This window comes from Lentzea sp. NPDC051213, from assembly GCF_044455585.1.
Taxonomy (GTDB): Bacteria; Actinomycetota; Actinomycetes; order Mycobacteriales; family Pseudonocardiaceae; genus Lentzea.
This window is the reverse complement of the sequence record NZ_JBITEX010000002.1, coordinates 488,698-719,383: the sequence shown is the minus strand read 5'-3', so window position 1 is coordinate 719,383 and position 230,686 is coordinate 488,698. Positions and strand designations below refer to the sequence as shown.

The 230,686-nt window shown below is 68.9% G+C and carries 194 protein-coding genes and 3 pseudogenes (2 of these 197 running past the window's edge); 83 read left to right on the top strand and 114 right to left on the bottom strand.

Going from position 1 to position 230,686, the window contains the following annotated elements:
* Positions 1-353, top strand: partial view of a 2Fe-2S iron-sulfur cluster-binding protein gene (locus ACIA8G_RS10035; protein ID WP_396417993.1) — the 3' end only. The gene continues 619 nt to the left of window position 1, outside the view; 353 of the gene's 972 nt are visible here — the last part of the coding sequence; its start codon lies beyond the left edge, outside the window; it ends in the stop codon at positions 351-353.
* Between the two features lie 9 nt (positions 354-362).
* Positions 363-1,196, top strand: a complete 834-nt coding sequence (locus ACIA8G_RS10030; RefSeq protein WP_396417992.1) for a MaoC/PaaZ C-terminal domain-containing protein — start codon at positions 363-365, stop codon at positions 1,194-1,196.
* Here the strand turns inward: ACIA8G_RS10030 and ACIA8G_RS10025 are convergent.
* From ACIA8G_RS10025 to ACIA8G_RS10000, 6 genes are read right to left on the bottom strand one after another with little or no spacing between them, the layout of a single operon-like run.
* A complete protein-coding gene (locus tag ACIA8G_RS10025; protein WP_396417991.1) occupies positions 1,176-2,318 on the bottom strand; it encodes a lipid-transfer protein in 1,143 nt (380 codons plus the stop codon). The two genes, ACIA8G_RS10030 and ACIA8G_RS10025, sit on opposite strands and share 21 nt — an antisense overlap.
* Positions 2,315-2,698 (bottom strand): MaoC family dehydratase, encoded by a 384-nt coding sequence (locus tag ACIA8G_RS10020; RefSeq protein ID WP_396417990.1) that lies wholly within the window; start codon positions 2,696-2,698, stop codon positions 2,315-2,317. Before ACIA8G_RS10020 ends, ACIA8G_RS10025 begins: the two co-directional genes overlap by 4 nt.
* Positions 2,685-3,569 (bottom strand): bifunctional MaoC family dehydratase N-terminal/OB-fold nucleic acid binding domain-containing protein, encoded by an 885-nt coding sequence (locus ACIA8G_RS10015; protein ID WP_396418683.1) that lies wholly within the window; start codon positions 3,567-3,569, stop codon positions 2,685-2,687. The genes ACIA8G_RS10020 and ACIA8G_RS10015 overlap by 14 nt, the downstream gene beginning before the upstream one ends.
* Entirely contained in the window at positions 3,569-4,696 is a 1,128-nt protein-coding gene (locus ACIA8G_RS10010; RefSeq protein ID WP_396417989.1) for an acyl-CoA dehydrogenase family protein, read from the bottom strand. Before ACIA8G_RS10010 ends, ACIA8G_RS10015 begins: the two co-directional genes overlap by 1 nt.
* On the bottom strand, positions 4,686-5,663 hold the full coding sequence (locus tag ACIA8G_RS10005; protein ID WP_396417988.1) for an acyl-CoA dehydrogenase family protein: 978 nt from the start codon (positions 5,661-5,663) through the stop codon (positions 4,686-4,688). Before ACIA8G_RS10005 ends, ACIA8G_RS10010 begins: the two co-directional genes overlap by 11 nt.
* Positions 5,663-7,564 (bottom strand): acyl-CoA dehydrogenase family protein, encoded by a 1,902-nt coding sequence (locus ACIA8G_RS10000; RefSeq protein ID WP_396417987.1) that lies wholly within the window; start codon positions 7,562-7,564, stop codon positions 5,663-5,665. Before ACIA8G_RS10000 ends, ACIA8G_RS10005 begins: the two co-directional genes overlap by 1 nt.
* Positions 7,565-7,723: 159 nt before the next feature.
* On the opposite strand from ACIA8G_RS10000, the gene kstR reads away from it, so the two are divergent.
* The 4 genes from kstR (at position 7,724) to ACIA8G_RS09980 (ending at position 10,912) form a co-directional block, all read left to right on the top strand.
* Positions 7,724-8,299: a cholesterol catabolism transcriptional regulator KstR gene (kstR, locus tag ACIA8G_RS09995; protein ID WP_396418682.1), complete on the top strand. Its 576-nt coding sequence runs from the start codon at positions 7,724-7,726 to the stop codon at positions 8,297-8,299.
* 178 nt (positions 8,300-8,477) lie between these two features.
* On the top strand, positions 8,478-8,882 hold the full coding sequence (locus ACIA8G_RS09990) for a hypothetical protein (RefSeq protein WP_396417986.1): 405 nt from the start codon (positions 8,478-8,480) through the stop codon (positions 8,880-8,882).
* Positions 8,883-9,013: 131 nt separating this feature from the next.
* Positions 9,014-10,150, top strand: coding sequence for an LLM class flavin-dependent oxidoreductase (locus ACIA8G_RS09985; RefSeq protein ID WP_396417985.1), 1,137 nt, complete (start codon positions 9,014-9,016; stop codon positions 10,148-10,150).
* A gap of 174 nt (positions 10,151-10,324) precedes the next feature.
* On the top strand, positions 10,325-10,912 hold the full coding sequence (locus tag ACIA8G_RS09980; RefSeq protein WP_396417984.1) for a hypothetical protein: 588 nt from the start codon (positions 10,325-10,327) through the stop codon (positions 10,910-10,912).
* 60 nt (positions 10,913-10,972) lie between these two features.
* On the opposite strand, the gene ACIA8G_RS09975 is transcribed toward ACIA8G_RS09980, so the two are convergent.
* From ACIA8G_RS09975 to ACIA8G_RS09965, 3 genes are read right to left on the bottom strand one after another with little or no spacing between them, the layout of a single operon-like run.
* Positions 10,973-11,446: a hypothetical protein gene (locus ACIA8G_RS09975; protein WP_396417983.1), complete on the bottom strand. Its 474-nt coding sequence runs from the start codon at positions 11,444-11,446 to the stop codon at positions 10,973-10,975.
* Positions 11,377-12,513 carry a hypothetical protein gene (locus tag ACIA8G_RS09970; RefSeq protein ID WP_396417982.1) on the bottom strand — a complete coding sequence of 379 codons (1,137 nt, stop codon included), beginning with the start codon at positions 12,511-12,513 and terminating at the stop codon, positions 11,377-11,379. The genes ACIA8G_RS09975 and ACIA8G_RS09970 overlap by 70 nt, the downstream gene beginning before the upstream one ends.
* The gene (locus ACIA8G_RS09965) at positions 12,510-13,451 is read right to left on the bottom strand and encodes a TIR domain-containing protein (RefSeq protein ID WP_396417981.1); all 942 of its coding nucleotides are present in this window, start codon (positions 13,449-13,451) and stop codon (positions 12,510-12,512) included. The genes ACIA8G_RS09970 and ACIA8G_RS09965 overlap by 4 nt, the downstream gene beginning before the upstream one ends.
* Before the next feature lie 238 nt (positions 13,452-13,689).
* Between ACIA8G_RS09965 and ACIA8G_RS09960 the strand changes: the two genes are divergently transcribed.
* Genes ACIA8G_RS09960 through ACIA8G_RS09950 form a run of 3 tightly spaced genes read left to right on the top strand, consistent with a single transcriptional unit; the run spans position 13,690 to position 17,326 of the window.
* A complete protein-coding gene (locus ACIA8G_RS09960) occupies positions 13,690-14,193 on the top strand; it encodes a (2Fe-2S)-binding protein (RefSeq protein ID WP_396418681.1) in 504 nt (167 codons plus the stop codon).
* Positions 14,193-15,170, top strand: a complete 978-nt coding sequence (locus tag ACIA8G_RS09955; RefSeq protein ID WP_396418680.1) for an FAD binding domain-containing protein — start codon at positions 14,193-14,195, stop codon at positions 15,168-15,170. The genes ACIA8G_RS09960 and ACIA8G_RS09955 overlap by 1 nt, the downstream gene beginning before the upstream one ends.
* On the top strand, positions 15,167-17,326 hold the full coding sequence (locus ACIA8G_RS09950; RefSeq protein WP_396417979.1) for a xanthine dehydrogenase family protein molybdopterin-binding subunit: 2,160 nt from the start codon (positions 15,167-15,169) through the stop codon (positions 17,324-17,326). The genes ACIA8G_RS09955 and ACIA8G_RS09950 overlap by 4 nt, the downstream gene beginning before the upstream one ends.
* On the opposite strand, the gene ACIA8G_RS09945 is transcribed toward ACIA8G_RS09950, so the two are convergent.
* The gene (locus ACIA8G_RS09945) at positions 17,319-17,978 is read right to left on the bottom strand and encodes a TetR/AcrR family transcriptional regulator (RefSeq protein ID WP_396417978.1); all 660 of its coding nucleotides are present in this window, start codon (positions 17,976-17,978) and stop codon (positions 17,319-17,321) included. The genes ACIA8G_RS09950 and ACIA8G_RS09945 overlap by 8 nt on opposite strands.
* 96 nt (positions 17,979-18,074) lie before the next feature.
* Here ACIA8G_RS09945 and ACIA8G_RS09940 point away from each other — a divergent pair, with 96 nt between their 5' ends.
* Together ACIA8G_RS09940 and ACIA8G_RS09935 are read left to right on the top strand one after the other, a co-directional pair.
* Complete coding sequence (locus ACIA8G_RS09940; protein WP_396417977.1) at positions 18,075-19,286, top strand: cytochrome P450; 1,212 nt, start codon at positions 18,075-18,077, stop codon at positions 19,284-19,286.
* An 11-nt stretch (positions 19,287-19,297) separates the two neighbouring features.
* Positions 19,298-19,492 (top strand): ferredoxin, encoded by a 195-nt coding sequence (locus ACIA8G_RS09935; protein ID WP_396417976.1) that lies wholly within the window; start codon positions 19,298-19,300, stop codon positions 19,490-19,492.
* Between the two features lie 13 nt (positions 19,493-19,505).
* Here ACIA8G_RS09935 and ACIA8G_RS09930 read toward each other — a convergent pair whose 3' ends face one another.
* A complete protein-coding gene (locus ACIA8G_RS09930; RefSeq protein WP_396417975.1) occupies positions 19,506-20,522 on the bottom strand; it encodes a LacI family DNA-binding transcriptional regulator in 1,017 nt (338 codons plus the stop codon).
* Between the two features lie 124 nt (positions 20,523-20,646).
* Here ACIA8G_RS09930 and ACIA8G_RS09925 point away from each other — a divergent pair, with 124 nt between their 5' ends.
* From ACIA8G_RS09925 to ACIA8G_RS09895, 7 genes are all read left to right on the top strand, one after another.
* Positions 20,647-22,149, top strand: a complete 1,503-nt coding sequence (locus ACIA8G_RS09925; protein ID WP_396417974.1) for a sugar ABC transporter ATP-binding protein — start codon at positions 20,647-20,649, stop codon at positions 22,147-22,149.
* A 193-nt stretch (positions 22,150-22,342) separates the two neighbouring features.
* Positions 22,343-23,389 carry an ABC transporter permease gene (locus tag ACIA8G_RS09920; protein ID WP_396417973.1) on the top strand — a complete coding sequence of 349 codons (1,047 nt, stop codon included), beginning with the start codon at positions 22,343-22,345 and terminating at the stop codon, positions 23,387-23,389.
* Entirely contained in the window at positions 23,382-24,335 is a 954-nt protein-coding gene (locus ACIA8G_RS09915) for an ABC transporter permease (RefSeq protein WP_396417972.1), read from the top strand. The genes ACIA8G_RS09920 and ACIA8G_RS09915 overlap by 8 nt, the downstream gene beginning before the upstream one ends.
* Before the next feature lie 11 nt (positions 24,336-24,346).
* Entirely contained in the window at positions 24,347-25,402 is a 1,056-nt protein-coding gene (rhaS, locus tag ACIA8G_RS09910; protein ID WP_396417971.1) for a rhamnose ABC transporter substrate-binding protein, read from the top strand.
* A 105-nt stretch (positions 25,403-25,507) separates the two neighbouring features.
* Positions 25,508-26,662: an L-rhamnose isomerase gene (gene rhaI, locus ACIA8G_RS09905; RefSeq protein WP_396417970.1), complete on the top strand. Its 1,155-nt coding sequence runs from the start codon at positions 25,508-25,510 to the stop codon at positions 26,660-26,662.
* Positions 26,662-28,680 carry a bifunctional aldolase/short-chain dehydrogenase gene (locus ACIA8G_RS09900; RefSeq protein ID WP_396417969.1) on the top strand — a complete coding sequence of 673 codons (2,019 nt, stop codon included), beginning with the start codon at positions 26,662-26,664 and terminating at the stop codon, positions 28,678-28,680. The genes rhaI and ACIA8G_RS09900 overlap by 1 nt, the downstream gene beginning before the upstream one ends.
* The gene (locus ACIA8G_RS09895; RefSeq protein WP_396417968.1) at positions 28,677-29,993 is read left to right on the top strand and encodes a rhamnulokinase family protein; all 1,317 of its coding nucleotides are present in this window, start codon (positions 28,677-28,679) and stop codon (positions 29,991-29,993) included. Before ACIA8G_RS09900 ends, ACIA8G_RS09895 begins: the two co-directional genes overlap by 4 nt.
* On the opposite strand, the gene ACIA8G_RS09890 is transcribed toward ACIA8G_RS09895, so the two are convergent.
* From ACIA8G_RS09890 to ACIA8G_RS09865, 6 genes are all read right to left on the bottom strand, one after another.
* The gene (locus ACIA8G_RS09890) at positions 29,941-33,114 is read right to left on the bottom strand and encodes a family 78 glycoside hydrolase catalytic domain (RefSeq protein ID WP_396417967.1); all 3,174 of its coding nucleotides are present in this window, start codon (positions 33,112-33,114) and stop codon (positions 29,941-29,943) included. The genes ACIA8G_RS09895 and ACIA8G_RS09890 overlap by 53 nt on opposite strands.
* A gap of 187 nt (positions 33,115-33,301) precedes the next feature.
* Complete coding sequence (locus ACIA8G_RS09885) at positions 33,302-34,672, bottom strand: cellulose binding domain-containing protein (RefSeq protein WP_396417966.1); 1,371 nt, start codon at positions 34,670-34,672, stop codon at positions 33,302-33,304.
* A complete protein-coding gene (locus ACIA8G_RS09880; protein ID WP_396417965.1) occupies positions 34,657-36,060 on the bottom strand; it encodes a beta-N-acetylhexosaminidase in 1,404 nt (467 codons plus the stop codon). The genes ACIA8G_RS09885 and ACIA8G_RS09880 overlap by 16 nt, the downstream gene beginning before the upstream one ends.
* Positions 36,057-36,878: a carbohydrate ABC transporter permease gene (locus tag ACIA8G_RS09875; RefSeq protein WP_396417964.1), complete on the bottom strand. Its 822-nt coding sequence runs from the start codon at positions 36,876-36,878 to the stop codon at positions 36,057-36,059. The genes ACIA8G_RS09880 and ACIA8G_RS09875 overlap by 4 nt, the downstream gene beginning before the upstream one ends.
* Entirely contained in the window at positions 36,875-37,756 is an 882-nt protein-coding gene (locus tag ACIA8G_RS09870; RefSeq protein WP_396417963.1) for a carbohydrate ABC transporter permease, read from the bottom strand. Before ACIA8G_RS09870 ends, ACIA8G_RS09875 begins: the two co-directional genes overlap by 4 nt.
* A 71-nt stretch (positions 37,757-37,827) precedes the next feature.
* Positions 37,828-39,069 (bottom strand): extracellular solute-binding protein, encoded by a 1,242-nt coding sequence (locus ACIA8G_RS09865; RefSeq protein WP_396417962.1) that lies wholly within the window; start codon positions 39,067-39,069, stop codon positions 37,828-37,830.
* A gap of 184 nt (positions 39,070-39,253) precedes the next feature.
* Between ACIA8G_RS09865 and ACIA8G_RS09860 the strand changes: the two genes are divergently transcribed.
* Complete coding sequence (locus ACIA8G_RS09860) at positions 39,254-40,015, top strand: GntR family transcriptional regulator (protein WP_396417961.1); 762 nt, start codon at positions 39,254-39,256, stop codon at positions 40,013-40,015.
* A gap of 1 nt (position 40,016) precedes the next feature.
* On the opposite strand, the gene ACIA8G_RS09855 is transcribed toward ACIA8G_RS09860, so the two are convergent.
* The 3 genes from ACIA8G_RS09855 to ACIA8G_RS09845 are packed head-to-tail and all read right to left on the bottom strand — an operon-like array spanning position 40,017 to position 44,432.
* A complete protein-coding gene (locus ACIA8G_RS09855; RefSeq protein WP_396417960.1) occupies positions 40,017-41,033 on the bottom strand; it encodes a hypothetical protein in 1,017 nt (338 codons plus the stop codon).
* A 43-nt stretch (positions 41,034-41,076) separates the two neighbouring features.
* Positions 41,077-42,777 carry a cation:proton antiporter gene (locus tag ACIA8G_RS09850; protein WP_396417959.1) on the bottom strand — a complete coding sequence of 567 codons (1,701 nt, stop codon included), beginning with the start codon at positions 42,775-42,777 and terminating at the stop codon, positions 41,077-41,079.
* 38 nt (positions 42,778-42,815) lie between these two features.
* Positions 42,816-44,432, bottom strand: coding sequence for a purine-cytosine permease family protein (locus ACIA8G_RS09845; protein ID WP_396417958.1), 1,617 nt, complete (start codon positions 44,430-44,432; stop codon positions 42,816-42,818).
* Positions 44,433-44,520: 88 nt separating this feature from the next.
* On the opposite strand from ACIA8G_RS09845, the gene ACIA8G_RS09840 reads away from it, so the two are divergent.
* Complete coding sequence (locus ACIA8G_RS09840) at positions 44,521-44,988, top strand: hypothetical protein (RefSeq protein ID WP_396417957.1); 468 nt, start codon at positions 44,521-44,523, stop codon at positions 44,986-44,988.
* On the opposite strand, the gene ACIA8G_RS09835 is transcribed toward ACIA8G_RS09840, so the two are convergent.
* Positions 44,983-46,962: a WD40 repeat domain-containing serine/threonine protein kinase gene (locus ACIA8G_RS09835; RefSeq protein WP_396417956.1), complete on the bottom strand. Its 1,980-nt coding sequence runs from the start codon at positions 46,960-46,962 to the stop codon at positions 44,983-44,985. The genes ACIA8G_RS09840 and ACIA8G_RS09835 overlap by 6 nt on opposite strands.
* Before the next feature lie 123 nt (positions 46,963-47,085).
* The gene (locus ACIA8G_RS09830; RefSeq protein ID WP_396417955.1) at positions 47,086-47,718 is read right to left on the bottom strand and encodes a class I SAM-dependent methyltransferase; all 633 of its coding nucleotides are present in this window, start codon (positions 47,716-47,718) and stop codon (positions 47,086-47,088) included.
* A gap of 70 nt (positions 47,719-47,788) precedes the next feature.
* On the opposite strand from ACIA8G_RS09830, the gene ACIA8G_RS09825 reads away from it, so the two are divergent.
* Positions 47,789-48,700, top strand: coding sequence for a helix-turn-helix transcriptional regulator (locus ACIA8G_RS09825; protein ID WP_396417953.1), 912 nt, complete (start codon positions 47,789-47,791; stop codon positions 48,698-48,700).
* Between the two features lie 144 nt (positions 48,701-48,844).
* The gene (locus tag ACIA8G_RS09820; protein ID WP_396418679.1) at positions 48,845-49,267 is read left to right on the top strand and encodes a GtrA family protein; all 423 of its coding nucleotides are present in this window, start codon (positions 48,845-48,847) and stop codon (positions 49,265-49,267) included.
* Here ACIA8G_RS09820 and ACIA8G_RS09815 read toward each other — a convergent pair whose 3' ends face one another.
* The 3 genes from ACIA8G_RS09815 to ACIA8G_RS09805 form a co-directional block, all read right to left on the bottom strand.
* Positions 49,268-49,513, bottom strand: coding sequence for a DUF2630 family protein (locus tag ACIA8G_RS09815; RefSeq protein ID WP_396417952.1), 246 nt, complete (start codon positions 49,511-49,513; stop codon positions 49,268-49,270).
* A 293-nt stretch (positions 49,514-49,806) separates the two neighbouring features.
* Positions 49,807-50,244 carry a hypothetical protein gene (locus tag ACIA8G_RS09810; protein WP_396417951.1) on the bottom strand — a complete coding sequence of 146 codons (438 nt, stop codon included), beginning with the start codon at positions 50,242-50,244 and terminating at the stop codon, positions 49,807-49,809.
* Positions 50,245-50,287: 43 nt separating this feature from the next.
* Complete coding sequence (locus ACIA8G_RS09805) at positions 50,288-52,879, bottom strand: ATP-binding protein (protein WP_396417950.1); 2,592 nt, start codon at positions 52,877-52,879, stop codon at positions 50,288-50,290.
* A 155-nt stretch (positions 52,880-53,034) separates the two neighbouring features.
* Between ACIA8G_RS09805 and ACIA8G_RS09800 the strand changes: the two genes are divergently transcribed.
* From ACIA8G_RS09800 to ACIA8G_RS09790, 3 genes are read left to right on the top strand one after another with little or no spacing between them, the layout of a single operon-like run.
* Positions 53,035-53,886, top strand: a complete 852-nt coding sequence (locus tag ACIA8G_RS09800; RefSeq protein WP_396417949.1) for a lytic polysaccharide monooxygenase — start codon at positions 53,035-53,037, stop codon at positions 53,884-53,886.
* On the top strand, positions 53,886-54,422 hold the full coding sequence (locus tag ACIA8G_RS09795; protein WP_396417948.1) for a DUF305 domain-containing protein: 537 nt from the start codon (positions 53,886-53,888) through the stop codon (positions 54,420-54,422). The genes ACIA8G_RS09800 and ACIA8G_RS09795 overlap by 1 nt, the downstream gene beginning before the upstream one ends.
* Positions 54,423-54,455: 33 nt before the next feature.
* A complete protein-coding gene (locus ACIA8G_RS09790) occupies positions 54,456-54,860 on the top strand; it encodes a PRC-barrel domain containing protein (protein WP_396417947.1) in 405 nt (134 codons plus the stop codon).
* Here ACIA8G_RS09790 and ACIA8G_RS09785 read toward each other — a convergent pair.
* On the bottom strand, positions 54,833-55,210 hold the full coding sequence (locus ACIA8G_RS09785) for an anti-sigma factor antagonist (protein WP_396417946.1): 378 nt from the start codon (positions 55,208-55,210) through the stop codon (positions 54,833-54,835). The two genes, ACIA8G_RS09790 and ACIA8G_RS09785, sit on opposite strands and share 28 nt — an antisense overlap.
* A 206-nt stretch (positions 55,211-55,416) precedes the next feature.
* On the opposite strand from ACIA8G_RS09785, the gene ACIA8G_RS09780 reads away from it, so the two are divergent.
* Positions 55,417-56,337 carry an anti-sigma factor RsbA family regulatory protein gene (locus ACIA8G_RS09780; RefSeq protein ID WP_396417944.1) on the top strand — a complete coding sequence of 307 codons (921 nt, stop codon included), beginning with the start codon at positions 55,417-55,419 and terminating at the stop codon, positions 56,335-56,337.
* Here the strand turns inward: ACIA8G_RS09780 and ACIA8G_RS09775 are convergent.
* From ACIA8G_RS09775 to ACIA8G_RS09760, 4 genes are all read right to left on the bottom strand, one after another.
* Positions 56,334-56,792, bottom strand: a complete 459-nt coding sequence (locus ACIA8G_RS09775; RefSeq protein WP_396417943.1) for a general stress protein — start codon at positions 56,790-56,792, stop codon at positions 56,334-56,336. The two genes, ACIA8G_RS09780 and ACIA8G_RS09775, sit on opposite strands and share 4 nt — an antisense overlap.
* 40 nt (positions 56,793-56,832) lie before the next feature.
* Positions 56,833-57,009: a hypothetical protein gene (locus ACIA8G_RS09770; protein ID WP_396417942.1), complete on the bottom strand. Its 177-nt coding sequence runs from the start codon at positions 57,007-57,009 to the stop codon at positions 56,833-56,835.
* Between the two features lie 165 nt (positions 57,010-57,174).
* Positions 57,175-58,239, bottom strand: coding sequence for a family 2 encapsulin nanocompartment cargo protein terpene cyclase (locus ACIA8G_RS09765; RefSeq protein ID WP_396417941.1), 1,065 nt, complete (start codon positions 58,237-58,239; stop codon positions 57,175-57,177).
* Positions 58,239-59,081, bottom strand: a complete 843-nt coding sequence (locus tag ACIA8G_RS09760; protein ID WP_396417940.1) for a geranyl diphosphate 2-C-methyltransferase — start codon at positions 59,079-59,081, stop codon at positions 58,239-58,241. The genes ACIA8G_RS09765 and ACIA8G_RS09760 overlap by 1 nt, the downstream gene beginning before the upstream one ends.
* A gap of 468 nt (positions 59,082-59,549) precedes the next feature.
* On the opposite strand from ACIA8G_RS09760, the gene ACIA8G_RS09755 reads away from it, so the two are divergent.
* Complete coding sequence (locus ACIA8G_RS09755; RefSeq protein WP_396417939.1) at positions 59,550-62,420, top strand: right-handed parallel beta-helix repeat-containing protein; 2,871 nt, start codon at positions 59,550-59,552, stop codon at positions 62,418-62,420.
* A gap of 78 nt (positions 62,421-62,498) precedes the next feature.
* On the opposite strand, the gene ACIA8G_RS09750 is transcribed toward ACIA8G_RS09755, so the two are convergent.
* Positions 62,499-63,272 (bottom strand): ion transporter, encoded by a 774-nt coding sequence (locus ACIA8G_RS09750; RefSeq protein WP_396418678.1) that lies wholly within the window; start codon positions 63,270-63,272, stop codon positions 62,499-62,501.
* 65 nt (positions 63,273-63,337) lie between these two features.
* Entirely contained in the window at positions 63,338-64,243 is a 906-nt protein-coding gene (zapE, locus tag ACIA8G_RS09745; RefSeq protein WP_396417938.1) for a cell division protein ZapE, read from the bottom strand.
* 32 nt (positions 64,244-64,275) lie between these two features.
* Here zapE and ACIA8G_RS09740 point away from each other — a divergent pair, with 32 nt between their 5' ends.
* Together ACIA8G_RS09740 and ACIA8G_RS09735 are read left to right on the top strand one after the other, a co-directional pair.
* A complete protein-coding gene (locus ACIA8G_RS09740) occupies positions 64,276-65,217 on the top strand; it encodes a pirin family protein (RefSeq protein WP_396417937.1) in 942 nt (313 codons plus the stop codon).
* Between the two features lie 99 nt (positions 65,218-65,316).
* Positions 65,317-65,718, top strand: coding sequence for an SsgA family sporulation/cell division regulator (locus ACIA8G_RS09735; protein WP_396417935.1), 402 nt, complete (start codon positions 65,317-65,319; stop codon positions 65,716-65,718).
* On the opposite strand, the gene ACIA8G_RS09730 is transcribed toward ACIA8G_RS09735, so the two are convergent.
* Positions 65,715-66,620: a lysyl endopeptidase gene (locus tag ACIA8G_RS09730; RefSeq protein ID WP_396417934.1), complete on the bottom strand. Its 906-nt coding sequence runs from the start codon at positions 66,618-66,620 to the stop codon at positions 65,715-65,717. The genes ACIA8G_RS09735 and ACIA8G_RS09730 overlap by 4 nt on opposite strands.
* A 62-nt stretch (positions 66,621-66,682) precedes the next feature.
* Positions 66,683-67,462 (bottom strand): hypothetical protein, encoded by a 780-nt coding sequence (locus ACIA8G_RS09725; RefSeq protein ID WP_396417933.1) that lies wholly within the window; start codon positions 67,460-67,462, stop codon positions 66,683-66,685.
* A 262-nt stretch (positions 67,463-67,724) separates the two neighbouring features.
* Between ACIA8G_RS09725 and ACIA8G_RS09720 the strand changes: the two genes are divergently transcribed.
* The 5 genes from ACIA8G_RS09720 (at position 67,725) to ACIA8G_RS09700 (ending at position 74,177) form a co-directional block, all read left to right on the top strand.
* Entirely contained in the window at positions 67,725-69,794 is a 2,070-nt protein-coding gene (locus ACIA8G_RS09720; RefSeq protein WP_396417932.1) for a hypothetical protein, read from the top strand.
* Positions 69,795-69,883: 89 nt separating this feature from the next.
* Complete coding sequence (locus ACIA8G_RS09715; RefSeq protein ID WP_396417931.1) at positions 69,884-70,438, top strand: EF-hand domain-containing protein; 555 nt, start codon at positions 69,884-69,886, stop codon at positions 70,436-70,438.
* A gap of 1 nt (position 70,439) precedes the next feature.
* Positions 70,440-71,156, top strand: a complete 717-nt coding sequence (locus ACIA8G_RS09710) for a GNAT family N-acetyltransferase (protein WP_396417930.1) — start codon at positions 70,440-70,442, stop codon at positions 71,154-71,156.
* 52 nt (positions 71,157-71,208) lie between these two features.
* Positions 71,209-73,602 (top strand): ATP-binding cassette domain-containing protein, encoded by a 2,394-nt coding sequence (locus ACIA8G_RS09705; RefSeq protein WP_396417929.1) that lies wholly within the window; start codon positions 71,209-71,211, stop codon positions 73,600-73,602.
* A 17-nt stretch (positions 73,603-73,619) separates the two neighbouring features.
* On the top strand, positions 73,620-74,177 hold the full coding sequence (locus ACIA8G_RS09700; protein WP_396417928.1) for an EF-hand domain-containing protein: 558 nt from the start codon (positions 73,620-73,622) through the stop codon (positions 74,175-74,177).
* A 3-nt stretch (positions 74,178-74,180) separates the two neighbouring features.
* On the opposite strand, the gene ACIA8G_RS09695 is transcribed toward ACIA8G_RS09700, so the two are convergent.
* Entirely contained in the window at positions 74,181-75,311 is a 1,131-nt protein-coding gene (locus ACIA8G_RS09695; protein WP_396417927.1) for a Glu/Leu/Phe/Val dehydrogenase dimerization domain-containing protein, read from the bottom strand.
* A gap of 91 nt (positions 75,312-75,402) precedes the next feature.
* Between ACIA8G_RS09695 and ACIA8G_RS09690 the strand changes: the two genes are divergently transcribed.
* Entirely contained in the window at positions 75,403-76,899 is a 1,497-nt protein-coding gene (locus ACIA8G_RS09690; RefSeq protein WP_396417926.1) for an APC family permease, read from the top strand.
* On the opposite strand, the gene rho is transcribed toward ACIA8G_RS09690, so the two are convergent.
* Positions 76,880-77,905 carry a transcription termination factor Rho gene (gene rho / locus ACIA8G_RS09685; RefSeq protein WP_396417925.1) on the bottom strand — a complete coding sequence of 342 codons (1,026 nt, stop codon included), beginning with the start codon at positions 77,903-77,905 and terminating at the stop codon, positions 76,880-76,882. The two genes, ACIA8G_RS09690 and rho, sit on opposite strands and share 20 nt — an antisense overlap.
* Between rho and ACIA8G_RS09680 the strand changes: the two genes are divergently transcribed.
* A complete protein-coding gene (locus ACIA8G_RS09680; protein WP_396417924.1) occupies positions 77,900-79,531 on the top strand; it encodes a ribulokinase in 1,632 nt (543 codons plus the stop codon). The two genes, rho and ACIA8G_RS09680, sit on opposite strands and share 6 nt — an antisense overlap.
* Here ACIA8G_RS09680 and ACIA8G_RS09675 read toward each other — a convergent pair.
* Genes ACIA8G_RS09675 through ACIA8G_RS09660 form a run of 4 tightly spaced genes read right to left on the bottom strand, consistent with a single transcriptional unit; the run spans position 79,506 to position 84,988 of the window.
* Positions 79,506-80,066, bottom strand: a complete 561-nt coding sequence (locus ACIA8G_RS09675) for a DUF4360 domain-containing protein (protein ID WP_396417923.1) — start codon at positions 80,064-80,066, stop codon at positions 79,506-79,508. The two genes, ACIA8G_RS09680 and ACIA8G_RS09675, sit on opposite strands and share 26 nt — an antisense overlap.
* A gap of 58 nt (positions 80,067-80,124) precedes the next feature.
* Positions 80,125-81,726: a thiamine pyrophosphate-binding protein gene (locus ACIA8G_RS09670; RefSeq protein WP_396417922.1), complete on the bottom strand. Its 1,602-nt coding sequence runs from the start codon at positions 81,724-81,726 to the stop codon at positions 80,125-80,127.
* A 2-nt stretch (positions 81,727-81,728) separates the two neighbouring features.
* Positions 81,729-83,825: an acetate--CoA ligase family protein gene (locus tag ACIA8G_RS09665; RefSeq protein ID WP_396417921.1), complete on the bottom strand. Its 2,097-nt coding sequence runs from the start codon at positions 83,823-83,825 to the stop codon at positions 81,729-81,731.
* A complete protein-coding gene (locus tag ACIA8G_RS09660) occupies positions 83,822-84,988 on the bottom strand; it encodes an acyl-CoA dehydrogenase family protein (RefSeq protein ID WP_396417920.1) in 1,167 nt (388 codons plus the stop codon). The genes ACIA8G_RS09665 and ACIA8G_RS09660 overlap by 4 nt, the downstream gene beginning before the upstream one ends.
* 163 nt (positions 84,989-85,151) lie before the next feature.
* Here ACIA8G_RS09660 and ACIA8G_RS09655 point away from each other — a divergent pair, with 163 nt between their 5' ends.
* From ACIA8G_RS09655 to ACIA8G_RS09645, 3 genes are read left to right on the top strand one after another with little or no spacing between them, the layout of a single operon-like run.
* Positions 85,152-85,544, top strand: coding sequence for a DUF6228 family protein (locus ACIA8G_RS09655; RefSeq protein WP_396417919.1), 393 nt, complete (start codon positions 85,152-85,154; stop codon positions 85,542-85,544).
* On the top strand, positions 85,541-86,284 hold the full coding sequence (locus ACIA8G_RS09650; protein WP_396417918.1) for a hypothetical protein: 744 nt from the start codon (positions 85,541-85,543) through the stop codon (positions 86,282-86,284). Before ACIA8G_RS09655 ends, ACIA8G_RS09650 begins: the two co-directional genes overlap by 4 nt.
* A 9-nt stretch (positions 86,285-86,293) precedes the next feature.
* Positions 86,294-86,689, top strand: coding sequence for a DUF6228 family protein (locus ACIA8G_RS09645; RefSeq protein WP_396417917.1), 396 nt, complete (start codon positions 86,294-86,296; stop codon positions 86,687-86,689).
* A 29-nt stretch (positions 86,690-86,718) separates the two neighbouring features.
* On the opposite strand, the gene ACIA8G_RS09640 is transcribed toward ACIA8G_RS09645, so the two are convergent.
* Positions 86,719-87,834 (bottom strand): LuxR C-terminal-related transcriptional regulator, encoded by a 1,116-nt coding sequence (locus ACIA8G_RS09640; RefSeq protein ID WP_396417916.1) that lies wholly within the window; start codon positions 87,832-87,834, stop codon positions 86,719-86,721.
* 119 nt (positions 87,835-87,953) lie between these two features.
* Here ACIA8G_RS09640 and ACIA8G_RS09635 point away from each other — a divergent pair, with 119 nt between their 5' ends.
* Entirely contained in the window at positions 87,954-88,943 is a 990-nt protein-coding gene (locus tag ACIA8G_RS09635; protein ID WP_396417915.1) for a methyltransferase, read from the top strand.
* Between the two features lie 14 nt (positions 88,944-88,957).
* On the opposite strand, the gene ACIA8G_RS09630 is transcribed toward ACIA8G_RS09635, so the two are convergent.
* The 14 genes from ACIA8G_RS09630 to ACIA8G_RS09565 form a co-directional block, all read right to left on the bottom strand.
* Positions 88,958-89,329, bottom strand: coding sequence for a GntR family transcriptional regulator (locus ACIA8G_RS09630; RefSeq protein ID WP_396417914.1), 372 nt, complete (start codon positions 89,327-89,329; stop codon positions 88,958-88,960).
* 53 nt (positions 89,330-89,382) lie between these two features.
* Complete coding sequence (locus tag ACIA8G_RS09625) at positions 89,383-89,697, bottom strand: hypothetical protein (protein WP_396417913.1); 315 nt, start codon at positions 89,695-89,697, stop codon at positions 89,383-89,385.
* Between the two features lie 16 nt (positions 89,698-89,713).
* Positions 89,714-91,051, bottom strand: a complete 1,338-nt coding sequence (locus ACIA8G_RS09620; RefSeq protein ID WP_396417912.1) for a nickel/cobalt transporter — start codon at positions 91,049-91,051, stop codon at positions 89,714-89,716.
* A complete protein-coding gene (locus tag ACIA8G_RS09615; RefSeq protein WP_396417911.1) occupies positions 91,048-92,151 on the bottom strand; it encodes a tetratricopeptide repeat protein in 1,104 nt (367 codons plus the stop codon). The genes ACIA8G_RS09620 and ACIA8G_RS09615 overlap by 4 nt, the downstream gene beginning before the upstream one ends.
* A gap of 74 nt (positions 92,152-92,225) precedes the next feature.
* Positions 92,226-93,659 carry a DUF4331 domain-containing protein gene (locus ACIA8G_RS09610; protein ID WP_396417910.1) on the bottom strand — a complete coding sequence of 478 codons (1,434 nt, stop codon included), beginning with the start codon at positions 93,657-93,659 and terminating at the stop codon, positions 92,226-92,228.
* Positions 93,660-93,715: 56 nt separating this feature from the next.
* Positions 93,716-94,084 carry a hotdog domain-containing protein gene (locus tag ACIA8G_RS09605; protein WP_396418677.1) on the bottom strand — a complete coding sequence of 123 codons (369 nt, stop codon included), beginning with the start codon at positions 94,082-94,084 and terminating at the stop codon, positions 93,716-93,718.
* Positions 94,085-94,110: 26 nt separating this feature from the next.
* Positions 94,111-94,863 carry an OAM dimerization domain-containing protein gene (locus tag ACIA8G_RS09600; protein ID WP_396417909.1) on the bottom strand — a complete coding sequence of 251 codons (753 nt, stop codon included), beginning with the start codon at positions 94,861-94,863 and terminating at the stop codon, positions 94,111-94,113.
* Entirely contained in the window at positions 94,856-96,427 is a 1,572-nt protein-coding gene (locus tag ACIA8G_RS09595) for a lysine 5,6-aminomutase subunit alpha (protein WP_396417908.1), read from the bottom strand. Before ACIA8G_RS09595 ends, ACIA8G_RS09600 begins: the two co-directional genes overlap by 8 nt.
* A gap of 4 nt (positions 96,428-96,431) precedes the next feature.
* Positions 96,432-97,979, bottom strand: coding sequence for an amidohydrolase (locus ACIA8G_RS09590; RefSeq protein WP_396418676.1), 1,548 nt, complete (start codon positions 97,977-97,979; stop codon positions 96,432-96,434).
* Positions 97,972-98,982 carry an L-erythro-3,5-diaminohexanoate dehydrogenase gene (locus ACIA8G_RS09585; protein WP_396417907.1) on the bottom strand — a complete coding sequence of 337 codons (1,011 nt, stop codon included), beginning with the start codon at positions 98,980-98,982 and terminating at the stop codon, positions 97,972-97,974. The genes ACIA8G_RS09590 and ACIA8G_RS09585 overlap by 8 nt, the downstream gene beginning before the upstream one ends.
* 70 nt (positions 98,983-99,052) lie before the next feature.
* Complete coding sequence (locus tag ACIA8G_RS09580) at positions 99,053-99,862, bottom strand: hypothetical protein (RefSeq protein ID WP_396417906.1); 810 nt, start codon at positions 99,860-99,862, stop codon at positions 99,053-99,055.
* Positions 99,859-100,971: a P-loop NTPase fold protein gene (locus ACIA8G_RS09575; RefSeq protein WP_396417905.1), complete on the bottom strand. Its 1,113-nt coding sequence runs from the start codon at positions 100,969-100,971 to the stop codon at positions 99,859-99,861. The genes ACIA8G_RS09580 and ACIA8G_RS09575 overlap by 4 nt, the downstream gene beginning before the upstream one ends.
* Before the next feature lie 36 nt (positions 100,972-101,007).
* On the bottom strand, positions 101,008-102,510 hold the full coding sequence (locus tag ACIA8G_RS09570) for an alpha-amylase family protein (RefSeq protein WP_396417904.1): 1,503 nt from the start codon (positions 102,508-102,510) through the stop codon (positions 101,008-101,010).
* Entirely contained in the window at positions 102,507-103,466 is a 960-nt protein-coding gene (locus ACIA8G_RS09565) for a TIGR03885 family FMN-dependent LLM class oxidoreductase (RefSeq protein WP_396417903.1), read from the bottom strand. The genes ACIA8G_RS09570 and ACIA8G_RS09565 overlap by 4 nt, the downstream gene beginning before the upstream one ends.
* 65 nt (positions 103,467-103,531) lie before the next feature.
* On the opposite strand from ACIA8G_RS09565, the gene ACIA8G_RS09560 reads away from it, so the two are divergent.
* Positions 103,532-103,666, top strand: a complete 135-nt coding sequence (locus tag ACIA8G_RS09560; protein ID WP_396417902.1) for a hypothetical protein — start codon at positions 103,532-103,534, stop codon at positions 103,664-103,666.
* 94 nt (positions 103,667-103,760) lie between these two features.
* Positions 103,761-104,156: an SsgA family sporulation/cell division regulator gene (locus ACIA8G_RS09555; protein ID WP_396417901.1), complete on the top strand. Its 396-nt coding sequence runs from the start codon at positions 103,761-103,763 to the stop codon at positions 104,154-104,156.
* A 3-nt stretch (positions 104,157-104,159) separates the two neighbouring features.
* Here ACIA8G_RS09555 and ACIA8G_RS09550 read toward each other — a convergent pair whose 3' ends face one another.
* Positions 104,160-104,720: a GNAT family N-acetyltransferase gene (locus ACIA8G_RS09550; RefSeq protein WP_396417900.1), complete on the bottom strand. Its 561-nt coding sequence runs from the start codon at positions 104,718-104,720 to the stop codon at positions 104,160-104,162.
* Positions 104,717-105,181 carry an FxsA family protein gene (locus ACIA8G_RS09545; RefSeq protein WP_396417899.1) on the bottom strand — a complete coding sequence of 155 codons (465 nt, stop codon included), beginning with the start codon at positions 105,179-105,181 and terminating at the stop codon, positions 104,717-104,719. Before ACIA8G_RS09545 ends, ACIA8G_RS09550 begins: the two co-directional genes overlap by 4 nt.
* Positions 105,182-105,311: 130 nt before the next feature.
* Between ACIA8G_RS09545 and ACIA8G_RS09540 the strand changes: the two genes are divergently transcribed.
* The gene (locus tag ACIA8G_RS09540; protein ID WP_396417898.1) at positions 105,312-106,700 is read left to right on the top strand and encodes a KamA family radical SAM protein; all 1,389 of its coding nucleotides are present in this window, start codon (positions 105,312-105,314) and stop codon (positions 106,698-106,700) included.
* A gap of 1,013 nt (positions 106,701-107,713) precedes the next feature.
* Positions 107,714-108,490 (top strand): S1 family peptidase, encoded by a 777-nt coding sequence (locus ACIA8G_RS09535; RefSeq protein WP_396417897.1) that lies wholly within the window; start codon positions 107,714-107,716, stop codon positions 108,488-108,490.
* A 95-nt stretch (positions 108,491-108,585) separates the two neighbouring features.
* On the opposite strand, the gene ACIA8G_RS09530 is transcribed toward ACIA8G_RS09535, so the two are convergent.
* Positions 108,586-108,837: an NPCBM/NEW2 domain-containing protein gene (locus ACIA8G_RS09530; protein ID WP_396418675.1), complete on the bottom strand. Its 252-nt coding sequence runs from the start codon at positions 108,835-108,837 to the stop codon at positions 108,586-108,588.
* Between the two features lie 403 nt (positions 108,838-109,240).
* Between ACIA8G_RS09530 and ACIA8G_RS09525 the strand changes: the two are divergent.
* Both ACIA8G_RS09525 and ACIA8G_RS09520 read left to right on the top strand, forming a co-directional pair.
* A pseudogene (locus ACIA8G_RS09525) lies at positions 109,241-109,387 on the top strand (transposase); the annotation flags it as partial.
* A 283-nt stretch (positions 109,388-109,670) separates the two neighbouring features.
* Positions 109,671-110,021 carry a hypothetical protein gene (locus ACIA8G_RS09520; protein ID WP_396418710.1) on the top strand — a complete coding sequence of 117 codons (351 nt, stop codon included), beginning with the start codon at positions 109,671-109,673 and terminating at the stop codon, positions 110,019-110,021.
* 79 nt (positions 110,022-110,100) lie between these two features.
* On the opposite strand, the gene ACIA8G_RS09515 is transcribed toward ACIA8G_RS09520, so the two are convergent.
* A complete protein-coding gene (locus ACIA8G_RS09515) occupies positions 110,101-113,760 on the bottom strand; it encodes a beta-galactosidase (protein ID WP_396417896.1) in 3,660 nt (1,219 codons plus the stop codon).
* Between the two features lie 977 nt (positions 113,761-114,737).
* Between ACIA8G_RS09515 and ACIA8G_RS09510 the strand changes: the two genes are divergently transcribed.
* The 3 genes and pseudogenes from ACIA8G_RS09510 to ACIA8G_RS09500 all read left to right on the top strand — a co-directional run.
* Positions 114,738-115,274: a class I SAM-dependent methyltransferase gene (locus tag ACIA8G_RS09510; RefSeq protein ID WP_396417895.1), complete on the top strand. Its 537-nt coding sequence runs from the start codon at positions 114,738-114,740 to the stop codon at positions 115,272-115,274.
* Positions 115,262-115,486 carry a hypothetical protein gene (locus ACIA8G_RS09505; protein WP_396418709.1) on the top strand — a complete coding sequence of 75 codons (225 nt, stop codon included), beginning with the start codon at positions 115,262-115,264 and terminating at the stop codon, positions 115,484-115,486. Before ACIA8G_RS09510 ends, ACIA8G_RS09505 begins: the two co-directional genes overlap by 13 nt.
* A gap of 4 nt (positions 115,487-115,490) precedes the next feature.
* Positions 115,491-115,720: pseudogene (locus ACIA8G_RS09500) on the top strand (lysine 2,3-aminomutase); the annotation flags it as partial.
* 103 nt (positions 115,721-115,823) lie between these two features.
* Here ACIA8G_RS09500 and ACIA8G_RS09495 read toward each other — a convergent pair.
* Both ACIA8G_RS09495 and ACIA8G_RS09490 read right to left on the bottom strand, forming a co-directional pair.
* Entirely contained in the window at positions 115,824-116,198 is a 375-nt protein-coding gene (locus ACIA8G_RS09495; RefSeq protein ID WP_396417894.1) for a hypothetical protein, read from the bottom strand.
* 108 nt (positions 116,199-116,306) lie between these two features.
* Positions 116,307-119,801, bottom strand: a complete 3,495-nt coding sequence (locus ACIA8G_RS09490; RefSeq protein WP_396417893.1) for a hypothetical protein — start codon at positions 119,799-119,801, stop codon at positions 116,307-116,309.
* A gap of 101 nt (positions 119,802-119,902) precedes the next feature.
* Between ACIA8G_RS09490 and ACIA8G_RS09485 the strand changes: the two genes are divergently transcribed.
* On the top strand, positions 119,903-121,159 hold the full coding sequence (locus tag ACIA8G_RS09485) for a hypothetical protein (protein ID WP_396417892.1): 1,257 nt from the start codon (positions 119,903-119,905) through the stop codon (positions 121,157-121,159).
* Positions 121,160-121,217: 58 nt separating this feature from the next.
* Here ACIA8G_RS09485 and ACIA8G_RS09480 read toward each other — a convergent pair whose 3' ends face one another.
* On the bottom strand, positions 121,218-123,542 hold the full coding sequence (locus ACIA8G_RS09480) for a NucA/NucB deoxyribonuclease domain-containing protein (RefSeq protein ID WP_396417891.1): 2,325 nt from the start codon (positions 123,540-123,542) through the stop codon (positions 121,218-121,220).
* Between the two features lie 140 nt (positions 123,543-123,682).
* On the opposite strand from ACIA8G_RS09480, the gene ACIA8G_RS09475 reads away from it, so the two are divergent.
* The 3 genes from ACIA8G_RS09475 to rfbH all read left to right on the top strand — a co-directional run bounded on the left by ACIA8G_RS09475 (position 123,683) and on the right by rfbH (position 126,856).
* Entirely contained in the window at positions 123,683-124,303 is a 621-nt protein-coding gene (locus tag ACIA8G_RS09475) for an SMI1/KNR4 family protein (protein ID WP_396417890.1), read from the top strand.
* 157 nt (positions 124,304-124,460) lie between these two features.
* Positions 124,461-125,534, top strand: a complete 1,074-nt coding sequence (locus ACIA8G_RS09470) for a nucleotide disphospho-sugar-binding domain-containing protein (protein WP_396417889.1) — start codon at positions 124,461-124,463, stop codon at positions 125,532-125,534.
* A complete protein-coding gene (gene rfbH / locus ACIA8G_RS09465) occupies positions 125,531-126,856 on the top strand; it encodes a lipopolysaccharide biosynthesis protein RfbH (RefSeq protein ID WP_396417888.1) in 1,326 nt (441 codons plus the stop codon). The genes ACIA8G_RS09470 and rfbH overlap by 4 nt, the downstream gene beginning before the upstream one ends.
* Positions 126,857-126,908: 52 nt before the next feature.
* On the opposite strand, the gene ACIA8G_RS09460 is transcribed toward rfbH, so the two are convergent.
* Positions 126,909-128,459: a CocE/NonD family hydrolase gene (locus ACIA8G_RS09460; RefSeq protein ID WP_396417887.1), complete on the bottom strand. Its 1,551-nt coding sequence runs from the start codon at positions 128,457-128,459 to the stop codon at positions 126,909-126,911.
* 371 nt (positions 128,460-128,830) lie between these two features.
* On the opposite strand from ACIA8G_RS09460, the gene ACIA8G_RS09455 reads away from it, so the two are divergent.
* Positions 128,831-131,668, top strand: coding sequence for an AAA family ATPase (locus ACIA8G_RS09455; protein WP_396417886.1), 2,838 nt, complete (start codon positions 128,831-128,833; stop codon positions 131,666-131,668).
* An 11-nt stretch (positions 131,669-131,679) separates the two neighbouring features.
* On the opposite strand, the gene ACIA8G_RS09450 is transcribed toward ACIA8G_RS09455, so the two are convergent.
* Complete coding sequence (locus tag ACIA8G_RS09450) at positions 131,680-131,898, bottom strand: hypothetical protein (protein WP_396417885.1); 219 nt, start codon at positions 131,896-131,898, stop codon at positions 131,680-131,682.
* Between the two features lie 303 nt (positions 131,899-132,201).
* Between ACIA8G_RS09450 and ACIA8G_RS09445 the strand changes: the two genes are divergently transcribed.
* From ACIA8G_RS09445 to ACIA8G_RS09435, 3 genes are read left to right on the top strand one after another with little or no spacing between them, the layout of a single operon-like run.
* A complete protein-coding gene (locus ACIA8G_RS09445) occupies positions 132,202-134,433 on the top strand; it encodes a BTAD domain-containing putative transcriptional regulator (protein WP_396417884.1) in 2,232 nt (743 codons plus the stop codon).
* Positions 134,430-135,020 (top strand): EF-hand domain-containing protein, encoded by a 591-nt coding sequence (locus ACIA8G_RS09440; protein WP_396417883.1) that lies wholly within the window; start codon positions 134,430-134,432, stop codon positions 135,018-135,020. The genes ACIA8G_RS09445 and ACIA8G_RS09440 overlap by 4 nt, the downstream gene beginning before the upstream one ends.
* Before the next feature lies 1 nt (position 135,021).
* A complete protein-coding gene (locus tag ACIA8G_RS09435; protein ID WP_396417882.1) occupies positions 135,022-135,816 on the top strand; it encodes a phytanoyl-CoA dioxygenase family protein in 795 nt (264 codons plus the stop codon).
* An 11-nt stretch (positions 135,817-135,827) separates the two neighbouring features.
* On the opposite strand, the gene ACIA8G_RS09430 is transcribed toward ACIA8G_RS09435, so the two are convergent.
* Entirely contained in the window at positions 135,828-136,415 is a 588-nt protein-coding gene (locus ACIA8G_RS09430; RefSeq protein ID WP_396417881.1) for a hypothetical protein, read from the bottom strand.
* A 368-nt stretch (positions 136,416-136,783) separates the two neighbouring features.
* Here ACIA8G_RS09430 and ACIA8G_RS09425 point away from each other — a divergent pair, with 368 nt between their 5' ends.
* Complete coding sequence (locus ACIA8G_RS09425; RefSeq protein ID WP_396417880.1) at positions 136,784-137,356, top strand: DUF4232 domain-containing protein; 573 nt, start codon at positions 136,784-136,786, stop codon at positions 137,354-137,356.
* A gap of 15 nt (positions 137,357-137,371) precedes the next feature.
* Here the strand turns inward: ACIA8G_RS09425 and idi are convergent, their stop codons facing one another.
* The 11 genes and pseudogenes from idi to ACIA8G_RS09370 form a co-directional block, all read right to left on the bottom strand.
* Positions 137,372-137,929: an isopentenyl-diphosphate Delta-isomerase gene (gene idi / locus ACIA8G_RS09420; protein WP_396417879.1), complete on the bottom strand. Its 558-nt coding sequence runs from the start codon at positions 137,927-137,929 to the stop codon at positions 137,372-137,374.
* 96 nt (positions 137,930-138,025) lie between these two features.
* Positions 138,026-138,721, bottom strand: a complete 696-nt coding sequence (locus ACIA8G_RS09415) for an SDR family NAD(P)-dependent oxidoreductase (RefSeq protein ID WP_396417878.1) — start codon at positions 138,719-138,721, stop codon at positions 138,026-138,028.
* A gap of 12 nt (positions 138,722-138,733) precedes the next feature.
* Positions 138,734-139,621: an aromatic prenyltransferase gene (locus tag ACIA8G_RS09410; protein ID WP_396417877.1), complete on the bottom strand. Its 888-nt coding sequence runs from the start codon at positions 139,619-139,621 to the stop codon at positions 138,734-138,736.
* A 30-nt stretch (positions 139,622-139,651) separates the two neighbouring features.
* Positions 139,652-140,134 carry a cupin domain-containing protein gene (locus tag ACIA8G_RS09405; protein ID WP_396417876.1) on the bottom strand — a complete coding sequence of 161 codons (483 nt, stop codon included), beginning with the start codon at positions 140,132-140,134 and terminating at the stop codon, positions 139,652-139,654.
* Between the two features lie 34 nt (positions 140,135-140,168).
* A complete protein-coding gene (locus tag ACIA8G_RS09400) occupies positions 140,169-141,830 on the bottom strand; it encodes an FAD-dependent monooxygenase (RefSeq protein ID WP_396417875.1) in 1,662 nt (553 codons plus the stop codon).
* Positions 141,827-146,680: an alpha/beta fold hydrolase gene (locus tag ACIA8G_RS09395; RefSeq protein WP_396417874.1), complete on the bottom strand. Its 4,854-nt coding sequence runs from the start codon at positions 146,678-146,680 to the stop codon at positions 141,827-141,829. The genes ACIA8G_RS09400 and ACIA8G_RS09395 overlap by 4 nt, the downstream gene beginning before the upstream one ends.
* Positions 146,677-151,284, bottom strand: a pseudogene (locus ACIA8G_RS09390) (beta-ketoacyl synthase N-terminal-like domain-containing protein); the annotation flags it as partial. The pseudogene ACIA8G_RS09390 and the gene ACIA8G_RS09395, both read right to left, overlap by 4 nt.
* 2 nt (positions 151,285-151,286) lie before the next feature.
* A complete protein-coding gene (locus ACIA8G_RS09385; protein WP_396417873.1) occupies positions 151,287-154,064 on the bottom strand; it encodes a type I polyketide synthase in 2,778 nt (925 codons plus the stop codon).
* A 141-nt stretch (positions 154,065-154,205) separates the two neighbouring features.
* Positions 154,206-155,243 carry a methyltransferase gene (locus ACIA8G_RS09380; RefSeq protein ID WP_396417872.1) on the bottom strand — a complete coding sequence of 346 codons (1,038 nt, stop codon included), beginning with the start codon at positions 155,241-155,243 and terminating at the stop codon, positions 154,206-154,208.
* A 400-nt stretch (positions 155,244-155,643) separates the two neighbouring features.
* Entirely contained in the window at positions 155,644-159,105 is a 3,462-nt protein-coding gene (locus tag ACIA8G_RS09375; protein WP_396417871.1) for a BTAD domain-containing putative transcriptional regulator, read from the bottom strand.
* Positions 159,106-159,660: 555 nt separating this feature from the next.
* Positions 159,661-160,023, bottom strand: coding sequence for a hypothetical protein (locus ACIA8G_RS09370; RefSeq protein ID WP_396417870.1), 363 nt, complete (start codon positions 160,021-160,023; stop codon positions 159,661-159,663).
* Positions 160,024-160,274: 251 nt separating this feature from the next.
* Between ACIA8G_RS09370 and ACIA8G_RS09365 the strand changes: the two genes are divergently transcribed.
* Positions 160,275-160,916: a response regulator transcription factor gene (locus ACIA8G_RS09365; RefSeq protein WP_396417869.1), complete on the top strand. Its 642-nt coding sequence runs from the start codon at positions 160,275-160,277 to the stop codon at positions 160,914-160,916.
* 28 nt (positions 160,917-160,944) lie between these two features.
* Positions 160,945-161,694, top strand: coding sequence for a hypothetical protein (locus ACIA8G_RS09360; RefSeq protein ID WP_396417868.1), 750 nt, complete (start codon positions 160,945-160,947; stop codon positions 161,692-161,694).
* A 47-nt stretch (positions 161,695-161,741) separates the two neighbouring features.
* On the opposite strand, the gene ACIA8G_RS09355 is transcribed toward ACIA8G_RS09360, so the two are convergent.
* Positions 161,742-162,605 carry a family 16 glycosylhydrolase gene (locus ACIA8G_RS09355; RefSeq protein ID WP_396417867.1) on the bottom strand — a complete coding sequence of 288 codons (864 nt, stop codon included), beginning with the start codon at positions 162,603-162,605 and terminating at the stop codon, positions 161,742-161,744.
* 204 nt (positions 162,606-162,809) lie between these two features.
* On the opposite strand from ACIA8G_RS09355, the gene ACIA8G_RS09350 reads away from it, so the two are divergent.
* Positions 162,810-164,615 (top strand): glycoside hydrolase family 9 protein, encoded by a 1,806-nt coding sequence (locus ACIA8G_RS09350; protein WP_396417866.1) that lies wholly within the window; start codon positions 162,810-162,812, stop codon positions 164,613-164,615.
* A gap of 133 nt (positions 164,616-164,748) precedes the next feature.
* On the opposite strand, the gene ACIA8G_RS09345 is transcribed toward ACIA8G_RS09350, so the two are convergent.
* Positions 164,749-165,267 (bottom strand): hypothetical protein, encoded by a 519-nt coding sequence (locus ACIA8G_RS09345; protein ID WP_396417865.1) that lies wholly within the window; start codon positions 165,265-165,267, stop codon positions 164,749-164,751.
* A 313-nt stretch (positions 165,268-165,580) separates the two neighbouring features.
* Between ACIA8G_RS09345 and ACIA8G_RS09340 the strand changes: the two genes are divergently transcribed.
* The 6 genes from ACIA8G_RS09340 to ACIA8G_RS09315 all read left to right on the top strand — a co-directional run bounded on the left by ACIA8G_RS09340 (position 165,581) and on the right by ACIA8G_RS09315 (position 173,288).
* Positions 165,581-166,621, top strand: coding sequence for a polyprenyl synthetase family protein (locus ACIA8G_RS09340; protein WP_396417864.1), 1,041 nt, complete (start codon positions 165,581-165,583; stop codon positions 166,619-166,621).
* Positions 166,622-166,643: 22 nt separating this feature from the next.
* A complete protein-coding gene (ispH, locus tag ACIA8G_RS09335) occupies positions 166,644-167,849 on the top strand; it encodes a 4-hydroxy-3-methylbut-2-enyl diphosphate reductase (RefSeq protein WP_396417863.1) in 1,206 nt (401 codons plus the stop codon).
* A complete protein-coding gene (locus ACIA8G_RS09330; RefSeq protein ID WP_396417862.1) occupies positions 167,846-169,651 on the top strand; it encodes a 1-deoxy-D-xylulose-5-phosphate synthase in 1,806 nt (601 codons plus the stop codon). The genes ispH and ACIA8G_RS09330 overlap by 4 nt, the downstream gene beginning before the upstream one ends.
* 17 nt (positions 169,652-169,668) lie before the next feature.
* Entirely contained in the window at positions 169,669-170,760 is a 1,092-nt protein-coding gene (gene ispG, locus ACIA8G_RS09325; RefSeq protein WP_396418674.1) for a flavodoxin-dependent (E)-4-hydroxy-3-methylbut-2-enyl-diphosphate synthase, read from the top strand.
* A gap of 142 nt (positions 170,761-170,902) precedes the next feature.
* Positions 170,903-171,991 carry a hypothetical protein gene (locus ACIA8G_RS09320; RefSeq protein WP_396417861.1) on the top strand — a complete coding sequence of 363 codons (1,089 nt, stop codon included), beginning with the start codon at positions 170,903-170,905 and terminating at the stop codon, positions 171,989-171,991.
* A complete protein-coding gene (locus ACIA8G_RS09315) occupies positions 171,924-173,288 on the top strand; it encodes a hypothetical protein (RefSeq protein ID WP_396417860.1) in 1,365 nt (454 codons plus the stop codon). The genes ACIA8G_RS09320 and ACIA8G_RS09315 overlap by 68 nt, the downstream gene beginning before the upstream one ends.
* A gap of 25 nt (positions 173,289-173,313) precedes the next feature.
* On the opposite strand, the gene ACIA8G_RS09310 is transcribed toward ACIA8G_RS09315, so the two are convergent.
* From ACIA8G_RS09310 to ACIA8G_RS09300, 3 genes are all read right to left on the bottom strand, one after another.
* Entirely contained in the window at positions 173,314-174,168 is an 855-nt protein-coding gene (locus ACIA8G_RS09310; protein WP_396417859.1) for an oxidoreductase, read from the bottom strand.
* On the bottom strand, positions 174,168-175,310 hold the full coding sequence (locus ACIA8G_RS09305; RefSeq protein ID WP_396417858.1) for a S8 family serine peptidase: 1,143 nt from the start codon (positions 175,308-175,310) through the stop codon (positions 174,168-174,170). Before ACIA8G_RS09305 ends, ACIA8G_RS09310 begins: the two co-directional genes overlap by 1 nt.
* A 76-nt stretch (positions 175,311-175,386) precedes the next feature.
* Positions 175,387-175,707, bottom strand: coding sequence for a hypothetical protein (locus ACIA8G_RS09300; RefSeq protein WP_396417857.1), 321 nt, complete (start codon positions 175,705-175,707; stop codon positions 175,387-175,389).
* A gap of 187 nt (positions 175,708-175,894) precedes the next feature.
* On the opposite strand from ACIA8G_RS09300, the gene ACIA8G_RS09295 reads away from it, so the two are divergent.
* On the top strand, positions 175,895-176,443 hold the full coding sequence (locus ACIA8G_RS09295; protein ID WP_396417856.1) for a hypothetical protein: 549 nt from the start codon (positions 175,895-175,897) through the stop codon (positions 176,441-176,443).
* A 17-nt stretch (positions 176,444-176,460) separates the two neighbouring features.
* On the opposite strand, the gene ACIA8G_RS09290 is transcribed toward ACIA8G_RS09295, so the two are convergent.
* The 17 genes from ACIA8G_RS09290 to mvk all read right to left on the bottom strand — a co-directional run bounded on the left by ACIA8G_RS09290 (position 176,461) and on the right by mvk (position 191,639).
* The gene (locus tag ACIA8G_RS09290; protein ID WP_396417855.1) at positions 176,461-176,913 is read right to left on the bottom strand and encodes a pyridoxamine 5'-phosphate oxidase family protein; all 453 of its coding nucleotides are present in this window, start codon (positions 176,911-176,913) and stop codon (positions 176,461-176,463) included.
* Positions 176,914-177,072: 159 nt separating this feature from the next.
* The gene (locus ACIA8G_RS09285) at positions 177,073-178,110 is read right to left on the bottom strand and encodes a LacI family DNA-binding transcriptional regulator (protein WP_396417854.1); all 1,038 of its coding nucleotides are present in this window, start codon (positions 178,108-178,110) and stop codon (positions 177,073-177,075) included.
* Positions 178,111-178,119: 9 nt separating this feature from the next.
* Complete coding sequence (locus ACIA8G_RS09280) at positions 178,120-178,377, bottom strand: hypothetical protein (protein ID WP_396417853.1); 258 nt, start codon at positions 178,375-178,377, stop codon at positions 178,120-178,122.
* Positions 178,378-178,407: 30 nt separating this feature from the next.
* Complete coding sequence (locus tag ACIA8G_RS09275; protein ID WP_396417852.1) at positions 178,408-180,192, bottom strand: hypothetical protein; 1,785 nt, start codon at positions 180,190-180,192, stop codon at positions 178,408-178,410.
* Positions 180,192-180,503, bottom strand: a complete 312-nt coding sequence (locus tag ACIA8G_RS09270; RefSeq protein WP_396417851.1) for a type VII secretion target — start codon at positions 180,501-180,503, stop codon at positions 180,192-180,194. The genes ACIA8G_RS09275 and ACIA8G_RS09270 overlap by 1 nt, the downstream gene beginning before the upstream one ends.
* A 25-nt stretch (positions 180,504-180,528) precedes the next feature.
* Positions 180,529-181,056 carry a YbaB/EbfC family nucleoid-associated protein gene (locus ACIA8G_RS09265; RefSeq protein WP_396417850.1) on the bottom strand — a complete coding sequence of 176 codons (528 nt, stop codon included), beginning with the start codon at positions 181,054-181,056 and terminating at the stop codon, positions 180,529-180,531.
* A 20-nt stretch (positions 181,057-181,076) separates the two neighbouring features.
* Entirely contained in the window at positions 181,077-181,835 is a 759-nt protein-coding gene (locus ACIA8G_RS09260; RefSeq protein WP_396417849.1) for an ESX secretion-associated protein EspG, read from the bottom strand.
* Positions 181,832-183,421: a PPE domain-containing protein gene (locus ACIA8G_RS09255; protein ID WP_396417848.1), complete on the bottom strand. Its 1,590-nt coding sequence runs from the start codon at positions 183,419-183,421 to the stop codon at positions 181,832-181,834. Before ACIA8G_RS09255 ends, ACIA8G_RS09260 begins: the two co-directional genes overlap by 4 nt.
* Before the next feature lie 28 nt (positions 183,422-183,449).
* A complete protein-coding gene (locus ACIA8G_RS09250; protein ID WP_396417847.1) occupies positions 183,450-183,833 on the bottom strand; it encodes a hypothetical protein in 384 nt (127 codons plus the stop codon).
* A gap of 86 nt (positions 183,834-183,919) precedes the next feature.
* Positions 183,920-184,057 carry a hypothetical protein gene (locus ACIA8G_RS09245; RefSeq protein WP_396417846.1) on the bottom strand — a complete coding sequence of 46 codons (138 nt, stop codon included), beginning with the start codon at positions 184,055-184,057 and terminating at the stop codon, positions 183,920-183,922.
* Positions 184,058-184,238: 181 nt separating this feature from the next.
* Entirely contained in the window at positions 184,239-185,306 is a 1,068-nt protein-coding gene (locus ACIA8G_RS09240; protein WP_396417845.1) for a 3-oxoacyl-ACP synthase III family protein, read from the bottom strand.
* Positions 185,307-185,335: 29 nt separating this feature from the next.
* Positions 185,336-186,505, bottom strand: coding sequence for a hydroxymethylglutaryl-CoA synthase (locus ACIA8G_RS09235; protein WP_396417844.1), 1,170 nt, complete (start codon positions 186,503-186,505; stop codon positions 185,336-185,338).
* On the bottom strand, positions 186,502-187,563 hold the full coding sequence (locus tag ACIA8G_RS09230; RefSeq protein ID WP_396417843.1) for a 3-hydroxy-3-methylglutaryl-CoA reductase: 1,062 nt from the start codon (positions 187,561-187,563) through the stop codon (positions 186,502-186,504). Before ACIA8G_RS09230 ends, ACIA8G_RS09235 begins: the two co-directional genes overlap by 4 nt.
* 19 nt (positions 187,564-187,582) lie before the next feature.
* Positions 187,583-188,641, bottom strand: coding sequence for a type 2 isopentenyl-diphosphate Delta-isomerase (gene fni / locus ACIA8G_RS09225; protein WP_396417842.1), 1,059 nt, complete (start codon positions 188,639-188,641; stop codon positions 187,583-187,585).
* A complete protein-coding gene (locus ACIA8G_RS09220) occupies positions 188,631-189,683 on the bottom strand; it encodes a phosphomevalonate kinase (protein WP_396417841.1) in 1,053 nt (350 codons plus the stop codon). The genes fni and ACIA8G_RS09220 overlap by 11 nt, the downstream gene beginning before the upstream one ends.
* Positions 189,680-190,663, bottom strand: coding sequence for a diphosphomevalonate decarboxylase (gene mvaD, locus ACIA8G_RS09215; protein WP_396417840.1), 984 nt, complete (start codon positions 190,661-190,663; stop codon positions 189,680-189,682). The genes ACIA8G_RS09220 and mvaD overlap by 4 nt, the downstream gene beginning before the upstream one ends.
* Positions 190,653-191,639 (bottom strand): mevalonate kinase, encoded by a 987-nt coding sequence (mvk, locus tag ACIA8G_RS09210; protein ID WP_396417839.1) that lies wholly within the window; start codon positions 191,637-191,639, stop codon positions 190,653-190,655. Before mvk ends, mvaD begins: the two co-directional genes overlap by 11 nt.
* A 275-nt stretch (positions 191,640-191,914) precedes the next feature.
* Between mvk and ACIA8G_RS09205 the strand changes: the two genes are divergently transcribed.
* The 4 genes from ACIA8G_RS09205 (at position 191,915) to ACIA8G_RS09190 (ending at position 197,124) form a co-directional block, all read left to right on the top strand.
* Positions 191,915-192,967 (top strand): family 2 encapsulin nanocompartment cargo protein polyprenyl transferase, encoded by a 1,053-nt coding sequence (locus ACIA8G_RS09205; RefSeq protein ID WP_396417838.1) that lies wholly within the window; start codon positions 191,915-191,917, stop codon positions 192,965-192,967.
* 655 nt (positions 192,968-193,622) lie between these two features.
* A complete protein-coding gene (locus ACIA8G_RS09200) occupies positions 193,623-195,635 on the top strand; it encodes an ATP-binding protein (RefSeq protein ID WP_396417837.1) in 2,013 nt (670 codons plus the stop codon).
* Positions 195,636-195,775: 140 nt separating this feature from the next.
* The gene (locus tag ACIA8G_RS09195; protein WP_396417836.1) at positions 195,776-196,168 is read left to right on the top strand and encodes a hypothetical protein; all 393 of its coding nucleotides are present in this window, start codon (positions 195,776-195,778) and stop codon (positions 196,166-196,168) included.
* A gap of 203 nt (positions 196,169-196,371) precedes the next feature.
* Positions 196,372-197,124, top strand: a complete 753-nt coding sequence (locus ACIA8G_RS09190) for an IclR family transcriptional regulator (protein WP_396417835.1) — start codon at positions 196,372-196,374, stop codon at positions 197,122-197,124.
* Positions 197,125-197,259: 135 nt separating this feature from the next.
* Here ACIA8G_RS09190 and ACIA8G_RS09185 read toward each other — a convergent pair whose 3' ends face one another.
* Positions 197,260-198,612: a cytochrome P450 gene (locus ACIA8G_RS09185; RefSeq protein WP_396417834.1), complete on the bottom strand. Its 1,353-nt coding sequence runs from the start codon at positions 198,610-198,612 to the stop codon at positions 197,260-197,262.
* A gap of 16 nt (positions 198,613-198,628) precedes the next feature.
* Positions 198,629-199,699, bottom strand: a complete 1,071-nt coding sequence (locus ACIA8G_RS09180) for a hypothetical protein (protein ID WP_396417833.1) — start codon at positions 199,697-199,699, stop codon at positions 198,629-198,631.
* 285 nt (positions 199,700-199,984) lie between these two features.
* Between ACIA8G_RS09180 and ACIA8G_RS09175 the strand changes: the two genes are divergently transcribed.
* The 3 genes from ACIA8G_RS09175 to ACIA8G_RS09165 are packed head-to-tail and all read left to right on the top strand — an operon-like array spanning position 199,985 to position 202,961.
* Entirely contained in the window at positions 199,985-200,656 is a 672-nt protein-coding gene (locus tag ACIA8G_RS09175; RefSeq protein WP_396417832.1) for a response regulator, read from the top strand.
* A complete protein-coding gene (locus ACIA8G_RS09170) occupies positions 200,653-202,101 on the top strand; it encodes a sensor histidine kinase (protein ID WP_396417831.1) in 1,449 nt (482 codons plus the stop codon). Before ACIA8G_RS09175 ends, ACIA8G_RS09170 begins: the two co-directional genes overlap by 4 nt.
* A gap of 50 nt (positions 202,102-202,151) precedes the next feature.
* On the top strand, positions 202,152-202,961 hold the full coding sequence (locus ACIA8G_RS09165) for an SAM-dependent methyltransferase (RefSeq protein WP_396417830.1): 810 nt from the start codon (positions 202,152-202,154) through the stop codon (positions 202,959-202,961).
* Positions 202,962-203,027: 66 nt separating this feature from the next.
* On the opposite strand, the gene ACIA8G_RS09160 is transcribed toward ACIA8G_RS09165, so the two are convergent.
* Both ACIA8G_RS09160 and ACIA8G_RS09155 read right to left on the bottom strand, forming a co-directional pair.
* Positions 203,028-204,899, bottom strand: a complete 1,872-nt coding sequence (locus ACIA8G_RS09160; RefSeq protein ID WP_396417829.1) for a PA domain-containing protein — start codon at positions 204,897-204,899, stop codon at positions 203,028-203,030.
* Between the two features lie 139 nt (positions 204,900-205,038).
* Positions 205,039-206,241: a vanadium-dependent haloperoxidase gene (locus ACIA8G_RS09155; protein WP_396417828.1), complete on the bottom strand. Its 1,203-nt coding sequence runs from the start codon at positions 206,239-206,241 to the stop codon at positions 205,039-205,041.
* Positions 206,242-206,477: 236 nt separating this feature from the next.
* Here ACIA8G_RS09155 and ACIA8G_RS09150 point away from each other — a divergent pair, with 236 nt between their 5' ends.
* Positions 206,478-207,278 (top strand): metallophosphoesterase, encoded by an 801-nt coding sequence (locus ACIA8G_RS09150; RefSeq protein ID WP_396417827.1) that lies wholly within the window; start codon positions 206,478-206,480, stop codon positions 207,276-207,278.
* A gap of 57 nt (positions 207,279-207,335) precedes the next feature.
* On the opposite strand, the gene ACIA8G_RS09145 is transcribed toward ACIA8G_RS09150, so the two are convergent.
* From ACIA8G_RS09145 to ACIA8G_RS09125, 5 genes are all read right to left on the bottom strand, one after another.
* The gene (locus tag ACIA8G_RS09145; RefSeq protein ID WP_396417826.1) at positions 207,336-210,428 is read right to left on the bottom strand and encodes a M14 family zinc carboxypeptidase; all 3,093 of its coding nucleotides are present in this window, start codon (positions 210,426-210,428) and stop codon (positions 207,336-207,338) included.
* Between the two features lie 175 nt (positions 210,429-210,603).
* The gene (locus ACIA8G_RS09140) at positions 210,604-211,095 is read right to left on the bottom strand and encodes a cupin domain-containing protein (protein WP_396417825.1); all 492 of its coding nucleotides are present in this window, start codon (positions 211,093-211,095) and stop codon (positions 210,604-210,606) included.
* A gap of 6 nt (positions 211,096-211,101) precedes the next feature.
* Positions 211,102-212,109: a cysteine synthase A gene (cysK, locus tag ACIA8G_RS09135; protein ID WP_396417824.1), complete on the bottom strand. Its 1,008-nt coding sequence runs from the start codon at positions 212,107-212,109 to the stop codon at positions 211,102-211,104.
* A gap of 22 nt (positions 212,110-212,131) precedes the next feature.
* On the bottom strand, positions 212,132-212,776 hold the full coding sequence (gene epsC / locus ACIA8G_RS09130) for a serine O-acetyltransferase EpsC (RefSeq protein WP_396417823.1): 645 nt from the start codon (positions 212,774-212,776) through the stop codon (positions 212,132-212,134).
* A complete protein-coding gene (locus ACIA8G_RS09125) occupies positions 212,773-213,675 on the bottom strand; it encodes a DMT family transporter (RefSeq protein ID WP_396417822.1) in 903 nt (300 codons plus the stop codon). The genes epsC and ACIA8G_RS09125 overlap by 4 nt, the downstream gene beginning before the upstream one ends.
* A gap of 134 nt (positions 213,676-213,809) precedes the next feature.
* On the opposite strand from ACIA8G_RS09125, the gene ACIA8G_RS09120 reads away from it, so the two are divergent.
* Complete coding sequence (locus tag ACIA8G_RS09120) at positions 213,810-214,775, top strand: LuxR C-terminal-related transcriptional regulator (RefSeq protein ID WP_396417821.1); 966 nt, start codon at positions 213,810-213,812, stop codon at positions 214,773-214,775.
* On the opposite strand, the gene ACIA8G_RS09115 is transcribed toward ACIA8G_RS09120, so the two are convergent.
* Complete coding sequence (locus ACIA8G_RS09115; protein WP_396417820.1) at positions 214,772-215,644, bottom strand: hypothetical protein; 873 nt, start codon at positions 215,642-215,644, stop codon at positions 214,772-214,774. The genes ACIA8G_RS09120 and ACIA8G_RS09115 overlap by 4 nt on opposite strands.
* A gap of 223 nt (positions 215,645-215,867) precedes the next feature.
* Between ACIA8G_RS09115 and ACIA8G_RS09110 the strand changes: the two genes are divergently transcribed.
* Entirely contained in the window at positions 215,868-216,434 is a 567-nt protein-coding gene (locus ACIA8G_RS09110) for an RICIN domain-containing protein (protein ID WP_396417819.1), read from the top strand.
* Between the two features lie 72 nt (positions 216,435-216,506).
* Here the strand turns inward: ACIA8G_RS09110 and ACIA8G_RS09105 are convergent, their stop codons facing one another.
* Positions 216,507-218,288, bottom strand: coding sequence for an AMP-dependent synthetase/ligase (locus ACIA8G_RS09105; protein ID WP_396417818.1), 1,782 nt, complete (start codon positions 218,286-218,288; stop codon positions 216,507-216,509).
* Positions 218,285-218,893, bottom strand: coding sequence for a TetR/AcrR family transcriptional regulator (locus ACIA8G_RS09100; RefSeq protein WP_396417817.1), 609 nt, complete (start codon positions 218,891-218,893; stop codon positions 218,285-218,287). Before ACIA8G_RS09100 ends, ACIA8G_RS09105 begins: the two co-directional genes overlap by 4 nt.
* Positions 218,894-218,936: 43 nt before the next feature.
* Between ACIA8G_RS09100 and ACIA8G_RS09095 the strand changes: the two genes are divergently transcribed.
* The 5 genes from ACIA8G_RS09095 (at position 218,937) to ACIA8G_RS09075 (ending at position 225,008) form a co-directional block, all read left to right on the top strand.
* A complete protein-coding gene (locus tag ACIA8G_RS09095) occupies positions 218,937-219,776 on the top strand; it encodes an alpha/beta fold hydrolase (RefSeq protein WP_396417816.1) in 840 nt (279 codons plus the stop codon).
* Positions 219,777-219,788: 12 nt separating this feature from the next.
* Entirely contained in the window at positions 219,789-220,640 is an 852-nt protein-coding gene (locus ACIA8G_RS09090; protein ID WP_396417815.1) for a hypothetical protein, read from the top strand.
* Positions 220,641-220,749: 109 nt separating this feature from the next.
* Positions 220,750-223,437 (top strand): ATP-binding protein, encoded by a 2,688-nt coding sequence (locus ACIA8G_RS09085; protein WP_396417814.1) that lies wholly within the window; start codon positions 220,750-220,752, stop codon positions 223,435-223,437.
* Positions 223,438-223,539: 102 nt separating this feature from the next.
* Positions 223,540-224,208 (top strand): DUF2306 domain-containing protein, encoded by a 669-nt coding sequence (locus ACIA8G_RS09080; protein WP_396417813.1) that lies wholly within the window; start codon positions 223,540-223,542, stop codon positions 224,206-224,208.
* A gap of 101 nt (positions 224,209-224,309) precedes the next feature.
* Positions 224,310-225,008, top strand: coding sequence for a DUF2306 domain-containing protein (locus ACIA8G_RS09075; RefSeq protein ID WP_396417812.1), 699 nt, complete (start codon positions 224,310-224,312; stop codon positions 225,006-225,008).
* 12 nt (positions 225,009-225,020) lie between these two features.
* Here ACIA8G_RS09075 and ACIA8G_RS09070 read toward each other — a convergent pair whose 3' ends face one another.
* The 4 genes from ACIA8G_RS09070 to ACIA8G_RS09055 all read right to left on the bottom strand — a co-directional run.
* Entirely contained in the window at positions 225,021-226,658 is a 1,638-nt protein-coding gene (locus tag ACIA8G_RS09070; protein WP_396417811.1) for a phospholipase D-like domain-containing protein, read from the bottom strand.
* 156 nt (positions 226,659-226,814) lie between these two features.
* Entirely contained in the window at positions 226,815-227,345 is a 531-nt protein-coding gene (locus ACIA8G_RS09065) for a hypothetical protein (RefSeq protein WP_396417810.1), read from the bottom strand.
* Positions 227,346-227,498: 153 nt separating this feature from the next.
* Positions 227,499-229,988, bottom strand: coding sequence for an FtsX-like permease family protein (locus ACIA8G_RS09060; RefSeq protein ID WP_396417809.1), 2,490 nt, complete (start codon positions 229,986-229,988; stop codon positions 227,499-227,501).
* Positions 229,985-230,686: the 3' portion of an ABC transporter ATP-binding protein gene (locus ACIA8G_RS09055; RefSeq protein WP_396417808.1), read on the bottom strand. Its footprint extends 42 nt past the window's final position; only the last 702 of its 744 coding nucleotides appear in the window; the start codon falls outside the window, past its right edge — the gene reads right to left on this strand; it ends in the stop codon at positions 229,985-229,987. The genes ACIA8G_RS09060 and ACIA8G_RS09055 overlap by 4 nt, the downstream gene beginning before the upstream one ends.

The window sequence follows — 230,686 nt, the reverse complement described above, 5'->3', positions numbered from 1 at the left end:
TCGTGCACATCGAGAAGTTCGTTTCGCTGTCCAGTGATCCGTTCGCCGAGATCGTGCCGGTGGTGACGGATGACCGGCCGGACGCGGTCGTCGAGGTCGAGCTGGACGGTGAGCACCACCGGTTTCCGTGGCCTGCCCGGACCAGGCTGCTCGACCTGTTGCTGGAGAAGGGGCTCGACGCGCCGTTCTCGTGCCGCGAGGGTGCCTGCAGCGCGTGCGCGTGCCGGCTCGTCGAGGGCGAGGTCAAGATGCTCAACAACGAGGTGCTCGACTCCGAGGACATCGCCGAGGGCATCGTGCTGGCGTGCCAGTCGGTTCCGGTCACCGACGAAGTGAAGATCACCTACAGCTGAGGGGCGTTTATGCCGATCGATCCCGCTGTCGCCGTCGGTGCGGAACTGCCCGAACTCAAGTTCGCCTGGTCGCACTCGGACGTGTTGCTCTACCACCTGGCCCTGGGCGCGACGGAACTGCGCTACGTCTACGAGCAGGGCTTGCAGGTGCTGCCGACGTTCGGTGTTGTCGCACCCCGGTTCCACGAGACCGCGCCGCCCGCGGTGTCGTTCCCAGGCATCGACATCGATCTGGCCCGGGTTCTGCACGGCACGCAGGAGATCACCGTGCACGCACCGATCCCGGCCGAGGGCGAGGCGGTGCTGCGGACGCGGATCGTCGATGTGTGGGACAAGGGGAAGGCCGCGGTGATCGTGCAGGAGTCCACGGCCGTGACCCCGGACGGAGCCTCGCTCTACACGACGCGGTCCAGCATCTTCGCTCGCGGTGAGGGCGGGTTCGGCGGCGAGCGCGGGCCGTCCGGCAAGGTCGAGGTGCCCTCACGCGAGCCCGATGCGGTGATCGAGACGCCGACGCTGCCCCAGCAGGCCTACCTGTATCGGCTGTGCGGTGACCGGAATCCGTTGCACGCCGACCCATCATTCGCGCAACGGGCCGGGTTCGATCAGCCGATTCTGCACGGTCTGTGCACGTACGGCGTGGTGTGCAAAGCGGTGATCGACGCGGTGCTGGACGGACCGCAGCAGGTTCTGTCGTTCGGCGCGAAGTTCGCGGGCGTGGTCTTCCCCGGCGAGACGCTGACGACTCGGGTGTGGCGGGACGGTGCGCAGCTCGTGCTCACGACCACGGCCGCGGACCGTCCCGTTCTCGCTGACGCGGTGCTACGCCTGACCGAGGACTAGACCGCTGGTCGGGACGCCGGTGCCCGCGGTGACCAGGACGTGCTCGACGCCCGCCACCTGGTTCACCGCGGTCCCGCGCACCTGGCGCACGCCCTCGGCGATGCCGTTCATGCCGTGCAGGTAGGCCTCGCCGAGCTGACCGCCGTGCGGGTTGAGCGGGAGCGAACCGTCAAGCTCCAGCGCCCCAGACGCCACGAAGTCCTTCGCCTCACCCTTGCCGCAGAAGCCCAGCTCTTCCAGCTGGATCAGCACGAACGGCGTGAAGTGGTCGTAGAGCACGGCCACGTCCACATCGGACGGACCGATCCCCGACTTCTCCCACAGCCCGCGCGCCACCACGCCCATCTCGGGCAGCCCGGTCAGGTCGTCGCGGTAGTAGCTCGTCATCGTGAACTGGTCCACGCTGCTGCCCTGGGTGGCGGCCTTGATGTGCGCGGGCTTGTTCGGCAGGTCCTTCGCGCGGTCCGCCGAGGTCACGACCAGGGCGACGCCGCCGTCGCTTTCCTGGCAGCAGTCGAGCAACCGCAACGGCTCCGCGATCCACCGCGACGACTGGTGGTCGTCGAGCGTGATCGGCCGTTCGTGGAACCACGCGTGCGGGTTCGTGGCGGCGTGCTTGCGGTCGATCACCGCGATCCGGCCGAAGTCCTCGGACGTGGCGCCGAACTCGTGCATGTACCGGCGGGCGAACATCGCGACCATCGCGGCCGGCGTGCCCAGGCCCATCGGGTAGGACCAGCTGTTGTCGATGTTCGCCGCGGCCGCGGTCTGCACCTGCCCGAACCGGTGGCCGGAACGTTCGTTGAAGGCGCGGTAGCAGACGACGACCTTCGCCGCGCCGGTCTCGACGGCCATCGCGGCCTGCTGGACGGTCGCGCACGCCGCCCCACCGCCGTAGTGGACGCGGCTGAAGAACGTCAGCTCCGGGATGCCCAGTTCGCGGGCCACCGCGATCTCGGCGTTGGTGTCCATGGTGAAGCTGACCAGTCCGTCCACATCGGACGGTTCCAGGCCCGCGTCGTCCAGCGCCGCGCGGACCGCCTCGGCGGCCAGGTGCAGCTCGCTGCGCCCGGAGTCCTTGGAGAAGTCGGTCGCGCCGATTCCCGCGATCGCGGCTTTCACAGGGGCACCTCGATCTTCACGGTTCCGGTGACGTGGTCGCCGTGCCCGGTCCGGCCGACGACCTCGATGGTGAGGTCCTGGTCCACGCGTCCGATCACCTGGCCGAAGAACTTCAGCGTGTCGTAGGCGTAGCACGGCGCGCCGAGCTTGATGTTCACCTGACGCACCAGCGCTTCCGGTCCCGCCCAGTCGGTGACGTACCGCTGCACCAGGCCGGTCGTGGTGAGGATGTTGATGAAGATGTCCTTCGAGCCGCGCTGGATCGCCAGATCGCGATCGTGGTGCACGTCCTGGAAGTCGCGCGTCGCGATCGCAGTGCTGATCACGAACGTGGGCGTGGCGTCGACGTGCCACTCCGGCAGGGAATCACCGATCCGCACGGGGCCTCCAGCTCGGCATCGTCAGCTCCTCGTCGACCTTCGTGAACACGACCTCGACCGGCAGCCCGACGCTCGGCTCACCGGCCAGCTCTCCCAGCATCCGCACGCCCTCGTCCAGTTCGATCAGGGCGATCACGAACGGCGTCTGCTTGCCGGGCACCTGCGGGTGGTGGTGCACGACGTAGCTGTAGACCACGCCGCGCCCGTCCGAGACGAGGTACTTCGGTTTCGTCGCACCGCATTCCGGGCACATCGGGCCTGGTGGGTGCCGGAGCAGCCCGCAGCCGCCGCATCGCTGGATGCGCAGTTCCTGGTTTCGGCAGCCTTCCCAGAAGTACTCGGTGTCGCGGTTGATCGACGGCCTGATCGCCTGTGCCACCGGCTCTTCCGGCTTGGGTTCGACCTTCGCGGCGGGACGGAACTTCAACACCCGGAACCGCATCTCGGCGACCGGCTCGTCCCCGACGTACCAGGTGCTCCTGGTGGTGACGAACCAGCCTTCGCCCAGCGCCGTGTTCTTCGGCCCGGTCACGTCCTCCAGGGTCGACGTCACCGACAGGTGCTCGCCGACCTTCAGGTACCGGTGGTAGGTCTGATCGCTGTTGGTGGCGACGACGGACGTGAACCCGGCGTCGTCCAGGATCGCCATCATGGCGCCGAGCGGGTCGTCGGTGGACCGTTGCCCGTTCAGGCCACCCATCGTCCAGACCTGGACCATCGCGGGCGGCGCGACCTCGGTGTAGCCGGGGTGCTCGTCGCCGAGGGCCTCGAGCCAGTTGTTGATCATCGGCAGGTTCACCGGATCGCGCGCCAGCCGCGGCTTCGACTCGCCCTGTTCGGCGACCCGCGCGGCCTCTTTCTCAACGTCGATCATCGCACCACCCTGGGTAGGCCGAGCCCGATGTTGGCGATCAGCTCGCGCTGGATCTCGTTCACTCCCCCGCCGAACGTCAGCACGAGGTTGCGCCGCGCCTGCACGTCCAGCCACCGCACGAGTTCCGCGTCGGCACCGTGCCGGCCGACGAGCTCCTCGATCAACCGGCCGGCGCGCTGGGTCCGGTCGGCGGCGAACACCTTGGTGGCACTGGCATCCGCGACCTCGACCTCACCGCCGGAGACCTGCCAGTTGAGCAGTTCGTTGACCCGGTGCACGGCTTTCACCTCGGCCAGCGCCCGCTGGACGTCCGGGAGGTCGAGAATCCCGCGCTCGGCGGCCCAGCCGTGCACGCGTTCGAGCAGCGCGCCGATCCGGCCGGACGGGCCGAGCATCACGCGCTCGTGGTTGAGCTGGGTGGTGATCAGCCGCCAGCCCTTGTTCTCCTCGCCGACCCGCATGCCTTCCGGTACGCGCACGTCGTTGTAGTAGGTGGCGTTGACGTGGTGCGCACCGTCGCACGTGATGATCGGCGTCCACGAGTAGCCGGGGTCCGTCGTGTCGACGATCAGGATCGTGATGCCCTTGTGCCGCGAGTCGGGCGCTCCGGTGCGGCAGGCCAGCCAGACGTAGTCCGCGTCGTGCCCGCCGGTCGTGAAGGTCTTCTGCCCGTTGACGAGGTAGTGGTCGTCGTGGCGGACCGCCTTGGTGCGCAACGCGGCCAGGTCCGTGCCCGCGTCCGGCTCGGTGTAGCCGATGGCGAAGTGGAGGTCGCCGGCCAGGATGCGCGGCAGGAAGAACTCCTTCTGCTCCTGGGTTCCGAACGCCTGCAACGTCGGCCCGACCGTCTGCAGCGTCACGTACGGCAGGGGGACGTCCGCGCGGGCGGCCTCGTTGACGAAGATCTGCTGCTCGATCGGCCCGAACCCGAGCCCGCCGAACTCCTTCGGCCACCCGACGCCGAGCCTGCCGTCGCGGCCGAGCCGTTTGACCAGGCCGCGATAGGTCTCGCCGTGCCGTTCGGTGAGCATCGCCTCGCGTTCCCCGGCGGACATGAGACCGGCGAAGTACTCGCGCAGCTCGTCGCGCAGCTTGCGTTGCTCTGCGGTGAGGTCAATGAACATCGATGGCCCCCAAGCGGTGCTCCACTCCGCCGACGAACCGCGTCAGCTCCTTGGCCATGCCGTAGTAGCGGTGCATCGGGTAGGTGATGTCGAGGCCGAGGCCGCCGTGCAGGTGATGGCACGTGTGCACGGCCGGCAGGGCTTCCGCCGCCAGCCAGTACGCCGCCGTGTCGAGGTCGCTGTCGTCGAGGCTCCAGCAGGCCGTCAGGGCCGCGAGGTGGAGTGTGCGTGCGGCGATGTAGACGTCCGCGACCTGGCACGCGGCTGCCTGGAAGGTCGCCAGGGGCTTGCCGAACTGGTGGCGGGTGCCGACGTGCGCGACGGTCAGGTCGAGGGCTCCTGCCAGGACGCCGTCCGCGACCGCGCACGCCCCGGCCAGCGCGAACCTCCTCAGACCCGCTGCGGCGCCTTCGTTCAGCGGTTCACCGCGGACGCGGTCGAGACGCACGGTTCCGTCCGATATGGACACACCCGACTGCGTGGGATCGATGACGAAGACACCGGGTCCATCGGATGTCGTCGCGGTGACGAGGATCCGGTGCGCCTCGGCGGCGTTCGGCACGTTGATCTTCAGCCCGGAGATCCCGTCCGGCCCCGCCGTGGTGGCCGGCACGGCGGGCAACGGCGCCGACTGCTCGCTCAGCGCCGCGGTCAGCACCGCGTGCTGCTCCGTCACCAGCGGCAACAACTCGTCCTGCTGCTCAGGAGTCCCGTACCGCACGATCGGCAACACGCCCAACGCGAGCGTCGCCAGTGCCGGCACGTCCGCCGCGCGCCGTCCGACCTCGGTCAGCAGCAAGGCCGTCTCCAGCACGCCGAGCCCATCGCCACCCAGCCGTTCCGGAACGGCCAGGGCCAGCAATCCCGCCTCCCCCAACGCCTTCCAGGGAGTGTCGCTCTCTCTGCCCAGCACGTCGGCCGCCAGCTTGGCGATCTCCCGCTGGGTGTCGTCGAGACTGAAGTCCATCAACGCTCCCTCGGTAATCCGAGAATCCGCTCTCCGGCCAGGTTCATCAGCACCTGCGTGGTCCCGCCCGCGATGCTCAGGCACCGGGTGAGCAGGAACTCGAACACCTGCTCGTTGTCCACGGCACCGTCCGGCCCGAGCAGCTCGACGGCGAACTCCGCGACGTCCTGCCGATGCCGCACGCCGACGAGCTTGCGCACGCTGGACTCCGCGCCCGGTTCCTGACCGCTCAGCAACCGCAGGCTCGCGCGCAAGTCGAGCAACGAGACCGCGAGGCCCTCGGCGACCAGCGTGCCGAGCCGTTCCGCGTGGTCGTGCGCCGCCGGTTGCCGCAGCACCCGTTCCAGCGCCTCGTCGAGCGAGCCGCGGCCCATCGCCACGCGTTCGTTCGCCAGGGTGGTGCGGGCCAGCCGCCAGCCGTCGTTCACCGCGCCGACCACGCAGTCGTCCGGCACGAACACGGCGTCCAGGAAGACCTCGTTGAACCGCGCCTCGCCGGTGATCTCCCGCAACGGCCGCACGTCGATGCCCTCGGTGCGCATGTCGACCAGGAAGTACGTGATCCCCTTGTGCTTCGGGACGTCCGGGTCGGTGCGGGCGAGACAGATCGCCCAGTCGGCCCGGTGCGCAAGCGACGTCCACACCTTCTGCCCGGTGAGCCGCCAGCCGCCGTCGGCCCGGATCGCCCTGGTGCGCAACGAAGCCAGATCAGAGCCGGCCTCCGGTTCGCTGAACAGCTGGCACCACGTGATCTCGCCGCTCAACGTCGGCCGCACGAACCGTTCCTGCTGCTCCGGCGTGCCGTGGCGCAGGATCGTCGGCCCGGCCCAGCCGCCGATCACCAGGTCCGGCCTGCGCACGCCGGCGCGGGCCAGCTCGTCGTCGATCACCAGCTGCCGGGCGGGCCCGGCGTCCAGCCCGAACGGCCGCGGCCAGTGCGGCGCGAGGAAACCGGTGTCCGCCAGCCGTTCCCGCTGCTCATCGGCGTCGAGGCCGGCGATCTCCGCGGCGAACGCCCGCAGTTCCAGGTCGCCCTCGACCTCGACGGCGTGAGATCGCCGTGCGCCGCCCAGGGCCAGCTCCGCGACCCGCCTGCGCCACCGCGCAACGCCGCCCGCGAGCTGCTGCAAGGCCAACGCCCGGCGCAGGTAGCGGTGCGCGTCGTGCTCCCAGGTGAAGCCGATGCCGCCGAGCACCTGGATGCAGTCCTTGGCGTTGCGGACCGCCGCGTCCAGCGCGACGGCCGCCGCGACCGCCGCCGCGAGGGGGTGCTCGTCGGGCTCACCGACCGCGCGGGCCGCGTCCCACGCGACCGAGCTCGCCTGCTCCGCCCGGCACAGCATCTCGACGCACAGGTGCTTGACCGACTGGAACGACCCGATGGCGCGCCCGAACTGCTCGCGCTGTTTCGCGTACTCCACCGCGGTGTTCAGGCACCACGCCGCGACACCGCTGGCCTCGGCGGCCATCAGCGTCACCGCGAGGTCGGTCGGGTCGGCGACGACCTCACCCGGTGCGGCGACCACCACCGAGCCCAGTGAACGGGACAGGTCCACGGCTTCGCGTTCGGTCACCTGACCTGCCGGTGCGAGCCGCCACTCGTCGGTCCTGACCAGCACGTGGGTCGCTTCAGCGGCACCCACCACGTGGTCCGGCGAGAACCCGAACCCGGCCACACCGTCGAACGACGGGAACAACACGCTCACCAGCGCGGTGGGCAGCAACGGGCCGGGCACGAGGTTCTCCGCCGCGCGCTCCAGCATCACGGCGAGGTCGACGACGGTGCCGCCCTCCCGCATCACCTCGAAGAACCCCACCCGGACGAGGTCGGCCCACTCGGCCTTGGCCGCGTCCACGCTCTCCCGCAACGAGTGGTGCTCCCCGGTCATGGCGATCGGCATGCGGCCTCCTCCAGTACGTGAAGAAGTTTATAGAACGTGTTCTAATTCCGGCAACAGATCATGGCACGGAAACCGCTCAGGTACGATGGTGACGCTGCTGCAACACGTTCCAGGAGGATCATCTCCGTGTCACCTTCGAAGTCGCGCACGGACGCACTCATGGCGGGCGAGGAGCTCAGCTCCGTCGCCCAGCGCGAGCGCCGCAAGCGGATCGTCGACGCGACCATCGCACTGGCGTCCAAGGGCGGGTTCGACGCCGTCCAGATGCGCGCCGTCGCGGACCGCGCGGACGTGGCGCTGGGCACGTTGTACCGGTACTTCCCGTCGAAGGTCCACCTGCTCGTGTCGAGCCTCGGCGTGGAGCTGGAGCGCGCCCAGGAGAAGATGGACCGCACCACGGTCCCCGGCGACAGCCCCTACGAGCGCGTGCTGTTCGTCCTCGGGCGCATCACCAGGGGCCTGCAGCGCAACCCGCACCTCACCGAGGCGATGACGCGCGCCTTCACCTTCGCCGACGCCTCCGCGGGCGCCGAGGTCGACCGCGTCGCATGGCTGATGGAGAGCATGTTCACCAAGGCCATGAGCGACGGCGAGCCGACCGAGGAGCAGAAGGCGATCGCCAGGGTCATCGGCGACGTGTGGTTGTCGAACCTGGTCGCCTGGGTCACCCGCCGCGCCACCGCGACCGACGTCGCGAACCGCCTGGAACTCACCGTCCGCCTGCTGCTGAAGTAGCCGGTCTCCGGCAGGATCCGCACAAAGCCAGGCGCCCGCCCCGGGCGACATCACCATCGCCTGCGCGCACGGGTGCCCCGGCACCCCCTGACCGAGGTGAGCCGTCGTCCTCCAGGACGACGCGGAATCACACCGGCGAACGATGCCGGTGCACCGGTCACGCCCTAACGTCTGTCCTATGAAGACGCTCGTTGTGATCGGTGTGTTCATCCTCGTCAGCGCCGGAACCGCCTTCGTGGTGGTGCAGCAGGGCGGCGGCTGGAACACGCTGGTCGGCAAGGCCTGGGCGATCACCTACGAGGTGACCGCCCAGGCCGGAACCCAGCAGCAGACACAGGTGCAGTACGCCGAGAACCCCGACCGTTACAAGAAGCGGACGCCGGAGTCCATCTCGCTGTCCACGCCCTTGCCGTTCAAGACGGAGGTCGTGATCAACGCCGGCGAGAAGGCCCAGGTCCTCGCCACACCGAGCGGCGGCGAGACGCTGTCGTGCCGCATCCTGCTCGACGGCGAGAAGGTGCTGGCGAGCGCCACCGCCGCGCCGGGCCAGGAAGTGCGCTGCGAAGCCGTGACCAACATGTGAGACGACTCCGTGAGGTCGGCCGGAAGGCTGACGACGAGGAATGCCCTCGGTGACGACGATGTTCGGAGTGAGAGCGCGACCGCTGTCTGTTGTGGACGGCGGCAGGTCTCACGCCACCACGGAGTCACGAGATGAAGTTCCAGGTCCTGGACATCCTGCCGCACCTGACGAACCCCGTCACCGGGCGGCAGATCCGCACGGACGAGCGCTACGCCCAGGCGCTCACGTCCGCGCGCTATGCCGAGGAGTTCGGGTACGATGCCGTCGCCCTCGGCGAGCGGCACGCCGGCCCGTTCCTGAGCAGCGGCTCCTCCGTGCTGCTCGGCGCGATCGCCGCGACCACGAACCGGGTCCGGATCCAGACCGGCGTGTCCGTGCTGTCGATCCACGACGCGCTGCGGACCGCAGAGGACTTCGCCACGATCGACCAGCTCTCCCGCGGCCGCCTGGAACTCGTCATCGGCAAGGGCAACCAACAGCAGCAGTTGCCCATGTTCGGCATCGAGGAGGGCGACCAGTGGGAGGCGCTGAAGGAGAAGTACGAACTGCTCCGCCGACTCTGGCGCGAGGAGAACGTCACCTGGGAGGGCCGTTTCCGCGGCCCGCTGCACGACGTGACCAGCCTGCCCCGCCCGTTCGCCGGCGCACCCAGGGTGTGGCACGGCTCCGCGACCACGCTCACCTCGGCCGAGCTCGCCGCCAGGTGGGGTGACCCGCTCTTCTCCGCCAACGCGATCCAGCCCAGGGACAACTACACCGTCCTCATCGACCACTACCGCAAGCAGTACGCCGAGCACGGGCACGATCCGCGGTTCGCCTACGTCGGGGCAGGGGCGGGGTTCCTGTACGTCGCCGACACCACGCAGGAGGCGCGCGAGGCGTTCGGCCCGACGTACGAGAAGTTCGTGGAGTTCTTCAACCTGCCCGGAAACCACACGCCGGGCAACGAGATGACGTTCGCGACCATCGACGACGCCATCGAGCGGGGGCCGGTGCTCGTCGGCAGCCCGCAGCAGATCGCGGAGAAGATCCTGTGGTGGCACGAGGGATTCGGCCACAGCCTGCAGTCGTTCAGCCTGCCCACGATGATCCCGCACGAGCAGCAGCTCCACATGCTCGAGCGCCTGGCGAGCGAGGTGATCCCGGTCGTGCGCAAGTCGGCGCCCACGACGTTGTGGGGCGACGAGGACCCGTACGGCGGGCGTCCGGCCGTTCATGGGCGCACGGTGGCCGACGCGGCGAGCGAAATCGAGAACCCCCGTCCGTGATGTGGCGAAGTGGTACGTGATTCTCAATTCCAACCGATGCCGATTGACATCGGAAATTGGGCGTTGACAAGACCCCCCGAGCCCATAAACTCATGTTTAGCGGGGGGCGTCAGGCATCAACAGAGGTTGCCTCTCCTCGCCCCTGAGATCTCTGGGGGAGTTCTCTTGAACAGAATGCTGAAATCTGTGCTGTCCGCGTGCCTGGTAGCGGCCTCGCTGCTGGTCATGTCACCCGCGGGTTCCGCACAGAACCAGAAGCCGGCCCAGGACGACATCTCCATCATGGGCATCGGGCGGGCCACCCAGGTCAGGTTCGCCGAGACGTGGATCCGCTTCCGGCCCAACCCGTACAACGGTGAGCACCTGATCACCAGGCCGGGCCACGACGTCGCCACGATCTGCTGGGTCATGGGCGCCGACGGCAAGTTGTGGGACATGGTCTTCGACCACAACCAGAAGTACATCGGCTGGACCCACGAGGAGAATCTGACCGTCACCTCGTCGACGTGGTGCAACTCCTTCGGGCGTGGGACCACCCTCAACGGGACCACGGCGTGGGTGCACCTCGCCCCGTACGAGGACTGGGCGCACGAGGTCGTCCACGAGGGCAACAACCTCGCGTCGGTCTGCTACTACCAGCAGACCGCGAACAAGAGGTGGGACGTCGTCCTGGAACACGGCGCCGACAACAAGCTGAACCGGGTGGGACTCACCTACTCCAGCTATCTCGACAGCCCCAGCTCCACCCCGTGCACTCCCTGATTGTTTCACCGACCGCCGGCCGCTCGTCATCGAATTCGGTGACGGGCGGCCCGCCCATTCCTATTTTTCCTTCTTTTCCGGCTCGTCACCGGATTCGAGTTGCTGCGGCGGATCCTGAGGAATGTTCGCCAGCGTCTGGTTGATCATCTGCTGACCGACCACCAGAGGCAGTGCCCCGTTGGCCAGTCCGGCGTCGGCCACGATGCTCGGGGTGTTGAAGTCCTTCAGCTCGCCGAGCGACTGGAGCAGCACCTCGGACTGCACGCCGAGCAGCTTGACCCTGGCCTCGGTCTCGGCCACCGGAACCGCGGCCTCCTCCCGCGCGGTCTGCAGGCGCCGGCGCTTGATCTCCTCCTCCAGCTCGGCGTTGCGCAGGCGGTAGCCGAGCTCCTCCTGCTCGTCGCGTTCCTGCGCCTTGCGGCGGCGGCGCGCGTCCAGTTCCGGGTCCTCGGACTCGAAGTCGCTCAGCGTCGTGCGGCCGGCTTCCACGCCCCACTCCGCCAGCGCCTCCCGCACCTTCGACTCCAGCTCCATGCGGACCTCGTTGAGCTGCGCGATGAACTGGAGCACCTCGTGCTCGGAGGCGCTGCTTTCGAAGTAGCCCTTGACGGTGCGGCCGAGCACGCGTTCGACGAACCGCTGCACCGGGCGGGGCTCTGCACGTCGCCCAGGCCGGACATGTCGCGGTCCTCGCCGAACCGGCGCACCAGGCCCGGCGCCGCCTTGGCCGGGATGCGGATGATCTGGGTCATCGTGAACAGCAGGCGGTGGCCCTCGACGTTGGCCACGATCTGGTCCAGCGCGGCGTCGTAGCGGTCAGAGGACTTGTTCTCCTTGCGCTGCCACTCCAGCGTCAGCTCGCGGGTCGGGATGATCACCACGCGGGCGAACCACGGGTTGATCCGGTAGACGCCGCCCTGGGACAGGGTCTCGGCCTGCGCGCCCCGGCGGCCGCCGTTGGCCAGGAACTCCCACGGGCGCTGGAAACTGGCGTGGCCCGCCACCGGGGCGCCGACGACGCTCTCGTCGTCGTCCGGTGCGTCGCCTTCCTTGGCGATCACGACGCCGGTGGCGCCTTCCGGGATGCTGATGTCCGTCAGGTCGGAACGGGTGAGCTCGTAGATCTCCGCGTCGCCCAGCGTCTCGGTGGTGATCACCTCGAACAGGGCCGGGTTGATGTCGTAGTAGGCGCCGCCGGGCAGCACCATGGGCTGCTTGCCCATCTGACCGCCGCGCATCAGGAACGCCCGGCCGTCCTGGAAGTAGTTGCACTCCACGTGGTTGCACAGCGTGCGATCGACCGGTGGGACCGCGCCTACCTTCGCGATGACGAGCCCTATCGTGCCCGTGGGGACGTAGGTCCGCGGCACGAACTTGATTCGGTAGAGCAACGGCGGCAACAGGTAGCGGCGGTCGGCCTGCAACGTGGCCGCCTGCACGCCCTGGCCGCCGTGCACGCGGACCGGGTACCTCTCGCTCTTCAGCACGCCGAACCGCTTGTACACCAGGCCGATCTTCCCGGTCGGCACGGACTGGTAGCCGGTCAGCGCCACCACGACGACGACCGCGGCGATCACCAGGAGGACGATGAAGATGGTCATGAGCCTCTGACCCCGCTGTTCCGCAGTCGTGTGTGCACGGTCATCACCGTGTCGGTCCACTTGTCGTGCCAGCTCCCGAACCGTTCGAGCTGGGGGTTGCGCATGGTCGGGAAGAACCCCGGCGGGAAGTCGTCCGCGGCGACGAGTTCCGAGTAGGGCGGCGAGACCTCACCCCGCAGGCCCTTCCACCCCACGGTCAGCGCCAGCGCGAGGAAGTCGCGGTGACGGCCGGGCGGTGCGCCCTCCGGCGGTCCGGGGTGCCTGGCCAGCTGCATCGCGAATCCCTGCTGTCCCTGGGAGAACTTCGCCCACGCGGTGTCGATGTCGGCGAGCAGCCCGACCGGCAGCCGCCCTGCGTCGGAACGCCGCAGCCAGCCCCGGTCCAGCCGCTGCCCGGCCTCCAGCAGCAGCGAGGTCGTCAGGATGTCGGCGTGCGCGAGCTGTCCTTCCTCCAGCGTGTGCCGCAGCTTTCGCAGCGAGACCTCCGTGGGCGCCGTCGCCACCGGGACGACCGGAACCGGCCTCGTCACCGGACCGGGGCGCGGCGCATCGGAGTCCAGCAGCGCGCGGAGCTCGCCGATCTCCTGCTCGCCGGGCAGCCGCCCGTCCCTGGCGTCGAAGAAACTGGTCGCCGCCAACAGGAAGTGCCGGTGCCCGCGCAGCAGAACCGGCAGGAACGGCCGGCCGTGCCGCTGTCCTTCGAGGATCTCGCGCTCGACCCACTCCGACCGCTCCGAGGCGGGCGACATGATCACGATGATGCCGGGCGCGGTCGCCAGCCGGTCCCTGATCTCCCCCGGAACCCTTGCGCCCCAGCGGAGCTTGGCGTCCAGCCACACCGGCAGTGCCGAGGCCTCGAGGTGCTCGGTGAGCCGTTTCACGTACGCCGCATCGGCTTGCGTGTAGGAGAGGAAGAAACCGGCCGGTCCAAACGACATGCCGCAAGCTATCCGCGCCGTCGCGAGTTGAGACAGGCGCGGCAACTCATTGTCCATCAATTGGCCACTGCGGCTCACCCGCTCGGAGCAACCTGCGTTCCGGTACCCCGACGCATTGACCACTCGGGACGGTACTGATTGTGTTGCCCCGAGTACAGGGGGTCACATGGCAACCAGGCGGCAGTTCTTCGGGCAGGCGGCGGCGGTGTCCGCCGGGGTCGCGTTGACCGCACCGGCGATGGCGGCGGCGGTGGCCGCACCCGAGGTGGACACCGGTCTGGTCGAAGTCGCCTTCCGGGTCAACGGCGAGCAGACGAAGCTCAGCCTCGACCCGCGAGTGACGCTGCTCGACGCGCTCAGGGAACGCCTCGGCCTGACCGGGACGAAGAAGGGCTGCGACCGCGGCCAGTGCGGCGCCTGCACGGTGCACGTCGACGACAGGCGTGTGCTGTCCTGCCTGACGCTGACGGCGACCCTGCAGGGCAAGGAGGTCACCACGATCGAGGGGATCTCCGGCGGTGACGAGCTGCACCCGGTGCAGCGGGCGTTCATCGACCACGACGGGTTCCAGTGCGGGTTCTGCACGTCCGGCCAGATCATGTCGGCGTGCAAGGTCGTCGAGGAGCGCGAGGTGCGCACCGACGACCAGATCCGGGAGGCCATGTCCGGCAACCTCTGCCGCTGCGGCGCCTACCCGAACATCCTCGAGGCGATCAAGCAGGCCAAGAAGGGCGGCCGGTGATGCGCGCGTTCGACTTCACCACGCCTTCCACCGTCAGCGACGCGCTGAAGCTCGCCAAGCCGGGGTCGGCGTTCCTAGCCGGAGGCACGACCTTGGTCGACCTCATGAAGCTCGAAGTCCTGACGCCGGACCGGGTCATCGACGTCAACCGCCTGCCGCTCAAGGGAATCCGGCTCCACCAGGGCGCGCTGCGGATCGGCGCGCTGGAGCGGATGGGCGACGTGGCGGCCCATCCGGTCGTCTCCTCGGTCCACCCGATGATCTCCCGCGCACTGCTGCTCAGCGCGTCCGGCCAGTTGCGGAACATGGCGAGCATCGGCGGAAACCTGATGCAGCGCACGAGATGCGACTACTTCCGGGACGTCACGTCGGCGTGCAACAAGCGGCGACCAGGCAGCGGCTGCCCGGCGCTGACCGGCGTGAACCGGGGCCACGCGATCCTGGGCACCAGCGACTCCTGCGCCGCGACCCACGCCAGCGACGTCGCCGTCGCGTTCGCCGCCCTGGAGGCACAGGTCGTGCTCCGCAGCGAGGACGGCGACCGGACGGTGCCGCTCGAGGACTTCTACCGGCTGCCGGGCACCACGCCGGACCGGGAGAACGTGCTCGGGCCCGGTGAGTTGATCGCCGAGGTGGTCGTGCCGCTCCTGCCGTGGGCCCGGCACTCGACGTACCTCAAGATCCGCGACCGGCAGTCGTACGAGTTCGCGCTCACCTCGGTCGCGGCGGCGATCAGCCTGAAGCGCGGCGTCGTCCAGGACGTCCGCCTCGCCGCCGGGGGCGTCGGCACGAAACCGTGGCGACTACGAGCGGTCGAGGAAGCGTTGAAGGGCGGTGTGGCGATGGAACGGACCTTCGCCGACGCCGCCGAGTCCGCTGTGGACGGAGCAAGGCCGTTGGCGCACAACGCCTTCAAGACGAGTCTGCTGAAGCGCACGATCGTCCGCGCCCTCCTCGACGCGGCGGGTGTGCGATGATCGGGCAGTCCGTCGACCGGGTGGACGGACGCATCAAGGTCACCGGGGCGGCCACCTACGCCGCCGACACGAAGATTCCCGGCGTCACCTACGGCTACCTCGTCACGAGCACCATCGGCAAGGGTGCCGTCACCGCGATGGACACCACCGCCGCGCTCGCCTCCCCCGGCGTGCTCGCCGTCTACACGCCGTTCAACCCGCTGAAGCTGTTCGCCTACGTCCAGGAGCAGAACGACGAGCGCTTCCCTCCGTTGCAGGACAAGGAGGTGCGGTACTTCGGCCAGCCGATCGGCTTCGTCGTCGCGGAAACGTGGGAACAGGCACGCGACGCGGCAAGCCTGGTCACGGCGACCTACCAGCAACTTCCCCACACCACCGACTTCCCCGGCCGAACCCCGCAGAAGCTGGAAGAGGTCGAGGAAGTGCTGGCCGACGGCGTCCAGTCGATCGCACAGGTCGACGCGGCCGTCACGTTCACCGCGGAGTACACATCGCCGGTGCAGCACCACTGCGCGATGGAACCGCACGCCACGATCGCGACCTGGAACGGTGACCACCTGACGGTCTACTCGACGTCCCAGGGCGCGCTGCTCGTGCAGAAGCGGTTGTCCGAGACGCTCGGCGTGGACCCGGCGAAGATCCACGTGCTCAGCCCGCACGTCGGCGGCGGTTTCGGCGGCAAGTGGGGCAACTGGGCGCAGGTGCCGCTGGCGTGCGCGGCGGCCAGGGCGCTGGGGCGGCCGGTCAAGGCGGTGCTCACTCGCGAGCAGGTGTTCGCGGTGGCCGGGCACCGGCCGCTGACCAGGCAGACGATCTCGCTGACGTGCCAGGAGGACGGCACGCTCACCTCGATCACGAACGACAGCACGTCCAGCCGTGGCTTGGCCGGGAACTTCTCCGAGTCCCCCGCCGTCTGGGTGCAGACCACCTACGCGAGCCCGAACCTCCGCACCACCAAGAAGCTCGTGCCGCTGAACCTCGGCGCGGCGACCGTGATGCGCGCACCGGCCGAGGCGAACGGCTCGTTCGCGCTGGAGAGCGCGATGGACGAGCTGGCGGAGAAGCTCGGGATCGACCCGCTGGAACTGCGGCTGCGCAACTACGCGACCGTCGTGCCGAACACCCGCAAACCGTGGTCCAGCAAGCACCTCGACGAGTGCTACCGGCTCGGCGCCGAGGAGTTCGGCTGGTCGCGCCGCCCGCTGCGGCCGCGCGCGACGCAGGACGGCGACTGGCTCGTCGGCACCGGCATGGGCACCGCGACCTACTCCGTGTGGCGCGACCGGGCGTCGGTCAAGGTGCGGCTGGTCGCGGACGGCACCGCCACCGTGTCCGGCACCGGCGCCGACCTGGGCACCGGTCAGTACACCGTCTTCGCCATCCTCGCCGCCGACGCGCTGGGCATCCCGGTCGGCCGCGTGCGCCCGGAACTCGGCGACTCCACCTCCCCCGCCGCGGCCAACGCCGGCGGGTCGGTGTCCACCTGCAGCAACGGCCCCGCCGTGCAGGACGCGGCGCGGAAGTCGCAGGCGGAGCTGATCGCGCTCGCCGTCACCAACCCGCGTTCGCCCTTCTACGGCAAGGACGACGTGTCCTATCGGGACGGCAGCGTGTCCAGTGGCGGCTTGACGATGAGCTTCGGCACGCTGCTCACCACGTGCGACGTCGGCGGTGTCGAAGCCGTCGGCAGCTCACCCCAGCTCGTCGACCCCGAGCACGGCTACCGGTCTTTCGGCGTGCACTTCTGCGAGGTCCGCGTGCACCGGCTCACCGGAGAACCGCGGGTCAGCAGGTGGTTGTCGGTGATGGACGCGGGCACGATCGTCAACGCCAAGGCCGCCCGCAGCCAGATCCAGGGCGCGGTGGTGATGGGCATCGGCCAGGCGCTGCTGGAGGCCACCGAGATCGACCACGCCACCGCCCGCTTCGCCAACGCCAACCTCGCCTCCTACCTCGTGCCGGTGCACGCCGACGTCCCGAAGATCGACGTGCGGTTCATCGACCGCCCGGACCCGCTGGTCAGCGGGCTCGGCGCGAAGGGCATCGGCGAGCTCGGCATGGTCGGTGTGGCCGGCGCGATCGGGAACGCCGTGCACCACGCGACCGGTGTGCGGGTGCGGGACCTGCCGATCACGCTGGACAAGCTGCTCAGCTGAGCGTCAGGCCCGACAGGCCGCGCAGGACGCCGCTCACCGCTCCGGCGATGTCGTCGCGGTGGGCGTCCAGCGCTTCGGTGGTGACGCCGCCCTTCTCCAGGGAGAGGTGGTCGACCACCGCCTTGAGCACCGCGCTCACGGCGGCCGCCTGCACGCGGTGCTCGAGCGAGTCGGCCGACAGGCCAGAGCGGTGCGCGAGCACCTCGGCGAGCGTGGCTTCCGCGCGTTCCCTCAGCACGAGGTAGACGGCACGCAGCGCGGGTTCGTCGTGGGTCATCCGGACCACCGAGAGGACCGCGTTGCCGTCCGCGTCGCAGGACGAGTCGAAGACGGGCGTGTAGGCGGCCCGCAGGTGCTCGATCAGCTCCAGCTCGGGCGGCCAGGCGCGCAACACCTCCTGGAAGGCGTCGACCATCGTGGCGAGCAGCGGCGCGATGCAGCTCTCCTTGGAGGGGAAGTAGCGCCACAACGTGCGTTCGGAGACCCCGGCGGCCTTGGCGATCTGCTCACCGGAGGTGGCGGCGACACCCTGCGCGGCGAACAACCGGATCGCGTGCCGGGAGATCTCCAGGCGCTGCCGCTGACGTTGCTCCTCGCTCACCGGCGGCCGTCCCCGGCGCGGCGCACCGCTTTCGGCCACAACGTCCTCCATCGGGCGATTTAAGCACGTCCGCGCCTCGCATATTAATTGGCAGACACTGCCAATAAACTGCTACGGTCGAGGTGTCGCCAAGTTCGGGAGGAAACCTTGAGCGCCACCGCGGAACGCCTGCAGCTGCCTTTGCCCAGGCCGAACGTCCTCGATCTCGCCCCGTTGTACGAAGTGCTGCGCCGGGAGGCGCCGATCGCCGCGGTCACCACACCGGTAGGTGACCCGGCCTGGCTGGTGACCCGGTTCGAGGAGGTCCGCCTCCTGCTCGGCGACAAGCGGTTCGGCCGCTCCCACCCCGAGCCGGAACGGGCGTCGCGCCTCTCCAGCGCCGCGGTCCTGGACGGGCCGACCGGCGAATACGAGACCGAGGAAGCCGACCACGCGCGGATGCGCCGGCTGCTGACCCCCGCGTTCTCCGCCAAGCGGATGCGGATGCTGTCCGATCACATGGGAGAGCTGGTCGAGGGCTACCTCGACCAGCTGGTGGCCGAGCACGAAGCCGCGCCGGATGGCGTGGTCGACCTGCACTCACGCCTGGCTTTCCCGTTGCCGGTCGCGATGATCTGCCGGTTGCTCGGCGTGCCGGAGTCCGACCACGAGCACTTCTCGTCGCTGTCGGAGCGCATGGGCAACACCGCCATCGGCGAGGAGGCCCACCGGGCGCGCGAGGAGTTCCTCCAGTACATGGTCGGCCTCATCGAGACCAAGCGACCCGCGCTGGGTGAGGACGTGATCTCCGACCTGGTCCGCGCCCAGAGCGCCGACGAGGCCTACGACTACGACCAGATGGTCCAGCTCTGCGTCGGGCTGCTGTTCGCCGGGCACGAGACCACGGTCAACCGCATCGGCCTCGGCGTGTTGTTCCTGCTCACCCGCCGCGAGCACTGGGACGCGCTCGTCGCCGATCCGGACGGGCGCGTCGACGCCACGGTGGAGGAGATCATGCGCCTCGGCGCGCCGGGAGACTTCGGCCTGCTGCGGTACGCCCACACCGACGTCGACCTCGCCGGCGTCACCATCCGGCGCGGCGACGCCGTGGTCATCTCGATCAACGCCGCCAACCGCGACGCGTCGGTGTACAGCGAGGCCGAGACCTTCGACCCCGACCGTCCGGAGAGGACACACCTCGGGTTCGGCCACGGCGCGCACTTCTGCATCGGCGCGAGCCTCGCCCGCACCGAACTGCGCGTCGTCTTCGCCGCGCTGGCCCGCAGGCTGCCGGGCCTGCGGCTCGCCAAGGAGCTCGACGAACTCGAGGTGCGCACCACGTTGACCGGTGGTGTCGCCGAACTGCCTGTGACCTGGTGAAGGAGCTCGCCGTGAAGGTGATCGTGGATCAGGAGAAGTGCGTCGGCGCCGGGCAGTGCGTGCTGGCCGCCGACGACGTGTTCGACCAGCGCGACGAGGACGGGCTGGTGGAGTTGCTGAACCCCAGCCCGCCCGAGCCGCGGCTGACCGACGTGCGGCACGCGGCGGCCGTCTGCCCGGCCGCGGCCATCCTCGTCGAGGACTGAGCGGCCCGCGAACTCAGGCACCGCGGACGCGGGTCGACGCGCGGACCACGAGCTCCGGCTGGAACTGCACGTGCCGGTGCTCGTGGTCCGGTTCGCTCTCCTCCAGCAACAACCGGGCGGCGGTGCGGCCGAGCTGGTCGCGCGGCTGGCGCACCGAGGTGAGCGGCACGGCGGCCGCGGCGGCGAACTCGATGTCGTCGTAGCCGACGACCGCGAGGTCCTCCGGAACCTTCAGGCCCTGCTGCGTCATGGACTGCAGCAGCCCGAGCGCGAGCAGGTCGTTGGCGCAGAACGCGGCCGTGGGGCGGCGCACCGACGGCAGGCCGACCAGCCGCTCCCCCGCGCTGCGTCCTTCCGCCACCTGCAGGTCCGTCGTCTCGAGCACGGTGAGGTTCGCCTCGGGCAGGCCCGCGTTCGCCATGGCGCGCAACGCTCCCGCGTGCCGGTCGCGCACCTGCTGGATGGTGAAGGGACCGCCGACCATCGCGATGCGGGTGTGGCCGGTCTCGATCAGGTGTGTCACGGCCAGTTCGCCGCCGAGCACGTCGTCGACGGCCACCGAGCAGGTGCCGTCCTGGGCGCTGTGGTCGACCAGCACGACCGGCGTGCCGCGGTGCAGCAACTCGGCGAAGCCAGGGACCTCGGCGTCGACCGGGGTGATCAGGATGCCCTCGACGCGCTGCTCGTGCAGCAGTTCCAGGTACTCGCGCTCGCGGCCGCCCTCTGAGGCGCTGTTGCACAGGAACACCGCGAAGCCGGCTTCCCTGGCAGCGCTTTCCACACCGCGCGCCACGTCGGTGAAGAACGGGTTCGACGCGTCCAGCACGACGTAGGCGATGACGCGGCTGCGGCCCGCGCGCAGTTGACGCGCCGACTCGTTGCGGACGAAACCGAGCTCGGCGATCGACGCCAGGACACGCTGCCGTGTCGCGGGCGCAACTACGTCCGGACGGTTCAGGACGTTCGATACGGTCGCGTTCGAGACGCCCGCGTGATGGGCCACCTCGCGGATGCCGATCGAGGGTTTCACGGGCGGCTCCTGAGTGTTGAAACGTGGCAAGGGATCGTAACCCAAACCCTTGACATGCGACCTGAAGACACTCAGGCTTCACGCTAACAGCCGGTTAAAACGTTTCAATCAACGAGGAGAGAGCGTGGACCGACCTCCCGTGGTGGCACTGGACGGCGTGAGCAAGGCGTTCGGGGCGGTCCGGGCGCTGTCCGAGGTGTCGCTGCAACTGCTGCCCGGAGAGGCGCACGCGTTGCTCGGCGAGAACGGCGCGGGCAAGTCGACGCTCATCAAAACGCTGGCCGGCGTGCACCGGCCGGATGCCGGCCGGCTGCTCGTGGACGACGCCGAACGCCGCTTCGCCGGCCCCGCCGACGCGCTCGCGGCCGGCATCGCGATCATCTACCAGGAACCGACGCTCTTCGGTGACCTCACGGTGGCCGAGAACGTGTTCATGGGCCGCCAGCCGCTCGGCCCCGGCCGCCGGATCGACGTGCGCGAGATGAACACCCGCACCGAGAAGCTGTTCTCCCGCTTGGGAGTCCGCCTCGACCCGGCCCGGCCGGCCCGCGGCCTGTCCATCGCCGACCAGCAGCTCGTCGAGATCGCCAAGGCCCTCTCGTTCGACGCCCGCGTGATCGTCATGGACGAGCCGACCGCGGCCCTGTCCGAGCACGAGGTCCAGCGACTCTTCGGCGTCGTGCGAGCGTTGCGCGCGGACGACGCGGCGGTGCTGTTCGTGTCGCACCGGCTCAACGAGGTCTTCGAACTGTGCCAGCGCGCCACCGTGCTGCGCGACGGCGAGTTCGTCTGGTCCGGCCCGCTCGCCGACGAGTCCCCGGACTCCCTGGTGCGCAAGATGGTCGGCCGCTCGCTCGACCAGCTGTACCCCAAAGAGGACACCACGCCCGGCGAAGTGCTGCTGTCGGTACGACGGCTGACCCGCGAGGGCGTGTTCACCGACGTGACGTTCGACGTGCGGGCGGGCGAGATCGTCGCGCTGTCCGGTCTGGTCGGCGCCGGCCGCAGCGAGGTGGCACGAGCAGTCTTCGGCATCGACCGCCCCGACGCGGGCTCGGTGCTGGTGCACGGCCGGCGCCTCAAGCCGGGCTCCCCCACCGCCGCGATGGCCGCGGGAATCGGCCTGGTGCCGGAAGACCGCCGCCAGCAGGGGCTGGTGATGGACGCGTCGATCGAACGCAACACCGCGCTCGCCTCCCTCGGCTCGCTGTCGACCTTCGGGCTGCTGCGGAGCAGCTCGGAACGCGCGCTGGCCCAGGACTGGGCGGTGAAGCTGCGGCTGAAGTTCGCGCGGCTGAGCGACCCGGTCGGCGTGCTGTCGGGCGGCAACCAGCAGAAGGTCGTGCTCGCGAAGTGGCTCGCCCGCCAGCCGTCGGTGCTGATCGTGGACGAGCCGACGCGCGGCATCGACGTCGGGACCAAGGCGGAGGTGCACCGGTTGCTGAGCGAGCTCGCCGGGCAGGGCGTGGCGGTGCTGATGATCTCGTCGGAGCTGCCCGAGGTGCTCGGGATGGCGGACCGGGTGCTGGTGATGCACGAAGGACGGTTGGTGGAAGAGCTTTCTCGCGCCGAGGCCACTGAGGAGAAGGTCGCGCTCGCTGCGGCTGGACAGGGGGTGGCGCGGTGATCGCATGGACGCAGGAAAGGCGCTGGGCGGGCACCGGCCCGGTGACCTCACGCCCGCAGGCACGTGTGCGCGGTGCGGGCACCGGACCGGCGACCACGCGCCCACACGCACCTGAACGCGGTGCGCGCCGCGCAGGCAGCGCGCCAGAGACCTCGCAGCCCCGCGACCACAGCACCCGTTGGGCGGTGACCCCATGACCGCCGAAGCCCCCGCCCTCACCCCCGTCGCCACCCGCCGCACCGCAGCCCGCCGCCTGAGCGACCGAGTCGGCCGCGTCCGCGAGCTAGGCATCCTGGTAGCCCTCGCGCTGGTCGTCATCCCCACAGCGATCGTCAACCCGAGGTTCATCCAGACCCAGAGCCTCCGCGACCTACTGCTCAACGCCTCGATCGTCGCCCTCCTCGCCGTAGGCCAGACCCTGGTCGTGGTGACCCGCAACGTCGACCTGTCCGTAGGCTCGGTGCTCGGTCTCTCCGCATTCCTGACGGCACAACAGTTCGCCGACCACCCCGGCACGCCGCTGCTCGCCGGCATCGGGTTCGGAGTGGCCATCGGCCTGGTGTGCGGGCTGCTCAACGGCCTGTTCGTGGCCGTCGGCAACGTCCCGAGCCTCGTCGTCACGCTCGGCACGCTGTACGTGTTCCGCGGCGTCGACTACGCGCTGGCACAGGGGCGGCAGGTCAACGCCGCCAACCTCCCGGACGGACTGCTCGACCTGGGCAGCGCGCGACTCCTCGGCATCCCGATCCTGGTCCTCACAACGTTGCTCGTGATCGCCGTGGCCGCGGTCTTCCTGAAGTCCTACCGGTCCGGCCGCGAGCTGTACGCGATCGGCTCGAACCCGGAGGCCGCCGTCCTGGCCGGCATTCCGGTGGCCAAGCGGACGCTCACCGCCTTCGTCCTGAGTGGACTGATCGCCGGACTCGCCGGTGCGTTGTGGGTCGCCAGGTACGGCACCGTCGACGCGGCCGCGGGGACCGGGCTGGAACTCCAGGTGGTCGCGGCGGTCGTGGTCGGCGGGGTGGCGATCTTCGGTGGCTCCGGCACCGTTGCCGGTGCGGCGCTGGGGGCGTTGTTGCTGGGCACCATCACCAGCTGCCTGGTGGTGTTGCAGATCCCGGCGTTCTGGCAGCAGGCCATCGCGGGCGCGCTGCTGCTCAGTGCGATCACCGTTGACCGGCTGCTGGCGTTGAAGCTCGCCAAAGCCTTGCGCCGCACGGAAGGGACCAGCCATGCGTAAGCTCCTGCGGTGGGAGACCGTGCTGGTGCTGCTGCTGATCGCGGTGGCGGCAGTCGGTCAGTTCAACACCGGTGGTTCGTTCCTGTCCGGTGGCAACCTCTTCTACCTCGGCCTGGACATCGGCGAGATCGCGCTCATCGCGTTGCCGCTCACGCTGGTGATCATCGCGGGCGAGATCGACCTGTCCGTGGCGTCGGTCCTGGGGTTGTCGAGCGCGCTGGTCGGCTGGCTGTGGAACGCGGGCTGGTCGCTGGAGACGATCCTGCCGTTCGTGATCGTGGTCGGCGCTGTCTGCGGCGCGGTCAACGGGCTCCTCGTCACCAGGCTCGGCCTGCCCTCGCTCGCGGTCACGATCGGCACGCTCGCGCTGTACCGCGGGCTCGCGCTGGTCGTGCTCGGTGACACGGCGGTCGCCGATTTTCCGGCGAGCTACACGAGTTTCGGCACCACGCCCGTGCCCGGCACGAACATCCCGTGGCCGATCGCCCTGGCCGCGGTGCTCGCCGTCGTCTTCGGGATCGTGTTGCACGCCAGCTCCTTCGGGCGCTCCGTGTACGCGATCGGCGCGAACGAGGAGGGCGCCCGGTTCTCCGGCATCCGGGTGAAGCGGATCAAGCTGATCCTCTTCGTGGTCGCCGGGGCGGTGGCCGCGATCGCGGGCATCGTCTACACGTTCCGCTTCTCCAGCGCCCGCGCGGACAACGGGGTCGGGCTGGAGCTGGCGGTCATCGCCGCGGTGCTGCTCGGCGGCGTGTCCATCTTCGGCGGCAAGGGCACGTTGTTCGGCGTGCTCGCGGGCGTGCTGCTGCTCGGCGGCCTGCGCAACCTGCTGATCCTGCAAGACGTCTCGACCGAAATCCTCACCATCGTCACCGGCCTCCTGCTGCTGGTGAGTGTGCTGGCACCGTCCATCGCCAGGCGTGTTCCCGTCGTCGCGAACCGTTGAAAGGCAAGAAGATGAAGACACGACTCGTGCTCGCTCTGATCGGCGTGGTCGCTCTCTCCGGATGCGGCGGGACCACGAAGGACAGCGCCGGCCAGCAAACCGGCACTGCGACCGGTACCGCCGCCGCGAACCCCGGCGCGCCGCTCAAGGAGAACCTGAAGATCACGTTCCTGCCCAAGCAGGTCAACAACCCGTACTTCACCGTGGCGCAGAAGGGCGCGGAGAAGGCGGGCAGCGCGATCAAGGGTGAGCTGAAGGCGACCGGTCCGTCGGACGCCAGCGCCTCCTCCCAGGTCACCTACATCAACACGGCGGCCCAGCAGGGCCAGAACGCGCTGGTCCTCTCGGCCAACGACGCCAACGCCGTCGCACCCGCGCTGAAGTCCGCGCGGGCACAGGGCCTCAAGGTCGTCACCTTCGACTCCGACGCGGCGCCGGACGCCAGGGACGTCTTCGTCAACCAGGCCACGACGAAGGAGATCGGCACCAGCCAGGTGAAGCTGATCTCCGACGCCATCGGCGGCTCCGGTGAGATCGCGATCCTCTCCGCCACGGCGAACGCGACCAACCAGAACGCGTGGATCGAGATCATGAAGACCGAGCTGGCCAAGCCCGAGTACGCCGGGCTCAAGCTGGTGGAGACGGCCTACGGCAACGACGACGACCAGACGTCGTTCCAGAAGACGCAGGGTCTGCTCCAGGCGCACCCGAACCTCAAGGGCATCATCTCGCCCACCACGGTCGGTGTCGCCGCGGCGGCCCGCTACCTCGACTCCTCGGAGTACAAGGGCAAGATCGCGCTGACCGGTCTCGGCACGCCGAACCAGATGCGCAAGTACGTCCAGAACGGCACGGTGAAGTCGTTCGCGCTGTGGGACCCGAGCAAGCTCGGCTACCTCGCCACCTACACCGCGGCCGCGCTCGCGTCCGGTCAGATCACCGGTGCCGAGGGCGAGAAGTTCAAGGCCGGTGAGCTCGGCGACTACACGATCGGCGCCAAGGGCGAGCTCGTGCTCGGCCCGCCGACCGTGTTCACCAAGGACAACATCGACCAGTTCGACTTCTGACGTGCCTTCATTCTCTGGCGCGAAAAGCACGTTGGGGCCACTAGATGGCCCGAGCGTGCTTTTCGCGCCGAACAGCAAGGGGGCGAGCGGGGTTTGGAGCACAACATGAGTGTGAAGGCCGCACTGCGGGAGCAACGGATCGAGACTCCCTCGTGGGCGTACGCGAACTCGGGCACCCGGTTCAAGGTGTTCGCGCAGGAGGGCGTACCGCGCACGCCGTACGAGAAGATCGACGACGCCGCGGTGGTGCACCGGCTCACCGGCGTCGCCCCCACCGTCGCGCTGCACATCCCGTGGGACAAGGTCGACGACTACGGCAAGCTCGCCGCCTACGCGCGCGAACAGGGCGTCGAGCTGGGCGCGATCAACTCCAACGTGTTCCAGGACGACGACTTCAAGCTCGGCAGCGTCACGCACCCCGATCCCGCGGTGCGCCGCAAGGCGATCGCGCACCTGGTCGAGTGCGTCGACATCATGGACCAGACCGGGTCGCGCGACCTCAAGCTGTGGTTCTCCGACGGCCTGAACTACCCCGGCCAGGACAACGTCCGGGCCCGGCAGGACCGGCTCGCCGAGGCGCTGGCGGAGACCTATGCCCGGCTCGGCGCGGATCAGCGGATGTTGCTGGAGTACAAGCTCTACGAGCCCGCCTTCTACGTCACGGACGTGCCGGACTGGGGCACGGCCTACGCGCACTGCATGCAACTCGGCGACAAGGCGCAGGTCGTGATCGACACCGGGCACCACGCGCCCGGCACGAACATCGAGTTCATCGTGGCGTTCCTGCTGCGGGCCGGGAAACTCGGCGCGTTCGACTTCAACTCCCGCTTCTACGGCGACGACGACCTGATGGTCGGTGCGGCCGATCCGTTCCAGCTGTTCCGGATCATGCACGAGATCGTGCTCGCCGACGCGCTCAAGCCGGCCGCGGGCATCGCGTTCATGCTCGACCAGTGCCACAACATCGAGCCCAAGATCCCCGCGATCATCCGGTCGGTGCTCAACGTCCAGGAAGCGACCGCGAAGGCGCTCATCATCGACCACGAGGCGCTGGACGCCGCGCAACGTGCCGGTGACGTCCTGGGAGCGAACGCCGTGCTGATGGACGCCTACAACACCGATGTGCGGCCGTTGCTGGCGGAACTGCGGGAGGAGATGGGCATCGACCCGGATCCGATGGCCGCGTACCGGCGGTCCGGCTACGCCGAGAAGATCGTGCAGGAACGAGTCGGTGGCGAGGCCGCCGGGTGGGGTGCGTGATGGGCGAGGTCGAGGCACTGCTCCAGCGCGCCAACCGGCTCGGCTCCGATCCGCGCAACACCAACTACGCGGGCGGCAACGCCTCCGCGAAGGCCGCGGCGACCGACCCGGTGACCCGGCGGCCCGTGGACCTGATGTGGGTCAAGGGATCCGGCGGTGACCTGGGCACGCTCACCGAGGCCGGTCTCGCCGTGCTGCGGCTGGACCGGTTGTGGGCACTCGTGGAGACCTATCCCGGCGTCGACCGCGAGGACGAGATGGTCGCCGCGTTCGACCACTGCCTGCACGGCAAGGGCGGTGCGGCACCGTCGATCGACACGGCCATGCACGGCCTCGTGGACGCCGCGCACGTCGACCACCTGCACCCGGACGCGGGCATCGCGCTCGCCACCGCGGCCGACGGTGAGGCGCTGGTCAAGTCCTGCTTCGGCGACCGGGTCGCGTGGGTGCCCTGGCGGCGGCCGGGTTTCCAGCTGGGCCTCGACATCGCGGCGATCAAACGGGCCAACCCGCAGGCCATCGGCGTGATCCTCGGCGGCCACGGCGTCACCGCGTGGGGTGAAACCAGCGCCGAGTGCGAGGCGAACTCGCTGGAGATCATCCAGACCGCGCAGCGCTACCTCGACGAGCACGGCAATGCCGAGCCGTTCGGCCCGGTCGTCCACGAACCGTTGCCGGACGAGCAACGCCGCGAGCGCGCGGCCGAGCTGGCACCGGTGATCCGCGGGCTCGCGTCGGCGGACCGCCCGCAGGTCGGCCACTTCAACGACAGCGACGTGGTGCTCGACTTCCTCTCGCGCGCAAAGCATCCCGAACTGGCCGCGCTCGGCACCTCGTGCCCTGACCACTTCCTGCGCACCAAGGTGGCGCCGCTGGTCCTGGACCTGCCGCCGACCGCGCCGCTCGACGAGGCCGTCGCCCGGCTGCGGGAACTGCACAAGGCCTACCGCGCGGAGTACCAGGCCTACTACGAACGGCACGCCGAGCACGACTCGCCGCCGATGCGCGGCGCCGACCCGGCGATCGTGCTCGTGCCCGGCGTCGGCATGTTCAGCTTCGGCAAGGACAAGCAGACCGCACGGGTCGCGGGCGAGTTCTACGTCAACGCCATCAACGTGATGCGCGGCGCGGAGTCGGTGTCCCGCTACGCCCCGATCGAGGAACGCGAGAAGTTCCGCATCGAGTACTGGTCCCTGGAAGAGGCCAAGCTCCAGCGGATGCCGAAGCCCAAGGCCCTGGCGACCCGCGTCGCACTGGTCACGGGTGGCGGCTCGGGCATCGGCCGCGCGATCGCGCACCGGCTGGCCGCCGAGGGCGCCTGCGTCGTGGTGGCCGACCGCAACGGCGAGGCCGCCCGCGAGGTCGCGGACGAGATCGGCGAGACCGCGGTGCCCGTGACGGCCGACGTCACGGACGGAGCCGGTGTCGCGGAAGCATTCCGCACGGCGGTGCTCGCGTTCGGCGGGGTGGACCTGGTGGTCAACAACGCCGGGCTGTCGATCTCCAAGCCGCTGTCCGAGACGACCGAGGCCGACTGGGACCTGCAGCACGACGTGATGGCCAAGGGCTCGTTCCTGATCTCGCGTGAGGCCGCGAAGGTCATGCGGGCGCAGAGCATGGGCGGTGACATCGTCTACATCTCCAGCAAGAACGCGGTGTTCGCCGGACCGAACAACGTCGCGTACGGCGCGGCCAAAGCCGACCAGGCGCACCAGGTGCGGTTGCTCGCGGCCGAGCTCGGTGCCGACGGCATCCGCGTCAACGGCGTCAACCCGGACGGCGTCGTGCGCGGTTCCGGGATCTTCGCCGGTGGCTGGGGTGCCCAGCGCGCGGCCGTGTACGGGGTGCCGGAGGAGGAGCTCGGCGCGTTCTACGCCCAGCGCACACTGCTCAAGCGCGAGGTGCTGCCCGAGCACGTGGCGGCGGCGGTGTTCGCGCTGACCGGGGGCGACCTGTCGCTCACGACCGGTCTGCACGTGCCGGTCGACGCCGGTGTGGCCGCGGCGTTCCTGCGATGAGGGCGACCGTCGCCGCCATCGACCTCGGCGCCTCCAGCGGGCGCGTGGTCCGGGGCCTCGTCGGGGACGGAGTGCTGAAGATCGAGGAGGTGCACCGGTTCCCCAACGGGCCGGTGCGCGTCTTCGAGACCCTGCACTGGGACGTGCTGGGGCTGTACCGGGAGGTCCTCACCGGCCTGCGCAACGCGGGCCAGGTCGACAGCATCGGCGTCGACAGCTGGGCCGTCGACTACGGCCTGCTCGACGAGCGGGGCGCCCTGCTCGGCAACCCCGTGCACTACCGCGACTCCCGCACCGACGGCATCACGGCACCGGACGGCCTGTACCAGCTCAACGGCCTGCAGTTCCAGCCGTTCAACACGATGTTCCAGCTGCAGGCGGAACCCCTGCTGCCCAGGGCGAGACAACTCCTGCTGATCCCGGACCTGGTGTCCTACTGCCTGACCGGCGAACGCGGCGCCGAGTACACCAACGCGACGACGACCGGCCTGATCGACGTCCGGACAGGACAGTGGTCCGCCGAGCTGACCAGAGATCTGCCGACCGGCCTGCTGCCCGCTCTGCGCCATCCCGGCGACCACGCCGGCATGCACGACACCACGCCGGTCATCGCGGTCGGATCGCACGACACCGCGTCCGCCGTCGTCGCGGTGCCCGCCGAGAACGACAGGTTCGCCTACATCTCCTGCGGCACCTGGTCGTTGGTCGGCGTCGAACTCCGCGCACCCGTGCTCACCGAAGAGAGCCGTGCCGCGAACTTCACCAACGAGGGTGGCGTCGACGGCACGATCCGGTACCTGCGCAACGTCATGGGCCTGTGGTTGCTGCAGGAGTCGCTCAGGTGCTGGAACGCCGACCTCGAGCCGCTGTTGCGCGACGCCGCCGACGCGAAGGGCACGCTGTTCGACGCGAACGACCCCGTGTTCCTCCCACCCGGCAACATGCCGGCCAGGATCCAGCAGTGGTGCCGCGAGCACGGCCGGCGTGTTCCCCAGGCGCGGGCGGAGGTCGTCCGGTCCATACTGGACAGTCTGGCCGTCGCCCACCGCGACGCCGTCGCCGACGCGCAACGGTTGTCCGGCAAGGAGGTCGAGGTCGTGCACATCGTCGGCGGCGGCTCACGCAACGAGCTGCTGTGCCAGCTCACCGCCGACGCGTGCGGACTTCCCGTGGTCGCGGGGCCGGCCGAGGCGACCTCGCTGGGCAACGTCCTGGTGCAGGCGCGTGCCGCGGGCGCAGCCCACGGCACGCTCGCCGACCTCAGGGCACTGGTACGGCAGTCACAGCAGCTGAGGCGTTATCTCCCCCAGTGAACCTCCAGCGCCCGTGCGGAACGGAGATCTCCTTGAACCCGTTCTTCACCGGCACGTGCACCGCTGCCGTGGCCCCGACCGGTACCTCGACGGTCAGCCTGACCACGCCGTTGACGGTGGTCCACCCCACGTGGATCTTGCCGCGCACGCTCATGAAGTCCAGCCGCGCCCACGACAGGCCCTTGGTGGTGTCCGGCCGCACGGTGAACGTCCGGTAGCCCGCGTCGCCAGGACGCAGCCCGGCGACGTGCTCGTAGAGCCACTGCGCGACGGTGCCCTTGAAGTAGTGGTTGCGCGAGCGGGTGCCGGCGTCCCACATCTCCCACATGGTGTCGGCGCCGTTGTCGAACCAGTAGCCCCAGCTCGGGTAACTGCGCTCGGTGGCCATCGCGTGGGCGGCGTCCGCGTGCCCGTTGTCGCCCAACGCCTTCAGCAGCACGCTGACGCCGAGGCAGCCGGCGTTCACGCGGTTGCCGTTCGCCTTCACCTCGGTGGCGAGCCGCTGGGCCACGGCCGCGATGGACCCGGCGGGCACCATCCCGAACGCCAGCGGAATCGCGTTGGACGTCTGCCGGTAGCCGGGGTCCTTGGCGGTGCGGTAGTAGCCGCTCGGGTCGAGGAACGCGGCGTTGAACGCCGTCAGCAGGTTCGCGGCCACCTCCCGGTAGCGCGGGATCGGTGTGCCGATCACGTCCCCGAGTTCGGCGGCGTGCAGCAACGAGCGGTACAGGTACGCCGTCGCGGTCAGCCTGGTGTCCTCCGGCGGCAGACCGTCCGTTCCCGGCGGCAGGAAGTCGCCGAGCGCCGTGATCGCGAGCCCGTCGCGAATTCGGCCGATCTCCCAGTCGAGGTAGCGGGTGAGCACCGGCCAGTGCTGCTTCGGCAGCCGGTCGTCGCCGTAGATCCGGTACATCTCGCGCAGCACGAACGGGTACACCGTCGTCCACTCCGGCGCGGGCGCGAGCTCGCGATAGCCCCAGCCGCCGCTCGGGACGATCACCGGCAGCTGCCCGGCCGCGTCCTGGCTGTCCGCGAGGTCGCCGAGCCACTTGGTGAAGAACCGCGCCATGCCGAACTCGGCGAGCATCGACGGCGCGCCGACCTGGGCGTCACCGGTCCAGCCGTTCTTCTCGTACGTCGGGGTGTCGGTGGGGATGCCGTGCAGGTTGTTGACGACGGTGCGGCGCATGGCGGCGTCGTACTTCTCGAAAAGCGGCTCGGAGCAGCGGAACGTGCTCACCGACGCCACGTCCGAATGCACCAGCCGGCCGGTCAGGCGGGGCGCCGCGGGCAGCCCGGTCACCTCGACGTACCGGAAACCCTTGTAGGAGAACCTGGCTTCCCACGTCTCGTCGCCGGTGCCCGCGCAGATGTACTCGTCGACCTGGATGCGGCCGCCGCTCACGTGGCCGTTCTCCATCTTCACGGTGCCGTCGGGGTACAGCGTCTCGCCGTGCTTGAGGCGGACCACCGTGCCCGCGGGGGCCTTGACGGTCATCCGGGTCCAGCCGGACATCGTGCGGCCCATGTCGGCCACGAACACGCCGGGCTTCGGCGAGGTGACCGCGGTCGGTTTGACGGACTCGATCACCCGGATCGGTTCGTGCTCCTGGGCTTTGAGCGTGCCCTTCGGGCCCGGCCTGGCCGGTGCCTGCTGCCACGAGCTGTCGTCGAAACCGGGTTTGGTCCAGTCGCGCGGGGCTCTCCTGGCGTCGTAGGTCTCGCCGGTGTACTGCGAGTTGCTCAGCGTCGGGCCGTCCGTGATCCGCCACTTCTCGTCGGAGGTGATCGTGGTGCGGCTGCCGTCCAGGTGCTCGATCTCCAGCTGGGCCAGCAGCTTCGGCTCGTCGTGCCACGGCGGCCGCTCCCAGTGCCAGACGTTCGGCGTCTTCATGCCGTAGAAGCCGCGGCCGAGCGTCACACCGATCGCGTTGGAACCGCGCCGGACCAGCTTGGTCACGTCGTGCACCGCGTACAGGACGGTGTTGTCATAGTCGGTGAACCCGGGATCCAGCACCCGGTCGCCGACGCGGCGGCCGTTGATCTCGGTCTCGTGATAGGCGAGCCCGCTCAGGTACAACCTGGCGCTCCTCACCGGCTTGCGGAGCCTGAACTCCTGGCGCAGCAACGGTGCGGGCTGCTCGCCCAGGGTGACGCTGGTGCCCCACGGCCCCTGCCCGTACGGGTGCAGGATGGTCGCGGCGGCCCAGTTCGCATCGTTGAAATCCGGGTTCTGCCAGCCGGGTTCCTCCGCGGTGGCCACCTTCCAGCCCGCCCCGGTGACGAGCTCGCGCGTGCCGTCGGCGAGATCCACCACGAGCCGCAGCAGGAACCCCGCCGGTCCGGACGACCGGTTGGTGGCGCGGGCCGCCAGCACGATCCTGCGCCCCTTGACCAACGACGTGACGTCGGCGCGCTGCCCCAGCTTCCACACGTCGACCTGCTCCGGCACGTGCACCGCTTCGGAACCGTTGACGTGCAGGGTGAAGTCGTCGTCCGCCGTCGCCACCAGCTTGGCGCGCACCGCGTCGGACGGCAGTTCCAGCGTCGCGCGGAACCACCGGCTCTCCGCCGGTGTCGTCTCCGACCAGATCCACGACGCGCCGGTGAACCCGAGCGAGGTGTCCGGTGTGCCGATCCACCGTGCCGTCCACGGGGTGCCGAGGAACCCGGTCTCCCACCAGCTCCACTTGCTCCACGCCGAGGAACGACCGGAGCCGTCCCACACCCGGACGCGCCAGTGGTAGCGGGTGCGAGGCTTGAGCGCCTTGCCCGCGAAGGGGATTCCGGTGGTGACGTCCGACGTGACGCGGCCGGTCCGCCAGATGTCGGAGCGGCCGGCCGCCGTGCCGACCTCGATCTGGTAGGCGGTCTGCCGCGCGTGGTGACCGCCCGCCTCCAGCACCCAGGAGAGCCGCGGCTCGGCGACATCGGTGCCCAGCAACGTCTCCGCGTACTCGGTCGCGCTGCGGGCGATCCGCAGCCCGCCTGCCCGTCCCTGTGACTCGGCCTCGGAGTCGGCCTGCGCCTCGGCCGACGGCTCGGCGTGCGCCACGCCCCACGGCAGGGTCGTGGCCGACAGTCCGACCGCCGAAGTCCTCAGGAAGTCTCGTCTGCGCACGTCGTCTCCACCTTCGTTGCTGGATGAAACGTTTCAATCCCCGAGGGGATAGACAGACTGTTACGTGCTGGGGAAAGTGTCAAGTCGCCGTGTGTCCGGCTGTCTGCTACCGGACAGCCGGAGTTACACGTTTCAACAGAGTTCAACAGAATGATCGCCCTGGAACGGCGGTTCCAGGGCGATCCGGTCACACGTTGTCGACGTGCTCGACGCCGGAACTGCGGTAGTTCTGGACCGCGGACTTCACCTGGGCCGGACTCAGCACCTGGTCCTTGGCGAAGTACACGTAGTCGACGTCCTGCTGGTAGGCGCGCTCGGCACCGCTGCCGACCAGGCCTCCCGCGATGAACCAGAGGTTGAAGTTGATCGACATCGGCGTCTCCGGGTAGTACTTGTCGCCGTGGTCGGCGACCAGGACACCGTCGATGTAGTACTTCACCCGGCCGCCGCTGACCTGGAACACCAGGTCGTGCCAGCCCGAGTAGCTGGTCCGCTGCTCGTTGTGGACGTTGTCGGCGACCCACGGCTCCGCCTGGTAGGTCTCCCACGTCGTCTCGAACATGATGTTGGCCGGTTCACCCCACCCGCCGTTGGGCAGGTACTCGAAGTCGATCTCACCGTAGCTCGGGTCCATCGGCGCGCTGAGCGGGGTGATGGTGAAGAACGTCTGCACGACGTGGTCGCCGTCCGGGCCGAACACCGGCGCGTCGCTGAACCGCACCCTGGACGCGTAGGTGCCCTCGAAGAACTTCCGCTGGTGGTACACCTCGGTCTGGCGAGCGGAGGAACCGTTGTTCCAGGAGTCGAGGCGCATCACCTTCGACCCGTCGACGCTCGGGAACGTCACCCGCGACGGGTCCCAGGTCGCGCCCGGCACACCGGGGCCGCCACCGCCCGAGCGCACCGTCCAGCCGCGCTGGCCGATCCGCGAGTCGGACGAGCTGGTGTAGCTGAAGTCGTCGAACAGCGCGGGGCCTGCGGGGTTCGGCGGGCCCGAGCTCGTCGTGGTCGTCGTCGTGGGCGGGCTGCCGCCCGGCGGGGTGCCCCAGAGCAGGGTGCCGCCCCGGTAGACGGTCACGCGGTTCCACGCCGAGTACGTGCTCTCGCCGCGGAACGAGTAGTCGTCGGCCTGGTTGATCCGGCTCCAGTTGGTGCGCCAGAAGCGAAGCTGCAGATCGCCGGAGTCCGCACCGGGCGCCAGCACGCCGGCGCCGCTCGTGAAGCCGACCTCCAGGTAGCGGTCGGCCGCACCGCCGGTGATGGTGCTGAACGTGCCGCTGACGTTGCCGCAGCCGCGGACCGCCCACGAGCAGGCGAAGCGGTAGCCGACGTCCGGGGTATCGCTGCGGAAGTAGTAGCGGATCTTCACCTCCTGCAGCGGCACGCTCGTGGTGCCCGAGTTGACCAGCTTGAACCACGGTTCGGCCTGGTCGACGGTCGCACCGGACGCGCTGGTCCGGTACTGGGCGGTGATGGCGTCGGCCGCGAAGGCGCTCGGCGCGACGGCTAAGGCGGCCACCGCCAGGGCCGCGCAGGTTCCAGCTATGAGTGCTCGCAAGATTCGCTCCTCACTTCGGCAGGGATGGACAGTGCGGCGAGCCGGGTCGAGTGGTGGCGCATGCGCGTGGTGAAGCCCTCCCAGGAGGGGCGCTGCGACCAGAGGGTGTCGGCCAGTGCGACGAGGCGCGGGAACGCCAGGTACTCCAGGTGTTCCCGCGTGCGGACGTGCTCGGTCCACAGCTGGCACTGGGCGCCGAGCACGCCGTCGGGCAACGGCACGTGGTAGACGTCGCGGGAGGTCACGACGAGCCCCGGCTGGCCGGGTGGTTCGCCGGACCGGTCGGACTGCGGGTAGTCGAGGTACGTGGAGGTGTGCGGGGCCATCACCACGCCCTGGCCCAGTTCCAGCGGGCGAATGGCCTGCTTCGCGTCCCGCCAGGGCATCATCACCGCGCGCGGGTCACCGGTGGGTTCCCAGGCCGCCGGAACGCGGCCGCGGTCCAGCAGGTACTTGCCCGCCTCTCTCAGGAACCGGCCGTGCTCATCGGACGGCAACAGGCACTCGTCGCCGCCGAGGTGCACGTGCGAACCGGGGAACACCTCCAGCACCTCGGCCAGGACCTCGCGGACGAACTCCAGCGCGTGCGGGCCGAACGCGGCATCGCTGATGCCCCACCGGGTCCAGACCGGCAACGGGGTCGTCGAGGTGCCCAGGTGCGGGTAGGCGGCCAGCGCCGCCCTGGCGTGGCCGGGCATCTCGATCTCCGGCATGATCCGGATCCCGCGTTCGGCCGCGTGGGCGACGAGCCCTTCCAGTTCGCCGCGGGTGTAGACGCCGCCGTGGGGCTCGCCGTCGCCGTTGGTCTCGGTCCGCCAGCCGCCGACCGAGGTCAGCAGTGGATGGCCCGGCACCGGCATCCGCCAGCCCTGGTCGTCGGTCAGGTGCAGGTGCAGGACGTTGAGCTTGTGCAGGGCCATCAGGTCGATGAACCGCCGCAGCACGTGCACCGGCTGGAAGTGCCGTGCCACGTCGAGCATGAAGCCGCGCCACGGCAACCGGGGCACGTCGCGGATGTCCGCGCCGGGCAGCGTCCAGTCCACATCGGACACCAACGTCGGCTGGAGCGCCTCGACCGGCAGGAGCTGGCGGATCGTCTGCACACCGTGGGCCAGCCCGGCCGCCGTGCCGGCGCGCAGCAGGACGCCGTGCTCGTTGACGGTCAGCGCGTACCCCTCCTCGCCGAGGCCGACGAGCTTGGCGTCCAGCGCCATGACGATCTCGCCGCGGTCGGCGATGGGCAGCGGCAGACCGGTGGCCGGCCGGAGCAGTGCGCGCAGCAGCCGGGCAGCGTGCTCGGCACCGGGCGTGACCCGGACGGCCGTGTCGCTGTCCAGGGTGAATCCCTTGCTGCGACGGATGAACCGCGTCGGCTCGGGCACGATCATCCCTTCACCGCCCCTCCGACGATGCCGGTGGTGACCCGGCCCTGCAACACGATGAAGATCAGCAGCACCGGCAGCATGAACAGCGTCGAGGCGGCCATCGTGGCGCCCCAGTCGGTGCCGAAGGTGTTGTTGAACGACGACAGCCACACCGGCAGCGTGCGGTCGTCCTGGTCCTTGATGATCAGCACGTTGGCGAACGCGAACTCGTTCCACGCGGTGATGAAGCCGAACAACGAGGTCGCCAGCAGACCCGGTGCCAGCAACGGGAACACCACCTTGCGGAACGCCTGCCCGCGTGAGCAGCCGTCGACCTGCGCCGCCTCCTCCAGGTCGACCGGGATCGCGGCGAGGAACCCGCGCAGCGTCACGATCGTGAACGGCAGCGTGATCATGAAGTAGACCAGCGTGAGCATCCAGAGCGTGTCGAGCATCCCGGTGTCCCTGGCGATCACGTAGATCGGGATGAGCAACGCCTCCCACGGCGTCATCTGCGCGACGAACACCATCAGGATGAACGCCCGCCGCCCCTTCCACCGCAACCGCGCGACCGCGAACGCCGCCAGCAACGCCACGGCCAGCGCGAGCAGCACCGCTCCCCCGGCGACCAGCAGGCTGTTGCGCCAGAACGAGAAGAAGCCCTTCGCCGCGATCGCCGTGCCGAAGTGCTCGAACGTGATCGAGGCCGGCAGGAACGTCGGTGTCGCGCCCTGGATGTCCTTGGTGGGCTTGAAGGCCGTCAGCACCATCCAGTAGACGGGGAAGACCGAGACGGCGAAGACCAGCAGTGCCGCGGTGGTGCGGGAGAGGCGTCCGATCATGCGTCCCTCTCCTGCCGGTAGAGCTGGCGGAAGTACGCCAGCAGGGCGAGCACCAGCAGCACCACCATGAGCATCGAGACGGCCGCTCCCAGGTCGTAGCGCTGCAACGACTGCGCGACCTGGAACGCGTAGACCGGCAGCGTCGTCGTAGCCTGGCCCGGACCGCCCTGGCTGATCACCCAGATCTGCACGAAGGCCTTGACCACCCAGATCACCTCGAGACAGGTGATCAGGCCGAACATGGCGCGCAGCATGGGAAACGTGATGGCCGTGAACACCCGCCACGCGCCGGCGCCGTCGATGCGCGCGGACTCGTACAGCTCCTGCGGCACGGTGACCATCGCCGCGTACAGCGACAGCGCGGCGAACGGGATGGACTGCCAGACGATCAGCGTCACCAGGATCCCGAACGTCGCCTCGCCGTCGGCGAACCAGGTGTAGTCGCGGTACTCCTCGAAGCCCAGCGCCACCAGCGCCCAGTTGACGACGCCCAGCCGGGACTGGAAGAGCCACTGGAACACCGTGGTGGCGGCGATGATCGGCGTGGCCCAGGTGAGCACGAGCCCGCCCATCACGAGCAGCCGCAGCCACTTCCCCAGCCGCACCAGCAGCAGCGCGACCACAGTGGACAGCACCATGATCAGCACGACGTTGATCGCGGTGAAGTAGAGCGTCCTGCGCACCACGCCCCAGAACTCGGGGTCGGCCAGCACGTGCGCGTAGTTCGCCAGTCCGACGAACTTCGCGTCGCCGCGCACCAGCTGTTGCAGCCCGAACTCCTGCAGCGAGATGATCACGTTGCGCACCAGCGGGTACAGCAGCAGGAACGCGGTGGCGAGCAGGGTCGGCGCGATCAGCAGGTACGGGAGCACAGGCACCCGTTTACGGCGTTTCGGGGGCGGTGGAGCAGCCTGCTGGGCAGGCCGCTCCACCGTCATCGTCGCCACCGCTACTTGCCCGAGTTCAACGCTTGGGTGATCACTTCGTCGGCCTTCGCCGCCGCACCGGCCGGGTCGGCACCGGTGAGGACCGCGGTCTGGAACTCCTTGATCGGGTTGCGTGCCTCGACCGCCGCCCAGTTCGGCGAGTTCGGCGTGGCGTGCCCGTTGGCCGCGCCCACCGCCATCGCCGCGGTGCCGGGGTCCCCGCCGACCGAGGTGGCGAGCGACTTGCGGTTCGGCACGTAGTTCATCGCCTTCGCGAGCTCGACCTGCCACTTCTCGCTGGCCAGCGCCTTGACGACCTCGTAGGCGCCGTCCTGCCTGGCCGAGGAGAGCGGGATGATCAGGTCGGAACCGCCGGTGAACACCGCACCCGGCTTGTCGGCCGTCTTGCCGGGGATCGGGAAGAAGCCGATCTTGCCCGCCAGCTCCGGGTTGGCCTTGGTCACGAGCTTCGCCGCACCGGGCACCGCGATGAACTGCGCGACCTTGCCGGCAGCCACCACGTCGGTCTGCTGCGGTTTGGCCTCGTCGGAGTCCTTCGGGCCGTCGCCGAGCGCCTGCAGCTTCTTGTAGAAGTCCATGCCCGCCAACGCTTTCGGCGTGTTCAGCGAGCCCTTCCACTTGTCGCCGTCGCGGGCGGCGAGGTCACCGCCCTCGTCCCAGACGAAGCCGGAGAGCGTGTACCAGTTCTGGCCGGGCAGGTAGATGCCCTGCACGTCGCCCTGGTCGAGCTTGGCGGTGGCGGCGATCCACTCGTCGCGCGTCTTCGGCGGCGAGGTGATCCCGGCGGCGGCGAACAGGTCCGTCCGGTAGATCACCACGCGGTTGGCCGCGTAGAACGGGACGCCGAACTGCTTGCCGTCCACCGCACCGGGTTCCGCGAGACCGGGGATCCAGTCCTCGCCCTTGAGCTCGGCGACCTTGCCGGACAGGTCCGTGACACCTTTGCTGGCGACGTACTGGGCGACCTGGGTGTTGCCGACCTCGATCACGTCCGGCGGATCGGTGCTGGCGAGCGCACTGGTCACCTTCTGCGTGATGCCGTTCCACTCCTGGATCTGGATGTTCAGGTCGAGGTTCGCGTGCTCACGTTCGAACTCGCTCTCGAACTTCTTCACGAAGTCGTCCGTGGCCGTGTCCTTCATCAGCCACACGGTGATCTCCTGCCGCTCACCTCCTCCACCCGCGTCGGTACCGCAGGCGGACAACGTCAGCGCCAGGACGAGCAGGGCGGCGAAGCGCGACACGACTCACCTCTCAGAGAACCGATATGACCAATTGGTCATGCCTAGCTGAGCGGTGTCGAAAGTGGCATAGACCACTAACCGGCGTCAATAGCCAGTTCAGAGGCGTGCGAGCGCTCTCGATCAACTTCGGAGTGGTTACTTACCACTGGTATGACATACTTGGCCGACGACGAAGCGGAGAGGCATGGGCGAGGCGATCCTCAAACGCGAGCGGGTCCGCGACTACCTGCTCGAACTCATCGAGACGCACCCGGCGGGGGCTCCGATCCCGGCCGAACGGGTGCTGTGCCAGCAACTCTCGGTGTCCCGCCCCACCGTGCGCTCGGCCGTGGAGGAACTCGTCAACACCGGTCTGCTGATCCGCCAGCACGGCCGCGGCACGTTCGTGGCGAGAGCCAAGATCACCCAGGAACTGGTGTCGGACCACAACTCCATGACCCTGCCCCAGGCCGGCGGCACGTGGGACTCGCGCGTGCTCGAACACGCCAGGATCCCGGCGGGCGCCAGAGTGGGCCGCCGCCTGAACCTCTCCCCCGCCGCCGAGATCCACTACATCGCCCGCCTGCGCCTGGTCGACGGCGAGCCGATGGCCCTCGAGTACCTGCACGTCCCCACCGCCGTCGCCCCTGCGCTGACGGTGCACGACATGGAGTCCGGGGACTTCTACGAACGGCTGCGCGAACACGGCGTGCACGTGAGCGAAGCCGTCCAGTCGATCGAGCCGACCGTGACCAACGAGTCCGAGGCCTCACTGCTGGCCGTGCCGGTGCTCGCGCCCGCCCTGCTGTTCGAGCGGCTCACCACCGACACCGAAGGCCGCCACGTCGAGTACGTGCACTCGATCTACCGTGGCGACCGCTATCGGATCGTGTCGCGGCTGACGCTGGGCGCACAGCCGCGCAACACGGTCGACGTTCAGGCCCACTTCGGCAACGGCCTGTTCTGACTTACTTGTAGGGCACCGCGAAGACGTGGCTCATGTCCGAGACGTGGCGCGAAGCCGAGCCGCGCGAGTCGGTGAGGTTGTGCGCGGTTCCCTGGATGCCGCCGGTCTCCCCGCCCAGCCACTGCACCAGCACGTAGGCGTTGAACCGCGGGATGCAGCCAGATCCGGTGCGCACCTCGAAGTTCTGCTTGTGCAGCGGCACAACGAGATGGTGCACGTAGTAGGGCACATCGACGGTGGCGCTGGTGGACGAGTCCGAATGACACACCGTCCCATCAGCCTTCCACTGGTTGACGAAGAGCGTGAACCTCGCCTTGGACGTCTTCGACTTGTCGCAGGCGCTGCCGGGGTGACAGATCAGGTACTCGTTGTCCCCGAACACACTCAGCCCCTTGAACCCCGGTGCGAGGTCGAACGTCGGCAGCGCGGGCTCGCGGGCGTCGGCGTTGTCCGCGTTGAGGTGGATCACGCCCTGGGACACGCTCTTCTGGATCTCCGCACCGGAGGTGTCGTTGGCGACCGAGGTGTCGGCGAACTTCAGCGAACCGCCGACGAGGGCGACCGTCGAGTCGTCCCACCCGAGCGACGCCGTCCGCAGGTAGGCCGTGCAGGTGACCGTCGCGTCGACACCGGGTTGTACGAGGTAGCGCGTGGTCAGCGAGACGTCCTCCCACTGCGGCGATCCGCTGCCCTTGTGGTAGACGTTCTGTCCCAGCACCATGTTCTTGCTGCCGCCGGGCCACCGGCAGACGATCTCGTTGTCGAACAACGTGCGGATCGTCGCCGAGTTCACCCGCATCACCGCGACCACGTAGGCGGTCTGGGTGCTGGTCATCCGCAGCGAGACCTGGCCGAGCTCGACGACGTTCTGTTCGGAGGGCGAACCATCGCGGGGAATGCCGGGCCCCAGCACGGTTCTCGGCTCGAAGTTGACACTCGTGGCCGCGGTGGCGGTCGGGACGTGTAGTGCCAGCAGCACGATGGCCAGGGAGGCCAGGACAGACAGCGCTCTTCTCATGCCGTCATGCCTAACAACCCGCTCTACACGTTCCCTACACGTCTCAGGCGGTGAAGCGGGCGGCCTCACTGTCGATGAAGGACTGCGCCCGCTCCAGGGTGTGCGAGCCGTAGGTCCCGCCGGCGCGGGCGTCGAGCAGGGCGTTCTGCTGCGCGTCCATCATGAGGCGTTGCAGCTCGCGGCGTTGGTGCAGCGTGCTGTCGGGGTCCTGGTCGGTGAACAACTTGTCGACCGCCTCGGACATGACGGCGCTGCGTTTGCGGGCCTGTTCCAGGAGCTTCGGCTCGAACGGCTTGCCGTTCTCGCGGGCGAGCGCGGGGCTCTCCAGCAACGCCTGCGTGGCGGCGATCAGCTCCCCCGCCAGCCGGACGTACTCGCGGCGTTCGTGCTCGGCGTCGTTGCCGCGGATGCCCAGCCACCGGATCACCAACGGCAACGAGCCCCCTTGCACGACCAGGGTCAGGATCGCGACGGTGAACGCGATCAGGATCAGCTCGGCGCGGTGCGGCACGTCGGTCGGCAACGACTGGGCGGCGGCGAGCGTGACGACGCCGCGCATGCCCGACCACGCGATCACGGCGCCGCCGCGCCAGCCGAGGCCTTCGCTCGCGTAGAAGGCGACGTCCGCCTGCTTGCGTTGCAGGGCTCTGGTCGCCCGATCGAACCGCTCCTGCTTGCCGGGCCGGGGTCCTCGCTCGGTGAAGCGGTCGAGCATCGTCCCGATCGTGCCGGTGATCTGGTCCGCCCGGCGTTGCTGGTAGCGCAGCGCCGCGACCAGCGGCACCACGAACACCACCCGCAGCACGATCAACGTCACCGTCGCCAGCAGGCCGATGACGAGCGCCCGGCCCAGGCCGTCGTCCGCCACGGCACCGACCACCGTCGTCAGCTCGAAGCCCATGAGCAGGAAGACGCCGTTCTCCAGCAGCAGCTGGATCGTGCGCCAGTTGGTGCGTTCGGAGATGCGGTCGTGGGCGGTGAACCGCTTCGTGCTCTGGTGCCCGGTGATCAGCCCGGCGGTGACGACGGCGATGACCCCGGACGCGTGCAGCTCCTCGGCCGGGATGAACGCGAGGAACGGCACCACGAACGAGATCGCGGTCGTGAGCACCGGCTGCCCCTGGATCTTCGACCGCGCCCACACCGACCCGGCGCCGACCACGGCACCGACCACCACGCCCACCACGACGGCGAACGCGAAGTTGCCCAGCGCGCCGGCGAAGGTCACGCTGGCCGCGATCGCGGTGATGGCCGTGCGCATCAGCACGAGCGCCGTGGCGTCGTTGACCAGACCCTCACCCTCGAGGATGGTGACGAGCCGCGGCGGCAGCCCGAGCCGCTTGCCGATGGCGGTGGCGGCGACCGCGTCCGGCGGACTGATCACCGCGCCGAGCGCCAGCGCGGTCGCGAACCCGATGTCCGGCAGCAGCCACCAGATCAGCAGCCCGGTGCCGAACGCCGACCCGGCGACCAGCAGCACCGACAGCGACCCGATCGTCTTGAGGTTGCGCCGGAAGTCCACGACCGGCACGTTCACCGCCGCCGAGTAGAGGATCGGCGGCAGCACGACGACCAGGATCCAGTCCGGCTCCACGAAGATCTGCGGCGCGCCGGGCAGCTGGCTGCAGCCCATCCCGACGATCACGAGCAGCACAGGTGCCGCGACGCCCAGCTTCGGCGCGGCGTACGACACCGCCACGATGATCAGCACCGCCGCGACGGCGAGCAACGCCAGTTCCTGCATGACGTGCAGTTTGTCGGACGGTGCCGGATCTTGCCCGATCAGGTGGTGAGCACGTGCCGCCCGTCCCTGTCGGTGCTCAGGCAGAGCGAGCAGATCGTCCCGCCCAGCGCGCTCGCCGTCATGTCCGGCCGCTCGTACGGCTCACCGCACACCACGCACTCGTACTGCGTGCCGCTGGGGTTGCCGTCCTCGTCCAGCACCGGCTCGGCGATGCCGTCATCGGTGCGGCGCAGGTAGAACCGGCCTCGAGTGAGCACCGCGAGCAACGGCGTCAGCACGATCGGGACGCCGACCGCGACCAGCGGCGAGTAGGGCTGGATCCCGGCGTCGAACAGTCCGAAGTAGACGGAGATGGACAGCAGCGAGGAGGCCAGGAACGACCCGACGCCGACCGGGTTGACCGCGTACAGCATGCCGCGGCGGAACTCCGGCTGCTTCGGCGACAGCTTCAGCACGTACTTGTTGATCGCGATGTCGGTCGCGACCGTGACGACCCACGCCATGGCGCAGTTGGAGTAGAAGCTCAGCACCTTGTTCAGGAAGCTGAACATGTCCGCCTCCATCAGCACCAACGCGATCGCGAGGTTCACCAGCACGAACACGAGCCGCCCCGGATACCGCTTGGTCACGCGCGTGAACGAGTTCGTCCAGGCCAGCGAGCCGGAGTAGGCGTTGGTGACGTTGATCTTCACCTGGCTGAGCACCACCAGCAGCAGCGCCAGCGGCACCACCAGCCATGGCGGCATGAACTGCTTGAACACCCCGGTGAACTGCTCGATCGGCTCGACCGCGGCCACCGCGCCGACGGCGTCGAGCACGTAGACCGCCATGAACACGCCGATCGCCTGCTTGAGCGCGCCGAACACCACCCAGCCTGGCCCGGCCAGGATCGTCGCGGTCCACCACGCCCTGCGGTTCTGCGCCGTGCGCGGCGGCATGAACCGCAGGTAGTCGATCTGCTCGCCGATCTGCCCCATCAACGACAGGCACACGCCGGCGCCGAGCATCACCGAAGCGGTGTTGACCGCCGTGTCCCCGTGCGCGAGGAACTTGGAGATCGACTCCGGCTGCGCGACGACCAGGTACAGCAGCGGCGCGACCATCAGCAGCAACCACAGCGGGTTCGTCCAGCTCTGCAGCTTCGCGAGCACCTTCATCCCGTAGATCACCAGCGGGATGATCACCAGCGTGGACACGAGATACCCCAGCCACAGCGGCAGGTCCAACGCGTAGCGCAGGCCCTGCGCCATGATCGAGCCCTCGAGTGCGAAGAAGATGAACGTGAAGCTCGCGAAGATCACGCTCGTGATGACCGACCCGTAGTAGCCGAACCCGGAGCCACGCGTGATCAGGTCGAGGTCGATGTTGTACCGCGCCGCGTAGTACGCGAGCGGGAACCCGGTCGCGAAGATCACGATCGCCGCGAACCCGATGGCGAGCAGGGCGTTGCCGGTGCCGTGCGTGAGCCCGATGCCGGCACCGATCGAGAAGTCCGCCATGTAGGCGATCCCGCCCAGCGCGGACGCCCCGACCACGGCAGGAGACCAGCGCCGGTACGTGCGCGGAGCGAACCGCAGGGTGTAGTCCTCCAGCGTCTCTTCGGACGCTCCGAGAGCCGGCGCCGGCGCGCGCTCCACGACGTTGTCGACGGTCATGGTCCGCGACGCTACGAATCCCGGGTTTCAGCCGATCACCCCACGTGTGACGGGCGTGTTTACGATCACGGTGACGAGGGGGGCTCCGGTGGACGATCTCGTGGCGTTCATGAAGGAACGCAGGCGCACCGACGAAGCCGCCGCCGCGGCCTGGGCGGCGCGGTCGGCGACCATCACGGCGTGGGCGCACAAGGTGGCGACGCTGCTGACCCGCCGCCAGGTCCCGGCCGAGCAGACCCTCTACGACCGGGTCGGCGAGCAGAAGGTCCGGATCGCGTCCGGCTGGCTGGTGCTCAGCACGAGGACGCCGAGCGCGGCGCATCCCGGCGTGCTCAAGGACGCCGGGATCCTGCTCACCCCGAGCGGTGAGCTGTGGCAGTACGACAACGAGTGGCCGATGTCCGCCCGGCTCACCGCGACGATCCCGGCCTTCCGCACGGCGGAGGGCGCCGCGCTGATGGCGCGCTGCGAGTGGATTCTCGACAACGCCGTCGAGGCGTTCGCCGACGCCCTGGACCGCCAGGGCATCGACGTCACCGAGCTGGAAGAACTATGACTTGAGCTTCCAGATGCGGACCGACTTGTCCCTGCCACCGCAGGCGATCCGCTCACCCTTGGGGTCGAACGCCACGTCCTCGATCTGGGCACCGGCGCCGATGACCATGGCGCGCACGCTCTTGGACGCCACGTCCCACAGGTGCACCGCGTTGCCGTGGCCCCAGGTCGCGATGGTCTTGCCGTCCGGGTGGAACAGCGCCTTCGTGATGGGTTCGTCGCCCTCGGTGCGGTCGAAGACCGCCTTGCTCTGCCCGGTCGCCACGTCGAAGAGCTGCATGCTGTTCGTGCCGTCGTCGTCCGGCACCGCGATGGTCTTGCCGTCCGGCGAGAACGACACGCCGTCGCCGGTCGAGTCGTTGATGGTGCGGATGGTCTTGCCGGTCGCCGGGTCGACCAGCTTGATCTCCTGGAACTTGGTGCTGGCGTAGGCCAGCATCGAACCGTCCTTGGTGAACGCGAGCTCGGAGCTGCCGTTGGCCTCGGTCAGGCCGATCTTGACCTTGCGGGTCGCCACGTCCCACACCTTGAGGCCACCGGTGTGGGTCAGGCCGACGATCGTCTTGCCGTCCGGGTGGAAGCGCAGGGTCTTCATGATGGACCTGGCGTCGTCCAGCGCGCCGATCATCTTGCGGTCGGCGATGTTCCACAGGTAGGTGGTGCTGTCGGTGGTGACGTTGCCGCCGGCCGCGAGGATCTTGCCGTCGGGGCTGATCGCCACCGCGCACGCCGAGCCGCCACCCGGCCCGTCCGGGTTCTGGACGGTGCCGATCAGCTTGCCGGTCTCGGTGTCCCACAGCCTGACGATGCGGCCTTCCTCGTCGTCGCCGTTGTCGTCGGCGCTGGCGAGGATCTTGCCGTCCGGGCTCCACGCGATCGACGTGACCGCGTCCTTGTGACCGGACAACTGGATGTGCTCGGTGATCTCCACCGGCTGGTTCGGCCCGGCCGACACGGAGGTCGACGTCTGCTCGGCCCCGCCCTCCTTGACCGAGAGGTCCTTGTTGCCCGGGGTGGTCGGCAGTTCCGCCGCGTCGCCGGAGGTGTCCTTCTTCGAGGTGAGCCACCACGCGGTACCGCCGCCGATCACCGCGAGCGCGCCGCCACCGGCCAGGAGCAGGGTGCGTCTGCTGACTCCGGGTCTACTGGCTTGCGGGAGCAGGACGGGTGCGCCGGCCAGCAGCGCCAGCGCCTGGTCGACGGTCGCGCGTTCGGCCGGGTTCTTGCGCAGCAACCCGCCCAGCAACGACGAGAGCTGCCCGGCGCGCGCGGGCGGCGGCGGCTCCTGGGTGAGCAGCATCGACAGGGTCGTCATGAAGTCCTGGCCCTGGTACGGGGGCCGGCCCTCGACCGCCGCGTAGAGCGTGGCGCCGAGCGACCACATGTCGGTCGCGGGCGTGATCGGCGCGCCGGTGCCCTGCTCCGGCGCCATGTACGCGGGCGTGCCCACGATGGAGCCGTCCGTGGTCAGCGCGACGTCACCGGTCAGCCTGGCGATGCCGAAGTCCGTGATCACCACCCGGTCCCCGGACAGCAACACGTTGGCGGGCTTGAGATCGCGATGCACGATGCCGGCCTGGTGCGCCACCCGCACCGCGCTCAGCATCGCGTTGGCGATGTAGGCGACCTGGTCGACGGGCAGCGCGCCCTGCGACCGGATGGCGTCGGACAGCGAGCCGCCCCTGACGAACTCCATCACGATCATCGGAGCGCCGTTGTACTCGACGACGTCGTGCACGGTGACGATGCCGGGGTGGTTGAGGTGGCCCGCGAGCTGGGCCTCGCGCATGGCGCGCTGGCACAGCAGCGCCCGCTGCTGCTCGTCGAGCCCGGCGGGCAGCAGCAGTTCCTTGATGGCCACCTCGCGCCCGATGAGCTCGTCGCGGCCCAGCCACACGCGGCCCATGCCGCCGGCGCCGATCACCTGGAGGAGCCGGTACCGCTGGGCAACCAGGCTTCCTGTCGCATCCGTCACGGCGCGCAGCTTAGATGGGAGAGCGCTCCCGTTCGCGGGTATCCCTCAAGTTCGTGGAATACCGGACCCGTTGGCAGCCAAGCAACATTGTGCGGATTCAATCGGTCGACAATGGACCGGTCGCTAGTGGACGCTCGCGACCTCGATGCCGACCTGTCCCAGCACCCGCAGCTTGCGCAACCTGGTCGGCTCCACGGTGAACCCCGCTGCCTCAATCCGCTTCGTCACCGCGTCGCCGACGTTGTCCTGCAGGTGCGCATGACCGTGGCCGTGACCGTGCACGGCGTCGGCCAGCACCAGCAGGCCGCCCGGCCGCAGCACGCGGCGCACCTCGGCGAGCATCTCGTCCTTCGACGGGGTGTCCAGGTGGTGCAGCATCAGGCTGGAGAAGACGCGGTCGAACGAGCCGTCGGGATAGGCCAGCTCCTGCGCGAACCCGCGGTCCAGCCGCACCGGGAGCCCGGCCCGCCGGAACTTGCGCTCGGCCCTCGCCAGCATCTTCACGTCCGGGTCCACGCCGGACAGCTCCACGTCGCGATACCGCTTTCCGGTGGCGCGCAACAGGTTCCCGGTGCCGCAACCGACGTCCAGCACGCGGTGGCCCGCACGCAGCCCGGCCAGCGTCACCATCTCCTGGTGGATCGCGTGCAGCCCGGACACCACGTGCAGCAGGTCGTACAGCGGCAGCAGGAAGTGCCTGCCCATGCCGGGCAGATAGTCGCGTTCCGCCGGCAGCTGGGACGATTTGTCGGTCATGACTCCATTCTGGCGAGGTCTGGAGCTGGAGTCCTGTACCGATCGGCGGTTTGAATGGGACGATCTGACGATGCGAATCCGACGGCGGCCGCTCCAGGACGACGAGCCGGTCTCCTACGCCTGGCAACCCGCGCCCGGCGAACTGGCGGTCGCCGCGATGCCCCTGGGCCACGGCATCGACGTCGACGGCTCGCACGAGGCGCACTCCCACGACTTCCCCGGTCTGACCTACTTCTCCGCGGCCGGCGGGGTGGTCCGCACCGGGAGGCAGGTCCGGCACGTCGAGGCCGGCGACCTGTTCGTCATCGCGCCCGGCGACGTCATGGGGCAGGCCCGCAGCGACGACCTCGTCGGCGCGCAGGGCTGGGGCGTGTTCTTCACCGCCGACGCGCTCGGCACGGACACCCCCGGCGCGCATCTGGCGTGGCGCACCCATCCGCTGCTGTTCCCGTTCGTCCGCGGCGGCGCCATCGGTGCGTTGCGGCTCAAGGTGCCCGAGCCGGAGCGGGACGAGTGGACCACCCGGATCACGGCGCTGCACGACGAGCTCCAGCAACGCCGTGAGGGCTACCGGGAGGCCGTGTCCGCGCACCTGGTGCTGCTGCTCGTCGGGGTGTCCCGGCTGGCCGCGGACGTGGTGGGCGACCTGCGCGAGAACGCCGAACCGCTGCTGGCCGAGGTGTTCGACGTCATCGAGCGCCGTTACCCGGAACCGCTGTCGCTGCGCGAAGTGGCCGCCGCGGTCAGCATCTCCCCCGGCCACCTGACCTCCACAGTGCGCAGGCGGACCGGCAGGACGGTGCAGGAGTGGATCACCGAGCGGCGCATGGTGCAGGCACGGCGCCTGCTCGCCGTGACGGAACTGCCGATCGGCGACATCGGCCGGCAGGTCGGTTTCCCGGACGCCGGCTACTTCGCCCGCACGTTCGGCAAGTTGCACGGCATGAGCCCGACGCGCTGGCGGAGCGTGAACGTGAGCTGAACTCCTGCGGACAGCCTGACGAGCCGCGGCCGATTCGTCGGGTTCGCCCCTGGTGATCATGGCAGTGTCGGTGCCATGACCGGCGGGGAGAGCACCACCTTGAGCGAGCCCAGAACCGACCTGGGGCAACGGTTTCACGCCCTGATGGAGGTCGTCGTCAGGCAGTTGCCGTTCGGCCTGTCCCGCGTGATCGCCCCCAGCCTGCTCGGCTTCGCGCTGATCAACGGCTGCACGTTCGGCATCGACCTGCTGCTGCTCACGCTGTTCCGCGGCGCCCTGGGCTGGCCGGTGCCGGTCGCCTTCACCGTGGCCTACGTGCTCGCGTTCGGGCTGAGCTTCGTGCTCAACCGCGCCCTGAACTTCCGCTCGCACGCGCCCGTCGGCCCGCAGGCCGGCCTGTACGCGATCGCGATCCTGATCAACTACCTGGCGTTCATCCTCGGCGTCGGCAGCGCGCTGGCCGCGCTCGGCACCCAGTACCACCTGTCGCGGATCATCGCGGGCGCCTGCGAGGCCGCCTTCATGTACAGCGTGATGCGCTGGATCATCTTCCGCGACAGCAAGTAGCTACTGCAGGTACCCCTCGACCTCGCCGACCGGGCGCGCCGGGACGTCGTCCGCGTCCCCGCCGAGCGACCGCGCGGACCGGCGGCGCCGCAGGAGGTCCCAGCACTGGTCGAGAGCTTCCTCCAGGGCGCGCAGCCGGGCGTGTTCCTCGTCGCTGGTGATCTCACCGGCGGCGAGTTGCTGACGCAGCTCGTGCTCCTCGTCGACCAGTTCGTTGATGCGGCCCAGCACGTTCTCGTCGCTCATCTACGCCTGTCCCGTCTCGAAGCGGCTGACGTTTTCCGACTCTACGACGAACCGCCGGCAGGTGCGCATCTCGCTGGTCGGGGCCGGGCGGTCACCGCGGCCTCAGCCGCTGCTCCTCGGCAGGATGACGTTCGTCAGAGGGACATCGCCGGACGCGCTGCCGGTCCACACCCCCCGGAGTGGCCGGCAGCGCGTCTTCGTGATCAGTTCGTTCAGCACTCACCGAGCGTCGCTCCCGGCCCCTCCACCAGGAAAGACGTTCGGACGACCCCGGACAGATCCGGACAGGCCGGTCAGCCCCGCCACGGGGAGCACTGCGCGGTGCCCTCCCCGAGGCAGACCCGCGCCTGGAGTGACTGGATTGACGACTCAACCCACTCAACGTCCTTCGTCGCGCCGTTTCCGGAGACGTTGGCGATCGAGCCCTGGTGATCGCTACCCGGGATGTCCACGTAGCTGTAGCGCAACCACAGGTGGGCGGCCAAGCCGTCGTCGGCGGAGTCCTTGAGGTACGACGGCGCCTCGACGTAGACCGTCCCGTTCTGGCGGTAGCCCTTCACCAGTGCGCTGGCACCGGTCATCGCCGGGCTGATCGAGAAGTCCACCTTGCAGTTGGAACCGGGATCGAAAACAGGATCGCCGGGGTTGTGACACACACCAGCCTGGGCGGACGGCGCCGCGCACAGCGCGAGAGCCAATGCTGCGGGCAGGACAAAAGACAGCTTCTTCATGATTTCCCCCTTCAACCACGGATCTATCAAGTCCCGCGCCGGCTCACAAGCTGTTCGGACGATTCCGGACACCCCGATATCCGGCGCTCTCGAGCACCTCCGCTGCCCTGCGCCCGGTGTCCGCGGCCGCGATCGGATCGCCGTTCGCCTCGTGCACGCTGGTCAGGACGGTGAGGGCCAGGCCTTCCAGGATGCGCTGACCGGTCGCCACCGCGCGCTCCTGCGCTTCGGACGCGTCCCGCAGCGCGGCGGCGTGTTCGCCGGCGGCGAGGTCCAGCCAGGCCAGTTCCAGCAGTGCGTCCGCCACGCCGGTGCCGTACCCGATGGCGGCCGCCATCCGCCACGCCCGGCGCAGGTCGTCGCGGCGGCCGCGGACCGCGGCGACCGTGATGAGCGCGTCGATCTCGACCCGGCCGGAGCCCTTCGCGAGCGAGAGCGCCTGCTCGGCACACCGCAGTGCCTCGTCCGGCCGGCCCGCGTCGCGGTGCACGCGGGCGAGGTCGTCGAGCGCGGCCGCCTCGCTGACCCGGTCCTCGTGGTCGTGGTTGAGCTGCTGGGCCCGGCGCAGGAAGTGGGCGGCGTGGTCCAGGTCGCCGAGGTAGCGGTGCACGACGCCGAGCGCGCCCAGCGAGTTGGCCGCCGAGCGCGTCTCGCCGATCTCCTCGCGGAGCTCGACGGCGGCCTCCAGGTTGGCGGCGGCCTCGACGAGCCGCCCGAGCCGGATCTCGGCGAGTCCCAGGTTGCCGAGCGCGCGGGCCTGCCGGGCCGTGTCCCCGATCTCGGTGTAGAAGGCGTGCTCCCGCCGGAAGCAGTCCGCCGCCGACTCCAGCGCACCCAGATCCGCGTAGACGCCGCCCAGGTTGCCGAGCGTGCTGAACTCGCGGAAACGGTCCCCCGCCGCCCGGCTGAACTCGACGGCCTGCTCGAAGTGGTCGGCCGCGGCGCGGTGGTCGCCCGCGCCCCAGTGCGCGGTGCCCAGTGAGAGGTGCATCGCCGCGGATGCGCTCGCGTCGGACCGCTCCTGGGCGGCGGCCAGTCCCACGCGGGCGACGGCCAGCCATTCCGCGGTGTGGCGGCGCAGCCAGTAGCAGCCGCGCAACGCGTCGGTGAGCAGCCAGGCCATCGGCGCCTGCCCGAGCACCTCGGCCCGTTCGACCAGGGCGACCAACGTGGACCGTTCCGCGTCGAACCACTGCAAAGCCTCGGTCGCGCCACCGAACGCGTGCCGCGGCGTCACGGTCGCGAGCACCGAGAAGTCCGGCCGCACACCGCGTGCCGCCGCGACAGCGAGGTCGAGGTACTGCTCGTACAGCCGGCCGATCGCCACGTCGGTCTCCGCCTGACTCTCCTCCGCCGCGCACCTTTCGCGGGCGTACAAGCGAAGGAGGTCGTGCAGTCCGTACCGGCCCGCGGCCTTCACCTCGACCAGGTGTGCCGCGACCAGGGTGCGCAGCGCGACTTCGCCTCCGGTGCCCGCCAGCGCTGCGGCGGCACGGGTGGGCAGCTCAGGACCCGGTGCGGTTCCCATGCGGCGGAACAAGGTCCGCGCCAGCGGATCGAGCGCCGCGTAGGAGTGACCGAACGTCGTCCGCACCGCGGCGTCGGCGTCCCCCTCGACCTCCAGCGCGGTGAGGCGGTCGCCCGCCGTCAGCTCGGCCATCAGCTCCGCGATCGTCTGATGTGGACGGTCCGCGAGGTTGGCCGCGGTGATCCGCAGCGCGAGCGGGAGGTAGCCGCACAGCCGCACGAGCTCCTGGACGGCGTTTTCCTCGCGCAGCACCCGTTCCGGGCCCAGCACGCTGATCACCACCGCCGGCGCCTCCTCGGGGCTGAGCACGCCGAGTTCCAGCCGGTGCGCGCCCTCCTTGGCCACGAGGCCACCCAGGCGGTCGCGGCTGGTCACGACCGTCATGCAGCCGGGGCCGCCGGGCACCAGCGGTCGCACGTGCGCGGCGCTCGGCGCGTTGTCCACCACGACCAGCACGCGCTTGTCGGACGTGATCGACCGGTACATGCCGATCATCGCGTCCTGCTGCAGCGGGATGTCCTCGCCGGGCACGCCGAACGCGCGGATCGCCAGCGCGAGCGCCTGGTCCGCGGTGACCGGCGGCCCCGCCGAGTACCCGCGCAGATCCAGGTACACCTGCCCGTCCGGGAACCGGTTCGCCACCTGGTGCGCCCACTGCACGGCCAGCGCCGTCTTGCCCACGCCGGGAATCCCGCACACCACCGCGAGCCTGCTGCCGCTCTCCAGCAGCGCGGTCAGCTCCTTGAACGCCTTGCCACGCCCGGTGAAGCCGGGCACGACCGCGGGCAGCTGCCGCGGCACCGCGCCGGACATCGCACCGGACACCGGCCGGGCCGGTTCCGCCTGCACCCGGCGCCACGCGGCGAGCCACGGCTCGGTCTCGCCGGGCGGCACGCTGAACGCCTTGAGCAGCCCGCGCACCACCTCCAGCGCCGGCGCGGTCTTCCTGCGCGGGCTCAGCGCGTCGGCGAGCGTGCTGCGCGCGAGCCCGGACAGCTTCTCCATCTGCCGCAGCGACGGGTTGCCCGCCCACACCTTCAGCGAGCGCAGCGCGGCGATGAGTTCATCGAGCGCCTGCACGTCGTCAGGTGTCGGGGCGGCGGACATGGTTGAAGCCTAATGATCGCGCCAGGTCCAGGGGCGATCGCAACCCGGTTGGCACTCGAAATGGTCGGACCAATTGTTTACACTTGTGAACCGGGCCGCCGAACCCGCCACGCGAGCACCCCGGTGTTCGCCACCTCCGCCTGCCAGGAGGAGCCATGAAGGCACGGCATCGGCTCGCCCTCGCGAGTCTCACCGCATCCACCGCTCTGGCCGCCGCGGTCCTCGTCCCCCTGACGACCGCCAGCGCCCACGGCACGTTGTCCGATCCCGCCAGCCGGGTCTACACGTGCAAACAGGAGAACCCCGAGAACCCGAAGTCCGAGGCGTGCAAGGCGGCCGTGGCCGCGGGCGGCACGCAGGCGTTTTACGACTGGAACGAGGTGTCGCTGCTCGAAGCGGGCGGCAGGCATCGCCAGCTCATCCCGGACGGCAAGCTGTGCAGCGCCGGTCGCGACAAGTACCGCGGCCTCGACCTGCAACGCGCCGACTGGCCGGCCAAGCGCATCTCGGCCGGGTCGCTGACCGTCACCTACCACGCGTCCGCGCCGCACTCGAACAGCAACTTCGAGTTCTACATCACCCGCCAGGGCTGGAGCCCGACGCAGCCGCTGCGCTGGTCGGATCTCGTGCACCTGCAGACGTTCAACAACCAGAACCCGACCACGTTCACGAACTGGACGCTGCAGATCCCGCAGCGTTCCGGCCGGCACATCATCTACTCGATCTGGCAGCGCGTGGTAGGCAGCAACGAGGCCTTCTACACCTGCTCGGACGTCGACTTCGGCGGCGGCACCAACCCGCCTCCGACGACGACCAGTCCCCCGACTCCACCGCCCACGACGACCACGACGCCTCCCCCGCCGAGCGGCACCTGGGCGGCGGGCACGACCTACCAGGTCGGCAACCGGGTCACCTACAACGGCATCTCCTACCAGTGCCAGCTCGCGCACACCGCGATCGCCGGCTGGGAACCGCCGAACACGCCCGCTCTGTGGATACGCCTCTGATGCGGGTTCTCCTGCTGTTGCTCGTTTTCGCGCTGTCCGGCTGCGGTTCCCCGCCGCAGCCGGACGGGGTGCTGCGCGGCGATCCGCTGGACGTGATGTTCCTGCAGATGATGATTCCGCACCACGAGCAGGGCGTCTCGATGGTGGCTCTGGCGTCGTCGCGCGCCCAGGACGAGGACGTGCGCATGCTGGCCGCCGCGATCGAGTCGACCCAGGCGACCGAGCTCGACGCCATGAAGGGCTGGCTGAACTCGTGGGGCGAACCGCTGACGGCACCACCCGACTCGCACGCCGGCCACGGAGGCATGCGCCGCAGCGACCCCGAGGAGATCGCGAGACTGCAGGCGTTGCGCGGCAACGAGTTCGATCAGCGGCTGCTCAACGTCATGATCGCGCACCAGGACGACGCCGTGCAGATGGCCAGGTGGGAGCACGGCAGCGGCGCGCACAAGGAGGTGAAGGATCTGGCGGGCCGGATCGAGAAGTCCCGTTCCGCGCAGATCGAGATGATGAAGAAGTTCCTCACCAGGGTCTGACGGGTACCCGGTCGGTGACAAAAGGAGGCCGACATGCAACCAGTCCCGTTCGTCCCGTGGGTGTGGCGCGATCCCTCCTGGGCCACCGGCCCCGAACACGACGAGGCCGAACTGGCCCGGCGCCCGGACACCGGCCTGATCGGCTACGAGGTCGAGGCCACCGACGGTGGTATCGGCAAGATCGACGACGACAACGCGAAGGTGCCGCACGACTGCCTGATGGTCGACACCGGCCCGTGGATCTTCGGTCACAAGGTCGTCCTGCCGGTGGGCACCGTGCAGCGGGTGGACCACGCCGAGCGCAAGGTGTACGTCGACCGCACCAAGGAGCAGATCAAGAACGCGCCGGAGTACAACCCGGACGACCACGACGACTACCGCGCGCGTGCAAACGACTACTACAACGAGAGCTACCGCCTGATGCCGCCCATGCTGTAGGCGCACGCATCCGATGTGGACGCTCGCAGGCACAGCACGTCCGCCAGCTCCAGCGCCCGGATCGGCCGCAGCACGGCGGTGGAGTTCGCGACGACGAGCAGCACGCCGCCGCGACGCAGACACAGGTCCTGGTGGTCCAGCAGGACCCCGATCCCGGCCGCGCCGAGGAACCGCAGCTCGGTGAGGTCCACCACGACCGGCGCGGGCGGGACGACCTCGAGCTCTGCCAGGACCAGGGCCTCGGTCAGCTCGTCCGCGGTGGAGCAGTCCAGCTCGCCGGCGACGTGCACGACAACGGTGTCGCCCACTCTCTCGCTGGTGATGTGGAACGGAACGGAGTCGGTGTGCACGCGGCAACCTCCAGATGGAACGGCACGACCATCACGAGGGCTGCATGCTCAACCCGGCTCGACGGTAGCCCAGACCTCGGCGAACGCCGTGGCAAAGAGCCGAACGGAGCAGAGGTTCGCTCGGATGGAGCACCGAGAGCGAGCGTAGGATCGGTGGCCATGCGCACGTCCGGTGTCTCCGACGTCGTCGGGCCGAAGGGCGTCCGATGACGGGCTTCCAGCACGAGGCCGCCTTCTACGGTTCCGACGACGACTTCCTCGCGTACGTCGTGCCGTTCGTCGAGGGCGGCCTGCGCGCGGGCGAGCCGACGCTGGTGGCGTGCACGGCCCAGAACACCGCGCTGCTGCGCGGCGCCCTGAGCCGCACCGATGCCGTGATGTACCTGCCGGGCAGCGACCAGTACGCCCGCCCCGCCGACGCGATCACCCAGTACCGCGACCTCTTCCACGAGCACACCGCCGCTGGCACGAGACAGATGCGCGTCGTCGGCCAGGTGCCGCACCCCGGCACCGGCTCCCCGTGGGACTGGTGGGCGCGCTACGAGGCCGCGGCGAACCGCGCCTTCGCGGAGTTCCCGGCGTGGGCCCTGTGCCCCTACGACATCAGGACGACCCCCGCTGACGTGCTCACCGACGTGGTGCGCACCCACCCGCACATCGCCTCCACCGTCGGCACGCACGATGCCAACCCCGCTTTCCACGAAGGCGTCCTCAGCACCACACCCACCCCTGACCTGCTGGAACAGGGACCTGCCCTGATCGAGCTCGTCGACCCGACGGCGGGCGCGGTGCGTGCCGCCGTCAACGCGGCCATCAGCACGACCCGGCTCACCGAGGACAGCGCGCACGACGTCATCTACGCGGCGAGCGAGATCGTCACCAACGGCCTGACCCACGGCGTCGCGCCGGTGCGGTTCCGGCTGTGGGCGGACGAGACCCGCGTGGTGGTGTCGGTGACCGACCGGGGCTCCGGCCCGTCGGACCCGCTCGCCGGCCTGATGCCGACGACGGAGACCCGCTCGGCCGGGCTCGGGCTGTGGGTCCTGCACCGCACCTGCGACTACGTGTCGATGGCTCGCGACGACGAGGGCTTCACGATCCGGGTGAGTGTGGGCGGCACCGCCTAGCTCTGGTCGAGGACGTACCGCGCCGCCCGCGCAGCCTGCGCCGAGTCGACGTGCACCTCGTACCGCTTGGCCTGCAAGGTCATGACGCTGGAGAAGTCCCGCCGGCCGCGCGTGCTCCAGTGCGCGACGAAGCCGAAGACCGCACCCCAGAAGGCACCGATCACGAGGCTGATGAGCAGCAGCCACGCCCACCCGCCGTCGGCGGTGAACAGCCCGAGCAGCAACCCGATCAGCACACCGAACCAGGCACCGCTCGCCGCGCCCGCGGCGGCCGCCCTGCCGCGCGTCATCCGCCCGGTCACCTGCTCGACGGTTCGCACGCCCTCGCCGACGATCCGCACGCTCTCGACCGGGAACCCGTCGTCCGACATCCGGTCGACGAGCCGCTGCGCGTCGAGGTAGTCGGCGAAGGTCGCCAGGAGCTTCGACCCGGTCACGTTCTGTTCGATTTCCACCCGCTGCGGCTACCCGCGATCACGACCTGCCAACCGGCTTTCAGCCCACCTGGCGCAACTCGCGATCGCTCGCCACCAGGTGCTCCCACGTCCGGCCGCGCTGGCTCGGCGGCGCGGAACCGTCCGCGGTGCACACCGGATACACCAGGCCGAAGGGAACGGGTTGATCGAACTCGTCTCCCGTGTGGACGTCCACCAGACGACGCACGTGTGCCATCGCGACCACTCCCTCGCGTGTGAGCGGCAGGGCCAAAAGGGGGTTTGGAATCACCGAATACCCCGTGAACAGCACGACCATGCACGGCATCGCTGCTGCAAAAGAGTGAAAGGACAGTCCTAAGTGGAGGGTCCCGCCGCGTGGCACCGCGCGGGACCCTCCGGTCTAGGAATACCTGGGGTGGGTGGTGTGCCATTCGAAGCCGCCGGCCATCCAGGCCTTGGTGCCCTTCAGGAACCGGTGCAGCTCCAGCGAAGGCACGGCCAGCAACGCCTTGTGGCCCGCCTCGAAGTCGCGCACCAACTGGTTGTGCAGCTCCACGGTCCGTGCGGTCGCCTCGGCGATCGAGCACTCCCGGTCGGCCGCGATCTGCAGCACCATGTTGCACACCGGCTTCTCGTCAGCGGCGTCCTTCTCCACCGACACCAGGTCGTTGACCATCACCGACGCGGTGCCCGCCGAGGTCAGCAGCTGCCGCACGCGCGGGTCGTAGTACAACGGCGCCGGCAGCTCGTAGCCGCCGACCGCGTCGATCAGCGTCATCGACGTGTAGAAGGTGTCGTGCTGCCTTGTCGCGAGGTACTGCCACGCCGGCGGGTAGTTGCCGGTGTGCCGCCACGCCGCGTAGGCGCTCCACGACACGAACATCGCGAACGTCGAGTAGCAGACCCGTTGCACCACGGTGTGAGTGCTGCGTGACGACAGGTGGGCGATGCCCGACCGCAGGCCCACCAGCACCGGGTCGGCGGCGAGCGTTTCCTCCAGCTCCACCGTGAACTCCGCCGCCGGGGCGACCGGGTCCATCGCGGCCATCGCCAGCGCCAGGCGTGGCGGCAGCTCGGCCGGGATCGCGCCCATCTCGGTGCTGTCGGCGTAGAGGTCGTCGGCCGCCCACCACGCCGCGTTCAGCTTCGCGGCGATCAGCAGCTGCTCGACGTCGTCGGTGTCGACGTGGGTGAGCACGGCGAGCCGGCCGAACTGGCCGCCCAGGAACTGTTCCGGCTCCTCGAAGCCGCAGTCTCCGGCCCACGCGATGAGCCGCTCGTCCACGGCGGCCGCGAGCAGATCGTCCTCCCGCTCCACCACCGGCACGTACAGCGGCGGCGCCGTGCCGTCACCCCACGGGCGTTCCGCGTAACCGGGTTCCGGTGGCACCACAACGGCCTCGGGCCGTCCGAGCCGGGCAGCAGAAGTGCCCAGCCCGGACGGCCCGGAGAGGAGATCCCTCATCAGACGCGGTCCGCCGCGATCAGCAGGTAGTGGAAGCTGCCTTCCTTGTAGGCGGTGAGGAACGGGTCCTCGATGCCGGTCGCGACCGATGACTTCGCCCGCAGCTCCCAGTACGGGATGGTGTCCGGCGTCAGGTCCACCACGCTGATCGGCACGAAACCGTTGTCCGCCAACGCCTTGAAGTACTCGCTGCGCGGGTGGATGTTGCAGATGTAGTGCTGGTCGATCTGGCTCACCGCCCGCGAGCGGCCGCCCGTCAGGTCGTTGTAGCAGCCGGTGATGCAGACGTACCGGCCGCCGGGCGCGATCAGCCGCGCGAACTCGCCGTACAGCTGCTGGAGGTCCACGTACATCGTGGTCTCGTTGGTCCAGATCCCGTTGAGGGAGCCGGTTTCGAAGCCGGTGTCGAGCATGTTCTTGAAGTGGAACCGCACCTGGTCCGCGACCCCGCGCTCGGCCGCCTGGGCGTTGGCGAACGCTACCTGCTGCTCGGAGATGCTGACGCCGTCGACCCGAGCGCCGAACCGGGCGTTGGCCATGAAGCTCGTGCCGCCGCGGCCGGAGCCGCCGTCCATCAGGTGGCCGCCGACGGGGACGTCGCCGAACGCGTCGAGCAGCACCTCGGCCTGCGCGGTCTCCAGGCGGTGCATCTCGCCGATGATCGCGTCGTCGCCCATTTCCAGCACGGCGGGGTCGTACGCGCCGAGGCCGTAGTGGTGGTGGTAGAGCCCGTCCACCTCGCCGAGCTTGATGTTGACCGGGTCCTTCTCCTTGTTCCAGTAGTCCGCGACGGAACGCTGGTAGTCGGTACGCAGAACCGGCTTCACAGTGGGGCTCGCCATGTCCTCTGGTGCTCCTGTTCGTTGGAACGCTCGCTGCCGAACAGCAACCGACCTTTGCACCTGAAGGCCCAGGCGACGATCCGCCGTTCAGGGATGGTTCGGTCACGAACGGGTATGCCGGACTGTGCGTCTCAGTGGGCCCCCTAACCCATGAAACCGTTCCAGCATCCCCACTTTCGTGGGCTCCCGGCCCCCATCCGGATGACCGCGAGGCCGGTATTCCATCCCACCAGGGAAGAAGTCCCGGTACCGCGTCAGCGGCCGCCTCGGCCCAACTCGGGTCGCGATCAGCCCAATCGGCTCGCACGATTCAGACCTGTGAGCTGCCAGGGGAACTGAGTGACCAGTCAATCAGCCGTCATTGAAAACCATTTCAGCATTACCTAATTCAAGAATGTGAATGTTTGACATTTATCGCAACTATCGACTACAAAGAAATAGCCCCCGCCCTGCCGAAGAGGGTTATCAATGACGAGAACCTCCATACCCCTGCTCACACTGCTCTTAATCGGTTCACTCGCCGTACCGGTGACGACTGCGACCGCAGTACCTGCACTGACCGGCCTGGACGTCTCGTCAGGCAACCGGCGTTCCCCTATTTCCGGCCTGTACGACTGGTCGAAGACAGGGTATCGCGGCAATGGCGTGCTACCCGGAAACAATGACGTGAACCCGAACGCGACCTGTCAGATCACGGCGGCCGAACTCGCTTCCCAGCACAACGTGCGCCCGAATGACGCGGCCGACGACACCGCCGGACTGCAGGCGGCGATCGACGCCATCAGGACGTCGTGTTCACCGAGCGCGAGCTATTCGAAGCTGAGCCTCATCACGCTGCCCGCCGGTGAGCTGAGGGTGTCGAAGGAGCTGCACGTCGACGCCGACTACCTGATCATCAGGGGAGCCGGCGCAACCGCTACCAAGGTCGTCTACACCCCGGACGCGAACACCCGGTATGACGCGCTCACCCCGGACGGGTCGGACTGGGACGAGGACGGGATGACGTTCGGGCAGGGCAAGGGAGGCTGGCTGTGGCCGGGACGCGGGCTCTTCCGGGTCCAGTCGCGCGGTGTGCACTCGAGCTACGCCGGCGATCACGCGTCGGCGCCCGAGAACCGCAAGGACATCTTCGAGGGCACGATCAACGTGCACTGGAAGGCGGGCGCCAAGGTCCGGACCGCCGCGAAGGCCGGTGACCGCACGATCCAGGTCCAGTCCGCGAGCACGATCAAGGCGGGCATGCTCGTCAACGTCCGGGCCGCGAACTCCGTCAAGTTCTACGAGCAGCAGTTCGCCACCGGAACCCCGTACCCCTTGCTGAACATGCACATGCGCCAGCAGATCTTCACCGTCGCCTCGGTCTCGTCCAACACCGTCACGCTGGACAAACCGCTGGAGTTCGACGTCCCGGTCAACTCCACCTCGGACGGTTCACCGGCCATCGGCGGGGCGGCCTACGACTCCAAGGTGTCGCCGCTGGTGGACCCGGTCCTCGGCGTCGGGTTCGAGAACTTCGGCTTCACGCAGGCGATGCCGAACCTCAGCCCCGCCGAGGCCGTCAACAACTACGGCAACATGGCGCCGGCCGACGAGATGCACGGCATCGTCTTCAAGTGGGCGGCGAACTCGTGGGTGCGCGGCATCCGCGCGGAGATGACCGGCTCGCACCCGATCGTCACCGAGGAGGCGAAGAACCTCCAGATCGTCGACAACCACCTCGACGGCTCGTGGAACAAGGGCAAGGGCGGCAACGGTTACTTCCGCGGCTCGCGGGTGTGGGACTCGCTCTACGCCGGCAACACCTCGCGCAACCTGCGGCACTTCACCTTCCAGTGGTCCGCGTCGGGCAACGTCGTGGTGGGCAACGACTTCGACTCCGACCTGAACCTGCACGGCGGCTGGGAGCGCAACAACCTGTTCGAGCTCAACACCGTTCGCGTCTCCTACGCGCACCGCTCCGGCAACTGCCGCGCGAACTGCGGCGAGGAGGGCGGCGGCGGGCCGGACGACTCGAACTGGTTCCCGATCTGGTGGGGCGCGGGCAAGAAGGCCGTGAAGTGGTCAGGTGGCACCGGGCCGCGCAACGTCTTCTTCAACAACGCCATGACCAAGCAGGTGTCGACCAGTGGTGCTTTCGAGCCCTACTACAACGACCGGCAGCGGATCTACCAGTTCGGCTGGAACGGCAGCGCGTACCAGCACCTCGACGTGACCGGCGCGGCGATCGCGGACTGGGCGAAGAACGAGCAGCGCGACTACACCGGCGGCCACGGCGTCGACGCCACGAAGACCGACTCCGCGAAGTCGCTTTTCCTGAAGTCGGTGCCGACGTCCAGCGAGCCCGAGGAGCCGGGCGAGGGTCCCGTCGGGACGATTCCGGTCTCCACCGCCGACCAGCTGAAAACCGCGCTGGGCAACGCCAACCCGGGCGACACCATCCAGCTCGCGCCCGGCACCTACCGCGGTTCGTTCAGCACGCAGAAGGCCGGCACGGCGAGCAACCCGATCACGCTCACCGGCCCGCCCTCGGCGGTGCTGATCAACGACGGCCCGTCCGGCACGGCACCGACCTGCCCGGTGCCGACCGCGGGCTGGGACCCCGGCTACGGCCTGTGGCTGTACAACGCGCCCTACTGGAACATCAGCGGAATCACCGTCGCGGAGTCCAAGAAGGGCATCATCCTCGACAACTCCCACCACGTCACGATCGACGGTGTGACCGTGCGCAGGACGGACGAGGAAGGCGTGCACTTCCGGCGTTCCTCCGCGGACGGCGTGATCAAGAACTCGACGATCACCGACGCGGGCGTCGTCACGAAGGACTACGGCGAGGGCGTCTACCTCGGCTCCGCGAACTCCAACTGGAAGTGCCACGGCAACTCCGGCGGCGTCGACAGGTCCGACCGCGTCCAGGTGCTCGGCAACAAGATCGGCCCCAACGTCTCCGCCGAGCACATCGACGTCAAGGAGGGCACGCAGGGCGGCGTGATCCGCGGGAACACGTTCAACGGCACCGGGATCAGCGGCGCGAACTCCGCCGACTCGTGGATCGACGTGAAGGGCACCGGCTACCTGATCGAGGGCAACACCGGCACCTTCGCCTCGCCCGGCACGTTCAAGAACGGCTACGAGACGCACAACCCCAGCACCACGCCGTCGTTCGCCAACGGCTGCGGCAACGTGTGGCGCGACAACAGGTCGGACCTCGGCACCGTCGGTGAGTACGCGGTCTACGTCGTGTCCACGTCGAAGTGCAAGGACAACCCCAACGTCGTCCACGCCTCCAACACGGTCTCCCGTGCCAAGAAGGGCCTGACGAACGTCCCGGTCACCCCGTAACAAGCGGGGGTCGCAGGGTCCCGATCGGTGTACGGCGGCGTCTCCGATCGGGACTCCTGTTCCTCAGTCCCCACCAGTTCAAGCGTTCGCCTTCAACGCCCGCACCTCTTCCCGCAACGCCCGAACCTCCTGCAACACCAGGTCGTCGTGCGACGCGGTGCGCGGCGCGGGCAGCGTGATCTCCTCCTGCATCGCGCTGCACACCACCGCGATGAACAGGTTCAGCATCGTGAACGACCCGACCATCAGGTAGATCAGGAAGAAGATCCACGCGAGCGGTTTCTGCTCCATCAGGTCGCGCATGACGTCCGACCAGCCGTCACCGGTGGTGATCTGGAACAGCGTGAGCAGGGTCGGGCCGAGGCCAGAGAAGCGCGGATCACCGGTGTCACCGAACAGGTTGCTCGCGATCACACCGCCGACGTACACGAGCAGCACCAGCAGACCGGACAGCGACACCAGCCCGGGAATCGACTTCACCAGCGCCGTGACGACCCGGCGCATGCTCGGCACCATCGCCACGAGCCGCAGTGCGCGCAGGATCCGGAGGCTGCGCAGCACCGACAGCGGGCCGGCCGTCGGGATCAGGGCGATCGCCACGATCACGAAGTCGAAGATGTTCCACGGGTCCTTGAAGAACCGCCAGCCGAACGCGTAGAGCCGCGCGGCCAGTTCGAGCGCGAAGATCGCGAGCGCGACGTGGTCGATCACCGTCAGCGCGGCACCGAAGTTCGCGTGCAGCACGGTGGACGTCTCGGCGCCGAGGGTGATCGCGTTGACCACGATCACGCCGACGATGAACATCTGGAACCGGGTGCTCTCCACCAGTTCGCCGATTCGGGCGCGCACCATCTTCACTCACTGCTCCTACGCACAGGGGTTGTGGTGACTATCGGCGGCGGAGACAGCGGAACTGTTCACCCGGTCGAGTTGATCAGCTCCAACCGGCTGGCGGTGCGAGCGAGGTCAAGGGCCTGACCGCCCACGATCTCACTCAGCGGGTGATCACTCACCAGTGTCAGCCGGACGTCCTTGTCGACCAACACGTCCACGACGTTCGCGAACCGTTGCTGCGCCTCACGATCGCACGTCTCGATCCGCGGCACGGCGGTGATCACCCACTCGTCGTAGCGGTCGGCGAGCACGAGGTAGTCCTGCGTGGAGGTCGGTTTCTCGCACAGGTCCCCGAAGTCGAACCAGACCTGCCTGCCCGTGGTGTCCCGAGGCGGGGCCTCGGTGAGGATCTCGCCGGTCTCGAACCGCGACCTCGGCCGGCCGTGCAGGTACCGGTAGTCGGTGCCGCCCTCGATCTCCACGACGTCCACGAGCTCCTTGACCAGCGCGATGCCCGGCAGGAAGTGGTCGTGGTACAGCGGGTTCGGCAGCAACCCGTCCGGCGGGTAGTTGGACGTCGCGATGACCATCACCTTCCGCGTCTTGAGCGCTTCCAGCAGCCTGGTCATCAGCATCGCGTCGCCGACGTCGTGCAGGTGGAACTCGTCGAAAGCCAGCACCTCGGCCTGTCCGATCAGCTCGTCGACGGCCTTCTTGACCGCGCCGCGCTCGTGCAGCCTGGCCGAGATGCGGCCGTGCAGCTCCTGGAAGAACGAGTGGAAGTGCACCCGGCGCTTCCTCCTGACCGGCAGGACGTCGAAGAACGCGTCCGCGAGGAAGCTCTTGCCCCTGCCGACCGGCCCGTGCAGGTAGACGCCCCGCCGCCGCTCCCCCAGCCCACCGAGCCGCCCGATGGCCTCGAGCTGCGCGTCGTCCAGGTCGTATCCGCTGCTCGACACGTGTGCCAGCAGCGTGCTGCGAAGATCCACAAGTACCCCCGCGCCAGCTTACGATCGGACCCGTGAGCAATGTCGAGGCCGATCCCGCAGAAGTGACGTGCGCCTCCACGCCGGGTGGTGTCGAGGTCCTGGAGCCGCGGGACGTACCGCTGGGCGGTCCGCGCGCCATGTCGGTGCGCCGCACGTTGCCGCAGAAGCAGCGGTCGTTGATCGGTGCCTGGTGCTTCTGCGACCACTACGGCCCGGACTCCGTGCACATGGATGTCGCGCCGCACCCCCACACGGGCTTGCAGACGGTGAGCTGGCTCTTCAGCGGCGAGATCGAGCACCGCGACAGCCTCGGCGTGCACGCGTTCGTCCGGCCAGGCGAGCTGAACCTGATGACCGGTGGCCGCGGCATCGCGCACTCCGAGGTGTCGACGGAGGCTTCCTCGGTCCTGCACGGCGTCCAGCTGTGGCTCGCGCTCCCCGACGCTCACCGCGACGCCCCACGCGACTTCCAGCACTACGCACCACCGACGGTGGCGGTGTCCGGCGCCTCGGTCCGCGTCTTCCTCGGCTCACTGGCCGGCTCCACCTCCCCGGTCCGCACGTTCACCCCGCTGCTGGGCGCGGAGATCGTGCTGCCCGCCGGCGCGTCCCTGTCCCTGGAGGTGGCGTCCGGGTTCGAGCACGGCGTGCTGGTCGACACCGGCGACGTGACCGTCGAGGGAACCGCGCTCCGGGCCGGTTCGCTCGGCTACGCCGGCACCGGCCGCTCGTCCCTGACGCTCTCCTCCCAGGACGGCGCGCGGGTCGTGCTGCTGGGCGGCGAACCGTTCGGCGAGGAGATCGTCATGTGGTGGAATTTCGTGGGACGCACCCACGACGAGATCGTCGCCTATCGAGACGAATGGGAAATCGAGACAGAAAGATTCGGCCGCGTCGAGGGCTATCCCGGCTCCCGCCTGCCTGCGCCACCCCTGCCCGGTGGCCGTCTGCGTCCGCGCGGCAACCCCGCGTAACTGTTGTCAAATGTCATAGTTCCGCGGCCTTGTAAATCACGTTCTGATCGCTTTTCCTGAGCGAGGCATCCACGAAGGTTGCCACGCGTCTAAGGGGGCATGACGAACGTGACACGAGTGGGCGCCGAGTCCGTCTTCGCCTTCATCGCTCCTTCCGGGCGCCCCATGCCGGTCGAGGTCGAGCTCGGGTACCGCGCCGACGACCCGCACGCCGTGACCATGACGTTCCGGATGGGACGCCAGGAGACGGTGTGGCTGGTCAGCCGCGACCTGCTCGCCGACGGCCTCATCACCACCAGCGGTGCCGGCGACGTGCGGCTGCGCCCGCACAACTCGACGACCGCCGTGCTCGAACTGCGCTCCGACGTCTCGCAGGCCGTGTTCCACGTGCGCTCGTCCGAGCTGCAGGAGTTCCTGAACTCGACCTACGACGTAGTCGCCCCGGGACGCGAGGACGACTACGTCGACTTCGAGGCCGAGCTCCGCAAGCTGCTCGACTAACTGGTGCCGTTGCGGATCGCGCGCGCGTATGCCGCCGCGTTCCCTTGTGACGCGCACGCCTTCATGTCGTCGTAGAGCCACATGAAGCCGCCGACGATGCCGGCGGAGCCGCGCCAGGACCGCATCTTGCTCTCCACGGTCGCCGGTGAGTCACCGGCCGAGCAGCCCGACCCGTGCCGGCTCCACAGACCCGGATCCACGGTCATGCCGAGCGCCTGCCTCCACGTGGCGGGGTTGTTGCCCGTACCGCCCGCGTACCCCTGGAGGTACAAGCGGTCGACCATCGCGCCGCCGAGGTTGTTCTTGAGGTTCACCCAGAACGACTGGTTGGTGTACGGCGCGAACGTGAACTTCGAGTACCCGAGCCCGGCCGCCATCCTGGCGAACGCCGCGGTCGGGCTCACCTGGTAGAAGGACTCGTCGTCGTTGTTGATCGCGTCGGCGCCGGTCGCTGCCTTCAGCGCCTGGAAGTTGCGGTAGAGGATGCTCGACGGACCGGTGCCGCCGGAGCTGATCAGCGCGGCGATGGTCTCCCAGTCCCGGACGCCCCACGCGCCGATCGACACCTCGATCCGGTTGACGCTCGTGGGTGCCTGCTTGAGGGTGCGCAGGCGGGCGGGCCAGCCGGCGTCGCCGACGTAGCGCCCGTTCTGCACGATCAGGATGTCGTTGTAGTAAAGGTCGCCGTTGCCGTGCACGTGGATGCTCCAGAGGATCACCGTCGTGAACCCGGACGCGCGCAGGGTGTTCATCACCGCCTGCCCGTCCTGGTAGAACGGGCCGCCGCCGTAGATCGCCGACCGCGGCGACTGCTGCGCCTCGGCCTGGGTTGAAGAGAGCGCTACCACGCCGGAGATCGCCAGCACGGCTGCGAGGAGGGTGAAGAGCCAGGGCCGCCTCATCAAAGGATGTCCCTTCGGTCGTGCGGCGGCTGGCTCTCAACATAGCGCTCCGATCAAGCCCCTCAGCGACTCTGTTCGGCGGGTATGCCGGCAAGCTCCTCCGTCACGGTCGTGAACGCCTCCGGCTCGACCCGCAACATGCCGGTGAACGGCTGTGTCATCCCCACGCACAACACGCACACGAACGCCATCACCGCCGCCGTCAGACTCAACTGCACGACGTGCCGGGCACGAGCCGTGAATCCGATCAGCAACGGGAACACGACCATCCCGATGGCACCGGCGATCGTCCCGAACAACATCAACTTGCCGGTGTTGTCCAGCCCGCCGGCCTGATCGAGCCGGTCCCGCCGCAGGTCGGTGATCTCCCGCAACCGCTCCAGCGACCGTTCCCGCGCGCTCTTCACCTGGTCCGGCGAGGACGGCAGGCTCAGGATCTCGGAGTGCAGCGAGTTCAACGCATCGGTCGTGCGCTCGTCCGCCTGCCCCACCGCGAGCCGGGCCCATTCCTTGTCCGCCACCAGCTTCGGGTACTCCACGAGCAACCCGCGGATGTGATCGCGCTGCGGCTGCGGCATCACGGCGGTCTGCCAGTAGGCGTCCGCGACGGCCGCGGCCTCGCGGGCGGCGTTGTCCCCGGCGGCGCCGCTCTCCTCCCAGACGATCACCATGTAGAACGCGAGCGCGACGATGAACAGGCCGCTGATGACGGCGCCGAGGAAACCGCGGGAGTCCGCGTCGCGATCGTCAGCCTGGTCGTGGGCGCGCGAGCGGCCGAACAGCACACAGGCGACGGCGGTGACGACCACCGACGCGATGACAACGACTACCGCGGTCCACATGGGGTCCATCTCCCCACAGCCGCCACCGTTTGACCATCAACTCCACGCTTCTCGGCGGTCGTGTGCGCCCATCAAGAGCAGTGGGCGTTGATCAAGCCCACTGCGCGTCCACATCGGACCGCCCGGAACAAAGCCGTTGACACGAACAGGGAAACCGAGGCACGAGAGTCCTCAACGGAGAGTGAGGACGCGGTGATCAACGGCGGTGACAAGCAGGGCCAGGCGTGCCAACCTGTGCGCCGACCCGACCGGAAGGCGTCGCATGCGTGTACCGATCCTCATCGCCGTCGTCCTGCTGGTGCCGCTGCTCACCCCCGGACCGCCGGTCGCCGCGGCCGAGGTGTGGCGCACCCAGTTCGACGAGGCGGTGTACGGAGACGTCACGGTCGTCGGCAACGCCGTGCTGACCTGCCCCAGCCCCGGACAGGCAGGGCCAAAACCCAAGTATCTGCCGCAGTCCTGTGTGGACGCGCAGAACCGCAACGGCGACGGTCCGTCCGCCCTGAACAACGGCCACCGCATGTCGTGGACCGACGTCGACAACGACCCGGCGACGTACAACTCCTCCAGCGCGCGGGTCACCATCCCGCCGGGGGCGACCGTCGCGTACGCCAAGCTGGGCTGGGCGGGCAGCGCGGACTGCCACGACGAGACCGCACCGCCCGGCAAGCCCCAGGACCCGGTCACCTTCAACGGCGTCCGCGTGAGCCCCGGCCGGTTCGTCATCGACTCGCCGGACGAGCTCTCCCACACCGACAACGCCTTCTACAGCGCCGAAGCCGACGTGACCCGCGAGCTGAAGGGCGCCGACGTCACGGTCGGCAACGTCTGGGCGCCGCAAGGGTTCGACTGCTTCGGCGGCTGGTCGCTCACCGTCGTGTGGAAGTTCGCGGGCCCGACGGCGACGACCACGGCGCGGCGGCACGTGTCGGTGCACGGCGGTCACGTTCGCCTGCCCACGAAACTGCCGACTCTGCGCACCCCCATCGCACCGATGCACGCCGCGGGTGGGCCGGTACGCGTGGGCATCACCGCGTACGAGGGCGACTGGGCCACCGACGGCGACCAGGTGCTGGTCAACGACTCGTCGATCGCGGGCCGCAACGCGTTCGTGTCGTCCGCCCAGGGCGCCGTGCAGCCCAGCTCCCTCAACAACATGAGCGTCGACGCCCGCACGGTCACCGTCGAGGAGAACGTGCTGAAAGCCGGCGCGAAGAGCGCCGAGCTGACGTTCCGCCGGGCCGAGGACGCGTTCCTGGTGCAGAACATCGCGTGGTCGTTCCCGCTGCCCGAACTGACACTGGCACTTGCCCCTGAACACCCTTCCGCACACCCGAAGGATCAGGTGGCCCAGACGGCGACCGTCACCAACGAGGGTGATGCGCCCGCCGCCGACGTGTCCGTGTGCAACCAGAAGATCGGTGCCCTCGCGCCGCACGCGAAGATCACCCGCACCTGCATCACGGTCGCGGCCGACGACGACTACCCGGCCACCGTCACGGCCAGTGGCAACAGCCTGGCGGGCGATCCGCTGGCGACCCACCGCACCGCGACGGTCGACGTGCTGCACCCGGCGTTGCGCGCCACCACCTCGACCGATCCGCTGACCGCTCTGCCGGGCCAGTCCGTGAAGTTCACGACCACCGCCACCAACACCGGCGACACCCCGCTGTTCGAGCTCGGCGCTCGCACCGGCGCCAACGGCTGCGGCCCGATGCAGGGGCAGCTCGATCCCGGTGCGACGGCCACAGTGGACTGCACCGCCACCGCCGGTGACGAATCCGGGCCGCTGACCTCCACCGTCACCGCCGCCGACAAGATCGGCGGCAAGGTCGAGGCGAGCGCGTCCGCGCAGGTCAGGGTGGTCCATCCGCGACTGACCATCACCGCGCTCTGGTCGAAGGACCGAGCGGAGGACGGCGAGCTCGTCAGGGTCACCATCACCGTCGGCAACCCTTCGGACCTGGCCGTCGACGAGGTCCGCGTGGACGGCGAACCCGCCGCGTGCCGCCGGACCTTCCCGAGGCTGCAACCCCGCGAGCGCATCACCTACACCTGCCAGGTCGCCGCACCGGTCAACTCGAAACTGACCGTCTCCGGAGCGGGCGCGGGCGCGGCGGTGAGCGAGAGCGCGGTCGTGCGGATCGACTCCGCGTCGGCACCGCTGCCTGCGCAGACGCCGGAACCGGCCCCGGACATGCCACCACCTCCGCGGCCCGTCGCGCACGTCCAACCGGTCTCGAAACCGGCCGTCGGCGGAGTGGCCGCGATCATCGGTGTGGTGGGCATGATGCTCGTCGCCAGCGTGGTGTCCGGGGTGGGTCGCCGCTGACCACGGGGTTGAAATTCTGCGTAAACGTTCCCGCCATCGGTATCGAGACAGGCGTGTTCCTCTAGCCCGGAATGCGGTAGAAGGACCCCATGGAGATCACCGCCTTCCTCAACCGCAAGCTGGCCCGCCGGTTCCGGACGTACGACTCGGACGGGGACGGGTTCATCGCGCGCGAGGACTTCACGACGGCGGGTGCACGCACCACGAAAGCGTTCGGTCTGGCCGACGACGACCCGAAGGCCGTCAGGTTCCAGCACACGTTGATCGGGCTGTGGGAGCAGCTGCACTCCGTCACCGACCCTGACCACCGCGGGCGCATCAGCCTCGACGAGTACAAGAAGGCGTTCGCGAACGGGCTGCTGGAGACGCCCGAGTCGTTCGACGCGGGCTACATCCCGTTCCTGGACGCGGTGATGTCGATCGCGGACGAGGACAACGACGGCAAGCTGACCGTCGAGGAGCACGTGAAGTGGACGGGCGCCCTCATGGAACTGTCCGAGGCGGACGCTCGCGGAATTCACGACCTGCTCTCGGACGAGGACGGCTTGCTGTCCACTCAGGCCCTGCTCGAGGCGATCCGCGAGTTCTACTTCTCCGAGGATCCGGCCGCCGCCGGCAACTGGCTTTTGGGGTCGTTGGACTGACGTGCTGCTGAAGACGCTGCAGGAGCACGCGGCACGGGCCCAGCCCGCCGCGCACGTCGAGGAGGCCGGCGGCTGGTGGCTGCGGCACTCCCCCGGCGACGCCTGGTGGGTGAGCGCGGTGCTGCCGCACGACCGGGAGGACCGGGTCGCGCAGGCCGAGTCGTTCTGCGCCGAACGCGGGTCCGGGGTGCGGTTCCAGCTCACGCCCGGCGTGTGCGCTGAGGACCTCGACACCCGGCTCGCCGGCCGGGGCTATGCGCGCGGGCACGACATGTCGCTGCAGATCGCGTCCACAGCGGAGGTGCTGCGGCACACGGACGCCGACGCGGGCGCGGTGACGGCCAGACCGACCGACGCGTGGCTCGCCGCGTGGCAGGCGGTGACCACGCGGGACGTCAGCGCCGAGCGCGACCTGCTCGGCCGGGTCGAGCTGCCCAGCGCCTACGCGCACGCCGAGGTGGACGGCCGGGTGGTGGCCGTGGGCCGGGCCGTGGCGGAGCAGGGGTGGGCCGGGGTGTTCGGCATGGCGACGTTGCCGCAGGCCCGCGGCCAGGGCGCGGCGCGGTCGGTGCTCGCGGCGCTGGCGTCGTGGGCGGCCGCACGGGAGGCCGACCGGATGTACCTGCAGATGGAGAAGGCGAGCAGCAGCGCGTTCCGGCTGTACGAGCGGACGGGGTTCCGCGAGGTGTGCACGTACCACTACCGGATTCGTGCGTAACCAATCAGGAATCAAGAAGGCAGAGCCGAGGTCCCCGAGTTAGCTTTGCGCCATGACCAGGACAGCCGCGGCGACTGAGGCCGACACCCACGATCTGATCCGCGTGCAGGGCGCGCGCGTGAACAACCTGAAAGACGTCGACGTCGAGATCCCGAAGCGACGGCTGACCGTCTTCACCGGTGTCTCCGGTTCCGGCAAGAGCTCGCTGGTGTTCGGCACGATCGCCGCGGAGTCGCAGCGGCTGATCAACGAGACCTACAGCGCGTTCATCCAGGGCTTCATGCCGACGCTGCCGCGTCCCGAGGTGTACCTCCTGGAGGGGATCACCACGGCGATCCTCGTCGACCAGCAGCGGATGGGCGCCGACCCGCGTTCGACCGTCGGCACCGCGACCGACGTGAACGCGATGCTGCGAATCCTGTTCAGCCGGGTCGGCGCACCGCACATCGGCGGGCCGCAGGCGTTCTCGTTCAACGTCGCCTCGATCTCCGGCGCGGGTGCCGTGACGATCGAGAAGGGCGGCCAGAAGGTCAAGGAGCGGCGCGAGTTCAGCATCACGGGCGGCATGTGCCCGCGGTGTGAGGGCCGCGGCCAGGTCTCCGACATCGACCTCACCGAGGTCTACGACGAGTCGAAGTCGATCCTCGAGGGCGCGATCAAGGTGCCCGGCTACAACGTCGACAACCAGTGGACCGTGCAGACCTTCGCGCAGTCCGGATTCATCGACCCGGCCAAGCCGATTCGCAAGTACACCAAGAAGGAACTGCACGACTTCCTGTACAAGGACCCGGTCAAGGTCAAGGTCAACGGCATCAACCTGACCTACGAGGGCCTGATCCCCAAGCTGCAGAAGTCCATGCTGTCCAAGGACCGGGAGGCGCTGCAGCCGCACATCCGGGCGTTCGTGGACCGCGCGGCCACGTTCGGCACGTGCCCCGACTGCGCCGGCACCCGCCTGACCGAGGCGGCGCGGTCGTCGAAGATCAAGGGCGTGTCGATCGCGGACCTGTGCGACATGCAGATCACCGATCTGGCGGACTGGATCCGCGGGCTGAAGGAGAAGTCCGTCCAGCCCTTGCTGGACAAGCTCGCGCACACGCTGGACTCGTTCGTCGAGATCGGACTCGGCTACCTGTCGCTGAACCGGCCGGCGGGCACGCTGTCCGGCGGTGAGGCGCAGCGCGTGAAGATGATCCGGCACCTCGGATCGGCCCTGACGGACGTGACGTACGTGTTCGACGAGCCGACGATCGGGCTGCACCCGCACGACATCCAGCGGATGAACAACCTGCTGCTTCGCCTGCGGGACAAGGGGAACACGGTTCTCGTCGTCGAGCACAAGCCGGAGACGATCGCGATCGCGGACCACATCGTCGACCTCGGTCCCGGCGCCGGTCGTGGTGGCGGCACGATCTGCTACGAGGGGTCGCTGTCCGGGCTGCGTGCCAGCGACACGGTGACCGGGCGGCACTTGGACGACCGCGCGTCGCTGAAGTCGGCTGTGCGCAAGGCATCCGGGGTTCTGGAGATCCGCGGGGCCGCGAAGAACAACCTGCGCGACGTCGACGTCGACATCCCGCTCGGCGTGCTGACCGTGGTGACCGGCGTGGCCGGCTCGGGTAAGAGCTCGCTGATCCACCAGTCGATGCCGCGCGACGCCGGCGCGATCATGGTCGACCAGACCCCGATCAAGGGCTCGCGGCGGTCGAACCCCGCCACCTACACCGGGCTGCTGGAGCCGATCCGCAAGGCGTTCGCCAAGGCCAACGGCGTGAAGCCCGCGTTGTTCAGCGCGAACTCCGAGGGTGCGTGCCCGAACTGCAACGGCGCCGGTGTCGTCTTCACCGACCTCGGGATCATGGCGACGATCGAGTCGCCGTGCGACGTCTGCGAGGGCAAGCGGTTCGACCAGGCGGTGCTGGAGTTCAAGTTCGGCGGCCGCGACATCTCCGAGGTGCTCGCGATGCCGGTGGCCGAGGCCGTCGAGTTCTTCGGTTCCGGCGAGGCCCGCACGCCGGCCGCGCACGCGATCCTGCAGCGCCTCAACGACGTCGGCCTCGGCTACATCTCCCTGGGACAGCCGCTGACCACGCTGTCCGGCGGTGAGCGCCAGCGCCTGAAGCTGGCCACGCACATGGCGGACAAGGGCGGCATCTACGTGCTGGACGAGCCCACGACCGGTCTGCACCTGGCCGACGTGGAGCAGCTGCTGGCGTTGCTGGACCGGCTGGTCGACTCGGGCAAGTCGGTGATCGTGATCGAGCACCACCAGGCCGTGATGGCGCACGCCGACTGGATCATCGACCTCGGCCCTGGCGCGGGTCACGACGGCGGCAAGATCGTCTTCGAGGGCACGCCTGCCGACCTGGTGGCCGACCGGTCGACGCTGACCGGCGAGCACCTGGCGGACTACGTGGGTGCCCCGGCTCGTCGCAAGAAGCGCTGAGCAGGTACTAAGGGCTCATGGAAATCACGGTGTTCCTGGACCGCAAGCTCAGCCGCAGGTTCGAGACCTACGACCGCGACCAGGACGGGTACATCGACCGCTCGGACTTCGAACAGGCCGCTTCCCGGACCACCGCGGCGTTCGGGCTGAGCGACGACGACCTGAGGGCGAAGCGGTTCCAGGAGCAGCTGCTGGGCGTGTGGGACCACCTGTCCGCCGTGACGGACTCCAACGACGACGGCCGGATCAGCCTCGCCGAGTACAAGAAGGGGTTCGCGCGCGGAGTGCTGGGGCGCCCCGAGGCGTTCGACGACGTGTACGTGCCGTACCTCGACGCGCTGATGGCCGTCGCCGACCACGACGGCGACGGCCAGCTCGGCGTGGGCGACCACGTGCGGTGGAGCAGGGCGTTGATGAACGTGTCCGAAGCCGACGCGCGTGCCGTGCACGCCCGGCTTGATCATGACGGCGACGGCCTGGTCGGCACGGAGGACCTGCTGGCCGCGATCAGGGCCTACTACTTCTCGGAGGACCCGGAGGGGCCGGGAGCGTGGCTGCTCGGCCCACTGGACTGAGTTCTAGAACCTCTGCTCGATCTCCGTCACCGCGGCGGCCGCGATCCCGGCGGCGGCCGCTCGCGGTGAAGGCGCGTTGACGATCTTGGCCACGAGACGGCGCATGTTCGTGCCGATCTTCTGGAACGCCGACGCCGCGGTGGGCTCGATGTCGCCGAACAACGTCCACCACCACCAGGAGTTCGTGGCGGAGTTCGCGACGACGTCGGGGATGATCAACGCGTCGATCCGGGCTTCCGCCGCCGCGGTGACCGGCATGTTCGCGGCCTCGACGATCAGCCTGGCCCTGACGCTCTGCGCGTTGTCCTCGTTGATCGCGTAGCTCGTGGCGGCGGGGACCAGGACGTCGGCCTCGACGTCGAGCCACTTGTCGCGGTCGAGCTGGACGTCGGTGGCGCGGAGTTTCGCGCGGTCGATGGCGCCGTGCGCATCCCGGGACAGCAAAAGGGTTTCCACGTCGAGCCCGGCAGGGTTGGCTACGACACCGTGGACATCCGCGAGTCCGACGATCCTGACGCCTTGTTTCGCGAGATAACGTGCGGTGGCGCCGCCCATCGAGCCGAAGCCCTGCACGAACGCCGTGGGGTTCTCGAGCTGGAGGTGCTCGATGCCGGCGAGCGCGGCCTCGGCAACGCCGTAGCCGCCGACCAGTTCGTCGAGGCTCACGCCGTCGACGGTGACCGCGAAGGCGTCCGCGAGGCGTTGGCGGGCCTTCTGCTCGTCGTCCAGCAACGGGTACACGGCCTGGATCGACGACTGCAGCCCGATCTTCTCGATGGCGACGTCGATGGTGGACTGCCGCAGCCCGAGGTCCTCCCCCATCGTCCAGAACCGTTCGATGTACGGGGACATCGCGAACAGGTACGCGGTGAGGACGTCGGTGGCGCGCGGGTCGTACGGGTCGAAGTCGATGCCGCCCTTCGCGCCCCCGAGCGGCACGTAGCGCGCCTCGGGGTCGTAGTTGAGGGCCTCCTTGGCCGTCATCCCCTCCGCCAGCCCGCGGACCTCGTCCAGGGTGCAGCCCGCGCGCATCCGCAGGCCCCCGCTGCTGACCCCGCGCACGAGCCGGTCGATCACGAGGTAGCCGCGCGCGTTCGTGGCCGGATCGGTCCAGGTGACCTGGAGATAACTCATCGAACACACCCCTTGACTTCAGCGTATGACCGCGGTCACATGGTCCGTCCAATAACTGACTGATGGATCAGTTAACCATCTGGAGGGACCCTTGAGCGAGGTACAGCCTCTCAGCGGCAACTGGCTGAACGAACGCACCCACCTGCGCAAGTCGCTCCGCCGGGTCGACGTGACGTTCTACCTGCTCTGCACCCTCGTCGGCCTCGACACGATCGGCAGCGTCGCCGCCAACGGGCCCCAGGGCCTCGTGTGGATGGTGATCCTCGCGGTGGTGTTCTTCCTGCCGTACGGGTTCCTGACCACCGAACTGGGCACGGCGTTCCCGATCGAGGGCGGGCCGTACGTGTGGACCAAGCTCGCGTTCGGGCGGATGGCGGCCGGCGTGAACCAGGTCCTCTACTGGCTGTCCAACCCGCTGTGGATGGGCGGCACGCTCGCGATCATCGCCGTGACGACGTTCGAGACGTTCTTCCTGGAGCTGGGTCTCGCGGGCAAGCACATCGCGGGGCTGGCGTTCATCTGGATCGGCGTTCTCGCGGTCGCGGCTTCACTGCGGATCGGGAAGTGGGTGCCGATCGCGGGCGCGTTCGCCCGGATCGTGCTGCTCGGCTTCTTCACGATCTCCGTCGTGGTGTACGCGGTGAAGAACGGCGTGCAACCGTTGGCCGGCGCGGATTTCGTGCCCACGTGGGCGGGGTTCGTCGCGTTGGTGCCCGTGCTGATCTTCAACTACGTCGGCTTCGAGCTGCCGTCGACCGCGACCGAGGAGATGCAGGACCCGCAGCGCACCGTGCCGTTCGCGATCCTGCGGGCCGGGCTCGCGGCGTTCCTGTTGTACGGCGGGCCGATTCTCGGAATTCTGCTCGTGGTTCCGGCCGCGCAGATCCAGGGGCTGGGCGGGTTCATCGACGCGGCCAAGCAGGTTCTCACCGTGTACGGCGGATCCGTGGCCGCGGACGGGACCGTGACGCTGACCGGCGCGGGCGCGGTGCTGGGCACCGTGTGCGCGGCCGGGCTGATCATCGGCGTGCTGACCTCCGGCGTCTCCTGGGCGATCGGGGCGCACCGGGCGCAGGCGGTGGCATGTGCCGACGGCGCTGGGCCTGCTTATCTCGGGCGGCTTTCGTCCCGGCACGGCACGCCGGTCCGGGTGAACGTCCTTTCCGGACTGCTGGCGTCGGTCGTGCTGGTGACGGCGTTGAACCTGACGGGCGGGAACTCCGAGAAGTACTTCACCGCCGGGCTCGCGCTGGTGATCTCGACGACGTTCATCAGCTACCTGCTGACGTTCCCGTCGATGCTGGTGCTGCGTCGCCGGATGCCTGATGTGGCACGGCCTTTCCGGGCGCCGTTCGCGGTGCTGACGACCGTGGTGACCACGGGCCTGGTGGCGTTCACCGTCGTCGTGCTGATCTGGCCGCTGGACCTGCCGTCCGCTTTTGCCAGCGAGCGGACGCAGTACACGGTGTCACAGGTGGTGCCGCTGCTGATCGTGATCGGCATCGGGTTTCTCTTCTACGCGCTGGGTGCACCCACGCGTGCGTTGGACCGGGAAGTGAGGCAGGACTTCACCTCGACATCTGCATGAGGAACTCCGCGTTGGTCTGGGTCTTGCGCAGGCCTTCGAGCAGCGTGTCGATCTCGCGGTCGGCCATCGCCCTGCGCAGCTTGTCCGTGATGACGAGTTCCTGCGGTGAGACCAGGAGTTCCGACTTGCGGGTGCTGGACTGCTGGAGGTCGATCGCGGGGTAGATCCGCTTCTGGGCGGCCTTGCGGTCGAGCTTCAGCTCGGCGTTGCCGGTGCTCTTGAGCTCCTCGAAGATCACCGTGTCCGCGAGCGACCCGGTCTCGACGAGGGCGGTGGCGAAGATCGTGAGACTGCCGCCGTCCTCGATGTTCCGTGCCGCGCCGAGGAACCGCTTCGGCGGCGTGAGCGCGCTGGAGTCGACGCCGCCGCTGAGGATGCGGCCGCCGTTCGGCGCGGCCAGGTTGTAGGCGCGGCCGAGCCTGGTGAGCGAGTCGAGCAGGAGCACCACGTCCTGGCCGTCCTCGACGAGCCTCTTGGCCCGTTCGACGGCGAGTTCCGCCTGGGCGATGTGCTGCCTGGGGTGCTCGTCGAACGTCGAGGCGAACATCTCGCCGGGGATCGTGCTCGTGAGGTCGGTGACCTCTTCCGGCCGTTCGCCGACGAGCGTGACGATCAGGTGGCATTCCGGGTTGTTCTTGGCGACGGCCTGCGCGATCTGCTGCAGCACCATCGTCTTGCCGGCCTTGGGCGGCGCCACGATGAGCGCCCGCTGCCCCTTGCCGATGGGCATGACCAGGTCGATCGCCCGGCCGGTGAGCTCTTCGGGGTCGTGTTCGAGCCGGAGCCGTTCGTTGGGGTAGAGCGGCGTCAGGTCCTCGAACCTGGGCCTTTTGTGCGGCTTGCGCCCGTTGACGGTGTCGACGCCGATCAGCTTGCCGCTTTCGGCCTGTCCGCTGATCTGGTCACCTCGGCGCAGATCGTGTTGCTTGACGAGGTTTTGCGGTACGACTGGACCGTCGACGAGGAAGGCCTTGTTGTTCTGGATGTCGAGTACACCGATGTGCATCTGACTGTCCTTTCAGGAGGTTTTGCGTTGCTGGTGGTGGGGATTGATTTCGGCACCCTGTCCGCGCGGGCCGTGGTGGTCCGGGTTTCCGATGGTGCCGAGCTGGGCAGCGCGTCCGTGGACTACGCACACGGCGTGCTGGAACCAGAGCCGCAGTGGGCCCTCCAGGTGCCGTCCGACTACCTGGAAGCCTTGCGAGCAGTGCCTTTGGCGCTGCGCGAGGCAGGTGCTGTCGCATCTGACGTGATCGGCATAGGCACCGACTTCACCGCCAGCACCGTGCTTCCGGTGCTCGAGGACGGCACGCCGCTCTCGTCGATCTCCTCGTCACCCCATGCTCTGGTGAAGCTGTGGCGCCATCACGCGGCTTCTTCGCAGGCGGCACGTTTGAACGCCGTCTGCGCAGGTGAGGCGTGGATGGAGAGGTATGGAGGCTTGACGTCAGCGGAGTGGGAGTTCCCCAAAGCGCTGCAGGTGCTCGAAGAGGCACCCGACGTCTACGCCAGCACTGGACACTGGGCAGAAGCTGCGGACTGGATCGTCTGGCAGCTGACCGGAACCTATGTGCGGAACGCGTGCACCGCCGGTTACAAAGGACTGTACCAGTCCGGCTACCCTTCGCCATCGCTTTTGGCCCAGTTGCATCCGGACTTCGCTGATTTCGCAGCTCAGAAGCTGTCCGCGCCCATCGTGCCGTTGGGCACACGGGTCGGCGGGCTGTCCGCTTCCGGTGCCGCGCTGACCGGTTTGCTGCCGGGGACACCGGTCGCCTGCGGGGTGATCGACGCCCACGCCACCGTTGCCGCGGCTGGGGCCGCTTCACCCGGTCAGCTGGTGGCCGTGATGGGAACGTCGACGTGCCACATGATGGTGGGGTCGTCGTTGCGCCCGGTACCCGGCATGTGCGGGGTGGTGCAGGGCGGCATCGTCCCCGGTCACTGGGGCTATGAGGCCGGCCAGAGCGGTGCCGGTTCGATCCTCGCCTGGTACGTGGAACACCAGGTGCCCGCTTCTTATTCCACCCGCGCTTCCGCTGAAGACATCTCGGTCCACACGCTGCTCTCGCGGCTGGGTGACGGTCGCCCGGTCGGCTCGCACGGTCTGGTCGCCCTGGACTGGCACGACGGCAACCGCTCGGTGCTGGTTGACCACGCCCTGTCCGGGGTCGTGGTGGGCCAGACGCTGGCGACGCGCGCGGAGGACGTCTACCGGGCTTTGATGGAGGCAACGGCGTTCGGGACATTGTCGATCGTCTCGGCGTTTCGTTCTTCGGGCCTGGAGGTCGAGTCGTTCGTGGCTGCCGGTGGGCTGACCCAGAATCCGGTGCTGATGCAGATCTACGCCGACGTGCTGGGCATGCCGGTGTCGTTGATCGGGTCGTCTGAGGGCGCCGCGCTGGGTGCCGCGATCCACGGCGCTGTCGCGGCAGGCGCCTATCCTTCGCTCTCCGAAGCTTCGACGGCCATGGGTTCCGTCCGGCGTGACGTCTACATCCCTGACGCTTCAAGGCATTCCGCGTACTCGCGGCTGTACGACGAGTATGTGGTTCTGCACGACTACTTCGGGCGCGGCGGCAACTCCGTCATGCATCGCCTCCGCGCTAACACTTCTTCCACGCCAACCTGAACGTCGTGCTGACACTGGAATCCGTCGAGTCCATCGTCATGAAGCTGGTGGCGCTGCCTTTGCCGTTCACCTTCAGCTCGGCCTCGATGGTGAGCGGCTTGCGGTCCTTGCACGGCCCGTGCTGCACCGCGCCCGGCACGTCGGTGGCCTGCCAGTTGTCGCTGATCGGCCCGCCGTAGGTGTGCGTGCTGTGCTGCGTGGGGAATCCCGGGAAGCGGTAAGTGTTGCGCTCAACGCCCTTCGCCCCATCGGTCAGGTGGGCGAACCCGCGATAGTCCGTCGCGGCGATGCCGTACGTGAATCCCTCCGGATGGGTGAGCTTGAGCGTGATGGTGCAGCTCTTCTTGGCCTCCGCACCCTTGGCCTGCACGACGAAATCGCTGTACGTCACGGTGAACGCCGTGTTGTCGCCCGACATCGCGATGCTCGTCGTGCCGGGCTGACATCCCGTACCGCTGACGCTCAGGACCTCGACTCCGACCGGTCCGGGCGGCGGTACGAGCATCGCCGCCACCAACGCCACCACGGTCAGCATGAGGCCTCCTCACATCGTTGTGGGAGAACCTATCGAGCCTGGCAATCCACCGAACGGCTCAGGCGCCGGCCAGATCGCCGACGACGTGGATCACGGTCGGCCGATCGGCCACGAACGCCTTGCGCAGCGCGACAGCGAACTTGTCCTGGTCCTCGACCGTGAGGCCGTGGCAGTTGAGACCCTTGGCAACCCTGGCGAAGTCGACACCGGGAAGGTTCACGCCGTGGACCGGTTCGCTGCGATCCACCATCTCGCGGCGGATCTCCCCGTAGCCGCCGTTGTCGGCGATGATCACGGGCAGCGGCAGGCGTTCCTGAGCCGCGGTGGCCAGTTCGGGCAGGGTGAACATCACGCCGCCGTCGCCGTGCAGAGCCACGACCTGCCGATCGGGCGCGCCCATCTTGGCGCCGATCGCGGCCGGGAGACCGTAGCCGAGGGTGCCGAAACCCGTGGGGTACAGGAAGCTGGCCGGGCCCTCCATCGACAGGTTCGACAAAGTGCCGTAGTAGCAAGCCATTGCGCTGTCCGCGGCCACGATCGCGCCCGGGGACAGGACTTCCTGCATGGCCTCGACGAGCGGGAGCCAGGTGGCCCCTTGCGCGCGTGCGTGCTTGCGGAAGAGCTTCTGCCACCGTTCGGCGCGCTTGGTGGCTTCCTCACTGGTCTTGCCGTTGCCCAGACGTTGGTTCAGAGCCGTCACGGTGGCCTGGGCGTCGCCGACCAGTCGGTAGTCCGGAAGGGCGTTGGTGATCATCTGAGCCGGGTCGACGTCGATGCGGATGAGGTCGCCGGGGAAGCGCAGCGGCCCGTTCCAGAGGTCGGTGGAGGCGAGCTCGGTGCCGATGGCGAGCACGACGTCGCACTCGGCCACGAACTCCGCGACCGCCTTGTGGTGCAGGCCCGCGCCGACGGAGAGCTGGTGGTACTCGGAAAAGGTGCCTTTGCCGTTGGCGGTGGCGACGACCGGCGCGCCAAGCCGTTCGGCCAGAGCGGTGATCTCCTCGACCGCACCCTTAGCACCGCCGCCGACGATCAACCCAGGCCTGGTGGCGAGGTTGAGCCGCCCGGCGGCCGCGGCGATCGTGACGGCGTCGGCCGGCGGGTGCGCGACCAGGACCGGCGCCACCTCGCTGACCTTCTCCACGGCGTCGATGAGGTCGAGCGGAATCTCCAGGTGCGCCGGCCGGGGACGCCCGGATGTCATGTGCGCGAACGCTTGTGCCACCGCCAGCGGAATCTCGGCGACGCTGTGCACCCGGTTCGAGTACCCGATCACGGCTTCCAGCGCGGCGCTCTGGTGACGCACCTCGTGCAGGGTTCCGTTGCCACGGCCCGGATGCCTGAGGGGCATGCCCGGCGAGATGAGCAGCACCGGCACGGAGTCCGAGTACGCCTGGGTCACCGCGGTCATCGCGTTCAGCACGGCCGGCCCGCTGGTGGTGAGGCAGACACCGGGTTTGCCGGTGACCCGCGCATAGCCATCGGCGGCGAACCCGGCACCCTGCTCGTGGCGAGGTGTGACGTGCTTGACGTCGTGCTCGGCCAGGTAGCGGTAGATGCCGAGGTTGTGGGTGCCGGGGATGCCGAACACGAGCTCGGTCCCGTGCGCGACGAGTGCGCGCACCAGCGCGTCACCCCCGCTGATGCGAGGAACGGTCATGCTCATGCCACGCGTCGTCCACTCGAATCGTTCAACGTGTCCCCCAAAGGGATGATCAGCGCGTCCACGGCCAGCACGCCGTCGGGCCCCACGCGCACGGGGTTGAGCTCGATCTCGGCCACGTCGGTTCTGGCCACGAGCGTCTCGGAGACCTGTGCGATCACCTGGGACAACGCTGCCACGTCGGGTGCGGGAGCGCCACGCCACCCTGACAGGAGCGGGGCAGAGATGAGGCGTGCCAGCATTTCCGCCGCTGTGGCGGGAGTCACTGGCGCGAGCTCGACCGCGGTGTCCTTGAACAACTCTGCGTGGATGCCGCCGGCTCCCACCAGGACCACTGGGCCGAACGAGTGATGCCGTTTGGCGCCGATGATCAGCTCTACGGTGTTCTCTCGCGTGTCCATCTCTTCCAGCACGTAGGTGCCGGGGCCTAGCCTGGCTCGCATCTCGTCGAAGGCTGCTGCTGGGTCGGTGACGTTTAGGCGGACGCCGCCTTGTTCGGTTTTGTGGGCTAGCCAGTCGGCTTTTAGGGCGAATGGGGCTTTTAGGGTGGTTGCCTTGGCTTCGGCGGTTGAGGTGATGGGTTGTGCTTTGGGGAAGGTTATGAAGGGCAGCAGTTCTCGGGCTGCCAGATAGCCTGGTTGTAGGGGCGGCGTGCCTGCCGTTGCCCCACCCGCCCACGCCTCGCCCGGCAGGCTCACGCAGGGGTCCCCTCCGAAGGGGTCCCCTGATTCAATTCTTCCAGGCAGCACCGACAGTTCCGGCCCACCCCAAACGCGAACGGACCGTTGATCAAGCACGCCAAGCCGAGCCGCATCACCCAGAGCAGCCACCGCCCGCTCGATAGTGTGCTGCACCGGCACCCCACCGGCCCGAAGCGCCCGCACAGCTGCGGACTCCACGCACATGCTGTGCACCACCACAGGCACACCGGTTTCCCTGGCCAGCAAGCAAATCCGGGACGCAACCGCCACCTCCGCAGAGGCCAACGACGGCGTGTCCGTTCCGTAGCTGCCGAAGTACCCGGACAACACGATCGCGTCGACCTCGCCCCCGCGCGCCAGCACCTCGACCGCGCGAGCGTAGTTCGACAGATCCTGCTCCCCCGCCCCGGCGAGGTCGATCGGGTTCCGCTCAGACGCACCCGCGGGCAGCCCGTCCACAGCGGACAGAGCGGGAACCGACAACCCAGCCCCGACCGCGAGATCCGCCGCGATCGCGCCCTGGCCACCGGAGTCGGAGATGACCCCGACCCTGTCCCCGCGCGGCACCCCCGACGACAGCACCGCCGCCAGGTCGACCAGCGCGGCAGGTGTCGCCACCCGAATCGCTCCGGCACGGCGGCAGGCCGCGTCCACAACGTCCAAAGAGGACGTCAGCGCGCCGGTGTGCGAGCGCGCCGCTTCCTGCGCTGCCGCAGAGGATCCGACCGTCAGCAGCACCACCGGTTTCCCGGCCGCGCGCAACTCCGACATCGCCGTGACGATCCCGGGGCCGAAGCTCTCCAGGTACACCCCCACGACAGAGGTCATCTCGTGGGACACCAGGTCCAGCAACGCTTCCGCGGCCGTCACGTCCACCTGGTTGCCGACCGAGACGAACCGCGAGACCCCGATCCCCGCCTCGGCCGCGAGGCCGGCGATCTCCAGCCCGACCTGCCCGCTCTGCGACACCACCCCGAGCGACCCCGGCTGGAACCGTCCCCAGGCCAGGTGCAGCGACGTCGCCGCGTCGAACACACCCAGGCAGTTCGGCCCGAGCAGGCGCGCTCCCGCCGAACGGATGCGGGCGACGACCCCGTCCTCGATCCCCGACGTGATGCCGACGAAACCTCGTGTTCCCAACGCAAGCGCCTCGTCCACCACCGCGGGGACGTGCGCCGCCGGCACGGCCAGGACGACCAGTTCGGGGGCCTCCGCCAGTTCGGAAAGGGAGCGGACGGTCGGTTCCGAGAGCACGTCACCGCCGCCGCGGTTGACGAGGTGCACGGCCCGGCGGTCACGCCCGGCCAACGCTCCGCGCGCGAGCCAGTGGCCCCACTTCGCGGGGTCGTCGCTGGCACCCACGACCGCGACGGACGCGGGATCGGAGAAGATCATCTCGCACCGAGACCGCGGGAGATGATGAGGCGCTGGATGTCCGAGGTGCCTTCCTCGATCTCCTCGAGCTTGGCGTCCCGCATCCAGCGTTCGACGGGATATTCGCGGGAGTAGCCGTATCCGCCCAACGTCTGCACAGCCGCGTGCGTGCACCACATGGCGTTCTCCGAACCGACGAGCTTCGCCATCGCCGACTCCTGCACCACCGCGTGCCCCGCGTCGTACAGCGCCGCCGCGCGCACGGTCAGCAGGTGCGAGGTGTCGACGCGGGTGGCCATGTCCGCGAGCCGGAACGCCACCGCCTGGTGCTGGATGATCGGCACCCCGAACTGCACCCGTTCCCGCGCGTAGTCGGACGCGTAGTCGAGCGCGGCGCGCGCGAGCCCGGTCGTGGCCGCGCCGATGAGGATGCGCGAGGCGTCGAACGTCCGCATCAGCCCGGCGAACGCCTGGCCTTCCTCGCCGAGCCGGTTCTCCGCGGGCACGCGCACGTCATCGAGGAACACCTCGGCGTTGACGATCGCGCGCTGCCCCATCTTCTGGAACGGCGGCCCGACCTTCAGCCCCGGCGTGTCGCGCGGCACCACGAACGCCGTGACGCCGCGGGACCTCAGCGCGGGGTCGACCGTCGCGAAGATGACGAAGTACTCGGCGTAGGGGGCGTTGGAGATCCAGGTCTTCTGTCCGTTGAGGACGTACTCGTCGCCCTCGCGCCTGGCCGACGTCTGGATGCTCGCCGCGTCCGACCCGCTGCCCGGCTCGGTGACCGCGACGGCCGTGAGCGGCGGCCGGCCGGTGCCCAGCGGACTGAGGAACCGCTCCTGCTGCTCGGGCGAGCCGAGGTGCTCGACGGGCGCGCTGAAGAAGCCGTTGGAGGTGATCAGGTTGCCGATGCCGATGTCTCCGTGGCACAGCTCCTGCTGGATCAGCACCTGGGTGAGCAGGTCGGTGACGCCGCCGCCACCGAACTTCTCGGGGATCATGAACGTGGTCAGCCCGAGCTCGGACGCCTTCTCCCAGACATCGAGCGGCGACTCGGTGTCCGCCTCGTCGACGGCGCGGCCTCGCGGGCGGATCTCCCTGGCGGCGAAATCCCTCGCCAGGTCGACGAACTGCTCCTGTTCGGCGGTGAGCCGCAGGCCGTCCCGGACGGTCCGCCCCATCTCGCGCTCCTAAGTTGACTGACGAATCAGTTATTCACGATCCACGCGGAAGCCTAGCTCTGTCAAGACACCTCCGGAGGTGCGCGAACGGGTGATCGGCGGGCCGCGGAAGACGCACCGGGGGTGGGGCTGAACTGCCCCGCAGACCTGTACCTTCACCGGAGTGGACGTGATCATCACCTGCGTGGCCCATGGGGGCTCGCGGGTCCGCTTCTTCGACTGCGCCTACGAGGACGGGCTCGCCTGCGTCACCGTCTCCGTCGAGCTGCGCAGCACCCGTGTCGTGGCAACGATCGACGGCATCCAGATCTACGCCGACCTGCCGGACTTCCTCGAATCGCCCGTCGGCGAGTGGCGGTCGCCCCACCACGAGCTGGTCGTGTCGGCGCGGACGAACGAGGCCGGCGCGGTCGCCCTGGACTGGCGGTTCGAGGAGACGGACGGGCATCTCGGGCGCTCGACGGCGTCGGTCGAGATCTGGCTGGAATCCGTCGACGAGGTGCGGCGGCTGGCGGCCGAGCTACGCGCGCTGCTCCCGACCGCGGCAGCGTCATGAGCTCTCAACCGCAGTGGCTCAGTCGCTACCAGAACGGGCAGCGCGACCAGGTGTGGCACGAACTGCGTCAGCTCGGCAACAGCGTCCGCGACTCCGAGTGGGCCGAGGAAGCGCAGGCGGTCTGCGACGAGATGGCGCGCCGGGCACGGCACAACATCGAGCTGATCGTCGAGCGGCTGACGAACGAGGGCTACAGGTTCCACACCAACGACGACGCCCAGACGGCGACGATGCCCCACGCGCCGCCCACCGAACAGGCGGCCGAGCATCTCCAGTGGCTGGAGGAGCGGTTCGGCCCCGTACCCATGACGCTGTCGTCGTGGGTGCGGATCGTCGGGGACGTGTGGCTCGTGGGCACGCACCCTGAGTGGCCCACCTCCACGGCGTCCGACCCGCTCGTGATCGAGGTGGAGGGGTCGCGCTACCCCGGCGAGTCGATTCGCGACTACCTGGACGACGAGTTCACGCAATGGCAGGAGGATCCCGAGGACGCCGGTCTGTTCGTGCTTCCGCTCGCCCCCGACAGACTCCACAAGGACAACACCAGCGGGGGCGCGCCGTACGGGATCGTGCTGCCCGATGGCTGCGTGGACGGGCTGTTCTCCGGGGAGGGCACGACGATGCCTTTCGTCGCCTACCTGAACTGGGTGTTCAGCGAAGGCGGCTTCCCCTGGGCCACGGGCGCGGAAGGCGAGTGGCGAACGAAGCGCCGGCTCGCCGCGGACCTGCTCCCCCTCTAGGACGACGACATGGTGATCACCTGCGTGAAGCACCCGGAAACAAAGGTGCTGCTCGACGACTGCGCATCGATCGACGCGGACATCACGATGATCGGCGCATCCTTGCGCACGCCGGGAATGGAAGCGTCACTCGGGATCGAGGTGATCGACCACGACGGGCTGGCACGCTTCTTCGAAGAGCTCGCGGACGACTACGCGGGCTGGCAGGGCGAACGGGTCTGGCGGGCGTTCCAGGACGAACTGGTCGTCACAGCGGCGTTCCACTCCCGCGGCCACGTCGAGCTGCGGTGGCGGCTGGAGCTCGAAGCACCCGCGTGGTCAGCGACCGTGACGACCTGGGTTCACGCCGGTGAGGACATGCGTCGTCTGGCCGCCGACCTGCACGCGATGTTCGCCGCCCGCTGAGCAATCCCGACCAATGCGGAACGGCCGGTTCAGGTGCCGCGGATCCCTCGCACGAACACCCCCGGCGTCTCGGTGGACGGCTTCTCCCAGCGGGTCGCGTAGTGGTCGAGGAAGATCTGCCCGACCAGTTCGCCCCGGGTCCGCACGCCGGTCTTGTCGAAAATCGACTTGAGATGGTCCTGCACGGTGTAGGGCGACATGGACAGCGCCTTGGAGATCTCCTTGGTGGGACAGCCCTGGATGCAGTGCATCGCCACCCGCGCCTCGCGATCGGTGAGCCCGTAGGCCAGCGCCACGACGGGAACGACGTCGTGCGGGGTGGCGGGGTGGATGATCACCGCGGTCCGGCCGTCGAGGCCCAGGCGCGTTCCGTAGAGGAGCAGCCAGGTTCCGCCGCGCGTGCGGACGCGTGCTCGGGCGGCCAGTTCCAGCGGGTCCGTGCCGGGTGGGATGGCTCTGGCTCGCGCGGCGATCGACTGCACGATCTTTGACTCGCTCGGGTGGTCGGGTGCCGGGTCCTCGACGAGTTCGCTGATCCACCGTTCCGCGGCTGCCGAGGTCGACTCCGGCCTGCTCTCCTCGTCGAACACCACGACGCCCGGCCCCCAGTCCACGCGGGGCTCGCCCGATGCCCTGGCGGCGAAGGTCCGCCGCAGGCCGGTGGCGATGGACGGGGACAGCGCGCACATCGCCGTCACCTCGGCCTCGGTGAACCACGGTTGGTCCGCGTTCCGCAGGAAGGCCGCCGCTCCCCAGTAGACGCCGTCGACGACGAGCGAGACGCGCAGTTCGTCTCCGAAGCCGTAGGCCTCCTGCGATCGGTGCCTGGCCGAACGGGTGGGGTCGCCGTGGGTGTCGATGCTGGTCGCCCCGGCGATCCGGCCGCTGTTGGCGAGGAAGGACCACTTGTTGACGTCGTCGACGACGTACTCGTGGTGAGCCAGCCAGGAGCCGGAGCAGCCGACGTTCCGGTTGACGCTGCCGGTGAACAGGATCGTGCCGGGGTCGACGGTGTGCCAGCAGTAGGCGTCGAACGGGATGAACGGCCGGACCGCCTCCGCCACGCCCGCGGTGAAGTCCGCCCAGGTCAGCCGGCTCGCGTCGATGCGCGCGATGTCGGCCCGCACTCGAGCTACCAGGGCCATGATCGGAGACTACGCCGGAGCGCCGAAGGCGACACCCCCAGAAATCTGGGCCCTACCAGCGGTGATCGCCCAGCGTTCTGGGATGGTGGACGCGGCCACGTGCTCCGCAGGCTGGAGCCATGACCACTACACACGACGCCGTGACCCCGGATCAGATCTTCCAGCTCGCCCAGGGGTTCATGGCCAGCAAGCACCTGTTCGCCGCCAACGAGCTGGGCCTCTTCGAGGCTCTCGGCGAAGGACCGGCCGATCTGGCCGGACTGGCGGCCCGCACCGGTCTCCCCCAGCGCACGGCGCGCATCAGCGCCGATGCCATGGTCGCGCTCGGGCTCCTCGAGCGGCACGGCGACCGGTACGCGAACACACCGGTGGCCGCCACCTTCCTGGCGGGGACCACGCCCGCGGACTTCAGACCGCTGCTGAGGTTCTGGGACAGACTCAGCTATCCGGCGTGGACCGACCTGGCCGGGGCGCTCGGACGCGGCCGGCCCTCCCACGAGATCTTCGAGATCGACGACGAGCTCGTGCCCGTCATGTCGGCCGGCATCGACGCCGCCACCGCCGGTGCCTGCCGTGCACTCCCCGGCGTGGCCGGGCTCCCGGTGGGGAGCCGGGTGCTGGACATCGGCGGCGGGACCGGTTCGTGGGCTCGGGCCCTCGCGGAGTCCGACCCCGAACTCACCGCGACCGTGTTCGAACTGCCCGAGGTCGCCGCCGTCGCCGAGCAGGGGCTGCGCACCACCACGCGGATCGATGTCCGCGCGGGGAACGTCCTGACCGACGACCTCCCGACCGGTTACGACGCCTTCCTGCTGGCCAACGTCATCCACTACTTCACGCCCGAGACGAACCAGGCGATCCTGCGGAAGGTCCGCGCGGCCGCGAAGCCGGGCGGGTTGTTGCTGGTCGCGGACTTCTGGACCGACCCCACCCACACCCAGCCGTTGCCCGCGGCGCTCATGGCCGGGGAGTTCGCGATCCACGTCAACGACGGCGACGTCTACAGCGTCGAGGAAGGCACCGCATGGCTGGCTGACACCGGTTGGGCCTTCACCGGACACCGGCCGCTCGCCGGACCGATCACCCTCGTCACGGCCGAAGCGGTCTGACCCGGCCCCATGGCTCAGGAGCGCAAGGCCGCGCGGACGATCTCCAGGGCTTCCTCCGCGGCGAGGCCCAACTCCGCGGACATGGCCGCGTAGTTGGCCGCCGCCGACCGCACCTTCTCCCGGTTGCTGTCACCGTTCGCGCTGACCACCGTGCCGGCCCGGCCTCGCGTTTCGACGAGGCCGGCCTCCTCCAGTTCGCGGTACGCGCGGGCGACCGTGTTGACCGCTAATCCCAGGTCTTTGGCCAGAGCGCGCACCGTAGGCAGTTTGGCGCCCACCGGCAAGTCTCGGTTCGAGATCGCGTGCGCGTAGTGCACACGCACCTGCTCGTACGGGGGCATCTCCCCGTGGTGGTCGATCTTCACTGCGCCCCATCCTCCCCGCATGTAACTACCTCTGTATTGACCAACGGGTCAACGGGGCGGAGGTTGCGGTCGATTCATCGGAGATTGGTCTGGTCCGCACCCATCTGCAGGTAGAGCTTGCGCCATCCCTCGTCGGCCGGCGTGGCCGCCTTGCCGTCGCAGTAGGGCTTTGACCCGTTCGAGGTGTAGTAGCGCAGGAGGGACAACGACACGACCGTGTCCCAGTTGCCTTCGTCGAAGTACTCCTCCCCCGGTGTCTGCTCCTGGTGCTTCATGCAGGAGATGTCGGACTGCTGTTCGTCGTCGAACTTGGCAGTGGCGACGTCCCCTCCTGTCGAGCACGCGGTCAGGGCGAACGCGGCGAACACGAACACGACGAGCTTCTTCATGACCATTTTCTCCCTACTAACCGGCCAGCGCACGCGTGGCCAGACCGACTCCGACGATCATCACCAGCGCCGCTGTGCCCAGCGGCGTGAAGTCCGCGTACTTGCGGAAGCGGGCCAGGCGCGGCCCGAAGCGGTCCCGCAGTGAGACCAGCAGCAGGCCGGCGGCGGTCAGCGTCGCCGCCATGCCCAGCCCGTAGGCGAGCACCAGCACCACGCCGAACCACGTGCGGCCCAGCGCGATCGCGCCCAGCAGGACCACCAGTGCGGACGGCGACGGCACGAGGCCGCCCGCGATTCCCATTCCGACAAGCCCCGCTCGGCGGTGCCCATGACCATGACCGTGCCCATGGGCGTGTCCGTGCCCATGTCCGTGCCCATGGCCGGAGTCGTCGCCGTGCCGCTTACGACGACGACCCAGCACCGCCGAGCGGAGCAGCACTCCTCCGATCACCGCGACCAGCAGACCGCTCGCAACGCCGAGCCAGCGCAACACCGACTCGCCCGCGATCACGCTGGACACGCTGAGCAGCAGCCCGAGCACCAAGACCCCCGCCGTGTGGGTGATGGTGACCGTGGCCCCAACGAGGAATGCGTCGCGGCGGGTTCCCCTCGAACCCGCCAGGTAGGCGGCCATCACGGTCTTGCCGTGGCCGGGCAGCGCCGCATGGGACGCGCCCAGCACCAGAGACAGCAGGACCGCACCGATTCCGACCACCGGGGTGAGATCACCCACCAGGCCGACGGCCGCCTTCGTGGCTTTACCCAATGCCCCAGGCGGGGTGATGACCGTTCCCTCGCCTGGTTCCGCGACGAACCGGACCGCGCGCACGTCCAACGGCGACGAGAGCAGGTCCTCCGGGTAGTCGCGGAGCTCGTTGCTGATCGACTCGGCCGGCGCGCCGGACACCGCGACGTCGACACCGACGACGGTGATCTCGCGCCAGCCCGGCTTCTCGTTGAGGTACGAGTCGCTGAAGGTCACCTCGACCTCGCCGCGCACCGGCAGCAGCGCGACGTAGTCGCAGGTCAACCGCATCGTCGGGAGGCCCGCCTCACCCGGCGGGCGCACGACGTCCGCCTCGCGGACCTCCCACTGCAGCCGGCGTTCGTCCGCCATCGCGTCCAGCGACTTCGCCCGTTCCGCGCAGCGCTTGCGTGCGTCGACGAAGTCGCGGTCCTGCAGGGTCGGGATCTCCGCACTGTCCACAACGGACCGCAGCTCGATCCGGTCGGGGAACACCCGCAGGCCGTCGTAGTGGTTCACGCTGAGGTTGCTCAACGGGTGCGCCTGCGCCACCCCGCCCATCAGCAGCACGCCGAACAGTCCGAACAGGACCAGCAGGAACGCCTTCATCGCAGACTCCTCAGAATCGCCTCGCGGTGCCGCAGGACCTCAGGGTCACGCCACCCGAGCGCGACCGCCTTGTCCGCGTAGGGCAACGCTTCCGCGGACCGCTTGTTGACGTGCAGGGCCCACGCCATCGCGTCGGCGGTGAAGACGCTCTGCCGCTTCGCCCATTCCTTCTCCGCGAACCGCAACGCCTCGGCCGGGTCACCGTGATCGGCGGCGATCAACGCGGCGGTGAGATCGTCTCCACCCAAAGCGCGCAGTTGCTGCAGCGCGAGGTCGTACTGCGCCCGAGCCTCACCGGACTTGCCCGTCTTCTCCAACGCCTCGCCGTACCGGACGAGGTACTCCGGCGACGGCACCTTCGACACCAGCGTGCGGTACGCCTCCACCGCCTCGTCGGTGCGCCCCTGCCGCAGGGCCACCTTCGCCTTGCCCGGCGCGGAGTCCGTGAAGTAGGTCAAAGCCTCGTCGAACTTGCCCTCGTTGAACGCCAGCTCGCCCAGCTGGAACCGGCAGAACGCGGCCTCCTCGGCGGACGACGCCGACTCCAACGCCCGGTTCAGCGCCCCACGCGCCTCGTCCAGCCGGCCACGCAGCTCGAAGTGGTAGGCGGCCCGGGTGAACGAAGCGACACCCGGCCGCAGGTCCAGCATGCGTTGCAGCGCAACGGATGCACCCTCGGCGTCACCGAGCTGGGTCAGCGCGTCGACCAGCACGCCCTGAGCCGGAGCGGAGTCCGGCAGCGCCGACACCGCGCGCTGACCCCAGTCGCGGGCGACAGCGAAGTCGTGCTTGGCGTTCGCGAGCGCACCGCGGCCGATGAAGGCCTCGCCGTTGCCTTCCGGCTTGAGCCGCAACGATTCCGTCAGCGCCTTCTCGGCGCGGGAGTAGTGCGAGGGATCGAACGAGACGCGGGCGATCTCGACGTGCGTGGCACCGAGCTGGGCCCACGCGGCGGAGTCCTCGGGGGTGCGGCGCAGCTTGGCTTGCAGAGACTCCGCGGTGTTCTGCAAGGAAGAACGGGACGACATCGGCGGATCGGAGGGCTGGGCGCAGGCGCTCAAGGTGAAGACGGCAGCAACCAGCGCAATGACTTTCCACATTTGAACGCACCCTTCGAGGGCCTGGGGACGCGTGCGGGGGTGTCGGGGGGCGGCACGCGTCCCCAGGGGCTCACTCAGCGGTAGTTGACTGCCTGGTTGCTCGGCAGTCCGACGTACGGGAACTTGTCACCGAAGCGAACGTCGTTGCCGTTCACCCGGTCTCCCTTGGCGAGCGCCGGCACGAGCTTGCCGGTCAGCGCCGCACCAACAACCGCCTGGATCTCGATGTCCACCACGTCGTCGGCGAGCCTGCGGCCGTTCGGGAACCCTTGCAGGTCACCGCCGAGGACGCCGAGCCGGTTCGGGTTCTTCGTCACCGGCGTGGACATGTTGAGCCGCAGCATCTCCGACGGGGCGAACTTCTTCGGATCCACGTCGGCGTTGTTCAGCTGCGAGTTGAGGTCGACCTTGATCGGGCCGCCGGCCTTCGTGGTGATCCCGGTCAGGAAGATCTCCACGAGGTCGTTGCGCGGCGTCTTCGGCGCCGGGATGCCGTAGATCGACTGGATCAGCCTGGCCAGCTCCGGGTCGGTCACCCGGTCCAGCAACGCCTGAACCTTCGCGTCCTGCACGGGTTGCAGCCCGTTGAACGCGTCCTTGAGGGGCGCCGACGCGACCACCTCGTTGACCAGCGGGTTGCCCAGCCGCGACACCTGGACGAAGTCGCCCTGCGGGGTCGCCTTGCCCGGCTCGAGCTTGAGCGACCTGCGCTCGGTGTCGCTCCACACGCCGATCACCGGATTGCGCTTCGGGTCGTTCTTGAGCGCGAGCATCGTCTTGGGCACCTGGATGGCGATGGTGTTGACGTTGTAGCCCATCAAGGTGTCCTGGTTGACCTCCTTCAGGTTTCCGCCGTACAGCAGGTCGAACACCCGCAGGTCCAGGAAGAACGAGTCCTCCGCCGGTCCGACGTAGACCTGGCCACCACCGGGGACCTTCACCGTCGCCTGGTCCCTGATCGCCGCGAAGTTCGGGAACGACGCGGGTCCGGTGTTCGACGGTGCCGCACGACCGTTGCGCACGAGTGGCGTTGGGGCCTTGCCGGGCTCGATGAGCTCGAGGTTGTAGTTCTGTCGGAACAACAGGTTGTCGTCGTTGATCGACGTGACCGGCCCGTTGTTGTAGAGGAAGGTCGGTGACTTGCCGCCACGCCGATCGTCGGTGGTGAACGTGACCCGGAAGGTCTTGTCCGGCACCGCGTCGCCGTCGGCGTCGATGTTGATGTCGTACCTGGCGTCGGTGGCCCACGGGTAGAAGTTGGGGCCACCATTGGGTTCCTGCAACCCGAACCAGTTCGCGATGAGCGTGACCGTGTCCGGCTTGTCAGGACTGGTGAAGGCGTACACGTCGGTGTTGTCCACCAACGGGTCCGCGGCGATGAGCGGTGCTTCGCGGTGGCTGGAGGCTCCTGCGTCTGTTATTGCAACAGTGGGCACCGCCGCGGCCACCGCGACCACGGCCGCGGCGATCACGCCGCGCCGTAATCGGGTTCTCTTGCTAGTTGACATTGTCCTGCTCCCTTCCCACGGCGGGGATTCGGAGCAGGACGCCTTCCGGTTCGGACTTATTCGGCGGTTTTCGGCGCGACGACCGTTCCGCGGGCACGGGTTACGACGATCGGCTCAGCGAGCAGATCCGCCGCGGAGGGTCCGCGATCGGGCGCCGACCGGCACACCACGCGGGCCTCGAACTCGATCTCACGCGAGCGTTTCCCGATGCGCACCAACGTCGCCGACGCCTCGATGACGTCGCCGGCCTGGATCGGTGCCACGAACTCGACCGAGCTGTACCCCGCGAACAGCCCTTCGTCGGAGTCCGTGTGGATCAGCAGCTCGGTGGCGACGTCACCGAACATGCCCAGCCCGTAGGCACCGTCGACGAGGTTGCCGCCGTAGTGCGCGTGCGAGTGCGGTACGTAACGGCGGTGCGTCACGGAAAAGCCTTCGACCAAAGCCCCGCTCACGCGGCGACCCCCTTCTTCTCCTGCATCGCGTGCACCAGGTAGCTCGCGACCTCACCCGGAGTGGTACCCCGGCTGAACACCCGATCGACCCCGAGCTCGCCTGCCATCAGCGGGTCGAACCGAGGGCCGCCCGCGACCAGCAACGGCCGCCTGTCCCCCATCGCCTCGCGGAACGCCGCGGACATCTCCTGCGTGTTCAGGATGTGCGCGTCCCGCTGGGTCACGACCTGGGAGATCAGCACCGCGTCAGCCTTCTCCGTGCGGGCGCTGCGCACCAGCTCCGGTACCGAGACCTGCGCGCCGAGATTCACGACCTTCAGCTCGCGGTAGTACTCCAGGCCCTTCTCGCCGGCGAAGCCCTTGATGTTGAGGATCGCGTCGATGCCGACGGTGTGCGCGTCCGTGCCGATGCAGCCGCCGACGACGACCAGCTTGCGCCGCAACACCTTCTTCAGCGTGGTGTTGACTTCGGCCGGGCTGAGCAACGGGTATTCGCGCTCGACGACCTTCACCTCGTCGAGGTCCACGAGATGCTTCACCGAGCCGTAGACGACGAAGAACGTGAAGTCGTCGCCGATGGGGTGGGAGTGGACCACCATCGCGGGGTCCATGCCCATCTTGTTCGCGAGCTGCTGCGCCGCGCCGTCCGCCTTGGGGCCGAAGGGAATCGGCAGCGTGAACGACGTCTGGATCATGCCGTCGCCGGTGGTGTCGCCATACGGCCGCACGTACCTCTTGGCGTCAGTCATCAGAGGCCTCCAGCAGCTCCGAAGCCGGGTTGAAGTAGCCGTCGGTCTTCTCGATCACGCCGTCCGCGCCCTTGCCCTTGTCGGCCGGCCGCTTCATCAGGCCGAACGTGCCGTCCGCGATCGCGTTCAGCAGGCCGTCGTCGACGATGCGCTCCAACAGATCCACCGCTTCGCCGAGCACCTGGTGGGCGCGCTTGACGATCAGGCCGTCCGGCGCGGGGCGGAAGTCCTCGGCGAGGCTGCCCGCCGCGTTGAGCACGTACCGGACGTTCTGCAGGGCGAGGTCGCGGTCGGACAGGAACGGCGTCACGACCGCCTCGGTCATCATTCCGACCAGCAGAATGGACTGTCCTGTCAGGACACCCGCGAGGTTGAAGAACCCGTCCAGCAGATAGCCGTTGAAGACGTCGCCGGTCATGTGCTTGGTCGGCGGCATCCACTTCAGCGGCGCGTCCGGGAAGAGTTCGCGCGCCAGCAACGCGTGCGCGAGCTCGAGCCGGAACGAGTCGGGCACCTTCGGGTTGATCTCGAAGGCGTGGCCGAGGCCCAGCAGGTGGTCGGGCAGTCCCGCCTCGTGGGCAAAGTGCTCGTTCAGCAACTGCGAGACGGTGACGGTGTGCGCGGCGTCGACGGCGTCCGCGGTGGTGAGGTAGTTGTCCTCGCCGGTGTTGATGATGATGCCCGCGCGGGCGTGGACCTGGCGGGAGAAGCGCTGGTCGACGAACGTGCGGATCGGGTTGATGTCGCGGAACAGGATGCCGTACATCGAGTCGTTCAACATCATGTCGAGCCGCTGCAGGCCCGCCAGCACCGCGATCTCCGGCATGCACAGGCCGGACGCGTAGTTGGTCAGCCGCACGTACCGGCCGACCTCCTTGGACACGTCGTCGAGCGCCGCCCGCATGATCCGGAAGTTCTCCTGCGTGGCGTACGTGCCCGCGAACCCGTGGTGCGTGGCGCCTTCCGGCACGTAGTCCAAGAGGCTCTGACCGGTCGAGCGGATCACCGCGATGATGTCGGCACCCGCGCGGGCCGCGTTCTGGGCCTGGATCACGTCCTCGTCGATGTCGCCGGTCGCGACGATCAGGTAGATCCACGGGCGCTGCGCGGGATCACCCCACTTGGCGACGAGCTTGTCGCGCTGGACCCGGTTGCGGTCCACCGTCTTGAGACCCTTGGCGACCGCGGAGGCGCTGGCCTTGCGAGCGGCCGTGAGGTCCCTGCCGGTGGGGATCTCGAACTGGATCTGGCCCGCGGCCGTGGCCTCGGCGAGTTCCGTGAGTGACCCGAGGTTGTACTTCCGCAGTGCGTGGAACGCCGGGAGCACCACACCGTGCTCCAGGCCGCACTGCTCGCGCACCGTGTCGATCACGCGGTTCACCCACGGCACGTCACCGGCGCGGTGCGTGGAGTCCGCGCCGGTGATGCCTGCGAGGCGGAGTGTGGCGCGCTCGACGGCGACGGTGGTGTGCGCCTTCGCGATGGACACCACCGGTTCGGCCGCCCGCGCCGCGAGTTTGCGCGCGGTGGCGACCACCTTCGGGTCGAGGTCGAGCAACGCCATGAAGTCACTTCCTCTCGTAGATAGTGCGGCCGTTCAGCACGGTCCGCACGCAGACGGGCGCGGGACCGGTGAGATCGGGCAGTCCTGGCACGCCGGAGCGCGGGTCGGTGGACCAGCGCTGCACCCGTGCGTCACTGCCGGCCACGACCAGATCGCCGGTCTCCCACACCGCGTACGTCGCGGGGGCGCCGGGCTGGAGCGTGCCGGTCAGGCCGTCGTCGACACCCGCCGCGCGCCAGCCGCCGCGGGTGTGAGCGGTGAAAGCCGCGCGCGGGGAGATGCCGTGGCCGTCGGTCCTGTGGTGCACCGCGGCCTTGACCGCGGCCCACGGGTCGATCGCGGTCACCGGAGTGTCCGATCCGAACGCCAGAACGACGCCAGCCGCGGCAAGACGCGAGAAGGGGTTGAGCCCCACTCCGCGTTCGGCCCCGAGGCGCTGAACGTACATTCCGGCCGATCCGCCCCACTCAGCATCGAAAAGAGGCTGCACGGAGGCGATGACGCCCCACCCGGCCAATTTCTCCGCCTGCTCCGGGGAGACCATCTCGACGTGCTCCAGACGGTGGCGCGCACTCGCCAGAGCGGGCGTGCCGAGCGTCTTCTCCGCGATCGCGAAGCCCTCGATCACGGCCGCCATGCCCGCGTCGCCGATCACGTGGAAGCCCGCCTGGACGTCCAGCTCGGTGCACTTGATCAGGTGGTCGGCGATCTGCCGGCCGTCCAGGTAGAGGGCGCCGCTCGTGTCCGCGTCGGCGTAGGGCTCGGTGAGGGCGGCCGTGCGGGAGCCGATCGCGCCGTCGACGAAGTGGTCGCCGGCCAGGCCGCGCACCGGCACGTCCGGCAGCTCGTGGGCGCCCCAGTAGGCCGCCACCTCGGGGCCTTCGGTGTGCGCCAGCAACTCGCGCAGGTCGTCCTCGCCGGAGATGTCCGGGCCGGCGCACTCGTGCACGCTCGCGATGCCCTTGGAGGCCGCGTGGCGCAGGAACGCCAGCTGAGCGGCCTGACGCTGCTCCGGGGTGATGGCGGCCTTGGCGACGCCACGTACGTGGTGGTGTGCCGCGCGCGCGAGCGGACCTTCGTCGGAATACCCGTCGGCTTCCCTGGTCTCATCGGTGATCAGGTTCGACGAGACGAGGGCCGAGTGCACGTCGATGCGCGACAGGTAGACAGTCTTGCCCTGGGCCGCCTCGTCGATCTCGGCACGCGTCGGCGGCCGGTTCTCCTGCCAGCGCGTCTCGTCCCACCCGTGCCCCCACACCAGAGGACCGTCGGCGGCACGCACCAGCCGGAGCAGTTCGTCCACAGAGGACGTCCTGGTCAGGTCGAGTCCGGTCAGCAGCAGGCCTGCCGAGGTGGCGTGCACGTGCGCGTCGACGAACGCGGGCGCGACGAACGCGCCGTTCAGCTCGATGACCTCCGCGCCGGGGTGCAGCGCGCGGCCGACCGAGTCCTGCCCGATCCACACGACGACGCCGTCCGTGACGGCCATGGCCGACGCATCCGGTGCGTAGATGCGGCCGCCGACCAAAAGTTGCGTACTCACGTCACGCAGTCTGCCGTTGCTCGAACAGCGCCCGCACACCCGGCTGCGTCCGGACCAGGTCCAACGCGAACTCGGCGTGACCAGGCACATACCCGTTGCCGACCAGCATCTCCACGTCGGCAGCCAGACCCTCCGCGCCCAACGCGGCGGCGCTGAACGAGGTCGCCATCGAGAAGAAGATCACGGTGCCGCCGTCGGCGGTCGCAAGGATGGCGCCGTGCTCGCACCCCGGCACGTCCACGCACACGACCGTGACGTCGACCTGCTTGCCGACCGCTTCGGCGACGGCGACCGGGTTGCGCGCGTCCGCGATCACGACCTCGTCCGCGAGGCCTGCCCTGCGGACGTCGTCGGCTTCCTTCTCGGTGGGAACGAGGGCCACCAGGCGCGTCGCACCGGCCTGACGTGCGGCCGCGAGAGAGAGCGACCCGGACTTGCCGCCACCGCCGAGCACCAGCACCGACCCACCGGGGTGCTTGCGGACGACCCGGTCGGTGAGCGCCGGCGCACCGCACACGTCCAGCACGGACAGCGCCAGCTCGTTGGACATGTCGCCGGGCAGCACGGCCGCGATCGACCGCCCGAACAGCACCGCGGTCCCCCGGCACGGCACCTGCTCGTCCTCGCCGGACCAGTCCTGCAGCCCGTCGTTGATCCTCAACGGCGTCAGCGTGAGGCTGACCAGCGTCGCGATCCGGTCGCCGGCCTTCAGCCCGAGCGGCGACTCCGGCCCGACCTCCAGCACGGTGCCGAGCAGCATGCCGCCGGAGCCGGTGACCGGGTTCTGCATCTTGCCGCGTTCCTGGACGATCTCCAGCACGGCCTGCCGGATCCTGTCGCCGGTGCCGTGCTGCTCCCTGAGCTGCCGGAACGACGCCGCGTCCAGGTTGAGCCGCTCGACCGCGACGATCACCTCGTCGGCGGCGGGCACGGGTTCCGCGTCGAGGCGCCACGCCTGCTGGGGCAGGACACCCTCTGGTTCGAGGACGCGGTGCAGTCCGTACGCGCTCACCTGAAAATCCTTCGGTCGACGACGCTGTCTCGACAATATCTTCACGTAGCACGTCAAGATCCCGCAAGCTTCACTTGACGATCCTGGTCACGACCCCGCTTCCGAGCTCGCAGACGAACCGGGCGCCAGCCATCACGGACACGGCTTCGCTCACCTCGAACAGCACGAGCACGGTGTCTTCGGCGGCACCGGGGAGTTCGGCGAGCACCGAGGCCGTGCGCCGGTGCTCGCCGAAGTCGATCATCGTGGACGGTGGGGAGTGGTCCTCAGGCGTCATGAGCAGGGCGCGGAACTGCGTGCACTCGGTCTCGGCGCCTTGACTCTTGATCCATCCGGGGATGCGGTCGGCCAGTTCGTAGATCTCGTCGCCGGACCCCGCGCGCACGACAGGCACATCAGGAAAGTCCGGCCCCAGGTCGAGCTCGACCTCACGAACCGCATGGCTGATCCGGGTCAACGCGATCCCGATGCTCGCACCGATGGCGAGTGCGACAGCGAACTGGTCGCGCAGCTCGGCCGTCACCCCGACGTCGGCCGCCACGACCGCCACCGCACAGTCGACCCGGTGCGGCGAGCTGATCATTTCGGAGATCGGGTTCTCGCGGTTCACCACCTCGTACGGCGCCTTGCCGAACGCGACCTGCAGTTGCGGCGCCAGCTCGGCCCTGCCGTCGTCGAGCCTGCCCAGCAGCACGACCGTGTACCCGCGAATCGCGGCAAGCAGTTCGGGCGGCTCCGAGCTGCCCTTGTCCCACCATTGCGCCCTCTGCGCATACACCTGCGCTTCGCGCCACGCGCCGGCCGCGAGCCAGGTGCGTGCCAGCTTCACCTGCAGGCGCGCGACACCTGCGGGCACGATCGCCTCGGCATGTTCGATCAACGCGTCCAGGTTCGGTCGCGCGCGCTCGAGTCCCGGTCGGTCTGCTGGCAGTCGCACGCCTGCACGTTGCGTTTGATCCGGCGCGGGTTGTACGGCGCGGTGCCGCGCAGGATCGGCAGACAGGCCAGCACATCCGGGTCCGGAGACATCGTGCGGATGTACGAGTCGACCTTGCCGGCGGCCGGCGGTGGCAGCGAGTACGGCAGCTGCACGATCTTCTCGAAGAAGGTCTCCCCCAGCTCACCGACCGCGGGCAGGTCCTGGTACTTCACCCGGATCGCGTGCTCGATGACCTCCCTGTCGACCGCGAGCAGGAACACGCAGCCCTCCTCGTCGAGGAAGAGCTTGATCGTCTCGATGATCTGCAAGGTCTGCTCTGGCAGACAGCGGTCCAGATCGTCGATGATCACGACGAGGGGTTTCTTCGGGTAGACGATCTTCAGCACGCCCTGGAACTCGGCCGTGAAGTCGTCGATCAGCGCCGTCTGCGACCGGTGCGCCCGGCGCCGCCGGAACGCGCCGAGGTCGGCGCCCAGCCGCACGTCGAACAGCTTCAGCAGCGCTTCCGGCTTCGTTCCCAGTGCCGCCACGACCCCGACCAGCACCCGGACCAGCGGATCGGCGAGCAAGGGCTTGTTCGCGAACCAGCCGGTGACCGGGTTGCCGGTGACCGGGACCAGGCTGACCGCGACGAGGATCAGCGCGGCCAGCATCGCGACCTTGAACGCGATCGCGAGGAGCTTGCGGAAGAGCTCGAAGAAGCCCGCACGCAGGTCGATCGAGCGCAGCCAGATGCGCAGGCGCACGTCCGGGACGCGATACCAGGGCACCGAGCGGCGGGCGTCGACGACGATCTTCTCGATCAGGGCGGCCCACAGGTTGTCGTCGCGGGAGTACTTCCACGCGTTGAACCAGATCGGCCGCACGCCCTCCTCTCGGAGCTTCGTCTCGACCAACCGCAGGAACGTCGTCTTGCCGCTGCCCCACTCGCCGTAGACGCCGACCGTCCACGGCGTGCTGCGGCGGTCGATTTCGGCGATCGTCCGCGCGAGCGGCTCGGTGAACCGGTCGAAGCCGAGTTCGTCTTTCGTGGCAGGCTGATCGGACACGGACACACTCGGTTGTCGCCCGTGATCCTCTTTTCGCTACGCCATGCGGTACCACCGGCAGTCGTACGGTCCGAGATCCACCTTGGCGCCGCTCTTCGCCGGCTTCACCCGGCCGCCGGTCAGCAGATCGTCGAGCACCCCGGTGGCCGGGACCCGCACGGTGATCTCCTGATCGGAGAAGTTGTGCACGGCGATCACCGTGCCGCCGTCGCAGTCGGCCCGATGCGCGAACACGGCCGGATCACCTGCGTCGAGCACCTCGACGGTGCCCCACGCCAGCTCCGGGCACTCGCGGTAGCGCTCGACCAGCAGCCGCAGCCAGGCCAGCAGCGAGTCGGGGTCACGGCGCTGCTCCCCCGCGGCCTGCCAGTCCATCGGCACCCGCACGGCGAGCCTGCCCTCCAGCGACAGGTCCTCGACCAGGCCGATCTCCTCGCCGTAGAACAGCACCGGCGTGCCGGGCAACGTGAACAGCAGGCTGTAGACCATGCGGATGCGGCGCTGGTCGCCGCCGAGCATCGACGGCAGCCGCCGGCGCAGGCCGCGGCCGTAGAGCTGCATCGACGGATCTGGACCGAAGGCGTCGAAGACCTCCTGGCGTTCGTCCGCAGGCAGCTTGTCCAGCGTCAGTTCGTCGTGGTTGCGGACGAACGTCGCCCAGTGGCCGTCGCGTGGAGGGTGAGGGCGTTCCTGCAAGGCCGTCTGCAGAGGACCCGAGGACTTGCGGGCGAGGGCAAGGTACATCGCCTGCATGCCGACGAAGTCGAAGCACATGGTCAGCTCGTCGCCGACGCCCTGACCGTAAAAGGCCATCGTGTCCTTGTACGGCAGGTTCACCTCGCCCAGCAGGACGCCTTCGCCGTTGCGGCGGTTCAGGAACGCCCGCAGGTCGGTGAGGTAGTCGTGCGGGTCGGGCAACGACAGCGCGTCGAGGCGGCCGGAGGGCTCCAGCAGGAACGGCACGGCGTCGACGCGGAAGCCGCTGAGCCCGAGTTCCATCCAGAAGCCCATGATCCGGGCGATCTCGTCGCGCACCTCGGGGTTGGCCACGTTCAGGTCGGGCTGGTGCTTGTAGAAGCGGTGCAGGTAGTACTTGCCGACCTCCTCGGAGTACTCCCAGAGGCTGTTCTCCTCGTCCGGGAACGTGACGCCCTGGGGACCGTCCGCCGGCGGCTCGTCGGCCCAGACGTACCAGTCGCGTTTCGACGGGTCGTGGAACCACGGGTGCTGGTCGGAGGTGTGGTTCACGACGAGGTCGGCGATCACCCGCATCCCCCGGTCGCGGGCCGCGCGCACGAACTCCACGAAGTCGCCGAGCGAGCCCAGCCGCGGGTCGACGGCGTAGAAGTCGGTGATGTCGTAGCCGTCGTCGCGTTCGGGCGTCGGGTAGAACGGCATCAGCCACACGCAGGTGACGCCGAGTGCGTGGAGGTGGTCGACGTGCTCGGTGAGCCCGCGGAAGCCGTTGGCGGAGAAGGTTTCCGCGTCCAGGCAGTACATGACGGCGTTCTTCCACCACACATCTGACGTGCGGATCATGACGTCACCTCCGGCAGGACGTGCTCGCCGAACGCGTCGACGAACGGGATCAGGTCCTGGCCGACGTGGTGCAGGTAGATCTCCTCGAAGCCCAGTGACGCGTAGGTGTGCAGCTGCTCGGCGTGCCACTTCAGGTCTGAGGAGACGTCGACGACCTGGGCGACCTGCTCGGGCGTGACGTGCTCGGCGATCACGTCGAAGTGCTCGGGGAGTTCCAGGTCCCAGCACACGGGTGGGCGGAAGACGTTGCTGCGCCACTGTTCGTGCGCGATGGCCAGGGCGGTCTCGTCGTCCTCGGCCCAGCTGAGGTGCACCTGCAGGTGGAGCTTGCCCCGGCCACCCGCGTCCCGGTACGCGTCGGCCACCTCGCGCAACCGCTCGGGCGGGGCGTTCACCGTGATCAGTCCGTCGGCCCACGAGGCGCACCACCGAGCGGTCTGCGGGCTCACGGCGGCGCCGATCAGCAGCGGCACCTCGTCCGGGAGCGTCCAGAGCCGGGCGCGGTCGACCCGGACGAGGCCGTCGTGGCTGACCTCCTCGCCGGCGAGCAGCGCGCGGATCACGTCGACGCACTCGCGCAGCCTGGCCGTGCGGAGGTCCTTGCGCGGCCAGCCGTCACCGGTGATGTGCTCGTTGCTGGCCTCACCGGTGCCCAACGCGGCCCAGAAGCGGCCCGGATACATCGCGGCGAGGGTGCCGATCGCCTGCGCGGTGATGGCCGGGTGGTAGCGCTGGCCGGGGGCCGTGACGACGCCGAACGGGAGGCTGGTGGCCTGCAGCGCGGCGCCGAGCCAGGACCAGGCGAACCCCGACTCGCCCTGGCGGGCGCTCCAGGGTGAGAAGTGGTCGGAGCTCATCGCCGCGGCGAACCCGGCTTCCTCGGCTCTGCGCACGGCCGTCAGCAGGCTGGAGGGGTGTATCTGTTCGTGCGAGGCGTGGATCCCGTAGAGGGTCATGGCACTTCAGGTACCCGAGGCGGGGAGTGAGGCAACCTTTGTCGCGGTTCTGGCGTGGACAGGGCATGAAGATCCGAATCGCAGCACTGCTCGCCTCCGCCGTCGCCCTCGTCGCGTTCCTCAGCCCGGCGGCCTCCGCCGCAAGCGAAGCCGGCTGGTGCAAGGACCAGGCGCCCGCCTCCGACATCTGCAGGCGCTGAACACCGGCCGAAAATTTCTTCCGCGGAGGGTTGAACCGATCCGAGAGAGCATCCGTGTGGACATCAGCACCCTCGCACCGGAGGAGGAACGGCGATGTTCAACGAGACTCGGGTCGGTACCGCGACCGTCGTTGAGTTCATTCGGCCGGACGGCTCAGTCGAGCCGATGGACGTCGACCTCCAGTACCGCACGGACGATCCGCATGCCGTGACCTTGCGTTTTCACACCAGGGACCAGGAGTCGACCTGGCTCGTGGGGCGGGACCTGCTGTCCGACGGGCTGCTGGCGCCGGCGGGCGTCGGGGACGTGCGGCTGCGGCCGGACCACGGGGACGTACTCGTGCTGGAGCTGTTCACCGAGGAATCGCACGCCGTGTTCCACCTGTCGGCCGACGAGCTGCACCGGTTCCTGGAGTCGACCTACGCGGTCGTGCCGGCCGGGCGTGAGGTCCTCGACTTCGACTCGCTGCTGAAGGACCTGCTCGCGTAACGGCTAGAGGCGCAGCCCCAGGACGAGCTTCTCGGCGGAGTCGACGACGCGGAAGCCGAGGTGCTCCCAGAAGCCGACCGCGTGTGTGTTGTGGTGCCGCACGTGCACGTGGACGCCCTTCTCCAGACGTTCGAGCACCGTGCGCACCAACGTGCCGCCGAACCCCTTGCCCTTCGCACGGGGCAGCAGGTTCGCGTGCATGTGCGCCGGATAGTCCTTGATCAGCAACGGGTCGACCCGCGCCGGCTCGTGGATCTGCTGCACGACCCGGTTCGGGCTTGCCACCATCGGGTAGCGAACGCGCAGGTCAGGCCACCAGTCGCGCTCCATCCGGTCCTCGAACGCCTCGGTGTCGGACGCCGCGATCGCGTAGCCGCAGACCCCGAAGTCGTCCTCCACCACGAACGCCAGGTCCGGTTCGAACGCGACGTACGGGCCGACGTAGGCGTGGCCCATCAGGCGAGGGTCGTCGAACAGGTGGCGCACGCCCAGGCCACCGTTGCCGGTGTCGAGGCAGATGTCGTAGAGCGCGTCCAGGTCCGCGGGCCGGTACGCACGGATCACGTCAGCTCGCGCCGTTCGTTGATCACCACGTGGTCGGCCTCGACGTCGATGACTTCACCCTCGACGACCTGACCGGCGCCGAACCGGCGCTCGTGCTCGAACTTCAGCGCGGCCGCCTCCGCCTTGCGCGCGATCCTGCGGCTCACGAGCTTGCGCGTAGGCGGGAACAGCAGGAACAGCGCCGCCACGTCGCTGATGAAGCCGGGCACCATGATCAGCGCACCGGCCGCCGCGATCAGCACGCCGTCCGCCATCTCCTGATGCGGCTGCTGGCGCTTCCACACGGCCTCGGAGAACGCGGCCATCGTCTGCGCGCCCTGCCGGCGCACAAGTGACAGGCCGACGAGGGTGCCGACCAGCAACAACGCGATCATCCAGAGCCCGCCGATGGCGTTGCCGACGGCGATCATGACCGCGATCTCGGCGAACATCCCGAGCAGCAGCAGCGCGAAGAGGGGCATGTCAGAAGAACGTACGGGGGCGCCCAAATGCTCCCGAACCGCCCTCAACCAGGTCTTGAGCTGAAATATTTACGGCAAGCTTGCGATGTGACAGGATATCTTTACGCGACCTCGACGCTGAGGAGTACGGATGACTGCGCTGCACGACGCCCCGACGGCGTTGGAACGGCTGGACCGCCAGCCGTACACGTACGTCCGCCGTGAGCTGGTCGAACCTGACTGGCGGCGCTTCCCCGGCTGGGCCCACGTGACCGAGGCGCAGTGGCGGGACGCGCAGTGGCAACGAGTGAACTGCGTGAAGAACGTGAAGCAGCTCCGCAAGGTCGCGGGCGACCTGCTGACCGACCGGTTCTACGACGATCTCGCGAAGGACATGGAAGCCTTCGCGACGATGTCGATGCTGATCCCGCCGCAGATGTTCAACACGATGGCGGTCGACGCGGCACTGACGCCGGACGAGTTCACCGACGCGTTCCTGAACGACCCGGTGCGCCGCTACATGCTGCCGGTGTCCTCCGACCGCGACCCGCAGTGGCCGTCGCACCCGCACTCCCAGCGCGACTCGCTGCACGAGGCCGAGATGTGGGTCGTCGAGGGGTTGACCCACCGCTACCCGACCAAGGTCCTCGCCGAGATGGTGTCGACCTGCCCGCAGTACTGCGGTCACTGCACCCGCATGGACCTGGTCGGCAACTCCACGCCGTTGATCGACAAGCACAAGCTGTCGCTGAAGCCGGTCGACCGCCAGGACCAGATGATCGACTACCTGAAGAAGACCCCCGGCGTCCGCGACGTGGTGGTGTCGGGCGGCGACGTGGCGAACGTGCCGTGGCCGCAACTCGAGTCGTTCCTCATGCGGCTGCTCGACATCGAGACCGTCCGCGACATCCGGCTGGCCACCAAGGCCCTGGCCGGTCTCCCCCAGCACTGGCTCCAGCCGCGCGTCGTCGAGGGCCTGGAGCGCGTCGCCCGCACGGCGTCGCGCCGCGGCGTCAACCTCGCGATCCACACCCACGTGAACCACGCCCAGTCGGTGACGCCTCTCGTCGCCGAGGCGGCGCGGACCGCGTTGGAGGTCGGCGTTCGCGACGTGCGCAACCAGGGTGTGTTGATGAAGGGCGTCAACGCCACCTCGGACGACCTGCTGGACCTTTGCTTTGCGCTGCAAGGGGAAGCGAACATCCTGCCGTACTACTTCTACATGTGCGACATGATCCCCAACGCCGAGCACTGGCGGGTGTCGGTGTGGGAGGCGCAGGAGCTGCAGCACGCGATCATGGGCTACCTGCCTGGGTACGCCACTCCTCGCATCGTGTGCGACGTGCCGTACGTCGGTAAGCGGTGGGTGCACCAGCTCGCGGAGTACGACCGGGAGCTCGGGATTTCGTACTGGACCAAGAACTACCGGACCGGGATCGAGCTCGAGGACCCGGAGGCGTTGGACCGCCGTTACCCGTACTACGACCCGATCTCCACCCTTGGCGAGGCCGGCAAGACGTGGTGGTCGAACCAGAGCTGACGGGTCACGATGGGGCCGTTTTCGGGACATCTCCCGAAGGCGGCCCCATTGGCATGTTTGTTTGCCTGGTCAGACCCCATGGGGCCTCATTGGGTCCCGACGTCAAATGCCCCTGAATGCCCCAGGAAGTCCATTGTGGATCGTCTCTACCATCCACAATGGACTTCCAGGAGCAGGTTCGGCAACTTCTTGCCGTCGGCCTCCCACCGCGATCCAGTAGCCACTGCCCTTGTGTGCGGCGATGCCTTTGCGGTCGCCATCCGCGTCCGCTTCCGAGGAGACGACGAGCGTGCCGGTCGCGGCGATCGGCAGCAGACCCTCCGACTCGACGCCCTTGTCTTCACTCCGGCCCACAGCTGCGGTGAACGGCAGACGTACCTCATCCAGTCGGGCCCCAGCCCCGGACCAAGTGTGAATGTTGGGGACAGACGCACATCGGGGGCCTCGGTTGCATTGGCAGCAACAAACGTGCCTTAACACCCACGATCGATACCCTTCGGTCCAACGACCCACAGAAGAGCTTTTCGGACAGCGCTACGGGTCGTAGCATGATCACCAACGTGAATCGGCGAATCCGGCATTCAGGGAATTCCAGCAAGGGGACTCGGTATGACTGGTGGTCACCGGTCAATTCCCAGAAAGCACCCAAGCGTCGATCATGAAAGTGGGGATCCACGACCATCCTCGATGAAGGCTGAAACGATGGCGCAACCACAGCAATGGTGAATATTACATCGTCCAGGAAAGCTGTCCACGAACATAAGTAGTGCTCGACGAGCGGAAACGTTGGCCGCCGGTTTGGCCATCCTGGCAACCGCCGGAGTCCAACTCCACGCTGACGCTGCCGAAAGAAGATCAAGCCGAGGTTCCGCGGGTCACCTGTAACGCGCTGAGAGCAGGCCCGGGACGCGGTGTCGAGATTGCGCCCGTTGTACACGGCAAGACCAACGAGATCATCCGCTTCAGGCCACTGCTGGATCAGATCAACGACATGACGCTCGGGGAGACGCATCGTGCGCTTACATCGCAAACTACTCGTCACGGCCGCCGCGGCTGCCGTCCTCACGTCGCTTATCGTCGGTTCGGCGGAAGCGATCCCCAATGGCATCCCGGTCGCGCAGAAGGAAATGCCGTGGATGGTGCGGCTACTTCCGGCCAATTGCGCCGGAACGCTGATCGCCCCGCAGATCGTGCTGACCGCCGCACACTGCCTGCCCGAAGAATCGGGTCGCAACACGACGCTCACGGCGGTGACCGGAGCCGTCGACCTGGAAAGCCCAGACCGCACGATCACCCGGTCAACCCACATCTACCGCCCAGACGGGTTCTGGTACGACGAGGATTGGGGCCTCGTCCGGCTCGACAAGCCGCTCACGACCCCGACCCTGCCGACCGCCACGACGGCCGAGTTCAACAACGGCCGGTTCATCCTCGCCGGCTGGGGCGCGACCGAGAGGGGCGGCCCGCAGCAGCGGTACCTGCTGAAGACCAGGACCGAAGCGCCGGCCGTGGACGACGCCAGCTGCCTCGCCATCATGGGCTCCCAGATGAAGCCGAGTGCCAACATCTGCACCCGGACGGAGAACGGCCACGATCAATGCCCCGGCGACTCTGGCGGACCGCTGTTGCACCGCGACGCGTACGGCGGCTGGATCCAGGTCGGCATCGTGAGCTGGGGTGGCGCCTGCGGCAGGCCGATGAACTGGCCTGGCGTCTTTACCGAGGTCAGCGCATTCGCCGCCGACATCAAGAAGCAAAGCGAAGCGCTGATGGCCCAGCCAGTCTCGTAACGCATCAGAGCTGTGGGAACGGTGGCCGCCCAGGCCCAGGGGCGGCCACCGTTCCCACAGCTCGGCGGGGCCGGGGTGCGGGCGGGGTGCCGCGGTCAGCGACCAGACATCCGCGGCCGTGCAGGTCGGCGGCGACACGGGTCATGGCGCTGTGGAAGTTGGCGGCGGTGTCCGGGCCCAGCCAGGGCAGGCGCCGGCCAGGTAAGTTCGATCTCCGACCTTGCGTGTGTGCCCAGGCCGCGTGGGAATCCGGTGCCCCGCAGGCTGATGGGACGACCGTCGCCGAGTTCGGCTTCGCCATTGCTCGTGTCGCGTTCGACAGAGCCCCAGCCGTTGCTCGCGGCCAGGGAACTCCAATGCGCTTATCGGGTTCTCGCCTGCCGGAGGTCTCGATGGCAAGGTTGCCGCCACTCTCGTGTCCTCTGCGGATCGTGTGCGCCTGGCATGCCTGTAGGAGACCTTCGCGGTGACTGGGCTGACTTTGGCCGCCTTGCTGAGCGCCGTGGCGGTGAACAGCCGGCGCCCGACAGCGTCGCTGCAGGAGCCGTGTAGCAGCGGGGCCGCCCGCCCTTTGAGACAGACGGTGAGCTGTGACGTTCGCCGGTTGCCACCCCCGTAGCGAGAGTCCCACTGCCGGGCCTGTTCGGCTGTTCCGAGCAGTTCGACGACATCGGCTTTCCCTACGCGCCGGAAGGCCGCAGGTGACCGCGAGGCGGCCGTGTCGCGCTGGCCCGCACCCCCGATCGCAGCGTGATCTGGGCCCGGTTGTCCCAGTTCTACGAGCGGTGCGCCGCCTCCGGCCTGTCCGAGCTGGAGCATCTCGCCACCACGGCGTCGACCTGGTGGCCCGAAATCCTCGCCTTCATCGACACCGGCATCACCAACGCCGGATCCGAGGGCACCGACCGACGAGGACGCGGATGCCTCAACCCGCTTACCTTCGATGAGCCACGAATCCTGTCTCATCCTGAGACATCGCACATCCGTAAAGGTGCTGATTCCGTCTTGATTGAGGCGTGGGAACCGAATGTCGGAGAGTATTGGTCGAATCGCTATGGATTGGATAGTTGGTGTCTGCCTAGGATTTCGATGCCGGCGAAAGTCGGAGTCGAAGACAAAGGGGATCAAGATAATGATTGGGAAACTTTCCGCGACCGCGGCGGCAGGAGCCGCTGCCTTGATGCTCGGGACGTTGGTCAGCCCTGGCGTTGCCCAGGCCGATCAGACCTGGGGCTTCCGGCTGAGCAACTTCGCTCCTCAAGTTGTGAAGATCTGTGTCTACACCGACCGGGAAACGCAGTGCAGCGGCCGCATTGCGATGGGCAAGTCCACGGTCTACAACGTGCGGTTCAACGATGCGAACAACTTCTCTTGCCAGGTGTTCGCTGACGTCGGACCGGACTTGAAGTCCGGACAATTCAGCCGGAACGAGTTCAAGGAGTGCAAGTACGATGATCCCAAGTGGTGGTACACCCTCTACGGCGTGAGGCCCGACGGGTCGCACCACGTGTTCGTCCGAGTAGCGCCGTAGACCTTCGACGAGAGCCAGCGGACCAGTCGGCGCAGCAGGCAGACCCGCGACCTGTGGGTCCGCCTGCTGCGCCCGTGCTTCAGCGGCAGGTCAGGGACGCCATGGCCCAGTCGGCGTGGTCCGAAGCGTTGCCGTTACCGGCGTCGTCGACGACCAGGCTGAGGACTTGGCCGCCGGACACCGGGACGTCGAGTGGTACCGGCGCCGAAGTGCCGGTCAGGACTGGCGTGGTCGCCACGGTTCTGCCGTCCAGCAGTACGCGGAAGGCCACCGAACCGCCGCCTTTCGTTTCGTCGTCGACGCCGACCGTCGCGACGAATCGGTCGCAGGCGCCGGCCAGGTAAAGTTCGATCTCCGACAGTGCGTGCGCACCCAGGCCGCGTGGGAACACGTTGCCCCGCAGGCTGATGGGACGACCGTCGCCGAGTTCGGCTTCGCCGTTGCTCCTGTCGCGTTCAACAGGGCCCCAGCCGTTGCTCGCGGCCAGGAACTCCAGTGCGCTTATCGGGTTCTCTCCTGCCGGAGGTCGCGATGGCAAGGTTGCCACCACTCTCGTGTCCTCTGTGGATCGTGTGCGCCCGGCGTGCCTGTAGGAGACCTTCGCGGTGACTGGGCTGACTTTGGCCGCCTTGCTGACGGTCACCGGCCAGGTGAAGGTCACCGACTGCCCGGCATCGAGGCGGCCGACCGTTGCCGGGGTGGGCACGCCTACCTGCCAACCCTCCGGAACCGATAGTTCCGGACTGAGATTGACGACGGATTCCAACGCGGTCACCGTCGCGGATGCGGTGAACCGCTGTCCGTCCGCGACGTTGTCCGGCATCGACAGCGACATGCGCAGCGGGGACTCCGGCATCTCGTGCCGTCGCGGATCGTAAGCAGGACTCGCGTTCTGCCGCACGGTCAAGGCTGACGCATGGCTGCCGTAGTTCACCAGCTTGACCTGGCCGAGCCCTCCAGTGGTGGCGTCGAGGTTCCACACGGCGAGCGCGATCGTGTTGGTGCCGTTCGGATTCAGCACGCCGTTCGGCACCGGGAACGAGTGCTGCGGTCCTACATGATTGATGTAGTGGCCGATCTGCCAGCCGTTGACGAACAGCAGGGCGCGATACCGGCGGTCCGGGTTGTCGGTGAACTCGATTCCGAGCGAGGTGTCCTGGCCTTTCGGAAGGTCCAAAGTGGACGTGGTGCGGTACCACGTGACACCGGCTTCCGGCACACTCGCGGGCAGTGTCACCGGTTTCCAGTCCTGGTCCGGGAATCTCGGCAGTGACCAACCGGCGCGCTCCCCGTACAGCCCGCCGGTGCTCAGCGGGCCACGAACCGGGTCGATACCGTTCTCACCTCCGCGGACGCCCTGCAGCCGCCAGGTCACCGACGTCGGCGCGCCGGTGAGCCGGGCGCCGATGAGCCCGCGCCCGAGCTTGTTCCGGTTGGCTCTCGGCGAGGTTGCCTCGTGGCCCATGTTCACGGTGAGCACGGAAAGCACGTTGTCCCCGGACTTGATCGAGCCGGCCGGGAAGGTGAAGTCGTGCCGCCCGTCGTCGGCCGAGCCGAGGAACATTCCGTTGAGCCAGACCGAGATCTGACCGGCCCGGCCGCCGCTGAGGCTGGTCAAGCCGATCCCGGTCTCCTTGCCGCTCGCCGTGAAGTGCCCCCGGTACCAGGTGTTCCCGGTGTGGAACCCGTAGTCGTCGGAGAAAAGCACAGGAAGCGTCACGGGCGGCGTGCTGCTTTCGGTGGACATCTTCGTCGCGACCGGCCACGTCGAGTCGTCGAACCCCGGCTGCGCCTCAGGCGCCTCCTGGTGCTGCCGCCACCCGGTGAGTTCGGGCAGACTGACCGGTTTCGCGGTCGGCAAGACCCCGGCGACACTGCCACTGGGGGTTGGCATCGCCGCAATCGGGCGGCCGTTCCAGCTGAACGCCCGCGCACCGCTGAAGACCTCGATGGCGCCGTCTGTCCCGACATCGCCGGTGAGCGCGAGCCGGGGACCGTCCGCCGCGGTACGCAGGAGGTGGGTACCGCGCACGAGCACTGGCCCGCCCGGGGTGTCCTGGCGCCAGAAGGTCTTCGCGGTTTCCTTGTCACCGAGCAGGAGCAGCAGCGGTCGCTCGCCCCCGGTGACGAGCACCCTGGCCAGCCCGTTGTGGAGGTAGTTCAGCCGGAGATCACCCCGGGAACCGTCCCAAGTGGACTCCACGCTGCCGGAGAGCACTGTCACCTTCGGCTGGGCCGCGTAGCGCAGTACCGTCTCGCCTGCCTGGTTCGCGTCGCCGTACAGCACGGCGACGTCCCGACCGCCGATGGTGGCGTTGGTCATCAGCTCCGACGTCGAGTACCGCATCGACGTCGCGCCGAGGTCATAACCGGCGAGCAGGATCTTCGACTGGCGGCCGTTCAGCCGGATCGAGGTACCTGGCTGCTGCGGCAGCGAGTACCGACCGGCAGCGCCGAGATCCAGGTCCAGTCTCGTGTCGGACGTTGCGGTCGACGTGGCGTCCCGGTGGCGCAGCACGTGGAACTGGGTGCCGGTGTCCGGGTTGACCCGCGCGGTGTCGATGACATCCGGAGCGGAGGGGGCCGCCGCGGCCAGCCGATCCGTTTTGGTGAGCGGAGCGACGGCCTGGGTGAAGTAACCGATCAGCTTGTTCTCGTAGTACTTCGGGGCGAGCTGACGGGTTTCACTGATCGCCGCACCGTAGTCGTAGGAGGTGTAGTTCTGGGGAATCGAGCTCCAGCCCCAGGATGTGCCGCCGTAGAGCATGTAGAAGTTCTGTGCGGTCGCACCGCCGGCGATGTTGTGCTTGTAGAACACGTTCGCGAACTGGTCGTTCATCCGATGTGCGCATTTGTCGTAACCGGGGCCACCCCACGCGTCGAACGCGCCACCCTGGTATTCAGCCAGGTAGAGCGGCTTCCCGGCCGGGTGCTCCGCCTCGACGTCGGGAACCTGGTCCCATTCCTGCGGGTTGGCGCAGTTGAACCACAGCGGATAGTGGTCGAACCCGTCGACGTCGAGCGCCCCTTCCCCGGTGTTGAACAGGCCCTGATGGTTCCCGAGCAGGGGAACCCTGATCCCATCCGCGCGTGCCTTGTCGGCCAGGTGCCTGATGTAGGCGTGCCCCTGTGGGGTGGCCTCATAGAACTCGTTCTCGACCTGGTAGGCGATCACCGGCCCGCGCCCGTCGACCCACTGGCGCCCGGCCAGTATGCGATCGATCCGCGTCAGCCACTCGTCGGCGTACTTGAGATAGGCCGGATCGGCTGACCTGACCGCGCCGGGTTTGGTGGTCAGCCAGGTCGGGAAACCGCCGCCGTCGATCTCGGCGGCGATGTACGGCCCCGGCCGCGCTATCACGTAGACACCCACCTCCGCGGCGATGTCGAGCAGCTTGTTCACATCGCGGACGCCGGTGAAGTCGTACACGCCTTCACGCGGGGAGTGGTAACCCCAGTCGAAGTACAGCGACACCGCGTTGAAGCCGCCGGCCTTCATCTTCTGCAGGACGTCACGCCAGAGATCGACGCTGGGCAGCCGGTAGTAGTGGAACTCGCCCGACCACAGGTAGGTGCGCTTCCCGTCGATCATGAACGAGTACCCGTCGTAGGTCACGCTGTGCGGACTCGGCGGGGGAACGGCGGACGCATTGGGCGGCGGCACCACCGAAGCGAAGGCCAGCACGGCGGCGAGCAGCAGGGTGAGCAGCCGAAATCGGCTTGGGCAGGATGGATTCATCGTCGTCGGCACTCCGTGAGCGGCAGGGAACACAGGGAAATACACAGACGCATCAAACAGGTTCGAACATAGACTTGTTTATTCTGTGTCGGATTGTGTTCGAACCTGCCCAGGATCCACCAGGCAACCCCACACGGTCAAGCGCCGATGACTTGCCACCCGAATGGTCCATACGCGCGCACCGTGGACACAAATACCGACATTTACACGCGAGCAGCAGTCGTCCGATGTATCCACCCGCGCCGACGGTCAACCAAATGTCGATTGTGAAAAAGTCCCGCATTGACGGACGAACCGGAAAGGGTCCTGCTCAACTCAGTCGACGCACATACATCGGAGGTATCCCTTCCATTCTTTGCTCGAAGGAAGCGCGCTGAACCATCACCGGTTCTGGCGCTGGCGGCCCGTCACACTCGCCACCCCCGGTCGTACCGATCTCACCGACCGATACCCCAGCGCAGCGCCTGGACAAGGCCGCCTCTGTCACCCGGTCGCCTCGCCGGCTCGCGTGGCCACGCATGTAGCAACCGCGTTCATCCCCTTCGGCGTGAACACCTGTCAGGACCGGGAGTCAAGGAGTTCGCCGACTCCGCCCACAAGTACGGCATGAAGGCAGGCCTCTACCTGTCCCGCCGACATGCACGACGCGCTGCCGGGCGGCCGGTTCGCCAACGGCAGCAAGCCAAAGCCGGTGACCAACCGTCGAACTCGGCGTACGCTTCACCGAACCTCGTCGGAAGCGCACCTGGGCTCATCACAACGGAGAAGCCCACAGTGCCCGCCTTCCGGTCCGCTCCAACGTCGACACTCGTCGTACTCGGATCAAGGGCGGTTGGGTTCCGGCTCGGTCCCTCCATCACCGGGCGCCTTCCGCGGGAACCAAGTCACCTGGGTTTCACGTGCCCACTGGATGAGCCGCGGTGGCATGCGCGGTGACCCGCGCGCATGCCACCGCGTGCAGGGAGAAAGGGTGCAGGATGTCGGAATACGATGCGCTCGCGGATGACTTCTCCAGCATCATCGAAAGCCTTCCGGAACGCCGTTTGTTCGGGTACAGCCTCGAGGTCGTCGAAGGCGAGATCGCCGGCCAGAACGTACTGGACCTGGCCTGCGGCAACGGGGTGTTCACCCGCGCGCTGAAGAAGCGCGGCGCCAAGCGGGTGGTCGGGGTCGACGTCTCGGAGGCGATGCTCGCGTACGCCAACCGCGACGAGGAACGGGACCCGCTCGGCATCGAGTACCGCTTGGCGGATGTCGCCGACATGGGCGACATCGGGCAGTTCGACCTCATCACGGCGTTCGCGCTGCTGCACTACGCGCCGTCGCGGGAAGCCCTGGCCTCGATGGTCCAGAACATCGCGCGCAACCTCCGGCCAGGAGGGCGTTTCACCACCTGCAACATGAACGTGGTGGACCCGACGACCTGGCACAACACCAGTCGTTGGAACGACTACCCGTTCGGGTCGGTGTATCCGACGGGCCTCTGCACGACGGGGCACCAGTGCCGTCGTTGATCGACTGGGCGGGAGTTCGCATCCCCCTGCAGCTCTTCTACTACACGAGACAGACCTACGAGCACGAGTTGGCAGCAGCTGGACTTCGGGACGTCGCCTGGCACGAGCCCGTGCTTCCACCTGAGTTCCGTGGCGGCTCCGACTCACAGCGCTGGCAGGTCTATCTCGATCATCCGCTGTTCCTCGTCCTCGAATGCACCAAACCTGAGTGAACGTCCACGCGCGGCCGCCTGGCGCGTGCAGGCATCCGCCTCAAGCTACCTGCCCGGTACGCGACTCCTCGGATCGAGTACGACCGGGAGCTCGGGATTTCCAACTGGACCAAGAACTACCGGACCGGGATCGAGCTCGAGGACCCGGAGGCGTTGGACCGGCGCTACCCGTACTACGACCCGATCTCCACCCTTGGCGAGGCCGGCAAGACGGGGTGGTCGAGCCAGGCCTGACAAGTCCTCAACGGGGCCGCTTCCGGGAAATCCTCCGGAAGCGGCCCCGTTCGGTCACCTGGGCAACAGCCGTCTACGACCCAGAGGGATCAGGCCGGGCTGATCAGGCGACACCGCTCTTGGTCTCGCAGAACCACACCTGGCCGTCCTTGTACAGGCAGACGTGCAGCTCGACGTCGACGCCGTCCGGGATGTTCTTGGTCTTCTCCTTGCAGCCGTCGGAGGCGTTGGAGTCGTTGATCTCGAAGAAGACCTCGTTGTTGCTCGCACGGCGGATCTTCGCGACGACGCCCCAGCCGTCGGCCTGCTCGTCGCACACCGTGACGCGGTCGCCGTGCGCGGTGAACTTGGCCTTGCCACCGGGGTTGTCGTCCGTGGTGTAGGTCCACGGGATGTCGGTCTCGGCGGACGCGGTGCCGGTGCCGAGCAGGGCGCCGACCGCCACGAGCGCACCGATGGCGAAGGACTTGGCTTTCATCCGTATCTCCTTGCGGGATGTCGCAGACCCCTCGGTCGCGATCACCTCTGTTCGTAGTGCCGGGCGGGTTGTCCAGCAGCGGGCTGCGCCGCAGGACAACCAACCCGGTCAACCACGGCAGCGTTCGCCCTGCTCACAGATGCGGCCGGCGACGGCGTCCGGTGTGAGGTCCCACAGGATCACGCGCGGGTCGGCGCCCGTGGAGGCGAGCGTTCTGCCGTCCTGGCCGCCGAACGCGAGGGCGTTGGCGGGTCCGGCGTGACCGGTGAGGGACGCGATCTGCGTGCGGGTTGCTGTGTCCCACAACGTGATCGTCGTGTCGCTGCCGGCCACCGCGAGGAGGTTCTCGCTGACGGCGATCTCCCGCACTGCCCCGCGCTGACCGGGCAGCGTGCCGATCTCGCGACGCTCGGCCACGTCCCAGAGCGTGATCGTCCCGCTCGCGTCACCGGTGATCAGCGTGGCGCCGTCGGGGGTGAACGCGATGTCGCGCAACGCCGTGTTGCGCTCGCTCAGCACGGCCAGCCGGCGGTCGTGCTCTACGTCCCACAGCACGAGCCGGCCGTCCTCTCCTCCTGAGGCGAGCAGGTTGCCGTCCGGGCTGAACTGCAGGGCGTCCACCTCGGCGGTGTGTGCGGCTGGCAGGACCCGCGCGGGTGCGGGCGTGCGGGGATCGAAGAGCCGGATCGTGCGGTCCGCGCCGCCGGAGGCCGCGAGATCTCCCTTGGGGTTCAACGAAAGCCCGGTGACGGGGCCTTGGTGTCCCGCGAAGGTGCGGACGGGTGTGCGAGCGGCGATGTCCCACACGGTGACCGGGCCGTCCTCCCCCGCGGACAGCAGCGTGCCGTCGGGGTGGAACAGCAGGGACTTCACGGTGGCCGGCGCCGTGAGCACGTGACGGCGTGCGCCGTCCGCTCCCCACACCATGATCGCCCGGTCCGCCCCGCCGGTCGCGACGGTGCCGTCAGCGGTCGTGGCTACGGCGAACGGTGGGACGGCGTGTCCGGTGAACGGCGGAAGCGCTTCGGGCCACAGGCTGACGCTGTCGTCACCACCTGCGGCGATGCGGGTGCCGTCCGGACTCAGTGCGGCCGCGAAGAACGCGCCTGTGCGGCCGATCAGTCCGGTTAGCCAGCCGCCGTCGGGCACTGACCACCAGCGGATGCTGCCGTCATCGCTCGCGGACATCAGCTTGCCACCGTCGGGCGTGAACCTGACGGACCGGAGGCTCGCGGTGTGCCGGCGTAGGAACTCGGGTGCTGCGTCACCGGCGCGCAGCACGACCTGGCTGTCCTCACCGCCGGTGGCGATCACGGTGCCGTCCGGGCTGAGCGCGATCGTGCGCACCGCGCCGTCGTGATCACGATGCGTGCGCCCGGTTTTCGCGTTCCGGTCGTAGACCAGCGCGCCGTGCTTGCCGGCCAGCGCGACGAGATCACCGTTGCCGCTCAGCGTGACGCCGTTGAGCGCGCCGAGATCGTGCGGAATCCGCGCCGACTCCCGCCACTGCGCGTCCGGTTTCTCCCAGAGCAGCGCGGTGCCGTCCTGCGAGACCGATGCTAGCCACCGGCCGTCGGCGCTGAACTCCAGACCGGTGATCCTGCTGTGCGGCAACGAGATCTGCTGCACGGGCGTGCGGTTGCGCAGATCCCAGACGATGATCTGCCCGTCGTCGGAACCCGAGACGACGACCGGAGCGCTGGGGTGGAACGCCAGTGCGTGCACGGACGCCTGGTGCCCGGTGAGCGCGACCGGCGCCGAACCCGGATCGCGGACCAGCACCGACCTGTCGTCGCCGGCGGACGCGAGCTTTCCGTTGCCGCTCAACGCCACCGCGCGGACCGCACCCCGGTGGTCCTTGAAGACCGTGCGGGCCGGCTTGTACGCGGCGGTGCTGAGCAACGCGCCGAGCGCCTCTGCGGTCGGCGCGGTCCGATAGGCCGACACAGCAAGGGTTCTGGCCGCGTCCGGCCACGACTCACTGAGGTCCTGGGCCTGCAGGGCGAGCTGACGAGACTGGGCGACGTGCTGTTCGGCGACGGCGGCACGGCGCTGGACCACCGCGGCCACGGCGACGACCGCGCACACGACCAGCAGCACGGCGAGAGTCCTGACCAGCGTGCGCAACCGGCGCGTGTGACGTGCGGACGTCGCGAGCTCGGAGTTCTCCTGTGCCGAGCTGGCCTCGAGGAACTCGCGTTCCAGCTCGGTGGACAGCGCCGGCCAGTCGGGTGTCTCCGCGATCGCACGTGCCGTGGCCAGGCGAACTCCCCGGTAGAGCGCGCCCGGATCGCGGCCGACGCAGACCCACGCGTGGGCGGCCGCGGTGAGATCACGGTGCCGGCGCAGGCGTTCGCGGTTCTCGTCGGTCCAGCCTCGTAACCGGGGCCACGCCTCGATCATCGCCTCGTGGGCCAGCTCGGCGCCGCCCTCGGTCACCACCACCAGCCTGGCCGTCGTCAGCGCGTCGAGGGCGGCCGCCGTCGCGTCGCGGTCACCGGCGCCGAGGATCTCCTCCAACGCGGCGCGGCTCCGCACGCCGACCCGGTCGTCCTCGCTGGAGACCAGGCGCAGCAACACCCCGCGGACGGCGTCCCGGCTCTGCTCGTCCAGCCGCGTGTAGACGTCCTCGGCGGTGGCCGCGATGGCACCGCTGACCCCGCCGGCCTCCCGGTATCCGTTGAGCGTCAGCGTTGCGTTCTCGCGCCGCCGCCACGTCTCCAGCAACGCGTGGGAGAGCAGCGGTAGCGCGCCGGGTCTGCCGTGCGCGTCGGTCAGCGCGGCGGTCACCATCTCGGGTTCGAGCGCCAGGCCGGCGGTCGCCGCGGGCACCTCGATCGCCCGGCGCAACTCGTCCGCGTTCATCGGCCCGACCAGCAACTGGGCATCGCGCAACGCGTCCACCAGGGCAGGCATCGCCGCACAACGGCCGAGGAAGTCGACCCGCCCGGCCACCACCACTCGCGCCCGGCGTGCCAGCAACGCGCTGACGAACTCATCCCGCTCGGCCTCGTCGCGGCACAGCGTGAAGATCTCCTCGAACTGGTCGACCACGATCAGTTCCTGGTCGCTGGTGCGTGCCCGCAGTTCCGCCACGGGATGGGCGGTGGGCGTCAGCACGACCGACCTGATTCCCAACGCCGGCACCAGACCCGCGCGCAGCAACGAGGACTTGCCGCACCCCGAAGGCCCGAAAACACCGAGGAAACGGGTGTCGGCCAGTTTGGCCACCAGGCCCGCGACCACCGCTTCCCTGCCGTGGAACCGCGCCGCGTCCTCGGCCTGGAACGCCGCGAGTCCCAGGTAGGGCGCGATGTGCTCGTCCCAGCCGGGAGCTTCCAGTTCCTCCGCGATCTCACGCCAGTAGCCGGTCCACGCGTCGACGTCGCCCTCACACGCCCGCACGTAGCCGAGCGTCACCTCCAGCGACGGGAACTGGCTTCCTCCCGCCGCCTCCGACAACGCGGTCGAGCCGAAGTGCGCGCGGCTGGACAACTCGCGGTAGCTCGGCGAGCCCGCCTTCTCCCGCAGCTGTCTCAGGTCCCACGCGAACCGCTGCACCGGCCCGGCGTCGGGATCGATCTTGCGCTCTGGCCGTCCCACCAGGTTCCTCCCCAGACAGGGCCGTTGATTGTCCAGTGCTGATCAGGGCTGCTGGACAACTCCCGGCCGAATAGAAACCTCTCCGAACAGAGGAGATCGACATGCGCAGGTTTTGGTTGCCCGTGCTGGTAGCCGTTTCGTTGACATCAACACCCGCGGTCGCCGCGCCGGACCAGATCACCGAACGCGACGGCAGCGCGTTCGCACTCACCGCGGACTGGTCGCTCGACGCCAAAGCGGCCGCGCTGACCACTGAACTGGGCACCCGCCGCCCGGTGCCGGAGGTGCTCGGCTCCGCCAACCGCAGCACCAACTCGTGCTCCGACAGCCGCAAGCAGGCGCAGCCGGAGCACTACGACCGCACGGACCTCCCGCTCCCCCAGGACAAGATCCTGCACAGCAGCGCCAGGTTCTGCTGGGACGAAGGCGACAGCCTGGTGTCCTACTGGGTTCCGCAGGGCGTCAGCGGGTCGTCCGACGCGGACGACGACGAGCTCTGGGGCTCGGACCGCGTGCTGCTGGTGGCCTGGTACCACGACAAGGGCAAGGCGGGCACGCCGGAGAGCCACGGCGTGCGGATCTCGTTCGTCGACAGGAACACCGGCAAGTACCGCCACGTGCTGCTCGCGGAACCGGTGAGCGGCACCGATTTCAAGCCCGTCCCGATCCACGCCGGCGGCATGGCCTGGCTCGGCCGCTACCTCTACGTCGCCGACACCTCGCGCGGGATCCGCGTGTTCGACGTGGAACGCATCCTCGAGGTCTCGACCTCGCGTGACGACGTCATGGGGTTGTCCGGCGGCTCCTACTACGCCTACGGCTACCGGTACGTGCTGCCCCAGGTCGCGACGTACAAGCAGGCCGTCGTACCCGCGTCACCGTGTTCGCCGCAGGCCGGCGCGCTGTGCTTCTCCTCGCTCGCGCTCGACCGCAGCACGACCCCGGACTCCCTGGTGGTCGGTGAGTACCGCGACGGCCGCAGCACCGATCCCGCCGTCGACGGTGGCCGAGTCGTGCACTACCCGGTCGACGCCACCACGCGGAAGCTGACCCTGTCCGGCGGCAAGGCCGTGCCGCGCACCACCGTCACCACGCCGAAGACTAACGTCCAGGGCGTGCAGACCTGGAACGGCCGCTACTACCTCGGCCGCAGTTCCGCGGACAAGCACAGCTTCCTGTTCGCCGGCAACGCCAACGCGCCCATGACCACCTACAGCTGGGCCGTGGGCGGGGAGGATCTGTACTACGAGCACGGCAGCGGCCTGCTGTGGACCGCGACCGAGCACGCCTACAACGGGTCCGGTGAGGTGATCGACAAACGCGTCGTGTTCGGCGTGCCGCTCAGCAGCATGTCGTGAACGATGACTGCGGCCTGGCCGGCGCTCACACGCCGACCAGGCCGTTGACGCATCTGGATCACATGGTGACGCGGATGTGGAACGCGTCGCCGTCGACGATCCGGTCATAGGCGTACCACGCGCCGATCCACGTACCGGCCGCCTGGTTGTCCGCCGACGGGATCACCTTCACCGAGAAGTTGCGCAGCGGGTTGTGGTTCGGCGACGCTCCCTCCTGAGTGGTCTGGAACGGGTACTCGTCGCAGTCGTGGTCCGGCTTCGGGTACGAACCCGGCGGGAACTCCGGACCCCGGCAGGTGCGGCGCGCCTCGTCGGCGTTCTCGGTGCGCCACTGCTGGTCGTAGAACAGCCGGTGCAGGGCCCCCTTGCCCTCGATGCCCGGGATGCTCTTGCCCACCACGCTCGGGATGGTGGTCTCCGGGTGTTCGGTAGCCTGCTTGTAGTGCGCTGCGGACTCCTTCATGGCGGCGAACTCCGGGGTGTTCACCGGGAAGTTCAGCACCGGTTTGGCGTCCGGGAAGATGCCGCCCTGGCCGCCGGTGTAAGCGGTGAACTTCAGGTACTCGGCGGAGTCGAAGCGGACGCGGTTCTTCGGTGTGCTGATGCTCCGCTTGCTGTTGCCGGGTGCGGTGGCCTCGATGAAGATCCACGCGTTGCCGAAGCCCAGAGCGTCCGGATTGGACGGTGTGCGCGGCGGCTCGTCGCCGACCACCCTCATGCGCGCCTCCTCGCCGACCTTCCACTCGGCGATCGAGCGCTCGACCGACCGCATCGAGTTGTCCGGGTTGCAGTCGTCGGCGTGCACCACCGGATCACACCGCATGTCGACGCGGATTCGCATCACAGCGTCGACAGGGGTGTCGTCCTCGAAGTTCGTGAGGTGGACGCTGTAATGGGCCTGGCGGAAGTGGGTGGAGCCGTCCGCGATCGTTGTGGCGGTGTAGACGATTCGGCGGCCGACGCAGATCAGCCCGCCCAGCCAGCAGTTCGTCTTGAAGTGGATCGCGGCGGTGCCCGCCCAGCAGAACGAGTAGTGGTTCTTGGTGATGCCTTCCTTGGCCGGCGGGCCGTCCGCCGTGTCGCGGCACTGCTCGAAGGTGAAGTGCTCGTACTTCAACGGTGGCGGGGTCCAGCCGGCCGCGGTCGCCGGTGGGGCCGCCGTCGGGTAGCCCTCGGAGAACCTGCTGCCCTGGTCCGCGCGCACGGCGGCCAGGTCGCGCAGTGGTGGCGCGGGCGCGGCGGGGGTGGCAGCGGGTTCGCCGACGCCGCCCGAGTTGATCTCGGCCAGCGCCCGGTCGGTGTCGATGTAGGCGGCCACCCACGAGCCGTTCGCCAGGGCGGTGCCGGTGATGTTCTTGCTGTCACCGATGGGCGGAGCGCCTTCGCGGCTGAAGTCCTGCCAGGTGTTGCCGGTCGTCCTGGCACCGGAGGCCGGGTCGACGCCGAACCTGCCGCGGAAGATCTTCCGCTCGTTGGTGGCCGACAGCACGGTGAGCGCGCCGTCCGGCTCCAGGATCACCGCGGGCTGGCCGACACCCGCGTGGCCGTCGAAGGTGGTCCAGGCGCTCCACGAGCCTCCTGGCGCTGCCTGCCGCTTGGCCGCGACATGGCCGTCGGCGCGACGCACCACGACCTCCAGGCTGCGGTCGGGGCGGGTGATCACCTGCGGATCCGTGGACTTGTTGTTCGCGAAGCCGGCCTCGCTGATGCGTTCCCACGGTGCGAAGGTGTCGCCGCCCGGACGTTGCGCCGCCTTCCAGACCGCGCCGTTGCTCGCCGACGCGACGACTTCCAGGGCGTCGCCGACGCCACGAGCGGCCGATGGTGATGTGTCGAGCTTCTTACCGCCCAACGAGAACCACGGTGACCAGTCAGCACCACGCTGAGATCGTGCCCACACGGCACCGTCGGTGCCGGTGGCGAACAGCCACAGGGCACCACCGCGGCCGCGCGCCACCGCGGGCGGTAGGGCGTAGAGATTCTTACCTCCCAGCGAAACCCACGCCGACCACGCGCCGTCACGGCCCTGTTGCTTCGTGGTCCAGATCGTGCCGTCCTTGTTGGAGAACAGCTGCAGCCCACCGTCGTTCGTCTCGACGACGGCGGCGTTGCGGACGTCGACCTCGGGGCTCACCGGGACGGCGTGGTAAGCGGACTCACCTCCGACGCCCCGCAGCTCGACGTGCCGGAACCTGCCGGGCTTGCGAGTGATGTAGGCCAACCTGTCGTCGGATGTGGTGATGACGAGAGGTGGCAGCGAAACCTGAGTCGCCGCCACGACATCAGGAGCGCCGGCCGCGGTGAACGGCGCGGCGGCAAGCGTGCTTCCGACGATCGTGAGGCCGGCGAGCAACGCCTTGACTCTTCGGTGTAATCGCAGCACGAAAACGCTCGTGTCTGAAGACACAAGTAACCCCCAGTTGTTCAAATGTGATTTCTCCCCAACTCGATGGTGAGGGGAAGACCAAGAACGAAGTACCGCCTTCCGGACCAACGACCCGCCCCGTGGTCCAGGATGTAGGCATGACCGAGCCCGTCGAGGTTTCCTGGGAACGGATTTCCACGTGGCTGCGCATGAACGCACCGCGCACCCGCGCTTCCGTCGCCGCACCTTCGTCCGAAGTGGACGATCAGCTCACCCGGTTCCCCTTGCCGTTGCCCCACAGCCTGGCCATCTGGTGGCGACTGACCGGCGGGGCCGGCCACTCTGACCTCCTGCCGCCGTTCTACGCGCCGCTGTCTGCCGAGGAGGCGCTTGCCGCGTACGAGGGCCTGCGCACCGATCCCGTGCTGGACGAGGAAGAGGAAGCGGGCAGCCGATCCGGGGTCTTCCTCCCGGAGTTCCTCCCCATCGCCGCCGCGGGCACGGGCGACTTCCTCTTCGTCGACCTCAGAACCGGCGACGCGCGAGGCTGCGTGCGCGACTGGGCCAGGGACGACGGCAGCCTCGGCGTGACGCGGTGGCAGGGCGTCGCCGAGATGCTGGCCGACGTCGCCGACGCCCTCGTCCACGACCGGCCGGCTCTGCGATGGCACGCGGAACAGGCGGCCGCGCGGTTCTTCACCGCGGCGACCTACGAACCAGCGGTCGAGGACGGAACGCTCAGGTGGGTCGCGAGCGAGACTTTCCGCTACGGCAGTTGACGCCCGGCCTGGACGCCGGCAGGCCGAAGGTGCACGCGGCTAGTCGAAGGTGCAGAGACGTCCGTCTGCCATCCGGTCGTAACGCCATCCGGAACTACGTTCTTGCACCGTGAAGGCGATGGTGACAAGCGCCCCCAATCAGGGCCATTTCTATCCGATGATCCCGCTGCTCTGGGCGTTGCGCAGCGCTGGTCATCATGTGCTGGTGGCGATGCCGGACACGATGACGGAAGTCGTCTCCCGCACCGGGTTGTGTTCGGTGTCGCTCGGCGCGGACGTGGTGTTGTCCGACCTGGCGCCCGACCACGGGTCCCGGCCGCCGCAGGAGCCGGGTCCGGCGTCGCTCGCCGACCACGTCGCGTCTTACTACGTTCCGTTGGCGCACAAGATGATCGAGGCCGTCGACGACGTCGTGCAGCGGTGGCAGCCGGACGTGCTCATCCACACGTCGTGGGAGTACGCGGGTCCGGTGGTCGCGGCGCGGCACGGGATCCCGACCATCAAGCACGGCTGGGGCCTGATGCTGCCGCCGTCCGTCGATGCCGAGGCGCACCGCCGGTTGGAACCGCTGTACCGCGAGTGGGGACGGCCTGCGGCACCCTCGCGGTGGGTGGACGTGTGTCCGCCCAGCCTGCAGACCGGTGCGCCTGAGTGCTCGTCGCTCGCGATGACGTGGACGCCGTTCAACGGCTCGGCCGTGTTGCCGCAGTGGGCGCTGGAGCGCGGCACCCGGCCACGGATCGCTGTGACGCTGGGCAATGTGCCCATCTCGGGCGACCACGACTCCGTGTTGCGGCGCGTGCTCACGGCACTGTCCGATGTGGACGTCGAGGTGATCGTGGGCGCAGGCTCCGGACTCGGCTGTGCGGACGTGCCGCCGAACGTGCGAGTAGTGCGCGGCATCCCGATGTTCGATCTGCTGCCGACCTGCGATCTGGCGATCACGCACGGCGGAGCTGGCAGCGTGTTGGGGGCGTTGGCCAACGGCGTGCCACAGCTGATGCTGCCGCAGATGTGCGTCCACTTCGAACACGGTGATCGCGTTGCGGCGGCTGGCGCGGGCATCTGTTTGCACCCAGGCGAAACCAGCGTCGAGAACCTGCGCGAGGCCGTGCTCGGTCTGCTGCGCAACCCGAACGCCCGCGAGGTCGCCGCCCGGTTGCGCGCGGAGAACGAGGGCCTGCTGTCCCCTTCCGAAGTCGCCGCACAACTGCTGGGAGTCGCCGCATGACCGCCGAAGCCGCAGAGCTCAAAGAAGACGCGGTGCTTGCAGCCGTGCGGGCGCACCACCAGGAGGCGGAGTACGACTTCGTGCCCGGCAAGACACCGGTGCTGACCGGTGGCGCGGTGTTCGACCTGGACGACCGCGTCGCACTGGCCGAGGCAGCGCTGAACATGCGCATCGTGTCGGGCCAGCACACCCGCGAGTTCGAGTCCGGCATCGCGCGCACGCTGGGACTTCGCAAGTCGCTCATGGTGAACTCGGGCTCCAGCGCCAATCTGGTCGCGATCAGTGCGCTCACCTCACCCGCGCTGGGAGCCAGGGCACTGCGGCCGGGCGACGAGGTGATCACCGCGGCGACGGGCTTCCCGACCACGGTCAACCCGATCATCCAGAACGGCATGGTGCCCGTCTTCGTCGATGTCGAGCTCGGCACCTACAACGTCACCCCGGCGGCCGTCGAGGCGGCGATCGGCCCGCGCACCAAGGCGATCGCGCTGGCGCACACGCTCGGGAATCCTTACGACGCCGCCGAGATCAGCCGGATCGCCCGCGAGCACGGCCTGTGGCTGGTCGAGGACAACTGCGACGGCTTCGGTTCCACCCTGAACGGCAAGCTGACCGGCACGTTCGGCGACGTGTCGACGCTGAGCTTCTACCCGGCCCACCACATCACCACCGGCGAAGGCGGTGCGGTCGCCACCAGCAACCTGAAGCTGGCGCGGGTGATGGAGTCGATGCGCGACTGGGGCCGTGACTGCTGGTGCGAGCCGGCGAAGGACAACACGTGCTTCAAGCGGTTCGAGTGGCAGATGGGCACGCTCCCGGCCGGCTACGACCACAAGTACATCTACACGCACATCGGCTACAACCTGAAGTCCACCGACCTCAACGCCGCTCTCGGCGTGACGCAGCTGCGCAAGCTCGACCGGTTCACGGCCGCCAGGCGACGCAACTGGCAGCTGCTGCGGGACGGTCTCGCCGGTGTGCCGGGGCTGGTGCTGCCGGAGGCCACCGCGGGAAGTGAGCCGTCGTGGTTCGGGTTCCTGATCACGTTGGACCCGTCGTTGCCGTTCTCCCGCAACGAACTCGTGCAATACCTGGACGACCGCAAGATCGCCACCCGGCTGCTGTTCGGCGGGAACCTGCTCCGGCAGCCCGCCTACCGCTCCATCGAGCACCGGGTGTCCGGGGAGCTCAGGAACAGCGACCTGATCACCGAGCGGACGTTCTGGCTCGGCACGCACCCGCGGCTGACCGAGGAGATGATCGACTACGTCACCTCGTCGATCGGGGACTTCGTGGCACTGGGCCAGTCGGCAGCCGCGTGACGCACTTCGGTTGCCGCTCAGGAACTTCCTGGGCGGCAACCGAAGTTCTGCGTCAGGCGATCGGCACGGAGATGCTCGTACCCGCCAGGTTGACGGTGAACGGCCCGGCGAGAGGGTCGGCGTGCGTGTCCATGTTGAAGTTGTCGCCGATCAGCACCAGACCCAGCCGGTGTCCCGCGGGAACGACCCGGTCCACCGCGCCCAGTGCGAACCGCACCGACACCGGCTGACCTGGCGTCAGCGGTGTGGCAGTGCGCAACGACTGGCGGTTCTTGAGGTCGATCACGCCCCTGGCGAGGGCCGTCACGTACTGGTCTCCGTCGGCGAAGGAGACGAGGTAGGCCGACAGCGGCGTGCTCGATGTCGTGGGGGTCACCGACGCCGTCACCACGGGTGTGCCGGCGATCCGGGTGCTCGCCGCGCGGACGGGACCGGCCGCGAAGAGCCGGATCGGTGCGCCTCCCGCGGTGTCGAACAGCGGCTTGTTCTCGCCAGTCGGCACGATGTCGAAGGTCCCGCTGGCCGGAGCCAGCCGGAGAGGCGCGCGTCCGGACACCGGCTGCCCTGCGAAGAAACGCACGTGTCGTGACTGGGGCCAGCGTGCCTGCTGCACCCAGTTCTCCTGGTCGACGTCCTGGACGTCGACGGCAGGTTCGCGGTCGACCCCGTTGCGTTCACCACGCAGCCAGCGGTCGAACCAGCGGTCGACGAGGTCGTTCCAGTCGTCGAAGCGGCCCTTGCCGGGAACGTAGTTGTGGTCGGCCTCGGTGATCCACGCGCGGCGTGGCACGCCCGTAGCACCGAGCGCTTCCCACAGCGGGGTGAACTGGGTGATCGGCACGTTGAAGTCTCGCTGCCCGGTCATGGTCAGCGTGGCTGCGGTGTACCTGCTGGTGTCCCGGACGTAGTCGCGGGCGTCCCAGAACGCGTTCATGTCCGCGTTTTCGCTGTCCTCGGCCACTCGGATCTCGTCGCGCTTCCACGCGCAGCGGGCACGGGCGTCAGGACCGGCCACCTTCGCCGCGAGCTTCGACATGCTGTCGATTCGCCCGATCTTGAGCAGACCGTTGATCCTCGTCCAGCCGTACCAGCGGGAGATGGCCGAGGTCGGCACGATGGCCTTGAGCCCTCGCACGCCTGCCGACGCCAGCCCGATCGCCAGTGTGCCGTCGTAGGAGTGGCCGATCATGCCCACCGACCCGGAACTCCAGGACGCCGTGACCGGTTCTCCCGCCCGGTTCCACGCCTTGCCACCGCCGGTCAGCCAGGAGATCACCCCGGCCATCGACCGGAGGTCGTCCGGACCACCGACATCGGTGCAGCCCGTGGACCGGCCGGTGCCCTGGACCTGCACCCAGATGTACGCGTACCCGCGAGCCGCCATCCGGAACGCCGGCCAGTGGTAGCGAACCTCACCGGTGAAGCCGGGCCCGGCCGCCGGATCGGCCACTCTGTCCTTGAACCCCTCGTGGTACGGGCTCGCCTCCATCACCACGGGCACCTTCTCGCTGGTCCCGGGGCGCATGATGTCCGCCCAGACCCGGTCCAGGACGCCGTCGCGATCTGTGTCCAGCCCTGTCTCAATTGAGACGGTCTCGATCACAGCCTCCTCGGGCGCCGCGGGGGTCACTGCCGGGGATCCCCCTACCGCCAACAGAACTGAAAGTCCAAAGTGGAGCATGCCGGAAGTGTGGCACCCCTGAAGTGTTCGCACCTCAAGACTTCAGGCACACCACTCGCCCGTTCAGGCATCGGCGCGTCCCAGAGGGGCGCCCTTGCTGACGACGCGGTGGTCGACCAGCGTCTTATAACGTTTCAATTGGTGCCCGACTACGGCTCGATCCATCATCGGTCAATACCCGAAACAGGTGACACAACGTGCCGAACGGCCTGAACGTCGGAACTAACGACCACACACCGCCAACGCCACACCCCCTCTCGCGCCGATTGAAATGAAACGTTACAATCCAGCCCGTGGACCTCCCCCGTGATGCTCGTGCATGGCCCGTTGACCGGCCCGTTGCGTGGGTAGGACGCCAGGAGGAGACAGCCGTGCTCGACACCGCTGTCGATGCGCTGACCCGCGGCGAAGGAACCGTGCTCTGGGTGGAAGGCGAACCCGGCATCGGCAAGTCCGCGTTGATCGCGGCGGGCGCGGACACCGCGCGTGAGGCCGGGTACGACGTGCTGTGGGGTATGGCCGACCAACTCTCCCAGCGGTTTCCCCTGCGCGCCATCTGCGACTGCCTCCAGGTTCGCACCAACTCACCCGACCCGCGGCGGGCGGAGATCGCCACCTTCCTGCGCGACCGCCGGCCGGGGCTGCTGGCCGGCGACGAGATCGTGTACGCCGCGGCCGAGATGCTGGTGTCACTGGTGGACGAGCTCTGCACCGCGTCCCCCACCGTGATCGTCCTCGATGACCTGCACTGGACCGACGAGGCGTCGTTGATGGTGTGGCACCGTTTGACGCTCGCGGCGGAGCAACTGCCGCTGTTGCTGATCGGCGCCTCGCGCCCCGGCCCGCGCCAGCAGGAACTGCAGAAGATCCGAGCGTCGGTGCGCCGCCGCGGCGGCACCGTGCTCACCCTCGGCGCGCTGGACGACACCGAGGTCGACGCACTGATCACGAGCATGATCGAAGCGCCGGGGCAGGAGGTGAGCCAGCTCGCGGCTCAGGCCATGGGCAATCCGCTGTACCTGCGGGAACTGGTCGATGCCATGAACCGCGGCATGATCGCCGGTGTCCCCGCCTCGTTCGCCGCGGCGCTGGGCGACCGGTTGAGTCTCGTGCCGGAGGCCACGGTGGAGGTGCTGCGCGCCGCGGCGATGCTCGGCGGCCGGTTCTCCGTCAGTCACCTGGCGGTGGTGCTCGACCGGCCCGTGTCGGAACTGACCTCCGGACTCCAGGACGCGATGGCGGCCGGAATTCTCACCGGCGCCGACTCGTACCTGGCGTTCCGGCATCCGTTGATCCGCCAAGCCCTGTACGACACCACTCCGGCCGCGCTGCGTTCGGCGCTACATCTTGAAGCGGCGCAAGCACTTCTGGCCGCCGGGGTGGAACCGATGGGGGTGGCGCAGCAACTGCTGGCGGCCGAGGAACCAGGCGGCGGCTGGGCTCGCGGCTGGCTCGTCGAGGCGGCACCGGTGCTCGCCGCACGGGCGCCGGACATCGCCGCCGAGCTGCTGCAACGCGAGCTCGACCAGGTGGTATCGCACGACGACGAGGGCCAGACGCTCGCGATCGAGCTCGCCAGGGTCCTGCTCGGCATGGGCCGCCACGAGGAAGCCGCGACGCGAGCCCGTCAGGCTCTGACGGTGACCGCCGATCCCGACGGCCGCGCCGAGCTGTACTGGGTGCTGGCACGCGCGCTTTTCAGCGCCGGCCACAACGACGAGGGCGTCACCACCGTCGAGCGTGCGCTCGGGCAACCGGACGTCCCCGGCGCGTGGCGCGCCCGGTTGCTGGCGGCGCTCGCGATGTTCCAGCGCGCCGTGGTGGGAGATCTCGACGCCGCGGACGCCACCGCGCACCAGGCGTTGAAGGTCGGCGAACAGGCAGGTGACACCTTCGCGGCGTCCTATGCGCTGAGCCACCTCTGGCTGAGCCACTCCGTTCAGCGTGATCATCTCGGCGCCCTGAGCTACCTCGACCGCGCGCTGACCGTGCTCAGCGACGGTCCCGACCACGCCAATCTCCGGTCGTTCGTCTTCGACGCCCGCATCTTCACCCTGCAGAACCTCGCCCGCTGGCCGGAGGCCGAGGAGACCCTGCACGAAGCGCAGGAACTGGCCCACCTCAACGATCCCGGCCGCGCCACGTCGAGTCTGTCCGCGGCGGTGCTGCTGTACTGGCTCGGCAGCTGGGACGACGCGCTGGCCGAACTGAGCTCCGTCGAGCAGGACGTCTCGACCGTCACCTACGCCGGCCGCCTCGACCGCGGGCCGCTGCTGATCTGGCGTGGTGCCGCCTCACTGATCGCCGGGCGCCGCAACGACCGCGCGACCGCGGCGGAGCAACTCCAGGCCGGACTGGCCATTCCCGTCCTGACCGTCTCGGACCAGGAGAACCTCGACTTCCTGCTCGCCGCGCAAGCGCTCGCCGCCGAGCAGGACGGGGATCCGCAGCAGGCCGTGTCGATCCTGTCCGCGGTGCTGCAGCGGCGGCCTGGCGAGATGACGCTGACCCACCAGTGGCTGCCGGAACTCGTCCGGCTCGCGCTGTCCGTCGACGATCACGCCACCGCCGGTGCCGCACTCGAGGCCTGCCAGGCGGAAGCCGCGGTCGAGACCCAGCCGGCGAGGGCGGCGGCTGCCAGCAACCGGTGCCGGGGTCTCTTCCACGGCGATCCGGCACCCTTGCGGGAGGCGGTCGCGCACTACCAGGAGCTCGGTCCGAAGGTGGATCTGGCGAGCGCGCTGGAGGACCTGGCCGTCGTCCTCGCGGGCAAGGGCGAGAACGCCGAGGCGAGGGACGTTCTCGACCAGGCGATGTGCCTCTACGGTTGCGTCAACGCCGCGTGGGACATCCACCGCGCCGAGCGCCGACTCCGCGCACTCGGCGTCCGTCGTGGCGTCCGCGGTCCTCGCGTGCAGCGCGCCGCCCACGGGTGGGGTTCGCTCACGCCGACCGAGCTCAAGGTCGCGGGTCTGGTCGTGGAAGGCAACTCCACACCGAGCATCGCCAAGGACATGTACCTGTCCCGGCGCACTGTGCAGACCCACATCTCGCGCATCATCACCAAACTCGGCGTGCGAAGCCGGGTGGAGATCGCACGGGTGGCGCTGAGCCAGGGTTCCGCGACGTAACCGGTTCCGCGTCAGGAGGCGAAGAGCCGCCGGGCGTGCTCGTAGCTGGCCGCCGCGCACGCACGTTCCTGCGCCGCCTCGGGGCCGCCGTGGTCGGCGAGCCGCTCGTACAACCGCCCCTTGGCCTGGTACCAGGCGGCGACCTCCTCGTCGGCGGCCCCTGCGCCGGGCCGGTGGTAGAACAGCGCGGTCAGCTCGATGATGGCGTTGAACGTCTTCGATTCGGCCATGACGAACTCCTCGTCTCAACTGAGACACAACCTGGCGAGCCTCACCACTTGAGACATCCGTCAGCTGTGCACAGCCGTACGTCCCCGACGTGCGGAGCGGATGGGTGAGAGGCGCGCGGGAGCCTCCACGTTCGCGCAGCTCAGAGCCACTTTGACGTACATTTCCCGCCAATTGGTACGCGTCATGACTTACGGGTGTGCGCGACTGACAGATGTCTCACGGAGTGCGGTGCTCGATCTTGGAACACGAGCAGGAGAGCGCACCCGACGCGGCGGACCGCCGCGCTGAGACGAGGAGTCGTCGTGACCGCTGGTTCGATCGAGGTCCGGCTGCTCGGACCGGTGCGCGCGTGGCGCGACGACCAGGAGATCGCACTGGGCTCGGCCCATCGACGTGCCATTCTGTCCATTCTGGCCATTCGCTCGAACCGGGCCGTGTCGAAGGCCGAGCTCATCGGCGGCGTGTGGGGCGAGGCGCTGCCCACCAACGCGGTCGCCAGTCTCTACACCTACGTCTCCGGTCTGCGCGGCGCGCTGGAACCCCAGCGCACCAAGCGATCCGAGGCCGGGGTGCTCACTTCGGCGGGATCCGGTTACTCGCTGCTGCTCGGTTCGGACGCACTGGACGTGCACGTCTTCGAGCAGCGCCGCACCCGCGCCGCGCGGGTGGCGGACAGCGACCCGGCAGCCGCGCTGGCCGAGCTCGACGCGGCGGTCGCGTTGTGGCGCGGCACCGCGTTCTCCGGCATCGACGGCCCGTTCGCCGAGGCGCAGCGCGTGCGGCTCGACGAGTTGCGTCTCGACACGCTCGAACGGCGTGCGGCGCTCCGGCTCGCGATGGGTGGCCACGCCGAGGTCGTCGCGGAGTTGCGTGGACTGGTCTGCGAGCACCCGTTGCGCGAGGGACTGCGTGCGGTGCTGATGAACGCCTTGTGCCGCAGCGGCCGGAGCACGGAGGCGCTCGAGGTGTTCCACGACATCCGCCGCCTCCTGGCCGCGGAGTTCGGCACCGAGCCCGGCCTTGCGCTGCAACGGTTGCACCAGCGAGTCCGCGCCAACGACCCGGCACTGACCGCCCGGCCGGCCCCGCGCACCGCGCAGGTGACGTCGCTGCGGCATTCCACCGTCCACGAAACTCCGCCGACGCTGGTCGGCCGCGACGACGAACTGGCCGTCGTCCAGCGAGCGGTGACCGACGTCGCGGAAGGTCGCGGCGGGTACCTCTGGCTGGAAGGTGAGCAGGGCGCAGGCAAATCGGCGATCGTAGCCGCTGGTCTCGCCGCTGCCGACGGCTGCCGGGTCGTCCAGGCCTCGTGCGACGAACTGAGGCAACGGCTCCCCTTCGGAGTGCTCGCGGACTGTCTCGGCGTGCACCGCTCGGCGCGTGATCCGCGCCGGACGGCCTTGGCGAACGCCCTGCGGGACGAGGGATCCACCGATTCGGGATGGACCTTCGAGGACTCGACGGTGGCCGTGGTGGAGCACTTCGTGGGCTTTGTCAGCCAGCTCTGCGCGGAGGGCCCGCTCGTGCTCGTGGTGGACGACGCGCAGTGGATCGACGAGGCGAGCAGCCTCGTGTGGCGGCGCTTGGCGGCGCTGACCCACAGGATGCCCTTGCTGCTGATCGGCGTTTCCCGGTTCGCGGCACGCCGGGTGGAACTGGAGCGGCTGCGTCGAACCGTGCGGGGGTCGCGCGGCGAGGTGATCACCATCGACCCGCTGCCGGAGAACGCGGCGCACGCGCTGCTCACCTCACTCGTCGGAGCGGCGCCCAGCCCCCGGTTGCGTCAGGTCGCCGCCCGCGCCGGCGGCAATCCCCTGTACCTCAAGGAAACGATCAGCGCACTGGTCCGGGACCGCGCCGTGCAGATCCGCGGCGGTGTGGCCGAAGTGGACGAAGACGCGGACGCCGGGATCCCGCCACGGCTGGCTGCCGCGCTGATCGGACGGCTGCGCCACTTGTCCCCAGCGACCACCGAAGCGCTGCGGTGCGCGGCGTTGCTGGGCGACGAGTTCGCGCTCGGCGACCTCGCGGCCGTCCTGGACCGCCCGGCCGAGTCACTCGCGCGGGTCGTGGAGGAAGCGACGACGACCGGACTGCTGACGGACGCGGGCGCGGTGCTCGTGTTCCGGCATCCGCTGGTCCGCCAGGCGCTCTACGCCGGCATGCCGGCGTCGATCCGCGCGGCGCTGCACCTGCAGGCCGCGCAAGCGCTCGCGACCGCGTGCGCACCGGTCGGCCGCGTGGTCGAGCAACTCGCCGCCACCGGATCGGCCACCGCCTCGTGGATGGTCACCTGGCTCGTCGGCAACGTCAGGAAGATCGAGACCGTCGCCCCCGAGGCGGCTCTTCGCCTGTTGCAGGACGCCTTCGACCACTCCTCGCTGACCGACGAGGACCGCGACCTGCTCGCGGCGGCCCTTACCCGGCTGCGCCGACGCCGCGAGAGCGGTGCCCCGGTCGCCGGTGTCGTCCGGCACATCGCTCTCCGCACCGCCGTCGCGGCTCGGGACGAACACGAAGCGGCGGCATGAGGACGATGACCGGCTCGAACACTGTGACGGAGGTGCCCTCGTTGGAGCCCACCCGCGACGTGCGTGCGGTGAAGATCGGCAAAGAGTTCGACCACGTCGACACGGATCGGGACAACATCACCTCCCTCGAGGACTGGGACGAGTTCGTGGACTACATGTGCTCCCAGTTCGACGTCGACTCCGGTTCGCCGGCGGGACTGCGGTTGCACGAGTCGGTGCGCCGCCGATGGCAGGCCGTGACAAGAAGCGTTCAAGGGCAGGACGACCACAAACTGACCCGGGGTGAGTACGTGTCCTACTTCTGCGAGACACCTCCGTCGGCTTGTGCGGACCTGGTTCTCGACCACGCCGATGCCGTCTTCGTCCTGTGCGACCGCGACGCCGACGGGCACCTCAACCGCCAGGAGTTCGTGGCCTTGTTGCGTGCCTACGGCGTACGCGAGGCCGAACTGGCCGAGACCATGAACCGGATCGGCCTGCGCGACGGCAGGGTGCTGTCGAAGGCGAGGTACGCCGATCTTGCGATGAACTTCTGCTTCAGCACGGACGCGCTGACTCCCGGCAGCTGGCTCATGGGGCGGGTGTGAGATGTTCCTGAGCGACGACGAGATCGACGAGTACCACGAGAGTGGATACCTGCAGTTCGATTCGCTGTTCTCCGGCGATGAGGTGCAACGGCTGCGCCAGGCTTTCGAGCTGGACTGCGAGGTGCCCGGTCCACATCGCATCCTGGACGGGCGTTCCGACGACATCCGAGCCGTGTACTCCTCACACACGCGCAGATGCGAGTTCGCCGCACTGATCCGATCGCCGCGCCTGCTCAACCCGGTCCGGCAACTGCTGGCCTCCGACGTCTACCTGCACCAGTTGAAGATCAACTGCAGCCAGGCCTTCAGCCGTGGCAGCTGGGTCTGGCACCGGAAGTTCCCGGCCTGGCGGCGGCAGATGGACCACCTGGACTCGCCTGATCTGGTCAGCGTCGGATTGTTCCTCGGCGACGTGACGGAGCTCAACGGGTCGTTCACCGCTCTGCCGGGTTCGCATCGTGACGGGCGCCTGTGCGACGACCGCTCGATGACGATCACGCAGATGACCGGACTGGTGAGCCGCCACGGCATGGCGAGCCTGCAGGGCGCGGCCGGGTCGGTGGTGTTCCTCCACCCCGAACTGGTCCACGGCTCGGGACCCAACGTGTCACCGTTCCGCCGGGACTTCCTGACCGCGACCTACAACGACATCGCCAACGCGCCCCGGCCGCCCGGCCGGCAGTGGCCGGACACCGCGCGACCCACGCCTCTCATGCCTCTTGCCGAGGCTTCTTGGGGATCACCGCCGCGCAGGCTCGCACCCAGGAGGAGCTCCACCGAGCCGACCGGCGCCTAGCGGCCTGTAGCTCATCGGCACCAGATGATGCGCCCCAGTTTGACGAGGTCGCGGAAGTACGGCGGCAGCATGTCGTTGGACGCGTAAGAGTCCACCATGAACAGACGGTGTGGCACCGCCTCGACAGCCAGGCGAACCTCCTCCGTCACGCGCATCAGGGAACGCGGATGCGTCGCCGGGGCGAACTCGATCACGTAGTGCCACGCCTGGGGCAGGTCGTCACTGGCCGCCAGGCGACAGCCGACGCGAAGGCTCAGCGCGCCGGGCGTGTTCGCCACCACCAGCAACGCGGCCGCGTCCATCAGGCTGTCGGAGATCGTGCACAGGGATTCCGCGATCGGTATCGCGAAACGCAGGGGTATCGGCCTGGACGTGGCCACCGGGATGACCTTCAGCAGGGCCCGGCCGGTGTGGCTTCCCATCACCATCGGGGCCAGCAGACCGATCTCCTTGGCCTGCAACGACAAGGTTCCGTCCGTGCCGGCGAGGAAGAGCTCGAGGGCCGCCTCCGCGACCCGGTCGTCGGCCAGCAGGCCCTGGATCCAGACGACGAACTCGTCGTCGAGCTGCTCGGACACTTCCAGCAGAACCCGTCTCACGCGATTCGCGTTGATCGGGTCGTCCGACCGCAACATGGCTCAGTGATACGTGAGGATCGCGCGGCGGCGGCACGCATTCAAGCCATCAAGCCCTTCCAGGCACGTAAGGTGCACCTTTCGGCTGCCCTGACCCCACGTGGTTGACGACCTGGCAGATTCGGGCCGTGCGCCTGCCTGATCGTGCAGAGCCTGGTGGCCGGCGTGGTGCGCCGACCCGGAAATTCAGTACTTTTCCTTTAGCAGCAAGCCTTCGTCCCCCCTCGGAGGCGCACTGCTCCAGCCCCCGCCGGCGCTGCTCGAGCGGGGCGGGGGCTGTCGACTTCCTCAACGGAACTCTTGCCCCATCTGCAGAAGGAGTAGGTCGCACCATGGGAGGACGAATCCGTCCGGTCAGTTGCATCGTGTCCGCCGCACTCATCGGCCTGGTCACCGCGACCGGCGGATGTGCGCGCGTGGAATCCGGAGGTGCCTTGCCGGCCGCGGCACCGCCGTCAGGATCCACCGCGCCGGCGGCCACGCCGGCCACGCCGCCGCTTGCGGCCTGCGCCGACGTCGAGGTGACCGTCGGCAGCGCCACACCTGTTGCAGGCGACCAGCAAACGTTCAAGTTCGAGCTGCGGCTGCGGAACTCGGCCGCCACGGACTGCCTGCTGTCCGGGTTCCCCGGTGTCAGCTTCGCCGGCGCGGACGGACGGGTCCTCGACGTGCCGAGGTCCGCGGCTTCGTACCAGCAGGTGCGACTGTCACCCGGCGCCACCGGGCACAGCGAACTGGTCACGAAGCTGGGCGACAACGCGACCGGCTGGCACGTCAGCAAGATGAACGTCACGCCGCCGAACGGCACGAAGGCCGTGCCGGTGACGTGGCCGCACGGACCGTTCGTCCTCAAGGGAGACCAGATCGCACCCGGCAACCAGATCGGACCAGTGCTCCCCGGCTGAACCACCGCACCACGGTCACGTGGGCATCGTGACGAACGGATCCACCTCCTTGAGTTGCTGGAACTGGTCCTTCGCCCAGTAGCTCATGTTCGAGTCGTCACGGCCGAGCAGTTCCACGTACTGCGCCCAGGAGACCCACCGGAAGGAGTCGACCTCCTCCGGGTTCGGAGCCGGTTCGTCGTCGACGACCGCGGTGAAGACCGGGCAGAACTCGTGCTCGATCACACCGTCGAACTCCGGGCTCTTGTAGGTGTACCGGGGAAGTACGCACCGCACGTCGAACAGCTTGGGCAGGCCCAGTTCGTAGTCCGCGCGCCGCCGCACCGCGTCCTCGATCGGCTCACCGGGCGCCGGATGGCCGCACACGCTGTTCGTCCACACGCCGGGCCACACCTTCTTGCTCAGCGCGCGCCGGGTGATCAGAAACGCGTTGTCAGAACGCCGGAACACGTAACACGAAAAAGCCAGGTGCAGCCGGGTGTTCGCGTGATGGCTGGCCAGCTTGTTGCCGGTCTCGCCGGTCGGCACGCCGTCCGCGGTAACGAAGACGACGCGTTCCTCGTCGATGTTCATGAGCTCGTTCCACTGCCTTCCACGAGGAGTTCGGAGCACCAGCAGGGTTTCAGCGGGACCACGGTGCCAGTGGTCCCGCTGAAACGACACCACCACTCACCAGGGAACCGGGCCACGCGCGTGGAAGAACCCACCGGTGGGACCGGACTGCCCGATCTGGGCGAGGCGAAGGATCACTTCGATCCCCTCCTCGATCGTCTGCGTGCCTTGGTGATGGGTCATGTCCGTGGCCGTGAAGCCGGGGTCCACCGCGTTGATCCGCATGTTCGGATGCGTCTTGGCGTACTGGACCGTCACCATGTTCAGCGCCGTCTTGGACGAGTGGTAGGCGAGGCCCGGCACCGTGAACTCGAAGCTCGTCGGAGCCAGGCCGAGGCCTATCGAGCCCAGGCCGCTGCTCACGTTCACGACCACCGGGTTGTCGCTCAACTCCAGCAACGGCAAGGAGTTCTGCATCACCCGCACGACGCCGAAGACGTTGGTGTTGAAGACCGCCTGCATCTCGTCCGCGGTCACCTCGTCCACGGGCTTGTACGGCCCGCTGACACCGGCGTTGTTGATCAGCACGTCGAGCCGGCCGGCGCGTTCACCGACGGCTGCCAGCGCCCTGGCCACGGAACCGTCGTCGTCGACGTCGAGCTGAACCGCGTCGCAGCCGATCTCCTCCGCGACTTCCTTGCCCCGATCGAGATCACGCGCGCCCAGGTAGACGTCGTGACCTCCGGCAGCCAACCGCCGAGCGGTTTCCCTGCCCAGCCCTCGCGTTGCTCCAGTGACAAGAATGGTAGCCATAGCGGTTGCAACTCACCTGTTCCAGTAGCTGAAGACGCGCGGACCGGCGTCTCCGGTGTAGTCCGCCTCGACCTTGAGGTAGCCGCCCGTCGGACCGTAGGTCGGGTTGAAGATCAATCCGCGCTGCTCGGCCTGGAAGGGAGCCTCGACCGCGAACCTCTCGGCCAGCGGATGCCAGTGCTTGGGGAAGTTCTCCTCGCTCGCGGTCATCGCGAAGCAGAGCCTGCGCGCCTGCGGCACGTCCCAGTCGAACGTGTAGTAGGCGTTGACCGCTTCGGTGTCGCGCCCGATCTCCTCGTCGGACGGCAGCGCGGCGTCCATCTCCTGGATCATCATCGCCACCTCGGCGCGGGTGAACGAGCCGGGCGTGAGCATCTCCGAGTAGAGGTTCATGCTCCCGTTGTGGAAGTCGAAAGCCATGATGCAGAACCGTTCGAGCCGGACCTTCGCGAACCGCTCGCGGTGGTTGCGCACCGACTCGGGGAGGTACTTCAGCTCGAGGAGTTCGTCGAACGTCGGCGGTTCCTCGAAGAAGGCCCACGCCTTCTCCATACCGCGGGCCACCGAGGCATCGACCCCCCACCACAGCGGGAGACGGTCGATCACCTCGTCCACCATGCTCTCCACGGGGTGACCGCTGGACTTCAGCAGGCCCTTCTGCCGAGCCGTGGCAACGGGGTTGTGCGGCAGTTCCGGTGTCATGTAACGGAAGTTGACAGTCCGCTTGGCCGCGTTCTGCGTGGTGGTCCGGACCGTGATGGTGCCCGTGGCGTACTGCTCGTTGAAGGTGTCGATCATCTCCGAGACCGCCCGGTCGTTGAAGTCGACCTCGGCGATCTCCGCGTACTTCCGCAGGTCCGTGTGCAGCTGGACCAGGTCTGTCTTGGTGTCGGGCAGCAAGGGGGTACTCCGTTCTCGCAGTAGGTGGGCTCAGTCCCTGGCGAGCTCGACCACTTGGGCGGCGTGGAGATTGGGCGGCGCGCCGACCGCGGCGGCACCGAAGCTGGTGAGCAGCGCGAGGTTCTCCTCGTCCTTGCGCCCCTCGGCCCTGCCCACCGACTGGAAGTACTTCTCCAGCGCACCGGGCAGTGCGCCGATCAGGACCTTCGCGGAGTCGGTGACGGTGTCGAACGTGTGCGGCAGGCCGCGGGGAGCGAAGGCGAAACCGCCCGCCTCCACGTCCCACGACTCGCACTCTTCGAGCGTCGTCCCGCCGATCCAGATGCGGACAACGCCTTCCAGCACAACCCAGAACTCGTCCTCGCGGGTGTGCACGTGGATGGGCGGGGCGTTCCCGGGAAGCACCGTGTTGCGAATAACCGTGAGCGCACCGCCGGTGGCGTCCTCCGGCAGGACCTGTTCGAAACTCGTCGCGTAGTAGTCGAACTCAGGACCGTCTCCCACGTTGGCCACGTGGGGGCGCTTCCCTTCCTCTGGAAACACACGATCACCTCACTTCAGCAGCTATCTGTTGCACTGGCTGTCGGTTGTCGAACGCGTTCAACTTCGGCGTGGCGCCGCGGACGACCTCGAACAGGTCGGGGATCCGCAGATCGTCCGGTTCGCCACGCCAGGCGACGTGCTGGTCCGGGCGGACCAGGACCAGCGACGCGCCACAGGTGTCTGTTTCGAACCAGTCGCCGGCCCGCAGCACGGTGAGAGGCACACCGCTGCGCCTCGCCGCCTCCCGGATCGGCTCCAGGTCGGCCAAGGGGTCGAGGCAGAGCAGGGTGTGGTTCTGGGCGAGCCGGTCGTACAACGAGGTGCCGTCGGGCAACCACGCGTGCGGCAGTCGTGCACCGGCCTGTGCGGTGGGCCGGTAGGTGGTGACCTCTTGCACGGGCTCGGGTCCGGGATCGGCCGCGATGATCGGCGACCCGTGGTAGTGGTAGCCCAGCACCAGTCCGAGTCCGTGGAACTCGCTGCGCTTGCAGTCCTGGATCGCGGCGGCCGCGGCGACGCGTGCGGCCCGACCTCGCTCACCCGGCGCGCTGACGGGGAAGGTGGCCAGATCCGCGGGAGTGCGGCGCAGGTGGCTGCTCGCGGTCGCGATGGTCCGCTCCGCCACCACCCTGCGTTCGAGCTCGTAGGTCTCGAGCAGGCCCGGCCCGCCCCACCCGTCGAGCACCGCGGCCAGCTTCCACCCGATGTTGACCGCGTCGCCGACCCCGGTGTTGAACCCGTGCCCGCCCCACGGCGGAGTCAGGTGCGCCGCGTCACCGACCAGGAAGATCCGGTCGCTCGCGAACCTGTCCGCGACCAGCATCCGCGCGGACCAGCGGTCGGTCGACACGATCGACATTGGTACGTCCTGGCCCACGAGCGCACGCACCACTTCGGACGGATCGAGCGTGCCTGACGAGTCGTCGACGCCCACCACGAACCACGTGTCGTCGAGGTCCAACCGGCCGACGAGCCCGGAGGTCTTCCCGTTGACGACCCAGTAGTGCACGGCCGACCCGTGCGGAACCCGTTGTGCCAGACCAGGTGCGCGGAACACGATGTTGAGGTTGCGCCTGGAGTCGGCTGAACCCTCGTAGAGAGCGCCGATGGAGTCGCGGGACAAGCCCGTCGGACCGTCGCATCCGAGCACGTACTGCGCCCGCAACACGTGCATGTCGTCGCGGCTGTCGAGCACGCTCGCCTCGACGTACGACCCCGTCTCCACGAGCAGGCCGCACAGGGCGCCGAACGACGTCGTCACGGTGTCCAGCTGTGCCACCGCGTTCCTCAGCACGCGCTCCACGAGCGGTTGCGCGATCTGCTGGCCCGACTCGGCGAACAGGTCCGTCCGCTGGGGCGTCAGGCCGAAGCAACCGGTGAAGCGGGTGATCTCCGCGCCCAGCAGGCTGGTGCAGAAGACCGCGTCCTGGGACCAGGCCACCGGAATCGGTGCAGCGGCCCGGATGTCGCCCGCCAGACCCCAGCGCCGGAAGTGCTCCATCGTCCGGACGCTGGTCGTCTTGGCCCGCGGCCGGTCGGTGGTCACGGTTTCGCGCGGCTCGACCAGGACGCAGCGCACACCGCGCAGGCCCAGTTCCATCGCGGCGGACAGACCGCTGGGGCCGCCGCCCAGGATCAGCACTTCGGTCTCGGTGGGAAAGGTCATGGCCGCGCTCCGTTCTCGCCCGCTCGTCCGAGGAACTCCTCGAGCGCCTGGTTGAACGGCGTGCCCGCGTTCTGCGTGCCGTGCCCACCGTTGATCGTCAGCCGCTCACCGCCGATCTGGGCGGCGAGCGCGTTGCCGATCTCCTCGAAGAGCGGCCGCTGACCGCCGGTGACGACGAGCTTCGGGAAGGTGGCCGCGCGCAGTGCGGCCGTGGGGATGTTCGCCTCCCACGGCCACCGCATGGCGGTGAGCCGTCCGGCGAAGTCGCGCACGTCGGCGGGCAGCGGCGACGGGAACTTCAGCGTCGGTTCGATGTAGGAGAACACCGCGCCGAGCAACTCCTCCTCATCACCCGGCGGAGCGGCCAGCAGGTCCTGCATGCCGCGCTCGTACTCGTCGACGACCGGCACTCCCCTGGCCACGCTGCTCGCCGCGCTCTCGATCAGCGTGAGCGACCACACGACGTCCGGCCGTTCCACCGCGGCGAGCATGGCGCCGACGGTTCCGTAGGACTGGGCCACGAGATGCGCGCCGTCGCCGAGGAGTTCCGCGATGAGCTTCGCGTCCTCCTCGAAGTCCTCCCGGACGCTCGTCGCGCTCTTGCCGTAGTTCAACCGGGAAGGCACGATCAGCCGCCAGCGCCGCGCCAGCGGTTCCTGCGCCTGCCAGGCGTCCATGCCGCCGAACGCGCCACCGTGCACGAAGATCACCGGCTCACCGCCGCCGATCTCGACCACGTGCATCCCGCCCGGCCCGGTGCGCTCGATCCGTTGTGGTTCAGGGGAGTCAGGCGCCTGACCGGCTGGGGCCACCTTGGCGAGCAGTACGGACTCCAGCGCAGCTACGCTCGGGTTGTCGAGGAACTCCGTCGCCGCCAGGGTGACCCCGAACTCACGGCTGATCATGTCGCGCAGCTCGAGCGCCATCATCGAGTTCAGGCCGAGGTTCTGCAGCGGCTCGTCGACCTCGATCTCGTCGGGCGCGCTGCCGAGCACGTCGGCCGTGTGCCGCACCAGTGCGTGCCGCACCCGCGTGGCGGCGTCCTCGCCACCGAGGTCGACGGTCGCGGCGGGCGTCCGCTCGGCGTCGGGCTGCCTGCGGCCCAGGCTCACCGTCGTCTGCCTGGGAGGCGCCGTGATCGCCTGCACGAGCTCCTCGCGCCGCATCAGTCGCATGTGGACGGAGCTCAGCTGGGCGACCACCTGGCCGCGTTCGGTCATGAGGGTCATGTCCGCCGTCAGCAACTCGCCGGACGTCGAACCCTCCTGCAGTCGTGCGTGGCACACGAGCGGTTCTCCGGCATGGCCGTAGAAGTGGTACTCCCCCAGCTCGACGAGCATGGCCAACGTGTCCGGCCCGACCCTGTCGGCGGCGCAGGGGAAGATCATCTGCAGCACCGCGTCGAGGATGCCGGGATGCAGCCGGTAGGGCAGGTTCGCCTCGTCGTCGTCCATGGTGCGCATCCAGGCGATCGCCTCACCACGCCCGTACTTGATCCGGTCGAGCCACCGCGACGACGGGCCGAGCCGCAGGCCGCGCCGCCACAGGTCGCGGTAGAAACGGCCACCTGACAGCTCGTGGTCGCACCGTCGCTCGATGTCGCTGAAAGCGCTTTCCCCCACCGCAGGCCGAACACCGTCCGCGGTGCGGAACCCACCCCGTGCGTACAGCGACCACGTCCCCTGCTCGCCCGCCGGGCTCGCGAGGTACTGGAAGCTCGAGGACGTCGGTCCGGTGGGAGTCACGACGAGCTGGGTGACCGCGCGGCCGCCCTGCTCGATGAGCATCGCCTGGGGCAGCATGAGTTGCTCCACGCACACCCGGTCGTCGCCGAGGATCTCGGCGGCGGCACCCGTCACCGCCTCCAGGTAGAACCCGGCGTTGACGACCGCGGCCTGCTCCACCACGTTCTCGTCGAGCCCGGGGTACTGGGCCGCGGTCAGCGAACCCTGGTACTGCACGATCTCGAGCGGCGACGGCAGCCGGCGGCCCTGCACCGGCAACCTGACCTCCGCCGGCGCGCTCACCGGCGTGACCGGGCCGGTGACGGGTGTCTCGACCGCCACGCGCGGCGGCACGGCATCGGCGGCAACGGCCGGGACGGCCTTCTTGGTCGTGTGGAACCAGTGGCGCTTGCGCTGGAACGGATAGGTGGGAAGCTCCACGCGCCGCCGGGCCCGGCCGCTGTCGACACCGGCCCAGTCGACGTCGGCTCCGCGGACGTACAGTTCGCCGAGCGCGTCCAGCACGCTGTGCCAGTTGGGTTGTCCCGGCTGCAACGAGGGCAGCCAGGCGATGTCCTCATCGGTCAGCGTGCGCCGGGCGAGACCGCACAACACCGGCGACGGCCCGATTTCGACGAACGTGCGGCAGCCGAGCTCGGCGAGTTGCCACACGCCTGCCGAGAAGTTCACCGGCTGCCTGGCGTGCTTGCGGACGTACGGCGCGCTGAACGTGTCCCCGTCGGCCATGCGCCCGGTCAGGCCCGACACCAGTGGAATGGCCGGCGCCGCGAAGGACGTCGCGGCGGCACGGCTTTCGAAGCCGTCCAGCATCGGCTCGATCAGTTCCGAGTGGAACGCGTGCGACACCCGCAGCGGCACGGCCCGGATGCCGTCCGCGGTCAGCGTCTGGACGAGCTCGTCGAGCGCGGACTTCAGGCCGGACACCACGACGTCCTGCGGACCGTTGATCGCCGCGATGGACAGCTTGCCCCCGTAGGGCCGGATCGCCTCGGTGACCCGGCCGGCGTCCGCCGACAGTGCTGCCATCCCGCCGCCGGAAGGCAGTTCCTGCATGAGCCGGCCGCGGGTGGCGATCAGCGACAGACCCTCCTCCAGGCTGAACACCCCGGCGACGCAGGCAGCGGCGAACTCGCCGACGCTGTGCCCGAGCACCGCCGCCGGCTCGACGCCGAAGCTCTGCCACAGCCGGGCGAGCGCGTACTGCAGCGAGAACAGGACCGGCTGGCTGTAACAGGTCTGGTCGATCAGCTCGTCGGGGATGTCGTCGGAGAAGAGCACGGACAGCAACGGCTGGTCGAGGTGCGCGCGCAGAATTTCGTCGCACAGCTCGAGATCTCGCCGGAACCCGGCGTGGGTCTCGAACAACTGCTGGCCCATGCGCCGGTGCTGCGAGCCCTGTCCCGTGAAGAGGAACGCGATCTTGGGCCGGCGTCCGGAGCCGACGACGCCGTGATGCAGGCCGGAGCTCTTCTCGCCGGTCGCGTGGTGGGCAAGACGGCGCCGCAGATCATCGGGATGATCGGCGCGCACGGCCAGCCGGTGGTTGAAGTGCGCCCGGCCGCAGTTCGCGGTGAAAGCCATGTCCCCCAGTGACTTCTCCGAGGCTTCGGCCAGCTCGTCGAGGTAGCCGCCCGCGAGCTGGGTGAGTGCCTCGTCGCTGCGCGCGGACAGGCACAGCAGGTGGGCGGGCCGATCGGTGCCGGTGCTCGGCCGCTCGAGCTGTGGTGCTTCCTCGAGCACGACGTGGGAGTTGGTGCCGCTGGCGCCGAACGAGCTGACACCGGCGTACCGGGGCCGCTCCTGCCGCGGCCACGGCGTGAGCGTCGTGGGCACGGTGATCGGCAGCTCGCCGACGCGGATCTCCGGGTTGAACTCGGTGAGGTGCAGCAGCGGGGGCAACTGCTCGTGCTGCAGCACCAGCACGCACTTGATCAGCCCCGCGATGCCGGCGGCGGACTCCAGATGGCCGATGTTCGTCTTCACCGAACCGAGCGCGAAAGGCGTGGCGGGATCGCGGTTCTCCCCCAGCACATCGCAGAGAGCGTTCACCTCGATCGGGTCGCCCAGCGACGTTCCGGTGCCGTGCGCCTCGACGTAGCCGACGTCGGATCCGTTGATTCCCGCCCGCTGCAACGCCTCGCGCACGACCGCGCGCTGCGCCGAGCCGTTCGGCACGGTGATGCCGCTGCTGCGGCCGTCCTGGTTGACCGCCGAACCCCGCAGGACGGCGAGGACCTGATCGCCATCCGCCTGGGCGGCCGACAGTCGCTTGAGGACGACGACGCCACAGCCTTCGCCGCGCACGTAGCCGTCCGCGTTGCGGTCGAAGGTCTTGCACCGTCCGTCGGGGGCCATCATGCCCGCCTTGGACAGGATCACGAACCACTCCGGCGACAGCAGCACGTTCACCCCACCGGCCAGCGCCATGTCGCAGTCACCCGCGCGCAGGCTCTGCGCGGCCAGGTGCACCGCGACCAGGGAGGACGAGCAGGCGGTGTCGACGGAGAGGCTCGGCCCCTGCAACCCGAGCCAGTAGGCGAGGCGGCCGGGCGCGAAGGCGGAGGCGAGTCCACCGGTCAGGCTGTACCCGTCGAGATCGGAGGTCGTGCTCTGCTGGATGACGGTCTGGCTGTAGTCCGCGGTGGTGACCCCCATGAAAACACCGGTCTTGCTGCCGGTCAGCTTGCCGACCGGCTGGCCGGCGTGTTCGAGCGCCTCCCAGCCCACCTCGAGGAAGAGGCGTTGCTGCGGGTCCATCTGCGCGGCCTCGCGCGGCGAGATGCCGAAGAACGCGGCGTCGAACTGGTCGATGTCGTCGAGGAAGGCACCACGCCTGGTCGCCGATTTCCCCGGCGCCGCGGGATCGGGGTCGTAGTGCTCGTCGACGTCGAACCGGTCCGGGGGCACGTCGGTCACCGCGTCACGGCCGTCGCGCATGAGCTCCCAGAACTCGCCGAGGGACCTGGCCCCCGGCATCCGGCAGGCCATGCCCACGATGGCGATCGGGTCGTTGCGGGTTCGCTCCGAGTTCTCCAGGGCACCGCGCAGCTCTTGGATCTCGGCGAGCGCCTGCCCCAGGATCTCCCTGCTCTGCGTTGAGATCACGTCCACGTCCTATCGCTGGCCCTGGTCGCTTTGGCGGCAACAATTTCGAGGCTGAGCAGCCGGATCAGTTCCTCTTCCGACGCTGTGCCGAGGTGAACGGCGGGTACCGGCGGCGGGGGAATCACCCGCGGGCGCGGCACGACCACCGGCGGGGGCGGAGCCGGCCGGGTGATCTTCGACAGGTGGGCGGCCAGCTCCGCGGGAGTGGGGTGGTCGAACAACACCGTCGCGGAGAGCCTGCGGTCGATGATCGCTTCGAGGCGGTCCCGCAGGGTGATCGCGCGCAGGGAGTCCATGCCGAGCTGGAAGAACCCGATGTCGGGTGCCACCTCGTCGACGGTCAGGTCGAGCAGCTCCGCCGTCTCCGCGCAGATCCGCTCGAGCAGTTCCTCCGGATCGGCTGGGCGTGTGGGCGCGCTCGTGACGGTGTCGCTCTGGGCGGCCACGGCCGACCGTTGTTCGGGGATGACGGCGACAGGAGCCATCCAGAACCGGCGGTGCTGGAACGCGTAGGTGGGCAGCTCGACCTGGCGGCACGTCGCACCGAAGACCGCGGTCCAGTCGACGGGCGAGCCCGCCACGTACGCCTCGGCGACACCGCGCCCGTCTCCCGATTCCACCAGGGCCGGGGCCAGGACGGCGGCACCCGGTTTAGCCGCGACCGCCACGCCACGCACCACGGCGGGCGAAGTCTCGCCGCGGGACAACGTTTCCAGGCCCGCGATGAGTTCGTCGCGAGTGGACGCGACCACGGCCGCACGATGACGCAGCGCGGCTCTCGTGGTCGCCAACGACCACGAGACGTCACAGAGCCGCACGCGATCATGTTGTGCCACAACGAATTCGTGCAAGCGAGCGGCCTGCGCCTGAACCGCCTCGGCGCTGGCCCCGGACAACGGGAAGACCAACGCACCAGTCACGCCGTCGCCCGCAGGGTGATCCGGCAGCCGGGGAGCCTGCTCGAGAATGGCGTGCGCGTTGGTGCCGCTCATCCCGAACGACGACACCGCCGCGCGTCTCGGCCTCCCCTGCCGCGGCCAGGGCCTGGTGTCGGTGAGCAGTTCGAGCCCTCCGGCGGTCCAGTCGACGTGCGGGGTCGGCGTTTCGGCGTGCAACGTCTTCGGTGCGACGCCGTGCCGCAACGCCTGCACGACCTTGATGACGCCCGCGATTCCCGCCGCCGCCATGGTGTGCCCGATGTTCGACTTCAACGACCCCAGCAGCAGAGGCTGATCGGCCCGCCGGCCCCTGCCGTAGGTGGACAGAAGTGCCTGTGCCTCAATCGGATCGCCCAGCGCGGTGCCGGTGCCGTGTGCCTCGACGAGGTCGACGTCGTCCGCACTCAGGCCCGCGTTGACGAGCGCCTGGCTGATCACGCGCTGCTGTGCCGATCCGCTCGGCGCCGTGAGGCCGTTGCTGGCGCCGTCGGAGTTCACCGCGGTGCCGTTGACCAGTGCCAGCACCGGATGCCCGTTCTTGCGCGCGTCGGACAGGCGCTCGAGCACCAGCACGCCGGCGCCTTCGCTCCAGGTGGTCCCGTCGGCGTCGGCCGAGAACGACTTGCACCTGCCGTCCGGAGCCAGCCCGCCCTGGCGGCTGAACTGGACGAACGCCTCCGGACTCGCCATCACCGTCGCCCCCGCGGCCAGCGCGAGTGAGCACTCGCCGCTGCGCAGCGACTGGCTCGCGACGTGCAGTGCCACGAGCGACGAGGAGCACGCGGTGTCGATGGTGAGAGCGGGGCCCTCGAACCCGAACGAGTAGGCGACTCGCCCGGACACGAGACTCGGGGCGCGCCCTGTCATCTGGTAGCCCTCGAGATCGCCCTGGCCGTCCGGCAGATCGGCGCCGTAGTCCTGGATGGCGATCCCGGCGAACACCCCGGTGTCGCTGCCGCGCAGGCTCATCGGGTCGATCGCGGCCCGTTCCAGCGCCTCCCACGTCAGTTCCAGCATCAGGCGTTGCTGGGGATCCATGGCCAGCGCCTCGCGTGACCCGATCCCGAACAGCGCCGCGTCGAAGCCGGCGACGTCGTCCAGAAAGCCGCCGAGACGCGAGTAGGTGGTGCCGGGACGGGTGCGGTCGGGGTGGTAGATCTTGCCGATGTCCCAGCCCCGGTCGTCGGGGAAGGGCGAGATGGCGTCGACTCCCGTGGTCACCAGCCGCCACAGGTCGTCGGGGCACGCCACACCGCCCGGCAACCGGCACGCCATCCCGACGATCACGACCGGATCCGCGTCCAGGTCTCGTTGCCGTGTCGGCGTGGACGCCGGCGGGAGCGTGGAACTCTGCGTGTGCAGGTCTCGTTGCCGCGTCGGCGTGGACGCCGGCGGGAGCGTGGAACTCTGCGCGTCCAGGTCTCGTTGTCGGGTCGGCGTGGACGCCGGCGGGAGCGTGGAGCTCTGCGCGTGCAGGTACGACACCAGCGCTTGGGGTGTGGGGTGGTCGAACATGATGGTGCTGGGCAACTGCACGCCCAGCGCGTCCGTCAGGCTCCGGTGCAGGTCGAGTACACCCACCGACGTGAGGCCGAGATCGAGGAAGGTCGCGGCCGGGTCGATGTCGGCCCCGTCGCTGCCACCGATCGACTTCGCGAGCTGTGCCCGCACCACTTCCCAGATCCCGGCCTCGTCGAGGCGGACCTCCTGGCGGCGCTGATCGGCTTCCACCAGGCCGGGCCTCGTGATCCAGAACCGCTCGCGGGCGAACGCGTAGGTGGGCAGGTCGACGCGCTGGGGCGAACTCCCGCGGAAGAACGGGCGCCAGTCGACCGGTTCCCCTTCGACGTACTTCGCCGCGAGTTCGGCGGCCTCACCTCGTTCCTTCTGTGCTGGGCGGTCGCCGCAGGCGAGTTCCGCCTGCGCGGAGCGGTCACCCCGGGCGAGTTCCTCCCGCACAGGGCGGTCACCCCGGGCGAGTTCCGCCCGCGCGGGCCGGTCACCCCGGGCGAGTTCCGCCCGCACGGGCCGGTCACCCCGGGCGAGTTCCGCGAGCCGGTCGACCAGCTCGGGCGCGGTCGCCGCGATCACCGCCGCACGCTCGCCGAACGCCGTGCGCGTGGTGGCCAGCGAGTACGCCAGGTCGATCAGCCGCACGTCCGGGTTCGCCAGAACGTGCTCGCGCAGCCGCGCGGCCTGCCGCCGCAGTGCGCTCTCGTTCTTGGCCGACACCACGAAAGGGAGCACCCGAGGTTCCACGGCGCCGGTGCTGCTGCCGATGGGGTCGCCCTCTTCGAGGATCAGGTGGGCGTTCGTTCCGCTGATGCCGAACGAGGACACGGCTGCCCGGCGCGTCCGGCTTCCCCGCTGCCACGGCCGCGGCTCGGTCAGCAGCCGCATCTTGGCCGGGTCCCAGTCGACGTGCGGGGTCGGCGCCTGCACGTGCAACGTTTGCGGCAGCACCTCGGAACGCAGGGCCAGCACCATCTTCATCAGCCCGGCGACCCCGGCGGCGGCGTTCGTGTGCCCGGTGTTGGACTTCAGCGAGCCGAGCCACAACGGACTCGCCGGTGGCCTGCGCTCGCCGTAGACCGCCTGCAGCGCCGCGGCCTCGATCGGGTCACCGAGCACCGTGCCGGTGCCGTGCGCCTCGACCGCGTCGACGTCGGCGGGCTGGAGACCCGCGTTGTGCAGCGCGTCCTCGATCACCTGCTGCTGGGCTCGGCCGCTGGGCGCGGTGAGGCCGTTGCTGGCCCCGTCGGAGTTCACGGCGGATCCGCGGATCACGGCCAGCACGGGGTACCCCAGGCGGCGCGCGTCGGACAGCCTCGCCAGCACGAGCACGCCCGCGCCCTCGGCCATGGCGATGCCGTCGGCGTTGGCCGAGAACGGTTTGCACCTGCCGTCGGGGGCCAGTGCGCGTTGCAGGTTGAACGCCATCAGCATGCCCGGTGTCGCCATCACCGTGGCACCACCGGCCAGCGCCAGGTCGCATTCGCCCGCACGCAGCGACTGCACGGCGAGATGCACCGCGACCAGGGACGCCGAGCACGCGGTGTCGACCGTGACCGCCGGGCCGCGCAGTCCCAGTGCGTAGGCGACGCGCCCCGACACCACGCTGGTGAGGCCGCCGGTCATCGCGAAACTCGCCTGATCGTGCGGAATCCTGTCCAGGCCGGGCAGGTAGTCCTGGTGCAGGACACCGGCGAACACGCCGGTCCTGCTCTCCTGCAAGGTCTCCGGAATCACGCCGGCACGTTCCAGCGCCTCCCAGCTGATCTCGAGCAGCAGTCGCTGCTGCGGGTCCATCGTGGTGGCTTCACGTGACCCGATGTCGAAGAAGGAGGCGTCGAAGTCCGCTGCCTGATCCAGGAATCCGCCCGTGCGCGTGCAGATCCGGCCCGGCCGGCCGGGCTCGGGGTCGTACAGCGCGTCCAGGTCCCATCCCCGGTCGGCGGGCAGGCCTGACCGCGCTTCCCGTCCTTCCGCCAGCATCTGCCACAGGGAGTCCGGTGTGGACACAGCGCCGGGGAGGCGGCACGCCATCGACACGATCGCGATGGGGCCGCGGTTGCCCGCACGCAGCTCAGCGTTCTCCTGCCTCAGCCGCTGGGTTTCCTTGATGGACGTGCGCAGCGCGTCGAGCAGGCCGGAGGAGTCCGTCATCGTTAGTCCTCCCCCATGACCAGCTTGATGAGGCTGCCCGCGTCCATCGTCTCGACCTCCACCGCACCCGTGCGCCGGGAAATCCGGGGCGCCTCCCACACCTGCAGGTAGTCCGCGAGCTTCGTCACCGTGGCGTAGTCGTAGATCGACGACGTGGCCAGCGTCCGGTGCATGTCCTCGCTGATCCGGACGCTCAGCGCCTGCGTGCCGATCGAGTCCAGGCCGAGTTCCTTGAACGGGCGGTTGATCGGAACCGCGTCGGCGGAGCCGTACCCGAGCACCGCCGCGACGTGCGCGCGGACCGACGCGATCAGCGCTGCTCGGTCGTCGGACGGTTCGTCGTGTGCACTCGACCGCGGCGCGACGGCGACGACCTCCTCGACGCGGTCGGCGACCGGCGCCGCCTGCCCGGGGTCCAGCCAGTACCGCTGTCGCTGGAAGGCGTAGGTGGGGAGGTCCACCCCGCGTCGGAGGTGCTCTTCGAACACGGTCTCCCACCGCGGTGTAGCGCCACGCAGATAGGCGTGCGACAGGCCGAGGACGGGCAACGAACGCCCGCTCGTGCCGGGCTGCACGGCGTGCACGGCCACATCCGGGTTTCCCTCGTCGCGCGCGATTTCCTGGACCGAGTCGAGCAACGCCGACCGCGGGCCGATCTCGATGAAGGTGACCGGTTCCCCGCCCGCCACCAATGCACGCACGGTGTCGCCGAACCTCGCGGTCCCGCGGGCGTTGTCGTACCAGTGATCGGCGTCGAGCACCGTCCCTTCAGGACGATCGCCGGTCACCGCGCCGCAGTAAGCGAGATCGGGTGCCCCAGTGGCGTCCTCACCGCGCTGTACCGCGAGTCTGGCCGCGTCCTCGATCGACAGGACGCCGGAGAGATGCGCCGCCGCCAGTTGGTGCCGGCTGGCACCGATCACGAAGTCCGGCCGCACGCCGCAGGACGTCCACAACTCCGCCAGTGCCACCGTCATGCCGAAGACGGCGGCGTCCAGCGCACCCGCCTGGCGCAACCACGCCACATCCGCACCGCGTCGCACCGCCTCCCCCACCACGAAGTCGCAGTGGGGAGGGAAAACGTCCGCGCACTCGGCCACCCGCGCGGCGAACGCGGGAGACTCGCTCATCAGTTCCTGTGCCAGCTCCACCAGGCCGTGGCAGGGACTGGTCATCAGGAACACCACGGCGCCGGTCGGTTGTTCCGCGCCTCGCAGGACATCCGGCGCCTCGGTGCCGTCGGCGACCGCGCCCAGGCCGGCGACGAGCTGGTCGCGGTTCTGCGCCAGCACGACTGCCCGGCAGGCCAGTCGTTCCCGGCGGGTGGCCAGTGACCACGCGACCTGACCGATGTCCTGGTCGGGCCGGCTCTGGACGTGCTGCCGCAGCTGGTTCGCCTGAGCTCGCAGAGCGCGGTCGTTCGTGCCGGAGATGACGAACGGCAGGGTTTCCGCCGTCACCTCGTCGCCTTCCGCAGGGGCCTGTTCGAGCACCAGGTGCGCGTTGGTGCCGCTGATCCCGAACGACGAGACCGCCGACCGGCGCGGGCGATCCGTGGCAGGCCACCGGGTGTGCTCGGTGAGGATCCGCACCGAGCCCGCCGACCAGTCGATCTCGCCGGCGGGCTCGTCGACGTGCAGCGTCTTGGGCAGAAGTCCGCTGCGCATGGCCATGACCATCTTGATGACGCCGGCAACGCCGGCAGCGGCCTGGGTGTGCCCCAGGTTCGACTTGACCGAGCCGAGCCAGAGCGGCCTGGACTCGTGTCTGTCCTGGCCGTAGGTCGCGAGGATCGCACCGGCCTCGGCTGGATCTCCGAGCCTGGTACCGGTGCCGTGTGCCTCGACCGCGTCGACGTCCGCGGCGGTCAACCCGGCGTGCGCGAGCGCCCGCCGGATCAACTCCTCCTGAGCGGCGCCGTTCGGAGCGATCAAGCTGCTGCTCGCTCCGTCGTGGTTGACCGCGGAGCTCCGCAGGCACGCGAGCACCGGGCAACCGAGGCGCCGAGCGTCGGACAACCGAGCCAGCACGACCATGCCGGCGCCTTCACTCCACACGGTGCCGTCGGCTCCGGCAGCGAAGGGTTTGCACCTGCCGTCCGATGCCAGACCGCCGTGCTTGCTGAACTCCGTGAACATTCCCGGACTCGCCGCGAACGTCACTCCGCCCGCCAGCGCCAGGCCGCACTCGCCGGTCCGCAAGGCTTGTGCGGCCAGATGCATGGCCACCAACGATCCGGACTGTGCGGTGTCCACGGTCAGCACCGGTCCGGTGAATCCGAAGAAGTAGCTCAGCCGCCCTGCCGTGAGGCTCGCGGCGGTGCCGGTGAGAACACTGCCCTTCACGTCCGCCGGCGCTTCGTGCATCGGCGGGCCATAAGCGGTGGACATAGCGCCGACGAATACACCTACTCGTTCGTTCTGGAGCTTTCCGGAGGAAAGGCCCGCACGCTCGAGGGCCTCCCATCCCGTTTCCAGCACGAGACGCTGCTCCGGATGCATCGCCGCGGCTTCCCGCGGCGAGATCCGGAAGAACTCGGCGTCGAAGTCCGCTCCGCCTTCAAGAAATCCGCCGCGGGCGGCAGGTGACGAGCCAACCGCGTTCGGATCACCCGCCCCCAACCGCTCGAGATCCCAGCCCCGGTCGGACGGCAGGTCGGAGACAACACATTTCTCGGCGAGCAACAGCGCCCAGAGGTCCTCGGGCGAGGAAATTCCTCCTGGGTACCGACAGGCCATACCAACAATGGCGATGCGATCATCGGACGAGGAACAACTCATCTCGAAAGCCGTTTCATCGGAGCGCGCAGGGAGTATTCGCTCACTCATCGGACCAGCCCAGCATCAGGGGAGCCACTGAAGGGCAGTGGCTTCTACAGGTAGCTCACCGAGGGCGCCGCACGAACAATGACGGCGGCAGCACTAACGAACGTTCTGAGGCTTCCGTGCGATCACGGCACCGTTGGCGCCGCCGGCCTCGAACCTGACAATTTCCGAGTTGACGAACCCGGCGTCGCCGAGCCACGACCGGTACTCGGTCTCGGAGTAGTTCTTTCCACCGGACTGCGCGACGAGCATGTTCATACCCATGAGCGCGGCCTCGGCCGGGCCTGTGCGATCAGGATTCAACAGGTGCTCGCAGATGATGACCACGCCACCGGGCGGCAATGCGGCCCAGACCTTGTCCAGCAGCGCGCGGTTGTACTCTTCGTCGTAATTGTGGAAGATCTGGCTCAGCAGGACGACGTCATACCCCTCAGGAAGGGTCGCGTCCTTCGAGTAGTTGCCAGGCGCGGTGTCGATCGCGTGGTCCAGCCCCGCCGCCTTGACCTTCGCGGTGACGATCGGACACACGTGCGGCAACTCGTACACAGTGGCCGTGAGGTGCGGAAACTTGCTGCACAGCTCGATCGGGAAGCCGCCTGAGCCGCCACCCACGTCGAGCAGGCGCCGGTGGCCGGTGAAGTCGTAGACATCGGCGAGCGAACGGGCGGTGAAACCCGCCAGCGCGTGCATCGCCTCCCAGAACAACTCCATGACCACAGCGTCTTCCGCGGTGAACAACGTCTCTTGTTCATCTGGATTCCACAAAACCGGACGGTCGGATTTCAACGCGTCGACGACGTGGTGCCAGCCCTCGTACAGCTTGTGGTTGTAGAACTTCACGTAGCCGCCGAAGTAGTACGGCTTGCCGGCGACCAGGAACTCCTCGGCGATCGCGGTGTTGCGGTAGCCGATGTCGGTCTTCTCCAGAAGATCGAGGGACGTGAGCGCGGCAAGCAGAAGATCAGCGGGCCGCGGTTGCAGATCGAACTCTTCAGCGAACTCCTCGACCGTGACCGATCGCCCCCCGGCGAGACGTGTGAATACGTCGAGATCGACCGCAGCAGCATAGGTCTTGAAGCTGATGAAGCCATTCGTGAGTTGAAGCAACGGGAACTGAGTCAGCCGCCTTGACATCTGTTTCACTGCAGCGCTCCGAAGGTCTGATGGCAGATCGCGTCTAACGCTGAGGAAGGCCCCAGACCGGTTCTCGGTCCGCTTCCACGCGTCTCATGTCGTTAAGAGTGCACGCTTGTGCGAAAAAAACAAGTCGGACTGCCGTGATGTCAGGCCAGCTTCACCCAATCGGAGGAGTTTTGACTCCACCCCTCCACGTCGTAACTATTTGAAGACAAACAAGAATGTGGTCAACACAAAGGAGCCGGCGAGTGAAGCCGGTGTGAAGAGTTAATACATGCGTCATTCTGCATCCATGAAGACTCGAACGGCAGGAGGCCAGTCAAGCTACTTTCACGACAAAACGGGCATACGAAAGCAACGCACCATCATGAAGCGGTGGTGCCGTTTGAAGCGTCGCTCACCTTTCCCGTGCAGCCGCACGCACGCGCCGGAGATCCCACACGGCGCCCATGCCGCGATAGAGGTCGACGCAGGCAGCTATGAGCGGGGCCGCCTGAACCCCCGATTTGGCACGGGTGAGCAGCACGGCGGTGTCTTCCAGGGTCTGCGCCAGCTCGAAGGTCCGGCCGGCCCGGCGGTAGTGCTCTGCGACTTGATGAAGTCCGTCCGGATCTCGGTCGAACACGCTGCGGCAGCGTTGTGCGGCCGCGCCGGCACCCGATGCGGTGACCTCCAGCCCGGCCTCGGCCTCGCACGCCGCCACCGCCTCCTGCGCGGTGGCGACGTCTCCTCCCGCCAAGGCGAACCGCACCAGGTCGGGAAGCCATTGATGACGCACCATCATCGGCGCGTACCTGGTGTCGAGGATCGTGCCCAACACCTCGATCGCGTCCGTCCAGCGTGACTCCCGTGCCGCGGCCACCGCACGGGCCGCCACCAGGAAGCCGCTGTTCTCCCGGTCGGCGGTCGTCGTCAGCGGGAGGGTCTCCCCCGCGTCCAGGTGTGCCGCCATCACGGCGGCTTCATCGCGGTGCGCGGCGATCAGTGCGCCGACACCGTGCAACAACAGCAGCGGCCGTCTCTCACGCAAGCCGAGGCTCGTGACGTCCGCTGTGCAACCTTGGGCCGAACCGAGTTCCTCGACCGCTTCATCCCACTTGCCGAGCCAGAACTGATGCACCCCGGCGGCGACGTGGACACCGGCGACCGGCGTGCCCGACGAGATCTCCAGCGCCCGGCGGAGGTCATCCCCCGCCTCAGGCAACCGATCGAGGCACTGCAACGTGAACATCCTTTTGTCCAGCAAGACAAGTCGCAGATCGGTGAGCGTGATGTCGTTGCCTGTCAAGGAAAGCGCTCTGTCCAGATGCATCACCGCCCGACCGTGGTCACGGCGCACCGTGTCCACTTGCCACAGCACCTCCAGACCCTGGCCGACCGCGAAGGCGTCTCCCACCCGCTCACCCAGCTCTATTGCCTCGTTCGCGGTACGGACGGACTCCTCGACCTCGCCGAGGCCGGCGCGTTGCACCAGCGCGCGCAACGAGACCAGCCTGGCGCGCCAGAGATCGGGCAACCCCCGGTCTCTCAGCGCCTCGTCGAGCGCGCTCAGGGCAACCTGTGGCCGTGACGCCCTATAAGGGACGTAGGCCAGGATCCACCGCATCTCCGCGAGCTGGTTCCGGTCGGACAGCCCGGGCAGGGCTCTTTCCGCCCACGTCTGCGCTTCGGCGTCCCGGCCCGTCCGGAAGAGGACCCGGCTCAGGTGCGCCATCAGCACCGCGTGGCGTTCATCGGCCGTCGGCACATGCGCCAGCGTGCGTTGCAGCAACTCCACCGCGATCTGCGGCGCGCGGTGGATCAACGTCCAGGCCGAGTTCATCAGCCAGTCCAGCACCCAGCCGCCACCGGCACCCGCCGCCTCGAGCAACTGGGCCGCCACGTGCTCGGCAGGCGCGCTCGCCCGTGCCAGCGCCTCGGCGGCCTGGTGGTGCAGCCCCACGCGCACGGCTTCCGGAGTTCCCTCGTACAGCGCCTGCCGGATCAGTGGATGCCGGAAGGCCAGCCGCAGACCCGCATCGCGCAGCACGCCGGCGGTGATGGCCTCCTCGAACGGTGCGACCAGGTCCGACACCGGTCTCCCGAGCACGACGGACAGGTCGACGACCGCGAACTCACTGCCGAGCAGCGCCGCCCAGCGCAGTACGTCCTGGGTGGACTCGGACAGGAAGCCGAGCCTGCCGGTGACGGCGGACACCAGCGAGCGCGGCGCCCGATCCAGGGCGTCCGGCGCGACGTCCGCGACGTCACCGCCGACGTGGAGGACGTCCTCACGCACGAGCGCATCGGCCATCTCCCGGATGTACAAGGGATTGCCGCACGTGCGGGCGGTGATGTCACGCAGTCCTGGCCCCGGTGACGCGCCCACCAGTGCGCCGACCATCGCGGCAACATCCTGCTCTGCCAACGGTTTCAGGTGCATCACGGTGCCGTCGCGGGCTTCGACGGCCCTGCGGAGCTGGTCCACCTGACCGCCGGGCTGCACCGGGCGGGTGACGCCGACGAGCAGCAGCGGAAGCCTGTCCACGAGATCGCACAACCGGCGCCAGACCTCGAGACTGGCTTCGTCGGCCCATTGCAGATCGTCGACCAGCAACGCCAGCGGCTGGTCCGCGCAGAGCTCCTCGACCAGCACGATCAACTTGTCGATCGCGGCGAAGACCGGGTCACCGCCGTCGATGACCGAGTGAACCGACTGCTCGTCCCGCAACGCGCGGGCGAGCTCGGTCCGGCGGGCGTCGGACGACTGCGGGTTGACGCCGAGGCAGTCCAGCACGACGCGAAGAGGGAAGCTCCGGCCGAGGCTGTCGGCACCGCCCCGAGCCACCTGACAGCCCGCCCACTCGGCGTACGAGCAGCCCGCCGCGAGCACGGCGGACTTGCCGATGCCCATCTCGCCCTCGATCCACACCACCCGGCCGGAGCCGGAGACGACGTCGTCGATCGCCGAGCGCAGGACACCCACTTCCGCGTCGCGGCCCACGAGCCTGATCGCGGGTGGCCGCTTCTTCACCACCTCGGCCACGGGCGCGACATTCACCGCGGAACGCTTGCGCAGTGCGAAGTCGAGCAGTGCCGGGTCGTTGGCCAGGATCCGCTGGTGCATCTCCTGCAGCAGCGGTCCGGGTTCGACGCCCAGCTGCTCGATCATGGTGTGCCGCGCCGCGCGAAAGGTGTCGAGCGCCTCGGCGTTGCGCCCGCACCTGTACAACGCGAGCATCAGCAGCGACCGCGGGCGTTCCCTGGTCGGGTACTCGTCGACGAGCGCGGAGATGTCGGTGACCACGTCGGAGTGCAGGCCGTTCTCCAGCGCGACCTCTGCCCACAGCTCCCTCGTGATGGCCCGCAGTTCCGCGAGCCGGCTGCGCTGGGTCTGGGCGAACGGACCCGCGATGCCGGCGAGCGGTTCTCCTTGCCACAGGCCCAATCCCTCGTCCAGGGAGTCCAGCGCGCCCGCGAGGTCGTCGGCGGCGAACTGACGCTGGGCACGCTCCCTGAGCCGGTCGAACACCACGACGTCCAGGTTCTCCGGATCCAGCTGCAGGCGGTATCCGCCTCCGTCGGAAGCCAGGGCCGTGGACGACTCGCGCCTCGACCGCTCCGGCTCCAGCGCCTTCCGCAGCGAGGAGATGTAGGTGTACAGGCTGGCGCCCACGGTGGCGGGCGGGGCTTCGCCCCACACCCCGTCGATGAGCTCGTCGCGCGAGACGACGGAGTTGGCCCGCATGGCCAGCATCGCGAAGACGGCGCGCGGCAGCGAGGAACCCAGGTTGATCTGTTGCCGGCCGGACCAGACGCGCACCGCTCCGAGCAGTTCCGTACGAAGAACGGGATCAGCCGCCGCCGTGATCACCTTCACCGCCTGCACTCCATCTCGATGCCGATGCGCCTCTTACCCGAGCACGTATTGAAATTTCAATTCCACGGCTTGCCGCATCGGCCGGAATACTAGGGGACAGCGGCAGAGCGAGCCATGCCCACATGCGTGGGTGCGCGCCACGGTCGCTACGCCGACCGAGTGACCGAAAGTCCTCGTGCGTTCACCTGGCCGCACGATTGAAGCCCAAGATTGCCAACGCTATGAAAACGCAAACATGTCAGGCAATAAGATCCACGGCTTCAATCACGCCGCCTTCGGACATCGCCCAGACGGGCTCAGGGGTCTCACTCGCAGTGTCTGCCACCTCATCGGCACACCACCCGATTGCCCGGGCCGGACGCCTGCCCGCTTCCCTCGGCGGAGTGATCAACTCCACCTCGACCAGCGGAGTTGCGTGCAGAAACAACATTCGAAAACCCTCCATGCCGACCTCCGGGGACCGCGTGGAACAACGGATCTTGGTGGAGCGAACTGCGACCAAGTCTCCGGAGGACGTCTCTACTACCTCTACATGCGATCTACAGGAGACGCCGTTCACTCGACTGGGTGAAGCCACGTCCGCTTCGCCATCTCGAGCGCCCTGATGTATTTCGGAAGTTCCGTCAGCGACGCCTCCATGCGCCCCGGCACGACCTGCCCGGCGAACACCGCGTCGGCGACGGCATCGGCGGCCTCCGGGGACAGGCCGTCCAGCGAGAAACGAGGCCGCGTCGCGAACATCTCGTTGACCGTGATTCGCGCCCGGACCAGATCAAGCGTGGCTCGAAGCTCCTCGATGAGCCTGTCAGCGCTCGCTGGATCAAGTACGAGCGCACCCGACGCCGCCAATTCCAAGAACGCGTCTCCGGCGAATACCGTGTCGTCGGTTCCGGTTTTTTGCGCGGGTATGAAGTCCATGACGTTTCGCTCCCAACACGAACTGGTACGGCAGGCAGGGCCCGACCCACGGTCGACCCTGCGCCTGGCGACCGGCCACGGCAACGGGGAGAGGGCCGGCGTGCCGGAAGGTCCGCCGAACGTGCCCTTACGCGAAGCCCAGGTGAGGACGTGCGTGCCCGAACCTTCTGTAGATCCTCCGTAGACGCTGTTTAGACGAGCCTCCAAGACTCGGCCCGGTCGAGTAGGCGAACGTCTGAAGAGGGGTCGGCATGAAACGCACACGAGTGGTCATCCGAGCGGCGGACAACATGATCGGTGCCGGTCTCACCAGCTGGCTGCAGCTACCGCCGGCCGGCGACGACGACCCGGTGCTGGAGGTCATTCCGCAGGACCGCTGCACCGAGGCCGACGTCGTCGTGGTCGCGGCGGAGCGGCTCACCCCTCAGTTGCTGAGCAGCCTGCGCCGGGCCGCGTCCGCGGGCGGGGCGCCGGTCGTGCTGGTGGTGGACGAGATCGACCAGAGCGAGATCCTCAACGCGGTGCAGTGCCGGGTGGTCGGCGTGATCCCGAGGGCGGCGGTGACCGCGGAACGGTTGCGCCACGGCGTGCTGACCGCGGCCACCGGTGGCGGCGTCCTGCCCCCGTCGCTGATCAGTGAGCTGATCAAGCAGGTCGAGCGGCTGATGCAGGAGGTGCTGCAGTCCGGCGGCTCCACGCACGCCAAGTTGACCGCGCGCGAGGTGAAGGTGCTGCGACTGGTCGCGGAGGGCCTGGACACCCTGGAGATCGCCGAGCAACTGGCTTATTCAGAACGAACCGTGAAGAACGTGGTGCACGGCCTGACCACGCGGCTCAACCTCCGCAACCGGCCGCACGCCGTCGCCTACGCGATGCGCACCGGGCTGATCTGATCTCCTGATCCTCGTCGAGGAGCCACACATGCCGTCGTCGACCGTGGTCGGACTCTCGAGCACCTGCTTCGGGTCTACCGCCTACCACTTGGCCGTACTGGCGGCACGCGCGCACCACGCCAACGCGGTGGAAGTCGCTTGTTCCACCGGCGGGCCGCTGCGGGACCTCGAGCAGGTCATCCCCCGGCTCGACCTGGCCGGTCTCGACCGGCTGTCACTGCGAGCGGGGCACTTCGAAGCCGGCGCCGAACTCGAGACGGAGACGATCCTCGCGAGGCTCGCGGTGCCGGTCGTCGTTCGAGCCGACTGCGTCCGCGACCGCTATGCCTGGCGCTCCTGCGAAAACCGGCTGCTCATCGCCAACCCCACGCACGCCGGCCGGCCGCACGCCCTCGGCGAGCTGCTCGACGAACTGTTCGACGCCCTGCCGGAAGCCGGCTTCTGTCTCGACGCCTCAGCGGCGTTCGCAGCAGGTGGTCACCCCCTGCTGACGGCGTTGGCACGGCGCTACGCCGACCGCCTGGCCCAGATCAACGTCGGATCCGAGTACGCGTCCTCGCCTTCAGCGGACAGCACGCCCGGCGATGTGGACCTGGTACATGCCGTCTTGTCCGCGGCCGATCTCAGCGCACCGATCGTCGTCGAGCGCTCCGCCGACACCGCGTGGTCGAGGAAGTTGTCCCAGGACGTGGTGGCGTTGCGTGAAATCGCCCGCAACCCACGCTCCCGTGTGGACGGTGCTGAACCCGGCCTGCCGTCGAACTCCACCAGGAACTAGCGCGGGCGACGCCAGGTGCGGCGTCGCCCGCGCGGTGTCAGGCTCGTTCACGCCAGGCCAGGAGCCTTGTCCCCCGTCCAGCGGTAGACGCGAACGTGGTCCACCACCAGCTTCTGCGGGAAGCTGGTGGACGAGTCCGGGTCGCCCGGCCACGTGCCACCGACGGCGAGGTTCAGCAACATGAAGAACGGCTTGTCGAACGCCCACGTGGTGCCGGGCGGGATGTCGTTCGGCGTCGCCTGGTGGAAGTGCTGGCCGTCGACGTACCAGTGGATCTCACCGGGTCCCCACTCGACGGAGAAGGTGTGGAAGTTCTCCGCCAGCGGCCGGCCGTCGGGGCTGTTCGTCTTCCCGGTGATGCTCTCGTCGTCGGAGTAGCCCTGGCCGTGGATCGTGCCGTGCACGGTGTACGGCTCCTTGCCGAGGTTCTCCATGATGTCGATCTCGCCGCACTGCGGGTGGCCGACCTGCTCGTAGTCGTGGCCCAGCATCCAGAACGCGGGCCACATGCCCTTGCCGGTCGGCACCTTGATCCGCGCCTCGAACCGGCCGTACTGCTGGGTGAACTTGCCGTTGGTGATCAGGCGGGCCGAGGTGTACCGGCAGGAGCCGTACCAACAGTCCTCTCCGGACTCCTCTCGAGCGGTGATCTCCAGCTGTCCCTGGCCGTTGTGCGCGGCGTTGCGGTTGCCCGGCGTGTAGTACTGGAGCTCCTTGTTGCCCCAGCCGTCACCGCCGACCTCGTGACGCCACCGACCGGAGTCGGGAGCGGAGCCCGCCGACCCGTCGAACTCGTCCTGCCACGTCAGCTCCCAGGCGGCTGGCTTGGCCGTGGCACCGACCGTGAAGCCGGGCAGCAGCATGGTCGCGGTGGCGAGCAGGACGCCGAACCGCGCCAAGGTTGTACGCATGATCGTTCTCCCGTCTGGCGGCGGGTTTGTAAGGAAAATTTCTTAGTTCACGAATATGAACTCGCGGGGTCGACGGCGTCAACCCCTTGTCTGACCAGGCAATATCGGCTAGAGAGGGAAGGTTCGAACGAGCGGAGGCAGCCAGATTCCTGAGAGTCGGCACGCCTCATCAAATCCTCATAGAACCCGCGCGATGATCTCCTGATGCGTCACTGGAAGTCCGCTCTGGCCGCCGCCGCAGTCATCACCACGCTCCTCGCCGGCTGCACCGCCGCCCCGTCGGACACCAGCGGGTTCGTCCGGCTGGACCAGGTCGGCTACGCGTCCGGGGAGACCAAGCACGCCTACCTGCTCGGCCGGCAGGATCCCGGCGACGTCGAGTTCAAGGTCGTCGGCACCACCGGGGAAACGGTGCTCTCCGGCACCGCGGGAGCGATGACCGGAGGCTGGAACGACTCCTTCGCCGCGGTCAGGGTGCTGGACCTCTCGGCGGTGAAAACCCCTGGCAGCTATCGGATCGAGGTGCCCGGCGCCCCGCAGTCACCACCGTTTCGGGTAGCACCGGCCGCTGACCTGTTCGGACCGATCGTGGCGTCGAACCTCAAGTTCTTCCAGGCCCAGCGCGACGGCGCCGAGTTCGTCCAATCAGGACTGCGGCGCGGCCCGGCGCACCTGAACGACCGCCAGGCGACGGTCTACCAGACACCGCGCTACAACGACGAGGGCACGGTCCTGGTCGACGAGCGGCTCACGCCGGTGGGCGGCCCTGTCGACGTGTCCGGCGGCTGGGCCGACGCGGGTGACTTCCTCAAATTCACGCACACCGCCGCGTACTCCGTCTCGGCAATGCTGCTGGCACAACGGGATTCCCGCGTCGGCGGTGCCGAACTCGCCGCCGAGAACCGGCACGGCATGGCCTGGCTGGATCGGATGTGGGACGACGCCACCGGCACGCTCTACGCCCAGGTCGGCATCGGCGCGGGCAACGACGCCGTCCGCTCGGACCACGACATCTGGCGTCTCGCGGAGACCGACGAGCTCACCGACCGGCCGGTGTTCCGCGCCGCCGAGCCCGGAGCGCCGATCAGCCCGAACCTCGCCGGCAAGGTCGCGGCCGCGTTCGCCCTCGACGCCCAGCTGGACACCGGCGAAGCCGCCCGGCGCAAGCTCGACCAGGCCGCGAAGCTGTACGCCCAGGCAGATCGTGCACCTTCCGGCGAACTGACCACCGCGTTCTCGCACAACTTCTACCCGGAGGACTCCTGGCAGGACGACCTCGAGTTCGCGGCGGCGGAACTCGCCCTGGCGGGCAAGGCTCTCGGCGACCCGCGCACCGGCGACTGGGCGCGCGACGCCGGGCGCTGGGCTGCCGCGTACTTCGCCTCGGACACCAAAGGCACGCTCGGCGTGGGTGATGTCAGCGCCCTCGCGCACGCGGATCTCGTTCGCCTCATGGACGAGGGACAGTCTGTCGCCGAAGTCAGCCGCGACGACGTGGTCCGCGATCTCACCCGCCAGCTCGACGCCGGCCGCGACCGTGCCGCGAAAGATCCTTTCCGCGCCGGAGCGAGCTACACGGACTTCGACTCCGTCCCGCACACGTTCGGCCTCGCCACGACGGCACGGCTCCACGAGCGCGTCACCACCACCGGCACCTACGCCGCCTTCTCCACCCAGCAACGGAATTGGGTGCTCGGCGCAAACGCGTGGGGATCGTCGTTCGTCATCGGCGCCGGTTCCGTCTACCCGCGCTGCCCGGAACACCAGGCCGCCAACCTGACCGGCGAACCCCTCATCGGCGCCGCGGTGAACGGCCCGAACCAGGCCGACAAGTTCGCCGAGCTCAACCGCTTCCCGACGATGCGCGCCTGCGCTGTCCCGGACTTCGCCGCCTTCGACGGGCACGACGCCCGCTACGTCGACGACGTCGGAGCCTGGCAGAGCGTCGAGCCCGCCGACGACTTCACCGCGACCGGACTGCTGTACTTCGCGCTGGCGTCCACCGAATGAGCGAATAGAACTGCCCCTGGCAGCGCACTGACAGACAAACACCAGGCCGACATTCTTCAACGACACACAAAAGCGGTGGTTCCGCGCGTCCGGCCGACTCGCGGAACCACCGCTCAGTTCATTCTTCGAATTGTCAGCTGACCGGCGCCATGAAATCGGTCACCGTGACGAGGGCACCGAGGCCGGACGGCCACGCGACGGTCACCGAGTCGCCCAGGCTGCCCTGGCCGGGCAGGTCGAACCGGATCGACGCGGGGTTGAGGCGCGGGCCGTGCAGCTGCGTGCTCACGTAGATCGCGGCCTCGTGGTCGGCGTCGACCGGCAGCTCGACGTACTCACCGGGCGGGGGCACGGTCAGGTCGGCGCCGATGTCCTGACCTGCGTCGTCGATGAACTGCACGTTGCTCAGCGTGCCGCCGATCTTGCAGTTCACCCCGTCCTTCGCGGTGAACGCGATGCGGAACAACTTGCTGGCGTCGTTCGGCGCGTGGGCGTCGTAGGCGTTGACGTCGAGATCGCTGCCCGTGCACCACGGGACGTCGCCCTTCTTCTGCCCCGTGTCGCCACCAAGGGCTGCCGACGTACCCACGACGGCCAATAGAGCAACACCGGCCAGGCCCGCAGCGGTCATCGTCTTCCGGAACGTGTTCACGTGTTCTCCCCGAATTGTCTCGATTGGATTTCCCTTACACACAGAAGACGCCTCCGGCGAGAGGAGGTTGCCACGAGAATGAATTCAGCACTCGGGTACGACAGCCCACCAGACTTTAGTGGGACGCTATTGCCCGTTCGGGCATCCTCACGCCGCCGCGGGCCACCAACCGGGCCGCCGGTGCTGCTTAACAGCGCCGAATTCTTAACGCCTCGGCCGTTCCCAGCGCCTTCATCACGGGTCGAGCCTCGTGCTTACTGAGAGTGTCAGGTCGGTTGCACGGAGCCCCAGCGACGTTCAGGAGGCGGTCATCGTGGTGGCTGTCGAGGAGACCACAGCGGCACGTCCGGTCGCCGAGGTGCTCGAGTGGAGCCGCGCCTCGATCGAAGCCGCGATGCGTTCCGCGGTCTACGAACTGCCCGCGCCGGTCCGGCACGTCGCCGGATACCACCTCGGCTGGTGGAAGGTCGACGGCACGGAAGCCGATGACGCCCACGGCAAGTTCATCAGGCCCGCACTGGCTTTGCTCACGGCCGCGGCGGTGGGCGGAGAGCCCGCACTTGCCGTGCCGGCCGGGGTGGCGATCGAACTGGTGCACAACTTCTCGTTGCTGCACGACGACGTGATGGACCACGATCCCACTCGGCGTCACCAGCCGACGGCGTGGACCGAGTTCGGGACCAGCGCGGCGATCCTGGCCGGCGACGCGCTGCTCACGCTGGCGACCAGGGTCCTCGCCGGGAGCGGGGATGCCAAGGGAGTGCCGGCCATCCGCATGCTCGGCGGCGCCGTGCTGCAGATGATCCACGGGCAGAACAGCGATCTCGAGTTCGAGTACCGGACGGATGTGAGCCTGTCCGACTGCACCACGATGATCGAGGGCAAGACAGGTGCCGGGATGGGCGTGGCGTGTGCGCTGGGCGCGCTCTACGGCGGCGCCGATCACCACGGCATCGTCAGGATGCAGAGATTCGGCACGAGGCTCGGCGTCGCCTACCAGATCGTCGACGACCTGCTCGGCATCTGGGGCGATCCGGCGGTGACGGGCAAACCCAGGCACTCGGATCTCCGGTCCTACAAGAACTCCATGCCGGTCGCCGCCGCCCTCAGTTCCGGCACCTCCGCGGGCGCGGCCCTGCTGGAACTGTACGAACGCCGCACCCGGCTGTCCGATGTGGAACTGCGGCACGCCGCGGAACTGATCGAGGAGTCGGGTGCGCGGAAGTCCTGCGAGCACCGGGCCGCCTCGCTGCTGTCGAGCGCCCTGGCCGATCTCCGGTCGATCGACCTGCGGCCGCGTGCCCACGAGGAGCTGGCCGGCCTCGCCCGCTTCATCACCCGTCGCGATTCCTGACCACCTAAGGAAGGCGGAGCCGATGCTCGTCGCCGACGTACTTCTCTTCCACGACGACCGACTCGCCGTCGACTGTCCCGCTGCCTCCCTGGTGGCCGGCGATCTTCGGCGCCAGGGCATCGCCGCGACGACAGGGCCGGTGCGGTTTCCGGACACGGCACAGGACGTCAAGGTGTTCGCCGCGACGATTCCCGGCAGCTCGGGGCCGTCGGGGATCGGCCTGGTCACCCAGGGCGAGGACCACCACGCGCAAGCAGTTGCCCGCGCCAGTCTCGCCGGGTGGCTCGCCGTGACCGGCCCGCGGCGGGTGCTGCTCGCCTCGCCGAGGTCGTTCTGCGCGGGTGTCGAGCGCGCGATCGAGGTGGTGGAACGACTCCTCGACGAGCACGGCGGCAGGGTCTACGTGCGCAAGCAGATCGTCCACAACAAACACGTCGTCGCCGAGCTCGAAGCGCGCGGCGCGGTCTTCGTCGACGAGCTCGACGAGGTGCCGAACGGTGCTGTCACGGTGTTCTCGGCACACGGCGTCTCTCCGGCGGTTCGCGCCGATGCCGCGCACCGCCTGCTCGACGTGGTCGACGCGACCTGTCCGCTGGTCACCAAGGTCCACGCGGAGGCCCTGCGCTACGTCGCACGGGGCGACACGGTCGTCCTCATCGGACACGCGGGACACGAGGAGGTCGAAGGCACCCTCGGTGAGGCGCCGGACCGCATCGTCCTCGTCGAAACTCCCGAGGACGCCGAACGCCTGGTGGTCGAAGATCCGGAGCGCGTGTCGTACGTGACCCAGACGACGCTGTCGGTGGAGGAGACCACCGAGGTGAGCGACGCGCTGCGCAGGAACCTCCCCGCGGTGCGCGGGCAAGGCGTCGAGGACATCTGTTACGCCACCACGAACCGCCAGGAGGCGTTGCGCGCCGTCGCAACGCAGTCGGATCTCGTGCTCGTGGTCGGATCGCGCAACTCGTCGAACTCGCTGCGGCTGGTGGAGCTCGCCGAACGGCTCGGCACACCCGCTCACCTCATCGACGACGCGGGTGACATCCGGCCCGAATGGCTGGCAGGCGTGACTTCTGTCGGCCTCAGCGCGGGAGCCTCCGCGCCGCCGCAACTGGTGCACGACGTCGTGTCCGCCCTGGCCGGGCTCGGACCGGTGACCGTGACCGAACACGAACACACCCGTGAAGACATCAGCTTCCAGCTGCCATCCGCCTTGAGGTCGTCATGACGAGCGAACTTCTCACCTCCATCACCAGCCCGGAACGCCTTCGGGAGCTCCCCGCGGCGAGACTGCCGGAACTCGCCCAGGACATCCGCCGGTTCCTCGTGGAGCAGGTGTGCGTCACCGGTGGCCACCTCGGCCCGAACCTCGGTGTGGTCGAACTGACGATCGCCGCGCATCGCGTTTTCCGGTCACCGCACGACGTTCTCCTGTTCGACACCGGTCACCAGGCGTACGTGCACAAGATCCTCACCGGTCGTCAGGCCGACTTCGTGGTGCTGCGCCAGTCCGGCGGGCTGTCCGGCTACCCGTCGCGGTCCGAGTCACCGCACGACTTCATCGAGAACTCGCACGCCTCCACCGCACTGTCCTATGCGGACGGTCTGGCCAAGGCCTTCGCGTTGCGCGAGGAACACGACCGGCACGTGGTGGCGATCGTGGGAGACGGTGCGACGACCGGTGGCATGTGGTGGGAGGCCCTCAACAACCTGGGGCCCGCACAGGATCAGCCAGTGATCATCGTGCTGAACGACAACGGCCGCTCCTACGCCCCCACCACGGGCGGACTGGCAGCGCACCTCGCCAGGCTCAAGACGGGGACCGAGCCCGGCAACCTGTTCGAGGACCTGGGCCTCGCCTACATCGGCCCGGTGGACGGCCACGACATCGCCGCGCTGGAGACCGCGTTCGCCGAAGCAGCCGCGCTGCACCGGCCAGTCGTCGTGCACACCCTCACGGTCAAGGGCAAGGGCTATCTGCCCGCCGAACAACACCAGGAGGACTGCCTGCACGCCGTCGGCGTCGTCGATCCGGTCACCGCACAACCGCGATCCTCCGGCGGCAAGACGTGGACCTCGGTCTTCGCGGAGGAGATCGCGGAGATCGGCGCGCAGCGCCCGGACGTCGTGTGCATCACCGCGGCGATGCTGGAACCGACCGGCCTGGGCACGTTCGCGACACGGTTCCCCGACCGCGTGTTCGACGTGGGACTGGCCGAGCAGCACGCCGTCACCTCGGCCGCAGGCCTCGCCCTCGGCGGGCTCCACCCAGTCGTCGCGATCTACGCCACGTTCCTCAACCGTGCTTTCGACCAGGTGCTCATGGACGTCGCCCTGCACCGTCTGCCGGTCACCTTCGTGCTCGACCGCGCGGGCGTCACCGGTCCGGACGGTCCCAGTCACCACGGCATGTGGGACGCCTCGATCCTGCCGATCATCCCCGGCCTCCGCCTGGCCGCGCCGCGAGACGCCACGCAGCTGCGGCGGCTGCTGCACGAAGCGGTCGGCGCCGACGGCCCGACAGTGCTCCGCTATCCCAAGGCAAGCGTCGGAGCCGACATCCCGGCCGTTCGTGAGGTCGGCTGTGCCGAGGTGCTCAGGGACGACGCGGAGGCAGAGGTCCTCCTGGTCGCGGCAGGCCCGTTCGCCGAGCCGTGCCTCGCGGCCGCCGAGGAGCTCTCGGCCGCGCACGACGTGCCGGTGACGGTGGTCGACCCGCGGTGGATCGCACCGCTCGACCCGGAGCTCGTCAAACTCGCCCACGGCCACCGTCTGGTGCTCGTCGTGGAGGACACCACGAGCACCTCCGCGCTGGGCACCCGGCTCGGCCAGGCGCTCGCCGCGATCGGGTCCACCGCGTGCGCGGTCACCTTCGCCCTGCCCGCCCAGTTCCTGATCCACGGCACCCGCGCCGAGATCCTGCGTGCGCACGGTCTCGACACCGCGGGCATCACGACGACCGTGCTCAAACGACTCGCCACGATGCGGGCCCGTACCGGCGCGTCGACCGAATCGGAGGCACGCTCGTGACGACGATCAACCTCGGCATGCCCGCGCCGCCCGCGCAGAAGCGCAGGTACGCCCGGCAGATCAGGGTGGGCAAGGTGATGGTGGGTGGTGACGCACCGGTCTCGGTGCAGTCGATGACCACGACACCTACCGCGAACGTCGACGCGACGCTGCAGCAGATCGCGGAGCTCAATGCCGCAGGCTGTGACATCGTCCGCGTCGCCGTGCCTTCCCAGGACGACGCCGACGCGCTGCCCGCCATCGTGGCGAAGTCACCGCTGCCGGTGATCGCGGACATCCACTTCCAGCCCCGGTACGTCTTCGCCGCGATCGACGCGGGATGCGCGGCCGTGCGCGTCAATCCCGGCAACATCAAGAAATTCGACGACCGGGTGAAGGAGATCGCCCTCGCGGCCGGCGACGCAGGCGTGCCCATCCGCATCGGGGTCAACGCGGGATCCCTGGACAGCCGCCTGCTGGCCAAGCACGGCCGGGTGAGCCCCGAGGCACTCGTCGAGTCGGCGCTGTGGGAGTGCTCCTTGTTCGAGGACCACGGTTTCCGGGACCTCAAGATCTCGGTGAAGCACCACGACCCGCTCATCATGATGGCCGCCTACCGGCAGCTGGCCGAGCGGTGCGACTACGCACTCCACCTCGGAGTCACCGAGGCAGGGCCCCCGCCGCAGGGCACGATCAAGTCGGCGGTCGCGTTCGGCGTCCTGCTCGGCGAAGGCATCGGCGACACGATCCGCGTCTCGCTGTCCGCGCCGCCGGTCGAGGAAGTCAAGGCAGGCAACCAGATTCTCGCCTCGCTCGGCCTGCGGCCGCGTCAGCTCGAGATCGTCTCCTGCCCGTCCTGCGGACGCGCCCAGGTGGACGTGTACACACTCGCCGAGCAGGTCACGGCCGCCTTCGACGGGTTCCCCATCCCGTTGCGGGTGGCCGTGATGGGGTGCGTGGTGAACGGCCCCGGCGAGGCCAGGGAAGCCGATCTCGGTGTGTCGTCCGGCAACGGGAAGGGCCAGATCTTCGTCAAGGGCAAGGTCGTTCGGACCGTACCGGAACACCAGATCGTCGAAGCCTTGATCGAGGAAGCCCTCGCGCTGACCGAAGAGGCCGGCACACCATGAGTGACATCGCCCGAAGTGGCGTTACGCCATACGGTTGCATGTGCCTGCTCTGCGTGTGACGATCCCGGCGCGCCACTTCTGGCACGGTGCACGTGCTCCTACTCTCACTAACCGTCCCGGGCAAGGGGGGAGAACCCTTCGGATGAACAGGTCCGTCGAACGGCAGCGTTTCTTCACCGAAGGTGTGCGCCTGGGCGAAATCTGCGTGGGTTCGTTCACGCATCCCGTCCGCGGCCGGGTGCGTTCCTCCGCCTCTCCCCTCGTCGCCGGGACGCTGCGACGGCTCGGTCATCAGGTTCGCGAGGTGTCCGGGTTCACGCTGTCGAGCGACGCGACGGACGGCGTGTTGTTCACCGCGTCCTATGTGGACAGATCAGGAGCGGTCGTCGGTTTCGGCGCCGCCGCTCATCACGCCGACGAGCAGGCGGTCTGCGCGGCCAGGGAGGCGGTCCACGCGTGGTCGGCCGTGTGGCGCACTCGGCGGGTCGTGCTCGCCACCGCGCAGGAGTGCACGGCTGACGACTGCCCCGCGGTCGGAAAAGCGTTGGCGGAACTGAAGAAGTTCGCTGACCGGGGCGATCGAACGGTGATCATCGGCATCCGCGACAGCGAGCTGGCGGCCGTGCTGACGGGGACCGGCGACGCGGCTGTGGTGGCCGAGTCACCTGCCGACGTCGCCGCACTGGACCTCGATCCCGATCATGTCTCGTACCTGGTGCAGCCCGGCCTGGTGGTGGAGGACGCGGTTCCGGTCATCACCGCGCTGCGGGCCCGGTATCCGCGGCTGCGGGGCGCTCATCCGGACAACCTCTGCTACGCCACGTCCGACAGGATGGCGGCCGTCCTCGTCGTGGCGATGACCACGGACCGCCTGCTCGTCTGCGACTCGGGCGCACCGGACGAGGCGGCCCGGCTGGTGCGGCTCGTGGCCTCGACGGGCAGACCCGCCCACGTCGTCCGGCGAGTCGACGACATCCTTCCCAGCTGGATGGCCGGGACCGAATCCGTTGGTGTGGCGGCAGTGGGCCACTTCGGCACCCGGCTGGTGAACGACGTCGTCGGCGCGTTGTCGGGCTTGGGCCCGATGTCACTGGTACGCCGTCGTGTCAGCACCGGCGTCACCACGATGGACACCCTCGAACCGACGGCTGGAGCACACCCTCATGCCGACGCATCGCACGCCGAACGCGAAGCTCCGATCATGGCTCGACAGGGCCGGGTGGACGGGTGACCAACTCGCGCGTGCGATCAACGACCTGGGCGGCGAGGCGGGCATCGCGCTGAGGTACCAGCGTGCGTCGGTCGCTCAGTGGCTGGCCGGGATGCGCCCGCGGCCGCCTGTCCCCCACCTCATCGCCGAGGCCTTCTCCCGGCATCTCGGCAGGCCCGTCACCGTGACGGACCTCGGACTGGAGTCCACCCTGGCCGGGATGCCGCCGAGCGCACCGTGCTGGACGCTGGAAGCCGCCGCCACGCTACTCGACGTGACCCTTCCGGCAGCCCAGCCACCTGCCGCGGACGGACGCCGGGCGTACAGCGTGGCGGCGCTGGCGGTGCCGTACTGGGCGGAGGTCTCGAGCCTCAGTCTCCGCGACCGGACCGCGCTCTCCGCTCCCCCGTCGGTGTCCAGGGCCGACGTCCAGGACGCCGGCACGATGCTGCGGTTGTTCTCCGACGCCGACCTGATGTTCGGTGGCGGCCGGGTCAGGCAAGCCCTCACGGCCTACCTCAGGTCCACGATCGCACCGTGGCTCGGCGCCGACAGCCGTCCCGCCGTGCGGCGGGAGCTGCTGGCTACCGCCGCCCAGCTGAGTTACCTGTGCGGCTTCGTGTTCTTCGACGACGAGCTGCACGGAACCGCCCAGCGGTACTACCTGACGAGTCTCCGGCTGGCCGCCGAGGCCGGCGACTCCGTCGGCTACGTGCTCGCACTGCGTGCTCTGAGCGTGCAGGCCGGGCAACTCGGCCATCACTCGGAGGCCGTCGACCTCGCCGAGATGGCCGTGTGGACGGCGCCGAAACAGATACCGCCCAACGTCCGCGCGTTCCTGCTCGGCCAGCTTTCGGTGGCGAGGGCGGCGCGGGGCGACCGGCGCACCGCGCTGATGGCGCTGACCGCCGCGGAACGACAACTCGCTCAGGCGGAGAAGTACGAGTCGAGTGTCGGCGTCTACCACTCGGCTTCCCTTGCCCACCAGCAAGCCGCCACCACCGCGAGCTTCGGCGACAAGATCACCGCCATCCGGCTGCTGGAGACGTCGTTGCGGCGGCGCCCCACCAACGAGCGGCGCTCGCGACTGATCACGCTGGCCACGCTCGCGGAGCACCAGGCGGCGATCGGGCGCATGGAACAGTCGTGGCAGACCTGGCACCTGTTCCTCGACGACTACCCGCTCGTCAACTGCCGTCGTGCGAACACCGCTCTGCGCACCATGCGCGCGCGGATTCGGCCGCACCACGGCAATCCGGCCGCACGGTCGCTCATCGTCCGTGCCGCCGAACTGACCAGCAGAACCGGTGCCTCCTGAGGCACCGGTCCCTGTTCGGCACGCGTCACACCGGGTCGAAGTCGGTCGAGCGGCTCACGTGTTCCCACTTGTCGATCTCGGCGTTCCTGGCCTGGTCCGCCATCCTCGCCATCTGCAGAGCGTCGCTGCCCAGCAGCAGACGCAGTGGCGGGTCCTCCGACGCCGCGATCTCGACCAGCACCCGCGCCGCCTTCGCCGGATCACCGGTCATCAAATCGCCCGCCGCACGGATGCCCTCCGCCATCGCGCCGACGGTCGCCCGGTAGTCCTCGCCCGGCTCGGTCACCAGCAGGGAACAGCCGAGCCAGTCGGTGCGGAAGCCACCGGGCTCGACGAGCGTCACCTTCACGCCGAGCGGTGCCATCTCCTGCGCGAGCGCCAGCGAGAAGCCGTGCAACGCGAACTTGGCGGTCGAGTACGAGACGAGGCCGGGACCGACCGCCAGGCGGCCGGACAGCGACCCGATCTGCAGGAAGTGGCCCGTACGCTGGGCGCGGAACACCGGCAGCGCCGCACGGGTGACGTTGACAGCGCCCCAGAAGTTCACCTCGAGCTGCTCGCGGAAGTCGGCGTCCGCGCCCTCTTCCACCGACATCACGTGCCCGACGCCCGCGTTGTTCATCACGACGTCGAGCCTGCCGAACGCCTCGACAGCCGCCCGCACGGCGTTGCGCGCCTGCACCGCGTCGCGCACGTCCAGCGCCACAGTTCTGACTCGGTCGCCGTGTTCCTGCACGAGAGCCTCGAGGTCGTACGGCTTGCGGGAGGTGGCGACCAGCTGGTGGCCGGCGGCGAGCACCGCCTCCGCGGTCTTGCGGCCGATGCCGCGGGAACTACCGGTGATGAGCCAAACCTGTGGTGTCGCACCGATCCGCGGCATCACGTCATTCCGCCGACGTACAGCAGCCGGTTCGGCGAGCCGACGACGTCGGTGATCTTGTTCGTGGTGGCCCTCGTCAGCAGCGCGTTCGCCACCGCGGCGGGACTGTCGGTCGGATGCGAGGCCAGCCACAGCGCCGCCGCGCCCGCGACATGGGGTGCTGCCGCGGAAGTACCGCTCTTGGTGATGAAGTAGGAGTCGTTCTGGTGCCACGCGGAGAAGATGTTCTCGCCCGGTGCCCAGATGTCCGTGCAGTTGCCGTAGTTGGAGAACTCGGCGCGCCGATCGGTGGTCGTGGACGCGTTGACGGTGATCGCCTCGGGTACGCGGGCCGGAGTCGTGCTGCACGCGTTGGAGTTCGCGTTGCCCGACGCGACCACGTAAGTGATGCCGGACGCGATCGAGTTGCGCACAGCCTGGTCGAGTGACATGTCCGATCCGCCGTAGGCGCCGAGCGACATGTTGGCCACGGCGGGTTTCACCGCGTTCGCCGTCACCCAGTCGACCCCGGTGATGATCCCCGAGACGAGGCCGGTGGCCCAGCAGTTCAGCACCTTCACCGCCACGATGTTCGCGGCCTTCGCGACGCCGTGCTCCGCACCCGCGAGGATGCCCGCGACGTGGGTGCCGTGGCCGTTGCAGTCGCTGTTGTTGTTGTCGAAGGTGGTGTTGATGGCCCAGGTGACTCGGCCGCCGAACGTCGAGTGCGTGAGGCTCACCCCGGTGTCGATGACGTAGGCGGTCACGTTCGACGCGGTCGTGTTGTAGGTGTAGCTGGAGTTCAGCGGCAGGTTGCGCTGGTCGATCCGGTCGAGGCCCCAGGACGGCGGGTTCGGCTGCACGTCCTGCGCGCGGACCTCGCCGTCCTGCTCGACGTACGCGACGCGCGGGTCCGCGGCCAGGCGCGCGGCCTTGGCGGCGGGCATCCTCACCAGGTAGCCGTTCATCGCGTGCTGCCAGACGGTGCGCACCTCGCCGCCGTACCTGTCCACCAGGTCTGGCAGGGCGGCCGCCGACTTCGACTGCTCCTTGAGCACCACGATGTAGCTGCCTTCGACGCGGCCGGGACGGTCGGCACCGAGAATCGTCCCGACCGATCCCTGAGCCGACCCGGCAGGCATTACTACGGCCGCGGTCGTCAAAGCGACAAGACCTAACCAAAATCCTCTTCGCACAGCAGATTCTCCCTCGCGACAAATACAGGGTTATCAAAGAGAGCTATCGTTGACGCCGATTCCTCAGCACCGCGGCAATGGAGAGCGGCCAGAGCACCGCCAGCACGGCGAGTACGACCGGAACGAGACTCGGCCCGCGCACGATGTCCGGGAAAGCCGGATCGCCGGTCACCGCCGGACCATCCCAGGTGCACGTGTAACCAGGCGGGAACCAGCCCCACGAGGCCTGCCCGAAGATCGATCGATCTCCCAGGTCACACGCGGTCGGCCCGCCCCCGAGGAGAGCGGTCAGGACCCACCAGCCGACGACGGCCAGCAGGCCGACACCGCCGATGATCACGAGCTTCAGGTTCGTAGATTGCACAGTCGAATTCAACACCAGTTCTAGAACAACTGTGCTGTTTACGCTTTCTCGACTGCCCTTCCAGGCAACCACGCTGCCCGATGGTCACTTCTTCACAAAAGGGCACATCGGAGTTGCCAGCGTAGACCGCGCGCGCAAATCAATGCAATGTGGATGCCGAGAAGTCGACTGAAAGGAGAGGCGGACGATGACGACCTCCGCGCAAATCGGCACGGTGATCGCTTGCGTGCTCGCACTGGCGGCCTGCGGCCAGGCCGGCGAAGCGCCGGCCACGAAAACGGTGCCGAGTAGCCCGGCCACCCCGAGCAGTCCGACCGCGCCGACGACCTCGTCCGGTTGGTGCAGGGCCGGCGACCTGAAGATCAGCACCAGCGAGGGCGCCGGCCCGTCCGACATCTACCGGTCGTTCACGATCAACCTGGAGTCGGCCAAGGGATCAGCCTGCACCATCGGGGGCACGCTCAGCGACGTGCGGTTCCTGTCGAGCAGCGGTACCGAACTCGACGTTCCGATCGCAGGCGGTCAGCAGGACGCCTCCCTGGCCATCACGGTGGACCCCGCGCACCCTGCCGTCGTGTACCTCAAGGCGCCCAAGGACGCCAAGCCCGAGCCCGTGAAGTCGATCAGCTTCACGTTGCCCGGCAACGGACAGCCCGGCGATCCGGTGCTCGTCGACTGGATCGCCCCGCTGGGCGGACCTGTCCAGTTAGGACTGATCGCGGCGCCGGTCAGCTGACCCGGTGCACACCACCGTCACCGGGGCGGCCAGAACTCACGGACCACCTCGTACGGGTCGGGATCTCCTGGGCTGGTGGACATCACGTTGTCGACGTCCAATTCGAACAGCACCATCCGATCGAGCACGTCGTACGGAGCCGCTTGCAGCACGGCCTCGCGCTCTTCCGGGTCCTCGATCACCCGGCCGCGTCCGGCGAGGAACACCTGGGACACCGTCGGAATCGGCGCGTCCACCGGGGGATGCAAGGCGAAGCGCCCGCCCCTGCGCAGATCGTGTCCCTTGGGCGAACTGGGTTCCATGAACACGAAAATGCCTTGCTCGGTGATGATCGGCGACACGGGATGCACCCTCGGGGCACCGTTGGGTGCCGTGGTCGCGAGATACGCGATGTGCAGATCCCTGATCCGTTCCTGGGCAGCAGCTGCCAGAACCGGGGCTTCTTCCACGAACTTCGACCAGTTGGTCACGGCTCCTCCAACCTCAACGCGGGGCACCGCACTCAGCGGCCCGATGTCCGCCGAAGTGGATCTTTTGGCACAGCCCGAGAACCATACCGCTGTTCGCCACTTCGACCAGTCCGTGCAAGGCCTTCTACGACCACGTCTCCTTAGCTGGTAACTAAAGCTTCATTTCGAAGCCCTCGCTCCCCGAGAGACCCGCGTCGATGCCCGCACGACGAGTTCTGGTGTGTAGACCACCGTCTGATGCCGGTGCGCGCCGGCGCCGGACGTCTCCTCGATCAGCAACTCGGCCGCCTTCTGGCCGATGCGCGCGGCAGGCTGGCGCACCGACGTCAGCGGAACGGCAGCGGCCGAAGCGAACTCGATGTCGTCGTACCCGACGATCGAGATGTCCTCCGGCACCCGCACGCCCGCACCCACCATCGTTTGCAGCACACCGAGCGCGAGCAGATCGTTGGCGCAGAACACCGCGGTCGGCCGCGGGCTGATGCCAAGGATCCGCGAGCCCGCGTCACGGCCGGACTCGACGGTGAGCGCCTCCACCTCCAGGATCGAGAGGTCGGCATCACCGATCTCCGAGCAGAATCCCTGCTCACGTTCGCGACACTGCACGAGCACGGCGGGCCCGTTGACGAACGCGATGTTCCGGTGACCGGTCTCGACCAGGTGCCGCGCGGCCAGCGCACCGCCGGCGACGTCGTCCACCGACACCGAGCAGGACGTGCCGTCCGGCGAACGCCGATCGACCAGTACATAAGGGATCGCGCCGCGCCGGAACAACGCGAGACTGTCCGCCGCCGTGCCGACCGGACTGACGAGCACACCGCGCACCCGCAGCTCGGCCAGCATCGCCAGGTACGAGACCTCACGATCGACGCGCTGGCCGCTGTTGCACGTGATCATGTTCAGCCCCGCGTCGTGCGCGGCCTGCTCGGCGCCACGCGCCACGTCGACGAAGAACGGGTTGCCGAGATCGAGCACCAGCAGCCCGAGTGCCCTGCTGCTGCCGGCCCGGAGCTGGCGCGCCGACTCGTCGCGCACGTAGCCGAGCTCTTCTATCGCCGCCTGAACGCGGTTGCGGGTCCCGGCGGCGACCACGTGTGGCCGGTTCACGACATTCGACACGGTGCCGATCGACACGCCTGCCTTCTGCGCGACATCCTTGATGCCTACCGACCCGTTCGCCCTCCTGATCCGAGCCACAAGCGAACCCTAGCACCGGTTGAAACGTTTCACAGCCCTGGAGGATCTCGCGGCGGCGGGCATTGTGGAGGACTCGGCGGCGAGCACCGCGGAGAGCCCGGCAGCGGGCACCGCGGAGAGCCCGGCAGCGGGCACGGCGCAGAACCCGGTAGCGGGCACCGCGGACGGCACGGCGGCGAGCACCGCAGAGAACCCGGCACCGGGCACGGCGCAGAACCCGACAGCGGGCACCGCGCAGAACCCGGCAGCAGGCACCGCGGAAGGCACGGCAGAGGCCCCCTTTGGAGGGCCCTCTGCTCAGCGTGCGTTGTACTCCTTCAGATCACCCATGTAGCCCTGCGCCGTGCGAGCCGGGCCATCGCCCTCCAACTCCTTCCACAACTCGTGCAGCAGGTGCATGCCCGTACCGGTCTGGAACGCCGCGTCCTTCCAGCGGAACTGACCACCCGGTGCGGCGAGCTCCTCGAAGTTCTTGATCCACTTGCTGGTCTCGGCAGCCTCTTCCGGAGTCTTGCCGAACTTCGTGACGAGCACGCTGTCCAGGTGTTCCTTGCTGTACTTGGCGAGGTCGTCCGCGTGATTCTTGACCTCGGCCCACGAGAACGGCGGTTTCTGGCCGGGACCGGCCGCGGGAGGCACGTTCGTGGCCGGGGGGTTCTGCCCTGGACCGCCCGCGGGAGGTGCGTTCGGGTCCGGCGGCTTCGGCGCGGCAGGACCCGTACCGGCCGGCGGTGGCTTGGGCCCCGCGGTCGGCGACGGCGGCAGCGGGACGTCCTGCGGCTTGGGTCCACCCGTGGGGGACGGCGGCAGCGGAACGTTCTGCGGGGGCTTGGGAACGTTGGTGTTGATCGGTGGCGGCTGCACCCCCGACGTACTCGTCGTACCAGGACCCGGCGGCGGCTTCGGCCCCGCAGTCGGCGACGGCGGCAACGGAACGTCCTGCGGCCTGGGCCCACCCGTGGGCGACGGCGGCAGCGGAACATCCTGCGGCGGCTTCGGAACGTTGGTGTTGATCGGCGGCGGCTGCACCCCCGACGTACTCGTAGTACCCGGCCCTGGCGGAGGCTTCGGACCCGCAGTCGGCGACGGCACGTCCTGCGGCCTGGGCCCACCCGTCGGAGACGGCGGCAACGGAACATCCTGCGGCCTGGGCCCGCCCGTAGGCGACGGCGGCAGTGGAACATCCTGCGGCGGCTTGGGAACGTTCGTGTTGAGAGGCGGCGGCTGCACCCCAGACGTACTCGTCGTGCCCGGCCCCGGCGACCTGACCGCAGGCGGCGTCGGCACGTTGGTCGGAACACCGCCCTTGCCGAAGGCGGAGGCGGTGCCGCCCATCTTCGCCAGCGCCTCGCCGAGGTCGTCGGTGGACTTCGCGGCGCCGGTCAGGAATCCCTTGAGCTTGGTGATGTGGCTCATGATGCGGCCGACCGCCTGCGTGGCGGTGGCGACCGCGACGCCGATGAACGCGACGATCGACGCGCCGAACGTGAACGGTGCGAGGCCCGCGGCGGTCAGCGCGCCGCCGATGAGGTTGCCGATCACCATGGCGATGATGTCGCGGACCAGGGACCTGGTCGCGGTCACGCAGGCACCCATCGTGCCCATGATCTTGCCGGCGGCTTCGAGCGCTCCGCCGAGGGCCTCGAGCTCCTTGCCCACCTGCAACATCATCTGGCGGAACTTGTCGGCGGCCTCGCCTGCCCAGCCGTCGAGCTTCTTGAGCGCCGCCACGTGGATGGTGGCGAACTCGTCGTACTTCTTGGCTTCCTCCGCGATCTTCGCGGTCTCCTGCCGGATGGCGATGTTGTCGCCCATCAGCAGGTCGAGCGGTTCGCGCAGGAAGAAGATGTGGTCGATCAGCCAGCCGACGCCGGCGCCGATGACCGCGCCCAGCGGGTTCAGCGCGGCGCCGACGACGTCGAAGCCGAGACCGACGCTGAACGCGGCGATCGCGCCGTTGTTCTTGTCGTGCACGGCTTTCGTCAGGCCGGCCACGGTGTCGACCATGCCGGCGCCGGAGAAGCCGTCCGTCCACTCCGTACCCTCGCCGAATCCCGGCGTCAGGTCGAGTCCCCGGACCATCAGTACCCCCCGCTGAACGCGTTGGCGTTGCCCTCGTCGGTACCGGAGTAGGTGTCCGCGGTCAGCTTGATGTTCTTCGCCGCCTCCCGCATACCCGCCTCGTACTGCCCGATGCACGTCGAGGCGTTCTTCAACTTCTTGTCGACGGCGATGTAGAAGAGTCCGCCGACAATGCCCCACACCGTCGGGGTGTACTTGACGCTGTCGATGACGCCCTTGGACGTTCCGATCTGGTCGGAGATCGACTGCACGTTGGCCGCGAACGTCATGAGATCCTCTGGTGAGACCGTGAACTGCCCACCGCTGGTCATTCGCGCCTCCCTCGGTCAATCGTGGTCACCACGGGTTGTTGTCCTCATCCATGTCGTCGTTCACCGGACGGGGTCGCCTGGCGGGAGGTGGCGCGGGTGCCTCGGGCCGCACGGGCGGGGCAGGTGGTTCGTACTCGTCCACCGCGTCGGCGTAGGGGTCGCGCTCGTCGTCCTCGTCGTCCACGGCGGGTGGGAGGAAGGACAGCACCATGTTCATCGACTCGGTGCCGGCGCCGAGCGGCTGGAACGCCTCGATCATCTTCTCGGAGGCGGCGCGTTGTGCCCTGCCGACGGCCTCCATGATCGACGCCTGGAGCCGCTGCGGGCTCATGCCGGCGGCGCGGTCGGTGAGCTCGAGGCTCTGCAGTGCGCCCGTGGGCGCGATCGTCACCTGGACCGCGTGGTCCTTCGACTTCGCGGTCGCCGAGGAGTGCGCGAGATTCTCCTGCAGCTCAGCCGTTTTCACCGAGAGGTCGGCGACCTTCGCCTGCATGTCCTGCATCCAGCGGTCCGGGTCGACCCCGGCCATCCGCTGCGCGTCAATCGGTCCCAACGGGCCCATGGAATTCCCTCTCATGCCAGCACAGCGTTGATTCGGGTGGCGATGCGGTCGTTGTCGGTCGGAGACAGGCTCAGCCAGCCGTCCGAGTTCACCATCAGATATCGGCCCCGGTCGGTGTCGAACCAGTTGATGACCACGCCGGAACGCTGCCGTCCTTGCGTCACACCGAACTGTCCGCCCGCGACGCGGTTCGCCGTGAGCTCACCGATCTGTGCCGCGTCCTGAGTGGACAGACCGGCGCGCTGCAACGCCTGCTTGTCGTCGAGCTCGTCGTCGGCGGAGCCCCACGGGTCGTCGGACTCCTCCTCCTCGGAGTCCTGCAGCGCCACGGCTTCTTGCAACGACTGCAGCCGCACCGACAGCGCGGTACCGGGACCGGGCTCGCCCTCGGGCAGCACCTCGACGATCTCCCGCGCCAGCCCGGTCGGCCTGATGCCCACCAGGCCGATGCGGTCGTCGTCGATGATCGCCAGGACGGCCAGGGTGCCGTCCGACGCGGCGAGCGCCCGGACGGTCCGGTCCAGGCCCGCGACGGCGTCCACGGACACCTCGTGGTCGTCCAGCACGCGCAGGAAGTGGTGGAGTCGCTGGTCGTTGGCCAGGCCGCGCCCACGCAGCCCGGCCAACGTTTCCTGCACCAGCGCCGTGCGCTCCGACTCGGTGGCCCCCTCGGTCGGGAGGTCGAGCGGGTAGGGCATCCGGCCCAGCCGCAGTTCGTGCCACAACACGTCGAACTCGCGCGGCGACAGCAGGTACTCGGGCGTGATCATGACTGCTCGGGTCCCCTCTGCTTCTTCTGCTTCGCGGCACCGATCACCGACGGCGGCAGGTGCTCGCCCGGCACGTCGAACAGATCGCCGCCCATGATGTAGCTGGCGGACTTGCGTTCCTTGTCCTCGCCACCGCGAGCACCGGCACCGGCACCCGGCGCTCCTGCCCCCGGCGTGCCACCGGCCGCGGTGGCGCCACCCGGCGCCGTCACGCCCGTGGGCATCGCGGGCCGGCCGGTACCCGGCGCCACCCCCGCCGCCCCACCGGACTGGGTCGGGCCGGCACCCGCGGCACCGCCGAGGACACCACCACCGAGTGCGCCACCGCCGAACCCCCCACCGCCGCCCTTCATCGCCGCCGCAGCCGCCGCGGCTGCTGCAGCCCCGCCGCCGCCACCTCCGGCCCCACCACCGCCGGCCCCGCCGCCACCGCCGCCGGGCATGCCCTTGGGCAGGTTCGTCTCCTTGGGCAGGTAGGTGTTCGGGTTGAGCAGGTTGGGTGGGATCGCCGGCTTGGGCATCGGCGTGTTCGACCGCGGTGTCGAGCCAGGCCCACCGGGCGATCCCCCGCTGGGATAGGGCACGCCACCACCGGGGATCTGCGGCTTGTAGTCACTGCCACCGGTGTAGGTGTTGTTGCCACCGCCTGGGGGGAACTGCGGCGTGTACGAGGACGAGGGCGGCGGCGTGTAGGACGCGGCCGCCAAGGCCGTGGTGTCCGGCCGGACCGGCACAGGAGGCGGCGACACCCAGTTGCTCGAACCCGGTCCGCCCGCACCCGGTCCACCCGCACCCGGTCCCCCACCACCCGGTCCGCCACCGGGACCGCCGTTCGGCATCGAGGCAGCAGGTGCGTAGGAGCCGTTGCCCGCCGGTCCAGGGCTCGGCGCGGGCGCGGTGCCTGGACCGGCACTCTGCGTCTGCGTGGACATGAGCCCCTCGGCGCCGGCGAGCGTCGGCGCGCCGGCCGCCCGCGGGATCACCATCACCGGCTCCTCGACCTGGCCGGTGTTCGGGTTGAACGGTGGCTTGAAGGTCGGCACCGACGAGTCGATCTGCCGGGAGCTGTTCTCCATGCTGGTCATCACGGAGACCGCCTGCTCGTGCGCCGCGCGCGACTTCACGTTCGCCAGGGCCACGTCGATGGCGGCCACCGCGAAGGCGGCGGTACCCGGCTGGGAGAGCGCGGCCGCGGCCTTGTTCCAGTCGAACTCGACGGGCGCCGGCATCTGCGCCCGCGCGTTCGACATGATCTGGCCCTGATCGAGCACCTTGTCACCGAGGTTCACGGCGGTGCGGGCGGTCTCGTCGACCCAGTCCGCGAGCTTCTTCATCGCGTCACGCGCGGCCTCGGCGGCCGCGCCCGTCCACTTGGACTCCGAGGCGGTGATGACACCGGTGAGGGTGTGCGCCGCCTCGGTCAGCTCGGTGCCGTACCTGCCCCACTCGGAGCTGATCTCGCCGGCCTGGCCGGGGTCGTTGCCGTTGTGCACGGCGGCGTAGAGCTCCTGGTGCGAGCGTGACGCCCAGTTCTGCGGGTCCGTGAGGACCGGGACGTTCTCGATCGGGTCCGTCTCGGTTGGCATGACCGGTTCGCCTCTCGCGTCGGTGGAATCAGCCGTTCATGATCTTCTTCAGTTCGGCCTGCTGGTCCTCGTCGAGGCGGGTGAAGTTCGCGATCGCGGTCACGATCGAGTTCTTCGTCTGTTCCAGCACCGTGCGATACGCGGTCATGACGCTGACGAACGATCCCGGCTCGCCCTCGGCTCGCTGGGTGAACTTGTCGCGCATCGCGGCACCGACCGGGTTCGCGCCCAGCGGTGCGGGACGGGCAATGCTGTTGTTCGCGCGTTCCAGCCACGAGTCGACCTTGTCGAGCTGGGTCTGCAGCTGCTTGCGCAGCTCCTCCCCCGCGGTCGGGTCGAGCTGCACCTGACCCGAACTCACCGAATCACGAAGCGGGACGTCGCCCTGGGCCTTGTCGCCGACGGTGTACATGCGAGCAATGGTGGGTGTTCTTCGCTGACAAAGCCCGTCGCGTTCTGCGGACTGGAACACTTCGTTCCCGCGTCAGTCGCGGAACATCAGTCCGTGCCGCGCACGATGACCGCGTCGAGCTTCTCGGGGTCGTCGAACCACTCCGCGCGCAAGGGAATGCTGCACAGGGTCGGGAAGTCGACGGTGGCGAGTTCCTCACGCGACAGTTGTTCCTGAACGCTCATGACCATCTCCTATGGCTCGCTGATTGGCATGTGACGAGGCTAGACGCGTCGCCTGTGACGCTCATCTCCTCGTTCCATGGGCCGGAACATGCCTCTCGCCCAGCCGCTCGTTCGGCGATTCTTGTTCAGGACACGGCAAAGCGGCCCAACCCGGGGGGTCGGGCCGCTGGTGCGGGCTACGTCAGTGAAGCCCCGCAAGCGCTGCCGCGCCGAACTTGCCGCGTTCGGGCCTGAAAGTGGCGGCCGTCCTGGCGTGCCGAGTGCGCGCCCAGGTGAGCAGGGTCGTCCCCACGGACATGCCCCCGCCGAACCCGCACAACAGAAGGAGGTCGTTCTCGGCGAGCAATCTCTTGCGGTGCACCAGGTCCAGCGTGATGGGGATGGAAGCGGCGCCGGTGTTCCCGTAGTGCTCGAGCGCGAGGTGGCACGTGGCGCTGTGCAGTCCGAGAGTGGGCCACACGTCGGAGAGCATGGCGCCGTTGGCCTGGTGTGGAACGAAGTGCTTGATGTCCTGTGGTGCCACAGAAGCGTCCCGCAGCAGTGCTGTCACCTCATGACTGAGGCTGTCGTTGACGAAGCTGCGGACCGCGCGTCCGTCCATCGTGAAGTAGTGCTGGCCGCTGGCCACCGTGTCGGCTGAGGCCGGTGTCCTGCTGCCTCCCGCGGGGACGCTGATCAGTTCGTGCTGGTCTCCCCGCGTGGTGAGCCTGGTGCTCAGCAGGCCCTGCCCCGCCGCCACGGGGCCGAGCAGCACGGCGCCCGCTCCGTCACCGAAGAGGATCGCGGTCTTCCGGTCCGAGCGGTTGAGGATGCGCGAGTACACGTCGGCGCCGATGACGAGCGCGTACCCGTCGCTTTGGTCGTGCAGCAGGCCGTTCGCGATGGACATGGCGAAGACGAAACCACTGCACACCGAGTTCACGTCGAACGCCGCCGCGTTGGAGGCGCCGATCAGGTGCTGGACGATGCTGGCCGTGGCCGGTTGCGGGTGGTCCGGAGTGGACGTTGCCAGCACGAGGTAGGACACCTGGTCCGCGGTGATGCCGGCCTGGGCCAGTGCGGCCCGCGCGGCTGCCGCGGCCAGGTCCGATGTCGCCTCGTGGGGTGCTGCGTGTCGCCGGGACCGGATCTTGGTCTTGCGCGTGATCCACTCGTCGGTGACACCGGCCTCCGCGGCGACTTCGGCGTTGCTGACGGAGTGGGCGGGCAGATAGCTTCCGGTCCCGATGACGCCGATGGGGTGGCGCATGGTGTTCTCGCCTTTCTCGAAGCGGCCGATCAGCTGTGTTCGTAAAGGCGCTTGTGCCCGGACAGGCCCGCGAAGCGGAACGGGCCAGTGGTCTGCTTCGGCGTCAGGTGGTGTCCGCCGTCTTCCGGCAGCGACCGACCGTGCAACGTGCGGTAGGTGTGGTGGTCGATCGACCGCCGCCGTTCGACGACCGCTTGATGGCCGTCGGTGCGCAGGTGTTCCAGATAGCCGGGGACGACGGTGCCGCCGAAGAACTCGGCCACGCAGCCGGATCCGTAGCTGGCGAAGGCGATCGGCTGGTCGGTGAGGTCGCCCGCGTGGTCGAGCAACGAGGCGAGCGCCAGGTACATCGACGCCGTGTACGAGTTGCCCAGCACCTCGTTGTAGGCGGTCGTCAGCCGGAGCATCGCCGTCATCTGGTCTTCGTCCAGATCGTGTCCCGTGGTGTTGAACAGGTGCCGATGGGCTTTGGTGGCCATCTTCGTGAACGGCTGGTGGTAGCAGAAGGCGGCGAACTCGGGCAGCGGCCGTCCTCCCTGCTCCGTGTAGTCCTTCCACACGCCTTCCAGTGCCTGCAGGTAGGCGGAGATGGACTCCTGGCCGGCGACGAGCGCGGTGCTGCGGTAGTTGGGGCGCCAGAAGTCCATGACGTCAGACGTGTGCAGGCCGGACTGCGGTTCGATGCGGATCAGCGCGGGATCCGCACTGACGAGCATGGCCACGGCCGCCGCACCTTGGGTGGATTCGCCTGCGCTGTCGAGGTCGTAGCGCGACACGTCGGTGGCGATCACGAGGACCTGCTGGGTGGGGTCGCGGTGGACCAGGCCCATGGCGAACTGCAGCCCCGCGGTACCCGCGTAACAGGCCTGCTTCAGCTCGACGACCCTGGTCGACGGCGGCAGGTTCAGCAGGGAGTGCACGTAGATTCCGGCCGCCTTCGACTGGTCGATCGACGTCTCGGTCGCCAGCACCACGGTCCGGATCCGGTCCGCACCCCACCGCTCCACGATGGGGGCAGCCGCGGTCGCCGCCATGGTGACGATGTCCTCGTCCAGCGCGGGGATGCTCATCGACCGCTGGCCGATGCCGATGTGGTACTTGCCGATGTCGACACCCGTGTGCGCGGCGAGTTCGGTGTGCGGCAGCACGAACTCCGTCGTGGCGAAGGACAGGTCGTGAATCCCGACGGACGTGGTCATGACTGGCTCCCGATCTTCTCGGTCGAGCGTTCCAAGTGGACGTGGGCGGCCATCAGCTCGCCGGGGTTCGTTTGTGCTGCCATGAGGGAGAGTTCGCCGCACAGCACGGTCGCGGCCGCGAGCACCGCGAGGCGGCGCGCGTTCTCGCCGGGTTCCCGCTCGACCCGGCAGCCCAGCCGGGTCAGGTTGGTCTCGACGAACGGCAACCCCTTGCCGTTGCCGACGGACCCGACGATGAGATTCGGGATGGTGCAGGAGAAGTAGAGGTCTCCGTCGCGGTCCTCGGCCACGGTGACACCCTGCGAGCCCTCGACGATGTTCGCCGCGTCCTGACCGGTCGCCAGGTAGAAGCCGAGCAGCATGTTCGCGTAATGGGCGTTCGCCGAACGGATACCGCCGGCCAGCAGCGTGCCGATCAGGTTCTTGCGCACGTTCAGTTCGGCGATCTTCGCGGCCGTGGTGTGCAGCCGATCCCGCACCACATCACGCGGCACCGTCAACTCCGTGACCACGTTCTTGCCCCGGCCGAGAATGCCGTTGATCGCGGTCGCCTTCTTGTCCGTGCAGTAGTTCGCCGAGATCGACCCGTAGCTGATGCCAGGCAGGGTCTCCAGCAGATAGGACAGGAGCCGGTCCGCCGCCAGCGTCGCCATGTTGTGCCCCGAGGCGTCCCCGGTCGTGAACTCGAACCGCAGGAACAACAAATTGGCCGTGATCTCGTGACGCACGGCGATCAGGTCGGCGAACCGGCTGCACGACCGCACCACCGACCGCAGCTCGGCGAACTGCGAGTCGATTCGCCTGGCCGTCGAGAGTGCGGTCTGCGCGTTGATGGCCTCCACGAGAACGGAACGGGTCATCCTTTCATCGACCAGCGTCGCGACGATCCCCTCCGGCGCCAGCCTCGAGATCTTGGCGCCGCGCCCGACCGACGGCCACAGCGGTGACTCATAGGTGGCGAGCGGGACTTCCGTCTCGACGTGGGCGACGTTGCCGGTGATGCGCAGGGGGCCTACCCACTTCATCGGAACGCTTGCGATCGCGTGTTCTTCAGTCATGTTCGTAGATCTCCTGTTCCTACGGCACGGTGGGGAAAGGCCGTGCGAAACGGCGGACGTCGATGCCGCGGTCGGCGCAGAACTCGCGGAGTTCGCCGCAGATGCGCACCTCGCAGTGGGAAAGACCGGCGGGCGTCGCAGCGCCGAGCACCGTCATGATCGACTTGATCTGGTCGAGCCACGCCGAGATCTGCGTGATGAGGGCATCCGGCCCGCCCTCGAGCACCGTCTTGAGGAACGTGCCGGCCACGCCGACCGCGCTCGCACCGAGTGCCAGCGCGCGCACGACGTCGAGTGGATGCCGCACACCGCCGGAGGCGAACAGCGGCAGGCCGACATCGGACGCGTCCAGCAGGCAGGCGGGCGTGGACTGGCCCCAGTCGTCGACGTAGGCGTAGTCACCGGCCACGCGCCTGCCGTTCTCGATACGTGCGAAGTTCGTGCCACCACGGCCACCGACGTCCGCGACGGTGACGCCGGCCTTGCGCAGGGTCAGCACGGTGTCCCGGCTGAGCCCGAAGCCGACCTCCTTCACGAAGACAGGCACACCAACGCCTTCGACGATCTCCTCGATCCTCGGTCCCCACGCCGCGAACGACCGATCGCCCTCGGGCATCACGATCTCCTGGACGGCGTTGAGGTGGATCTGCAGCGCATCGGCCGCCAGCAGCTCGACCGCCTGCCGCGCCTGCTCCACGGTCGCGTTCGCGTTGACGTTGGCCATGATGAACCCGGCCGGGTTCTCGTCACGCAGCACCTTGAACGTGGGCGCGGTGGACGGGTCTTTCAAGTACGCGCTCATCGAGCCGCTCGCGACCGGGATTCCGGTCTCCCGCGCGGCGATGGCCAGATCCCGGTTGATGTCACCGGTTTTGGCGCTTCCGCCGGTCATCGCGTTGATGTAGAGCGGAGTTCCCCACTCTATGCCCGCGAACTGGGTGGTGAGCGACACGTCTTCCTGGTCGATGCCGGCCAGCGCGTGGTGGATGAACGTCACGTCGTCGAAGTCGTTGCCGCGGTCGGGCCGGTGTTGTTCGGCGGCGAGCCGGACGTGGTCGTTCTTGCGGTCAGAGATCACTGGTCTGCATCTCCCTCGCTGGTTCGGACACCTGGATCGGTAGTTGCACCACACCTGCGGTGAGCCATCGAGCCCGCATGCGGTCGATCACGAGCTGGCCTGGTTCCAGCAGAGCGATTCCGCAGTCACCGCCGCCCGCGCCGGACGGTTTGGCGGCCCCTCCCGCGTCCTCTGCCGCGTCGCACATCGCGGTCAGGCCGTCGGTGAAGATGCCCAGGTCTCCGTGACTGTCAGCTCCTGCCAGCAGTCGACGCGCCCGTCGGATGGCGTCGAGCACCGAGGTGTCATCGCCTCGTTCCAGCGCGTCCACCAACGCGGTCACGCAACCGTTGCTGCGGCGCACGAACTCGCGGTGAGCGGGGCTTCCGCGCCAGTTCCGCACCGTGCCGCTCGCGACCTTGTCCGAAGTGGACGCCGGATTACCGGTCCAGCCGACCTGCACCGCGAGACCGCGCGGTGGGGGCAGCGGCCGGACGCTGAAACCCGGCCACGGCGCCTGAAGCGCGTGCCTGAGACCTTTCCGCTGGGCGAGGTCGGCCACAGCAGCGCGGTCCGGTGCGCTGTAGACGATCCAACCGCCCCAAGTGCTCAGCGCGAGGTCACCACCGGAGGCACGCGCGTCGAGGCGGATCGAAGCCAGCAGCGCCAGCCGAAAGCGCTCCTCGGTGCAGAGCGACACGTGGCAGTACGCGAGCAGCGCGTCGATCGTCGCCACCGTGACCGCACCGCTGGAGCCCAGCCCGAACTTCACGCCGCGTTCGTGCAGTCCACTGTGGATCGAGAGCTGGACCGGAGGCATGGTGAGGTCCCACTCGGCCAGCAGTTCGCTCACGATCTCGACCGCGGCCACCACATGGGGCATGGGCCGGTTCATCAGGTCCGAGACGATCGTCAGGCCGTCACCGGCCGATGCGGCCGTGACGGTGACGGTGACCTGCCGGTCGACCGCGGCCAGGACCGCGGACGATCCCGGTTCGAGCACCGCGTACTCGCCCGCGACGAACAGCTTCCCCGGAGCGTGCCGGACGACGGTCCTGGTCACAGCTCCACCACCAGCCTGGCAGCGGGACCGACGCCCGCCACCATGGTCGGGCAGCCCGCTGCCGCGTCCACCGCCTCAGCGACGAGGGCGGCATCCGCGCGGTGGCAAAGGATTTTGACGTTCGGCCCGGCGTCCATCGTCGCGTAGGCGGACACACCTGCTCGCCGCAGCTCCAGCACAGCGTCGAGCACGGCGACCGTCGCGGGCGCGAAATACCGCACCGCCGGCCGTGCCGCCAGCATCGTGGCGTGCATTCCCAACGCGTTGCGCTCAGCGACCTCGCCGACCGTGTCGAGATCCGCGCGCGCCACGGCGTCCCGCATCTCTTTGAGATCAGCCGCCGCCGAGTCGACCCACGGCCGGAACAGCGGTGAAGTCTCGACCGTGCGCAGCATGGCGTCCCGGCTGTTCACCGCTTTGTGCGCGGTGTCGACCAGCGCGACCACCATGACCGGGTCGAACCCGACCGACGGCACCGGTTCCGCGTAAGAGCTCTCGTCGTCGTGCCCCGCGTGCCAGAGCGCGAAACCGCCGAAGATCGACCTCGACGCCGACCCCGACCCTCGACGCGCCAGCCGTGACAACACGGTCGCGTCCAGAGAGAGTCCGCAGGCGGCCGACGCCGCCATCGCCAGCGCGGCGAACCCGCTGGACGACGACGCGAGCCCGGCACCGGTCGGCACCGTGTTCACGCTGTGCACCACGGCTCGGCCGGTACGACCTGCGCGGGAGCGAACGAGGTCGAGAAATCCGGTGACGCGCCGGCGTGGTACGCCGGTGATCGGCACGCCGTCGAGCATCACCTCGTCCTCGCCCGCCTCGGCGCAGAAGCGGACCGTGGTGTTGGTCCAGAAGGCATCGAGGGTCATCGACAGGCTGCTGGTCCACGGCAGCACCAGCTCGGCGTCGCGCTTTCCCCAGTACTTCACCAGGGCGACGTTCACGTGGGCGATCGCGGTCGCCTGCACCTCATCGGTCATCGCGGGCGAACCTCCCCACGGGCACGGTCCAGGTGCGCACGGCGCCTGCGTCGCACAGCGCCCGGCTCACGCTCCACGCGACTTCCGGCCGGTCCACCAGCGTGACGATGCAGCCGCCGAGCCCGCCGCCGCTGATCTTGGCGCCGAGCGCTCCCGCCGACACCGCCGCGTCAGCCATCCCGTCGATCAACGACGTGCTCACGCCCAGATCGCGCAGCGCGGAGTGGCACTCGGTCATGCACTTGCCGAACCCGGTCGCGGTGCCTTCCGCGAGCTCCCACACAGCAGAGCGGACCAATGCGGAAACCGTGCCCACGAACCGCTCGCGCTCACCCGGCAGTACTTCGAAGGCGTTGCGCACCAAGCGGACCGCGTCCTTGGTCTGTCCCGCCACACCGCTGTCCGCGACGACGAACAGACCGTCGAACCCGATGCGCACCGGTTCCGCGGCACCGTTGTCGAAGAGCAGCGGGGAATCGGCGCCCGTGGTGATCGCATCCACACCGCTGGCCCGCCCGTGCGTGACGTTCTCGGCGATCTGCACCAGCTCGTACACTTCCCGCTGGTCCAGCTCGTGGCCGAGCAGGTCGGCCAGCGCGAGCACGGCCGCCCGTGCACACGCGGCACTGGAACCGAGGCCCCGGCCCGCCGGGATCCCCGATCGCAGCACCACCTCGATGCGCCGGCCATCATCGCCATCGGTCAGCGCCGTGGCGATCCGCTGCAGCCCCACGCTGAGGCAGGGCGTTGTCCCGTGCTGCCCTTCCATCAGGAACGAGGTCACGCCTGGTTCCGCGAACCGCGTGGCGAGCGCGGTCACCGTCAACTGCGGCACCGGAACGGCGAGTGCCGGGGAGCCGTGCAGGACAGCGTGCTCACCGAGCAGGATGACCTTGGCGTGGGCACTGCCGGTTCCCGACGCGACATGTGCTGTTGTCGCGGTCGTCGTCCCGCGTTGCGGAGTGGAGAGTTTCATAAGCGGTCCCACCTCACCGGTAAGCAGACGTAATGCAGGATCGGTCTACGAAAATGCGGGCTTTGCCCTCAACGCGAACCGCTCAGCCTGTTCGGGCTCATTCATACCCAGCTTCGAACAGGGCAGGTAGCAGTTGTTCCACGTGAAGGAACTTTGCGGAGAGTTCCACCCGACAGAACAGTCCGTGGACCATTCCGTCGTCGTCTCGACACACTCGCACCGGTCGTAATCGGAGTTGAGAACCAAGTCGAAGACGTGTCCGCGGAGGTCGCCAGATGACAGCGCAGATCGCAGCACAGCACGTGGTGCAGACCGGCACGACCACCCGCTCGGCCAAGGAGATCCTGGCGTGGAGCCGGAGGATCACGGACTCCGAGTTGCGTGCCGGCGTCGCACAGCTGCCGAGATCGATGCGGCGGATCGCCGGATATCACTTCGGGTGGTGGGACGCGGACGGCGAGCCGACACCCGGCACCGATCCGGGCAAGGCGGTCCGTCCGGCCCTGGTCCTGCTGGCCGCACAGGCGGTGGGCGGTGCGGCAGAGGTCGCCGTGCCTGCCGCGGTCGCGGTCGAACTCGTGCACAACTTCTCGTTGCTGCACGACGACGTGATGGACAACGACCCGGTGCGCAGGCACCGGCCGACGGCGTGGACGGTGTTCGGCGTCGCCGACGCGGTCCTCGCCGGTGACGCCCTGCAGGCGCTGGCGTCGCAGATGCTGGCCCCGAACGGTGCCCTCGCGGTCGAGGTGCTCAACCGGTGCGTGATCGAGCTCTGCCAGGGACAGTCGTCCGACGTCGAGTTCGAGCAGCGGGCCGAGGTCGGGCTGGAGGAGTGCTGCGAGATGGTCGCCGGCAAGACCGGCTCGTTGCTGGGCTGCGCGTGCATGCTCGGCGCGATCGTCGCGGGCGCGGACAGCGAGCGCACGAGGCTTTTCGGCTCGTTCGGCCGCCACATCGGCCTGGCGTTCCAGCTGATCGACGATCTGCTGGGCATCTGGGGTGATCCGGCGGTGACGGGCAAGCCCGTGCACTCGGACCTGGCCAACCGCAAGAAGTCCCTGCCGGTCGTGGCCGCACTCGCCACGAAGTCCGCGGCGGCGCGCGAGCTCGCCGAGCTGTACCGGCAACCCGGCCGGCTCGACGAAGCCCAGCTCGAGCGGGCGGCGGCGCTCGTCGATCAGACCGGCGCGCGGGAATGGGCTCGTACCAGGGCCGACCAGGAGATCGACCTGGCGATGGCCGACCTCGGCGCGGCCGGCTGCGATCCCCGTGCCGACGCGGAACTGCGCGAGCTGGCGATGCTGATCACCTCACGCGACCGCTGAAGCACACCCACCGACCAACCTCGTGAGCACTTGGCCACCAGGTGCTCACGAGGTTGTTCCACTGGCGGACAATCATTGGGACAGACTCGCGCTCACTTTTGCGGGCGGGCCATAACCTCCGGGAGATCTACTTGCTCCGGCACGGACACAATGCACCGGGAGCCAGCGTCACCCGTACAGAGGATTGATTTCCGCAGCACGCGACACCGGCTTTGCCACCCGAAAAGTCAAACCGTTCCAAACAATCGTGCCCGCATGAGCGTCTGATCGTTCCCGTCACCATTTTGGGGCGTAGGCGATGCTTTTGAACGCCTCACCCAGTACTGTGCGAGGAGTTTCAGATCGATGACGCACAGTGACGGAGACATACGAGGTGTACGACCTTCCTGCCGAGGTAACGAGCTTCGTTGGCCGTCAGGAGGAGCTGGCTGAGGTCCGCCGTTTGCTGTCAAGTGAACGGTTGCTGACCCTGACCGGACCTGGCGGGGTCGGTAAGACAAGACTCGCGCTGCGGACGGCGCGGCTTTCACATGACGACTTCCGTGACGGTGTGTGTCTGGTTCCGTTGGACGCCCTTCGGGATTCCGTGTTGCTGGCCCCGACAGTGGTCGTTGCCCTGGGGTTGCACGACAGTGCGCCGGATGCGATGGAACAGGTGCTGTCCTTTCTCCGGGACAAGGAGCTTCTCCTCGTCCTGGACAATTGCGAGCAGCTGGGTGAGGCATGCGGCCTGTTCGCGTCCGAGGTGCTGTCGTCGGCGCCGAACGTCCGGATCCTGGCCACCAGCCGGCACACCCTCGGTGTCCCCGGCGAAAGCCTGCTGACCGTCGACCCGATCGCGGTGCGGGGCATCCACGTCGTCCGGCCGGAGGACCGCGGTGACGCCGTGAAGCTGTTCGAGGACCGCGCGAAAGCGGTGTTGCCCAGCTTCGAGGTGGACGCGCAGAACCACGAACTCGTCACCCGCATCTGCACACGTCTGGACGGGATGCCACTGGCGGTCGAGCTCGCCGCGGTGTGGGTGCGAACGCTGACCCTGCGGTCGCTGCTGGACAGACTGGATGATCGCTTCAGCCTGCTGAGCAGAGGACGCCCGGCCACGCCGTCACGGCACCAGACGCTCAGGGCGGCCGTCGGATGGAGCTACGACCTGTGCACGCCGAGCGAGGCGCGCCTGTGGGCGTGGCTCTCGGTGTTCGCGGGCGGGTTCACGCTGGACGCCGCCGAGCAGGTCGGGACCTTTCCCGACGCCGACGGCACCGAGGACGTGCTGGATCTGGTCGCGAGCCTGGTGGACAAGTCGATACTGGTCAGGGACGGCGACAGCGTCACGACGCGGTACCGCATGCTCGAGATGATCCGCCAGTACGGGTTGCACGAACTCACCCTCCTCGGTGAGGAGACGCTGGCCCGCCAGCGCCACCTCGACTACTTCACGCGGATGGCCGAGGAAGCGGACCAGGAGTGGCTGGGACCCAACCAGCTGAACATCGCCGCGCGCACGCGGCGCGAGCACGCCAACCTGCGCGCCGCACTGGAGTTCAGCCTGGCCGACGGGACCAGGGTGACGGCGGGCGCCACCCTCGCCGCCAACCTGGAGTACTACTGGGTGAACTGCGGCCACTTCGGCGAATCCGCCACCTGGATGGACAGGCTGCTGCGACACCAGTTGCCCACCGATCTGCGGCTGCGCGTGCTGTGGATCAGCGTCTACGGAGCCACGGCACTGGGCTACATGGACAAGGCCGCCGCCACGTCGGTGGACGCGGTGGCGTTGGCACGAACCCACGGCGATCCGGTGTTGCTGGGCAACGCCCTGGCCGGGCAGGGCGGATCCGCGCTGGCGCAAGGGGACTACCTGCGCGCGGAGGAGATCTACTCGGAGTGCCTGGAGAGCTACGCGAGCGCCGGGCACGTCAGCTGCAACGTGATCCTCACCTATCTGGCCAAGGGGATGGCGGCCGGATTCAGGCATCAGGCCGACATCGCCGAAGAGATGGCGCTGCGGGCGATCGAGCTGGCCGAGGCGCACGGCGAGCGGTGCGTCAAGTCCTACGCCCTGTACACGTTGGCCCTGGCGGAATGGAGGACGGAGCGGCTGCCCGCGGCGTTGCAGCACGCACGCGCGGGGCTGGCCATAAAGCACCAGTTCGCCGACATACTGGGTCAGGCCCTCCTGGTGGAACTCTGCGCCTGGATCGTGGGAACCATCGGAGACAACCCCCTTGCCGCGACCCTGCTCGGCATCGCCGACCGGATCTGGTTCCGGGTCGGCGGGGCACCGATGCTCGACTCGGAGACGTGGCAGCAACCGCACCGCGAGTGCGAGAAGCAGGCTCGGGCCGCGTTGGGCGACAAGGCGTTCACCGCCGCGTTCGACAAGGGCGTCGCGTTGATGATCGACCTCCCGCACGCGATCGAGTTCGTGCTCGGCGCAGAAGCGACCGACGTGCGGCCGGAGGCACACGCGAGCGTGCTGACCAGGCGTGAGGCGCAGGTCGCGACCTTGGTGGCGGAGGGCGCGACCAACAAGGCGATCGCGTCGGAACTGCAGATCTCGCGGCGCACGGTCGAGGCCCACGTCGATCACATCCTCACCAAGCTCGGATTCTCCTCACGAACGCAGATCGCGGTGTGGATCGCCGACAACCGGTACCGGCCCGCCTGACGTTCCGGGTTCGAATTACCGATACCGACATGCGTCCTACAGCCTTCGGCTACGTACAAACCCGGATTGTGCGGTAATGCGTCCGCGGCAGATGGTTCTCTCCTGACCACAGTCCCTCCCGGACCAGGAAGCAGGCCATCATGACCAGTCGCGTCGTATTCGAACTCCGGACCGAAGCCGTGCTGTCGCTGGCCACGGCGCTCGAGATCGAGGACAGGGCGGAGGGTGAGGGCCTGTCCCCGTTCGACCGGATCACCTGCCGGCTGCACCGCCGCTGGATGCACGACTGCGTCGCTTCGCCGGCGCATGTCGTCGCGGTCGCGGGTTCCCGGTGGTGTGACGGCTGCGCGGCGGCCGCGACCGTGACGGTGGACCACCTGAGCTGCACGGTTGTCGTCTCCTGCTCCCGGTGCGGGTGCCATCTCGACGACGGACTGAACGAGCAGTTGCGCCGCGTGTGCCAGCGGAGTCTGGAAGTCAGCCGTTGGGGGCATTCTCACCAATACGGGTACGGCGAGCTGCTCAGCGCGTAACTGATTGTCCTTTACTGCCGAGTTTGTACTTACTCCATGTGGGTGGCGTGCGGAGTCCCCTCGCTGGTAATGGAGTTTTGTGCACCGCCGGTCTACGTATGTTCCTCGATTGTGGCCCGGTTTTCAGAAGCCGCATTGTGGTGGAGGAACGAGGACACGTTCGGAAGTGAGCCTCGGTCCGTCGCGCCAAGAAGGAGTAAGGAATGGCTCACCAGCCTGAGCTGCAGCGGTCTATCGACAAGGCCTTGATGGTGTTGGTCGGGCTCCAGGACATGCACTGTGGTGCTCGGCTCTCGGAGCTGACCAGGCGAACCGGACTGGCGAAGTCCACGGTCCACCGGCTGCTCGGCGCCCTGGTGGACTTCGGTCTGGTGTCCCGCAACGGGAACATCTACCAGGCGGCCACGTCCTGTCAGGGCAGCTGTTCCAGCGTCGATGCCGAACGGCGGAATCTGCTGAACGACCTCGCCCCGTTCCTGGTGGACCTGGCGGCGCGGACCGGCCTCACGGCGAGCCTGGCCGTCCTGCACGGGACGGACGTCGTCTTCACCCACCGGGTGTACGGCCATCAGGGTGTGCGGACCCCGACGGACGACACCGGTCGTGCGCCCGCGTACCGCACCTCCGCCGGACAACTGCTGCTGGCGTACGACAGCCAGACGGCGCGACACCTGATCGACGCCTGGGGGGCGGCCACCGAGAAGGAGTCGCGCCTGACCCTGCAGCTGCTGGCGATCAGGCGGCAGCACTTCGCGATGAACACCACCGACAACGGTGGCCTGTGCGTCGCCGTGCCGCTGCACCGCCGCCCGGACATGCCGAACGTGGCCTTCACGCTCAAGGGCAAGGCGGGCACCGTCGAACCGGACGCGCTCCTCGGTTACATGCGTGCCGTGGTGTCCCGAGCCGTGAACATGGTCATCAAGACCCCTGCGGCGACGGCGCTGGTCGCCTGACAGCTGTTGCCTGCATCGAGAGCCTTCCTCCACGGGAAGGCTCTCGATGCTTTTGTGGCACATGCTTTGTGGCACAACGAGAAGAGCTGAGGGTCGTGAGTGGCGAACCACTCACGACCCTCAGCTGACGGAGTCCTACCTGGCGGTGATGGTCATGGGCAGGTCCGCGAAGTGGGTGGTGATCCGGTGCAGGCGCTCAGGCTTCGCACCGGGCGCCACGGTCAGCTTCCACTTCGACAGCACCGTGGCCGTGACGGTGGTCAGTTCACTCCACGCGAAGGCGTTGCCGATGCAGATGCGACTGCCGGAACCGAACGGGATGTACGAACCCTTCGGCAGATCCCTGGCCGGCCTGCTCACCCACCGGTCGGGGTCGAACCGCTCGGGGTCGGGGTAGACCTCCGGGTTCCGGTGCAACGCCGGAATGCTGTACATGAGCTCCGTACGTGCCGGAAGTTCGGTCTCTCCCAGCACCATCTCCTTGGTCGTGCGCCGGCTGAACCAGTCCGCCGGGATGTCGAGCCGCAGCACCTCGCTCAACATGTTGAGCGTGTACGGGAGCTTCTTCATGTCGTCGTACTCGATGGGCCTCCCGGCGAGGTGGCCGTCGATCTCGGCGGCCACCTTCCGGTCCACCTCCGGGTTCTCGGAGATCCGGTAGAACACCGATGCCAGCACACTGCTCGTCGTCTCCGCGGCGGCGAGGACCAGTGTCACCAGTTCGTCGCGCACCTGCTCGTCGGTCATGCCCTGACCGTTCTCGTCACGGGCGGCGAGCAGGGCGGTCAGCATGTCTCCGCGGTCGGTGTCGTCGGCCCGGTACGCCTCGATGATCGTCCCGATCGCGTCGCGGATCCGCTGTTCGGCGCGGGTAATGCGGCGCAGGGCCGGCACCGGCAGCTTGCAGACGACGTCCGGCAGCACCGTGCGGGCGACCACGCCCTTCAGGATGATCGGCAGGCACTCCCGCACGGTGTCGACGGCAGTGGCACAGAGATCCGTGTTGAACAGGGTCTCCACGCCGATGCCCAGTGACAGCTCATCGGTCATCCGCTGCACGTCGATGACGTCGCCCGACTGCCACCCGGCCATCATGTCCTCGGTCCTGCGCCGCATGATCCCGACGTAGTCCGCGATCCTCTTGCTGCTGAAGCCCGGCTGCATCAGCCGGCGCTGGCGCCGGTTGAACGCACCTTCCGACGTCAGCAGGCCGTTGCCGACGGTCCGGCGCAGCATGTCGAAGAGCCTGCCCTTGTCGTAGCCCGCCGAGTCCGTCACGAGCATCTGGTGCGCGAGCCGGGGACTGGTGACGACGAAGGTCTGCACCGGGCCCAGGTACACCTTCACCAGTTCGCCGATCTCGGACAACGAGGTCAGAAAACCGATGGGGTCCTTGCGGAACGCCAACGCGTGCCCGATCACCGGCAGCCGCCCCGGCGCCACCGGCACCGCATCAGCGGTGGCGGTGGCGATGGCCGTTGCTGTCATTGCAACCTCGATTTCGTCAGGAGGAGGCTGAGCCGAGCCGGTCCCACCACCAGGCGACGGACGCGATCGGCAGCGGAGCGGGATCGAGGGCCACCGGTTCGGGGCCCAGTTCGTCGGGGAAGTCGGCGCCGGCCTCGAGATCGCGGTAGCGCACCGTGGTCAGGCCCCAGTCGAGGTGCCCGCGGATCCAGGAGGACAGACCGGCGAGGTACATCCGCAGTTCCGGGCTGGCGGTCGCGTGGACCTGGCGGTGCAACCTCATGTACAGCCACAGCACCCGCTCGCGCATGTCCACCGCGGCGGCCACCGCCTCGTCGAGGGACAGGCCGCGATCGTGCACGAGCACGGTGACCAGGTTGTGGTCGGCACCGCCGCGCATGACCTCCTTGTGGTACGTCAGCAGGTCGTTGTCCCAGCCGACCAGCGTGCACACCATCTCGTTGAGCGCCCAGACATCCGGGTGCTCCAACTCGTCGGTCGGCAGCTCGTAGCCGTCCGCCACGTCCATCAGCATCAGGCACGGTTTGACGGCGCCGCTGTGGATCCGTTGCGCGACATAGGTGTCGAGGTCGGGAACGGCACCCTGCAGTCGCTGGACCGCGGCCGCGGCGTTGGCCATGAAGTAGAGCTGCATGGACGACGCCCAGCGGGTGACCTGAAGAGGGGACGCGTTCGCCAGCAACTGCTCGCGAAGGTCCGAAAGCGATGCCAGGAACGGGTTGTCCCACGGCTCGGACGACGAGGCCTCCGCGACCCGGGTCAGGTCGGACAGCTGAAGGATGTGCTGGTCGACCCGCTGGCGACCTTCGACCTCGTCGCACTCCATGTCGTCGTAGGCCCAGAGCCAGAACAGCAGGTTGCTGGCTGCCTGCAACGCGGGCCCTTTCGGTGCCCGCGGCATGACGTAGCCCGGCAGATAGCCGGGATTCATGGCGGCGTACCGATCCCAGCCCGAGCCGTCGGCGAACGCCACGAACCGGGAGATCCACGACAGACCCTCGCGGTTCAGGTCCTCGACATCAGGGTGCAGGGCTGACGGAATGGGGCAGTACAAAGGGGGAATTTGCAACGCCGGAGCAGTGGTCATGGGGCCGTCTCGCTTTCCTCTGCGCGGTGAGCCGATTCGGAGCCTGTCTCCATCTCGTGCGCAGGTCAAAGAACAGTTCCGGCCCCTGGAACATGCGGACAGACCGTCCGAAGTGGAATTGAAGGTGGCAGCGCTGCTCCCCCGAACGGCGCCGCCACCTTCCCCCCGATCGTGGATCCCCCTCGTCCACGGCGCAGAGCTTGCCAGGGTGAACCTGAAGGGACGCTGAACGATCCTGAACCGAATTTCAGGACGCGATCATGATCGATGCGGCAGGCTGCCCCCATGCGCGTGCTCGTGGTGGAGGATGATCCCCGTCTCGCCGACCTGCTCACCCGCGGCCTGACCGCCGAGGGGTTCGCCGTCGACGTGGAGCGCACCGGCACGGACGGGCTGTGGCGGGCGAGGGAACACCCGTACGACGTGATCGTCCTGGACATCATGCTGCCCGGTCTCAACGGTTACCGGGTCTGCCAGGAGCTCCGCGGCGCGGGCGTGTGGACGCCCATCCTGATGCTCACCGCGAAAGACGGCGAGTTCGACGAGGCCGAGGGCCTCGACACCGGCGCGGACGACTACCTCACCAAGCCGTTCTCCTACGTGGTGCTCGTGGCCCGGCTGAGGGCGCTCGCCCGGCGGTCGCGCACCGCCCAGCCGGTGTTGCTGCGGGCCGGCGACCTGGTGCTCGATCCGGTCAGCCGGGAATGCCACCGCGGGACCACGCGGATCGACCTGAAGGCGAAGGAGTTCTCGGTGCTGAACTTCCTGCTCAGGCACGCGGGCGAGGTCGTCACCAAGTCGGAGATCATCGACGGGGTGTGGGACGCGGCGCACGACCCCGACCCCAACCTGGTCGAGGTCTACATCAGCGCGCTCCGCCGCAAGATCGACACCCCGTTCGACCGGCGGAGCATCACCACGGTGCGCGGCGTCGGCTACCGGCTGGTGGATCGATGAAATCCTTGCAGGTCAAAGTGACCGTGCTGGCCACGGTGATCACCGCGGTGCTGATCGGCCTCGCCGGGGCACTGATGCTGGTGTCACAACGCCAGCAGATCGCCACCCAGACCGCGGACAGCTCGCGGGTGCACTACATGTGTTCCAGCGGCAGGTGCGTCCAGCTGGACACGCGGACGGCGGTCGTCACGCCGGGCGTGTCGGTCCGGTACGCGAGCACCGAGCTGCAGCCGGACCTGTCGCTGTGGCCGTTCACCTACCTCGGCGCGACCCCCTACCAGGTGGTCGGAGAAGGGCCGCCACTCAACACCGAGGAGGCGCAGGCGATCGTCTTCCAGGCACAGCGGCAGCTGAACAGCGCGACGCTGACCCTGTTCGGCGTGCTCGTCTCGATCACCGTGCTGGTGTCGGTCACGGTGCTGGCCGCGGCCAGCCGGGTGCTGCAGCCGGTGGAGGCGATGCGGGCCGAGGTGGCCGAGATCAACGAGCACAACCTCACCCGGCGCGTCCCGGTGCCGTCCTCCGACAACGAGATCGCCCGGCTGGGCGCCACGCTGAACGAGACCCTCGACCGGATGCACCGCACCGTCGAGGACACCCGCCGGTTCGTCGCGGACGCGTCGCACGAGCTGCGCAGCCCGCTGGCCGCGCTGCGGGCCGAGCTGGAGATCGCGCTGTCACATCCGCACCTGGCGGACTGGCCCACCGTGGTGAAGGCGGCGCTGGAGGACGCCGAACGGCTGCAGGAGCTCACCACGGACCTGTTGCTGCTGGCCAGGTTGGACGCCGACGCACTGGACAAACAGGACACCATCGACCTCACCTCCGTGGTGCGGCGGGAAGTCTCCCGCCGGGGGATGGTCACCCTGGAGGCCGACGACCACGTGCTCGTTCCGGGGCGGCGGGCCCAGCTGTCGCGGCTGCTCGGCAACCTGCTGGACAACGCCGAGTGCCACGCGGGCACCGCGGTGATCGTGCGCCTGCGCGGCGGGCCTTGCGCGACGCTCGAGGTCATCGACGACGGTCCCGGCATCCCCGAGGCGGACCGCGAGCGCGTCTTCGACCGGTTCACCAGGCTCGACGAGGCCCGCACCCGCGCCGCGGGCGGCGCCGGTCTCGGGCTCGCGATCGCCCGCCGCATCGCCACCAGGCACCACGGCACGCTCGAGGCCACCGACGCCGACGGATTCCGCGGAATCCGTTTCGTGGCAACGATTCCGACCGGTATCCCGCAACCGAGGAATGCCGCCGTCGTGGCGCAGCAGCGCAGGGGTGACGAGGTGTGGCAGTTCCTCAACGGCTCGATCATCTCGACACACGGCCACCTCCCCGAACCACGCCCGGTGCCCGAGCCGGAGCTGGAGTGGGATCTCATCTTCGGCGACCACCCGCCGATCTCGGCCTCGGGTACCGTCCAGCCGCAACGCCTCGCCCGATGGGGTTAAGGTGGTGCCGCATCAGTCACGGCTGGTACTCGACGACGAGGGTGGTCAGGGTGGAACGACCGGTGTGGGCGGGTCCGGAGATCGACCTGGACAGGCCGAGCGCGGCCCGGATCTACGACGCCCACCTGGGCGGGTTTCACAACTTCCAGGTCGACCGCGAAGCCGCCGCGAAGATCGCCGCGTTCATGCCGGAGCTGCCCGACATCCTGCGGGCCAACCGGTCGTTCCTGCGCCGGGCGGTCCGCGAGCTGATCGATCTGGGCGTCACGCAGTTCCTCGATCTCGGCTCGGGCATCCCGACGGTGGGCAACGTGCACGAGATCGCCTGGAAGGCGAATCCCGACTGCCGGATCGTCTACGTCGACCTCGATCCGGTCGCTGTGTCGCACAGCCGCGCGATCCTCGGCGGCATCGGCCAGGCCACGGCGTTGCGGGGCGATCTGCGCCGGCCGAAGGACATTCTCTCCAACCCGGAAACGCAGCGGCTGCTGGACTTCTCGCAGCCGATCGCGGTGCTGATGTTCGCGGTGCTGCACTTCGTGCCGGACGAGGACGACCCGGCCGGCATCATTCGCCAGTACCTCGACGCGACGGTGCCCGGCAGCTACCTGGCCATCTCGCACGCCAGCCTGGAGGGTTCGGAGCCGGAGAAGGCGCAGGAGGCCACGCAGCAGTTCCGGCGCAGCGTCACCGAGTTCTCGATGCGCACGCGCGCCGAGATCACCGGTCTGTTCGACGGGCTGGACCTGATCGATCCGGGTGTGGTCTACCTGCCGGAGTGGCGTCCGGATCCCGGCGACGAGATCGGTGACCCGCGGCGGGCGTCCACGTTCGCGGGTGTGGCTCGCAAACGCGGCTGAGCGCCTGCCGCCGTTCGTGGTCGGAACCGCGGTGGGCAACCGAGTCGATTGCCCACCGCGGAACAGTCATCCGTTGTAGCGGAACACGTACAGACCGAAGTCGCGGTCACTCCCGAGCACGTACTTCTGCCCGTGCTCGTCCTTCCACACCTCGACACCCCAGAAGTTGTTGCCTCCCTGGTCGATGAAGGCGCCGACCTCGCGGATGCCGTTCTTGCCGTACTCCACCACGCGGAATCCGCCCGAGTAGTAGGAGATGTAGGCGATCTTGCTGTCGTCCGGGTCCATCGCGACCTCGTGCACCGACAGGTCACCGAAGCCGCGGGCGTAGGCCGGGTCCTGCGCCTCGGGGATCGAGTAGGTGTCGATCTGCTTGATCGACCCGCTCTTGCCGCGCTGGCTGGGAATGTCCACACCGAAGAGCCGGACGTAGCCCCAGCCGTCGAAGACGGCCTTGATCGTCGTGCTGGTGGCGGACGCTCCCGCCGGTGTCCCGGTCGTGCAGGCGTTCGCGTCGGTCACACCCGCGACGCCGAGCAGCTTCAAGCCCGCGGCCCGGTTGGCGAAGAAGTACGGGATGTCACCGGAGGCGAGCATGGTGAGCTGTTCCATGCAGTCGTCCCGGTGGTTCTGGAACACGATGCCCGCCGTGTAACCCTTGGCGACGATGTTGTCGAGCTTGACCTGGAACGTGCAGGTGCCGCGCTCGACGAGCGCCGTGCCGGTGCCGGCCGCGATGGTCGCGGGATCGCAGGCGTCCCCGACGAACGTGACCGGGCCGCTGATCGTGGTGTTCTCGTCGACCGGCTTGGTGTCGACGGCCGGTGTCGCCGTGTACGCGGTTCCCGCGTACGGCCCGGAGTCGATCTTCGCTTGCACGGTGAACGGGTTGAAGTCCTCGTCGGTGCCGAGCAGGAACTTCCTGTTCGGCGAGAGCTCGGACTGGTGGGCGTTGCCCTCCGGGGCGATCTGGTGGCCCCGCGCCTGCTGTTCCTCGTCCAGCACGGCGTAGTCGCTCTCGGCGATCAGCGTGACCTTGCCCGGCCGCGGGTCGGTGACGTCCAGCAGGACGTAGCCGCCGTCCCAGTAGTTCATGTTCATCACGTACCGCTGGCCGACCTTCGTGATCATCATGTCGTGGCTGAAGACGGCCGTCAGGTTGTTCGGTGCCGCCTGGTCGACGCCGAACAGCGCGGTGAGGTCGAGTTCGTCGTTGACCATCACCGGGTGGTACGGGTCGGTGATGTCCATGATGTCCACGTCGACGAGCTCTTCGTCGTCGACCAGGACCACGTAAGTGCGCTTGTCGAAGTTGTTGGTCCACATCCGCATGCTGTGCGTCTGGTTCGGCGACCCCTCGAGTGCGCCGTCAGGCGCGGTGAAGTCGCCGGTGTGCAGCGCGACCGGCTTCGGGTGCCGCGGGTCGGTGACGTCCCAGAGGGAGATGCCGCCCAGATTCGGCTCCGCCGGCGTCGCGCCGGGGCAGGTCTCGTTCTGGTGGGCGAGCAGATCGCCCTTGAAGAAGCCGTTGTCGATGCGCTCGACCTGAATGCCCTCACCGGCGTACGAGCCGTCACTGGTGGGGATGAACGCGCTGGTGACCTCGGCCGGGTGCGCCGGGTCGGAGATGTCCATGACGTGCACACCGGTCTTCTCGCACGTCGGCTCGCGGAACGCGGTCAGGTAGGCGTAGTCGCCGAACGCGGTGACGTCCGCGAGGCGCCCGGTGTTGCCAGCCCCGGACGGGTTGGTCACCTCGCCCCTGCCGACGAGCGTGACGTTGCGGTTGACCGGCGGGAGATGGCCCTCGTCGCCGTTGTGCTGCTTGTAGACGCCGTCGGCGACGCCTTCGCCGGGAAAGTCCTCGCGGCCACCACCGTGGTCGGGATGGGCCGTCGCGAGCCCCACAGCGAACCCGCTGAGTACCAGCGTGGTCACGCTGAGCAGGGAAATGCGTTGTCTTCGTTGACTCCGCATGGGTTGCCTCCGGGAGTAGGGCGTTCCCCCAGCGGGCGCACCCTACGTCCGGATTGCGGCATTCGGAAGATGCCGTTGGTCCCTGTGCCTCACTCTCCGTCTAGATGTGGTGCCCGAAAGCGCGATCGAGGACGTCGCGGGAAACGGCGGTGCCGAGCCGATGCCCGTCCGTGGTGGCGAAGCGGTAGTGCACCCCGGCCCAGATCCTCGCCTGGTCCAGTTCGGCCATGGCCTGGGAGAGGCTGCGGTAGTGGCGGGTGGTGCCGGAGTCGGCGCTGTGGGCGCTGAAGGACAGGTCGTCGCGGCCGAAGTACGTGCGGAGGGCGGTCGTGGTGGCCGCGGTGAAGCAGGCGTGCCCGGAGGGGTACTCCGGTGACGGCGCGGTGGTCCGCAGCGGGGTCCAGGCCGGATCGGCGACGGTGGCCGGGTTGCCGTCGGTGTCGGCGAGCGGGATCGCCGTCACCGGACGCCAGAAGCTCCAGCGCTTCTTCTCCTGGTAGCAGGCGATGAGCGTGTCGGCGGCGGCGAGGTCCACCATCGCGAACATGCGGGCCGTCTGCAGCGTGCCGAGCCGGTGGGTCGTGGCGAGTTGCCGTTTGATCGACCACTCCACCAACCGCGGGTCGTCCCACCAGATCGCCGCCTCGGTCTGGTCTGGGGTGCGCGTCGTGCTGGTGGCCGAGCCGAGGGCCTTGACCTCGTTCAGGTCGCGGGCGTAGGCGGCGCTGGTCAGGGCGGGCTGCCCAGGGGTGCGGTAGCGGCCGGGTTCGATGACGAACGGCTTCAGCGTGGCGTACCAGGCGCCGACCTGGAGGAAGCCCGGCGGCGTCGGCCGCCACTGGCCCGGCGCGCTGCCGACGGGCCAGGTCGCGTCGGAGAACGCGCCGTCGTTGCGCCGGGCGTTGATCATGGCGGTGGCCGTGGCCTGGCCTACGGCGATGCCGCCGCGCTCGGAGGGGCCGTCGGGGATCGCGGCGAGCGCCTCGTCGTACTGCTTGCGCAGGGCGTCGGCCTGGGCGGGGAACAGCCAGACGAGCGTGCGGTAGGCCGCGGTGGCGACGGCCGCCGGAGTCGAGTCGCCGGGCCGGCTGCGCGGGGCGATCAGGTACGGCTTGTACGGGGTGCCGGCGATCGCGTTGACCGCGTCGTACACCGCGCCCTGGGCTATCGCGAAGCTGCGCGCGGACGCGGTCGGCGACTGCCTTGCGACCTCGAAGATGGCCGTCTGGGCGTGGATGTTCCAGGTGATCACGGCGTTCGGGGCGGCCTCTTCGGCCTGTGCCGCGGTGGCGGTCACTGGCACGGTCGCGGAAAGCACGGTCAGGAAAGCTGCTGCGCACAATCCGCGGAATTTTCCGGGCTCGCGAATACGACTTGTCATGGAATCCCCCAGTGGCTGATCAGTGCCGGTTCCCACGAAGGTTCCCAGTATCCAGCTGCGGTGACGTGTGGGCAACAAGCCTTGCCGCGTAAGTACTTACTCCGAACGCTCCCCGCCTCGATGTTCCGTAGTGTGGCGTTCATGTGATGGGGGTGGTCATGGCCAGAATTGCTGTCATCGGTGACGTCGGAGGGCACGCGGACCAGCTACGACAGGTGCTGCAGGAGCTGAAAGCCGGGAACGGGCAGCTGCCGCCCGATCTGACCGTGATCCAGGTCGGCGACCTGGTCGACCGCGGCCCGGACAGCCTCGGCGTCCTCGACACCGTCGCACCACTTCTCACCGGACGCTGGGTGCAACTCGCAGGCAACCACGAGTCGCAGTACCTGCCCGGCTCGACCGTCTTCTGGCCCGAGCCCCTCCCCCACCGTGGCGTGGAAACGCTGCGCGAGTGGTGGGCCGACGGACGAATGCAGGTCGCCGCAGCCGTCACGGCAAATGGCGACGAATACTTGCTGACCCACGCAGGGCTGACGCTCGCGGCCTGGCAGCAGCTGGGCGAGCCGGCATCGGTCGCAAGAGCGGCAGACCTGCTCAACGAACGCCCTGAGCTGATCTGGCACGTCGGTGCGCACGCCCGCGACGAAGAAGCAGGCCCGCTGTGGGCGGAGTCCGGTGCCGCACTGCACGAACCGTGGATGCGCTACGAGGGCATCGTCCAGTTCGGCCAGATCCACGGCCACTCCACGATCGTGCACTTCGGCCAGCAACGCTGGCGCTGCGACGGCCGGATCCGTCAGCGCGCCACCGCCGACTGGCACGCACGCCACGTCCGGGTGCGCGTCGGCGGACGGATGTTCATCGGCGTCGACCCCGGCCACGGCCGTACAGGCGCCACCAGCTGGCAGCCGCTGCTCCTCGACAACGCCGAAATCCACGCGATGCCCGCACGAGCCTGAGTCAGTGCAACCGCGATGGGGCCCGGCGGCGCTGAACGTCCGCCGGGCCCTCCCCGCTCACCCGAGCAGATGACTCATCGACCGGTTCATCACCTCGTTCCGCGCCGCAACACTGCTGATGCCCTCGAAACCGAACCCGAAGTACAGCGTGTCGGCGGTCTTCACCACAGCACCTTCCGGGAAGCCGGCAGCGGTCGTGCGGGTGAAGTCGTTGCCGTTCGGGGCACTCCCAGAGGGCGAACCCGAGACGACCCAACCGTCCAAACCGGACTCGAACGACGTCGAGCCCTCACTGGTCGACACGGTGATGTCGTCGATGAACACACCCAGCCCCTGCACGGCCCAGTCGCTCGCGTAGGCGATGGAGACCTCCACCTGGCCACCCGCGTAGGCGGCAAGGTCGACGTTCCACTGCTGCCAGCCGCCGGAGCCGCCGGACGCCGCGTTCCAGACGCCGCTGGAACCGGTGGGTGAGCAGGTGCCGTCGGCGTTGAGGGTCTGGTAGTGGTCGAGCTGCGGATGCAGGTCCCGCCAGCCCGCCAGGCAGCTGTCGCCGGGAGCCGACGTGGTGTGCCCGTTGATGTCGGGCAGCGTCGTCCAGTTGGTGCCACCGGCGGTGCGGGCCTCGACGAACACGTGGTCCCACGCGGGTTCGGTGTCGAAGGACGTCCAGAACGACATCTGGGCGCCGCCCGCGGGAACGGTGATCGTGCGCGTCAGCCGCTTGTACGTCACGTCGCTGATCTGCGAGTACATGTAGAACTCGCCGGTGTGCGGCGCGAACGGCCCGCCCGGGCGATCCCACGCGGCGGCGACGTTGCTGGTGAACTGCGGGTACTGGTTGACCGGCAGCAGGCCGCTCGTCGTCAGGAACGACGCCGTGTGGTCCTGGTTCTGCGCGCTTGCCAGCCCGTTGAGGTCCCACGTGAGTCCGGTGTACGGAGTCGCGACCCCGTTGACGCCGAACGTGTCGCCGTTGTCGTCCTGGCCCGTGCCCTCGTTGATGATCGACGCACCGAACCAGTACTCGATGACGTCGTTCACGTTGTCGCCGGAACCGGAGAGCGGACGGCAGCGCAGCGCGACGTCGGGCAGCGTGCTGCACTGCTTGTTCTCGAACGGGTCGTAGAGCTGCGTGCCGTGCCCGGTGGCGTACTGGTGCCCGGCGAACTTGCCGGTGTAGAGCACCTTTCCGCCCTCGTTCAGGTAGTCGCGGACCTCGAGCAGCTCGGTCTGCGCCAGGCTGGACGCGTTGCCGCCGCCCCAGCCGGGTTCCCGCGTGATGATGTCGTCGCCGGTGTACCAGACGACGGCGCGGTAGTGGCTGAGCACGCCGAGCGCGTCGGGTGCCTTGCGGCCGTTGGCATCCACGTCGTAGACGTCGTGGCTGACGTTGTTGGCCGTGAGGGCGTCGGTGTAGTACGACAGGTACTTCGGTGCCGTCACGCCGGGCATCGCGGGCGATGCGCCGGTGTAGTCCTCGGCGGCGAGGACGAGCACGTCGTCACCGGTCTCGGAGACGGCGCTGTAGGTGAACGAACCGCTTGTCTGGCCGCCACCCTCGAACCACACCTTGACCTGGTCACCGGGGCTCGTTCCGGTCACCGTGCCGCGGACAACGTGGTAGTAGTTCGCGTTGCCGGTGCCGTAGCGCTCACCGCCGGTCCACTCGGTCGTCGGCGCGCTCTGCACCGGCCCGTTGCCGATCTGCCACTTCGCGGTGACCGCGCCGAGCGACTTCTTGGCCAGCACGCGGACTTCCTGCGGATCGCCGTAGGACACGTCGAACGTGAAGTCCAACATGGACAGTGGGCCGTTCTCCTGGTCCAGTTCGGCCTGGTCGAGGTAGAACGGCTTGACCTCGACGCCGACCGCGGACTTCGGGTTGGCCGGGTCGAGCGCGGACCTGGCGAGCGACATCGAGAACGGCAGCGTCTTCTGGAACTCCGCCTCGACGAGCGCCTCGTCGTCGGGGAAGACGAAGCCGCAGCCCTCGCAGCCTTCGCTGAGCTCGGGGACGAACGCCACGGTTCCGTTGCGGGCGTCAGCGTAGTCGGTGGTCTCGCCGTTCGTCACGTACAGCTCGTCGGAGCTGATCCCGGGGTCGAACCCGGCGATCGCGGGCTTGGCGTCGGTGCCGGCGAGCGCGACGTAGATCGGGTTGTCGGCCTCGGGCGATCCGGTCTGCCAGCCCTGCGGGTAGAGGATCCACTGACCGGCGGAGTGCCAGTTGGACTGGAACTTCGGCTTGATCCGGTTCAGCAGTCCCTGCATCGCCTTGGTCTCCGGCTCGGAAGCCGCGCTCGGCCCGCGGTAGGTGTCGCTCGCGGTCGCCGAGGACGAGCCCTCGTTGTCGTAGTTGAAGTGCTCGTCGAAGTTGCGGTTCGGGTCGACGCCGTCGCCGAGGTTGACCTGCCCGTTGCCGTCGTTGTCGCGCAGGTTCTTGCGCCACAAGCGTTCCGCGTCGAACGTGTACTCGTAGCCGTCCGGGTTCGCGACGAGCACGAACCACAGCTCGGTGTCCTTGAGGAGGTTCTTCATCTCCGGGTCGTTCGCCTTGAACCTGTTCACGACGTGGTTCAGCAACCGTCGGTTCACCTCGGTGCTGATCCACTCACGCGCGTGCTGCGTCGACGAGTAGAGAACCGCGGGCCTGCTCCCGTCCTGCTGCCCGTTGGCGCCCTGCGTCACCTTGACCGCGATGATCTCGCGCCCCTGCCCGGTCTTGCCGAGCACCTCGAGCTTGACCAGGTTGCGGTTGTTGCGCGCCAAGGCGTAGAGCTGGTCGCGAATCCCGCCGGCCTCGTCGAAGGACCGCCAGACGGTGAACCCGTTGGCGGCCTGCTCGGTCGCGAGCTGCTTGGCGCTCTTGCCGTCCTTGTTCTTCTTGACCTTCGCGTCGATGCCGCGCCGGCTGAGCTCCTTCTGCTGGCTGCCGGCGAGCACCAGCTCCACCTCGACCTTGTCACCGCTGGCCTTGCTCTCGGTGATGTCGAAGCCCTGTCTGGAAAGCTCACCGGCCTGTTCTCCGGTCACCTGGGCGACGTAGACGTCCAGCGGATCGTTGCTCGGCGCGGCCACGGCGGGCGACACCACCACGCCGCCGATGACGAGGGCCAATGCTGACAGGAAAGTCGCGGACCGCTTCATTGCGTTCCTCCGGCACGTGCGTGGTCGACGCAAGACCAGAGCGACGCTACGCCGTTCGGGCGTTACACAGACGGGGCCTTTCGGCCCTATCCGTTGCCCTGAAAGCACTCCTGTACGTGACCGATCGGACGCACGGCGTGACGCGGGCGCCCCAACCTGGGGCGCCCGCCTCCTCTCAGTGCCTGCCCCAGCCCGGCACGGTGCCGTCCACCGTCACCTCGAACTGGTCGTACTTCGCCATCAGGGTCAGCAGCTCGTCCTCGGTGGGCTTGTTGCCGTCCGCGTACATCTCGGCGAGGCCCCGGAAGTACTCCTCGCGGTTGAGCGCGGGGGTGAAGATGATGAGCATCGTCGCCTGGTCCTTGTAGGGATTGTGGAACCCGTGCGACACCCCCATCGGGACGTTCACGTAGGTCCCCGGCGGTGCGGCGAACGACTTGCCGTCGAGGTGGAGCTCCACCATGCCGTGCAGGACGTAGAACGCCTCCAGCTGTTCGTTGTGGACGTGCGGCGAGGCGCCGGGTGCTCCTGGGTCCATCCGGTGCTCGTACAGGCCGAGCTTCCCGTCCGTCTCGCTGCCCTGGGCCTTGAAGGTGGTGTGGGTGGTCGTGCCGATCTGCACCGACTCGCCCTCGCCGGGCAGCAGGATGCGGGACAACTGCGTCATGTCAGTTCACTCCTCGTTGATGGCTGCGTGCGTCTCGCCGCTGTCGGTGCTGGAGTCGGTGTTGGAGTCGGTGTTGGAGTTGTCCTGGTTGAACCACGAGAGGTACCGCTCGCCCGTGTCGGGGAAGACGGTCACCAAGTTCTTGCCCGCGTACTCGGGCCGCGAGGAGAGCACCCGGCAGGCGTGCGCCGCCGCGCCGGAGGAGACGCCGACGAGCAGCCCCGCCGTCCGGGCGAGTTCCCGCGCCGTGCTGTAGGCGTCCTCGTTGGACACCGTCAGGACGTCGTCGATCAGGTCGACGTCGGTCGTCGGCGCGACGAAACCGCCGTTGAGGCCGGGGATGCGGTGCAGACCGCCCCACCCCTGGCTGAGGACCGGGGAACCCTCAGGCTCCACCGCGACCACGCGAACCGCGGGGTTGCGTTCCTTCAGGTAGCGCGCGGTGCCGCTGAGCGTGCCGCCGGTGCCGACACCGCAGACGAAGACGTCCACCTCGCCGTCGGTGTCGTTCCAGATCTCCGGCCCGGTCGTGGCGTAGTGCGCCGCCACGTTGTCCGAGTTCTCGTGCTGGCAGGCGAACCACGACCCCGGCCGCTCGCGGTGGATCTCCTCGGCCTTGGCGATCGCCGCGACGTACCCCTCCTGGTACGGGGTCAGCACGATCTCCGCGCCGAACGCGCGCAGCAGTTGGAGGCGTTCGCTGGTCGCGCTGTCCGGCAGGACGATCACGCACCTGTACCCGCGGGCGGCGGCGATCGCGGCGAGCGAGATGCCGGTGTTGCCCGAGGTCGCCTCGACGATGGTGCCCGAGCCCCTGGTCAGCTCACCGCGCTGTTCCGCGCCGTTGACCATGTAGAGCGCGGCACGGTCTTTCACGCTGGACAGGGGGTTGGCCATCTCCAGCTTGGCGTAGAGGGTCGCGCTGGTCACGCCGAGATCGAGCCGGACGGTGGGCGTGCCGCCGATCAGGTCCGCGATCGTCTGGGCCGGTGGCCGTCTGGTGAGGGTGTCCACGGGTGCTCCGATCGGTTGGGTGTCACCAGGTGGGGAAGACGGCCGGCGCGCCCTTGTGCCGCAGCGCCGTGGTCGCGACGGGGTGACGTGCCCTGGCCGCCTTCACCACGCCGCGGGTCGACCTCAAGGCCGGCACGGAGAACGGCGCCAGGACGCGCGAGTCCGCGGGAACGTCGCGGATGACGAGCGCCTGAGCGCCCACCACGGAGTCGTGGCCGATGGTGATCGGGCCGAGCAGCGTCGCGTTGGCGCCGACGACGACCCGGTCGCCGAGCTTCGGGTGCCGGCGTGAGCCCTCCGGCCGCTGGTTGTCGTGCCACCACCCGACCGCGCCGAGCGTCACCTGGTGGAAGATCGTGACGTCGTCGCCGATGATGACCGTCTCGCCGATCACCACACCCGCGCCGTGGTCGATGAAGAAACCGCGGCCGATCTGCGCACCGGGGTGGATCTCGATGCCACCGGTCAGCAGCCTGGCGATGACCATGACCAACCGGGCGCCGCGCCGGTGACCCCGCAGGTGCAACCAGTGCGACACGCGATACCCCCAGATCGCGATCACCGTCGGGTGCAGCAACGCCTCGCTGCGCGACTCGATGGACGGGTCCCGGTCCAGCACCATGTCGAGGTCCGCGGTGATCGCGCGGAGCAACGCCCGTGGGCTCACCTGACCGCTCCCGCGTTCTCCTTGCGGAGCTGTCCGAGCCTGTTCTCCGCGTAGGCCACGCCGACGAGCACGACCAGGCCGCCGGCCAGGAGGTTCCACGTGACGGGCTCACCGAGGAACAGCACGCTGAGGAGCACCGCGAACACCGGCACCACGTAGTTGACCGCCGACGCGGTGGTGGCACCGACGTCGCCGATCAGGCGGAAGTAGAGGACGTAGGCCAGGCCGGTGCTGAGCAGCCCGAGGAGCACGATGCTGAACAGCACCGGGACGGTGACGTCGGGGGTGCGCCAGCCGAGGAACGGGGTGACCACCGCCTGCAGCACCGCCGCCGAGACGAGCTGCGACGCGGCCAGTGACAGCGGGGCCAGGCCGAGCGGCGAGAGGAACTTCCGGACGTACACGAACCCGATCGCGTAGCTCACGGCCGCGCCGAAGCAGGCCAGCCGCCCGCTGAGCGAACCGAGCGACTCGTGCCACGGGCCGATCAGCAGCACCACGCCGATGAAGCCGAGCGCCAGGCCGATCCCCTTGCGCGGGGTCGCGCGCTCGGTCGGCAGGGCGGCCGTGGCGAGCGCGAGCGTCAGCAGCGGGGTGGCGCCGATCAGGACTCCCGCGATCCCGGCGCCGGTGGTCTTCTCCCCGTAGGACAGCAGCAGGAACGGGATCACGTTCCCGAACAGGCCGGCGGCGGCGATGTGGCCCCAGACTTCGACGGACCGCGGCAGGGCGACCTTGCGGATGGCCGCGATCGAGAGCAGCACGGCCGCGCCCAGAATGAGTCTGCTGAGCACGAGTTGCCCCGGTGTCAGACCTTCGAGGGACACCTTGATGAAGGTGAAGCTGCTGCCCCACAGCAGCGCCAGCAGCAGGAAGCGGGCGACGGATGCCTTGTCCATTGCTTCTCGATTCGGGTCATCAGTCAGTAATTCAGCAACTTCAGCAGAAGTTGCTAGGGCCGTGGTCGAGCGCGTGCAACGTGGGTGATCCGCTAGGTTCTCCGCCTTGACGCGTGTTCGGGGAGGAGACGCGAATGTCGGAGTTGCTGGCCGGACTGCTGCGCGGTCCGGCGGCCGAGCTCTACCAGCGGTTGCTGCGAACGGGCGAGTTGCGCGTCTCGGACGATCCAGAAGTGGCCTCGTCGCCCGAAATGGACGAGTTGGTGGAGGCTGGGTTCGCGCGCCGCAGGTTCGTCGGCGAACCGGTGATCGTACCGGTCGAGCCGTCGCGGGCGGTCGACCAGGCGTTGATCAGCGTGCAACGGCAGGTGCTCGAGCAGCACCGCATGATCGTGCGCGTGCGCGAGCAGATGCAGGTGCTGCAAAAGGAATACGTCGCCGGCGCGGATCGCGACGACTCCGCGGTCCGCGTCTACACCGACCCGGCGGAGATCGGCGCGCTGTCGGTGGAGCTGTGCCTCTCGGCCGAACGCGAGTTCTCCAACCTGGAGACGGAGCACTACCGCAACCCGCCCGACGGCCGGTCGGCGAAGGTGCCGCCGGCCGTCGTGCTCGAACGCGGGGTCAGGTTCCGCAACATCTACGCGCGGCCGGTGCTGGACCTGCCGTTCGCCGGCGAGATGGTCCGCCGCTGCACGGAGGGCGGCTGGCAGCTGCGCGTGGCCCCCGAACTGCCGATGAAGATGGTCCTCGTCGACGACCGCGCGGCGCTGCTCCCCCTCGACCGCACGGGGATGGAGGGTGCCGTGCTGGTCAGGGCACCCGTCATCGTGGCCGCGCTGCGCGGGTACTTCGAGATGCTGTGGAACCAGGCGCTTCCGTTGCAGGACAACGGGGTGGAGAGCAAGTTCTCGGCCAACCAGCGCACGGTGCTGCGGCTCATGATCGGCGGCATGACCGACGCCGCGATCGCCCGCCACCTCGACGTGAGCGAACGGACCGTGCGCCGGCACATCTCCGCCGCCCTCGATCTTCTCGGGGTCGACAACCGGATCACGGCGACCGCGATGATCGTGCGTGACGGCTGGCTCGACTACTAGTTGCCAGGTTTGCCCGGTCCGGTGCACTGCCATTCGACCGGACCGGTGCCGTGTTCGACGTAGCCGCCGGCGAAGATCTGCCGGTACCCACCGCCGGTCTCGTCGTCGGCACGCCAGGCGCGGTCGAGCTTCTCGCACTTGACCGGGAGCAACAACGCCAGCCGGCCGGCGGACGTGAGCGCGAAGGCGGAGTTCGGGTACCGCTGCTGCAGGTCGAACGGCACGAGCCGGCCCCGCTCGACGCCCGGCGGCACGGAGATGCGGAAGCTGGTGGTGGCAAAGCCCTCCGGCCAGACGTGCACGACGTCGCCGAGGCCGGTGCCGTCGATGCCGATGAACCCGTCACGGGTCTGGCCGAGCAGCGCACTCGCCGGTGGGAGCGTTCCCACCACGCTGGTGCGGCCCCAGGTGTCCGTGCCGTCCTGCCAGCCCAGGTGCACCCACTTGCGCACCTTCCCGGACGGTTCCGTGCCGTAGATGACGCCCGGCTCCGCGGAGGTCAGCGAGGTGACCGTGCTCCAGTCGATCCAGGCACCGATCCGCTGCCACGACTGGAGATCACTCGACCACTGCAGGACACCGGCGTCGACCCGGTAGTAGACACCGGTTCCGTGCACGGTGCCGGACCAGAACGCCTGGGAGACCTCGCCCCAGCCAGAGGTCGCCACGACCCGTTCGCCGGCCCAGCGCGACACGGTGCGGTTGGCCTCGAGGCAGAACCCGTGCTCGACGAGTCCGCCCGTGGTCGTGATGGCGTAGACCTGACGCTCCCACAACGAGCACGGCTCGCCCGGATCGGCCACCGCGGGTCTGATGAACAACGTGGCCAGGCCCACCACGACGGCGAGCACGACTTTCCGCAATCCCATGGAGTTTCCCTCGAAAACGTAGGCAGCGCGCACAACCTACGCAGACCAGCCCGGAGAAAGAACACCGCGGAACGACCGGATCCGGCCAATGACCGAACCCGGTCACCGCCGCTGGCCGGTAGCGGCCATTGGCCGCTCGTTCCCTTACGCAGCACGGAATCCGCTGCCTAACGTGGCCACACCCCAGTCGGGGAACACTCCACACCAGTTGGGAGCACCACCAATGCACAACAGACTCGTCCGCGGTCTCGCCGTCGCCGCCGGCCTGGCGATCACGGCGCTGGCGGGCATCTCCGCACCGGCCGTCGCCGCACCGGCGGCGGGCTCGGTGCCGAACACCGTTGCGGCCGCGGCCCTGCCCGGCGCCTTCTACGCCGAGGCGATCATCCGCAACAGCGGCAAGTGCGTCAACGTGGCGGGCGGCTCGAGCGACAACGGCGCGTGGATCCAGCAGTACCGCTGCGACCGCACGCCCGCCGCGAAGTTCCTGTTCCTCTCCAACGCCGACGGCTACTACGAGATCTCGAACCAGAGCAGCCGCAAGTGCATCGACATCGAGCACGGCGGCTACTGGAACGGGGCCCGCACCCAGCAGTTCAACTGCAACGGCAGCTTCACCCAGCAGTACCGGCTGGTGGACCTCGGCAACGGCTACTACAACTTCGTCAGCCGGTTCAGCGGCCGCTGCGTCAACGTGCCGTGGGGCAACACCGACGACCGGGTGGTCATGAACATCTGGGACTGCATCCCCGGCAAGGCGGAGCAGCAGTTCCGGCTCAACATCGGCTGAGTCCTGCTCGTCGCGGCAGGGCCGGGTGCGGACGGCACCCGGCCCGGCCGTGCCGCGGGTCGGGTTCGAGATTCAGGACCGCCGGTAGAGCTCGTCGATCTCCTCGGCGTACTTCTCGGTGATCGGCCGCCGCTTGAGCTTCATGGTCGGGGTGAGCTCGTCGCCGCCCGGCTCCCAGCTCGCGGGCAGGACGGTGAAGTTCTTGACCTGCTCGACGCGGGACAGCTTTTCGTTGGCCTGCTTGATACCTGCCTCGATCAGCGCGTGGACCTCGGGGTGCCGGGCCAGGGCGGCCGGGGAGGAGTCGGGCAGGCCGGCCTTGGTGGCGTAGGCGGCGCAGGCGTCCGGGTCCAGGGTGAGCAGCGCGGTCACGTAGGGCCTGTCGTCGCCGATGACGACGACCGCCTGGGCGAGCGGCACGGCGACCTTGATGGCGCCTTCGATGTTGGACGGGCTCATGTTCTTGCCCGCGGCGTTGATGATCAGTTCTTTCTTGCGGTCGACGATGCGGACGTAGCCGTCGGCGTCGATCGTGGCGACGTCGCCGGTGTGCAACCAGCCGTCGTGATCGACGGCCTCCGCCGTCCTCTCGGGATCGTTGCGGTAGCCGCGCATCACCAGCGGTCCGCGGACGAGCAGTTCGCCGTCTTCAGCGACCCTGATCTCGGTGCCGCCGGGGACGACCGTGCCCACGGTGCCGATGCGGATCGCGTCCGGCGGGTTCGCGATCGCGGCGCAGGACGTCTCGGACATGCCCCAGAGTTCGCAGACCGGGACGCCGAGGCCGAGCATGAAGGCGAGCGCGTCCGGTGCGATTCCCGCGGCTCCGCTGACCGCGATCCGGACGCGGTCGAGGCCCATCCGGTGCCGGAGCTTGCTCAGGACGAGCCGCTCGGCGAGCGCGTGCTGGGCGGTGAGCAGCGGGGGCACCGGCTTGCGGTCGGACCTGAGGCGCGCGACCTTGATCCCGGTGCTGATCGCCCAGGTGGCGAGGCCGCTCTTCACCTTGCTGGGCTCGGCCGCGAGAGCCGCTTCGACCCCGGCCTTGATCTTGTACCAGACCAGCGGAACGGCACCGAAGACCGTCGGCCGCACCACCGGCAACGTACCGACGAGCTGCTTGTGGTCGGGGATCGTGATGATCTGCGTGCCGTGCGCGAGGTTGGTGTAGTGGGCGCCCCACCGGTTCGCGATGTGGGCGTCGGGCAGGTAGGACACGATGCTGTCGTCGAAACCGGCCCGCACGATGCTCGCGACCGCGCCGAGTTCGGCGAGCAGGTTCGCGTGGGTCAGCTCGACCCCTTTCGGCGGACCGGTCGTCCCGGACGTGTAGATGATCGTCGCGATGTCACCCGGCTCGACCGCCTGCCACGCGGCGTCGAAGTCGAAGCCCTCGGACGTCAGCGCCGCCACCTGGTCCAGGGTGACGGCGTCCTCGACGGCGCCGTCGACGCAGATCAGGTGCTCGACCTGCTCGTCCGGATCCGCGGCCCGGAGCCGACCGGCGAACTGCGCCTCGCAGATCGCGATCCTGTTCCGCGCGTTGCCCAGCAGGTGGGCGATCTGGCCGGGTGCCAGGGTGTTGTAGATCGAGAACGGCGTGGCGCCCAGGTGCAGGGCGGCGCAGTCCACGAGGTGGAACTCCGGGCGGTTGGTCATCATGATCGCGACGGCGTCGCCGCGGCGGACGCCGAGTGCGTGCAGGCCTTCGGCGATGCGGCGGACCCGCTCCGCGTAGCCCGCCCAGGTGATGGCGACGGCGTCGTCCGCGGTGCGCAGCGCGACCTTGCCGGGGTGCGCGACTGACGTGTTCTGGAACGCGGCGCAGAGCGTGTGCGGCATGGGTTCGGTCATCGTTCCTGCCCCGTGATCGCGGTGAACATTCGATGGCAGCGGGCGAGCATGTCCTGAACGGTCTGGTCGGGGTGCGCGAGCCACCAGCGCACCAGGGCGGAGAGGACGCTGAGCCAGACCTCGGTCGCCGCGGTGATGTCGTCGGCGTCGGTGAGGCCGTTGGCCAGGGCGCCCTGGCGAACACCGATGATCGCGGGCGCGGCCACCAGTCGCCGGTGATCGCGGAGCTTGGCGGCGACGGCGGTGCCGGACGGGACGGTGGTGTCGTAGAGCAGTGACCAGTCCTGCGGGCGCGGCGCCAGCGCGGTGAACATCGCCTCGAGGACGACGAACGCCGCGTCGACCCCCGGCGCGACGTCGACGAGCGCGGCTTCGACGTGGGTCACGATGTTGGCGCTCGCGCGGGCGAGGCACGCGGCGAACAGGTCGTCCTTGGGGCCGAAGTAGCTGTAGACGAGGGGCTTGGTGATGCCGGCCGCGGCGGCGACGTCCGACAGCGACGTCGCGACGAACCCGCGCTCGGCGAACAGGCTCGTGGCGGCGTCGAGGATCAGCGCCTCACGTTCGGCGCGGGGCATTCCTTTCGTGCCTGCGACCGCGGCCATGTCGTCCTTCCCAACCGATATGACCACACGGTAACTTACCCAGATGGCACATAGCAACGGTTCTCCCGCCCTGTACCGCGCGGGAGAAGGCGCTCCCTTGCTGCTGCTCCACGGCGCCACAGGCACGTGGCAGCACTGGAATCCGGTGCTACCGGGCCTGAGTGAGCGCTACGAGGTCATCGCCCCGACGCTTGCCGGGCACTACGGCGGCCCGCCGCTGCCCGGCGGTGTACGCACCCTCGCCGACATCGCCGACGCCCTCGAACGGCAGCTGGACGAGCTCGGGATCGGGGCCGTCGACATCGCCGGGAACTCACTGGGCGGGGCGCTCGGCATCGTGCTCGCCACGCGTGGCCGGGCGCGCAGCGTCGTCGCCCTGTCCCCGGCATGTGGGTGGGATCCGGGCGATCCCCTCTCGGAGCACGTTGCCCGGTTCTTCGAGAAGACCGTGCAGCGCGCCCGCCTGGCGCTTCCTCTCGCACCATTGGCTTTCCGCGCCGCGGCCACCCGCCGGAACGCGTTGCGGCACATCGCCCGCCACGGGGAACGGACCACCCCGGCCGAGGCCGTGCACATCCTGCGCGCCGCCGCGCGCTTCACCCACCTGTCCGACCTGACCCGCGCGTTGCGCACCAGCGAGGACGCGCTGCCGCAGCACCTGGACAAGATCACCGTGCCCGTCCTGCTGGCGTGGGCCGAACGCGACTGGGTCCTCCCGCACGCCTCCGCCGCGACCCGCTACCGCCGTGAGGTTCCCGGGGCCGAGTTCCGGCTGCTGCCCGGCACCGGCCACGTCCCGATGTGGGACGCCCCCGAGCTCGTCATGTCCACCGTGGACGACTGGATCACGCACGCCGAACCGCTGCCGGAAGAACGGCTTTGACACACTTGCCCGATGGCACTGGGATACGTGTTCGCTGTGCTGGCGACGCTGGCGTCCGGCAGTGGCTCGATCCTGGAGTCCATAGGTGTCCGGCGGGCCGGTGTGTACGGCGGCGCGTCCGTCGACCTGATCGCGCTGCGGCACCAGTGGATCTACTTCCTCGGTCTCGGCGTGGACGTGCTGGGCTTCGTCTTCGCGGCCGCGGCACTGCACCGGCTGCCGTTGTTCCTGGTTCAGTCGTTGCTCGCGTTCAGCATCGGGGTGACCGCCACGATCTCCGCCTTCCTGGGCACCCGCCTGGTGGCGGCGGGATGGGGTGCGCTGAGCATCGGCGCGGCCGGCCTGGTCCTGCTCGGCGTCTCCGCTGAGCCCGGTCCGGCCAGGGACCTGCCGCCGCAGTGGCGGTGGATCCTGGCCGGTGCCGTGGTCCCGATCGCGGCCATCGCCGCATTTTCCAGGCACCGCAACGAGAAGTGGGCGGCACCGGCGCTGGCGTTCGGCTCCGGTCTGGGCTACTGCGTCGTCGGCATCTCGGCGCGGACACTGACTGTCCCGGACGATGTATGGCGACTCGTGCTGGAACCGACGGCCTGGACCATCGTCCTCAACGGATTCGCCGCCGCCGTGTTGTTCGCCATGGCCCTGCAGAAGGGCGGTGCCACCACGGTCACCGCGATCATGTTCACCACCAACACGGCCGTGTCCTCGCTCGTCGGACTGACCTACCTCGACGACCGGGTCCGCGTGGGCTTCGCCGTCCCGGCGGCCGCGGGGTTCGCCCTGGCGATCGCGGGAGCGATCGCCATCGCCCACTACGCGGCCACCGGCCGGCCAGTCGGTGACCCACAACCGGCCGCCGGCTGATCACTGCGTATCAGCTGGCGGATGTTCCGGTCGTGAACCTGGGTCGGCGGCTGTTACTCCGTTAGTGTGACGGCGACTCGTCACCCGAGCGGGGAGGGAAGCCGGCGCCATGTCGTTCGTCGCCCGGAAGGCGGAGCTGCGCGCGATCGAGGACCTGCTCCGTGCGGCAGCGGACGGGTGCGGTGGCGCCCTGGTGGTGGCCGGTGAACCGGGGATGGGCAAGTCCGCGCTGATCGACACCGCGACCAGCGACCTCGACGACTGGCTGGTCCTGCGTGCGAGCGGCACCGAGTTCGAGCGCGACCTCCCGTACGCCGCTCTGCACCAGCTCTGCACGCCGGTGCTCGGGCACCGCACCGACCTTCCCCTGGTGCAACGGCAGGCGCTCGAGTCGGTGTTCGGTCTCGGCGGCGAGACGGCGCCGAACCCGCTGATGATCGGCCTGGCCGTGCTGGGGCTGTTGCACGAGCTGGCCCAGAGCCGGCCGGTGTGCTGCGTGGTGGACGACATCCAGTGGATCGACGCGGGGAGCCGGCAGGTGCTGTGCTTCGTCGCGCGCCGCGTCGCCGCCGAACGGATCGCGCTGGTGCTCGCCGAGCGGAGCCAGGCCACTGAGCCCAGGGTCACCGATCTGCCGCACCTGTGGCTGTCCGGCCTGGACGACGCGGACGCACGGGTGCTGCTGCACTCGACCCCGAGCTCCGGCCTGGGCGACGAGGTGCTCGCCCGGATCCTGGCCGAGGCCGGTGGCAACCCGCTGGCGCTGCTGGAGTTCCGCCGGTCGACCGGGCCGCTGGGCCTGCCCGGCGGGGACGACCGGTCGCGGGCCACCGTGGTGGACGCGCTGGAGGCGCAGTTCGCCCGGCGGGTGCAGGCGCTGCCGCCCGCCGTCCGGTCGCTGGTGGTGCTCGCCGCCGCGGAACCGGTCGGCGACATCGGCCTGGTGCGCCGCGCGGCGCACCTGCTCGATCTCGACCCGGCCGGCCTGACCGCCGCGGAGGACGAGGGCCTGCTCACCTTCGGGCCCCGGCTGCGCTTCCGCCATCCGCTCGTGCGGTCGAGCGCCTACAACTCGGCCACCCCCGGCACCCGCAGGCGCGTCCACGCCGCGCTCGCCGAAGCCACCGACCAGGACACCGATCCCGACCGCCGCGCCTGGCACCGGGCGCACTCGGTGGACGACACCGACGAGGAGGTCGCGGAGGAACTGGTCCGCGCCTCCGCGCGGACGCAGCGGCGCAGCGGGTTCGCCGCGGCCTCGGCGTTGGTCGAGCGCGCGGCGGAACTGACCCCCGACCCCGGTGACCAGGGCAGGCGGCTGCTCTCGGCGGCCAAGGGCAGGCTGCAGTCGGGGGCACCCGCACGGGCCCGCGAACTGCTCGCGGAGGCCGAACGCCGACCGCTGCGACCACGGGACCGCGCCGAGGTGCGCCTGCAGTACGCCCTGATCGACCTCCACGTCGCCCGCAGCCCGGAGGCCACCGTCGCGCTCGTCGACGCCGCCGCCGACCTGCCGCCGGACAGTGCGAGGAAGGCCTACATCGAAGCCTTCTCGTCGGCCATGTTCATCGACCGCCTGCCGGGGCGCCTGCGGCGGCTCGGCGCCCGCATCCGCGACCAGGCACCGCCGCCGACCGAGCCACGCCCGGTCGACCTGCTGCTCGACGCGTTGCTCGCCCAGGTGCTGCTGCCGGTCGAGGAAGCGGTGCCGGCCATGCGGCGCGCGGTGGCCGCGTTCCGCACGGTCTCGTGCCCGCGGTGGATGGAGCTCGCCTGCATGATGGCGCTCGACCTGAAGGACGACGAGTCCGCCCAGGCGATCTCGGCCCTCCAGGTGCGGCTGGCGCACGAACAGGGTGCCTACGCCGTGCTGTCCCAGGCCCTGCGGTTCCAGGCGCTCGCCAAGATCATGCTCGGGCGGTACTGCGAGGCGGCCGCGCACATCGAGGAAGCCTGCGCGGTCGACGAGGCGGTGGGCACCGTCAGCCTCGCGTTCGGCGAACTCATCCTCGCCGCCTGGCGCGGTGACGCCGGCCTGGTCGAGGAGCTGCGGAACTCGCTGGTCGAACGCGTCGGCCGCGCCGAGGTGGTCGCCGAGCTCTACGCGACCGCGGTGCTGCGCAACGGACTCGGCGACTACGCCGCGGCGCTGGAGGCCCTGCTCACCGCCCAGGCGCAGGAACAACGCGGTTCCTACGTGGTCTGGGGCCTCGACCAGGAGCTCGTGGAGGCGGCAGCACGCACCGGTCGTCCGGAGGTGGCCGCCGCGGCCATGGTCCGGCTCGAAGCCGTGGCACGCGTCGGGCGCAGCCTCAGGGCGGTCGGTGCGTACCTGGTCTCGCAGGCACTGCTCGATCCGGTGTCGGAGGACACCGAAAAGCACTACCGCGAAGCCATCGACGTGCTCGCACTGAGCGAAGCACGGGTGTACTACGGCCGTGCGCGCCTGAACTACGGCGAGTGGTTGCGCCGCGAAGGCCGGCGCGCCGAGGCCCGCGTCGAGCTGGAGGCGGCGTGTGACGCGCTGACCGCGGCCGAGGCGAGCGCGTTCGCCGAACGGGCGGCCCGCGAGCTGCTCGCCACCGGGCAACGCCCGCGCCGGGACGGGACGAACCCGCTCGATCTGCTCACCGCCAGGGAACGGCTGATCGTCGGCAAGGTCGCCGCCGGCGCGACGTCCAAAGAGGTCGCCGCGACGCTGTTCCTCAGCCCGCGCACGGTCGACACCCACCTGCGCAACATCTACCGCAAACTCGGCGTCTCCTCCCGCCGCCAGCTGCGCGAACTCCCGCTCTGAGCGTTGCGTAGGCAGCTGACCTACGTAGTTGTCACCGACGCGACCGCGTGCGCGCCCGTGGAACTCTCCCTGCGTTGACCCCAGTCGAGCAGGAGCCTTGTGATGACCTCTCCCACCACCGGTCGCGTGCGGCGGCAGATCGGCTGGGCCGCGGTCGCGGTCTCCGCCATCGGCATCGCCGTGTTCTCCGCGCAGAGATACATCCGCGGTGATGCCGAGCTGCTGAACAACCTCGGGGTCCCGTACTACGTCTCGACCGTGATTCACGCGATGCCCGCGAGCCTGGTGCTGTTCATCGGGCCGTTCCAGTTCTCCGCCAAGCTGCGCGCCCGCAACCCGAAGCTGCACCGCGTACTCGGCCGCGTCTACGTGGTGAGCATGATCTTCGCCGCGGTCGCGGCGACCGTGCCCGCGGTGTTCTCCGAGGGCGGCGCTTCCGTGCAGGTCGGGTTCTTCCTGCTGACCTTCGCCTGGCTGTACACCCTTTTCCAGGGCTACCGCTCCATCCGCAACGGACAGATCCAGCTGCACCGCATCTGGATGATCCGCAACTACGCGTTGACCTTCGCCGCCGTCGTACTCCGCCTTCTCATCCTCGGCGGCTTCGTCCTGCAGATCCCGTTCCCCTCGCTGGCGTTCCACGAGATCTACAACGCGGCCGTCTGGGGCTCGATCACCCTGTGCGCGGTCTTCGCCGAGTACTTCATCATCCAGAAGACCCTCGCCCCGCTGGTGCGCAAGCGGGAGCGCGCGCCCAGCGGAGCGCGATGAACGTTGCGTAGCAGCCGATCTACGTAGTTCTCACGGACGCGGCATCGCCGGAGCCCGTGTAATTCTCCCCGCGTTGACCCAGCCGAGCAGGAGTACTTGTGATGACCTCACCCGTTTCAGGTCGCGTCCGGCGGCAGATCGCCTGGGCCGCGGTCGCCGTCTCCGCCATCGGCATCGCCGTGTTCGCGGCGTTCCCCTACCTCGGCGGTGACCCGGCGCAGAGCAGGATCCCGCTCAACGACGGCGTCGCGTACCACTACCTGTCGGTCGTGGTGCACGGCATGCCCGCGTGCCTGGTGCTGTTCATCGGGCCGTTCCAGTTCGCCGCCAAACTGCGTGCCCGCAACCCGAAGCTGCACCGCGTACTCGGCCGCGTCTACGTGGTGAGCATGATCTTCGCGGCGGTCGCGGCTCTCGTGGCCGCAACGTTCTCCGTCAGCGGCGCCTCTGTGCAGTTCGGGTTCTACCTGCTGACCGCCGCCTGGCTGTACACGATCTTCCAGGGCTACCGCTCCATCCGGGCGGGACAGATCCAGCTGCACCGCATCTGGATGATCCGCAACTACGCCTTGAGCTTCGCCGCGGTCGCGCTCCGCATCTTCCTCGCCATCGGCCTGGCTCTGCAGGGCGTCTGGCCCTCCCTGCCGTTCCACGAGATCTACAACGCGTCCGTCTGGGGCTCGATCGCCGTGTGTGCGGTCGTCGCCGAGTACTTCATCATCCACAAGACCCTCGCCCCGCTGGTGCGCAAGCGGCAGCGCACCGCACCCGCGCCCGAACCGGCCGGGGTCAGCGGCTGAGTGAGCTGTGGTTCAGCGGAACAGGAGACGCTGGCGGCAGCTCGGTGTGGTGCGGTCGTAGTAGCGCCCCACCCAGCTGTCGTCGGCGCGCAGGAACGCGACCTCGTCGGACTTGCCGAGTTTCTGGTGCAGGTAGCGGAAGTAGTAGTGGTTGAAGATCCGCATGAACTCGCCGAGGTAGACGTCCGCCACCCTGGTGTCGCCCTGGATCACGAGCATGTTCTCGTCGTTCTCCCGCACCGACGGGTCGCTGAAGTTGCCCGACCCGGTGATGACCAGCGGGGTGTCGCCGAGCGGATCGATGAGCATGAACTTCGTGTGGCTGTACCGGACGTGGGTGTTGAGACCGGTCAGGTGCTCCTTCGTCCACCGGTCCAGGATCTCGGTGGTGAGCAGTGACCCGACGGCGACCTTCACGTCGTGGTCGAGGCGGAAATCGACGTCGTCGTCGCCCGGTGGCTTCTCCACCACGAGATAGCGCAGCACGTCCGACTCGGGCCGGAGCGCCTCGGCGAGCTTCTCGTGCACCCCGAACGCCGCGGTCAGGAAGAAGGACCGGCGCGCGCTCGCCACCTGCGCGGCGTACCAGTCGATCAGGTCCAGCGTGGTGCGAGGGCTGAAAACGCACCCGATTCCCGTCGCGGGCGGCGTGGACGGTGTCGGGCCGGCAGCGGTGTTGGCGGGACGAAGGGCCGGGTAGGCGGGATCGTCGGCGAGCCGCGTCCAGAAGTCGAGGTAGGCGGCCGCGACCGCCGGATCGCGCAGCAGATGGCCCACATTGGACTGTCCGAACAGGCCTCCCCAGGTGATGTTCGTCGACCCGGTCCAGACCGCCTGCGGCACGTCGTTGTGCAGCAGCACGAAGAACTTGTTGTGGGAGATGGAACTGTTCGTCTTGCGCGGAATCATGTGTGGCGGCACGAAACCCGCTGCCGTCACCGCGGGTTCGGTGCTCTGCCAGACCTTCTTCGGATCGACGCTCTCCTTGCCGCGCCGGTCGTAGACGATCCGGACGTCGACGCCGCGGTCCATCGCCGCTTTGAGGGCTTCCAGCACGGGCGGGTAGTTGAACTCGTAGACCGATCCCCGCAGTGCGAAGCCGGGGCCCTCGGCGGAACCGATGAACGCCAGCAGGGCTTCCTCCAGCCCTCTGGACAGCCAGTCGTAGGCCGGATCGGTCCGGTCGTTCTCCCGCGGCCTGTGGTCCGGGAACTCCCGCTCGTACGCCTGGCTCGCCGCCACGCCGCGGTTGAAGTGGATCGCGTGCGTTCCCTGGTCGACCGGCTCCGTCTGCACGTCGACCGTGACCTCGTGCCGTTCCTCGAGGTTCTTCGGCTTGCCGTACAACGCGACGACGCGGTAGCTGTAGCGACGACCGGGTTTGGCGGTGTAGTCGCCCCACTGGAACGACTGCACCGGATGCTCCCGCAGGCTGACCGGGATGCCGCGCGGGACACCGACTGAGGTCTCCTCGAACACCTTCATGCCACGCAGCCAGTAGCGTTCCTTCTCGACCGGGTCCCACCGCTCGATCGCGAATCCGAGCAGTCCGCGGGAGCTCCGCTTCGCCAGGTCCAGGCCCAGCAACACGACGTAGGTACCCGCGATCGCGTGGACGCTCAACGGACCGTCGGATTTTCTGGTGCGCATAGTTGTTCCTCACCACGCAAGGACCTGCACCAGTGAGTCGGTCCACGTGGGACCCGCGTTACGAGATCACCGAGCTGATGCTCGCCCGGCCGATCGGCTGACCCCTGTCGCCCTGCCCCGGACCCGGCGGGTCCGGGGCAAGGCCGCACACCGGTCTCAGCGCCCGTTGTCGACCGTCCCAGCCGAGTCAGTGCGCACCGCCTCCGCCAGGCCCACGGCGATGCTCTCGAGCCAGGCGGTCGTCGGCTCGACGTCCCGCCCGAAGGTCACTCCCGCGTGGTCGGTCTTGGCGGTGAGAGCGGCGATGTACAGCTTGGTGACCTGAAGCCAGATCACCGCGTCGGCACGACCGGCGAGCCGGACCCGGCCGCCCCTGGACGGCAAGGTGGACAGCACGTGTGTCACCGCCTCCCGGACCTCGGCCAGGCAGCGCGCCTCGCTCCACGCGAGCATCCAGCTCGGCTCCGACGTACCGAGACGCTCCCGCAGGATGGCGATCAGCCGGTTGTCGGTCGTGGCCGCGCCGGGAAGCTGAACCACCTGCTCTCCCAGCATCATCGACGTGTACGAACCAGCACGGTGGTCGAGCAGTTCGAGCAACGCCTCGGCGTACCCCCGCAGCACCTCGACCTCGTACTCGTCGAAGACGCCGATGAACTCCTCGCCGAAACGATCCCAGCAAATCACCACTCCAGTAGGCCGGAACCACCGCGAACCATCGACACCGCCGGGCCGGGTGCGCCCTTTGGTCCCCTCACGCTGCCCGGATGTCCTTTCATGGCACGGAAAGAGACCGCGACAGCACGCCCGTCGCGGTCTCGAACCAGCACGGACAGCCGGTCAGTCGGTCGTCGCCAGCGCCGCCACCGGACTCACCCGCGCCGCCCGCCGCGCGGGCACGAAACCCGCCACCGCGGCGATCACGACCAACGCCCCGACCACCACGCCCAACTGCCCGAGCGGCAACGTGAGCGGCACACCGATGTTCAGCGCCGAGATGGCCAGCCACGCGAACGGCACGCCGAGCAGCAGTCCCAGTGCCGCGCCGATGGCGCCGTACAGACCCGCCTCGCTGGTGATCATCACGCGCACCCCGCCCCGGCCGAGGCCGAGCGCACGGAGCAGGCCGATCTCGCTGGTGCGTTCGTGCACCGACAGGACCGTGGTCGTGCCGATCCCGACCACCGCGATCAGCACGGTCAGACCGAGCAGGCCCAGAGCCACCGCCAGGAGAGCCGACACCTGTCCCGTGGCCTGGGTGCGGAGGTCGGCCAGTGTGCTGACCTCGGCGTCGGCGACAGCGCGCTTGACAGCATCGCGGGCCGCGTTGAGGCCCTTTTCGCCTGAGGCAGCGGCGTTGGCGAGCACCGCGGGACCCGAGGCACCGAGCCGGTCGAGATCGCCGGGAGTCAGCACCACTCCGCTGGAGAACGGGCCGTTCAGGGGCAGGATCGCCCGCACGGTCACGGAGACCTCGCCCGTCTCCGACCGCAGGGTGGTCCGGTCGCCCCTGCCGACCTGCAGCGCGGACGCGGCCCACTCGGCGAGCACCACCTCACCCGGCTGCGGCGCTCCCTGCGCGGGCAGGATCGCGCGCAGAGCGGGAAGGGCGGTCAGGTCGAGGTCCAGCGCGGTCGCGTCCTGCTGACCGAGCCTCACGTGCGTGGTGCGGAACGTGGTGACGTCGGCCAGCGCAGGGTCCTTGCGGAGTGCGGTGACCGCCGACGCACTGATGCCCGACCGGTCGTCCTGCCCCGACACGATCAGGTCGGCGGGTGCCCTGGTGGCGAGCTTGCCGTCCAAATAGGACATCAGCCCGCTGGTTCCGACGACCGTGGCGACGATCAGCGCCACCCCGAGCGCGACGACCACGGCCACGCCCGCCGCTCGTCGTGGCGCGCCACCGACACCGCCCACGGCCAGCCGCCCGGTCGCGCTGTACCTGCGCAGCGGCCAGCTCACCGCGGCCAGCACCGGACCCACCACCACCGGGCCCAGCGCGATCAGCGCGCCGAACGCCGCGGTGGCCGCGAGCACGAGCTGGATCAGCGCACCGTCGGAGTCGAAGTCGGCCTGTCCTGGTTCGGGCCGGGTGGCCACGAGGTACGCGATGAGACCCACCGCGGCGACGGTGAGCAGCAAGCCCACCACCAGCCGCGGCGCACTGATGCGCCCTTCCGCCGACAGCGTGCTGGAAGCGCGGAACGCCTGCAGTGGCGCGGCACGCGAGGCCTTGAACGCAGGCGCGGTCACCGCGCAAACGGTCAGCAGCACGGCGCCGATCACAACACCGATCGCCGTCCCGGTCTGGAACTCGGGGGCCGGCAGCGCGGTGCCCAGATACCTCGCGCCGACGGACGCGGCATAGCTCGCGCCCTGCGCCGCCAGCACACCGATCGCACCGGCGACCAGGCCGACGACGGCGCCCTCGACGAGCAACGCGCGGGTCAGCTGGCCGGGCTGGGCACCGATCGTGCGCAGCAGAGCCAGCTGCCGCATTCGTTGCGCGAAGACGATGCGGAACGTGGCGGTCGCGACGAGAGCGGCAGCTCCCACCGAGACCACGACGAACATCGCGATCAGCGCGAAGACCCGTTCGACGGGCTTGGCGGCCTCGCGCACCTCCATCGACCGCATGGCCTGCCCCGACCGCACGCTCAGCGCCCTGGTCCCCTCGCGGGCGAAACTCGCCCCGAGGTCACTGATCAGGCTCTGGGCATTCGTGGTCCTGATGTCGATCCTGGGGTACTCCCCCGGGTTGAAGCTCAGCCCGGCCGCCACCACGTCCGGGGCGTACGCGCGTTCACCCGGATCGGCCGGTCCGTCCACGACGCCGGTCACCACCACCGCGCCCTTGTCGAGGGTGATCCGGTCGCCTGCCCTGACCGCGAGCCTGCCCGCGGTCCGGCTGTCGACGGCGACCTGCCCGGGACCGGTCGGATAAGAGCCGCTGACCAGCCGGATCCGGGACAGGGGGCCTGATCCGGGGTCAGCGACGACTGTGAGGTTGCTGCGGTCGGCCGCCTTGATCCGGAGGCTGGCCTCGACCCGGCCGACGGCCTCCACGACGCCCGGCGTCGCGCGGATCCTGGCCAGTTCCTCGGCGGTCAGCCCGTTCACGCCGACGGTCGTCACCACGACGTCGGTCGCGGGCGGCGTCGTGCTCAGGGCGTCGGCGGTGGCCCGCAGCGCGACGTCCTGGGCCAGGAACGCCCCGAACACCAGGAAGCACGCGATGAGCACGGACAACCCGGTCAGCAGGAGCCTGCCCGGCCTGCGGGCGATACCGCTGAGCTGCGTGCGCACCACGGTCGCGTTGACGAGCTTCATCGCACACCCACCTGTGACCGGTGGGCGCGCAGAGCGTCGGGCCGCGGTTCGTAGAGGTCCGCGACGATCCGGCCGTCCCCGACCATCACGACTCGATCGGCGCGTGCGGCGGCCTCGGGGTCGTGGGTGACCATGACGACCGTCTGCCCGAGCTCGCGCACTGAGGTGCGCAGGAACCGCAGCACCTCGTCGCCGGAGCGGGAGTCCAGGTTGCCGGTCGGTTCGTCGGCGAACACCACTTCTGGCCGGGACACCAGTGCCCTGGCGAGCGCCACGCGCTGCTGCTGGCCGCCGGAGAGCTCACCCGGCCGGTGGCTGAGCCGGTCACCGAGCCCGAGCACGCCCACGACGTGAGCGAAGCGCTCCCGGTCGACCGGCCTGCCCGCGAGGTCGAGCGGCAGGGTGATGTTGCGCTCGGCGGTGAGCTGCGGCAGCAGGTTGAAGGCCTGGAAGACGAACCCGATCCGGTCGCGGCGCACCGCGGTCAGCTGTCGGTCCGACAGCGCGGTGATGTCCGTGCCGCCCACGACGACCCGGCCGGACGTCGGCGCGTCGAGGCCGGCCAGGCAGTGCAGCAACGTCGACTTGCCGGATCCGGACGGACCCATGATCGCGGTGAACTCACCGCGGGCAAATCCCACGCTCACCCCGTCGAGTGCACGCACCCCGGTGACGTCATCACCGTAGATCTTCACCAG

Coding starts and splice junctions, on each gene's coding strand:
- ACIA8G_RS09475 (WP_396417890.1), top strand. CDS start 123,683: ATGACCGAGCCCGTCGAGGTTTCCTGGGAACGGATTTCCACGTGGCTG.
- ACIA8G_RS09240 (WP_396417845.1), bottom strand. CDS start 185,306: ATGCGCCACCCCATCGGCGTCATCGGGACCGGAAGCTATCTGCCCGCC.
- ACIA8G_RS09945 (WP_396417978.1), bottom strand. CDS start 17,978: ATGGAGGACGTTGTGGCCGAAAGCGGTGCGCCGCGCCGGGGACGGCCG.
- ACIA8G_RS10000 (WP_396417987.1), bottom strand. CDS start 7,564: ATGCCGATCGCCATGACCGGGGAGCACCACTCGTTGCGGGAGAGCGTG.
- ACIA8G_RS09625 (WP_396417913.1), bottom strand. CDS start 89,697: ATGAAGAAGCTCGTCGTGTTCGTGTTCGCCGCGTTCGCCCTGACCGCG.
- mvaD (WP_396417840.1), bottom strand. CDS start 190,663: ATGACCGATGAGGTGCAGGCGACCGCGATCGCCCACGTGAACGTCGCC.
- ACIA8G_RS09830 (WP_396417955.1), bottom strand. CDS start 47,718: ATGACCGACAAATCGTCCCAGCTGCCGGCGGAACGCGACTATCTGCCC.
- ACIA8G_RS10005 (WP_396417988.1), bottom strand. CDS start 5,663: ATGGACTTCAGTCTCGACGACACCCAGCGGGAGATCGCCAAGCTGGCG.
- ACIA8G_RS09755 (WP_396417939.1), top strand. CDS start 59,550: ATGACGAGAACCTCCATACCCCTGCTCACACTGCTCTTAATCGGTTCA.
- ACIA8G_RS09495 (WP_396417894.1), bottom strand. CDS start 116,198: ATGAAAGCCAAGTCCTTCGCCATCGGTGCGCTCGTGGCGGTCGGCGCC.
- ACIA8G_RS09255 (WP_396417848.1), bottom strand. CDS start 183,421: ATGCCAACCGAGACGGACCCGATCGAGAACGTCCCGGTCCTCACGGAC.
- ACIA8G_RS09565 (WP_396417903.1), bottom strand. CDS start 103,466: ATGACCCTCTACGGGATCCACGCCTCGCACGAACAGATACACCCCTCC.
- ACIA8G_RS09415 (WP_396417878.1), bottom strand. CDS start 138,721: ATGGCTACCATTCTTGTCACTGGAGCAACGCGAGGGCTGGGCAGGGAA.
- ACIA8G_RS09715 (WP_396417931.1), top strand. CDS start 69,884: ATGGAGATCACCGCCTTCCTCAACCGCAAGCTGGCCCGCCGGTTCCGG.
- ispH (WP_396417863.1), top strand. CDS start 166,644: ATGCTCGTCGCCGACGTACTTCTCTTCCACGACGACCGACTCGCCGTC.
- ACIA8G_RS09720 (WP_396417932.1), top strand. CDS start 67,725: ATGCGTGTACCGATCCTCATCGCCGTCGTCCTGCTGGTGCCGCTGCTC.
- rfbH (WP_396417888.1), top strand. CDS start 125,531: ATGACCGCCGAAGCCGCAGAGCTCAAAGAAGACGCGGTGCTTGCAGCC.
- ACIA8G_RS09790 (WP_396417947.1), top strand. CDS start 54,456: ATGCAACCAGTCCCGTTCGTCCCGTGGGTGTGGCGCGATCCCTCCTGG.
- ACIA8G_RS09750 (WP_396418678.1), bottom strand. CDS start 63,272: ATGGTGCGCGCCCGAATCGGCGAACTGGTGGAGAGCACCCGGTTCCAG.
- ACIA8G_RS09955 (WP_396418680.1), top strand. CDS start 14,193: ATGCGCGCGTTCGACTTCACCACGCCTTCCACCGTCAGCGACGCGCTG.
- ACIA8G_RS09730 (WP_396417934.1), bottom strand. CDS start 66,620: ATGAGGCGGCCCTGGCTCTTCACCCTCCTCGCAGCCGTGCTGGCGATC.
- ACIA8G_RS09845 (WP_396417958.1), bottom strand. CDS start 44,432: ATGACCGTCGACAACGTCGTGGAGCGCGCGCCGGCGCCGGCTCTCGGA.
- ACIA8G_RS09090 (WP_396417815.1), top strand. CDS start 219,789: ATGGCACTGGGATACGTGTTCGCTGTGCTGGCGACGCTGGCGTCCGGC.
- rhaI (WP_396417970.1), top strand. CDS start 25,508: ATGAGTGTGAAGGCCGCACTGCGGGAGCAACGGATCGAGACTCCCTCG.
- ACIA8G_RS09650 (WP_396417918.1), top strand. CDS start 85,541: ATGAGCTCTCAACCGCAGTGGCTCAGTCGCTACCAGAACGGGCAGCGC.
- ACIA8G_RS09190 (WP_396417835.1), top strand. CDS start 196,372: ATGGCTCACCAGCCTGAGCTGCAGCGGTCTATCGACAAGGCCTTGATG.
- ACIA8G_RS09100 (WP_396417817.1), bottom strand. CDS start 218,893: ATGGCCGCGGTCGCAGGCACGAAAGGAATGCCCCGCGCCGAACGTGAG.
- ACIA8G_RS09985 (WP_396417985.1), top strand. CDS start 9,014: ATGAAGTTCCAGGTCCTGGACATCCTGCCGCACCTGACGAACCCCGTC.
- ACIA8G_RS09620 (WP_396417912.1), bottom strand. CDS start 91,051: ATGAAGGCGTTCCTGCTGGTCCTGTTCGGACTGTTCGGCGTGCTGCTG.
- ACIA8G_RS09105 (WP_396417818.1), bottom strand. CDS start 218,288: ATGACCGAACCCATGCCGCACACGCTCTGCGCCGCGTTCCAGAACACG.
- ACIA8G_RS09195 (WP_396417836.1), top strand. CDS start 195,776: ATGACCAGTCGCGTCGTATTCGAACTCCGGACCGAAGCCGTGCTGTCG.
- ACIA8G_RS09080 (WP_396417813.1), top strand. CDS start 223,540: ATGACCTCTCCCACCACCGGTCGCGTGCGGCGGCAGATCGGCTGGGCC.
- ispG (WP_396418674.1), top strand. CDS start 169,669: ATGCCCGCGCCGCCCGCGCAGAAGCGCAGGTACGCCCGGCAGATCAGG.
- ACIA8G_RS09895 (WP_396417968.1), top strand. CDS start 28,677: ATGAGGGCGACCGTCGCCGCCATCGACCTCGGCGCCTCCAGCGGGCGC.
- ACIA8G_RS09435 (WP_396417882.1), top strand. CDS start 135,022: ATGTTCCTGAGCGACGACGAGATCGACGAGTACCACGAGAGTGGATAC.
- ACIA8G_RS09960 (WP_396418681.1), top strand. CDS start 13,690: ATGGCGGCGGCGGTGGCCGCACCCGAGGTGGACACCGGTCTGGTCGAA.
- ACIA8G_RS09615 (WP_396417911.1), bottom strand. CDS start 92,151: ATGTGGAAAGTCATTGCGCTGGTTGCTGCCGTCTTCACCTTGAGCGCC.
- ACIA8G_RS09250 (WP_396417847.1), bottom strand. CDS start 183,833: ATGTACACCGTCGGCGACAAGGCCCAGGGCGACGTCCCGCTTCGTGAT.
- ACIA8G_RS09915 (WP_396417972.1), top strand. CDS start 23,382: ATGCGTAAGCTCCTGCGGTGGGAGACCGTGCTGGTGCTGCTGCTGATC.
- ACIA8G_RS09070 (WP_396417811.1), bottom strand. CDS start 226,658: ATGCGCACCAGAAAATCCGACGGTCCGTTGAGCGTCCACGCGATCGCG.
- ACIA8G_RS09085 (WP_396417814.1), top strand. CDS start 220,750: ATGTCGTTCGTCGCCCGGAAGGCGGAGCTGCGCGCGATCGAGGACCTG.
- ACIA8G_RS09815 (WP_396417952.1), bottom strand. CDS start 49,513: ATGAGCGACGAGAACGTGCTGGGCCGCATCAACGAACTGGTCGACGAG.
- mvk (WP_396417839.1), bottom strand. CDS start 191,639: ATGAAACTCTCCACTCCGCAACGCGGGACGACGACCGCGACAACAGCA.
- ACIA8G_RS09520 (WP_396418710.1), top strand. CDS start 109,671: ATGCTCGGGACGTTGGTCAGCCCTGGCGTTGCCCAGGCCGATCAGACC.
- ACIA8G_RS09770 (WP_396417942.1), bottom strand. CDS start 57,009: ATGGCACACGTGCGTCGTCTGGTGGACGTCCACACGGGAGACGAGTTC.
- idi (WP_396417879.1), bottom strand. CDS start 137,929: ATGAACATCGACGAGGAACGCGTCGTCTTCGTTACCGCGGACGGCGTG.
- ACIA8G_RS09385 (WP_396417873.1), bottom strand. CDS start 154,064: ATGAGTTGTTCCTCGTCCGATGATCGCATCGCCATTGTTGGTATGGCC.
- ACIA8G_RS09975 (WP_396417983.1), bottom strand. CDS start 11,446: ATGGAGCTGGAGTCGAAGGTGCGGGAGGCGCTGGCGGAGTGGGGCGTG.
- ACIA8G_RS09555 (WP_396417901.1), top strand. CDS start 103,761: ATGTTCAACGAGACTCGGGTCGGTACCGCGACCGTCGTTGAGTTCATT.
- ACIA8G_RS09180 (WP_396417833.1), bottom strand. CDS start 199,699: ATGACCACTGCTCCGGCGTTGCAAATTCCCCCTTTGTACTGCCCCATT.
- ACIA8G_RS09315 (WP_396417860.1), top strand. CDS start 171,924: ATGCCGACGCATCGCACGCCGAACGCGAAGCTCCGATCATGGCTCGAC.
- ACIA8G_RS09115 (WP_396417820.1), bottom strand. CDS start 215,644: ATGGGATTGCGGAAAGTCGTGCTCGCCGTCGTGGTGGGCCTGGCCACG.
- ACIA8G_RS09095 (WP_396417816.1), top strand. CDS start 218,937: ATGGCACATAGCAACGGTTCTCCCGCCCTGTACCGCGCGGGAGAAGGC.
- ACIA8G_RS09670 (WP_396417922.1), bottom strand. CDS start 81,726: ATGACCGTTCCTCGCATCAGCGGGGGTGACGCGCTGGTGCGCGCACTC.
- ACIA8G_RS09145 (WP_396417826.1), bottom strand. CDS start 210,428: ATGAAGCGGTCCGCGACTTTCCTGTCAGCATTGGCCCTCGTCATCGGC.
- rho (WP_396417925.1), bottom strand. CDS start 77,905: ATGCACATCGGTGTACTCGACATCCAGAACAACAAGGCCTTCCTCGTC.
- ACIA8G_RS09185 (WP_396417834.1), bottom strand. CDS start 198,612: ATGACAGCAACGGCCATCGCCACCGCCACCGCTGATGCGGTGCCGGTG.
- ACIA8G_RS09510 (WP_396417895.1), top strand. CDS start 114,738: ATGTCGGAATACGATGCGCTCGCGGATGACTTCTCCAGCATCATCGAA.
- ACIA8G_RS09825 (WP_396417953.1), top strand. CDS start 47,789: ATGCGAATCCGACGGCGGCCGCTCCAGGACGACGAGCCGGTCTCCTAC.
- ACIA8G_RS09820 (WP_396418679.1), top strand. CDS start 48,845: ATGGAGGTCGTCGTCAGGCAGTTGCCGTTCGGCCTGTCCCGCGTGATC.
- ACIA8G_RS09110 (WP_396417819.1), top strand. CDS start 215,868: ATGCACAACAGACTCGTCCGCGGTCTCGCCGTCGCCGCCGGCCTGGCG.
- ACIA8G_RS09850 (WP_396417959.1), bottom strand. CDS start 42,777: ATGCAGGAACTGGCGTTGCTCGCCGTCGCGGCGGTGCTGATCATCGTG.
- ACIA8G_RS09920 (WP_396417973.1), top strand. CDS start 22,343: ATGACCGCCGAAGCCCCCGCCCTCACCCCCGTCGCCACCCGCCGCACC.
- ACIA8G_RS09230 (WP_396417843.1), bottom strand. CDS start 187,563: ATGACTGAAGAACACGCGATCGCAAGCGTTCCGATGAAGTGGGTAGGC.
- ACIA8G_RS09765 (WP_396417941.1), bottom strand. CDS start 58,239: ATGAGGGATCTCCTCTCCGGGCCGTCCGGGCTGGGCACTTCTGCTGCC.
- ACIA8G_RS09705 (WP_396417929.1), top strand. CDS start 71,209: ATGACCAGGACAGCCGCGGCGACTGAGGCCGACACCCACGATCTGATC.
- ACIA8G_RS09380 (WP_396417872.1), bottom strand. CDS start 155,243: ATGTCAAGGCGGCTGACTCAGTTCCCGTTGCTTCAACTCACGAATGGC.
- ACIA8G_RS09560 (WP_396417902.1), top strand. CDS start 103,532: ATGAAGATCCGAATCGCAGCACTGCTCGCCTCCGCCGTCGCCCTCGTC.
- ACIA8G_RS09665 (WP_396417921.1), bottom strand. CDS start 83,825: ATGATCTTCTCCGATCCCGCGTCCGTCGCGGTCGTGGGTGCCAGCGAC.
- ACIA8G_RS09700 (WP_396417928.1), top strand. CDS start 73,620: ATGGAAATCACGGTGTTCCTGGACCGCAAGCTCAGCCGCAGGTTCGAG.
- ACIA8G_RS09295 (WP_396417856.1), top strand. CDS start 175,895: ATGACGACCTCCGCGCAAATCGGCACGGTGATCGCTTGCGTGCTCGCA.
- ACIA8G_RS09875 (WP_396417964.1), bottom strand. CDS start 36,878: ATGATCGGACGCCTCTCCCGCACCACCGCGGCACTGCTGGTCTTCGCC.
- ACIA8G_RS09780 (WP_396417944.1), top strand. CDS start 55,417: ATGACGGGCTTCCAGCACGAGGCCGCCTTCTACGGTTCCGACGACGAC.
- ACIA8G_RS09760 (WP_396417940.1), bottom strand. CDS start 59,081: ATGGCGAGCCCCACTGTGAAGCCGGTTCTGCGTACCGACTACCAGCGT.
- ACIA8G_RS09630 (WP_396417914.1), bottom strand. CDS start 89,329: ATGCGGGGAGGATGGGGCGCAGTGAAGATCGACCACCACGGGGAGATG.
- ACIA8G_RS09400 (WP_396417875.1), bottom strand. CDS start 141,830: ATGACCTTTCCCACCGAGACCGAAGTGCTGATCCTGGGCGGCGGCCCC.
- ACIA8G_RS09570 (WP_396417904.1), bottom strand. CDS start 102,510: ATGATCCGCACGTCAGATGTGTGGTGGAAGAACGCCGTCATGTACTGC.
- ACIA8G_RS09170 (WP_396417831.1), top strand. CDS start 200,653: ATGAAATCCTTGCAGGTCAAAGTGACCGTGCTGGCCACGGTGATCACC.
- ACIA8G_RS09360 (WP_396417868.1), top strand. CDS start 160,945: ATGCCGTCGTCGACCGTGGTCGGACTCTCGAGCACCTGCTTCGGGTCT.
- ACIA8G_RS09800 (WP_396417949.1), top strand. CDS start 53,035: ATGAAGGCACGGCATCGGCTCGCCCTCGCGAGTCTCACCGCATCCACC.
- ACIA8G_RS09900 (WP_396417969.1), top strand. CDS start 26,662: ATGGGCGAGGTCGAGGCACTGCTCCAGCGCGCCAACCGGCTCGGCTCC.
- ACIA8G_RS09270 (WP_396417851.1), bottom strand. CDS start 180,503: ATGACCAGCGGTGGGCAGTTCACGGTCTCACCAGAGGATCTCATGACG.
- ACIA8G_RS09330 (WP_396417862.1), top strand. CDS start 167,846: ATGACGAGCGAACTTCTCACCTCCATCACCAGCCCGGAACGCCTTCGG.
- ACIA8G_RS09365 (WP_396417869.1), top strand. CDS start 160,275: ATGAAACGCACACGAGTGGTCATCCGAGCGGCGGACAACATGATCGGT.
- ACIA8G_RS09075 (WP_396417812.1), top strand. CDS start 224,310: ATGACCTCACCCGTTTCAGGTCGCGTCCGGCGGCAGATCGCCTGGGCC.
- ACIA8G_RS09245 (WP_396417846.1), bottom strand. CDS start 184,057: ATGAGCGTTCAGGAACAACTGTCGCGTGAGGAACTCGCCACCGTCGAC.
- ACIA8G_RS09805 (WP_396417950.1), bottom strand. CDS start 52,879: ATGTCCGCCGCCCCGACACCTGACGACGTGCAGGCGCTCGATGAACTC.
- ACIA8G_RS10010 (WP_396417989.1), bottom strand. CDS start 4,696: ATGTTCATTGACCTCACCGCAGAGCAACGCAAGCTGCGCGACGAGCTG.
- ACIA8G_RS09980 (WP_396417984.1), top strand. CDS start 10,325: ATGCTGAAATCTGTGCTGTCCGCGTGCCTGGTAGCGGCCTCGCTGCTG.
- ACIA8G_RS09540 (WP_396417898.1), top strand. CDS start 105,312: ATGACTGCGCTGCACGACGCCCCGACGGCGTTGGAACGGCTGGACCGC.
- ACIA8G_RS09425 (WP_396417880.1), top strand. CDS start 136,784: ATGGGAGGACGAATCCGTCCGGTCAGTTGCATCGTGTCCGCCGCACTC.
- ACIA8G_RS09470 (WP_396417889.1), top strand. CDS start 124,461: ATGATCCCGCTGCTCTGGGCGTTGCGCAGCGCTGGTCATCATGTGCTG.
- ACIA8G_RS09140 (WP_396417825.1), bottom strand. CDS start 211,095: ATGACGCAGTTGTCCCGCATCCTGCTGCCCGGCGAGGGCGAGTCGGTG.
- ACIA8G_RS09275 (WP_396417852.1), bottom strand. CDS start 180,192: ATGGTCCGGGGACTCGACCTGACGCCGGGATTCGGCGAGGGTACGGAG.
- kstR (WP_396418682.1), top strand. CDS start 7,724: ATGGCGGGCGAGGAGCTCAGCTCCGTCGCCCAGCGCGAGCGCCGCAAG.
- ACIA8G_RS09260 (WP_396417849.1), bottom strand. CDS start 181,835: ATGATCACGCCCGAGTACCTGCTGTCGCCGCGCGAGTTCGACGTGTTG.
- ACIA8G_RS09235 (WP_396417844.1), bottom strand. CDS start 186,505: ATGACCACGTCCGTCGGGATTCACGACCTGTCCTTCGCCACGACGGAG.
- ACIA8G_RS09320 (WP_396417861.1), top strand. CDS start 170,903: ATGAACAGGTCCGTCGAACGGCAGCGTTTCTTCACCGAAGGTGTGCGC.
- ACIA8G_RS09735 (WP_396417935.1), top strand. CDS start 65,317: ATGACGAACGTGACACGAGTGGGCGCCGAGTCCGTCTTCGCCTTCATC.
- ACIA8G_RS09965 (WP_396417981.1), bottom strand. CDS start 13,451: ATGTCGTTTGGACCGGCCGGTTTCTTCCTCTCCTACACGCAAGCCGAT.
- ACIA8G_RS09795 (WP_396417948.1), top strand. CDS start 53,886: ATGCGGGTTCTCCTGCTGTTGCTCGTTTTCGCGCTGTCCGGCTGCGGT.
- ACIA8G_RS09855 (WP_396417960.1), bottom strand. CDS start 41,033: ATGAGAAGAGCGCTGTCTGTCCTGGCCTCCCTGGCCATCGTGCTGCTG.
- ACIA8G_RS09635 (WP_396417915.1), top strand. CDS start 87,954: ATGACCACTACACACGACGCCGTGACCCCGGATCAGATCTTCCAGCTC.
- ACIA8G_RS09060 (WP_396417809.1), bottom strand. CDS start 229,988: ATGAAGCTCGTCAACGCGACCGTGGTGCGCACGCAGCTCAGCGGTATC.
- ACIA8G_RS09515 (WP_396417896.1), bottom strand. CDS start 113,760: ATGAATCCATCCTGCCCAAGCCGATTTCGGCTGCTCACCCTGCTGCTC.
- ACIA8G_RS09205 (WP_396417838.1), top strand. CDS start 191,915: ATGACAGCGCAGATCGCAGCACAGCACGTGGTGCAGACCGGCACGACC.
- ACIA8G_RS09600 (WP_396417909.1), bottom strand. CDS start 94,863: ATGACTGACGCCAAGAGGTACGTGCGGCCGTATGGCGACACCACCGGC.
- ACIA8G_RS09545 (WP_396417899.1), bottom strand. CDS start 105,181: ATGCCCCTCTTCGCGCTGCTGCTGCTCGGGATGTTCGCCGAGATCGCG.
- ACIA8G_RS09725 (WP_396417933.1), bottom strand. CDS start 67,462: ATGTGGACCGCGGTAGTCGTTGTCATCGCGTCGGTGGTCGTCACCGCC.
- ACIA8G_RS09860 (WP_396417961.1), top strand. CDS start 39,254: ATGGGCGAGGCGATCCTCAAACGCGAGCGGGTCCGCGACTACCTGCTC.
- ACIA8G_RS09595 (WP_396417908.1), bottom strand. CDS start 96,427: ATGGCGTTGCTCGACCTCGACCCGAAGGTGGTCGCCACCGCGCGCAAA.
- ACIA8G_RS09970 (WP_396417982.1), bottom strand. CDS start 12,513: ATGACCATCTTCATCGTCCTCCTGGTGATCGCCGCGGTCGTCGTCGTG.
- ACIA8G_RS09880 (WP_396417965.1), bottom strand. CDS start 36,060: ATGATCGTGCCCGAGCCGACGCGGTTCATCCGTCGCAGCAAGGGATTC.
- ACIA8G_RS09355 (WP_396417867.1), bottom strand. CDS start 162,605: ATGCGTACAACCTTGGCGCGGTTCGGCGTCCTGCTCGCCACCGCGACC.
- ACIA8G_RS09645 (WP_396417917.1), top strand. CDS start 86,294: ATGGTGATCACCTGCGTGAAGCACCCGGAAACAAAGGTGCTGCTCGAC.
- ACIA8G_RS09150 (WP_396417827.1), top strand. CDS start 206,478: ATGGCCAGAATTGCTGTCATCGGTGACGTCGGAGGGCACGCGGACCAG.
- ACIA8G_RS09370 (WP_396417870.1), bottom strand. CDS start 160,023: ATGGACTTCATACCCGCGCAAAAAACCGGAACCGACGACACGGTATTC.
- ACIA8G_RS09175 (WP_396417832.1), top strand. CDS start 199,985: ATGCGCGTGCTCGTGGTGGAGGATGATCCCCGTCTCGCCGACCTGCTC.
- ACIA8G_RS09125 (WP_396417822.1), bottom strand. CDS start 213,675: ATGGACAAGGCATCCGTCGCCCGCTTCCTGCTGCTGGCGCTGCTGTGG.
- ACIA8G_RS09810 (WP_396417951.1), bottom strand. CDS start 50,244: ATGAAGAAGCTGTCTTTTGTCCTGCCCGCAGCATTGGCTCTCGCGCTG.
- ACIA8G_RS09640 (WP_396417916.1), bottom strand. CDS start 87,834: ATGGCCCTGGTAGCTCGAGTGCGGGCCGACATCGCGCGCATCGACGCG.
- ACIA8G_RS09120 (WP_396417821.1), top strand. CDS start 213,810: ATGTCGGAGTTGCTGGCCGGACTGCTGCGCGGTCCGGCGGCCGAGCTC.
- ACIA8G_RS10030 (WP_396417992.1), top strand. CDS start 363: ATGCCGATCGATCCCGCTGTCGCCGTCGGTGCGGAACTGCCCGAACTC.
- ACIA8G_RS09350 (WP_396417866.1), top strand. CDS start 162,810: ATGCGTCACTGGAAGTCCGCTCTGGCCGCCGCCGCAGTCATCACCACG.
- ACIA8G_RS09485 (WP_396417892.1), top strand. CDS start 119,903: ATGCGCAGGTTTTGGTTGCCCGTGCTGGTAGCCGTTTCGTTGACATCA.
- ACIA8G_RS09660 (WP_396417920.1), bottom strand. CDS start 84,988: ATGGGGCGGACCGTCCGGGACGGCCTGCGGCTCACCGCCGAACAGGAG.
- ACIA8G_RS09950 (WP_396417979.1), top strand. CDS start 15,167: ATGATCGGGCAGTCCGTCGACCGGGTGGACGGACGCATCAAGGTCACC.
- ACIA8G_RS09450 (WP_396417885.1), bottom strand. CDS start 131,898: ATGGCCGAATCGAAGACGTTCAACGCCATCATCGAGCTGACCGCGCTG.
- ACIA8G_RS09610 (WP_396417910.1), bottom strand. CDS start 93,659: ATGTCAACTAGCAAGAGAACCCGATTACGGCGCGGCGTGATCGCCGCG.
- ACIA8G_RS09675 (WP_396417923.1), bottom strand. CDS start 80,066: ATGCTGACCGTGGTGGCGTTGGTGGCGGCGATGCTCGTACCGCCGCCC.
- ACIA8G_RS09310 (WP_396417859.1), bottom strand. CDS start 174,168: ATGCCGCGGATCGGTGCGACACCACAGGTTTGGCTCATCACCGGTAGT.
- rhaS (WP_396417971.1), top strand. CDS start 24,347: ATGAAGACACGACTCGTGCTCGCTCTGATCGGCGTGGTCGCTCTCTCC.
- ACIA8G_RS09440 (WP_396417883.1), top strand. CDS start 134,430: ATGAGGACGATGACCGGCTCGAACACTGTGACGGAGGTGCCCTCGTTG.
- ACIA8G_RS09990 (WP_396417986.1), top strand. CDS start 8,478: ATGAAGACGCTCGTTGTGATCGGTGTGTTCATCCTCGTCAGCGCCGGA.
- ACIA8G_RS09695 (WP_396417927.1), bottom strand. CDS start 75,311: ATGAGTTATCTCCAGGTCACCTGGACCGATCCGGCCACGAACGCGCGC.